Origin of the sequence: Paenibacillus konkukensis (genome assembly GCF_023523925.1) — a bacterium.
In the GTDB taxonomy this organism is placed as follows: Bacteria; Bacillota; Bacilli; order Paenibacillales; family NBRC-103111; genus Paenibacillus_S; species Paenibacillus_S doosanensis.
In genome coordinates, this window is sequence record NZ_CP027059.1 from 576,717 (window position 1) to 807,402 (window position 230,686).

A 230,686-nucleotide genomic window follows, 5' to 3' on the forward strand; every position below is an offset into this window, starting at 1 on the left:
TTACGACCAGAGCCATTTTATTAAAGATTTTAAAAGCATTGTCGGCGTGTCCCCGGAGCAATATGTGCGCAACAATGGAACCGGAACGTGAATCGGGAACCTCTGAGCAAAAAACAAAAGGCTTGATTCAACTGAGCTGAACCAAGCCTTAACAGGTTATTGATTGTTAAACAGGGCGATGCCGTCTTTATTGTTATATCTTTCGGTCGCCTCTTTGATGATTTCGTTGCCGCCTTTCGACTTATACTCTTCAATTACTTTAGGCCAATCCGAAATCGGCTCTTTTCCGTAAATCATTTTGACCATATGATCGATAATTAATTTCGGGCCGGTGTCTCCGAGCGGCGTCAGGTCAGGATACTTGGAGAATGCCTTCAAATCGGGGTTGAAACCGATGCCCGGCAGCCCTTCCTTCGACAGCACCGTATCGAATGCGTTCAATATGTCTTGGCCGTCCTGGCTTACGCTCAGTTGCAGCTTATTATAGGTGGAATCCGAAGCCAATCTCAATGTCGTGCGGAAAGATTCCTCCTGAGTTTCCTCTTTGTTCGTCGGCGCTTTGTACTGGATTTTGCCGTTTTCGACCGTATAGTTCTCTCCTTCGACGCCAAGACTGAAAAATTTATCCGCCTCGTCGGTCGTCATCCAATCGATAAACTTCATAATTCCCGCCGCTTTATCTTTATCGACGTTTTTGCTAATGTAATAGGCGCTGACGATAGGGGAGTACAGGAAGTATCCGCCCTTCCCTTCAGGACCTTTCGGCGAAGGAATCACATCCACTTTGGCGGCGGGATCGACCGCTTTCAGATTCGTTCTGAAATCTTTCAGCCCCGTTCCGACATTGGCGGACCAAATTCCCGATTTGCCGGCATTAATGTTTTTGCTGTATTCGGTCGAGGAGATCGTTGCAAAATCTTTCGGAATCAAGCCCTCGTCGTACATGGTCTTATACGTTTGCAGCGCCTTCTGCATATTTTCCACGTCAAAAAACTTCGGTACGATTTGATCGCCCTGCTTCTCAAACTGATCTTTATAAGGAAGCACGTCAAAGGCGCCCAGAATCACGTCGGCATATTTGAAATTTTCCCGCATTTGATAAGGATTCTCTACGCCGAGCTTCTTGAAGGCCCGCAGAACGTCCAAAAATTCGTCAACCGTCTTGGGTACCGGCAGCCCGGTTTTTTCCAGCAAATCCGTACGAATATACGTGCCACGGCGCGACGGATTCGTCAGATAGCTCGGGATCGCATAGATTTGGCCTTTATACGACACCGCATCCCATGCCTCCTTAGGCACTTTCTTCAGGACATTCGGCGCGTATTCCTTCAGCAGATCGTCCAGCGGCATGAATTGTCCGGCTTCTACAGAGCCGGCCATATCTTTGCCTGTCGGCAAATCCAGACTTCCGAGCACATCGGGAATGTCGTTGCCGGCGAACATCATGCTCATCTTCTCCCGTTGGATCAAGCGGACGTCCAATTCCGTGTTGGTCAGCTTATTGAGCCTTTGAATCCATTTGTCCTTATTCAAGTCCGGGGATCGTTGGGCATAGCCGTCACCGGTTGTGATCGGATAAGCGATGGAAAATTTCAAGGGGCCTTGGCTGCCTGCACCGCTTCCCGATTCTTTCGCTCCTTCGTTTTTGGTGGCACAGCCCGCCAAGGAGCCTGCCGCCAGGGCCGTAACCATAACCAAACTCACTGCTTTTTTCATTGTAAGCCTTCTCTCCCACTTCTTTTTATCTATTTCTAAAGGATAACCTAGTTTATCTTACCCTATTTTCTCTGATCATCGTTACAGTGAAAATTACGGAGGGTTGTCTTTATTTACGATCCCGGAATACTGTCAAAGAAAAAGCGGCAGGCGCATAGGCTGCCTGCCGCTTATCTGTTGCTGCCGCCGCTTGATGCGCCGGCCGTCAGCTGTGCTTTTTAATGAAATGAAGCAGTGTTTGTCCGAGGGCCGTCAGGATAACCCCTTTGCCGTCGCATTTCGGACACGTCTCTCCCTCCACCTTCCCTTCCCTGTTGCATTCAGGGCAGGCCGCCTCAAGATCGTCCATTGCTATAACCATGCGTCGTCAACTCCTTTTTGGTTCTATCCTATCATGTTCGCCGGAGTTTGAACATCGGTTCGGTTCGATGCCATACGTTACTGCTGTTTGGCCGCTTGAATCTCTTTGGCCGCCTGTTCCTCGGCCTTGCGGAAGGCCGTGTTGGCGTCGCTCACCTTCTGCGCCACTTCCCGCAGCGCCGTCACCGCATATTTGGACGACAAATCGTCGTAAATCGTTCTAGGAGAAATCGGAGCCGGTTTGGGCGGATAGAACGCTTTAATATTTTTGCCCTGCAGCTGCGGCAGATTCAATCCGAACGATTCCAGCGGTTTGGCTCCCTTAACAATCGACATGCCCAAGCCGTCCTTGGCAAACTTCTCCTGCATCTCGTCCGAGGTCAAGTACGCCAAAATGTCGAAGGCGACGTCCTTATGCTTGCTGTTGCTGTAGACGCTGGCATAGGTCGAGTACATCTGCGATCCTACTCCCGGGGCTTCCTTGAAGGTCGGCAGCGGCACGGCGTCGATGTTCATATCTTTGGCCGCCCCAACCATCGTGCTGTTAAAGTAAGCGTACATCGCCAGCGTTTTGTCTTTGGTGAACAAATCCGCTTCCTTGCCGTACTTCTCCTTCGGAAGCTCGGCTCCCGGAATGTTGTAGAAACGGGCGAAGTTTTCGGCCAGCTGCTTAAATTTCTCGGTATTGATCGACGGCTGCATCGTCTTGGCATCGACGAAAGGCAGCGACAGCTGGTTCGTGTTCAGCATATGGCTGACCGAGGTTAAGAAGCCGTAATACTGCACGCCCGCATCGGATCGGGAAACCTGCTTGGCGAGCTCGTACAAATCGTCCCATGTCATGTTTTCCGTAGGATAAGGCACGCCGAATTTGTCGAAGATGTCCTTGTTGTACATCAGCACTTCGGCTGTCGTGAAAATCGGCAGCGACTCGATCTTGCCGTTGCCGAACTGCTTGATAAAATCAAAGTTCGTCGTTTCCAGACGGCTCGTATCGTAATTGGTTTTCTTAATATATTCCGTCAGATCGGCCGACAAATTCAAGTTCTGAAATTGCGGGTAAAAGCCCAGGGATAATATAACGATATCCAAATCGGCACCGGAGGAAATCACTTCCTCCGTCTTCGTTTTATTCACATATGGAATAAGCTTCGGCGTCACATAAGGAAACTTTTCTTTGATCGCATTCCCCATAAGATCCATAAACTGTTCTTCCGTCATCCCGACATTCGGACGGTAGAACGTAATTTCAACCGGTTCCCGCTTGGCCGCGTCCTGAACCTGGGCGGTCGCCGCTTCTTGTGAGGTTCCGCCGCCGCATGCCGTCGCCGACAGCAATGCCCCCGCAACAACCGAAGACATTAAAGTGCGTTTGATCGTAAGCAAGTTAAATTCCCCCTTTTTATGTTAGAAAACGATGTCATATGCCTATCATAAGGGAAGGAAGATAACAGATTGCTATACAAAAATATCACTATTCCATTCAAAGGATGAATGCGTTTTCATTTTGAGGGGCCGTCGTTCGCGCTTGCTCGGCGATCTGTTCCCGGTATTTGTGGGGGGTCAGCCCGTATCGTTTTTTGAACATTTGAATAAAATACGACGGGTATTTGAACCCGGTTTCCTTGCTGATTTCTTCCACGGACAGCGGCTGCAGCTGCAATAGCATTCGCGCTTCCTCCAGCCTCCGCTCGTTCGTATATTCAGTGATCGTTTTGCCCGTCTGATCCTTAAACAGCTTGGACAAATAATTCGGAGAAAAATGCAGCTCGTCGGACATCTCGTGAACGGTAAACGGCCGTTTATAATGATGATCGATCCATTTCAAAATGGAATTCATATGCTTCGACGTGCGGGAGGAAACGGCATGCCCGGGAGGCTGATGGCCGTCAAGCACGTAAATTTGCGATTGAAAATACAGCAAAAAGTGAAAGAAGAACAGCCTCACTCCCTCCTTGCGGAGAGCAGGCGGACCCGCGGTGAACAGCTCGTGCAGCTGCAGCCATTGCTGCTCCAGAAATGCGGCGTGCTTCTCCGACAGGCAGAACACCTGGATCGGCATTTTTTGTTCCATCAGCTGAACCAGGAAATCGCTCAGCTGCGGAAGCGACGAGAGGAACGGCTCGATGACCGACGGCTTAATCTTCAGCAGGCTCCTTATATATACGGGAGGAACGTCCATGCGGATATAGTGCACCTGAAACGGCTTAATGACGATCAACGTGCGCGGCTGCAGCGAATATACTTGATCCTCGATAATGTATTTGCCGGTTCCTTCATGAATGTACAATAGCTCCAAGCCTTCGTGGGCATGAAAATATTCGACGGGCGCCGTATACGTGCGGCGGTAACTAAACATGTATAAGTTGTCCTGCCAATTTCTGAACTTAATCGTTTTCATTTCCGCTACCTCCTGCCCCTAAGCTCTTTTCCGGTAACCCTCCTTTATCAATGTATCATGCTTGCAAGCGTTTGCCTATGTTTTCCTGCCGACGCTTTCAGTTTCGAGCGGCAGCTCGATAACGAAACGGATGATCTCGCCTTCGCATTCCGCCCAAATTCGGCCTCCGTGCAATTCGACGATGCTTTTGGCAATCGCCAGTCCCAGCCCCGAACCGCCCGTCCTGGCTGTACACGAACCGCACGAGCCGGGCGAGTCCGTCATCGCCTGTTACGATAGGCCGCGGCGCTACCGTCTGAAAGACGTAATAGACGAAGTAGCATACGAATAAGCCCGCAAGCAAGGTCCACAAAGTCCGATAGTATAGCTTTCTCTCCTTAAGCAAAAAATAGAACATCACGGCGAAAATAAACACATACCATCCCAAATAAGGAATAATAAACGCCTTGACGAACGGGATCGCCGCATCCAGATCGGTGGCCAGACTGCTCGCTCCTCTCTCGCTTGTATTCACCTGCATATAAAAAATATTCGATAATGGAATCAGCGCCATCAGGCACAGCGGCCATAAACTGCGAATGATCTTCATGTCGTTTCTCCTTTCATTGTTTGCTGCAAATCTATGATAAGAGAAACACCTTAATAAAAAGCCGACCTAATTCTTAATAAGTTCTTATTATTCGCGCACAGCCGGAACGCGCAGCCCGAAAAAGGCGGACGGCTTGTGAACCCACCCGCCTTGAAGCCCGAAGCGGCGGAACAAATCCCCCAAAAGCCATCCATGCCGCTACGCGGCACCACAGACAATGGAAATGGGGTACCAAGAGTAATTTCCAGGGTAGTGACGTGATGCTCTGAGGCTTATTCCGTCCGCATCCAGCCTAAGCTGGATCGGCGTCTAACCCTTCCTCTGGGATCGTTCTATGGGTAGACTTTCCTTTCGGGGGAGCCCCCGGATTTCCACAGGATATGGCTGCGCGTCTTTTCCTAAACAACAAAAAACCGCCGAAGGCGTCCATCGCTTCGGCGGCTTGCAATTCGATGCATTTAATTGGCTTTGCTGAAATAGTCCACAATCTGATCGAGCAGCAGGTTCGCCGCTTCATAGCCGCCCGCCGAATTCCATATCGCTTCGTCGACCTGCTTGATTTGATGATTTTTGGCGACGTTCAAATTTTGGAACAGGCGGTCGTTCATCCAATCCTGTACGACTTTGTCGGCATCGTTCTTGCCAGGCGTTTCGGTGACGAAGTAGAACATGACGTCCCCGTCCATGTCGGGGATTCTCTCTTTGCTCATCACTTCGATATTGCCGTCTTTATCCTGCGCCGCCGGACGGGCGAACCCTAACTGGCTTAACAAGGCGCCGGAGAAGGTCTGCTTCTGGTAGATGCGGACCTGCGCGGCGGAGAAGCGCACAACCGATATTTTCGCGGCCGTCTTGCCTCCAAGCTTCGCCTTGGCCTCGATCACGCGCTTGTCGAAATCGGCCAACAGCTTGGCCCCTTCCTCCTTCTTGTCGACCGCCTCCATGTACAGCTTGAAGTTTTCCTTCCAGTCTCCGCCCAAATCCTCCGAGAACACGGTAGGGGCGATCTTTTGGAGCTGCTCGTACACTTTCTCCTGCCTGACCTTGTTGCCGATGATCAAATCCGGCTTCAGCGTCGCAATAACTTCCATATTCGGCTGCATCTCGTCTCCGACGACCGCGACGTCCTTCATATCGTCTTTAATATGGTTATACCACGGGTCGCCGCTCCACGACTTGACCGCTCCGACCGGTTTGACGCCCAGGGCAAGCAAAGCCTCGGTACCTTCGTTCGTCAAAATGACGACGCGCTTGGGCGTTCCGACCAGCGTTGTCTCTCCCATCGCATGTTTAACGACGCGCGGGGTTTCATTATCTGCGCTTGACGCCGCTTTCGGCGCCGCCGCCGGTTTGCCCTCGGATTCCGCCGCCGCTCCTCCCGTCTGCGTCAAGCCGCTCGTCCCGCCTGCGCAGGCGCTGAACAATAGGGTAAGACAAAATAACAATGTAGCCAGCACAGCTGTCTTGGACTTTCTGTACATCGGTAAGCCGACCTTCCCTTCATACTGATAATGATTCTCATATTCATCATCAATATAACGTCGCGGCCTGCCTGCGGCAATAGCATATATCGACATGCGGGATGGATTATCCGGACATGGTCGCGCCATAGCGGCATTGGCCTTGTAAGCGGCCGGAGACATCCCTTCGAACTTTTTGAACAGGCGGCTGAAATAGTAGCTGTCCGCGTAGCCTACGCTCTCGGCGATTTCCTTGACCGTCAGGCCGGCGCCGAGCAGCCGCTCCTTCGCCCGTTCCATCCGAATCCGGATCAAATAGTCGATCGGGCTCGCGTTCATCCGCTCCTTGAACAGCCTCAGCAGCTGCCGCGGACTGCATTCCAGCATATCCGCCAGCGTGTCCAGCGTGATCGGCTCCTTGTAGCGCTCGCGCAAATAGCGGATCGCTTGGGACACCGGGTCGGGCTGCTCGACCGCGGCGCCTTGGCGGCTGAGCTGCAGGAGAACATCGGATACGAACTGATAAAACAAGCCTTTGATATACAGCTTATCCGGCATATCCGTCTGCCGCCACGCCTGCTCCATCCGTTCCACTTTATCGAGCAGGGAAAGCGGATGCCGCGGCGCAAAGCCGTACTGCAGCTGGAACGGGCTGCCGCTGTTCATCAGCTGCACCAGCTCCCGACGGCTCGGCAGCGCCAGCACCGCTTTGTACATAATCGTGCAATATTCGAACAGCTCGTCGGCCGCTATGTCCAGACAAACGCCTTTGCCCGCATGCAGCACGTGGAATCGATTCGCCGTACTCTTATCACCGTCACGGCTCACCTGAGCGCTCCCGCGCAAAACAAAGAGAAAGGCGCTCGCCGGCAGCCGGTAGGAACGCAGCTCTTCTCCGCGCTGCAGGGTCGTATGGCGAATATCCATTATTTTTATGTAAACGTGGTTCCATAGCTGCATATGGTCGTGAAGGTCCATCGAATTCCGCTTCCTCCTTTCCCGGGCAATTCCGGTTCTCCGGCTTCATAAGCCGAACGGATCGCCGACAGGAAATGGTTCTTCACATATGCCATTATAGATGATAACGATTCTCATTAACAGTCTTGAATTTACGCCGACTGCCCTCTTTCCTTTTCATTATGTTAAGTCATATTATTGATATTCGTCTCTAAAGAATTAGAAAGATTGACCGTTTTCATTTCCGATTTATCCCTTTATCCTGATGACGTTCTTTGCAAACTAATAGTAGGTACATGGTCGATTCAAGACATTATCAGTCATATTATGGGTTGGGACAAAAACTTTATTAAGACACTTAATCAGATTATAAACAATGAAAAAGTTAAACTTGAAGAACATCACGATGTGCAGGCATTTAACGAAGCATCCGTTTCTTTCGGCAGAAAAATGGAACCACATGATTTACTTAAGGAAGCCATTTCCCAACGCAACCAATTAATATCAAAGCTCAATATGGTTTCTAAATCAGCATTCACCAAACAATTCCCAAATAGTTCGTATACGTTGGAAACTTTTTTACAAAACATGTTTATTGGCCATGATAAGCATCACGTAGAACAAATCAAGAACTACCTTAATAATCAACAATAAAAGAAAACAGAGCCAAGTGAAAAAAGACCGGAGCTCGCCTTTAAGGCAAAGCGTCCCGGTCCATCTGTATTGTAACGAAATATTCGGATTCTCCTGCTGCGCAGTCGCGCTTCAGCTTGCAATCGCCGCCGGTTCCTCCGCAGGCTGCTGCGGCGTCAGCACCTCCCGCTTCATAAACCAGCAAATAACGAACGCAGCGGCGGCAAATAAGGCGCCGATCCAGAACATCTGCTGAAACGCCACGGCGAACACCGTCTTGATCTGCAGCACCAGACTGGCCGGCGTTCCCGCCGGAATGCCCCCGTTCATAATCGACTCCGCGGCTCCCGCCGGAAATTGGGCGGACAGGCCCGCGATGCCGTTATGAATGTTGCGGGACAGCAGGCTGCCGAAAATGCTGAACCCGAGCGTAGCGCCGAGGGATTGAAACAGTTGGACGGTGGCGACGCCAACCCCGGTGTGCTCCTTGGCTACCGTTTCCTGCACGATCAGGTTATCGCTGCCGAACAGCACGCCGATGCCTAATCCCAAAATAAAGAAGGCTGCGATCACATACAGCACGGTCGTATCCACATCGACGCGAGACAGCAGGAAATAACCGGCCACCGGCAAAATAAAGGAGACGACAAACAAATGCTTGTAAGCGATTCGGGTAATCAGGAAGCCGCATACGATGCTCGCCGGAATCGCCCCCGCCATAAAAGCGAGCGTCAAGTAGCCGGAGGCGGTCGGCGACAAGCCCATGACATTTTGCGCAAAGAACGGGAAGCCGGACATTCCGCCCATAACGCCCAGCATCGTGACGAACACGATCAGCGACAAGACGACGACAGAACGGTTGCGGAACAATTGGAGCGGAATGATCGGCTCCGCCGCCCTCGCTTCGATACGGATGAAGACGGCGATCAGAAGTGCGGCCAGTACGAGCAAACCGATTACGGCGGGAGACGACCAGGTGTATCCGGCGACATCGATCAGCACGGGAGCGAACAGCAGCGACAGGATCGCCAGAACGAGTGTGCAGGCGCCGGCCCAGTCGATCGTTTTCTTCTCCGGACTGACGGACTCGCGCAAGCCTTTGGCAACGAATATCCCCGCAAGCAGACCTACCGGGATGTTGATCAGGAAGATCCAATGCCAGCTCATGTGACTGACAAAGTAGCCGCCCACCGTCGGACCGAGCAGCTGCGGAAGAATCAGCATCGGTCCGATCATGCTCTGCACCTTCGCCCGCTGTTCGAGCGGAAACGAGTCGCCGATAATGATCATGGCCAGCGGCATCAGCCCGCCCGCGCCGATCCCTTGAACGCACCGGCCAATTAGCAGCGCGACCATGGAATGAGACAGCCCGCACAGGATGGAGCCGGCCATAAACAGAGCCAGGCAAATCAAATAGATCCGCTTGCGGCCGTAAAGATCGGCCAGCTTGCCGAAAATCGGCATAAATATCGTAATCGACAGCATATAGATGCCGGCGACCCAGCCGAATAGAGCGAGCCCGTGCAGGTCGCGGATGATGGTCGGCAATGCCGTAGATACGGCGGTCTGATCCAGCTCGGAGAAGACAAGCCCGAGCAGCAGACCGATCAAAATGAGCGTTTTATTGGACTGTATAGTTTTCAATGTTCCCCCTGCTTTCCACTTGTTAAGGCTGAACGATCAGGCGCAGCATGAAGTCGGCGTCAGGCAGCCGATAATCGTCGATTTGCGCCGTACGCACATTCATCAGTCCGACTACCGACGTCAAATACCACATGGTGAGCACTCTCGCATCGCCGGCGATAAATTGACCGGCTTCCTGCCCGGCGGCCACGACGTCCGTTAACACTCGAATCATTTCGCCCGCGTCATAGCCCTTCAACAGTTCGGCCACTTCGCCCGGCAAATCTTCTGACGACAGCACCTGCTGCATTAAAATAAAATAATAATTGTCCTCATGCAAAATCTCGCTAGTCAGTAACCGGACTTTTTCCAAAGGCGTGCCGGGCATCGTACGAATGACATCGAATGTTTCGTTCGAGCCTTCGATCGCTTCCTTCACCAGCTCGCTTAAAATTTCATCCTTGGATTTAAAATAACGGTACGAAAGTCCGTCGCTAATTTGCGCCTCTTTGGCGATCATGCTCATTTTCGTTCCGATCAGACCGTGCGTAGCGAACACTTTAAGCGCGGCCTTCTTGATTTGATCCCTCCGTTCGTCGCGGAGCTGATCCTTCGAATCTGTTTTCATGGTAAGAGCCTCCTTTTTGCCAGAGAATGAATAACTCATTCATTTATTTGATAAAACCATCTTAGCTGTTCCTGATCAAAATGTCAACTGTTCCCTCATCTATTTTTTTCGCTGTCAGTTATGCAGGACCAGCTCGGCCAGCCGGGCCGGAGCGACCGTTGTTATGTAATAGTCCTCCGCCTTCCAATACCGATTAACGAATACGTCCTTCTTCCGACGGGTGATCTCGCTCTCCCTCAGAAATCTTGTCGTTCGGGAGGAATCCACATAAGCGACGACATCCAAGTATTTTCGCCACTCCTTTCGCTGCAAAAAGACGCCTTCAATAATTACGACGCAGGCTTCCGAAACCGCCGCCCTTTGTATCTCATGAGAGTCCTTCTCCGCATCGTAGCGCATAAGTTCAAGTATGCCGGTCCCTTTCAGCCGGCGAAATAAACGCTCTTCCAGCCCTATGACATCCCACTGCAGCCGATAATATTCCTCCCACGGCTCGCAATCGGTATTGTATCGTTTGGCGCGCTCCACAATGTAATCGTCCATATGAAGGACGCAAGTGGCAATCCCGCTCTGTCGAAGCTCCTGCTCGAGTCCGCACGCGAGTGTCGTCTTCCCCGAACGGCTAAGCCCGTCGATGCCCAGAATCAACCGTTCTCCCTCGCGCATATGCGAAACAACGTACTTCATTAACGTCTCTATATGTATCCTCACATGCCGTTCCCCCTTAAGCCTCATTATACTATCTCCGGCCGGGAAACAAATACATCCGAATTCGATTTGACGATAGTAAACGCAGCGCGGCTGCCGAAACAAATCGGCAGCCGCGTCATCATTTTTATGAAACTTTAGTTTCCCGCAAACGAATTCCCCTTGCCATAGGCACAACTTTCCGCTCACTTCTTACGCAACGTACCATTGCGATTGGGCCCTATACATCCGGGCGTACATTCCGTTAAGCGCCATAAGCTCTTGATGGCTGCCCTGCTCGACGATGCGTCCGTCGTCGAATACCAAGATGTTGTCGGCAAGCCTCGTGGCGCCCAGCCGATGGGAGATAAGAATCGTCGTTTTGTCCCCGGTGATTTTGTTGAAATCCTCGTACAGCTTCGCCTCCGACACCGGGTCCAGCGCCGCGGTCGGTTCGTCGAGGATCAATACCCGAGCGTCCTCCTTCAATAGCGCTCTGGCGATCGCAATTTTTTGCCATTCGCCGCCGGATAAATCGACGCTGCCCGCTTTATAATAGCTCAGATGCGTCTCAAAGCCTTCCTTCAGCTGAGAGATAAAATCGTAACAACCCGATAGTTTAGCCGCCGCGCGCACTTCATCTTCCGAGTACTCGCGGGATACGTCGCCGACACGTATGTTATCCGCCACGGAAACGGCATATCGCCCGAACATTTGAAAGGTGCACGATATGGCCCGCTTGACGAAATCCGGATGCCGATGGGCGTCAAGACCGTTAAAGCGCACGCTCCCGCGGTCGGGTTCGTACAGTCCGCACAGCAAGGAAATAAATGTGCTTTTGCCCGATCCGTTTTCCCCGACAATAGCGATCTTCTCCCCCTGTCTTATGGTCACGGAGACATCCTTCAGAACCTGCCTCCCGGTTTCCGGATAACTAAAATCGACATCGCAAAATTCGATATCCACCTGCTGCGGTACGGCAATGTCTATGCGCGGCTCCGGAAGGCTTCCTCCTTTAACCAAAACTTGCGGCCGTGCTCCTTCCTCCCCATATTCGCGGAAATTCATGATGTCTTCATAATCCGCAATAAATCTGCCGTCGCTGCCGATCACCACCAAGTTGTCGAACAACCCCTGGAAGGCGGTCTGTATGACCCTTGCCGTGCTGTAAATCAATACAAATGATCCGATCCCGGCTCTCCCGTTGTAGATGTCATAGGAAACCATGGCGAGGACGATGCCGATGGTTGTGAGGCCGACCAGACGGGCTCCGCCGTTAAACAGCGTAAACTTGCGAATGAGAGCGATTCTCTTCCGGTATAACTCCGTCACCGATTCATCGTACCGCTCCTTCACATAGTCGTACAGATTGCCGAACCGCATCTCCTTCATGCTGGGACGTTTGAACATCACCCAGGATATGTACGTTTGATAGCGCAGCTCATGCGAATTATTCTGCTCCTGATAATAAACCGCCTCCGACTGGGCCTGCCTCAGCAGGACGGACGGGATGCACCCGACGAGCACGATAACGGCGATTAGCCAGCTGTCCGTCGCAATAATGCACACGGCCGTTATCAGTTGAATCGTGGAGAAAGCGATTCCGAACGTCGCATTGAGAATCAGGGGCAGTTTGCGGTTTAATTCGTTCTTGACCCATTCAAACTTCCGGTACGTCTCCGTGTTGGCGAAATAATCGATCCGGATGCGGGAAATTTTGAGCATCAGCTTTTCCTGGATGTAATATTGCATCTTACTCCACAGAATAGGGTTGCTTCTGCCGGAGATCAGCCCCAGCGCGTCGCTCAGCAAGGTCATCCCGAGCCAAAGAGCTAGCCATTGGACGGCATGGCGAAACGAAGCTCCCATCATCCCCTCCGATACGACGTTCGCGGCTTCGTTAAAAAAATACTTCTCAAACACAGCGACCGCCGTGCCGATAATTCCTCCGGCAAGCCCCAGATTCGTCAACAGCAGTTCCTTGAAGCTTGCGGCCTCCAATACCAGCCTGAAGCTCGAATAAACCGTCTTATCGATCCGCGCGCGTTTTCGCTTCTCCATAGCCGTATCCGCCATATTACACGACCTCCTCCTCTTTCCGATACCATTGCGCCTGGCTCGTGAACAGCTTGTAATACATCCCGCGCTCCGCCATCAGTTCTTCATGCGTACCGAATTCGACGAGCTTGCCGCCATCCATAACCGCGACTTGATCCGCTAATCTGGCAAAGCCGATCCGATGCGAGACGAGCACGCCGGTCCGATTCTGGATACTGTTTCTAATATGATGAAATTGCTCCAGTTCCGCAATCGGGTCGAGCATAGCGGCAGGCTCGTCCATAATAAGAATATCTTTGTTGCTGATATGCGCCCGCGACACCGCGATTCTTTGCCATTCTCCGCCCGAGAGCTGGATCGCATTCTTGTGATACCACCGGCCCAAATGCGTATCGAGTCCGCTGCTCTGCCGCTTCAGCAATTTGGCTGCTCCGCCCTTCTCGGCAGCAGCGTATAAGGCGTCGTCATCATGCAGGCTGGCGAGGTCGCCGAAAGCGATATTTTCTCTTAAGGTAAACTCAAACTTGGCATAGTCCTGGAAGGTAACGCCGATTCGTTCCACCAGCTTGGACAAATCGATATCCTCATAGCTTTTGCCCTCGAAAAAAACATGCCCTTCCGTCGGCTTATAAAAGCCGAGCAGCACTTTGACCAGCGTAGATTTGCCGGCTCCGTTGCCGCCGACGAGCGCCACAATCTCGCCCCGGCGAATTTTCATCGACACGTCTTGCAGCGCGCAGGCTTCGGAGTTGTACCGAAAGCTGACGTTCTGCAATTCGAAGACAACCGGCGCCGCTTCGTCATCGTCAGGTACCGGAAAGGCGGGTTGCTTACCGGCGGCGTTGGTACTCTTATCTTCAAAGTCCATTTCGAAGAACTGCTTCTGAAGCTCAAAATCTTTGACATAACGGTACGTTCCCATAAACGAACCGCCGTATTTTCCCGACGTACCCGCAATCTGATCGAACATCGCGACAACCATAATTAGCGTGCCCACCGTGATCTTCCCTGAAGCCGTTAAATATAACCCGGAAATAATCAGCGCGAATTTGAAAGCGGTTCCCAAAAAAGAGGCCGTTTGGCTGCGCAGGTTGGCTTTGGCCATATATGCCAGCGTTCTTTCCTGCATCGGCTTGATGATGTCGAACCATCTTTTGCGTATGAAGGTATCCAACTCCAGCATTCGGTATTCCATGGCGATTTCGCTGTTAAACACCTGCGAGTAATAATATTCGGCCAATCTTTCGTTATTGCCTTCGTCAATCCAGCGCTTGTGGCCTTCGACCGCATTTTTGAAGCCCATCGCAAGCGATGCGGCAATAAGGATAACGGCCAAGAGAAACAAAATCCAAGATGTCGTTGCGGCAAGAACGAGCAGGCTCGCAAGGGCGACAGTTTCCCCCAGCAGCTTCAAAGCGTGGCTTAAAAAATAGGAGAGCCTCTTGATCGTAGGCGTCGTCATATCGATTTGCAGCGCCAGCTCGGCATCGTCAAACATACGCAGCGGAACCTTCCGCATCATGTCGCCAAGCTGCTTCTGCATGCCGACCGCATAACGGGTAAACAGCGTAAAATCGAAAATGCTCGGCAGCATGGCGTACAACGCGTTCAGAAAGAGAAAGGCGACGAGCACGCAAATCCACAGGCCAATCCGCCCAAAATCCCCCGATTGTGCCGCCCCCGCGGCAATCGTATCGATAATCCGTTTGGTTACGACCAAAAATAGCACGGGAAGCGCCGCCCCGGTCGTGCAAATCGCCGACCAATACAAAAGGTTGCGGCGGTCAATCTCCCAGGCCTTCCTAAAGGCCCACTTCAGTACAGCGAAATCGGCTTTAATTCGGCTCGCTACTTTTCCCATAGTCCTCTCCTTTTCATCGATCGTTCAGATAGTAGATTCTACCATAATTTAGCAGCCAAAATCTTTATTTTAATTGTCCGTTTTATTCCTATATTTCATTTTTTTTACTTGTGACAATAAAAAAAGCCACTTGCGGCTTATCAAGACCTAAATTTAAAAAACTCAGATTAAATAAAGGCAGTCGATCATCTTAGACCGACTGCCTTTCCATTAGTAACGATTCCGTTACACTGACTTCCAATATTCCCACGCTTTTAAGTAATCCTCCAAATCATGTGGATGGTGTCTTATACAGATCCCAATTCGACAATATAGCTGAAAGACTACTTCCTCAATTAACCTTGATCTTTCAATAGGTTCATGATGCAGCAAGTCAAATGCTACCATTAATGTTTCTAGGTTCAAATCGTCTGGAGAAGAGCAAAAAGCATAAGTGAAATCGTATAGCATAGGACCAATCATCGGTGATGGGTCAATTACACCAACCAATGAGCGTTCATAAAACACAAAATTATGTACACCAGTATCTCCATGCAGCAAATATCTTACTATTTGATCTTCATGTTTCGATATATTTTCAAATATTGATTCTACTCTATTGTAATCCTCAATGGATAAAAGGCTTCCCCAATCGTTTCTCGTATCCACCAAACTCCGGTAGTTCCACTCTCGCCAAGACTGAACCGGAGATCCTAGTCTTCCCCATTTGTCCGTTTGCACATATTTTTCGTAATTATTGAAAAGTTCTTTTACTAAGATTGTCAGCCAATTTATTTTTAATCCTCGATTATAATGAGTTGTGCCTGTAATGTATGTATACACGATATACGCTTTAGCAGGATCAGTAAAGATAATTTCGGGAAAAAGTTTAAGATGTTGATAAGTTTCAAGAAATTGTTCGGTCAACGCAATTTGATGCGGACGGTCAATTTTCAGAACGTAATTTGCTTCGTCGCGCTCTGAAAGAAAATAAACAATACCATCAGTAGATCCGGTCTTATTATTAGTTGCAATAACATTATTATCAATAACGCCTTTTTCATAAAGAGTGTTGATGATGCTGTTAACATCTGCTTTTTCTAACATTATTCATTCCCCCTTAAACCTAACCTAGATGAAATGTAATTTTTACCAAATCATTCATTTAAATAATATAGTGGTTTTGAAGGGGATACAAGATAGTGTTTGGTTTTAGTCAACTATGCAACCGAAAAATAGAGGATATATGCTCATATACTGAACATAGTATCCTCTTGTTATTGTACTACACAGCTCTTTTTCATTCATTTGACGCGCAAATCCGCTTAATCGACCGTACCCGATTACGCCGGCCGCAAACCTTCCCGCAGCTGAACGATAAAATCTTGGGCGAATTGCTGCATACCGGCATACACTTCCTGCGCCTCCGGCAAATAACACATCCCTTGACCGAGCACGTGGCGCTCGAAATAATCGAGCGTTTCTTCGAGGCTCTGCCCTCTCGCCGTTCCCGTGCACAACGATTTCACGATCAGATACGTGCGGCCGCCCTCGATCATATGAGCGTCGTGAAGCAGCTTGCCCTCCAGCGTCTCGGGGATTTCATCCTTCTGCGATTCCCAGGCTATTTTGACGATACGGTCGACGGCTTCCTGCGGCAAACCCTCGCTATGCAAATATTCTCGGATCAAGTCTTCGCGCAAATAAATAAAACCGTGAAAATAGCATCCGTACTCGATCCACTCGCTATCGGCCGCCATCTCCGGATAAAACGCCAGCAGCTTCCTGGCCGACTGCATCACCCGTTCAATATGGCTGAGATCATGCATTATGTCTTTATGCTGGTAAAAAGGGCTGACAAATTCGGCAAGACGGTTCCGATCGATCATGTTCTCCCTCCATTCGCTTTTGGATAGGATACATATTTTTCCATGGGATGTCAATAGAAAAAGACGTTTACAGCGGAGCGAATGCTTGGTAATCCATTCATACAGTTTATGGAAAATAAAGCATGGAAAGGAACCCGATATCATGAGCACGCAGTTCTACCTGGTTAGACACGGCATAAAGGAAAAAGGAATTCATGACGTCGCCCTCGCTCCCGAGGGGGTCCGGCAAGCACAGAAGACGGCAATTTTTTTGTGCACAAGGCCGATCCGGAAAATCGTCAGCAGCCCGCTGCTGAGGGCCAAGCAAACCGCTCAGCTGATAGCGGAAGCGATCGGGGCGCCTGTGACGGAAAATATTCGGCTGCGGGAACGGGCTAACTGGGGGGACCTGCCCGGGCAAACCTTCGAACAGTTCGTCGAGATGTGGGAACGCTGCACGAGGGATAGAGATTTTATCCCGCCGGTCGGGGACTCGGCGAGGAAAGCCGGTGAACGTATGGCTTCCTGCCTGCAAGAGCTCGCCGCCGAACACCCTCAGGATAGCTTGATCATCGTAACGCACGGCGGGCTGATTACCGATTTCCTCGTCAACGTATTTACGGAGGAACAATTGAATGAACGGCATCCGGACTTTGTTGATGAACAAAGCCAATTGATCCCGGAATGCTCCATAACGAATGTGGTCTATCAAGACGGGATATTCCACTTCGCTCGGCTTGCCGATGTCGCTCATTTGCTGTAATCGTGCAAGTTCGACCACACCCTCGGTCAAATGTCCACATCCACTGACCGTTTAGCGAAGCGCGTTCGCACCGCGCATATTCTCCCTGCACGCGGTGCGGCGCTGTATGCCGGCGGTCAGCCCACGTCAATAAAGAAGCGTCCGATCCGATATGCGGGCCGTCACGACATGGCCCCCCGCATGATTGCGGTGACCGCAGGCAACCGGGTCCGGCCCCACGAAGCCCGCTCCTCTCCCCTCGATCGTCAGCTTCCCCGGCTCCAGCGTAACGATGGCGTATAACGCCTCTTCATACGGCGCGGTGCTGGCGAGCAGAGGATAAGCTTCGCACACCTCCTTCGAATAGCGGGTCGCTGCGTACGATTTTCCCATATAGAAGTAAGACATGCTGTTGATATGCACGAAATAGATGTCGTCGATCACCTTGACGCCGTCCAGATGGTTGTGGCCGTTCAAGCAGGCGATCACTTTGCGGAAGCCCGCCTTGGCGTTAGCCTCCCGCAAAATCGAGCGCAGCTCGTCGCTGTTCTTGATGCCGTAATTGAAATCGTTGAACGGCGACTCCAGATTATGATGGCTGAACAGCACCGTCGGTTTATTCGTGGCGGCTAGGTCCTCTCTCAGCCAGTCGAGCTGCTCCGGGGTCAGATTGCTGATCGCCTCGGGATGCTGATGGTAATTGCCGTGCTCATAGCCGACATACCGGCCGTCCAGCAGCAAGTAGTTGGCGTCCAGCACGACAAAATGATAACCGCCGCTGTCGAAGGAATAATAATTCCGTTCCATCCCGAGAAACTCCATGATCGCCCGCTTGTCGCAGCGGTCCATATCGTGATTTCCGAGCACATGATATTTCGCTCCCGGAAACCGTTCCCACGTGGCGACGAACGGTTTATTTTCCGGAAAGGGGAAACAGAAGTCGCCCAGCTGAATAATAAAATCGACCTTCTCCTCCGTCATCCGTTCGATAAACCGGTTCAGCCGATCTTCGGCGCGGTACATAAAATCTTGATGAACGTCGGCCATGACGCCGAACCGGATCTTTAAACTCGTCATATTGCGAAACCCTTCTCTCCATTGAATTTAAGGCGGCAAACGCTTTATTCTTTGACCGAGCCAAGCACGATCCCGTGAATGAAATACCGCTGCAGAAACGGGTAAATGAGCAGAATCGGAATCATGCTGACCATCACCTTCGCCGAATTCAGACCCTGATCGGAGGTTTGCATGATCGTCTTCAGCATCTCCGGATCGATATTGTCCAGTTGGGCCGGCTGCAGCAGAAAGGTGTTAATATACGTTTGCAGAGGCATATTATGGGGATTGTGAATCAACACCAGCCCGTCGAAAAAAGCGTTCCAATGCCCGACGACGCTGAGCAGCGTGACCGTCGCAATCGCCGGAAGGCCGAGCGGAACGTACAACCGGACCAGCGTATTCCAAGGTCCCGCCCCGTCGATCATTGCCGCTTCGTCCAGCTCCTTGGGCAAATTGCGGTAAAAGTTCATCAGCAAAATGACATTGAACACCGGCACCGCGCCCGGCAGCACGAGCGCCCAGATCGTATCGATCAAGCCGACGGCGCGGACCGTAAGATACCAGGGGATTAAGCCGCCGCTGAACAGCATCGCGATCACGAGCGCCCACATGTAAATATTTCGCCCTTTAAATCGCTGCGGCGTACGGGATAAAGGGAACGCCATCAATAAAGTCAGCACGAATTGAATCGAGCCGCCAAGCAGTACCCGCTTCAGCGAAACGCCGAACGAGACAAAAAATTGCTTGTCGCTCATCAGCGTCTTGTAGTTAGCCAAGCTGAACTGGACGGGGAATACCGTGACGCGTCCCGCGGAAACCGCCGCTTTATCGCTTAAAGAGACGGATACGGAGTTGAGAATCGGAAATAAGGACAGAAAGGCAATCGACAGCAAAACAATCAGAATGACGGCATTGGCCGCGACAGCGCCGATCCCTTTACCGTATGTTGTCACCTCTATACACGACCTTTCAGAAAATACGGTAATTGGCAAAGCGTGAAGCCAGCGTATAGGAAAACACGATCAGAAAGAAGCTGATCACCGACTTCAGCAGGCCGACCGCGCTGGCGATCCCGTACTGGGAATGCAGCAGGCCGACGCGGTACACGTAAGTATCGATCACATCGCCCGAAGCATAAACGAGCGGATTGTACAGATTCAATATTTGGTCGAAGCCTGCGCTCAGCACCTTCTCCAGCGACAAGGTGGCAAGCAGAATAATCGTGGCGGCAATGCCGGGCAAAGTGACGTGCAGCAGCTTATGCCAGCGGTTCGCTCCGTCAATCTCGGCCGCCTCGTACAGCGACGGATTAATGGCGGTCAGCGCCGCGAGATACACGATGGCGGAAAATCCGAAATCTCTCCATACATCGCTGCCGACCAGCACATAAGGGAACCAGTCGTTGCTGCCGAGAAACAGGATCGGCTCGTAGCCAAGCAGCCCGATCGCTTGATTCACGATGCCCCGCAGCGACAAGAGCTGCGTCAGGATGACCGATAAGATGACCCAGGACATAAAATGCGGCAAATAGACGATCGTCTGAATCCATCGTTTGACGCCGCTAAGCTTCAGCTCGTTCAGCAGCAAAGCGAAGGTAAGCGGAACGATCAGATGCGCCGCTATTTTCATCACGGAAATAAACACGGTGTTATAGAAAATGATCTTGCTGTCCGAAATCTGAAACATATATTGGATATTATCGAGCCCGACCCAGGGCGATCCCCAAATTCCCTTGGCAGGGAGAAATTTCTTGAAGGCGATGACCGCCCCCAGCATCGGGTAATAATGAAAGACGGCAAGCAGCAGCATCCCGGGCAACAGCATGAGATGGTAGTGCAGTTGGATCTTTTTGCTTTCCATACTCTCGTTCCTTTCCGCGAGACGGCGGATGACGGCGGTAGGGCACTCGGCCCTGCCGCTTATTTCATCCGATCGACCTCCGCTTGAACTTCTTTGGTGACATCGCCGCCGCCCTGCTTCTTCCACTCCGATACGAACGTATCGAAATAATCAAGCGGCTTATCCCCGACAATAATTCGCAGGAACGATTCGTCCTCCAGTTTGGACAAATTCGTCCATTTCATTTCCATAGACTTCGTAATTCCGTAAAATTCGCTGTATACCTCGGTATTGATCGGATTCAGCACGCTTTTGCCGCCGTTGAACTGGTATAAGATATACGCCCAATCCGAAGGAGACGCCTTCAGGGCATCCATTCCCTTCTGATATTGATCGAACAGCTTCATATCCGATTCGGGCAGCTCTTCTCTCTTCAGCTTGCCGCTTGCTGCGTCCTGCAATCGCTGAAAGCGGTCGTACACGGTCGACTTCACGCGGAAGGTTCGCTGGATCGGCCGGACCTGCCAGTTGGTGCCGGGACTTTCGCTGTACAATTTGGGGTAGCCGGGCGCCATATTGTCCATATCCGTAAACCAGTTGATCAATTTAATAATCGCCTCCGGGTGTGGAGTCCCTTTCTTGACGACCATAATCCGGCCCATAGGGTTCGGCTGGCGGTTATACCATTTGCCGTCCGGGGCAGCCAGGATGAACGAATCCCATTCGGCCTTCGGATCGTTTTTGACCGAATCCGCGAGCGACTTGGCCGGAGCCCATGTGTACCCGGTAGAAATGCCCGCCTTGCCGGCGCTTATATCTTTGGCCACCTGATCCGGCTTAATCGTCCCGAACTCTTTGTCGATAAGTCCCGCCGCATACCAATCCCGGAGCTTGCCGAGCGCCTGCTTCGTCTCCGGTAAAGTGGAACCGTATACAATTTTTCCGTTCGCATCTTTCACCCATATTTTAGGAAACGACTTGAAGGCGGTGAAAATCCCGTCGAACGAATTGTAGTTGGTCGTGCCTGTGACGAAGGTTGACGTCCCCTGCAGACCGTATGTGTCTTTCTTGCCGTTGCCGTCGGGGTCCTGCTCGATAAACGCGCGCGCCACCTTTTCCAAATCATCCGTCGTAATGACCTTGGGCAGCTCGATGCCCACCTTCTTCAGCCAATCCGTACGAATCCAAACGATGTTATCGTTATCATGCGCGGGCACGGTGGACGGGATGCCGTACAGCTTGTCTTTATAAGTGACTTTCTTGACGAAGTCGGGGCCGAAGCCGGAGATTACATTTTTCAGCAGCGGCGACGCATAGTCTTCATACGCCTTCGTCAAATCCTCCACCATATCCGATTCCACGAGCAGGTTAAAATCGCTTTCGGATACGAACAGAAAATCCGGAATGTCGTTGCTGGAGACGAGCAAGCTCACCTTCTGATCGTAGCCGGATTGCGGCGCTTCGAACGCGTGATTGATTTTGATGTTAAACTTCTCCTCGATCATTTGGGTATAGCGGTTATCCGTCAGCGTATCTTTGCTGCCCTCGGGCCACTTGTTCTCCGCCGGCGTGTAATAGCCGAGATTAACCGTCACCGGTTCGCTGTACTTGCCATACGGATCTGGCTTCTCCCCCGCGTCGCCCGTCTGCGGCTGAGAGACATCGGCCTCCCCGCCGCTGCAGCCCGATACGGTAAGCGCTAATAGCGTAACGATGGGAACCAGCGTTTTCGTCATGCGTGTCATGCGCTGGAATGGAAATTTGCTCACTTGTGCAACCCCCTGTGATTAGTAGTTTTCGCTTCTGCTTTATTGTATAGGACGGCCGCCCGGGAGCGAGAGACACGGCTGCTGCCGGCACAGTAGAAAAAAGATATTTTTTCGCGAACCGTTTTCCCCGTCCGGCGGCACATTCCTCACACATGGCGGCTGCGGTATTCCGAAGGGAGCATGCCGGTCTTCTCGCGGAACTGTCTGCTGAAATACCTGTGGTCCAAGTATCCGCACTCTTCGGCGATATCCGCGATCGGCTTGGACGACTGCAGCAGCAGGTTCATCGCCCGCGCCAAGCGCAGCTCCTTCATATAATCCTGGTACGAAATTCCGAGCAAATCCTTGAAGCATTTGCTGAAATACCCGCGGCTCAGCTTCAATTTGTAAGCCATTTCATTTTGCGTCAAGTAGAAATCGCGCAGCTTCGCCGATTCGGCCGCCTCCAGAATGCGCAGCACGACGTCCTCCGGGTAAGAAGATACGTGAAACAGATGCCGGACGTGACCGCGAAATTCGGAAATGAACGCCCGCCATGCCGGCCAGCTGTCGACGGCCTCCGCTTTGGTCAGCCATTCATGCAAAAACTGCGAATGAAGCATCCGATTCCATTCCACCAGCAAATAGTGCATGACGTTATGCAGCTTGGAGAGCGGCGGATTCATCTCCTCCATCCGGTCGCATAAAGCATCGAACTGCGCATCCTTGAGCACCCAATAGAGCGGCAGCCACTCGTCGATCTGCGCCTGCAGCCGCTCCTCGTCCCGCTCCGACCACTCCGTCCTGACGGTTGGCAGCGGATTCAGTCCGCCTCTCGGCGCCTCGCTCAAATCGCGGATGCGCATCGTAATGCGCCGCAGCGCTTCCTGCATCTGGTCATTTTCCAGCTCGGTCTTCACGATGTAATCAATCGCTCCCAGACGCAGCGCTTCTTGAATATATTTGAAATCCTCGTGACAGGTCAGCACGGCCATATGCACATGCGGATAACGCCCGCGCACCTCCTGCATCAGATCGAAGCCGTTCATAACCGGCATAGCCAAATCGGTGATCAGCAAATCTACCGGCTTCCGCTCCATCCATTCCAGCGCCTTCCTGCCGTTGCTCGCTTCCCCGACGACCGTCACCTCGAACGCGGCCCAGTCCATCGTGGAAATAAACCCTTTGCGCACAAAATATTCGTCATCGACAACAAGCGCTCTAATCATCGCTATGTTCCTCCCTCTTCCACGGCAGCCGAAAATACATCGTCGTCCCGCCCTCTTCGGAGCTGGCCGTCTGCAGCTTCGCAGCTTCGCCGAAATAAGCCTTCAGCATCGTATTGACATAATTCAGCCCGATGCCCATGCCGACTTTATCCCGCTCCGGTATGTCGTTCTTGAGCAGCTTCTCGATGTCCCGCTCCCCGATCCCCGCTCCTTGATCCATCACCTGAACCAGCAGACCGCCGCCCGTTTCCGTCGTAATTCGCAGCTCGATCGTGCTTCGCTCCTCCGTCAGACCGTAATACAGCGCGTTCTCAATGAGCGGCTGGAGCAAAAAACGCGGCACCTTCACCTGCAGCGCCTCCGGAACGGCATGAACGTTCAAGGCGAATTCGCATTGATAGCGCATTTGCTGCAACGTAATGTAATCCTGCAAGGCGCTGATTTCCAGCTGAAGCGGCACCAGGCCTCCGTCCTTGCCCAAGTTGTAGCGCAGGAGCCGGATAAAAATCGAAAGAAACTGCACGATTTCCTCCTGACGGTTTGCCTTGGCGATCCATTGCACCGTATTAAGCGTATTGTACAAAAAATGCGGATTGATCTGGGCGACGACCTTCTCCACTTCCAAATGCCGTTTGTCTTCCTCGTTCCGCTTCAGCTCGCTTAGCAGCATCCATATTTTGGAACGCATCTCCTGGAACTGCTCCATCAATACGTCCAGCTCCACGACCTGCGTCTTGGCGATGGGCCGCCGGGAGCCCTTTTCGTCCTGAACGCCGTTATCCCCGAACTGTCTGATCTCGCGGTTCAGCCGATGCAAGGAATAATAAAACTTTCTCCATATCGAAGCTCCTGCCGCCAGGCTGAACAAGAGCGATACCGCGGCGATCGCAAGCCAGGCGACGCTCCAGTTGCGGATTTCTTTGCGCAGCACCTGTTTCTGGACGACCGCGTACAGGTACCACTCCTGGCCCTCGCTGTATTCCCGGAAAAAGTAATCGTCCCCGATCACTTCGTAGCCGTCCGTCCGGCTGACATTCCCGGCCATCCGCCGTCCTGGCGGAAAGCGCTCTTCATCCTGGCTGAACACGACAGTTCCTTGAGCGTCCGTAATCACCTGCAGCACCTGAACGCCGTATTGGCGCTCGTTCAGCACCTGATCGTATAATTTGGAATTCGTTTCCACATAAATATTTTGCGGGGAGCGCTTGGGAATGTTGAGGGGCCGGGAAACCGAGAACACCGTTCCTTTCGTATTGGAGAACGATTCATGCGGCGGGTGGTACACGACCCCTTTGGACTGCGTCAGCGGTTCGAGCCCTCCCGTCCCGATCCCGGCTTCCACCGGCTGGTTCATATAAAAAATATCGTTCGTCTGGGCATCGTAAATGTAAAACAGCCCTGTATCGGGGTTCGTAAAGCTAACCTGCTGCAAATAGTCGAATATGCGCTGACTGAGCACGTACCTTTCGGCGGGGTCATCGGATTGAAACAACAGCTGCACATCCCGCGTCGCCAGCTGCTGGGAGACGTAATTCAGGTTATCGTAAGTTTTCTCCATATTCATTCTTACTTGGTGGAGCGTGCTCTGAACGCCGTTGGCCGTCTTATTGTCGAGGATCAAATAAATGACGTAATAGGATAAGGCTCCGATCAGCAGTATGGGCAAAATCGAGCTCATCATGAGACCGGCGAGCAAGCTTGTTTTTAAGGAGCGGGGCTTGGCGGAGCTTCTTCGAAAACGAAACCATGCATAGGACAGGCGCATACGTGTCCAACCTCTCTTCTCTGATCTTCCCTTTGAATTCGCGAGCCTTCCCTTATAATCCTGTTCCTGCCCGGCAAATCGGCCTGGGGTGGGCTGATCGGGCTTCCTATGCAAAAACCGCCTCATCCGCCGAAGCGGCAGTGAGACGGTCGAAGGGTTGAAGCTATAACAGGATAAGAGCCGGAGCTTGGCAGACATTTGGAATTCCCAGAAGAAATGCCCGCGTATCCGCCGTCTTCCGGATTCTCCGGGCGAGCCGATGACAGCAATGAATTCCAAATCCGGAAGGTGCTATATTAGTTTCACCGCTTGCAGCGCGCCGCTATTGTCGACGCTAAGCTGATAGCACGAGCCGTCCGGCGCATATAAGCGGAACCGGTCGCCGGAGCCGGGCGAGCCGTTCATATAGGCCTGCTCGGCGCCGGCCAGCACGTTGTTGAAGGTTTCCACCTCGCCGCAATTGGAGGCAATCTCCAAGCCGTAGCGGTTTTGCGCTCCTTGGGACGGCATCCGTACGGCATTGTCGTGAACGGAGCCGCGAACGGCGGCATTCTCCAGCTTGATCCCCGCATACAATCCGGCTCCGGCGACGCCGGCCGAATCGATCCTGTTGCCCGCAATCTCGAAGCCGTCCGTCTCGGTGACGTAAATGCCGTGCTTGCCGAGCCGCTTCAGCATATTGCCGCGGATCGCGTAATTGCCGCCTTTAGCCAGCCAAATTCCCTCGTAGTCGGTTTCCTCGATCTGGTTGTCGATAGCCATCAAATCGAATGTATTCTCGGCATAAATTCCTCTGCGGGTTCGCTCCACCTGATTGCCGACTACCTGGACGCTGCGGCTGCGGGTAATCAAAATCGATGTCTTGGCCGGCGCCGCATCCGTAATCAGGTTGCGCGCAATGATCGTATGCTCCGCCTTGACATCCCCGGAGCCCGTGCAGGAGATGCCCTCGTACTGGGTCGTGCCGACAATGATATTGTCCGCGATCAGCGCCCGCGAGCCGGTCTGCGGCGTGCCGTGCTGCACTCCGTCCCGGTCCTTCGTGGATTCCGTATTCGCTCCGGGCGCATTGACGACCACGCCGCCGCCGCAGCCGTACATCGCATTGCCCCTGACGAGGCAGTCGTTGAATTTAAACAGCCGGACAGCCCAATAGCCGAGCCGGTCGAACGTATTATCGACGATTTTAATATTGCGCGTCCACACATCGTGAATCGCCGAATGATTCCCGACCCCGCCGCCCCAAGCCGTCGTTCCCGGAGTGCCGCTGGCTCCGAAATAACAGCCGCGGACCGTCACATTGTCGCTGGGAGTCCCGTCGTACTTGCCGTACCAAGGAAAAGCCGACCCGGTCGGAATATCGATTTGGACCGCTTCCGCATAATTGCGGGAGCCGTCAGGGGCATTGAGAAAGCCGACCAGCCGGCAGTGCTCGATCAGCACCTCGCTGCTCGAATTGATCTCAATCGCATGTCCCCACGATATGTCCTTGATCGTCGTATTCCTGATCGTGACATGCCGGGCATGGGCGATATTCAGCCCCGCGAACGAGTCGGGATACTGCCCGACATTTCCGTCCCAGGTTCCGCCCTCGATCACGATATTCCCGTGCCCGCCGTAGCCTTCGTACTGCGCTCCCTGATCTCCGTTGAACAGAAAGCTGTTGTCATGGCAACGTTTCACGACGGCGTTATGCTCCAGCTCAAGCCGCGTATGGTTGTATATCCGCAGCGAATCCGTCACTTTATATACGCCGCTCATCAGGTAGACGTTGACACCGCCCGTTAGTTTGGCAAGCGACAGCGCCGCTTGGATCGCCGGGGTATCGTCCGCCGTCCCGTCGCCCTTAGCTCCCCACCACTGCGGATACAGCCGCGTGCCGCGCATGGAGCCGGCGACGCTTCCTTGTCCGGCGAAGATGACGTTCGGACCGGCGCATATCCGGGCGTCGATCGTCACCTGAACGCCCGCGTCGGGGACAAGGCATGCCCCGTTATCGAATCTTAAGTCGAGCGTCGAAGCGAAGGCAATGCCTGAGCCGATCCGGTAGCTGCCCTTGGAAAAATATAACGTAGCCCTTTCCCCGTCCCGCAGCCGGCCTAACAGCCGGAGCAGCGCGGGAGCGTCATCCGTCTGCCCGTCCCCCTTAGCCCCGCCATCCTTCGCATGAAGCCACACGACCCGGGTCCCCGACGGTCCGTTGCTGCCGCCGCCGTACACGCTGTTAGTTACCGTGGCGTCATCGGCAGCGGCATAAGCGCTTGCTTGACCCGCAGTCAGCAAATATTTGGACGCTAGCGCGACTCCTGTCATCCCCATCGCCGTCAGCAGCTTGCGCCGGGTGATAGCCCGCTTGGAGTCGGGATGATTTCGTTCCCCGTGCTTATGCTCTTCCTCATGAGAATGCTTGCTCCCCTGTTCGATCGTCATCGCCTCCCCGAAACCTTCTTGCTCCCATTGTAACGGACTTCGGCGGACAAGCGTGAGCTAACGATGCTGTCGGGAATGTAGAAAAATGTTGTTGATGCATGAATGCCTCTGCTGGAACGCTAAATACTTTTATTCCATAAGCGATGCCGGATGTAAAAATACGCAGGCAAAACAGCGAAGCCCACAAGTAACAGCAGTTGAACAATCATCTTTCTTTCTCCCTTCTGTAAAAAAATATTTCGACTGTAAGTTTTTCACATCACATACCCGGCAAAAGCGTAAACACAACGGGTTCGCCGCTAACCGCTCGCATCTCTTCCTGCGTCATCACCTTCATGTTGTCCTGTTCTCCCAAGCGATACGCTGCCGGCGCAGGAACGATCCGCGCCGCATACTTGCCGGGAGCAGCGGGTTGTCCGCTGCGGTCCTTCTGATCCCATTCGATATCGATCGTCTCGTTGTCCGTTCGATTGGGGAGCGGCGCCGAGAGGGCCGGCAGCTTGCGGCTCCAGACGACCTCCTGCTGCTCGGGCCGGAGAACTGCTTCCTCCGGATCGCCGTTCAGCCTTACAATCTGAACCTGCAGCTGCAGCGGCACCGGCCACGATAATACCTGCTCCGAGGTGTTCCGCAAGCTCAAGCGCAAGGGCACCGCTTCCTCCGGCTCGAAGCTGTACAGGTAGGTAGATCTGGTCAGTGTCAGATCAAACGGCTCTCCATGCATCCCGCCGTTCGCGCCCTGCCGGTAGTATGTCCAGCTGCCGACCAGCGAACGGTCGGACGGATTGACCGGCTGCGGGACCCATAGATCGCCGTCCATCCCGCGAAATAAATACCAGTCCAACTGATCGTCGCCGGACCATTTGGCGATACTTTGCACTTCCTGCGGTGCATAATAGCCCTTATTATGAACAATGCCGCCCGTCCCCGGGTAGCGGTAAACGGCCGTATCCCCGGTCAAGCGCAGCGTTACGTTCGCAGGCTCCGTCCCGAGCGGACGCCGCTGCAGCGACAGCTGCGGATTGATCCATACCGTATCCGCAGTGCCGTTCTTGACCTCGAACCAGCCTCCGTAGCTCGCCGAAGCTTCCAATACGGTTCCGGGTTCGAACCATACGGCGGAATCGTCAGTCTCAGGCGCCCGGTAGCCGTAGCCTCCTGTCGGCAGCGTCAGCGACTGACTCTCCTTCCGAATCCCGATCTTCTCCTCGCTCGGTAAAACCCAGCGGGGCCCTTGGTCCGTACGAATCCGGTACCAGACGATCTCGCTATGCCGGTAACCGCTCATCCCGGTACGCCACTCGGCCAATACATGAACGATCTGGGGAGAGAGGGTCATCGGCGCTGTTTGCAAATAAGGAATTTCGTACAGCTGCTCCTGCCGGGTGAGCAGCATATCGTAATCGGCCGGATCTTCCTTAATATTTTCCAGAAGCAGCGGGCGGTACAGCCACTTAGGCGTTCCTGCGGCCGTGTCGATACGGTACCAGTCGTTGTCGATTTTGCCGGTAATATGTATCTCTTGCGGAGCTATCGGTTCGGAAGCATCCCCGCTCGCATAAGGGGCGGGGTACATCGCTTGCACTCTTAACGTATGCGCCTTCATATCCACGGATTTGACTTCACCTTCTATGACCGCACTGGACTGCGGTATCCATTGTTCGCCTAACCAGGTGTCCACCTTATACCAGTTGCCCGTACTTTCATGGGCCGTCTCTTTGACCCGCAGCGTCTGTACACCTCCGAGCATTCCGGCCGGAGCCGCTTCCTCCGCCTCCCTATAAAACGGGGTATCGCGGATGATAGTCAGCAGCGGCTGCTCCGGAGTCTCCTCCGCACGCGCAACCGCCATGCTCGTGCTTTCATATATTCCCGATACGGCTATCAGCGCGCACACGGTTATTGCCAATCTTCTACATGGGTTCATGGATCTGCTCCTTTCCGCTACTCTTAGACGATCGCTCCTCCCCAAAAGTTTCTTCGATTTCCAATTTAATAGCAAAAAGACCCGTACATAATCCGCATGGATCACGAACGAGCCTTTGCAGCTGCGCCGACGGACTTAACCTGCGGCGCCGCATCGGCTTTCGGTCATTCGGCCAGCTTGGCCAGCACCGCCTCCAGCCGGTCGAGATTTTGTTCATTCGCTTGAATCGCGAACGCTTTGACCTGCCGATATACGGCTTTCGCGCGGCGCTTGCAAAATACGGGTATTGACGAATTCATGCTCTCCCGCTGCGGTGCCCATTTGATCATCCGTTTTCGAAGACGACCGCTGACGCTTTTCCAGATTCAAATGGCCCCTTCCTTCTTTTTTCGCCGGGCTTCGAGCTGCCTGCGGAAATCTTGCCGTTTTTTTGAAAGTAAACTTCACAGCAAGCAGTCACCCTACAGTCCCGCTTCTCCCGTACTCCTACTTCGATTCTACCGTTTGCGCCGCCCGGCAGAAACGTTCCAACGCTTTATGCAGAAAGGAACGCGGGCAAGCGTAGTTGATTCTGACGAAGCCTTCCCCTGCGCTCCCGTACTGGGACCCTTCATTAAAGGCCACCTTCGCTTGGCGAAACATCAGCTCCTTGATTTGCCGCACATCCGTCGTCAGTCCGCGGCAATCGACCCACAAGAGGTACGTGCCGTCAGGCCGGTGCGTCTTCACCTGCGGCAAATGCTCGCTCAAGTAATCGATGGCGTAATCTCTGTTCGCCTCCAAGTACGCAAGCAGCTCATCAAGCCAAGCTTCCCCTTCGTTGTAAGCGGCAATGACGGCATTGGCGTTGAAATATGGCGTCATGTTGAGAGCCAGCGTCCTAAGGCGGCGATCGAACGCTTTCTTCATCTCGCTGTTGGCGGTAACGGCGAACGACGTATGCAGACCGGCCAAATTGAACGTTTTGGTTGCGGCAAGAGCGGTCATCGTCCGCTGTGCCAACTCCTCCGACAAGGAAGCGAACGGAATATGCCGATGCCCCGACATGACAAGATCGCAATGGATTTCGTCGGAAATGACCGTGACCCCGTAACGAATACATAGCTCGCCAAGTCTTTCCAATTCGTCCCGCTCCCATACCCGGCCGCCCGGATTATGCGGACTGCACAGCAGCATCAGCTTCGCTCCGCGCTGCATTTCCTGCTCAAGCTGGTCGTAATTCATTATGTACCGGCCGTCTCGCTCGACCAGCGGACTATCCGCCACTTCTCTGCCGTTCATGCGAATGACGTCGAAGAAAGGCGCGTATACCGGAGATTGCAGAAGGACCCGGTCGCCGGGGGAGCTGAACAGCTCCACAGCCAGGCTCAGCGTCGTAACGACGCCGGGCGCATCGCTTAACCATTCGGGCTTCAGCTGCCAGTCGTGCCTTCTTGCGAACCAGCTCACGATGGCGGCGTTGTACGCTTCCGGCTGTATCGAATATCCGTAAGTGCCGTGCAGCGCCCTTTGGACTAAAGCTTCTTTAACCGCGGGAGGGCTCTCGAAGTCCATATCGGCAACCCACAGCGGCAGCACATCGTCCGCGCCGAACAATCGCTCCGATTGATCCCATTTGTACGAATTCGTCTGCTTTCTATTCAACATGCGATCAAAATCATATTTCATGAATGATCCTCCTTTTGAACCGTTCCGGTCATGAAATGGAAAAGAATAACGTCTCTCTATACTATAACCACCTGCGCAGACATGCAAGCATCCGCCCATTCACCGCCTACAATTCCAGGGCATCTCGCGCGGTGACCGTTTATTTCGCGATCTTGCTCTTCCATTGCGAAAACCGTACAAACGATCCCCTTAGAGGTTATACTGTTTATGGAGGTGACGTTGCTATGGAGAAACCGAACAAACCCGGAGGGCTTGAAGGAAGCCCGGCCGCCGGGATAGCCGCAAGTACAATCGAAACCGGCAGCATACCGGACGAACTATGGGAAGCGGCCGTCAATAATGACGCTTCTTACGACGGCCAATTTTTTTATGCGGTCAAAACAACCGGCATCTTTTGCCGCCCTTCCTGCAAATCGCGGCCTCCCAAGAAAGAAAACATCCGCTTTTTCCGTACCGCCGACGAAGCGTTATCTGCCAAGTTTCGTCCGTGCAAGCGTTGCAAGCCTACCGGAGAACGACTTCCCGACGACGAGTGGATAGCCGCCGTAACCGAATATATCGACCGCAGCTTTACGGAAGCGTTGTCGCTCGATCATCTTGCCGGCATCAGTCACGGCAGCCCTTATCATCTTCACCGGACCTTCAAAAAGGTAAAAGGCGTAACCCCTATAGAATATATCCACCAAAAACGTGTGGAACTGGCCAAGCAGCTGTTGCTTGCAACGGATAAACCCGTCGGCGAGATCGGCATGGATGTAGGAATATCCAATACGCCGTATTTTATCACCTTATTTAAAAAGAAAACCGGCCGAACCCCGGCGAGTTACCGCCAGCGGTATTCGGATCATCGCAAGGAGGCTACCGAACATGGAAAACAAGATTGACCGGACGCTTTATTGGACTGTTATCGCGCATCAAGACTGGTGCCTGCATATTGCAGCCACCTCGAAAGGATTGTGCTACGTAGGCTCGCCCAATCAGCCTTTGGAACAAATAACGAAGTGGGCCGCCATTCGCCTGCCCGATTACAGCTTGGTCAAAGACGACGCGGCAATGCAGCCTTATGCAGAGGAACTGAGCGCATTTATGCAAGGAACGCGGCAAGCCTTCACGGTGCCGGTCGATTGCCGCGGAACCGAATTTCAAACGTCCGTGTGGGAAGCGCTGCGCGGCATTCCGTACGGACAGACGCGGTCGTACTACGACATTGCCTTGCAGATCGATCGCCCCGCCGCCGTCCGCGCCGTCGGAGCCGCTATCGGCGCCAATCCGGTGCTGATCACCGTACCTTGCCACAGAGTTATCGGGAAAAACGGCGCTTTGACAGGCTACCGCGGCGGTATGGAAATGAAAACGAAGCTGCTTGAGCTGGAGCGATCGCAGCCGCTTGCCGAAGGAGGACTCCCGCATGCATCCCCCTCTGCCTGAACGAATTGCCGGCCTCAACTGGGGCGTTTTGCAGCATTCGTTAAACGAGGACGGTTATGCCAAGCTTCCCGCTCTTCTGCATGAAGACGAATGCCGTGAAATCATCGGCACCTATGACGACGACAGCTATTTTCGCGGCACCGTTTCCATGGCCAGGTACCGTTTTGGAATCGGGGAGTACCGTTATTACGCAGCTCCTCTCCCGGCCATGCTGCAGCAGCTGCGCGAAGGGCTGTACCCTGCCTTGGCCGGGGCCGCCAATCAATGGCAGGAACGATTAGGCCAGCCTCCCGTTTATCCTTCGGCTCTGGCGGATTTTTCCGATCATTGCCGCGCCCACGGACAGACTCGCGCAACCCCGCTCATCCTCAAATATGAAACAGGGGGTTATAACTGCCTGCATCAAGATTTGTACGGGAAGGTGCATTTTCCTTTTCAGGTCGTTTTCGCTCTGAACCGGCAAGGAGCAGATTACACCGGCGGGCAGTTTCTGCTTGTGGAACAGCGGCCCCGTGCGCAAAGCCGCGGTCATGTCATTACACTGGAGCAAGGCGAAGGGCTCATCTTCCCGACCCGTCATCGTCCGGTTCCCGGGGCGCGCGGATATTACCGAACGATGCTTCGCCATGGCGTAGCTACGGTTACGTCCGGCCTAAGGTATAGTCTGGGCATACTGTTTCACGATGCGGAATAACCGAACAGCCTACCCGCGGCGGCGTCCATGGATAGGCTGTTTCGTTTCGTTATGTTGACCAAGCTTCGCCCAACCCTCCGCAGCCTTCGCCTATTTGCGCTTCAAGCTGCGTATCCACTGCTTCGTCTCACGCTCAATCCGAAGGGACTCGGTTATTTTTTGCAGCGCTTTATTGTAAGTAAAATCATCCAACGAATTGTTGAGCAGGTAGCCCTCCGTCAGCGCAGGCTGCTTGATATAAGCTATGGAGACCGCCCATGCAACCGCCATTTTGGCATAATAGCCGTCATGCCGCACTTGATCGAGCAATAACAGCACTTCGGGAAGATAGCGCTCTTCCATAAAATAATTTAGCAGCATGACAACCCCGAACCGGATCTCATACTCGCTGCGCATCAGCACATAAGGCCGTACCCACTCCCATACTTCATGCTTATCGGCTTGTTGGAGCTTAAGACCGGAGCAGAAGCTGTCGCATACGGACCAATTGTTTATTTTGGGTACAAATCTCGCTATGTAAGATTGAATTTCTTGAAATTCGGCTTTCACATAACCGATCGTCATCCCTTGCAGCATCACTTCTTCAAAATAAGTATCGTCCGCCTGCTCCAGATAAGTACGCCAATCCCCTTTGGCCAGTTGCTTCGCCAGTATACGCAGCGCCGGCAGACGCACTCCGAGGATATGCTCTACATTCGGAAGCAGCGAAGCCGAGAAGCGGCGGTAATCTTCCTCCGCCAATTCCAGTAACCGTTCCCTTACCGATCCTTCCAAAGCTTCCCTCCTATTCAAAAGAAAGTTCCCACAAATAAATAGATGCTACAGAACCCAGCGGAGAATAAACGGCACGGTATCGGTCGAACTGCGCTTTGGTCAGCTCGTCCAAGCCATACAGCTTCTTCATCCCGCGCCGGATCGCTATATCTCCCCAACTGACAATGTCGCGGCGTTCCATGCAATGGATGAGCATCATTTCGGCTGTCCACATGCCTATCCCGTGCAAAGCCGTTAATTTGCGTATCACTTCATTGTCCGGCAAATGATAAAGCTCGTCCAAATTCAACGCTCCGGACGCGACGGTCTCGGCGATCGTATGTATGCAAACCGCCTTCTTCATCGTTATCCCGCATCGTTGAATGTCGTCCGCCGTCAGCATGGCGAGAGCTTGCGGAGTGATTTCATCCCATTGATCTTGCATTCGTTCCCAGACCGTCTGCGCCGATTTGGCGGAAATAAGCTGGGCGACGATCGCATGAACAAGAGCGGGGAATAATTCGGGAATAACGACCCGCTGCACTTTCCCCATTCTGAACATGGCTGCCCCGAGCTTCTCGTCCACGCCGGCCAAATACTGGACGTCTTCACTACTGTAGCTAAAATATTTCGTCGCAACCGGCGCCACACGACTCTCCCCCTTTACAACCATCATAACCCGCACCGGACTAAAAAGTAATCCTATGCGAACATAAAGGCAAGATTGTGAAAGGTCCCTTGACTAAACTTTGGACCGCACTTTAAAAGTCCGGTGAAAAAAGTCCGCTGCGGCGTCCATTTGATCCTCCAATCGCTGTTGAAAACGGATTCTTCGGATTATTTTTTCGTTTTTCTGTGGAGAGAATCCGTTTTCAAAGGCGAACGCTTACGCTTTTCCAGATTCAAATGGCCCCTCCGCTCGTTTCTCACCACACTTTAACTTATCCCGCGTTTGAATCCTTGGCCGTCCGCCTGTCCAACACCATATACCCTTCTTCCAATTCGATCTCCGCAAAGCCGGCCATTTCTTCCGGCTGAAAGCCCAAGCTTGCGCTGCTGCCCGTTACAATTAAATTGCAGACGTCGTTTTCATTGTCTCCGCGTAGAAAAAATACCCGCGTATACGTGTACACTTTCCGAAGGGTTGAATGAATCGCATTGACCCGTCTGTCATTGCGGATTTTCCCCGCCAAATTAATCATAACGGCGCCCCGGTCGCTCAGCTTTCGCTTGGTCAGCTCAAAAAACTCCAGCGTCGTCAAATGATGCGGCGTCCCGCTTTTCGTAAAGGCGTCCAAAATAATATAATCCAGCGCCGGAACCGGCGTTTCCGCCAACAATTGCCGTCCGTCGCCGATCATGGCATGATCCGCCCGATATCCGAAATACTTTCTGCTGATATCAACGACTTTCTCATCGATTTCGGCAACGGTAAACCGCTTGTCCGGAAAATGCCCGGCAATCGTTCCGATTCCATGACCGATCATAAATACGTCCTCGAACGACGAATTATTATATTCCATTAAATGGATGATAGCACGAGGGTATTCCAGAACAATTCTCTCAGGGCGCTTAAGGTCCATCGCTCCCTGAATCGCATCACCGGAAAACTGCAGCACCCGATATTTGCCCTTCTCCCCGTACAATTGACTGCACTCGTATACCGTTATCTCGTTATATGGACTAACTTCCTTCGCTATAAGATGCAATAGACCAGGCTCCTTCCCAAATCTGTTAAACCGAATCGTGCCGTCGGCATAACAATCAGTTTATCATATTCGGCGGTTATACCTGCTCATAAAATGCATACGGCTGCGCCGTCACGAATTGGCCTTGTTCGCGGTTCCGAATCGTTTGGCCGATCTTGCGCGCGCTCTTTCGATTTCAACCTCCCGATTGCGAGGCTCCGAATTCGTAACCAAGGACTCTAGCAGCTTCGCCGCAGCTTGGGTTACCTCCCGGACAGCCTGGTTGAACGCCTCTTCATTGGATTTGGACGGCTGTTGAAACCCGGATATTTTCCGGACAAATTGAAGGGCGGCAGCCTGAATCTCGTCTTCGGTCGCGGGCGGCTCAAAATTATACAATGTTTTTATATTCCGGCACATAGCTTCTTGTTCTCTCCTAACATAACATCGATTGGCAAATCGGCGGGCGAAGGCTCGGGGGCCGCGGATTTATTATTGCTATCTTGAATCTCCAGCCATACATAAAACCGTGATCGATAGGGTCAGGGCCCTCCCGCTTAATGCGACGATACTCTCCGCTGATCCAGCTCCGCTTCAGGCGGAACGGATAATTTCAGGAAAAAGGAAATGAGCCACGCATTCCCATAATCTGAACGACGGCATCGTCCTTAGTTCCCGGCGCATGTTCGATATATAGTCTTGAACGATTCGTCATCACCGTAACCAGCAGTGCCGTCCCGACCGCGCCGGCCACCTGCTGTATCGTGCTGACGACAGCCGTGCCATGCGGATATAAAGCAGGCGGCAATTCATTCAACGCATTGGTCATCACCGGCATCATCAGCATGGATATTCCAAGCATTAATAATGTGTTTAGAATCATGATCATCCCGTAAGAAGTATGCAGCGTAATAAACGCGAATTGCCACAACGTATTGGCGACTAGAGCCAGTCCGATGACGGCGAGCCATTTGGCGCCGAACTTATCGAACAAGCGTCCCGTAATCGGAGACATAATTCCCATCACGATCCCGCCGGGCAGCATGACAAGCCCCGCATCCAGCGGGCTGTAACCGAGCGCATTTTGCAAAAAAATCGGCAGCAGCAGCATCGCAGAGAACATGGCCATCATGACGATCATCACGACAACGAAGCTGCTCCTGCTTCCAAATGTCCCTTCATACCGTTTCTCTTTACCCGACTCCACATTCCTGCTCCTCTCTTCATCTCATACCGCAATCAAGTACATTCTATCATGCGGCATGATCAGAGATTTCTTATCGATTGCCGTCTTTAGAGCGAGGAAAGTCAAGTCGACCAAGATTCAACTGCCACGATACGCCGTACTTGTCTTGAAGCCATCCGTATTTGGGACTGAACGGCATCGCCTCCAGCGGCATCAGCACGGCGCCGCCTTCGGATAAGCGCGCAAAGGCCCGGTCGATCTCCTCTTCCGTATCGCAAGTGACATACAGCGAGATAGCCGGCGTAAACGTGAACGCATGCTCCACGTTGCTGTCAATGCACATAAACGGCTGCCCTTTCAACGTAAACGAAGCATGCATCACCGTTCCTTCCGTTCCCGCTTCATTCGCTCCGTAGCGGATAATGGAAACGATTTCCGAATTTTCAAACAGGGAAGTGTAAACATTCATTGCCTCTTCGGCTTGTCCGGAAAACATTAAAAAGGTGGACACCTTAGTCTTTTCGTCAGTCACTTTATTTACCTCCTTAAGGGTTTAGAATTAATGTTCGGCTCTTCCTTATACGGAAAAGCTGGCGGCGAAGCGATGTATCGAATAAGCCCTCCTCTCACATCGAATCATTTCACTGTCGTTCGGCATTTCATAGGCGCTCAAACTTCTAGCCGATTGCCGCTGCGGCGGACCCTTTTCAAAAAGTTATTCATCAGCAGAGGCAAAGAAATCAATATCGGAGGATCGTCCGGGCGAGGGAGACGGAGCATGACTTGTTGACGCGGGACGGGAACGTACGGCTGGACGACGATCGGGTGTTTGGATCGGGTGCGCAGCGTTGCCTGCGGGAGCAAAAAGTCCATCGCCCGCATCTCCCATGAGACGGAGGTAGCCAGCAAATAATAGGTGCCCGGCTTCACTCCCGTAAAACTAAATTCGCCCGTCCCGGCGGAAGAAACCAGCGTTCCGTGTATCGGGAAACCTTCAGGGATCGGCTTCGCGAACAGGCCTACCAGAACGACGCCGTCGAAAGGAACTTCCGAGCGGATGACCCCCTCCACCCTTCCGTGCTGGTGAATGAACCGATGCCCGTCGTGCCAATGGGCAAGACTCCGCAACGTGTGCAGATGGCTGTCCGCTTGAATAGTGGAATTGCGGAACTGCGACGGCGTCATGCCCACGCGTTCGGTAAATCGGGTAGTGAACGTGCCCAGACTTTGCTGACCGATCTCAAGACCGATATCCCGTATGCTCCAATTCGTTCTCAGCAGCAAATCCTTCGCCTTCTGCAGCCGAAGCGCCGAAACGTAATATAGCGGCGGCAGGCCGGTTTTTTCCTTAAACACGCGCGTGAAATGATAAGGGCTGTAAGCCACGTAAGCGGCTAAACGGGAAAGCGGGAGCGGTTCGTCGATATGATGATGAATATAGGCTATCACCTCGTCGATTTCAGTATACCTTTCAGTTACCATAGAAATCTTCCTTTCCGTCACTATATCGAGGGTTGCCAGTCCGGAATCGGTTTATACTTTCTACGCGGCCAAATAACGCGACATTCCGATTAATTAAAGAACAAGTGTTCTTATTCAGTTTACCACAATCTTTCTTTTTTTGGAATCTTTATAGCCCGATTTCTTATTAGAAAAATTTCCTTACTCTACTCCCGAAGCAATCGAGCCGGTTCGGCGCCATAAAAAAAGCTTCCTGCAAAATCCCGATACAAGCGGGACTCTGTAAGAAGCTTTCCTTGAATTACATCATTACGGCATTCTCTTACCCCTCGAACTAACGTACAGCGAGTACCATTCTTCCCGTGTCAGCTCAATCCGGGCCGCCTCGCCGCTGGCGCGAATGCGCTCGGGATTGCTGGTACCGATGACCGGCTGGATTCGTGCGGGATGACGCATCAGCCAAGCGAGAACAATCGCTTCGCGCGTCGTCGACTTCTCTTCCGCCAATTGCCGGACGAGGGCGGCCGTCTGCTTCACCGCATCCGGTTGACCTTCGAGGTCTTTGCCGCTGAACAAGCCTTTGGCAAGCGGGCTCCACGCTTGAATCTGTATGTTCTCCATCTGGCAGAACTCCATCGTACCGTCCGGGAACGAAACCTCCGTGCCGGCCTTCTGGTTCTGGTGGATGCCGTTATCGAGCCAGTCGAGCTTGAGAAGGCTCATTTCCAGCTGATTGGCGATAAGCGGCTCCTGAATGCTCGCCTGCAGAAAACGGATCTGTGCGGCGCTCATATTGGATACGCCGAACGCTTTTACTTTGCCGGACTGCTTCAATCGTCCGAATGCTTCCGCCACTTCCTCCGGCTCCATGAGCGGGTCAGGGCGGTGCAGCAGTAAAATATCGAGGCTTTCAATGCCCAGTCTTTTCAAAATACCGTCCACACTGGAAGCGATATGCTCCTTGGAGAAATCGAATCTTCCCGGTACCCGCGGGCTTTCTTCAAAGCGAATGCCGCATTTGGACTGAATCACGATCCGGTCCCGCAGCTCCGGCCGCTCCTTCAATACTTGACCGAACGCCAGCTCGGCGTTGCCGCGGGCGTAAATGTCCGCATGGTCGAACATCGTTATGCCTGCGGATAATGCCGCATCGACGGCTTCATGGGCCTGCTTGACATGCTCCGATGTGATCGGAATGCCGCTCCATCCGCCCCCTAACCCCATACATCCCAGGACGAGTTGACTCGTCTCAAATCCCCGCCGCTGCAGCGGAATGCTCTTCTTCATCGCTCATTCTCCTTCCGGTCCGCTCTTTGCAAGAGCATTCTCCGTAGTTCCAATCTCATGTTGATTATAGCGGACAAACGCTTTCTTGAAAATGACGCAACTTAGGTATACCTAATTACGTTTGGGTAACCTTGGCGGGCGGAGCTTGCTTGCGGCCGCGGCGGCAGGTCTATTCCGGAGCCCCGTTATGATACAATAAAATAGATCTCATTAACGGTCATATGAAAGGAGCCGGCGGCTTATGATTAAACAGCGTAACGGTTTAAAGCCCGAAATTCGGCGCTATTTGGAACGAATCCAATATGACGGCCCGCTTGACGGCAGCGTCGCGGTCTTGGAGCGTCTCCAGGAATGCCACCTTCATACTGTGCCTTACGAGAATTTCGACATCATCCGCCGGAAACCGCTTTCGCTTGAAATACCTCGGCTGCTGGAGAAGATCGTCAATCGCAAACGCGGAGGGTACTGCTTTGAACTCAATGCTCTTTTCGGCTGGCTGCTGCGGGAGCTCGGTTATCCGGTGACCGATTTCATGGCACGCTTCTGGCGCGACGAACCGAATCCTCCTCCCAAGCGGCGGCATCAGGTGCTCAAGATCGAGGCCGAAGGGCAATCGTACTTATGCGACGTAGGCGTGGGCGGCATTGTACCCCGCCGTCCGATCCGTATGACAGAAAGGCTCGTTCACGAGCAAGGCGACGAGACATACCGTCTGGAGAAAGATCCTTATTACGGCTGGGTGCTTTGCGAATTGAGACACGGCGAGTGGCGCTGGCTTTATTCTTTTACCGAAGAGCCGCAGCTGCCCAAAGATTTTATAATGGCGACCTATTGGTGCGAGAACGCGGCCGACTCCATTTTCACCTTGCAGCCCATGGCGGCGATCCGCACGAATGAAGGCCGCCGGACGCTGGCGGGCCAAGAATTCAGAGTATTCACCGCAGACGGGGTGCATACGATGACTCCGCAAACCGAGGAAGAATATCAATCGGCGCTGCGCTCCTGTTTCGGCATCCGATTGGACTAATCCGAAAAACCGAACAAACGCGAAGCGGCAAATAGCCCCAATCTCGACGTACGGGAATCGGGGCTTCTTTGCCTATGGATGATGTATGCGTGAAATCGGCCGCGCGCAGCTTAGGCCAAGCGGCGGATCGGCGCTCCTTCGAGAAAGGCCCGAATATCGTCAACCGCATCTTGATAAAATACGCGATAATTGTCCTTGGTAACATATCCGAGATGCGGCGTCGTCAGCACATTGGGAAGCGTCCGAAACGGATGATCCTTCGGCAGAGGCTCGGTCTCGTACACATCCAAGCCCGCTCCGGCGATCCAGCCTTCGCGCAGCGCTTGAGCCAAAGCCGCTTGGTCGACGATCGGCGCACGCGAGGTATTGATCAAATAAGCGTCGGGACGCATCAGCTTAAGCTGCTCCGCACCGATCAGCCCTCTCGTTCTGTCGCTCAAAACCAGATGGATCGAGACGAAATCGGATTCGGCCAGCAGCTCCTCCTTGGAACCGGCCAGTCGGACGCCCGCCTCGTCCGCGCGTTCCTGCGTCAAATTCTGGCTCCATGCCGCCACTTCCATGCCGAAGGCCAAGCCGATCTTCGCTACTCTGCCGCCCAGCTTGCCGAGTCCTAGAACACCGAGCTTCTTCCCGCACAAATCCGTTCCCAGCGTGCTCTGCCACATACCTTGCCGCACGGCTCCGTGTTCTTGAACGATATTGCGGGCCAAACCGAGAATCAACGCCCAGGTCAGCTCTGCCGTATGCGACGATAAGCCCGAGGTACCGCTGACGACGACTCCGCGAGCGGCTGCGGCTTCCAAATCAACGGAGGCGTTCCGCATTCCGGTAGTAACAATCAGCTTCAGGTTCGGCAGACGGGCCAGCAGCGGGGCGCGAAACGGAGTCCTCTCCCGCATAATGACAATGATTTCGAAGGGAGCTAGGGCTGCCGCCAGCTCGTCCTCGTCAGCCATATGCTCATGAAACACGGTTACCTCCACTCTATCCTCTATGGACGCCCAATCGGCGATAGATTTGGCTACCTGCTGGTAGTCATCTAGTACGGCACATCGAATCATTTGAATGAAGCCTCCTTATCGATCGTTACTCGTTCATAGCTTTATGCAAAATTAGTATATCACTATTGAAATGAAAAAACAGGCATGCTCCTGTCTTCTCGACAAAAGCATGCCTTTAATTACTCATGGACATTCAGCAAAACAGATCCACATTCTTCGATGATTGCTTCGGCGTTAGCGGCCGCCGCCTGATCTTCTCCAGCGGATTGCCAGAGCTGCCGCGCATATGCATAAGACAATACCGAATAGCGGAGCGGCCGGAAGCGATTCTCCGGTCAATGGAAGCTGACCCGCGCCGGTAAGCTCCGGCTGAGCGCCGCCTGACGGCACCGTGCCAGGTTGCCCGGCATCCCGTTCTCCGCCTGCGGTCGGCAGCGGCTGAGCGCTGTCAATCGGCTCGCCCGGAAGCGGCTGATCGACCGTCGGCCCATTATCGCCGCCCGGGAGATTCGTATCCGGCTGGGTGCCGGGAGAAGCAGGGCCGCCCGCACTGCCGCTGCCTCCGCCTGGTTGAGACGTACCGGATGAGCCTGTGTCTCCCCCTCCGGAGCTGCCTCCGCCGGAACTGCCTCCCCCTGAATTCCCGTCCGAATCGCCTCCGGAGTCACCGCCCGAATCTCCGGGATCGGAAGGGCCTCCATCGTCCTTCTTCAGCCGTAAGCCGGCGTCAACGGCAAGATTTCGCTCTCCTGCAGCTAGAGCAATCAAGTCGGATTTGCCGTCCGTACCGGCGTCGGAATCGACGGATCGGTCTGTTCCCGCCGACTTCAGCGTGAATTGATAGCCCGAAGGAAGCTCGAACGTCACATAATATTTCCCCGGCTGAAGCCCGTCGAATATATAATAACCGGGTTTATCATAGACGCTGCCCGTTACGGTGGAGGCCAACAAATTTCCATTCTCGGCAAACAGCTTTACCTGCACGCCGCTCAGACCGGCTTCCCCGCTGTTCTGAATGCCGTCGTTATTCGTATCGATCCATACGTAATCCCCGATAGCTCCGTCACGATCGCCAGGCCCCGAACCCGGGTCTCCTCCATCGTCTACCGGAACCAATCCGGCATCGACATTCAGATTCGTTTCTCCGGCGGCAAGATTGAAGCTGCCGGTTATGCCGCCAGCGTCGGCATCGGAATCCAATGCGCGATCGCCGCCCTTCCCTTGCCCCGTAAATTCGTAGCCGGATGGAAGGTCGAATTTCACCGAATAGGTTCCAGCCGGAACATTCGTAAAGGAGTAGTACCCGGCTTTGCCGTACACGGTTCCCGTTACGGTAGAAGCGAGCGGAAGGCCCCCGTCGCCGTAAAGATGCACGAACAAGCCGTTCAGCCCCGTCTCGCCGTCGCTCTGCAAGCCGTCCCGGTTCGCATCCACCCATACGTAATCGCCGATCGTTCCCGTCTCCTGCGGCGGCTGTGCCGAACGTTTCAATCCGGCGTCTACCGTCAGATTCGTTTCGCCCTGAACAAGAATAATCGTATCGGTCGCGCCGTCGGCATTGGCGTCGGAGTCGGCGGAACCGTTATTTCCGGCATGCTTGCGCGTAAATTCGTAACCGGACGGTAGCTCGAATCGGACCGTATAAGCGCCGGCTTCCAAATGCTCGAACCTGTAAGCTCCCGCTCCGCCGTATACATCACCGGTCACCGTGGTCCCCAGCAGATTGCCGTCTTCGCCGTACAGCTTCACCGGCACGTCGTTCAAGCCCGTTTCGCCGTCATTTTGAATGCCGTCTCCGTTGGCGTCAATCCACACGTAATCGCCGATGACGCCTTCGCGAGAAGGTTGCGACGCTCTGCGCGCTCCTGCATCGATCGTCAAGTTCGTCTCGCCGGACGCAAGATCGAAGATGTCCGTCATCCCGTCCGCTCCGGCATCGGAATCGGCCGAAGCGTCGCTCCCTGCATGCCGCTGCGTAAATTCATAGCCGGACGGAAGCTCGAACTTGATCGCATAGCGTCCCGGCAGCAGCTCGTCGAAGCGGTAATATCCCGGGCTGCTGTAGACCGACCGGTAAACCGAGTTGTAGACCGAATCGTACACCGAAGCGGTAACGGCAGTGCCTTGAAGAGCACCCTTATCGTCGAACAGCCGGACAACGACACCGTTTAATCCTGCGTTTCCGTCATTTTGAATGCCGTCGCCGTTCTCGTCGATCCAGACATAATCCCCGACCGCGGCTCTTGCCGGCGGCTGAACCGCTTTGCGCAAGCCCGCATCGACCGTCTGATTCGATTCGCCGTGCCGCAGCCGAATTACCTGCGTTCTCCCGTCGGCCGGATTGGCGTTGGAATCCGTCTCCGACGACAGGTCGCTGCCCTGCTGCGTAAATTCGTAGGAGCGGTCCGGAAGCTCGAACTGGACGATGTAGCTCCCAGCGGGCAGCTTATCGAATTGATAATACCCGTCCCCGTAGACCGCATGTTTTACCGTAGTCGTTTGACTGAGAGGCGTCCCGCCTTCGTCAAACAATCGAACGGCAACTCCGTTAAGACCGGGTTCGCCGGCATCCTGCGTCCCGTTGCCGTTCTCGTCGATCCAGACGCGATCTCCCAGACTGGAGCTCGGCAAAATGAGCCCGGCGTCGACAGACGTGATATGCTGATTCGCATCCAGCCGGATCACATCGGTTTTCCCGTCCGCATTCGCATCGGAATCGGTCTCAGGCTTGCTGCCGTCTCCCTTGACGGTAAACGCGGCGCCGGATGGGAGTATAAATTCCGCCGCGTAATCGCCGGGCGTCAATTGCGAAAACATATAGTGCCCTCCGCCGGAAGTAACTGCGGTAGCGAGGGCGTAACCGTTCTTATCGTACAAGTTTACGGTAATCCCGTCGACACCCGGTTCTCCCGCATCCTGCAAGCCGTCTCCGTTCAGATCGCTCCACACTGTATCGCCGATGCTGCCAGCAGGCGGTATCAGCCCGGCGTCCACGGTATCGTTCTTTTCGCCAGCGCCGATCTGGATCATCCCCGTCATTCCATCCGCCGCCGCATCGGAATCGAGGGTATGGTCTCCTCCTTCGTTCGCTTCCGTCCAGCCGCCGTAGCCTTGCGGCAGGATGAACTTCACTTTGTAGCTGCCGGATTCCAAGTTAGTGAACATGTAATATCCGGACTTGCCGTCATGGTCGTTGCCTGTTATGGTCGTCTGGACAAGCGATCCGGCCGCCGTATACAGCTCTACATGAACTCCGTTTACGCCCTGCTCGGCCGGCTCATTCTGAATGCCGTCCCCGTTCAGGTCATTCCACACATAGTCGCCGATTTCGCTTTTGGCGTCTTCCTTGACGGCCACTCCCACCTTGAGCGGCTCGGTCGCGAGCAGCGACTTGCCGTTATCGGCGCGCTTCGCCATAAAACCGAAAGAGCTCCAAGCAGTCTGGCCTTGAGTAGGCGCGTTCACCGGCGCCCGCATCGTCCATCGCAGCTCCTCCTGGGCCCCTGGAGCCATCACATGGCCGTCCTCAAACACGAATTGAATCCCCGTCACCGTGGTCAAATCCGCAGGAGGCTCCGCCGACCAGTGACCGCCGCTCATAGCAATGGTTGCATCGGTTGTGTACAACACCGTAATATAGTCTGCCGCACTCACTTTGCCGGTCAATACCGGACTCCATTCGCTCCCGCGCGGAGAGCTGTCCACCACACCCCGATCCCCGATGCGGGGAAGCGCGTCGACCAGGAGCAGGCTGCGAACCGGAATGTTGCCGACGTTGGTAACTACCAGCTTATACTCCACCTTGCCGCCCGGCGTCGTCAATCCTTTATTCGGGTATCGCGTCCAAGTGTCTCCGTCCAGATCTCCCTGCACCCATTTGACCGATTCCAGCTTAACGGCGGAATTAATATAAATCAGGCTGTCGTTGTATACATACCATCTGCCGTTTACAAATTTCTTTTTCGTAAAATCGGAATTGTTCAAGTAAACATGCTTATCCGAGGACACCTGCACCTCGTTGTCGATATAGCCCGTCTTGGCCCCGGCCTTGACGACAGCCTGGAATTCCAGCTCGATCTTCTTGTCGCGTCCAAGCTCGGCCGGATTGGCGTCATCCCAAGACCATCGGAGCAGCGTTCGTCCCGGGGCCGAATCGGCTGTCGCTTCGAAATTCGGCGCGCTTAGCCCGAGTCCGCCGTCGCTGACCAGCTTCGCGCTGCCTTGAATGTAATCCAGCTCGGCCGGGAGCAAATCCTCGACGATCGGATTCCGGAAGTCGGCGCTGCCGTATTCGGTATTTCTCACGGATAGCCTGTAGGTAACCTTATCGCCGGGAGAGTAGTTCGACGCATCCGCCTTCTTCGTCACTTCCAACAAAGGACGGCTTTGCACGACATAGAACGACGCATCCCGCTTCTCCTCAAAGCTCTTCCCGTCGAAGCCGTAATTCAGCTGAGCCGTATTGGTGATTTTGGCGCTGTCGGCAGGGGTAACCGGAGCTGCATAGCTTGGATTCAGTCTATAGCCCACTTCAAAATTTCCCGTTTGGCCAAAATCGACCGGAACCTCGCCGAAAATGAATTTGATGCCTTTGACCGCAGTTCCGGGCGGCAGCACATCGCCGGGTCTCAGCGTCACTCTCTGATCGGCTTTGACCGTCCCCCAATAAACCCATGGCCCCCTCACGCTGTCCGCCGTCGTATATTGCACCTCATAAGCTGCAATACCAGTAAACGTAGGGGTATACACATGATTCAATTCCAAGCCGTCCGGCGTCATATCCGTAAGCTCGTAGTTCTGCAAGGCCACATTGGAGCCGTTATCCAAATTTCCGATATAAAAGTTGACCGTCTGACCGGGAGAAGCCTCCTTCTGCCAGTCGGAAACCCATTTCAGAAACCGGCTGTCTTCCTTCTTGGGCGTTGATGTAAAAGCATGCGTAACCTCCGCGTTCAGCGTCACCTGCTGTTCGCCCAGCGGCGTAAACACCGCCTCGGCCCGGTTCACCGCATCCCCTGTCATATCGGAAGGGTATTTGACCTTAACCAAAAGCGTTTTGGAGCCTACGCCCTCGCCGATGCTGCCGAGGCTCCATATGACCGCCCCGCCTTCGACCCTTTCGGGTGCGGGCTGAGCCGAAACGAACTGGGCGCCACGGGGAAGCGTGTCGCGCACCGTAACATTTTGCAGCTCCAGCTTGCCTGCGGCGGTCACGTTCTTATCCGTCAGCGTCAGCTGATACTCCACTTCGCTTCCCGGTATCGGCTCGATCGGCGCCGCCGGCCTTGACCGTTCTTTCTTCAGTTCCCACTGCGCGGAAGCCCTTGACGTTACCTGGACGATATTCGACAATTTGCCGCCCTGGTCGCTTTCGAACTTGCTTTGAGCGCTGACGGTCATGCGGTTCGGCGTCTTATAGTTGGGAAACCGGGCGTTAACTTGCAGCGTTCCGGTCGTACCCGCCTTGACCGTATCCTTAAACTTAAACGTTACGGTGTGGTTCCCCGCATCGTACGAATGCTCCGTATCGCCGGCGTCCACCGCCGAATCGAAGCTGAGTGCGCCCGGCAGCGGCAGAACGATCTGTGCATTCGCGTACATTTGGGTCGTGCTGGACACACTGTAGTCGATATCGTATGTAAATTTATTTCCGGTATCGACCACGGACACGCTGCTTCTCATCTCAATCTGAATTCCATCCGATGCGTCCGCGGCAGCCAGCGCAGACATCGGCATCAGCAAAACGTTCGCAAGAAGCAGCAGCACCCACAGAAGCGCCTGCTTCTTCATCAAACTTCTCATGGGTTACATTTCTCCTCACCCGGTATTGTGCGTCTTCTCGTCCAGTACGGCTTTCACAATAAGCCGATGGGTCGGATTTACCTTCGGCTCGCAAGTAATCAGAGTCATCTCGGCTTGATCCCGCTTCTGATCCAGTACGGACAAATTATCCGGCTTGACCAGAAACCGGGAAGTTACGGAATACACATAAGAGTTTTGGGGCGTATCGACCACGATCCGGTCGCCGGCTTCAAGCTCGTCCAGACGGCTGAATTGCTTGCCGAAAGTCCAGCTTCGATGCCCCGCCAATACGAAATTCCCGGGGATGCCGGGACGCCGTTCGGGTTCGACGACACCTATTCCCGCTTTGAGCACTGCAGAATCCGTCCCCATAATGATAGGTTCCTTAAGATTCAGCTTGCCGATCGACAAAGTCCCCAGCACAGCAAATCCGTCGATCATAACGGGATCATCCTGCGGTTCGGGCTCCGCCTCAGTCACAGGCCGGCTCTCACCGGACATCCCGGCGGAATCCGTCTGCGGCCAGCGCAGCGGCTCGACATGATCGAACTGCAGCATGTTCCACTGCTCCATCATCGATTGCTTCTGCTTCTCCTGCATATGGCGCTCCCACCAAGGCTGCAGGATCAGCATAACTCCACACGCAAACAACAAGCCGACTGCGCACGCCCGCAGCTTATTCCGCCGAATAGGCAGCACCTCCTCCAATCGTATGAACTACAAGCGCTCGCCAATACTCCCTCCTCTCTTCGGCGGCAGCCCGCTTCGGTTACCCAAGCCATGACGGGCGCCCCATATGCCTTCCATTCAGAATACGGCGCGGGTTTCAATATTATTCCAATCTCTTAAGCCGCCGATAGAGTAAGAGCATACCGCGAAAATGAAACGGGCCGGCCCCGCAGCCATTGCAACAATGACCGCGGGCCGGCCCGCATAACATCCTCTATGATTTTTGTATGAAATTTCACAAAACATACGTCTCTTGTTCTATTACTTTAACAGGCTCAACAGCATATCGGCGGAACGATCCATAAAGGCTCTCTCCGGCCGCGATTTCGTCATAACGGTAAGCCCGATCAGAGATATGACCAAAGCCTGCGCCAGAGCCCGGGCATCCGTTCCCGCCCCCAATTCTCCGGAACGCTGCCCGCATTCGACCGCTTCCTGAAATATAGCTGCCAAATACATTTGATGCTCTCTTGTCAGCACTTCGAACCTCTCGTCATGCGGAGCCAGCTCAACCATCGTATTGATGCAGAAGCATCCTTTGGGCGGTCGGCTGCCATAGCCTTCTTCGATGACGTCTGCCAAAAAGCGGCGAATCGCCTCTTTCACGGACGGACCGCTCTGAAGCTTGCCCCGAACGTAAGCGGCGTGCTGTTTCGTATATTGGCGCAATGCCGCTTCGAACAGCTCCTTCTTATCGCCGAAGGCCGCATAAAGACTCGGACGCTGGATTCCCATCGCTTGGGTCAAATCGGTCAAGGAGGCCGCTTCATAGCCTTTGTCCCAAAATACGCGCAAAGCGGCTTCCAGCGCCTTCTCCTTATCAAACTCCCTAGGCCGGACCATATACACCCCTCATTTCGTATCGTTCAGTATATTATTATTGTATTTATACCGTCTTATAAAATCAAGTAAATCACGATTTTTTAACCATTATTCGTTACCAAAAATATTAAACTTGACAGATACGGCCATAATCGGATACATTTACGGGAGATCATTATTTACCGTTTGGTACAAAATAAATTATTATTCATTGAATACGAGGTGAGCCAACTTGAAACAGCAAAAAGAACCCTTTACCCCCTGGACTAAAGAGCGGCGTTCCGGCCGATTCGACCCTTCAGCGACAGCTTCACCGCAGCAGGCAGCTTCCGCTCTCCCCCGTTACATGATCTGGATGCTCGCAGCCGCATGCGGGTTTGCCGTAGCCAATATTTATTACGCGCAGCCGCTGCTTGACGCTATAGCAGCCGAGCTAGGCATCAAGAACGCCTCGGTAGGGATCGTTATTACCGTCACTCAGCTATGCTATGCCGCCGGTTTATTCCTGCTGGTGCCCCTCGGAGACCTCCTGAACCGTCGCAAACTGATCGCAAGCCTGATGACCTTAACGGTCGCTGCGCTCGCCGCGGTAAGCATGGCAACCAATATCTCCATCCTGCTTGCCGGTTTGGCGGGAGTCGGCTTGCTCGCCGTCGTTGCCCAGGTGATCGTTGCGTATGCGGCGTCGATAGCATCCGACAGGGAGCGGGGCCGGGTCGTCGGCCAGGTGACCAGCGGCATCGTGACCGGCATACTGCTGGCCCGCGCAGCGGCCGGCGTCTTGGCCGATCTGGCCGGCTGGCGCTCCGTTTACCTCGTATCCGCCGCACTAACCTTGCTGACGGCCCTCGTCTTGTACCGGGCGCTCCCGCATCGGGAGGAAGACCGCGCGGCGCTCTCCTATGCCAGGCTGCTGCGCTCCGTGCTTCAGCTCTTCATCCGGGAGCCGATTCTGCGACTCCGCGCGGCGCTGGCTCTGTTCATCTTCGCCGCCTTCAGCATCTTATGGACGTCGCTCGTGCTGCCGCTGAGCTCTCCGCCCTTATCGCTGTCGCATAGCGCGATCGGAGCGTTCGGCTTGGCCGGCGCGGCCGGAGCGCTGGCGGCCGCACGCGCGGGCCGTCTGGCCGATCAAGGTCACGGCCAGACGACGACCGGCATCGCGCTCGCGCTGCTGCTGGCATCCTGGCTGCCGATCAGCCGCGCCGCGCAATCGCTGCCCGCCCTCATCCTCGGCGTCGTTATTCTCGATTTGGCCGTCCAGACGGTTCATGTCACGAACCAGAGCATGATCTTGAGAATCCGGCCCGAGGCGCGCAGCCGTCTTACCGCAGCCTATATGATCTTTTACTCCATCGGCAGCGCTTCGGGTTCCATCGCTTCGACTGCGGTATACGCCCGGTTCGGCTGGCACGGCGTCTGCTTGCTGGGAGCATCCGTCAGCGCGGCGGCTCTTCTGTTCTGGGCCTTAGCCTCCGCCTCCCGCTATTCCAAACCGTCCGGCTAAAGCTCTCCCTTCGGCTTCCGCGTATCCGATCGAGCGCAGCCTTCGCCCTATGGACGGTCTGCAGCGGTTACGCGACCGTCGGCATGTCCGACGATCAAGGTATCGGTCATGGCGCAAAACAACCCGTTCTCGACAACGCCGGGAATCCGGTTGAGCGCCAGACTCGTTTCTTTAGGATCGGATATCGCCCCAAACCTGCAATCGGCGATAAGGTTGCCGTTATCGGTAATGAAATTTTGGCCCCCGGCCGCCGTTCGAATTTCCGGATCGCAGCCCAGCTTCCTTAATTGCCGAAGCGTGAGCTGCGCAGCGAACGGTATAATCTCTACCGGCAGCGGAAACTTCCCCAGCCGCCCGACTTGCTTGGTCTCGTCGACGATAATGACCAGCTTGCGGCTGTTCGCGGCTAAAATTTTCTCCCTGAGCAGCGCTCCTCCCCCGCCCTTGATCAAGTTGAAACAAGCGTCAACTTCGTCGGCTCCGTCAATCGTCATGTCAATCTCATCCACGCCTGCGAACGGCACGATCGGTATTCCCAGTTGGACCGCCAGCTATTCCGAAGCGGCGGAGCTGGCGACCGCCCGAATCCGCAATAAACCTGCATATTATTTCGCGTTGGCCGCTTGAATATCCTTTTCCACGGGTCATGCCATACTGGCCGCGGCGGCCGTCAGCAGCGTACTCCGGCTCCTCCGAATTACGAAACGCTAAAAAACCGGTCCCCTGCCATAACGGCAAAAGACCGGTTTAAATCATCGAAATTGCGCTTTAACTTTAATTTTGCGCCAGATACCGCATCGCGTCGCCGAAATGGCCGCCTGTCTCCTCCAGCGCACGAACGGCTTCCTCGTATCCGATGTCATACTGCAGCATCAGAATCGCCGCTCTGGCGTCGCCCCCGGCTTGATGCGTAACGGTGGCGGCTATCTCCTCTTCGGCTCCGGTCGCTTCCTTGACGATCCGGACGACCCGGTTGCGCAGCTTTTCGTTCGTAGCCTGCACGTTCACCATCAGGTTGCCGTACACTTTGCCGAGCTGAATCATTACGGTCGTCGTAATCATATTCAGCACCATCTTCGTGGCGGTTCCTGCTTTCAGGCGGGTCGAGCCGGTTACGATCTCCGGGCCGACGGGCACTTCGATCGCATACTCGGCTTCCCCGCTCATCGGCGTATTCACGTTGCAGCTAAGCGCGACCGTCAAGGCGCCGATCCGCTTCGCTTCCTGCAGCGCTCCGATGACATACGGCGTCGTGCCGCTGGCCGCTACCCCGATGACGGCATCCGCCGCCGTCGCATTGCTTGCGACCGCTCTTCTGCCCGCCTCGTCGTCGTCCTCGGCATTTTCGATAGAGCGGGTAATCGCCCGCTCTCCGCCCGCGATCAACCCGACGACGAGCTCCGGCTCGACGCCGAAGGTCGGCGGGCATTCGGAAGCGTCGAGAACGCCCAGCCGGCCGCTCGTACCTGCTCCGACGTAGAAAATTCTACCGCCCTGTTTTACAACTTGCACAATCGCTTCAATAGCGTCAGTAATTTGAGGCAAAGCGGTCTGCACCGAGGCGGCAACCGTGTGGTCCTCTTTATTCATCAAATCGACGATGTCGCGAATCGATAAGCTATCCAAATGCATAGACTTCTCGTTTCTTCGCTCCGTCATCAATAGATCCGTTTTCATGCTAGTCATAAGAGGTCCTCCTTGCCCTTAATGTACACAATCAAGCAGCTCTTCCATTTGATAGATAACATAGTCCGGAACATACTCCGCCGGATACGGCTCTACGGCCGCTTGCGGATGCTCCTTTTGCAGCTTGGCCTTGCAAATGTCGACAAATTCCGCCTGCGCCGCACGCTGCCGCGGAGCGGCAGCCCGCAGCGGCTCAGGCAGCTTATGATAGATCAGCACCGAGGGAACGCCGCTTTGGTTGGCCATAAACACGTCGTGGTCGAGCCGGTCTCCCACATGCGCCGCAATCTCGCCGGTCTTCCGCAAGCTGTCGAGGATGCGCGCATCCGGCTTGCCGCAGCCCGCCTTCTCGGGCGTGACGATATCGTCGAACCATTCGCTTAAGCCCAACGCTTTCATGACCGGGAATTGATATTTATAGAAGCCGTTCGTCACCGCGGCCAGACTGTATCCGCGTTCCTTGAGACGCTGCAGCGTCTCAAGCGACTTCTCCTCCAGCAAATAAATTTTGGGCGAAACCGAATGGTCGAGAACCAGCCGTTCTACATCGATAGTAAGCTCCAACTGCAGCTCCGCCAGAAGCAGCCTGACCATTTCATCCCAATCATAGGCTTCCACGGTACGGTTCTGTGCCATCCGCCGCTCATGCTCCCGCACCAGCGTCTCGGTCGACTTGAACGGCCTTTGCAGCTGCTGCGAAATCTGCTCTTCAATCGCCGGAAACACCCATTTTCCGAACGGATTTTGCATTAACGTCCCGTCAAGATCAAACGTAATCCATTTTTTCATTACTTTACAGCTCCTGTCGTCATTCCCTCAATGAATTGTCTTGAAGCGAACAGGAATGCTATGATCAACGGCAGCGAGGACAGCGTCAAACCGCAGAACAGCAGGTTCCAATCGGTATCGTATTCCCCGAACAGCGTCAGCATTCCGAGAGGGATTGTGCCCAGCTCCGTGCTTTTGATAAAAATAAGAGGGTAAAAGAAATCGTTCCAAATTCCGATCGAATCGACAATGCTGACCGTCGCCAGAGCCGGCCGCATTAACGGCAGCACGATTTTGTAATACACCTGGAAATCGTTGCAGCCGTCGATCCGCGCGCTTTGATCCAGATCTTTCGGCAGCGTGCGGAAAAATCCGTAAAACACAAACACCGCAAACGAAATATGTCCCGCCACGTAAACGATCATGAGCGCCAGATGCGTATCCAGCAGCCCCAGCTTCAGCATCATCATGTACAGCGGCGAAATTGCCAGCTTCATCGGCAGCATAAGACCCAGCATAAAGAAGAAAAGCACCATGCCGTTCCAGCGGAATGAATACCGGGCTACGTAGAAGGCCGCCATCGACGAGACGAGCAGCACCAGAATGACCGATATGGCGGTGATATACAGACTGTTCACGAAGTATTCCGAGAAATGAACCTTTTCCCAGACTTCTTTATAGTTATCCAATGAAAAGCTGCTCGGCAGCCCCAGAGGATGCGTCGTAATTTCCTGCTTCGTTTTAAACGACGAGGTGATCATCAAAAATACGGGATATATCGACAAAAACGTAAACAGCGACAAAATGAGATATTTGACCGTTTGTTGCAGCCGCAGCGCCATGGATTACCTCCGAAGGATATTTTCTTGATGTGGAGACCGCGATGATTAATGCTCGACTTCCTTGCTTTTAAAGAAAAACATCGAGAAGGCGGTCGCCCCGGATATCAGCAATAACAAGATGACGGCAAGCGCTGAGCCCAAACCGATCGACTCTCCCCCGCTTACGGAGCCGAAGGCCAAACGGTAAAAATAAAGTCCGAGCACATCGGTCGAGAAATACGGTCCTCCCGAAGAGCCCTGCATTGCATAGATCAGCTCGAACGTCTCGAAGGCGCCGATAAAGGTCAGGATCGACATGATCATAATGGACGGCATGGCCAGCGGAATCGTAATGCTCCAGACCATTTTGGAACCCGACGCGCCGTCGATTCTCGCCGCTTCGTAAACCTCCGGGGAGATGGCCTGCAGTCCGACCAGAAAGATCAGGACCGCAAAGCCGAAACCGTACCAGCTGTTCACAACGATAATCGTGTAAAGCGCCGTATTCGGATCGCCGAGCCACGGCTTGGCCAAATCGCCGAGGCCGATCGCTTCCAGCAGCGTATTGAGCGCCCCGTACGTCGGGTTCAGTATTAAGCTGAATAAAAATCCGACGACGATGACCGAGAGAAGCTTCGGAACAAAGAACAGCGTCTTGAACAGCTCTTTGCCCCGGATTTTACTGTTGATCAGCATGGCCAGAATGAAGGCGACGACAAGCTTGCACAGCACCGTGCCGATAAAAAACAGAACGTTATGGCCAAGCGCCCGGAAAAACGTTTCTTTAAACGGCGTTTCGGTGAAGAGCCGGACGAAATTTTCCAGACCGATAAAATCTCCCCGCACCAGACCTTTCCATGAGAAGAAACTGTTGAGCAGCGCCTGGAAAATCGGATAAATCATAAAGCCAACATAAAAAATCAGCGCAGGGAGTAAAAACAGATGGACCATATGTCGTCTCATTCCCCTGTTTTTCTTGACGGGTGGTTTAGGCAAGCGGGCATCCTTCGCAGGATCAATAGTTGTACCTGTCATGAGCAGCTCCTTTAATCAGCGGCTTTATTTTTGCGGTTTGAACCATTTGTCGGCGGAAGCTTGCGTATCTGCGGCTACTTGTTCAGGCGTCAGCTTGCCGATGTACATCCCTTGCAGGGAGTCTTCGAAGGTCGTCTTGGTTGTCGGCGTTCCTTGGCTGAAGCTGGTAAGCAGCAAATACGGCGTGCTGTGTTTCTCGCTGAAAGCGGCCATCTTCTTGAGCTGCTCGTTTTTCGGCGCAACCCCGTTGATCGGACTGACTCGGGTCAGCTCGTCGCTGAACATTTGGCCGAATTTTGGCGAAGCGACGAATTCCATGAACTTGGCCGCTTCCTCTTGATGCTTGGAGCTTTTGGCGATGCCGTAGGAACCGTCGACCCACGTTGCGATTTGCGCCGGATCTCCCTTTTTCTCCGACAGACCCGGGAGGAATTCGACAGGGAAGGACACTTTGTTCGCTTCGAACGTTTCCAGACGTTGGCTGCCGTTGATGTACATGGCCGCTTTCTCCGTATAGAACAACCCTTGCGCGTCCTTGTCTTCAATAGCTATGAAATCTTTGGGGAAGTAGGCTTCCAGCTGTTTCATCCGCTTGATGGACTCGACGAATTTCGGATCTTTGAAGTTGGTCGTGCCTTTCAGAACGGCTTGCATGTAGTCGGTTCCGCCGTAAGCGTTCGGCCCGATGACCGCATGCGTAGTGGAGAGCAAATACGCGGCTTTGCCGGATTGAGCGATCGGAATGATATTTTTCGCTTTGAGAGCTTCACAGGTTTTTACGAATTCGTCCCATGTTTCCGGCGGCTGCAGGCCGTTCGCGTCAAACAGCTTTTTATTGTAGAAAATGACCGCGTTGTTCAGCATGATCGGAACGCCGTACACCTTATTGTCGGAGCCTTTTGCCGCGTCCAGGTAGCTGGCCGGAATATTTGTAAGCCCTTTAATATTATCGAGCGGGGTCAAATAGTTCGCATCGGCGAGCGCTTTGGCTCCGTCATACGGGCGAAGCTGCACAATATCGACTCCGGTGCCGGATTGCAGCGAGTTGGTGACAATCGTGTTGTATTCGGTCGATTTGTACGGCTTGAACTCTACTTTAATATTCGGGTTGTCCTTCTCGAACTCAGCGATGATCTTCGCATAGCCGTCTTTGTCCTCAGGTCTCCAGCTGTACATGACCAGTTTGACGGGATCGCCTCCGGACTTAGCTACTTCGCCGCCCGCGGCGGAACCGGTGTCTTTGGAGCCTGTGCCGCTGCCCGAACTGCAGGCGCTAATAACGGAACTTAACAACAATAATGCCGAGCTTGCGAACAAAGCCTTTCTTTTCATGCCATCTACTCCCTTTTCTACTTATTTATAAGGTCTTGATAATAGGATTATATAAAATAAAATGCCATAATGTAAATGATTTTTAGAAATTTTATTTCTTGACTGAAACGGCCAAAAAAAATTTTATTGCTCGGCCGGTCGATATGAAGACGTTTCCAATGAGTCCGCTTACAGCTCGCGGTAATAAATATAAATATCCAACGGTTGATTCATAGGGTTCATAAACGCCTTCCGGATCATTCCCGCCCGCTCGAATCCGAGGCTCTCCCACAGCTTGACGGATGCCGTATTGGAGGACACGACCGAGTTGAACTGGATCGCCCGGTACCCGCAGCGCTTGGCCGTCTCCAGCGAATGCACCGCCAGCGTTCGGCCGATACGCCTGTTTCTGAAGCGGCTTCCGACTGCATATAACGCATTGGCGACATGCGCCCCCTTCCCGGAAAGTTCTTATGCAAAATATAAAATCCGGCGACTTCCCCGCTCTCCGTATCCTCCGCGCACAATACCGCATCCTGCCGCTCCAGAATGCCGCGGATTTTATCCAAGCTAAACGATTCCGTCCAAAAAAAGGAATTCCCTTCCTCGATGACCTCGTTCCAGATGGCTTGAATCGCGTTAATATCTTCTTCCCTATACTCCCTGATTCTAATCACGGCGAACGCCCTCCTTTTGATAAACTTAACCTGCGGCTACTCCTTGACTAAACCCGCATCCCAAAAATTCGTTTTAGAATGTTCGTCTCCTCCGCCCAAGCTTCCCCACCGACCATTTGAAAAAGTCGAGGTTGAGCGCTTTAGCTTTACCATTTTCTGTAAAACGCTGCTTTTTCGTTACACTTTTACAGCTAAAAAAGAAAAAACCTGATTGCTCAGGTTTTTTCAATGACAAACATGCCGGCGATGGAACATCCATCGGACGGTTACGATTGCTTGCGCAAATGCCGCAAAATCGCGTCCGTCATTTCGCGGGTCGTCGCTTGGCCGCCGAGGTCGGCCGTCTTCACCCCGTCGCTGAGCGCAGCTTCGATCGCGTTCAGAATCAGGCCGCCGATCTCCGGATAGCCCATAAAGTCGAGCATCATTTTGCCGGTCCAGATTTGGCCGACCGGATTGCTTATGCCGCGCCCCGCTATGTCGGGCGCCGAACCGTGAACCGGCTCGAACATCGACGGGTACTGCCTCTCCACATTCAAATTGGCGGCCGGCGCGATGCCGATGCTGCCCATAATCGCGCCTCCCAGATCGGTCAATATGTCGCCGAACAGGTTGGAGGCAACAATCACGTCGAACTGATGCGGCTTCATCACAAAGAAAGCGGCCAGCGCATCAATATGGATGCTGGAGGACGCCGTTGCCGGATAATCCGCTTTCACCGCTTGAAACACATCGTCCCAGAACGGCATGCTGTGCGAGATTCCGTTCGACTTCGTAGCGCTCGTTACGTGATTGCGCCGGGTTTGAGCCAGCTCGAACGCATAGCGCATGGCGCGCTCCGTCGCTTTGCGGGTGAAGACGGCATTCTGAATCGCCATTTGGTCTTCGCCGCTGTGGATGCGCCCGCCGATCTCGGAATACTCGCCTTCGGAGTTTTCGCGGACGACGATAAGGTCGAAGTCCTTCGGCTCCCTTAGCGGAGATTGCAGGCCGCGAAGCAGCTTCGCGGGTCTGACGTTGATCGACTGCTGCATTTCCCGCCGTATTTTGATCAGCAGCCCCCAGAGGGAAATATGGTCCGCCACCAGTCCAGGCATGCCGACCGCTCCGAGGAAGATTTGATCGAAGCCGCGCAGCGTCGCAATCCCATCCTCCGGCATCATGCGGCCGTGCTCCAGATAATATTCGCAATTCCAAGGGAAATGCGTCCAATTAAATGCCAAGCCTCCGTGAATTTCCGCCGCCGCTTCCAATACTTCAATGGCCGCAGGAACGACCTCTTGCCCTATTCCGTCGCCGGGAATGACGGCAATATCATAGCGCTTCATTGAATGGATAGGCCTCCTTTTTCCATAAACGATGGAGTGATGCGATAGTAACAGGATTGTCCTCTACAACGTATTCTCTCTTGCCGCGTCGCTCTCCTGCCGCTTTTGGATTTTATCTGCTTTGACCCGGGCAAGCCGAGCCAAATTATCCCCTCCTTCAAGTTCCCATTTGGGCTTTCGTTCCATATAGTAATATATCGCCGCGGCGGCGGCACATCAGGCACAGCCGTCTCATTTCGGATAAATTTTGCAGTCGGTTTATTTTAATTGAAAATAAGGAGTGACTTTCGTTGCAAACAAGGCAAGCTACCATCCCCGTCCCTTCCCGCTGGGGAATTAACGCTTACGCGGGCAGCAGACCGGTCATTTGGGGAACGCTCGTGATCAGCTCGGTCGACGCTAACGGCAGATTAACGGGTTCTATTAATTTTCGCGGCACCCCTATTCCCGTTCAAGGGCATTGGAACGAACGCAGCCGGCAAATCCGCTTCGACTCTCCATACGCCCATTTTACCGGGACTTTGAGCGTTTTCGACGACCCGTCCATCCGGATACGCCATTTGGTATTGAACGGCACCCTGCTCATGAAGTCTCCGTCCATCCAGGCCGGAGAGCACGGCACATGGATCGCCACGACCCAACTCTGTCTGCCTCAAGCATATCAAGGCCAGCCCGCCACTGCCGGGATGCCGCCTGTCGGAGTGTTCGTCACCGCCGATTTTACCAGTAACCCTTGTTAATAGAATGCGCTGAACGCCTTCCGCTCGCTGTTGTCCCCCGATTTCTTGCATGACGATGGACCCGTGAAACGGTTGAAATCCGGGGGCAAAGGCAATCGCCCCGCTCCGAGCGCTTTTGCCGAAATCCGTGAATGAGATAGCAAGCAAGCGGTGCGTTCACGGGTTTCCCCATCGTTATAGCTTATGGATTTCAGATTCACTCATAAAAATAGATTTGCCGCTTATACTCTTAATACAAGGAATGCAAGACTTATTTGTAAGCGCTTAACATTATGTAAGGGAGGTTATTTCTATGTTTAAACTGCACCGAAGCGCCGCCGCTCTGTCCCTGTCGTTGATCGTCCCCGCATCCTTATTGGCAGCCTGCAGCGCAGGCGAGTCGAGCGAGCCCAAGGTCGACCCCGGCGGAACAAGCGGCAAAATCGAGCTGCGCATCGCCTGGTGGGGCTCCCAGGACCGGCACGACCGGACGCTCAAGGTCATTGACATGTACGAGCAGCAGCATCCGAACATTAAGATTTCCCCGGAGTTTATCGCCTGGGACGGCTATTGGGATAAACTGGCAACGCAGGCGGCGGGCAAAAGCCTTCCCGATATTATTCAACAGGATTACAAGTACATTACCGAATATGTCGGACGGAACTTACTCGTCGATTTGGACCCTTACGTCAAATCGAATACGATCGATTTAAGCGACGCGGACCCGCTGCATACGGACGGCGGCAAAATCAACAACAAGCTGTACGCGGTCAACCTGGGAACGAACTCGCTCGCTCTCGCTTACGATCCGGCCATGTTCGCCGAAGCCGGAGTGCCGGAGCTGAAGCCGGGCTACACATGGGACGATTTGGCCAATACGGCTAGGCAGCTTAAGGCCAAGCTGGGCAAGGACGTATACGGCATGCCGAACTTCAACGGGATGGACCCGTTCAAGCATTTGCTTCGGGAGAAGGGCCTATGGATCTACAACGAGAAGGGCGACGGTCTCGGGTATCCGGACGATCAGGTGCTGGTCGATTACTTCAAATATTTCGACACGCTGCTGAAGGACGGCATCGTTCCTACTCCGCAGGTCACTCAGGATATCAAAGGATTGGAAGACGAATTAATCGTACATAAAAAATCTCCTCTACTCTTCTTCAACAGCAACCAGGTCGTAGCGCTGCAAAAGGCGGCGAACCGGCCGTTGAAACTGACGGTGCTGCCGAGTCTGGAGGGCGGAAAAGCCGGTCACTTCCTGAAGCCTTCGCAGTTTTTCTCCATTACGACCCATTCCAAGCATCCGGAAGAGGCCGCCAAATTCATTAACTACTTTACCAACGATTTGCAGGCCAACGAGGTTCTCGGAGCGGAGCGCGGAGTGCCGATTTCTTCCAAGGTACGCGAGCATCTCGGCAAGTCCATGGGCGAAGGGGCCAAAGAAATGTTCGATTATATCGATCTGGTGCAAAAATATTCCAGGGAAATCGATCCCCCCGATCCCGAAGGAGCAACCAAAATCGAGGCTCTCTTCAAGCGCATTCAAGAAGCCGTCAACTACGGCCAGCTGACGCCGGAGCAGGCGGCCAAGCAATTCCGCGAGGAAGGCACGAAGGAACTGAAGAAATGAACCGTTTCGGCGCCGTCTTGCCCTTGAACGGACGGACGGCGCACATTGTGCACGGGAGGTGCCAAAGCCATGAACGATCGGGCGCAAACCAGGCTGCTCAAAAACTTGAAACGCAATGCGATCGCCTATTCTTTTATCGCCCCTTGGCTAATAGGCTTTCTGGCTTTTACGATCGGACCGATGATCGCTTCTCTCTACTTATCGTTTACCAAGTACGATATGCTCTCGGAAGCCCGCTGGATCGGCATGGACAATTATGTGAACCTGTTCAGCGACGACGCCCGGTTTCTGCAGTCGATCAAGGTCACGTTTCTGTTCGTCTTCATCTCCGTTCCGCTGAAGCTGATCTTCGCCCTGTTTATCGCCATTCTGTTCAGCGGGAAGCATAAGGGAACCGGATTTTACCGGACGGTCTATTATATTCCTTCCATTATCGGGGGCAGCGTAGCCGTGGCCGTCATGTGGAAGCAGCTGTTCGGTCTGAAGGGAGCGGTGAACGGCATCCTGGCGCTCGTCGGCATCACCGGTACGAACTGGGTCGCGAGTCCCGACTTTGCCTTGTCGACGCTCATTTTGCTGGTCATTTGGCAATTCGGCTCGCCGATGCTGATTTTTCTCGCAGGATTAAAGCAGATTCCGAGCGAGCTGTACGAGGCCGCGGCCGTCGATGGGGCGAGCTATATCCAGCGGTTGTTCAAAATTACGCTGCCGATGCTGACTCCCGTCATCTTCTTCAATCTGGTCATGCAAATGATCGGCGGCTTTATGACATTCACCCAGAGCTTTCTCGTTACGGCCGGCGGACCGCTCGACAAAACGTTGTTCTATGCGGTCTACTTGTACCAAAGGGCGTTCGCCCATTTCGAGATGGGCTACGCTTCGGCTATGGCATGGATATTGCTTGTCATCGTCGCCGTCTTTACCGCTTTAATATTCAAATCTTCATCCGCTTGGGTGTACTACGAATCGGAAGGAGGCAAATAAATGGCCGCCCGCAGCCGAAGCAGAAGCATCGTCTACCATTTGTTCGTGTCCGTATTAGGCTTGTTTATGATCTATCCGATTCTTTGGACGCTCGCCAGCTCGCTAAAGCCCGAGCATGAAATTTTCATCAAAGCCTCCTCCCTGATTCCGTCCACTCTGGAATGGAGCAACTATGCCAAGGGCTGGAAGGGCTTCGGCACGATCGGGTTCAGCATATTTTTCCGCAATTCGGCGTTCGTCACCGTCATGGTCGTCATCGGAACCTTGTTCTCGTCCACGCTCGTCGCCTTCGGCTTCGCCCGGATGAAGTTCAAGCTGCGCACGGCGCTGTTCGCCTGCCTGATGATCACGATGATGCTGCCCCACCAAGTGACGTTGATCCCGCAGTATATTTTGTTTCAGAAGCTCGGCTGGGTCAATACGTATTACCCGCTGATCGTCCCGGCTTTTATCGGAGGAAGCCCGTTCTTCATCTTCCTGCTCATCCAGTTTATCCGCGGGATACCGCGAGAGCTCGACGAATCGGCCGTGATGGACGGCTGCAGCCCGTACGGCATTTTTCTGCGCATTGTCCTTCCCTTGTGCGCCCCGGCGCTGGTGACCGTAGCCATCTTCTGCTTTTATTGGACCTGGGACGACTTTCTCGGCCCGCTCATTTATTTGAACGATGTTAAAAAGCATACCGTCTCGCTCGGACTGAGAATGTTCGCCGATCCGTCGTCCGTAACCGCCTGGGGACCGATGTTTTCCATGTCCGTACTTTCTTTGCTTCCTCAGTTTCTCGTATTCTTATTTTTCCAAAAATATATCGTGGAAGGCATTGCGACTACGGGAATCAAAGGCTGAGGCCGGTTCCCGCGAACGGCAAATAGACCCTGTGTCGGATTTCTTCCGGCAGGGTCTATCGCTTATTCGCACCGTTTATAGGTATCACCTTCACCTTCTCTCGCCCGGATAAGCCTACGCTTCGCTTGCCGTCAGCCTACCAGCTGCAGCGCTTTCTCCATAGCCCCCGTAGCGCCGAAGCCGTCGTGGTAGTCGATCTTCTTGCCCTTCTTCTCGGCCAGCTCCCGAACCGCCCACATCGACGTATGCTTGATTGCGCCCTTCAAAATAATGATGACATCGGCCTTATTAATGATGCGCTGAAAATAACTTTCTACGGAACCGCCGCCGGTTTTGCCGTCATGATGCTCCACAATCAATCCGCGCTTCTCTCCAATTTTCTTAAACGTATCGGTCTGGCTTCCGCCTATGATCGCAACCGTCTTCATGAATAATCCCTCCATTGGTTTAACGCCTGTAAACGACTGACGGACATTCGATTTTTATGTACTTTCATTGTATATTTTTATATGATAATGTCAATAGGTTTACTTGGTTTTTATAAGAAAAACCGTCGTCTTCTTCATAGAATAATCTTACAATAGAGGGACAAGCGATAGGTTACTCATACAAATTCCGTTGTTAGCGATAAAATAGACAAATAGAACCCGGCATTCTTTCATGTCCGGGTTTTTCCGATTGCTATTTTTCCTGACGTTCCATAGTTTCCTTGCAGATGTTGACAATGATAATCAGTATCAAATATGATAAAACATCAAGATATTAACTTCTGCCGCCATAAAGGCGGCAAAACCATTCAGGAGGATTTCGTCATGTTTGATCATAACAGAACCAAGAAAATCTCGCCGTGGATCAAAGGCGGCTTCGTTCTATGCGCCGCCGCTTTGCTGTTTGCCGGATGCGGCGGCGGCAACAACGAACAGCCGAAGGCGGAGACTACGGTTAAGGACAGCATGGGACATGAAATGAGCATCCCTGCCGCTCCCCAGCGCATTATCGCCAGCTATCTGGAAGACCCGCTGCTTGCCCTCGGGATGAAGCCGGTGGCCCAATGGTCGGTGAAGCAAAATAGCGTTCAGGACTATTTGCAATCCCGGCTGGACGGAGTGCCGACGATTCCTTCGACCTTGCCGCCCGAGACGGTGCTGAGCTTCAATCCGGATTTGATGATCATCGGTCCCGAATCCGCCGTTCAGAACGGCCTGTACGAGCAATATTCCAAAATCGTCCCGACCTATGTTCTGGGAACGGACACGATTAACGATTACCGGAAAACCTTGCTGAAAATGGGCGATTTATTAAATAAGAAGGAAGCGGCCGAGCAAGCGCTCAAGGAGTATGACCAAAAGGTTCAGAAGACAAAAGAGCAGCTGAAAACTGCTATCGGAGATAAAAAGGTTGCTATCCTGTGGGTAACCGGCAAAGGCTTCTATGTGGTGAACGGCAAAGTAGCCAGCGGCGCTGTCGTATACGGCGATCTCGGGCTGCAGCCTCCGAATATATTGGCCGTGCTTCCCGAGGCTACGGCCAATTGGACGTCGATTTCTTTGGAGAAGCTCGCGCAGCTGGACGCCGATCTGATCTTTCTCGTCAACAACGATTCGGGTCAGGCAAACCATCTGACCGACCCGTTGTGGAGCGGCATTCCGGCTGTAAAGTCCGGCCGCGTTTATGAGATGGATTTCAAGAGCAGTTGGCTGTATAATGGCGTCATCGCCGGGGAACGGGTCATGGACGATATTTTGCAAGCCGTCGCCAAGTAAGCCCGATCTCCGGCCGAGCACTTATCGAAATCGTACAAGTTAGCGGGAGTGGTCGCTGTTGGAAGCTTATCTCTTCGTGCTGCTCGTCGGGGCCGCAGCGGGCGTCGTCAGCAGCATCGTCGGCACGGGGTCCTCTATTATGCTTTTGCCCGTGCTCGTATTCGCCTTCGGCCCCAAACAGGCCGTGCCGATCATGGCGGTTGCCGCCGTCATGGCCAACCTGTCCAGGGTTGCGGCCTGGTGGCGTGAAGTGAACTGGAAAGCATTTGCCGCCTACTCGCTCACGGGAATTCCTGCGGCCGCCTGGGGAGCGCGCACGCTGCTGGTGCTGCCTGCCCATATGGCGGACATCGGGCTTGGTTTGTTTTTTCTGCTCATGATTCCGGTCAGACGCTGGCTGCAGGCCAAGCAATTCCACATTCGCCTATGGCAGCTCTCCGTCGCGGGAGCCGTCATCGGCTTCCTGACGGGCATCGTTCTCTCGACCGGACCTCTCAGCGTGCCGGCCTTTACGGCTTATGGGCTTGTGAAGGGAGCGTTTCTATCGACGGAGGCTGCCAGCTCGCTTGCGCTCTACATAAGCAAGGTCGTCATCTTTCGGGAGCTTGGGGCGCTGCCGGCGGAAGCGTTAGTCCAGGGGCTTATCGTCGGATGTTCGCTGATGTTCGGCACCTTCGTCGGAAAAGCCGTCGTTCAGCGCATGAGCGTCCGCAGCTTTCAGTACATGCTGGACGGGCTGCTGCTCTGTTCGGGCCTGTCGATGCTTTGGGCCGCCATCTCGTGAATCTCGTAAATCTCTTGAGATCAGCTGCTATCGATGTCTTAGACTTCTTCGAAACTGAAACATTTTGATCGGCAGGATCGTTTGATAAGATGCATAGACCATAAACATATTCGGAGAAGGAGAAATCATCTCATGAAAAAAACTTGGACTGCATCTGCCCTGTCTCTTGCTCTGATCGTTTCGGCGGCCGGCCCCGCCTTCGCTTCTGCGCCTTTTCAGGATATCGGCGGCAGCGGCGCCAAACAGCAAATTGAAGCGCTGCAAGCAAAAGGCATCGTAAGCGGCGTGACCGACGAACAATTCGCCCCGGGGGAACGGCTGCTGCTCTCGCAAGGCATCGCCATGATTACCCGCGGCCTGCCTGCGAGTGCCCCGGCCGGCGACGGCGGCGCAGCCTCCGGCACGGCCTTTTTTACAAGCGTTCCCGCCGCTTCCTGGTATGCCGCTTCGTTCGAATCGGCTCGCCTGCGCGGACTGGATTTGCCCGCCGAGGCCAATCCGGCCGAGACGATGACCAAGGAGCAGTTTGTCCACTACGTGGTGCAGGCTATGGAATCCACGCATTTGTTCCCGCTCATTAAGCTGAGCCCTGCGGAGATTGCCGACGGCGACGAGCTGACGGCCGGTTATCAAGGCACCGTTCAGCGCGCCCTGCATTACGATCTGGTTGCTCTCGACGAATCGGGCCGCTTTCATCCTCAGAGCCAGATGACCCGTGAAGAAGCGGCCGCTATTTTATATAAGGCTATCGCGCTTTATGAGAAGCAGGAACAGATAGCTAAACAAATCGAGGAGGAGCAAGGCGGAGCCGCTTCTTCCGGAACGCAGCGCTGGATGAACGTTCCGCCGGGCGTAACTCCTGCGGACAACGAGTGAATCAAGGAGATGAACATCATCATGAATACTTCCATGAACGTTAAGGCTAAGATCATCCCTTGCGTCGTCGTCCTCGGCGCCATGCTGGCGTTAGGAGCATGCAGCTCCGACAACCGGGACGCGGCGCAACCCCCGCCGGCGCCGACACCGTCGCCTGCCTCCACGGCCACGCCGGCGCCTAATGCTTCCGATACCGGCGCGAGCACAGCCCCCGGCAAAACGCCGGCCGCTGCAGACTCGTCGGGCAATAAGGGCGCATCCGGTTCTAGCGGTACGGCGGGTACGGCAGCCGGCTCTTCGGAAATCAAAGAGGCTGCGGAAGCCGAGAAACAGCTGCAGGAGCTGCTGAAGCTCGCCAAACAAGGCAAAGTCCCTCACATTGAATATGCCGCGCATACGGGCCTGATCGACGAAGTGGAGAAATCGTGGGGCAAGGCGGACAAGACCGACAGCGCAGGCAAAGGTCTCTACGCCACTTACAGCAAGAAGCACGCCGTCTTCGGCTTTAATAAAGGCAGCCAAATCTTCGATGTCCGCTCGGATGATCCCGAGCTGCGGAAGCTTAAGCTCGATCAAATCGAGAAGACGTTAGGCAAGCCTCAGGATACGAAGGTTAACGGGGAGGACATGATTTACATTTATAAAGCGAACGATCAGTTTCAACTGAAATTCATCATTCCGAAATCGACCGGTAAAGTGGATCATATCTCAGTATTCTCGCCTCAAGATTCGATCAATAATATGGCCGGCTGAGGAACTGACTCGCCATCAAGGATTGCGCCGGAACTATTGCGGCTCGTTACCCGGAAAACCGGGAAGCGAGCCGTTTTTGGGCGTGCCCGGATTTATCGGCGCTTTGCCGCAACGGTGTCCCGATAAGCTTCGGAGAAGCGTCCGGATCGTGGGCGTGGCTCATCCCGCCCGAACCGGGCACGCGGATGACTCGTTCGCGCTAAATCGAACCCGTCTTATTCCCGGCGACGATAAACCGCCTGTGGCTGTCGATAAAGCTCCACCGGTAAGCGAGGGGAAACGATTCCGCATCCGCGTCGAGCAAATGCTGCACATCATGCTCCCGTACGCCGTTTAACCCCGCCGCTTCCATGAGCGCAATCACTTTGCCCGGATCGACCCCGCTGAACGGCAGCATATGGGCTAAATCGTCGTATCCTCTGCCCTTTCCTTTCCACGGAATCTTCCCTTTGGTGAAAAAGGTAAGCGAATGCCCCATAAAAATGCGCATTTTTTGCTTATAGGTCAGCTGCTTATTAGTCCAATCTCCGTCCATAACAAGCACCCTGCCGCCCGGCTTGAGCACGCGGACCCATTCGCGAATCGCCCTCCCCGGATTCGGCAGCGTCCACAGCAAATGCCGATTGGCTACGACATCGAAGGAATGATCCGGGAACGGGAGCGACTCCGCATCCCCTTCAATAAAGCTGCACGGCAGCTCCAAGACGGCAGCCTTCTCGGCAGCGATCTCCAGCATGCTCGGCGACAGATCGAGCCCTGTTACCGTATGCCCCATACTCGCGAATTGAAGCGCCAAAAATCCCGGTCCCGTCCCTACGTCCAGCACATCAAGCCGTTCTTCGCCGCGGGCCGGCAGCAATCCGGTTAACGTCTCCTTCCATAATCGCTGCTGCCGCTCCGTCTGTAAATACATGTCGCTGCGCCCTGTGTACTCGCGGGATCTCCAGTTCCAATCTTCTATAATTCTTTCTTTCATCGATTTTGTAGACATCGCGTCCGCTCCCTCTGCCTCTTCTTGCTGTTCGGCATCGAACATTTGATCCTTGGAAATGCCCTCAAGCCCGCAGCAAAAGCTTGTCCATATGTACCGTTTCAAAAGAATCGAACGGCTCCAGCCGGAAGCAAAAGCCCTGCTTCTCCCAGAACCGCACCGCTCCCGGCAAAAACCGGTGCGTATGCAAATACATCGTCTCGTAGCCTTTGCCCAGCGCAAGCGGAAGCAATCGCTCAACCATCCGCGTCCCGATCCCCTGATGACGGAGCTCCGGCTTTACGTAGCATTTGACCAGCTCGGCCGTCGTTTGCCGGGGGTAACGTCCCTTTATCTCTCGAATCCGGTCATCATAGCCGAGAAAGGCGGCCGTCGCCGCAATAGCTCCCTCTTTGTCGAAGGCGGCCAGAAACGCCGCTCGGTCCGACCGGTAATACACTTCCCGAAATGAAACCATATCGGGCGGCAGCGCATTCGGATCGAGCATCGGGAATACTTCCCGGATAATGTCCATGACGAAATCGATCGCCGCAGGTACCTCTTCCCATTCAATCTCCCTGATAACAAAATCATCTGACAGCTGGTTCATAGGCTCTCTCCTCTTGTCTAGCATTCATCCTAAATCAGGTAAAATCGTGTCACATTTATTTTAGAAAGTAACACAATATAGGCTGCATGTAAATAACTTTCAGGTGAAGTTCACACTCCTACCACCTCGGGTGGCCGATTACCGGAGCGAGCGAAAAGCCCGCTTCAAACCGCCGGAGCGGCTTAAAACGGGCCTCGCAAATAGAGCCTGCGGCTGTATGCCATCCTTATTGATCCCATTCCACCCGAAGCAGTATCCGGTATTTCATCAAGGATAAAACGAAATCGACGTAGAAATCTTTCCTTACTATGAATTGGTAGGTGCGATTTTTGAAGGCGTAGGACATGACATCGGTCAAGACGTCATTTTGTTCAAAGTCTTTCTGGATATTCCGCATCCGCTCGTCCAACGACGCATCTCCAATCAACCGAATTCGAAACTCGACGTCCTCTCCGTTGACCGATTCCTGAAGCTCTACGTTCTGCACATCATAAGCATAAGTTAGCACGGAGCCGTCCTCCCTGTTCAAATGAGATATCTTACATAAATATACACGCTAGCCAAAATGATCGACAAAATCATTAACGGAAAGCCGTATCGCAAATAACGAACAAACGTGATCGGATGCCCTTCCTTGCCGGCAAGACCCGCTACGATCAAATTTGCGCTCGCTCCGATCAAGGTTCCGTTGCCGCCGAGACACGCCCCCAGAGCCAGGCTCCACCACAGCGGCTCCAGATTGGCAACCCCCATATTGCCCATTTCCTGAATCATCGGAATCATCGTCGCTACGAAAGGGATGTTGTCGAGAAAAGCAGAGGCCAGCGCGCTAAGCCATAAGATCAACATCGAAGCCGCCACCATATTGCCTCCGGTCAGATCGACGGCTTCGGCTGCCAGCTTGGCGATCACGCCGGTTTCCACCAGACCGGATACGAGGACGAACAGCCCGATAAAGAAAAATAACGTAATCCATTCCACGCTGTGGAACGCTTTTTCCAGCATCGGTTCCCCCGTCAGCAGCAGAAGCAGACATGCCCCCGCCAACGCAACCGTCGCCGATTCCAAATGCAGCGACTGATGCAGGAAAAATCCGAGGATGGTCAGACCGAGCGCCAGAAGGCATTTGCGGAGCAGCTTCCGATCCGTGATGACGCTCCTCTCGTCCATCTCCATAATGCTGCGCTGAAGTTCGGGCGTCGACTTGATTTGCTTGCCGAACATAAGAAGAAACAGCGGCACATAGACGAGCATAATGATAACTGCGATCGGCGTTAAATTGCTTATAAAGGACATGAAGGTCAATTCCTTCACGGCGCTGCCGATCATAATGTTCGGCGGGTCGCCGATCAGCGTGGCCGTCCCTCCGACATTGGAAGCGATGATCTGCGCAATAAGGAAGGGAACCGGGTTTACGCGCAGCTGTTTGGTTATGCTGAAGGTTACCGGCACCATCAGCAGCACCGTTGTGACGTTATCCAGAAATGCCGAACCGATAGCCGTTAGAACCGTCAGAGCGATCAGAATTCTCCGCGGATGACCTTTGGCTCCTTTGGCCGCCTTGATCGCCACATATTTGAACAGTCCGGTATCTGCCGTAATGCCCACAATTATCATCATGCCGATGAGCAGTCCGAGCGTATTGAAATCAATATGGTGAATCGCCGTCTCCTGACTGACGATGCCAAACACGATCATCAGAACGGCCCCGATCATGGCCAGAATCGTCCGATGAATTTTCTCGGAAACAATAAGTCCGTAAATCACAATAAAGATGATGATTGCCCAAATCGCCTGCTGTTCCATAACATCCTCCCGATAAGTAAGCTCGCATGGGAAAAAAGACAAAGAGGAGCCCTTGTTGACAGGCTCCTCCTAAGTGTTTCCCTTATGTAATTTATACAACGATAATAATACTGGTTCCGGGAAAAAAAGTAAAGCGGCGTATAACCGGCGCCCGTTATACCCCATACTGCTAGTAAGCTATTACGATGGTAAAAACAGGAGGCCGAGCCGATGTACACTCTATTAGCCAAGCTGTCGCTGTGTCTCGCCGTCATCGCGGCGGCGCACGGGCCGAAGGAACGCCTGGACGCCTGGAACAGGCTTTCCGCGAGCTTCGGCGAGGAAACGAAAATCCAATGGAATGAAGCTCTGCAAACGCCCTCGCGGATCGAGGGCACGCTATCGCCCCCTTCCGCGCATTCGCATCCCTGGATCGCCAGGCAGACGATGAACAACTTGAAGAATGTGTACGGCATTCGCCGGCCGGAGCAGGATTTGGTCATCGCCGGGAGCGGGACGCTGCCGTCCGGCGGCAGCTACGTCATCTTCCGGCATCTTCTTTACGGAAAGCCGGTTTACGGCGACGAGCTTGTCGCAGAGATCGACCCAAGCGGCATCGTCCGCCGAATATACGGCACCTTCCACTCCGACTTGGAGAAGAAACATTTTTATCGTCCGCTTCATGCCGCCGTTTCGGACAAGCAGGCGGTGCAAACCGCGCGGGCGGCATTGTCCAATCCGGCTTCTCGCAATCTGCCTGCCACAGTCAGCCTGATGTATTTGCCCTCGCGCAAAGGCAATCCTCTCGTCTATGTCGTCCGGTTTGAAGGCGGTTCGGCGGGACCCGATTCAACGTCGCGGTACGTCGATATCGTGATGGTACATGCGCTGACCGGCCATATTATCGAAACGCCTTAAACGGAGGGTGAACAAAGAGCGATATAATCCATAATGATACGCACGTTGTCCTCCTTGCCGCTGCGGTCGGTTCGTATGACCACATCCGGCCGGTGCGGAGGCTCGTAGACGTCGGATATGCCGGTGAAGGCCGGAATTTCGCCGCGCTGCGCCTTGGCGTACAGCCCTTTCACATCGCGGCGAACGCATTCTTCGAGCGGGCATTCCACGTAGACTTCAATATAATGAGGCAGCTCGCGGCGGAGAAACTCTCTCATTTCTTCATAAGGAGTAATCATCGAGACGACGGTCGTCACTTGGTTGCGGTTCAGCAGACCGCTTACATATGCCGCTCGGCGCACATTCTCCATCCGGTCCCCGCGGCTGAAGCCGAGTCCTCCGCCGATATGCTTGCGAAGCTCGTCTCCGTCCAGACATTCCACGGGGATACCCTCGCTGCGAAGCGCGCCGGCGAGGGCCAGAGCCGTCGTCGTCTTACCGGAACTGGGCAGTCCGGTCAACCATATCGCATAAGGATGCCGCTTCGGCTGCACCTTCATCTCCTCCCTCCCGTTCCGCCATTGGCGCGATCCTCTCCAGCAATCCATTGCCGTATACCGAATCCAGCTTCAGCTCCGGCATATGAATATAGCCGATATAACAGTCGCAGCATGCCATCCGGCAAGCGCGCTGCCGGGAGAGCCCTTCCAGACCGTCGCGGTACAAATTGCCGATAATTTGCCGGTCTTTGTAGCAGCGCTTCACGCGGCCGTCGCCCTGCACGTAGAAAACGTCGCAGCCGGCTTTGCATGGCCGGCCGAGGCTCTCGTAGTCCGCCGCGTTCAGCATAAAATGCGGATCGATGCTCTGCAACAGCTCCAAATCGTCCTGCGCATAATAATCCGGGCGATCCTTGTACGCATTGACCCACATGTACGCATCGGGCGGCAGCGCCTTGCGAAGCGACCGCAGCGCTTGGAACGCGCTCTTAAGTCCGACGGAACCGACGCTGAAGCGGATGCCCCGGCGGTACAGCTCGCCGCACTGCCGCAGGAAGGCGGCTTCTTCCGTCTGCCCCGGATGATACGTCGCCCAGAAAGCCGCTTTCTGCGGATTCAAGTCCGCCGTCCAGTCCAGCTTGACGGACAAATTCGTCTGAATCGCCACTTTATCCACATGCTCCATGCGGGAGAGCTCTATCATCGCCGCGCGGTACCACCGGTGTACGAGCCCTTCGCCGTACGGGTTGAAAAAGACGGAAAGCCGGTGTCCTTCCTCGCCCTGCCGCCGGACCCAATCGACGAATTTCCCGATATAGGCTTTGTCCTTAGCCAATGTCGCGGCGGAGTCTTTGTTTTTGCTGAACGGGCAATAAGGGCAGTCATAATTGCAGGAGGTCAGACTTCCCCGGTAATAGAGCGTCGCTTTCATGTCAGCACATAGCTTTCCATGCGTTCCCGCACATCCGGCGAAATCAGCCAGTCCCCGATCGCGTCCGAATAAGCCAGCCCTTCGCCGGTGAGCCGCAGAACGCCCTCCTTCAGCTCGGCCAGTCCGGTATGCAGCAGCAAATCCAGCTCCGGATGATCCTCTGCAGCCTGACGGCCGAAACGGCCGAAGTACGAGCTAAGCTCCAGTCCCTCCGCGTGCAAAATAGCTTTGATGATAAAACGCCGCCGCTGCTCCGCCTCGCTCAGCACGATGCCGTAATCCGCCGCCGTATAGTCCTCCGTGCCTACATAGTCGGCGATAATGCTCTCGGTCGCTTGCCGGCTCACGCCATAACGCGAGGCGTAGTGAACGCTTCGCGTATAAGAGCGGGCGCCGCAGCCGAGGCCGATCATCCCTTCCTCCTGACAGCCGTAAGGAAGCAGCGGCTTGCCGGAGCCCGCCTCGGGTTTGGCGAATCTGCGCATGGAGTACTGGACATAGCCTCGGTCCAGCAGCCGATCGCGCGCCGCCTTGTACATGGCGAGCCGCAAATCTTCGCCGCTCTGCCGGACCGTCTCCGGCTTCACGATCGTATGATCCCGCGTATACAGCGGATAAATGAACAGCTCCTCCGGCTCGTATTCCAGCGCCCGGTTCAGAGAGTACAGCCACGACGAGACCGACTGCCCGGGAAGGCCGTAAATCAGATCCAAGTTGAGAATCGGAAAGCGAAACCGTTTCAGAACGCCCAGCGCCCGCTCCACCTCATCGGGCTTTTGCGGCCGGTAAATCGCCGCTGCCTCCGCTTCGATAAAGCTTTGGATGCCCATGCTGACGCGGTCGGTGCGATGCTGCCCGAGAACGGCCAGCCTCTCTTCCGTCACCGTCTCGGGCGACGTCTCGACCGAAATCGAGGCGGTCTGCGGGTCCAGCCCGATCGTCTCCTCCGCGATCCGGAACAGCCGGTCCAGCTGCTCCGCTTCCAGCAGCGTAGGCGTCCCTCCGCCGATCGCGAACCGGGCTATCGGCTTGCTGCGCAAAAACGGCGCCCACTGCTCCGCCTGCCGCTCCAGCGCGTCGACGTACCGCTGATGCACGTCGGCTCGTTTGTCGGGCAGCGTGAACAAATTGCAAAATCCGCAGCGCGCTCCGCAGAACGGAATATGCATATACAAAAAGAACGTTTCCGCCGGCTCGCCGCTCCACAGCTCCGCAAGCGGAAGCTTCCGCTCCAGCGGCCGATACGATGTTTTATGCGGGTACGAATATAAATAAGAGCGGTACGGCTCCGCGGTCAGCGCCGCTTTCCAGTCGCGGAGGGCGGCCGCATCGCCGAGCATATCCTCCCGGTACGGGGGAATGTCAGTTCGGTTCATGATGGTGAACTCTCCTCTCCGGCTCTGTCCTCATGCTCCGGCCGTATAATAAATTCCCGGTACGGCACGTTCCAGACGACCTCATGCGCCAGCCTGTGGCCCATATAGCCGTCTTCTCCGTAGGCAGTACCATGGTCGGAGAACGCCATACAAAAGGTTGGACGCTGCCGCCTGCGAAACGCCTCGAACAATCTACCCAGCTCCCCGTCGACATAGCGCAGCGCGGCCCGCTGCGTCTGTACGGAATCCTGTTTGGCGCCGGGGACGAAGTAATGATTCGGGCCGTGAATGGCCGACACGTTGATGAACAGAAATAAGCGTTCCTCCCGACTCGACCGCTCCAGCAGCTTCAGCGCGTGATTCACCTGATGCTCCGTGGAACGCGGGTTCGTCACGCCGAACGTCATTCTCCAGTAGCTTTCCTGAAAATAGCCGGGAAGCACTTTGGCCAAAGGCACTTTCTTCGTAAAAAAAATAACGCCGCCGATGCATATCGTCCGGTAGCCTTCCGCCTGCAAGCCGGAGACGATATCCGGCGTATCGAACAGCCATGTATGGGGATGGGTCTTCAGCCCCGTATTCCTCGAATGAAACAGCCGGATGTGCTCCGACTTGTTCGTCGTCGCCGGCGTCGGGAGGAAGCCGCCGAAGAACGCATGATGCGCGGCATAGGTAAAGCTGCCCGGCGTATGCCGCTTCTCCCAATGCCCGCCGCCGCATAAATTCGGGCAGTTCTCCTCTTCGAGAACCGCAGCGTCATACCGCAGCGTGTCGAGCGTAACCATCAGAATGTCGTGGCTGCCGACGATTTGATTCATATCCGTCACTGTCGTTTCTCTCCTCTCTGCTCTCGGCTGTCATGACGGTTCTTACGCTAAATTTTCTTATATTGCCATTCATAAGGATCATATCCCCGATACTGTACGCGATACAGCAAATCTCCGAACGGATTGACATCCAGCACATAGGGGCGACGGGCTCCGTTGCTGAGCGCAATATCGATGCCGGCGACCGAGGAAGCGGGAAATGCGGCAAGCGCGCTTTCCGCACACTCCCTGGCAGCCCGCCGGTCGGCTTCGGACAGCCCGACCTCCTCCGCCGTCATCCGCTCGTTCCTTATATGCAGATTCGTAATGGGAGTGCCGCTCACTCTCGCCACTTGATGGCAGGCCTCTCCCCGCACGACGAGCTGGCGGATATCGAAGGTCCGCTCTTTGTAAGAAGCCTTCGGTATCCATTGCTCGGCATGCGCTCCATGCTTCAACAGCCAATCGACCAGCGGTTTAATCACCTTCGCGTCCGTATAGCGATACGGCTTTTTTACGCTGAATATCGAAGGAGGGCGCGCCGTATAATGCTCCATGCCCATCGTGGTGACCGCCACTTCGGCTCCGGTCGCCGGATGCGTCTGATAAGCGATCACTCCGCACGCCCCCGAGCCGGTAGCCAGCTTCAGAAAAATCCGGTGCATCCGCTTCGCCGCCATCTTCTCGCGCAGCGCTTCGTAATCGGGCAGTTCTTCGGGAGAAGCCAGCAGCCGCGGCATCGGAATGCCCGCGTCCGTCAGCAGGCGGTGCGTCGCCCGCTTGTCGAACATGACGGCGATATCGCCCGGCGCATTCACCCACCGCGGCGCCGCCCATAACCGGCGCGCCTCCTGCTCCAGCCCCGCCAGCAGACGGCAGTAGCCGCGAAACCACTGCGAAGGATGGTACAGCCTTCCATGCCGCTCTTGCATGCGCAGCGCATTATTCCTCGACAGCGGCCGCCAATCCTCGCCGCCGTATGGCAGCAGCCGATCGGCTTCCTCTGCGGAGCACGCGTCCGGCGCGCCCAGCGCGATCAGCGCCCGCTCGACCTCAAAGAGCTCTCCCGGCGCATCGAGCCGCAGCAGCGGCGGCTCGCTTATGCCGGCGTACCCCGCCCGCTCGGCGGCTCGGGCCAAGGAGGCTTCCCCTTCGAGCAGCTCCAGATAGCTTAGCTCCAGCGCCGGGGGCAGGCCCATCTTGAGCCTGGCCGCCTGCAGCCCCGAGGTGCGCCGGTTTCCCGGGTTGCCGATCAGAATCATTCGTTCCATCGTTATTCGGTCAGAGCCGGATAACGGAAGTCCTCATCGTCGTCGCCGTCCTGCTGCTCGCTGACGTCGACCTGAATGTCCAATCGCTTCAAACGATTCATCATATCGTCCGACATATAATGGTAGCCGAGATCAAGCAGCTTGAGCCCTTTTATTTTATCGCTCCGCAATAGCGCCTCGCCGCCTTTGTCCGTCAGCGTTCCCATCGACAAATCCAGCGTTTCCAGCTGGCTCACAATCGGAGCGTCCGCTACGGCGATGGCGATTTCGTCTTGGATTTCGCTGTCTTTTAATCCCAAATACTTCAGTTTCGGAAATTTGCCCGGTTCGATGAGCGGAAGAACGTCTTCCAGACCGCCGTCAAAGCCGTATTCATCCACGCCCAAGTACAGCTCCAGCTTGCGCAGCTCGGGGAAGCTTCCCTCACGAATGCTGGCGAGCACATTCTTGCCCAAACCGCCGCAAATAATCGTCAGCTCCTCCAGCTTCTCGTGGCGGGCGGGGTCAAGCTTCAGCCCGGTGCTGCCTTTGATCGTCAGAGAAGTCAGTTCCGGGTAAGCCGTAAGCAAAGGCGCCAGATTCGTCTGGTTAATCCAGGACACTTCGCATTCCTCGAACGACATATCCCCGATAAACAGCTTGCGCAGCTTAGGGAATTTGCCGCTGAGACGGACCAAGGCCTCCACGACTTCGCCGGAGTCGTTCTCGTAGGCGCCGCCCCAATCGCCGATAATCAAGCTTTCGAGCTGCCGGCCCTCCTCGCTGTCCGCGGCCTTCTCAATCAAATCTACCATTTTGACGCCACCCTCATACTGATCGTAATCTATCGATAATTTTAATTCGGACATAACTCTTCCTCCAATCATTTTCTATAACCTACTATGTATTATAAAAGCTGGAAAATAGACTTTCAAATAGAATCGGCGCTCAAGCCCCTTGCCCTTCCGATGGAGACGTTACACCTGCCTGATCCTCCTCACTCCTCCGATATGACGGTAAAGGCTACCTTATATTATACCGGCTCATTTATGCGAACACATGGTCCTTTCTCATTATTTTACCGGGTGAACGTGTAACACTGGACTTAAGTCCAGTGCTCGGACTGCCCCAAGGAAGGGCGTAATCCGTTTCCGATCCGTGCTACAATTGCCTCACAAGAAACCTAATAAAGGAGCTTACATACCTATGAATCGAATCATTATCGGCATCGTGTTCATTTTACTTGGAGGGGGATTGTACTTGAATCAGGGACATCCCGTCGGGTTGGGTGAGCTGTTCGGGTACTACTGGCCCAGCCTGTTCGTCATTCCGCTCGGCTTATTTTTCCACTGGCTCTACTTCAGTATGACGGCCCCCAGAGCCGCAGGGCTGTTGATACCGGGAGGCATTCTGTTTACGGCGGGGATCGTCTGCCAAGTTTCTATGCTGTTCGACAGCTGGGACGTGACATGGCCCGGATTCATTATGGCCGTCGCCGTCGGGCTTTTGGAATTTTACTGGTTCGGCGCAAGAAACCGCTACCTGCTGATTCCGATCAACATTTTGGCAGCGTTGTCCCTGCTGTTCTTTGCCGTGTTTACGCTCGGCGCGCTCTATAATCAACTGGTTGTCAAAGGCCCGATCTTCGGCATCGTCCTTATGGCTCTCGGAGCTTACGCTCTGATCGGCGGCAGCCGCAAACGCAAAGCTTGAAGTCTGCGGCCGACAAGGCGTTCCGCGCGGTGCCGCGCAGCGGCAGCGGAATCGTCAACACCGCATGGGAGCTGAAAACAAGCGGCGAATGCTTCTGACACTGTGCCAAAATCAACAGCAGCGGATAGCCGCCTCGAAGGTTCCCGGTCAAATGCGGACCGGGAGCTTTTTCTGCGCATCCTTCCCTCGGCCGCTTTGCAAGCCGCTTGCGCTCCCCCCTCGCATTACAATGCAAAGGCAACCTTTACAGTTTCGCCCCATACCGCGGGACGAATAATAGGCTTTCCGCCATCCCTGAGCGTACAAACAATTACCCGTTAACGGAAAGTAACTGCAATATGGCCCGTCCAAGACAGTTCCGGTACAGGCCCAAGCTTACTAATTCATCAGTCATTCCTCCGGCGTTCTTCGCAGGCGGCCCGACGCCGCCTGTTCTATCCTCGCCTCCTGACGGGTGCGCCTTCGCGCCCTTCCGGTTTATTATCGTAAACCCCTATATTCCCCTCTCGCGGCAAGGGTGATATACTCATGCTTAGAGAACCTGCTGTGTGTGCTTAACATAAATAAACCGTGCACGCAAAATCAAGTCAGGATAGGAAGAGGAACTTCGTTATGAATTCATCCAAGAACAAGACAGCATCGCCGCACCAGAGCGACCGCTTTCCGCTGTCTCTGTTGTGTCTCACCGTCGGCGCGTTTGCCATCGGCATGACCGAATTTATTATTATGGGACTGCTGCCGAATGTCGCAGCCGACTTGAATGTCACCATCCCGCAGGCCGGCCAGCTGATTACCAGCTATGCGCTCGGCGTAGCCGTCGGCGCGCCTGTGCTGACGCTGTTCACCCACAGCATTCCGAAAAAGAAACTGCTCGTGCTGCTCATGGCCATTTTCATCCTCGGCAACGCCTTGTCCACGATCGCGCCGACATACGGCTTGCTGATCGCCGCCAGAATATTGACAGCCTTCGCTCACGGGACGTTCCTCGGCGTAGGCTCCTTGATCGCAGCCCGGCTCGTGAGACCGGAGAAACGGGCCGGCGCCGTTTCCATGGTGCTCGCCGGACTCACCGTCGCCAATATTATCGGCGTTCCCTTCGGCACGTTCATCGGCCAGCAGCTTGGCTGGAGAGCTTCCTTCGGCGCGATCACGATTCTAGGCATTGTCTCTTTATTCGGCATTATTCGCTTCATCCCGGTTATCGGGCAGGACAAGGCGTCCAGTCTCATGCAAGAGGTCAAAGGGCTGTTCCATCCGCAGGTTTTGCTGATTTTGCTTACCGGAGCGCTCGGCTGCGGCAGCTTATTTTCCGTCTTCACCTACATTACGCCGATGCTGGAGAATCTTAGCGGATTTGCCGAGCATAGCGTCACCTGGATTCTCGTCCTGTTCGGCTTCGGGGTAACGATCGGCAATATACTGGGCGGCAAGCTGGCCGACTGGAAGCTGATGCCGTCGCTTATGGTGAATTTTGCCTTGCTGGCGGTCATTCTTTCCTTGCTCACGGTGACGATCCATCATCCGGTTCTCGCCGTCATTACCGTCTTCTGCTGGGGCGTCGCCGCTTTCGGCATCATGCCCGGCATTCAGCTGCGCATTATGAACCTGGCGCATGAAGCGCCGATGCTCGCCGCCACATCCAGCCACTCGGCGCTGAACCTCGGCAATGCGGCGGGCGCCTATCTCGGCGGCCTGACGATTACCTACTCGGAACTCACTTCGGTTCCGTGGCTGTCCGCCGTTCTCGCCGTACTCGGCCTGCTCGGCGCGATGATGAGCTTCCGGGCGGACAGCAAGCCGAGCCGACAGGTGGCGGTGCGGTAGCCCGGCTGGCTCCGCTTCATCATGCGGCAAACTTCATATTAACGGCAGCAGACCGGCCTCCTGTTAAGGCAGCCGGTCTGTGTGTTTTCCGCCGGTTCAAGGCGGGATTCCTCTTCATTTTCCGTATTACCGTTTGTGAAAATAACGATAGCAGAGGCCGCTTAGTTTGCGGCTTGTTTGCGCCATTCCCTCCTCCAGCCTGCCCAGCGCTCGGAGCCGTCTCTGCACGCCTTCCAGCGTACCGACGCCCGCCATGTAACGGCCGAAATGATGAATGAACGATCCCATATAGCGCAGCTTCAGCAAATCCGGCATCGCCCGTATTTCCTCATCGGTCAGCTCCGTCTCCGAGCTATATCCTGCGATCAGCCGCTCCGCATGTTCCTCCTGCAGCGCTCCGTCGTCGATCAGCTGTGTCAAGCCAATGGCGAGCTCCATCGCTCTAAGGTCGGGCGAGACGAATTCAAAGTCCAGCACGCCGCTGATCCGCCCGTTATTCACCAGCCAGTTGCTGAACAGCAAATCGCCGTGAACGAGCTGATGAGGCAGCTCAGCCCATTGCAGCCGCTTCCTTTCCATAGCGTCCAGTTCATGCAGAAGCGCTTCGGCCATCCGGACGTCCGCGCCTTCAGGCGGGCCGGATAAGAAGGAATGAAGACGCTCCCTGGTCGCATGAGGGTGAATCTCATACAGATGATAAGACCCTCGGTAAGGCCCCGTCCGCCCGACGTTCAGCCGGGCAAGCGCCTTCGACAGCTCCCCCGTCGCACGGCCTACCTCGTACGCATCGCCGCTGCCGGGCCGCTCTCCTTCGATATAGTGAAACAGCACTCCCCATCGTCCGTTGTCCGTCAGCGTCACCGGTTCCCCTCGCAAATTCGGCACGACGGCGGGAATTTGAAACGAAAGCGGCTGCTTCTGCAGCTCGGACAGCACATCCAGCTCGTAACGGATCAGCTCCGAATCGCGTTTATTCATATATACTCTGAAGACGTAACGATGGCCGTTGCAATCGGCATAGCAGGTTTGATTGTTGACTCCGTAGGCGACCGGGCTGGTGCTTACCGCCGCAGGCGGTTCAAAATAAGCCGAGCCGATTTGCCGCTCGATCGCGCGGTTCAAGTCGTTCATAGGGTTCACCTCATTCGGTTTCGGCGGAAAGCGTCGGCGAGCTATCGGCAGCCCTGACGACGTGCCAAGCCGGCGGATGCGACAAGAATGCGGATGCGTGCGTCCAGCATTCAGTATGCGCGATGCGCGGGCCTTTTGTCGGGCCAACCGGCACAACTCGCGAGCTCTCGCCTGTTTCCCGATTTTACCATAAACGGCGGCCAACGTTACCGGAAGATTTCGTTTTACATAACTTTACCGGACGCCAAATCCCTTATTCAGATCCATATCGCTTTCCGGAGCTTTAATGGACATAGCTGCGCCTCGTCGTCTAATTGCCGAAAAGCCCCGTTAGACAGCGGATTCGGAGCTAATTAAGCGCCGTCCTGTCCGTTACCATTTAAAACCGCTGCATTCAGTCCCATTAACTGCCGTAGCGTCCGTTAGCGACGCAATCCGATTCACCGCCTTCACCGAAACGGAACAAATCCCCCAAAAGTGACGTGATGCTCTGAAGCTTATTCCGTCCGCATCCAGCCTAGGCTGGATCGGCGTCTAACCATTCCTCTGGGTTCGTTCTATGGGTAGACATTCCTTTCGGGGGAGCCCCCGGATATCCACAGGAATTTGCTGCGCATCATTTCCTAAACAACAAAAAAGACCGCAAACGCTGTGCGGCCTACCAACATGAACTTGCTATACCCGGCTTCACGATCCTTGCGATCGCGCTAACGCTTGCTTCATTTGCAGCAGCTTGATGAACGACGTATCGCGCGCTTGCAATTGTTCCTCTACCGACACGCCTTCGTAAGAGCATAAGCCCCTGCCCGTTTTGGCGCCCAGATCGTTGCGGGCCACAAGACGGTTGATCGTTTCCGGCGCTTTCTCCCCCTTGTCCAGATCGGGCAGCAAGTTATCGAGCACGCGCTTCCAGGTGTCGAGCCCGCCGTAATCGGCCGTCTCCACCGGTCCGATGAACGCCCAGCGGAAGCCCGGACCGTCCTTGATGACCCGGTCGATATCCGGAGCGTCGGCGACGCCCTGCTCGATCAACGCCATCGCTTCTCGCAGCAATGCTGCCTGTAGACGATTAGCGATGAAGCCGGGAACCTCTCTTTTCAGCACGACGGGCGATTTGCCGATCCGATTCAGCAGATTTACGGTCGCTTGCAGCGCCGATTCGGAAGTCAGCTCGTGCTTGACCACCTCCACCAGCGGGATGAGCGGCGCCGGGTTAATGAAGTGGGCGATAATATACCGTTCCGGATGAACGGCATGCCGAATCAGCGTCGATAGAGGCAATGTGGACGTATTGGAAGCGATGATAACCTCGGGTCCGCACCGCTCCTCCAGCTTCTCGAACAGCTGCCGCTTCAAATCCGGCACTTCGGGAATCGCCTCGAGAATCATACCGGAGCCGAGCAGGCTATCGTCCAGATCCGTCGTATATTGAATGCGCTTGCAAATCTGCTGCTTTTGCTCCGCGGATAGGGCCTTTTGCTGCACATACAGGTTCAAATTATCGTTAATGGAAGCTTCGGCGCGCTGCAGCGTATCCGCCGCAAGATCGTACAGCCTCACGGGAATCCCGCCTGCCGCCACCGTTTGGGCAATGCCATGCCCCATGACTCCGGCTCCGATCACCGTTACTTGTTCCAGCATGGGCGTATTCCTCCTTTTGGACATTTTTTCAGCTTTTTGCAGATTGTTCCCGCTTGTTTCGTCTGCTTTGTTCGCCGCATTTCTATAGGGCGGTGATGACCGGGCTGCTAGATATCTGTCCGACGGATTGAAATTTACGAATATTTATCCCCAATGGACCCTTTCATGCAGCGTAAATCACGTTTTGTTCAGTCATGGCGGATACATAATCGTTGAAAATGTTTCATCGGACAGACTCCTATACCGAAGGGGCTTTTAACGGCAAGCCGATCTTACCCGGGTTCAGCAGCCCTTTGGGGTCATTTTGATTTTTCGTTCGAATCACCCGCTGAATATGCGCTTCCCATCCGCCTTCCTCTAGCAAATACGTATGCGGATTAAAAATTTTGACGCCGATGGATTCGCAGAAATCGATCATTTCGTACAGCCGCTCCTTGGTCGTAAAACGCACAAGCGGGATTTGCTGCGGGATCAGCTCGCCGCCGCTGCGCATCCAGTCGAAGTGATTGTAGAACTCATCCGGGAACTTCGCTTTAATCAGCCCGATCTGCTCCATATAGCGGTCCAGCGAGAAGCTTCCTTGCAAGTACGTCATGCTCTCGTCCGCCTTGAGCGCCCACAAGGTCGTATGATTCCACGTATACTCGGCCAATCCTTGACCTTTCATATAATTGGCGGCCGGGATCGCGTGCGTAATCGTCCCGTTATACCTCTCCAGCAGCGGCTGCAGCAGTTCCAGCGAGGCTTCGTCCACTTCCAGGATGACGACATGCTTCTGATCTTGGATCACTTTCTTCAACGGGCGAAAATAGGACGGAATCGGCCATTCGCAGGTCGAAACGGAGCGCTTCGGAATCGATTCGTCCTGGGCGAGCGTCTCGGAGAAGCGCAGCGAATCCTCCAAATCCGCGAACGAGGCGATGCATTGCGCCCATTCGACTCTGGGCACCGCCCGGTAGATCACTTCGGTAATGACGCCGGTCGTCCCGTAGCTGTGAATATAGTTCAGCAGATCGTCTCCGCGGGATCGGATAACGCGAGGCTCCGCTTCCGCCGTAATAATCGTCGCTTCAATGACATTGCCGTCCCATAGAAGACCCCAGCTGATGGAGCCGATGCCTCCCGAGCCGCCGCTGACGAAGCCGGCCGCCGTCGATTTGGCGTAAGTGCTCGGAATGATGCATAATTCCTGCCGCTGTTCGCGGAGCGTCTTCTCCAGCGTCGATATTTTGACTCCCGGCTCGACCCGGACATACCCTTCCCCTATATCCAATATCCGGTTCATCCTGCTCACGTCGACCAGAACGCCGCCCTGCAGCGGTACGATCTGGCCGTAATTGCCGGTGCCCGCTCCTCTGACCGTGACCGGCACTTCATGCTGGACAGCCAGTGACAACACCCGCTTCACTTCCTCCTCGTTCAGAGGATAGACGATGACATCCGCCGTCTTGCCGTCGAGCAATTCCGTTAAAATCGGAGAATACCAATAAAAGTCCTTGGATAATTGTTCCCTGGAGGCCAGCTCCAGCACTACACGGTCGTCACCCAATAACGCGATCAATTCGCCGAACAAACGATTCATTCTGCCTCAGCCCCTTCAGATTGCAGTCTCTCCGGCCAGCGGCCGGAGCTTGTAACGGTTCATTGCTGCTTAAGCTTGCCGATTTCGAAGGAGGTTAGCTCCATCAAAATATCGGCCACCTGCCTGCCCTGCCGATCGTACAGCAGCTTGCCCTTGTCTGCGGATGCGGTTCGCGCATCGCCGAGAATGCCGCTCTCCGATACGTCGTCGATCGTCCATGCGAAGCCGGCGTTTTGAAACCGGAGGTAGCGCGAATGCTCCTCCAGCCGCGGATATTCGGCCCCAAGCCGCTCCTCGCGCACCCATTCGGGGTATGACGCCATAATCAGCGACGTTTCATAATCGCCTCCGTGGATGCCGAGCAGCCGCTCTTTTTCCGTAATCAAGCCCTCCTCAATGGTCAAGCCTCCAACATTCAGGCAAAATACCATCAAGCCTGTCTTAAGCCGCACTTCCCGCGCCATTAGATTGAGCAGCGCGCTGTTCCCTCCGTGCCCATTGAAGAGCAGCAGCCGTCTGAACCCGCTCTCCCGGACGCCTTGGGCAATATCCATTAGCACTCCCTGCAGCGTCGGAATCGACAAGGAAATCGTCCCCGCTCTTCCGCTATGCTCGCTGCTAATGCCGTATGGCATCGGCGCAAGCAGCCAAACGGCGTACCGCTCAGGCACATACTTGCAGGCTTCGTCCAATACGCTCTCGGCCAGCAAAGTGTCGGTATACACCGGCAGGTGGGAACCGTGCTGCTCCACCGCGCCGATCGGCAGCACGACCAGCGCCTCCTCCTTCGGAAGCGCTTGCACTTCCGCCGAAGTTAGTCTCGGTAAAAATCTGTCATGCCATGCGCTCCCGTTATATCTTCTCTCCATCGACGACGTTCTCCTTTTTCGTACGGTTTAGAAGGGTGGTGAAAAAGTCCGCTGCGGTGCCCATTTGATCTTCCGATCACTGTTGAAATCAGATTATTTGGATTTTTTTCCTTTTTCCATGGAGAGAATCCGCTTTCAAAGGCGAACGCTATCGCTTTTCCAGATTCAAACGGCCCCTTCGCTCTTTTTTCACCACGCTTTTAGGAGTCTGTCCGACGAAACAGGAAAAGCATAGTTTCGTCGCGAAACTTAACTGTAATCTGTTTATCTGGTAAAAAAGGGTGTGTGGTTTATGGCAAAATTTAAATCTTACTCCACGGAACAAGGTGAATTGTTTCCGATGTATTTGAGCGATTGGATCCCTGAAGATCATTTAGTGCGGCTTGTTAGCGACATCGTGGATCAGTTAGATCTCACGGTCATGACAAATCGGTATTCCCATCGCGGAGAAGAAGCCTATCACCCCGCCATGCTTTTGAAGTTATGGTTCTATGGCTATGCTACGGGTGTGTTCACCTCCCGGACCCTTCGTCAGGCTATGGATGAAAATATTCCTTTTCGTTGGCTATGTGGCGGCCATCGACCGGATTTCCGTACGCTCAGCGATTTTCGAAAGGATCACCTCGAATCATTACCGGGACTTTTCAAACAAGTGGTACACATCGCCATACAGCTAGGGTACGTGTCCCTCGGTCATGTCAGCATCGATGGTTCGAAGCTGAAAGCCCATGCATCGAAGCATAAGTCGATGTCGCGAGATCGGATGAACCAGGAAATCGAGCGTCTGGAAAAGGAAATCCGCGAAGCTCTCGAGCAAGCCGGCCAGATAGACGACCAAGAGAACGAAGAGCCCCTTTCGCTGTTGCCGGAATCGGTGACCAATCGCCAATCCCGACTTGAAAAAATCAGAGAGGCGCTCAGACAGTTGGAAGCTCGCAAACCGGTAGAGGAATCGAAGACACCGGACAAAGATCAATTTAACTTTACCGATCCAGATTCCCAAATCATGGATACGAAAACCCAAGGCGTCATCCAAGGATATAATCCGCAAATTGCCGTAGATGCGGATCAGGGATTCATCGTCGGACTGCAGATGAACCCTAGCAGCAGCGACCAACACCAATTCCAGCCGGTGCTCGGTTCCATCCGCAACATAACGGGAAAGGTGCCCGAGAAAGTGAGTGCGGACGCAGGGTACTTTAGTGCGGACAACATTCAGGCGGCGACGAAGGCCGAGACCGACGCCTACATCGCGGCAACCCGTGAAAACAAGCAGCACGGGAATCCGTACGATAAAACCAACTTTACGTATATCCCGGAAACGGATACCTATGTGTGCCCAGCGGGACAAACGCTGATCCACAAGTACACATACTATGAAAAGGATCCTCAAAAAGCGACTCAATGGGTGTATATGAGCGATGCCTGCCTGACCTGCCCGTTTCAAAAGGACTGCGTTAAGTCCGGATCCGGTAAACGAAGGGTCAAACGCAATGAAGGCGATCCGATCCGAGAAGCCATGAGAACCAAAGTGCAAAGCGATGCCGGTAAAGACATTTACCGGTTACGTAAAGCCATCGTGGAACCCGCGTGGGGGCAAATGAAAGAATGTCAGGGCTTTCGTCAGTTTCACCTCCGTGGCGAAGATAAGGTTGAGGGTGAGTTCGTCCTTTTGGCTTTAAGCTATAATTTAAGAAAGCTTCATTCTGCCAAATATCCCAAACCATCCACGGTGTATAAACGGGAGAGGTCTGCCCAAAAACGTAAAAAAGCGGCGTAACTCCCACAAAGGCAAAGAAAGACACAGTGATTATACTCAAATCGTGATGAAAAATCATTTGAAAACCGAGTCTTACTCCGAAGGGACCTACAAAAGTAACTCCGTCGGACAGACTCTTAGAAGTGTGGTGATTTCATCGTGTTAACCGGACGTTTAGGGCCGATTAAGGCCGGTTCTTGGGCAGCATGCAGCGGTCCGTCTCCACGATGATGCGTTCCACGTCGACATGCTTGAGCGATTCGTCCACTTGTGAATACGCCCATAAAATAATGAGTTCCTCCGTATCGCTGGCATTGACGAAACGGTGCGGAATGAACGCCGGAATGAACGATGTGTCGTAAGGCTCCAGAGCCGTGCGCACCCCTTCCACATCGCAAAAGGCATTGCCCTTCAAAATCGTCACCGACTCCTCGACATTATGGATATGGCACGGCAAGCTCTTGCCGGGCTCGAAGGTGGCAAGTCCGACGATGATCGTTTTTGGCCCCATCTCTTGTATCATCATATCATGAAACAGCACCCCTTGGTCCATTTCAAAAGGCTTCACATCTTTATATTTGCTGACTACCGGCTGATAAACCGTCTTTTCCATGACACATGCTCCATTCTGTATAGTTATGAAAGGAAAATTGCTCTATTTCTTGTTCAAATCGAACTGCAGATAGACGACGCGGGTTTGCAAAAATTCCTCCAGTCCGTGACGGCCGTCCGCCCCGCCGATGCCCGATTTTCTCCAGCCGTTATGGAAGCCCTGGATCGCCTCGAAATTTTCCCGGTTAATATACGTTTCCCCGAATTTGATCTCCCGGCACGCCCGCATAGCAATGTCCAGATTTTGCGTATAGATCGACGAAGTTAGCCCGAATTCCGAATCGTTCGCCAGCTCGATCGCTTCGTCCAAATCGCGGAACGTCATTACGGGAATGACCGGACCGAAAATTTCCTTCTGCATGATCTCCGAATCCTGCTTCACGTTCACCAGCACGGTCGGCTCGTAATAATAGCCTTCGGCGCGCGACGACCGTTTGCCCCCTGTAACGACCTGCGCTCCTTCCGCAATCGCCCGGTTGACCATCGCTTCCACCGACGCCAGACTTTGCTCGCTGACCAGCGGCCCCATATCGACGTTCTCCGCGATCGGATCGCCGTAGGTAACCTCGCTCATCGCCCGCCCGAGCCGTTCGATGAATTGCTCCGCTATGCGCTCGTGCACATAGACCCGCTCCACGCAGTTGCATACTTGGCCGGTATTGATAATCCGCGAGTTTTTGACGCTTTCGACCGCCAGATCCAAGTCCGCGTCGTCCATCACGATCGCCGGCGCCTTGCCCCCCAGCTCCAGCGACACCTTGATGATATTCTCCGCTGCCGCCGCCATAATCCGCGAGCCGGTCTCCACGCTCCCCGTGAAGCTGACCATCCCGATCTTCGGATTCGAAGACAGCTCCTGGCCGACCGTGCTCCCCCGGCCCGAGACGAGGTTGAACACGCCCTTCGGCAAATCCGTCTGCGCGACCAGCTTCGCGAATTCAAACGCGTTGTTCGGCGTCTCCGCGCTCGGCTTGACGACGATCGTATTGCCTGTGATCAGCGCCGGCGCGAGCTTCCGCGCAATCAGGAAGAACGGGAAGTTCCAGGGCAGGATGCCGCTGACGACGCCGATCGGCGACTTGAACATAAAGATCTGCTCGTTCGGCCGGTCGCTCTGAATAATCTCCCCTTCGTACCGTCTCGCCCATTCGGCCATGTAGTCGATGTAATCCGCCGTAAAATGAACTTCCACCGTCGCGAGGCTAAGAATCTTCCCCTGCTCCCGCGAAATCGTCAGCGCCAGCTCCTCCGCGTTTTCTCGTATTTTCTGCGAGATTTGCCGCAAATATTTGCCCCGCTCGACGGCCGGCAGCTTCTCCCACGACCGCTGCGCCGCCTCGGCCGCCGCTATCGCCTCCCGCGTTTCCTCGATCGTCGCGTTCGGCACCTGCGAGATGATGTTTCCCGTCGCCGGATTTGTAACCGTTAACATTTCCGGGTTTGTCGAAGCTCTGAATTCTCCGTTAATATACAGCTCGTAGGTTTTTGATCCATTGCTGGATACCGCCATGATAAGCCCTCCATTCGGATGTTCATTTGATCTTAACGTCAGACCATCTAACGTTAAGTTGATTATAGCAACGAACCAATGGAACGTCAATCCATAAAAAGAAAAAAAGCCCGGACAGCGGCTCGTCTTCAAAACGGGCTCTGTATCCAGGCTCTTGTCACTCATTCGATGATTCCGCCGACGCATTGGAAATGTTCAGCAGAATTTCGCCGACCGTCTCCAAGTGCTCGCGCATTTTCTCGCCGGCTTCGGCAGGATCTCTCCGCTGAATGGCGCGGGCAATCCGCTCATGCTGAGCGAGGCTGATCTCTCTGGCCGATTCGGACTGCAGCACTCGGTAGATCCACTCTCTCGTAATATCGCGCAATATAGACAGCACTTGAAACATAAACGAATTATGCGCCATCTGAGCGATATGAATATGAAATTCAAGGTCGGCGTTCAGAAACTCCTCGTTATCCTTGGCCTGCTTCATCGTGGCGATGATCGCATCCAGATGCCGCAGCTCTTCGTCGGAAGCCTTCAGCGCCGCCAGCTCCGCCAAATCGACTTCCAGCTTGAGCCTTGCTTCCACCAGTTCGACGATGTTATCAAAGCTAATCTTCGACATAAGCTCGAGGTGCTTGGTAAAAAAATTACCGAACGATTTGGACACAAAGGTTCCTTCGGGAACTTTCACTTCCACCAGCTCCAAAGCCACCAGAGCGCGTATCGATTCGCGCAGGCTGCTGCGTCCGACGCCGAACAGCTCCATCAGCTGCTTCTCCGAAGGCAGCTTCTCGCCCGGCCCGATGGTTCCGTTGACAATCAATTCGATTAATTTCTGTACGATATCTTGAGAAAGAGTCGTTTTCTTAATAGGATTGATCTTATCCTCCAACATTCTCATTCTCACTCCCCTCGATCTTAAAGTAGTCTTAATATCTGACAATCAAATAATACTATGAATATATAAAATTTGCGACGAATTGTAAACTACCCATTTCCCGCACGCGATTTTACGGCTCCTCCCATGTCACCGATTCCGTCACCCGGCACACCCGCCGCCCCCGCTTCCACGTCTCCCGCGCCGCAGGCTGCACGGCCAAAGCGCTGCCGGCATCCTCACAGTCCAGAAGCACGAAGTCCGCCCGGCCGCCGGGGCGCAGCCCGTAATGATCCAGCCGAAGCAGCTCAGCCGGAACCGACGTAATCATCGCGATCAGCTTGTTCATCTCCGCCTCCGTCGTCATATGCGCCCCGTAGCTGGCCAGCAGCGCGCTGTGCAGCAAATCGGCGTTGCCGTACGGATGAAACGGATCTCGCACATTATCCGACCCTATGGCTACGGGAACGCCCATGCCGGCCAGCTGCTTCACTCTCGTCAAGCCCCGGCGGACAAGTCCCTTGTCCTGCCTCCCTTGCAAAAATAAATTGCAAGCCGGCAGCGTAACAATGCCGATCCCCGCTTCCTTGACGGCCGCCATAATCTCTAGCGCCTGGCTCTCTTCCATCGCGGACAAGGAAGTGCAGTGACCGGCAATGACCCGGCCCTCATAATGAACCTCGACCGTTTTGCGGCATAAATACGGCAGATGATTCACCTTCGGGTCGTCCGACTCGTCGATATGCAAGTCCAGATCGACATCCAGCGAAACGGCCATGTCGAACAGCCGATCCAGCTGACGCTCCGGCGCATCGGCCAAATGCGGCGCTCCGCCTATCGCATCTATGCCTCCGTCGGCTACGGCACGCCGGACGGCCGCCTCGGCTTCTTCATCCATTCCGGGAGGACACATCAATACCGCCTGGAGGTCCAGCTCGCGCCGGAACCGTTCCTTGACCGTATGATAAGCCTCCACCGCCTTGGCGCAGTAAGACGGCGAACCGTAATCGAGATGCGTCCGGATCGTTGTCGTCCCGTGGCGCAGAGCCAGGCGAATCGTCCTCGTCATCCGCTCGATCAAATCTTCCGTCTCCATAAGCGGCTGCGCATCGGCAAATCGCCGTATCGCTTCCAGCAGCGTACCCGATGCGTTGGGGAGCTCGGGCCAAGTCATCGCTTTGTCCAAATGCATGTGAATGTCCACCATTCCGGGCAGCAGCAGCCTTCCTCCCATATCCATATAACCGTCTTGATCCGTCTGCGGCCCCGCAGCCGCATCGCTGACTCGGATAATATTCCCGTCATCCACTTCAATCGTTTTGAGATTGCCGCCCCCGGGCAAACGCACATTGGCGAACAGTAAACGCGAATTGTTCATCGATTGCCGCTCCTTCTTTTCCGAGTACATGCTTTTAAAAGTCCGGTGAAAAACTAGCGGAGAGGCCATTTGAATCTGGAAAAGCGTAAGCGTTCGCCTTTGAAAACGGATTCAGCGATTGGAGGATCAAATGGACGCCGCAGCGGACTTTTTCACCACGTTTGTAAAACTAACAAAGCCCTTCACCCGTTCTCCGCGGTATGAAGGGCGCCTTTCGAATTAAGTCAAATGGACGTTGGTCGAGCTGCCGATACCGCCGCTTTCTTGATGGCTTTTCGGTTGATGCTCGATTGCATGAAGCAGCGCAGCGGATTTTTTGCGGATGATGGCGACGCTCAGCCAATACAGAAAGCCGACGATGACCGTCGTGCAGACGATGTTCAACATGCTTTGGGGAATACTTTTGTTAATGAAGTAACCGACCACCATCCAGAAGAACGCTATCCAGTTGAAGCCGTTCCAATACCAATATTGTCCGCTCCGGTCGTATAAAGCGGGAACATTGATTCTCCCCCGCGAGAAGATCAGGTAATGGGCGACGAAGACGGCCCCCATCGGCGCGAATAAGTCGCCGAGCACCGACATATATCCGATGTACCCGTTGACAAGCTGGGGCAGCAGCGATAAGAACACGCCGAACCCGCTGACGATAATTGTACCCCAGAATCGGCCTAAAGAGGTAAAAATATTGCTGATCGCAAGGCCCCCCGTGTACAGATTCTGCACGTTGATGGTCCAGTTATCCATGACGATATAGACGAAGATCAGAATTAGCAGCCAGACGGCGCCGTTGGCCGTTTGAACGATGACATCGAACGCGTTGCTGCTTTTTCCGAGCACTGCCGCCACTGCGTAGCCGCCTACGAAGGAGCAAATAATCTGCCCGATCACCGCCGCCAGAAACGTGCCGATCCACATATCGACGCGGGTTTTGGAATACCGGCAAAAGTCGGCCGCATCCGTAAAGTTGGAAAACCAGGCGGCCGCCATCCCCGTAGACCATAGCGCGATCAGCCCCCACTTCGCCCCTTCTCCGGTCGCGAAGGAGAATACGGCGGAAGGATGGAACGAAGCTTGCGGGTAATTCATCAGCACGACCATCAAAATAATGGAAAATACTATTTTCAGCACGAAAGTGTATCGCGATAAAATTTTTAACGAATTATACCCTACAGTTGCCACCGCTACCTGGAACAAAGCAAACACAACGCTGATGACGGCGAGATTGACCGGCCGATGCATGAGCGCCTCCAGCACGGCCGACAGCCCGATCGACCCGGCGATAGTCTGGAAGGCGAACCAGTAGACGCTGGACACCGCTCTTAAGCCGGAAGCGATCCAGGAACCGCGAATTCCGAACACTCTGCGCAGGCTGACCAATCCGGGGATGCCGTAATCGACCCCGACCGTCGCCGCGACAAGATAGACGGAGAAGCCGATGACAATGCTGAAGAAGCCGGTCAAAATCGCTTCCCAGAACGACATCCCCGCAGCGATCAAAGAGCCGCTGATGACAATGGTCCCCGGATTGACGATAAAATTCAATACGATAAGAAAGGTGTCCCACCAGCGGACCGTCCTCAGCTCATCCGATACGGCTTCAATCCCGAACTGCTCTACCCCTTTGGGCTGTTTATATTTCTTCGCTAAAGATTCTTCCATCTGAGAAGCTTTCATTTTGCCGGCACCTCCACGGTTTTTACAGATCAACATAAAGGGAAACGCTTACAACCAAGAGCGAAATAAAAGCTTATTTCTTGTTCAAATCGTACTGCAGATAGACGACCCGGGTTTGCAAAAACTCTTCCAGTCCGTGCCGGCCGTCCGCTCCGCCGATGCCCGATTTTCTCCAGCCGTTATGAAAGCCCTGGATCGCCTCGAAATTTTCCCGGTTAATATACGTTTCCCCGAATTTGATCTCCCGGCACGCCCTCATCGCAATGTCCAGATTTTGCGTATAGATCGACGAAGTTAGCCCGAATTCCGAATCGTTCGCCAGCTCGATCGCTTCGTCCAAATCGCGGAACGTCATTACGGGAACGACCGGGCCGAAAATTTCCTTCTGCATGATCTCCGAATCCTGCTTCACGTTCACCAGCACGGTCGGCTCGTAATAATAACCTTCGGCGCGCGACGACCGTTTTCCTCCCGTAACGACCTGCGCTCCTTCCGCGATCGCCCGGTTGACCATCGCTTCCACCGACGCCAGGCTTTGCTCGCTAACCAGCGGTCCCATATCGACGTTCTCCGCGATCGGATCGCCGTAGGTGACCTCGCTCATCGCCCGCCCGAGCCGTTCGATGAATTGCTCCGCGATGCGCTCGTGCACATAGACCCGCTCCACGCAGTTGCATACTTGCCCGGTATTGATAATCCGCGAGTTTTTGACGCTTTCGACCGCCAGATCCAAGTCCGCGTCGTCCATCACGATCGCCGGCGCCTTGCCCCCCAGCTCCAGCGACACCTTGATGATATTCTCCGCTGCCGCCGCCATAATCCGCGACCCCGTCTCCACGCTTCCCGTGAAGCTGACCATCCCGATCTTCGGATTCGACGACAGCTCCTGCCCGACCGTGCTTCCTCTGCCCGAGACGAGGTTGAACACGCCCTTCGGCAAATCCGTCTGCGCGACCAGCTTCGCGAATTCGAACGCGTTGTTCGGCGTCTCCGCGCTCGGCTTGACGACGATCGTATTGCCCGTGATCAGCGCCGGCGCGAGCTTGCGCGCGATCAGGAAGAACGGGAAGTTCCAGGGCAGGATGCCGCTGACGACGCCGATCGGCGACTTGAACATAAAGATCTGCTCGTTCGGCCGGTCGCTCTGGATAATTTCCCCTTCGTACCGTCTCGCCCATTCGGCCATGTAGTCGATATAATCCGCCGTAAAATGAACTTCCACCGTCGCCAGGCTAAGAATCTTCCCCTGCTCCCGCGAAATCGTCAGCGCCAGCTCCTCCGCGTTCTCCCGTATTTTCTGCGAGATTTGCCGCAAATACCTGCCCCGCTCGACGGCCGGCAGCTTCTCCCACGACCGCTGCGCCGCCTCGGCCGCCGCTATCGCCTCACGCGTTTCCTCGATCGTCGCGTTCGGCACTTGCGAGATGATGTTTCCCGTCGCCGGATTTGTAACCGTTAACATTTCCGGGTTTGTCGAAGCTCTGAATTCTCCGTTAATATACAGCTCGTAGGTTTTAACATGTTCCGTGAATACCGCCATACTAAAATCCCCTCCACTTTCGGATATTCATTTCATCTTAACGTCAGACCATATAACGTTAAGTTGATTATAGCAATTCTCCCCCCAAATCGTCAATGAGCAAAATTCCTTCATTTACCTTCGAATTTGCGTACATAAGAGAGCCGCCGGACTTAAGCTGCACCCCCATGCTTAGGCTCACCCTAAACATGCAGACGCAGGCTTTAGCCGGCGGCTCTTCTTCGGTGATACAATCATTACTAATAGCGCAGGCATCGACAGCTCGGGGAGGCAGCCGTCAAAGGCGCCGCAGCGCAGTCTCTCACACCAGCTCGCCCCATACGACCGGCAGCTCCGTCTCCCCGCTATTCACATTAACGGAGCGCTCCAAGCGAAGCCGGCCCCCTTCGAACCGGCAGACGACCGTATCGGTGAACGGCGTCTCTACGAAGCACCATGTCATGACAAGCGCAGCATCGTCCCGCCACCCAGCGCTCGCCGCCACCCGCAGCGTATCCGGCTCATACCGGTGATGCAGCTCGCCCCCGGTCATCGTTGTCACTCCGGTGTGCCACTGCCCCAAGCCGCAATCGATCCGGTGCGTTCCCCTGTGATCCGTTAGATGAAACCGGTAGCCGTGCTCCCCGAATTCAAACGTAACGGATTCGATTCGCTGCGGATTGGCGCCGAACGCGTACCGCTTACCCGATATTCGGGCCGCAAGCGGAGAATCCGTCTGCAGCCGAGGCAAGCTCAATGCCAGCCGCTGAAGCTTATCGCGCAATGCCGCCTCGGCCACTCGATCACCGGGAAGGCGCCCCTCTTCCGACATCGCCGGCAGCAGATGCTCCCAGAGCGAATCCATGACTCCCTGCATGTCCGACAGCCCTCCATGGATCGCAATAACGGCGTCCTGCTCCGGCATGACGATACAAAATTGCCCGAACGCCCCATCGGCACGGTACGAATTATGGCGAGAGCGCCAAAACTGGTATCCGTAACCTTGCCTGGAATCGATCCGCTCTCCGGCGCTGTTGGCAATTTGGCAGGACGTCGCTTGTTCGATCCATGCTTCGGGCAGCAGCCGCTTACCGCGCCATACGCCTTTTTGCAAATAGAACTGTCCGAACTTGGCCAAATCCTCCGTGGTCAGGCTCAATCCCCAGCCCCCCGTATTAATGCCGGAGGGACAAGTATCCCAGCCGGATACGCGGATGCCGAGCGGCTGAAACAGCCGGGGCAGCAAATAATCGAGCAGCGTTTGACCTGCAGCCTTCTGAACGATGGCCGACAGCATATACGTCGCTCCGCTGTTGTACATAAACCGGCTGCCCGGCGCGTGGTCCATCGGTCTCGATAGGAAATACCGCGCCCAATCGCCTTCCGTCCGGCGCCATTCTCCGCCCATAATCGGACTTGCATGCCCGGCGCTCATCGTCAGCAAATCTTTGACGCGCATGGCCGCAAGCCGTTCATCCAGAGGCTCCGGCAGTTGCCCGGCAAAAAAGGAGGCAACCTTGTCCTCCACCGTCAGCAGTCCTTCGGCGACGGCGAATCCGACCGCAGTCGAGGTAAAGCTCTTCGATAAGGAGAACAGCATATGAGGCTGCTCCGAGTTGTACGGAGCCCACCAGCCTTCGGCTACGACATGCCCGTGACGAACGATCATCAGACCGTGAAGCTCCAGCCGTTTCGCTTCCACAGCGGACAGAAATCCGGCGATGCCGGAGGCGGCGACCCCTTGCTCCTCCGGCGTGGACCGGGGCAGCTTCTGTTCGGCATTGATCGGCCTTTCATTCCCGGCATCTCTCATTTCAAAGCTCCTTCCGTCAAGCCGCTTATCAGATAGCGCTGCATAAATCCGTACAGCACAATGATCGGCAGCATGGTGATCAGAAATCCGGCAAAAGCGACGTTATAATCGAAGCCGTAATCCGTTTTGAAATTATAAATAAATAACGGCAGCGTCCAGTAGTTGGGACTTCGATTCAGCAAAATGAGCGGCAGCTGGAAATCGTTCCATATCCACAGGCTGTTCAGCGTGACGATCGTCACGATAATCGGCAGCATCAGCGGGTAAATAATGCGGACGAACGTTTGCACGATGCCGCAGCCGTCGATCGTCGAAGCTTCGTCCAGCTCGAGCGGGATATTTTTTAGAAAACCAACGCTTAAGAAAATGCCTTGCGTAAACGAAAGCGCGACGTACATAATGATGAGCCCCATCTGGTTTAACAAATGCATGCTCGACATATGCTTCAGCACCGGCAGCATAATGACCTGAAACGGAACGAAGATGCCGGAGAGAATAAAGTAAAAGACGAACTTGAAATATCCGCGCTTGAAGTTTCGGGAAATGGCGAACGATACCATCGGGACGAGAATCATGATGAACAGCATCGATACCAGCGTGATCATCACGGAATTGCCCATATGAATCCAGAACTTCCCTTTCATCACCGCCGCAAAATTGCCGAGAAACAGGCCGGACGGCGGAGCAAAAAAGCTTTGGGCCGACTCCATCTGCGTCTTGAACGATAGATTGACCGTCAAATACATCGGAATCAGAACGAGAATCGCGCCCAGCGCGAGGACGGTATATTGGATAGCCTGAACGATACGCCCTTCCTTCATTGCTGACCGACCTCCTTTTTCCCCAGCCATTTCATCTGAATGAAGGAGATCAATCCGATCAAGGCAAAAATAAAGATCGATTCCGCCGTAGCGTAGCCGAATTTATTTTCAAGCAGACCGTGCCTGTAGATCAGAAAGCCGATCGATTCGGTCGACGTTCCCGGTCCCCCGTCGGTCATGGCGACAATGGAGTCGAATACGGTGAGCCCGCCTTTAATCAATAGCACCAGATTTACATTCAGCATCGGGATCAAAAAAGGAAACGTAATGGAGAAAAATCGCTGTGTACGCGATGCTCCGTCGATCGTCGCCGCTTCGTGCAAATCCTTCGGCACGCTCGACAGCCCGGCCATGAAAATGACCATAGGAACGGAGACGCCGTGCCACACGTTAGCGATCAAGATGCCGTAAAGCGCCGTGTCCTTATTGCCCAGTATATTCCTCGATAACACTTCGATGCCCAGAGATTCGCCCAGCTTCGGCAGGATCGTAAAGAAAATTTCGTTAAAAATCAAGCCGATCGTAATCAGGCTGAGCACGGCGGGAAAAAAGTAAATCGAGCGGAAAAACCCCCGCATACGGATGCCGCTCGTTAACAGCATGGCCAGGCCCAAAGCGATCGCCGTCTTGACGATAACGACGATCAGCGTGTACTTGAACGTAAATTGCAGCGCATGGAGAAAACGGCTGTCCCGAAATATGGCGGCGTAATTGTCCAGGCCGATGTAACGATACGTTCGCGCCATGCCGTCCCAATTCGTCAGGCTGTAGTTGAACCCCATCAGCGTCGGGTAAAAAAAGAATCCGATGTACAAGAGAAGCGCCGGCAAAGTAAACAACACATAAACCGTCAGCTTCTTCGATCGCAGTCCCGTGCTCTTGGAGCCTGCCGGCCGACTCTGCGCCCTATGGATCGCTTCCATTCTGTCATCCTCCAAACCTATGATGTAAGACGCTCATCAGTTTCCTTTATTGTAGAAAATCTCTTCCAGTCTCTTCATGTAATCGTCAATCGTGCCCCCGCCGATCAGCTCCTGCGTCGCCTTGCCGAAATCGTCCTGCATCGCCGGCGTCCAGGCGGAATCCGCAGCCCGGTACAGCTTGCCGGATAAAGCGTACTCGGCCAGCGTTTTATTCTCCTTGTAATTCGGCTTGACGTCTTTAATAACCGAAATATTGCCCGTTTCATCCGCGTACATCTGCGCCATCTCCGTCGTCGCAAAAAATTCCATAAATTTCTTGGCCTCGTTATTGTATTTGCCGTCTTTCGGGATGGAGAGCGCCGTGCCCACCTGCATCGCAACCTTCGTATCCTCCGCTTTTTCCGCAGGGAACGGGAAAATATCGACGTTCATATTCGGATTGGCTTTCTTAATCGCGACAGCCTGCCACATGCCGTGGAAGAACATCGCGCCTTTGCCTGCGGCCATATCCCTGACGACGTTATCGCTGGAGGTGCCGAGCAAATCCTTTTGCCCGTATTTGCGGAGATCGACTATTTTTTGAGCGACCTTGCGAACCTCCTGATTGTCTGCGATATGCTTCTTGCCGTTGATCACATCGTCGAAATATTGGCTGGCGTCGGGAATGTCCAGGCCGAGGAAAGCCGCCGAGGTTTGGCGTATGATCGCGTAATCTTTATCCGGAAACAGGAACGGCGTCTTGCCGGCCGCTTTGATTTTTTCCGCGACCTGAATCAATTCCGCATACGTCTTGGGAATGCTCAGTCCAAGCTCCTTGAACATATCGACGTTATACGTTACGCCGTATCCTTCCAACGCGTAAGGCACCGTGTAGTTTTTCCCGAGCGTCTTGCTGAAATCGACGAAGCTCGGCACGACGTTTTTGAACAATTCGGCATCGCCCGTCAGATCGGCGTAGTAGCCGTCCTTCACCGGCTGGCGCATGCTCGGAGCCGACGGATAGACCGTGAACAACGGCGGAGCATCGTTATTGGCGATCCGCATCGCCAGCACCTTCAGCATATTCGGCGGCGCGTTGACCTCGATTTCAATGCCGGGATTTTGCTCGTGAAACTTGGCGATAATTTTGTTCAGCGTATCCGTTACGTCCGATTTGTTGGATAACAGCTCCAGCTTGACCTTTTGTCCGCCGCCGTCCGCCGCCCCTTTGGCCGGCTCTCCTCCGTTCGAGCAGGCTGCGGTCGTCGATAAGGCTACGACGGTTCCCAGAGCTGCGATTTGCTGCCATGCGCGTCTTTGTTTCATCTGCGTTACCCCCATGGTTATATTGTTTTGGTTACGCTTACAATCCTAACAATTTGCGTTTTCCATGGATATGAATAAACTGACTTCGCGCATATGAGAAATATGTGGATAGACAAATTAGCCTTGAAATCGCTAAGCTCTGTCATCTCAGCAAAAAAAAGGATAACGGCTCGTCCGCTACCCTTTCCTTCACTTATCGGCGTTATAGAAAATATCTTCCGACTTCTGCATCAGCGTCTTCGTATCGTTTCCGGCTATAAGCCCCTGCACCGCTTTGCCGAAATCGTCCTGCATGGACGGCGTCCACGGCGAATCGGCCGCACGGAACAATTTGCCCGCCAACGCGTAATCGGCGATGCCCTTGTTCTCCTTCACGCGGTGCTCGACTCCTTGTATGATCGAGATATTCCCGGTTTCGTCGGCGAACAGCTGCGCCATTTCCCGGGTGGTCATAAACTCCAGAAACTGCTTGGCCTGCACCGCCGTTCTCGAATTCCGAGGAATGCCGAAGGCCGTTCCCACCTGCATCGCGACCCGCGTATCGTCCGGGTTGTCGGCGGGAAACGGGAACATGGCGACATCGATGCCGGGATTCAGCCGTTTGATCGTGCTCACTTCCCACATCCCGGTGAAGAACATCGCCGCCTTGCCGTCCGCAAAATCGTGAACGGCGGTTTCGTTGGAGGTGCCCAGCGAATCTCGCTGTCCATACTGTCGCAGCTGCAGCGTTTTTTGGGCCAGCCGCAGCAGCTGCGGGCTGTCCGTTATATGCCGCTTGCCGGCAATAACGTCTTCGAAATAAGGAATGATGTCCGGATCGTCCAAGCCCAGCAATACGGCCGATACTTTTCGCAAGTAAGCGTAGTCCTGATCCGGGAACAGAAACGGCGTAATGCCGGCCGATTTCAGCGTCTCGGCGGTTTGAATCAGCTGCGCGTACGTTTGCGGCACGCTTAAGTTCAAATCGCGGAATATCGCCGTGTTGTAAATAATTCCGTAGCCCTCCAGCGCATAAGGAATCGCGTAATTTCGTCCCTGCGTCTGGCTGAACTCGATAAATTCCGGCTTCACGCGCTGCAATAACGGATCTCCCGTCAAATCCTCCAAATACCCCTCCTTGATGGGCTGGCGTATGCTCGGAGCCGACGGATACACGGTAAACAGGTCCGGAGCCGTATCGGTAGAAAAGCGCATGGATAACACTTTCAGCATATTCGGAGGCGCATCCTGCTCGATCTTGACAAGAGGATGCCGCTCTTCGAAGGCGGCGATGATCTGATCTACCGCCTCCGCCGTATCGCCTTTATTGGACAGCAGCTCCAGCGTTACGCGCGGAGCGGCCGGCTGCTGCGGCTCGGGAGACGGCGAGCAGCCGGCCGTCATCATAACGAAAATAAGTGCAATTATACAACGTATCGTTGGCGTCATGTTCCTTCCCCTTGTCAGCTTTGCTCTCGTTTCTTGCTTTGCCCGGGCGTCTCCCCGTAAAACTTTTTATACATTTGAATAAAATACGAATAATCGTTGAAGCCGACGGCGTTGGCGACCTCCGCAACCGTGAGCGCGGTGCTTGTTTCCAGCAGCTTTTTGGCGTTTCTCATTCTGACCGACAGAAGGAACTGGGAGAAGCTCGTCCCGTTTTTTTTCTTAAACAGCCGACTGAGATAGGAAGCGTCGGTATAAAACATGTTTTTGGCCATATCGTCCAGCATAATGTTATACCGGTAATTTCGTTCCACATAGTCTTTGATCAGCTCGACCACGTCTTCTTTTTTCCGCAACGAGGCGATCCGCTCCCCGAGCAGAACCAGCTTCCGGTCAAAATAGGTCCGCAGCTCCCGTGCATCGCGGAATTGATGCAAATCGGCCGGTTCGAGATAAGGGACAGACTCGGAATGATTCTCGTTGATATGCTCAATGACCGAATTGAACGCCGCGATGATTTTGGAGCAAGTGCTTGCCAGCGCATGAACCGACATCCCGGACTCGATGGCCGCCGATAACAGCCGGTCCACAATCGCCGCAGCTTCGTCCTGTTGGCCCCGTATTAACTTGTTGTACAGCGGCGGCAGCAGCTCGTCCAGCAGCTCGTAATTGTACCGCTTGTTCCGGGACACCTCCTCGAAGATGAATATCCCGCGGCCGTCCTCGCCAAAAAACTTGTACAAAACCGCAGACTTGGCCTCCCGGTACGAGGCGCACAGCTCTTCCGGGGCGCTGTGCGCGGCGCTGATGCCGATGAATACGGGGCCGCCGATTTCCCCCGCAAGCTTCCTGAACGCCGCTTGGCATTTAGCCGGCCAGCCCGGGCTCGCATCGGCGGACGGCGTCTCGCCCGCCCACACCGCAACGATCCGGTCCGGGTATCGCCGGTCGCGGAATGCATAGACGGGCGCCGCCTTCGCACCGAAGATTTCCTGCAGAAAGCGGACCAATCTCGCTTCTTGCAGATCGTCCGCTTGAGCGATAACCGTCCGGTAGCAGGCAAGCGGCGGTAAATCAGCGGCATGAATCCCGTCCGCATTTTCGGTATACAGCAGGTCGCCCAAGCGCTGCCTGATCGCTTCCTGCTCAGCCTGCTCCGTGCAGGCCCGCGTTTTCTCCAGTATGGACCATATCGCCGTCTTGTCCGCCGGCTTAAGCAGATAATCCTTCACTTGGTATACGATCGCTTTTTGTGCGTATTGAAAATCGTCGTAGCCGCTAATAATCACATTGAATACGGACGGGAATTCGCTGTGAACGGCGGCAGCGAGCTGCAGCCCGTCCAGCTTCGGCATGCGAATATCCGAGAAGAGCAGCTCGTACGGCTGCGCGCGCAATTTCCCCAGCGCCTCTTCCCCGTCCTCGGCTTCGTCCAAGGCCGCTTCGGGGTCCCAATCCCGGATCGTCTGCAGCAGCGCCTTGCGCGCGTAATATTCGTCGTCAACGACTAGGATTCTCATTCGTATCCTCCTCCTTATCCGCCGGAATCAGCATTTCCACACAGGTCCCTTCATGCAGCCGGGAAGTAATCCGCAGCCAGTAATCTTCTCCGTAAAAATTCTTGATCCTCGCGCTCACATTGCTCAGTCCGATATGGCGGTTCCCCTGAGAAGGCTCCGCTCCATCGGCTTGCCGCAACGAACGGTTCAGCTCCTCCAGCCGCCGCTCGCTCATCCCTACGCCGTCGTCTTGAATCTTGATATGCAGCGTATGGCCCTGCTTGCGGACGGACAAGACCAGCGTCCCTTTCCCCCCTTTGGGCTCAAGACCGTGATGAAACGAATTTTCAACGATCGGCTGCAGCAAAAATTTCAGCATGCGATAGTCGGCTATCGCTTCATCGATCTCGTATTTCACGTCGAATTTATCGACGAACCGGATTTGCTGGATGCGTATATAGTTGTTAATTTGCTCAAGCTCCATGCGCACCGTCACTCTGTCCTTGGACTTCAGATTGTAACGGTACATGCCGGATAACGAGCGGGCCATAACCGAAATCGGCTCGAAGCGGTGCAGCTCCGCAATGGAATGCATCGTGTTCAGCGTATTGTACAGAAAATGCGGGTTAATTTGCGCCTGCAGCATCCCCATTTCCGCTTGTTTTTGCAGCTCTCCGGCTCTGCGCTCCTTCTCCCGGCTCTCCTTCAATCTCGCGATCATCACGTTATAGCTCTGAATCAGCTTGCCGATCTCATCCTTGCGCTGCTCGTCGGCAAGCATTTGATCCAGCGACCCGGAATCGACGATCTTCATCGCTTTGATCAAATTGTGAATCGGCTGCAGCAGACGCCGGGAGAATAACACTGCCAGAGCGACGGCAGCGGCCACGCAGAGCACGCTGATCGATACGTACCTTCCTACGTTTTTGCTGAATGCGTTGTCAATGACTCGCGACGGGATAAACTGGATGATCGACCAGCCGGTAATGTCGTTCCAGGTCGCCGTAAACATATACTTCTCGCCGCCCAACGTCAATTGCACCAGCCGGTTCTCATGCTCCCCGCCTTTTGTAAACTGCGCCATAATCTTGCTGACCGCCTCGCCGTCGAACGAATATTCCGCCGTGTTGTAAATCAGTTTATCGCCTGCAAACACAATCGTCCCCACCTCGCTGTTGGACCCCGAAATCCCCCCGAACAGATTCTCGATGACCTTAAACTTGATGTCCAGCTTCGCGTAGACGTCCTGCCCCTTCACATGATCCAAATCCGATAAGTAACGCAGCACGGAAACGACCTTCCCTTGATTGCTGACAATATTGCTTTCATAAGCGTTGGTGACAATAATTTTGCCCTTCCGCAGTTTATCCGCAGGCAGTTCGCCGAGCAGCTTGTCAAGGTATCCGGTATTGGCGCCGGTGCTGCTGTAAACCCTTCCATTAACGCCCGTGACCGAAATGCCGACGAGCTGCCCGTTCATCAGCAGGTTCTGATCCATCGCTTGCTGCATATAGTTGGCGTCGTCGATAAATTCCAGATTGCTCTGCACGTTCTTCTTCTCCAAAATCCGCTTCAAGCGGTTATCCGTCAAATAAAAATAAGAATAACGCGATATGTTGGAAAAAAAATCGGATACGATCAGGTTGGTCCGCTTGTTCAATTGATTCATAATATCTTCGTAGCTGCGCTTCGTTTGGTTGTAAAAATCGAGCCCCAATATAAACAGCGCGGACAAAACGGGAATTAAAATAATGACGAGATACGATAGCATAAGCTTGTTCTGAAACGAGCTGGCCGGAAGCTTCATCTTCACCCTGCTTCTTCCCTTCTACGATATAGAGACCAGGCGGCGTTATGCTGTTATGCGCGGTCATAGTAAACTTATTATATACTACGGACCTAGCCGCTCGCGCAAATGTAAAATAATCCCACGCCTTCTTATTCCCAGCCGTACTCGTAAAAAGCCGTCGGGTATTTGCCCAATACTAGCGTCTCGCCAGCCTTGCGAAATCCCAAGCTTTCGTAGAACGCGCAAAGCTTGGGCCTGTCTGCGGCACAGTCCAGCCGTACCCGCCGCAAGCCCTTCTCACGGGCATAGGCGATAGTCCAACCGACGATTCTTCTGGACAAGCCCGTTCCCGCATAGGCCCGGCGCACGCACAGCTTGTGCAGCCGGAGCGCGTCTGCCTGCGGACCGTCTGGCTGGCCCCCGTCTAGGCCGGCTTGCACAATCACGGCACCCGCCGCCTGTCCATTCACATAGGCGACGTACAGCCCTTCCCGGCCGTAGGCTGCAGCGATGGACTCCGCCGTCACCTGCCGCTTCGTGCACATTGCCGCTCCCCGATCGGCGAGCCAGAACGCCCCTTCCTCCAGGATCGAAGCGAATGTCTCCCGCTCCTCTTCGCTCACCGCGGGCCGGATCGTCAGAGCCGATTCCGCCGTCTCATCGCGGGCAAGCCGTCTGACGAACGTAACCCGGTGGTAACCGGACCTGAAGAAATCGATTTCATGGCTTGTTTGAAAATAACCGATACTGCGATAAAAACAAAGCGTCCCTTCATTGCCGGGATGCCCCAGCGTATGCAGAAACACCTGCTCCGCTCCCTCGCTGCGAAGCCGCTCTTCGACGAATCGCAGCAGCGCTCTTCCCGTCCCTTGACGTCCATACCGAGATGAAACGACCACTCCGACGATCTCGTACATCCCGGCTTCCTGATTGAACACATAGCCCGCATGGCCGACAATCAGCCGCTCCCCCTCCGACACGGCGACGGCATAGCCGCATGCGTTTCGGTTTTTCGTACGCAAATGGTCCGCCCAGCGGGACGGATAGCGCTCCCTCACAAACTTCGGATATTGCAGCGGATAGTCCGCCATCATCGCCTCTACCTCACGGATGTCTTCTGCTTGCAGCCAGCGAATGTTCATTCGAATTTCCTCCTTCTCCTATTCATTCACAGTAAAAGTTAAATAACGGCAAATTCCCGTTGCTCCCGGCAACGTCGACCTGTTCCCCGCCGTTCTCGGGAACCGTTGCTCCTGCGTGCCCGGGAAAACGAAAAAAAGTATCCGGTCCATAATAGACCGAATACTTCGCCCAGGCGTACGGCTCATCCGCTGCGCGCTCCCTCATGGTTCCCCATGCTCCGCCAGTCGCGCGCAGTCCGTTTTTCATTAATCTTTTTATATCAGAAAATTCAGATAATAGCAATCCTTATTTTACAGCTCGGCCCGGTAAATGCAAGGCATCCCTTCCCGGTCGGACGTAAAAATAACGAAGGAGCTGTCGGGAGCAAACGACGGGTGAGGATGGGCGTCCTGCGTGTTGCCGTAGCCTTTCCAGCTGGTGCCGTGAGAGCACAGCTTCTCCTCGGTCCGCTTCTGTACATCGACGAGATAAATGAAATGCTCCTCCGGCAGCTGGCCGTCGCCGACGATGAACGTATGATCCCGGTTGGAAATAAAATGGCAGTACTTGGAGCATTCCATCCAAATCTCTTCCTTCAGCGTCGCGGGATCGATAAACCGGATGCTCTCCTTCAGTCCCTGCTCGTGATGGCGGTAAACAAACGCAAACCTGGAGCCGTCGGCGAGCCAATATTCATGCGTGATCAGCTCTTCATGCGTTTGCGGCTTCGCGCAGCGCATATTCGAGCCGTCGGCTTGAATCAGCCACAGCCTCGCGTCGATCCGGTTCCACGGCCCTTCGTGGCAGAACAGGATCGTCGACGGATCGCCCGGCCGAATCTGCGGATGACCGAGCCAGCAATGCGGCTCTTCATGAACGACATGGGAAGTGCGGCGCTCGATGTCCACATAGACGATCCGGCAGTGCGGCCTCGCCGCCCACTGCGGTTCGAAGGTCGACCAATCGCCCCGTTCGGGCACGACATCCCGCTCGTTCATCTCGGTCAGCACCAGGTAACGGTCGTCCGGGCTCAATCCCGGATTGGCGTTCGCCTGCCAGCCGGCCGGCGTCTCATAGATCGTCTCCTCGCTCAAGGAAGCCAAATCCATCCGGATTACGCGCTGATCCCGGCAAAAGATCAAATGCTTGTCGTCGCTCGTAAGCGAGCAGCTGAAATCATGGACGCCGCCGCCTTCGGTCAGCTGCACCGCCGTGCCGTCGTGCAAATCCATCTTGTACAGCTGGCGCGCTCCATCGCCTTCTCTGTCGCTGGCGTAAATAAGATAACGGCTATCGTCCGTCACCATTTTATAATAAAAATAAGGGTGGTGGCTCATATACTCCGGCGACGTGAGCCTGGTTACCTTGCGGCCGGTGTATGCGTCCGTATATTCGGCAAACTCATTGGTTACCACAGTTCCTTTGGACATATGAAGCTCCCCTTTCTTCGCGTTTGCTATGGCTGAAGCATCTCCTGCTTCGGCGCGGGTTTAAGCGGCAGGCTCAGCCGCAGCGTCCCGCCGCCGTCCGTATGCCATTCGGCATGCACGCGCGGACGGCGCTCAGCCGCTTCGGCGGCCTCCGGAGCCGCAGCGCCGGGGCCCTCCGGCTTCCTCTCGGCCGAAGCCGAAACAGCGGCGGCGGCGCGCTCCGGCACGGCGGACGCGTTCAGCCCCGCCGGCTCCGCTGCGCTGCCCAGACGCAGGGCGAACACGAGCAGCGCCTGCTCCATGCCGCGAAAATCGAAGCGCTTCCTGGCTCCGGCGTAGATCACATAGTCTACGCATAATTTGCCTTCGTCCGCGCTTATCTTCCATTCGGGGCGTTCGCCGTCGAAGGCAGCGAACAAAACCTGCGCCTGCACGGCAAGCCCGCGATCCAGCCGCACGTTCGCCGTCCGCAGATCCGCCCCTCCGCGCGTTGCGGCGGCGCTGCCGCTAGCGGCTTCAAGCGCGGTGCCCGCTTCAGCGGCGGCTTCGCTCCAAGCGTCGGTCAAATCCGCCGCAACGCCTTCCTGACTGCCGCCGAATTCCAACCGCAGCCGCAGGTCGGACGCCTCGATCGTCCCGTCGATCGGATCGAGCCCGATATGGGTGTCCCCGCCGTCCGTGCAGAAGCCGATGCCGAACAGAACGTCGTTTTGCAGCTGCTCGCCGTAGAAGACGGCCGACGAATAATCGTATCCGTCGTGCAAAAAACGCAGATGCATATAGGTAAAGCCTTCCCCGTTCGGCACATAGGCGAGCAGATTGCGCCGCTGATTCCACATGACGTCCCTGCTGAACGTGCCGAGGCTGATCCGCTCGTCCTTGTAGGTCGTCGCCGTATTCACCGGCTCACCGGCGGCGCTTCTCTGCACGACCTGCCTGAATTCCCCGGTTTGCGCCTGGCGGAAAGCGGATATGTACGCTTCGGGGCAGCGAATCCCGCTGCCGTACCAATCGAGATTGTAGGCGAACCGTTCTTCGGGAAGCAGCGACAGCGAGCCCGGACACGCCAGCTCGAGGAAGGAGCGGACCGCATCCGTCATCGCCGTGCTGTAGCTGCGGCTGTGCGGGCCGGACCATTCGCCCGTCGGCACGTGATAATGCTCGGCGACCATTCTCCAGGCGACATCGAGCATATCGGCGCTCAGCTGCTTCGCTTCCTCCAGACCGGTCGACGTATGGATGCTCGACAACTCCTGAATCGCGACGACCGTATAGGTCGGGCTGTTGAATTCCTGGAATGTTCCAAGCTCCTTCGTATAGTCGCTGAACTTGCGCAGACGCTCCAAGCCGTAGTCCCGGTAACGCTCTTCCCCGTACACTTCGCCGGCAATCAGCGTCACGAACGCTCCCATAATGGCTATATTCGTATAGCCGGGGCCGACGTTGCGCTTCATGATCGCATCGCATGCGCAGTATACGGCGTGGCGCAGCCGCTCTCTCAGCTCCGCGCTAAAGCGCTGTCCGTGGCGCTGCTCCGCCAGCACAAGCCGCTTGCCGCAGAAGTCGGCCCAGTTCCAGTCGGGCGGCGCCATCATGGACAGCGGCTCCTCCAGAAACCACGACCAAATGCCGAAGGTCGCGTTCTCGCGGTTTTGATCCTGGAGGCCGATGACCTTGCCGATAATATCCGACGCCCGGGCGGCCAGCGCTTCGTCCTCCGAGTCGAGCAGCCCCAGCGCGTAGACAAGCGCCGCCAAGGTCGGATGCGTATGCGTCACCTGCTCCCGCTTCAGCGTCGTATGGTAGCCGGGAGAACTGAACGGCCTGCGAACCATCTTCAGCTCCGGATTGTAGTCGGGATGCCAGCGCTCCAGCTCCTTAAACAGCATGCGATGATGGTCGATCGTCATAGGTTTCCACTCCTTATTTATATCATTAATATTTAATGACATTAATTTGTTAGAGAGAGACGTCCGTTATCCTGTCCGCAGCGGAACTGCCGCCGTGACGGAACGCCTCATGATCGCTACTGCGGCGGCGCCTCGGCTTTAACCGGCCGTCGTGCGCCACAGGTTGCCGCATCACTGCCCCTTCAAATTTTTCTGATACCATTCTTGCGCCAGCTTGTCGACATTATCCCCGCCAAGACGCTTCCATTCCTTGCGCAGCTGCTCCATCCCCCACTGCGGCGTGTACTGCGTTCCTCCGGTAATGACCTTCGTCTCAATTTCTTCCGACAGCGGAGCGAACGACGTTTGAATTTCGCTCAACTCAGGGAACGTAGGGTTGAACGGAATGTCCCGACGGAATTTATTTTTCATCGCTACCGTCAGCGATTCGCCCTGCAACTTGGCGTACTCTTGCGAGATGGTATCCTGGGCCGCCATAATCGCGAAATCTTCCGGCTTCGGACTGTATTGATCGAGCACGGCGTACTCAGGAGCATAGATGATCTCCTTTTTGTTCTTCTCGGCGTCGATCGCTTGCGGAACCCCGTTCACCAGCTTGTAGTGCACGCCTTCTTGACCGAAGCGGACGTCGAACCAGTTTTTGTCGATCATCCAGTCGAGCAGCTTGATGGCGGCTTGCGGGTCCTTCATATTTTTGTTGAAAACGATCAGCTTGTTGGCAGGCGGCTCTTGGTACAGACCGAACTTGCCGTATTTCGTGGAGACGGGCTCGAAGGGAACGAGCTTCGCATCCGGCACGTTTTGCTTCAGCTCGCGGTACTCCGATGGAATATTCCAGCTTGCAAAATAAACGCCCGCCTTGCCCGTAACAAACAGCTGCCGTTCCTTTTGATAGTTTTTATCGGTAATATATTCCTTATCGACCAGCCCTTCGTCAAACATCGCTTTCAGCGTGGCCAGAACATCGGCGTATCTGTCCGTAAAGTTGCCTTTGACAATTTTGTCGCCTTCCAGATACCACAGCCCTCCGTGGGCCGCATACAAGGCCTGAATAATCCCGGTATAGTTAAAATTGAAGGCGGCGCCGAGCGTATCGTTTTTCCCGTTGCCGTCAGGGTCCTTATCTTTGAAGGCGCGCAGCACCGTCATCAGTTCATCCATCGTCGTCGGCATCTTCAAGCCGAGCTTGTCGAGCCAATCCTGCCGAATCCACATCGCATGGTTCGCTATCGCATCGATTCCGCGCGCGCTGGTGGCGATATACGTCTTGCCGTCGAACATCGTATACGGCTTCAACTCCGGATGCGCTTGCAAATACGCCTTGTACGAAGTGCTGTATTTCTCAATATACTCGTCGATCGGCTGAATCGCGCCTTGATCCTTGAGCGTCGACATATAATCGCGCCCGTATTCCCACATCAAGTCCGGCGCTTCCCCCGCCGCAATAAGCGTATTCAGCTTCTGCGTCGACTGTGTGCGCAAAATCGGCACCCATTTAACGTTAAGTCCCGATTTCTCGTTAATATACTTCGTTACGCGATTGCTTTCGTAGGTGCCTTCGTCGCTGGCGATTTGCCCGCGATCGAGGATCGAGATGCTGACCTCGGGCTTTTTCGAGCCGTCGTCCTTTTTTCCGTCGCCGCTCTGTCCTTCCTCGCTCCCCGAGGAGCAGGCTGCAACCATCGTCGTAAGCAGAGTCGTGCCCAGCAAAACGGCCATACGTTTACGTTGGATCATCGATAACTTCGCCTCCTGTTTATATAACCTGCAATCGCTTTATCCTTTCAACGAACCGATTAAGACGCCCTTGACAAAATATTTTTGCAGGAACGGATAGACGCATAAGATCGGCGTCACCGAAATCATGATGGCCGCCGCCCGGATGCCTTCCGGCGAAACCAGCGTCTGCATGACCGCGCCCTCGCCTCCGTTCGTCGCGCCGGCATTGAGCAAGCTCTGGCTCGTCGTATCGATCATCTGCAGCAGCTTGACCATCAGCGACTGCTTGCCGGAGCTCGTAATGTACATCAGCACGTTCATGTACGAATTCCACCAGCCCACCGCATAGAACAGTGTCAGCGCAGCGATAATCGGCAGCGACAGCGGAAGAATAATGCGCCATATAATGACCAGATCGTTGGCGCCGTCGATCGACGCCGATTCCTCCAGCTCCGCCGGCAAATTCTCGAAAAACGTCTTCATCACGAAAAAGTTGTACGTGCTGAGCAGTCCCGGCAGCCATAGCGCCCAATAGGTGTTCATAATCCCCAGCGTTTTAATCAGGATATAATTCGGAATTAACCCGCCGCCGAACAGCATCGTGAAGGTGATGATCATCAGGAACGCGCTGCGTCCCTTGAGCCGCTTACGGCTGAGCGGATAGGCCGCTATGATCGTCATCGCGATATTGAGCGCCGTTCCGACGACCGTAATGACGACGGTGTTTTTCATCGCGACCAGCAGCTGGCCGTCCTGAATCAGATTGCTGAACGATGCGAAGGTAACATCCTTCGGCCACAAGAACACTTCTCCGGAGCTGATCGCTCTGGAACCGCTTAAGGAAGTAGCCAGCACGTTGACGAAAGGAAACAAAGTCATGACGGCCAAAGACGCAAGGATGACATACAGTAAACTATAAAGCAATCGAGAAGCTGGTGATGAGTGACCGGACATTCGTTTCCCTCCTTACCATAGCCCGTTTTCCCCCATGGCCTTAATCAGTTTGTTCACGCCGACGACCAGAATGAGCCCGATGACCGATTGAAACAACCCGAGCGCCGTCGTGTAGCTGTACTGCGCCCCTTCCAGTCCGACATGGTATACATAGGTGCTGATAACGTTCGAAACTTCGTATACCGCTTTATTTTGCAAAATAAAGACTTGCTCGAAGCCGACGTCCATCATCTGCCCGACCCGGAGAATGAGCAGTATCGCAATCGTGCTGCGGATGCCGGGAATCGTTACATGCCAAATGCGGCGAAGCTTGCTCGCTCCGTCGATCTTGGCCGCTTCGTACAGCTGCGGGTCGATGCCCGCCATAGCCGCCAAATACAGAATCGTCCCCCAGCCCGCGCTCTGCCATATGCCCGACACAATAAACATGATCGGCCACCAGAAGTTGCTCGCCATGAAGTAGACCGGCTCCAGCCCAAGCAGCTTCAGCACGGTATTGACGATGCCCGTGGACGGCGACAGCAGCGCGATGACGATACCGCCCAGAACGACCCAGGAAATAAAATGCGGAATATAGAGCAGATTTTGTATCATTCGTTTGTACCACTCGACCCGCACCTCGTTGAGCAAAATCGCCAGCAAGATCGGGACGGGAAAAGCGAAGACGATGCTGTATACATTCAGCAGCAGCGTATTTTTCAGTACATTGAAAAAATCCGGACTGGTAAACAGCCGCTGGAAATGCTTGAGCCCGGCCCACTGGCTCCCCCAAATCCCGTCCGCGAACCGGTAGTTTTTGAATGCGATAATTTCGCCGAACATCGGCGCGTACTTAAAGATCAAATAATACGCCAGCACCGGAACGAGCAGCAGGTATAAATATTTGTCGCGTTTGATATATTTCCATGCCGCCTTCCATCTTCCGGCCTGCGCGGACGATACGGTCCGGCTTTGCTCTGCGATATCGCCGATTGGTGAACTCATGCGTTCCACCTCCTCTCTCTGCGCTCTCGGATTACATTGTCATCGTATACGCTGAGGGCGCAACTTGGAAATATTCACTTTTTAATCCTTTGCACCGTTTTTAAGCCTTGGCTATAGAAATGAGGCGAAAAAGCCCGCTGCGGCGTCCATCGTTCTTCCCGGCGCAGCTGTCCCCGGTCGTTGCTTTGCCCTTGAACGGGCCGAACACCGCGGACCGGGGCGAACGCTCTTGCCCGGATTTTGGGATTATTTTTTTTCTATGACTTTAAGTTGCTGTCCTTCAGCCGCCGTTCTCATTTTTTAATCCGCTCACCTTTTTTAACCTAATCTTGATTTTCACCGCTATGGAGCGTCGTTTCCCGGTATTCTCCGGGTGTTAGGCCGGTATACTTTTTGAAAATGCGGATAAAGCTTTGCGGATTGTTGTAGCCTACGCTCTCTGCGATCGCTCCGATTTTCAGCTTCGGATCGGCGAGCAGCTCCTTCGACTTTTCCATCCGGATGCGGATCAGGTGATCCATGAAGTTCGTCTCGGTCGTCTCTTTGAACAGCTTGCTCAAATAAGGCACGCTCAGGCCGAACTGCGAAGCCATCAGATTAAGCGACAAATCGCTGTCCATATAATGCTGCTCCAAATAACGGATCACCTGTCCGATCGTATCGCCGCTGCCTTTTCCTTCCCGCTTCTCGCCGGCCAGAACGATAAGCTGCTTCAGGAACGAGGCGATATATCGTTTGATTTCGTCCACGCTGCCGCAGGAATCGATCCGGTAATAAATATTTTCGTTCGGATCGAGAAATCGCTTAATATCGAGCCCTTTCTCCGAAACCGCCTTGATCGACTTCATGATCAGCTGAATGCACATTTGCTTGATCATTTCCGGAGGCACGCTGCTTGCGATAATCTGCCCGAACAGCACATCCAGCTGCTCCTCCAGCTTCGTTTCGTCCGGGTTGCGAATATGTCCGACGACCGAATCGCCGAGCGCCCATATCCGGTAAAATTGATCGTTGTGATTGCCGGTAATATCGTCGACGGAAATGACCGTATTCTCTCCCATGATCAGTTTATACTTCAGCGCGTTGAGGGCTTCCTGATATGACCGGTGAATCCCTTTCAGATGAAGATGAGGGCTCCCGACGCCGATCGTCACCGTCTGCTTGAAATGAGTCTCCACGTAATCCTTGACCAGATCGGCCGCCTGCAGCGCCTGAATCTGGTTGGCCTTGGGATCGTCCTCCTCGAAGCTCATAATGGCGGCTGCGCTGCCGTCGCTGATCTCGACCGCCACTCCGCTGCATACGCCCGATACCAGCTCCTGGGCGACATTGCTGATCGCATAGGTGAACAGATAAACATCGCGCGGGGAGGCGATCTCCTGAATCCGGTCCAGCTCGATGACCATAACGACAAAGCGGGAGTCGTAGAAGCGGATGCCCAGCACGTCGAAATATTGAACCATGCGGTTATAGCTTGTCGTATCGGCCATCAGAAGACTCATGATGAGCCTCCACTTGAGCGCGGGCAGGCTCTCGTGCATCTGCTTTTGCAGCGATTCGTTATCCGACATCATCTGCTTGAAAAATTTCTCCATATACGTCAAATCGCCGGGACGCTCCATTTTCTTACCCGCAAACGAACGAAAGAAGCGGTCCAGCGGACGGAACGTGTAGCTGCTTACCGCATAGACAAGCGCAATCGCCACGAGGCACATCCCCGCTGCGATCGCCAGCAGCAGGTTGCGGGTAATTTCCAGCGGCCGATTCATGACCGGGTTCGGCACGATGCTGATATACTTCCAGCCGTTATAGGCGCTGGATACGTAGAAGGTCGTAAAGCTGCCTTCCGGGGTGTCTTCAATCGCATAGCCGGTGCCCTGCATTTGCTCCAGAGCGGGCGCCGCCGGCAAACTGTCGAGCGGTGCGTACAGCTGCTGTTTATTTTGCGAGGAGATGATCGTTCCCTGCTCGCTTACGACCAGCGTTTGGCCGAGCCGCTGCTTGTCCACGTCCTCCATCAGATCCGCTATCGTCCTCTCGTCGACGTTCACGATAATGGCGCCTTTGCGGAACTGCGGATTGCTGATTAACGGAAATTGGCGCACAAGGGATATCACATTTTTTTCCAATTGAAATGCATTGCTAATTTGCGTAATCGGGCGGGTGTCGAGCCATTGCTGGTACCTCGTCATCCCGTTAAACGCGGGCAGCCAGCTCATATCGTAGAAGTCGGCCTCGTCGGCGTACGTGCTGTCGGTCAGCATGCTTTTGTTCTGGATGGAATACAGGTAAAAGGACGAAATATTGCTGTTCGCATTCATCAGCGTCTTGAACTTCGCATTCAAAATATTGAAGTGGTTAAACCGCAATTCGTCGGTCGTATACTGCCCGTTCAGGAGGAAGGCAACCTCCGGCTCCTGAATAAAGTTAATCGTGTTCGTGTCGATCTCCCGCAGCATCATCTCGATCTTCTGCTGAACCAGGCTGAGCAGAGCGATATTCGTATTTTTCAGCTGATCCTCCAGACTGCTCTTGGAGCTTAAGTACGACAGCCATACCGTAGCGGATATGATCATCAAAAATACGATTCCGTAAATCATTTTGAACCGGGCCGTAATATTCCCTTGAAACATAGATCCCTCTCCCCCTGTATTTATTGGTTCGCCCAGCCTACTTGTAAGCGGATTCAAATAATCGGCGCAGCAAACTTGCTTCCTTCTCTCTTCACTAACAGTCTGTCCGATGAAACACGTTGTAAGGTATCTATGCAAATGACCGAAACTAAGCAGCGTTAGCGGCCAATTATGCAGTCATGATTCAGTCGCTATGCTGCGCAATGGCAACTTTCGTCGGACAGACTCGCAAAAGAGCGGTGAACAAGGCCGGCTGCGGCGTCCATTTGTTCCTCCAATCGCTGTTGAAAACGGATTCTTTGGATTGTTTTAACGCTTACGCTTTTCCAGATTCAAACGGCCCCTCCGCTCTTTTTTCACCAGGCTTCTAAGAGTCTGTCCGATAAGCGGCCGAAGAGTCGATAGAAAGTTGGAGCAGCGTAAGCGATCGCCTTTGTAGACGGATTTTCTTTTCTCCGCTTTAGCGGTTCAAAATGAAAAAAATCCGGCTACAACAGCGAGTGGAAACTTCTATCGACCGCAGGACACGACGAAATCACCGCGCTTCTAAAGCATATCATAAAAAAGTTGGCAGGATAAACAACATATGGATAAAATGAAAAACAACCCGTTCAAGCTTCATGAAGAAGCGTGTACGGGTTGTTGCTAAGAGAGCGCTGGGCGCAATGCAAACTGTAACGGACATGTCAGCCGTTATTGACGACCATATCGGCCTTTATCATTTCTAACGGACACGGATGCAGCTATGATGATCCATATGCCGCCGGAGCGAGCCGATTGAGGCGAATAAGCGCCATGACGTCCGTTAGCATTTGCAAAACGGCGAATTGACGCGAATTAAGCGCCGTGACGTCCGTTAGCTTACCGCTTCCACCTGAGCAGCCGCGGTCAGCGCGCGAAGCGTGCCCGCACAAGAATTCTACGCGCAGGAAAGCCTGTCTCCGTCAGCTGCTGGAGCCCCCGCTGGAATGCGAGCTGCTGGAGGAAGAGCTGCCGATGCCGCCCTTGGACCCGGAAGTGCCGCTCGAAATACCGCTTGAGGAGCTGGAGCCGCTCTTGCTGCCTGAGGATACGGAAGAAGACGAGCTTCCGGACGATGAGCCGGAGCCGGACGCGCTTCCTGTCGCCGGATGCGAGCCGGAGGATGCGGCGCCGCTGGAGCTCGTTCCCGTCTTCGCTGTTCCTGTGGCGCTCGCTGAGCCAGTAGAGCCGCTTCCCGTCGTCCCGTTAGAACCGGCGTTCCCTCCGGCGCTTTTCTCCGCCGTACCGGCACTGCTGCCGGAACCGCCGTTCGCCGTGCCGAACGATCCGGTACGCGACGATGTCGTCGGCGTGTTCGCATTGCCGGACGGCGCCGGCGTCGGCGCGGTCTTGCCGCCGGTTCCCGCCGCAGGCTGGGACGGGGCCGGTGCCTGGGCTTTCCCGGCTCCGGCCGCAGCCGCGCCGATCGCCCCGATGGCAGCCCCGGCGAGCGCTCCCGTGATCAGCCCCGAAGAAATCGAGGAGCTGCGTCCGTAATAGGTCGCGCCGTCATGGTCGTAAGCGTACTGCTTATCGTACGCTTCTCCCGAATCGTCACAGCGGTTGTCGTTATTATCATCCGCGCAATAATCTTTCTGCGTGCCGCCGTACGGAGGCGCTTGCTGATTGTCCGCCGGCTGCTGCGTCGTCTCCGAGTAGCCGCCGTTAGCCGCGGCAACCTGCTGCGCCGCATTGTTCACGGCTGCGGGAGGATTGGCCGGCGTCTGTCCGCAGCCGGCGAGCGCGGTCGCCATGAATACCGACACCAGCATCGCCGACTTATTGAGCGGAGGCGTCTTCCCTTTGTTGTGATCCTTTGCTTGTTTTTGCCGCATTGTTCCACCCCATTCGAACCTATGAATCGCATATTCATCCATTTTATCATATTGGAACGCCTGAGATCCTGCCATCATTGACAAAATTCAGGCGATTGCGCAGAGCGGCAAGCCGCCCCCCGGCTTTTTCCAATACTTACTAAGACGCAATATCCCGCCAAAAGGTTTCACTTTCCCGGCACAATACTCCGTTATAACCGAATATCCGACGACTCGCGGACAATCAGCTCGGATTCGAGCACCAGAACCCGGTCTTCTTCCTTGAGCGAGTCATGCTCCAACTGATGAAGAATTTTGTCGACGATCGCTCTGCCCATGCGAATTTTCGGCTGGCTAACCGTGCTCAGCTTCGGGGTAATGTACCGGCTGATTCTGTCATTGTCCACCCCTACGACGGCAATTTGTCCCGGAATCGCAATATTGAATTCGCGGCATGCCTTGTATACGCCGAGCGCCATTTCATCGTTGGCCGCGTAGACGGCCGAAAAGCTGACCTTCTTATCCAACAGTCGCTTCATCGCTTCATAGCCGCCCCGCTCGTTGAAATCGCCGTTCTCAATCAGCTCAGGCAAGAACGGAAGGTGATGCTCCCGGAGCGCCTTCATATACCCCTCCAACCTTTCGAAGCTGTCAATCGCATCGGCGTAACCGCTTAAGAACACGATCTCTTTATGCCCCTGCTCTACCAGATGGCGCACGACCTCCTTGGAAAATTTCACGTTATCCGTAAACACGCACGGCACCTTGCCGTTCCCGACATACCGCCCGACGATGCCGATCGAATAATTCATGTCGACGATCCGCGCCAATTCCTCCTCGGACAGCTGCGGAGTGACGAGAATCATGCTGTCCACCGTCCGGTTAATCAGCAGATTAAGAAAATCCAGTTCCTTTTCCTTGTTGTTTCCCGTATCGCAAATGATCACTTTATATTTTTGGGCGTACGCCTTGTTTTCGATGCCTTTAATAATTTCCGCATAGTAAGAGTTGTTAATTTCCGGAACAATGACGCCGATGGTCATCGTTTTCTGCGAGCGAAGGTTTTTGGCGGCCGCATTGGGCAAATAACCCAGCTCCCGAATGACCTCCATCACCTTCTCTTTCGTCTTGGCGTTAACGTTGGCCGTATTGTTCAGCACGCGGGAGACGGTAGCCGGAGAAACGCCCGCTCTTGAGGCTACATCGACAATTTTAATATCCATAGTCATCTACCTTATCCTAAGTTAGCCTTCTTGCAAGCTATTGTAAAAAATATACTGCATTGAGAAATCGATTTCAAGCATTTTTTTCATAGAATCGCGTTTCCTGTGCCGGATCAAGCGCTCATCAATGGAACCGCCCGACTCTATGATTATATTTGAAAACGATTTCTGAATGTCGTTTTTTCACATATCCCGAAGCCTTCTATTCCCTTGCTCCATAAAGGATTGGCGTTTTTCCGCCATGAGCCGCCATGATCGGCATTTTTAACAGATTTTTATTTTCGCTTAACGATCTTTGCATTTGCTTATTGACTTCCTGATGCTGGGATTATTATAATAAATCGTGAAATCGATTTCATGATTATGTTCACCTCTGACCAGTAGCTAATGGTCGAATCTGTTTTCGCCAAGCATGCGGAATGTCCTTGTTTTAAAATCGGCTCAGCGTCACCAAATTCCTTTGTAAGCGTTTTATAATAATTTATAATTGCGACCAAATCATTGCGTTTGACAAATTTTCGCCATGGGGGGCAAATAAAATGAAAAAACATACATATGCTTTGGCCGGAACCTTATTGTTGTTAGGCAGCGTCCTCGCCGGCTGCTCCGGCTCCGCTCCTGCAGCGGATACGCCCGCGTCGTCCGGCACCGCCACAGGCTCCGGCTCGGCCGCGGCGGTTGTGGATAAACCGGTGGAGCTGTATTTTTACCACAACGGCAATATTACCGAGGAGCAGTTCCAAACGATGTACGGCAACTACATGAAGGAAAAGCTACCTAACGTCACCGCCAAATTCGTGCCCAAAGATAAAAACGTATCTCTAGCGGAAATGATCAGCAGCGGAACGACCAAAATCGATATTTTCATCGATTCGATCGGCCAAATCGGTCTGAAAGGCTCGCTTCTCGATATCGGCTTAAACCAGGATCTTACCGATCTGGTTAAAAAGCATAACGTCGACTTGAACCGTTTCGAGCCGACCACGCTGGAGGCCATTCAGGTTATGGGCGGGCTGTACGGGCTGCCGATCAGCAACAGCGCGCTTGTGCTTATGTACAATAAAGACATTTTCGATAAATTCGGGGTTGCCTATCCGAAGGACGGCATGACGTGGGATGATTTGGCCGATATGGCCCGCAAGCTGACCCGTTCCGAGGGCGGAACCCAATATGTCGGCTATACGACGTCGATCAACCATTTTCTGCGGCTCAACCCATTGTCTTTGGCCAACATCGATCCGGCGGCCAAAACGGCTGCGCTCGAAACCGACGACTGGAAAAAACTGATTCAAGAAACGCTGGTGAAGCCGATGCAGGTGGAAGGCTACAACCAGGTATTGAACGACTTGCAGAAGCAGTGGTATAAGATCCCTTACCTTGACGAGTTTTCAAAAACGCGCAATGTGGCCATGTTCAGCTTCATGTACGGCGATTATTCGTGGGCTAAGGATATGAATTGGGACGTAGCGGCGCTGCCGACGTTCGCGGATAAGCCGAAGATAGGCAGCCAAGCTTATCCCAGCTATATGTTCGTCACTTCAACCAGCGAGCATAAGGATGAAGCGATGGAAGTCATCAAATTGTTTATTTCGGACGACTACCAATCCCAGCTGTCCAAAACCGGAGGCATCACCATTTTGAAAGACGAAGCGATCAAGCAGCAGTTCGGCTCCGAAACGCCGTTGAAGGATAAGAACATTAAAAACGCCGTCTTTTACAACGCCTTCGCTCCTGCGGCTCCAAAAACCAGATTCGACACCTATGTCGAAGACGGGATTCGCGGTCAGATTACCCCTCTCTTGTTAGGCGAAACGGATCTGAATACGGCGCTGCGAACGGCGCAGGAAGGGATCAACAAGAAGATCGAAGCCGATACCCAATAATTGATTGCCGAAATATACGACGGCCTCCAGACGCTTCATTAAAGCGCCGGGAGGCCTTTTTTCTGCCGCTCGTTCTCCGTTATACGGTTACATTGACTAGAATCCGTAAATACCAGATAATGAAAACTACGCTGATTCGAGGTGATTTCCACGATGACGAATTCCTCTTTACGGTGGAAAGGTATCCACTACGATGTCGGCACGCATACGCGCAGCCGGCATACGTCGTCCCGCGACACGTTCGATCACGATATCGTGCGCCGGGAAATCGAATTGATCCGAAGCGAGCTGAACTGCAATGCGATCCGCATTTCCGGTCAGGATATCGAGCGGCTGACCTTCGCCGCGGATTGCGCGCTGGAGCAGGGGCTGTCGGTATGGTTCTCGCCCGCATGGATCGACGCAACCGAACCGGAGACGCTCCGCTATTTCGCCGAATGCGCCGAAGCTGCGGAGAAACTGCGCCTGCGCTCACCCGAGGCCGAGGTGATCTTTGTAGCCGGATGCGAGCTTTCCTTATTCATGAGCGGGCTCATTCAAGGGCGCACCAGCTTCGACCGCATTCAGACGATGATGAAGCCTTGGCTGCTGCTCAAAAGCACGCTTGTCAAAGGCTCCTTTCACAAGCGGCTCAACCGTTTTCTTGCCCGGGCGACCGCGGAGATCCGGCGGCATTTTCACGGGCCGGTCACTTATGCCTCCGGCTCCTGGGAGAACGCGGATTGGTCGCTGTTCGACATCGTCGGCATCGATTATTACCGGGACGCCATGAACCGGAGCTCTTACCGGGATAAGCTGAAAGCTTATTTTGCCTACGGAAAACCGGTCGTCGTTCTGGAGTTCGGCTGCTGCACTTATCGGGGAGCGGAGGACAAGGGCGGCTACGGCTGGGCCATCGTCGATCACGATGCGTCGCCCAAGAAGCTCAAAGGCCGTTATGTGCGGGATGAACAGGTACAAACCGCGTACATGGAAGAGCTGCTGCAGATCTTCCGGGAGGAAGGCGTCAGCGGCGCCTTCTGGTATACGTTCGTCAGCCAGACATACCCGTACGCCGAGCAGCCGGAATACGATCTGGACACGGCCAGCTACAGCGTCGTCCGAACGATTCCCGGGCGGCATGGAACCGTCTATCCCGATATGCCCTGGGAGCCGAAGCGATCGTTCTACGCGCTGGCCGCATGCTATAAGGAATAACCTTATGCCGGATCGCCGATAGCGCGGCCGTCCACCATAACCGTCCAGTCTTTCAACTCGCCGCCCTGCCGCGCGCCCTACAGAGCTAACCCTCCGCCGATCGTTTTATCGTACGGGCTGTCTTCGCGCCAACAGAAATTTGTTCATATTTATCCTCTACAGAAGCGCTTGGGTCGCTTCGGGCGTGAACGGGGTAAGCTCGCCGGTGCGGCCTTCCTTCACTTTGACGGCCCACGCCGGATCGGCCAGAAGCGCGCGGCCTACGGCGACCAAGTCGAACTCCTGACGCTCCAGTCTGTCGAGCAAGCCTTCGATCTGCTCGTTGGCGGCGCCTGAGCCTTCCCGGAAGTAGCTCATAAAATCCCCGTCCAGTCCTACGGAACCGACGGTTACCGTAGGCTTGCCGGTCAGCTTCTTCGTCCAGCCGGCCAGATTCAGCTCCGAGCCCGCAAATTCAGGCTCCCAGAAGCGGCGGGTCGAGCAGTGGAACAGGTCGACCCCCGCGTCCGTCAGCACCGTCAAAAACCGTTCAAGCTCCTGCGGGCTCTCCGCCAGCCTGGTCGTATATTCGGCCGTTTTCCATTGGGAAAAACGCAGCATAATCGGGAAATCCGGCCCTACCGCGCGGCGGCAAGCTTCTATAATTTCCACGGCAAACCGCGCGCGGCCGATCAGATCCCCTCCGTAACGATCCGTGCGCCGGTTCGTCCGCTTCCAGAAAAACTGATCGATCAAATAACCGTGTGCGCCGTGCAGCTCAATACCGTCGAACCCGAGCCGTTTGGCGTCGGCGGCTCCTTGAGCGAACGCTTCGACGACGGCCGCAATCTCCTGCTCGGTCATCGGCTCCGCCACCTTGGCGCCCGAGGCGTCGAGCCCGGACGGACCGATCGGCATCGCTTCGGGATTGGGCAGATCGCCGACTTTGCGCTGCGTTCCCGCATGCCACAGCTGAGGCATAATTTTGCCTCCAGCCGCATGAACTTCTTCGACTACGCGCGCCCAGCCGGCAAGCGCTTCTTCACCGTGAAAATTCGGGAGGTTGGGACTCCCACCGGCAGCCGGGTGATTGATCAGCGTCCCCTCCGTCACGATCAGGCCGACTTCGTTCTCCGCACGGCGCCGGTAATATGCGGCTACATCCGGTCCGGGAACTCCGTTCGGCGAAAAGCCGCGGGTCATCGGGGCCATAACGATGCGATTGGCCAGAGACAGTGTGCCTCCTTGAAACGGTTGAAACAAAGCTTGAACGGATCGTGAATCAGTCATTATCGATTTCCTCCATCCTTATAATAACTAGCAGCGGAAGATGCATAGTGCCATTATAGCAATATTCCGATAAAAGTACACTGCATTAACCGGCTGGACTGCAAGGGCGTGAACGTCTTCTCCGGCAGGCCCGTAAATGGCAAAATCCGCGGCTTGACGGCCCGTTTCGGCCGCCTGCTGCGGATTGCGGTTGAATCTATTCGATGGCGGGAGATATCCCTTCTTTATTTGGTAAACAGCTTTTCCGCGTCGTCCAAAGCCATGCTGTGGCCAAGCGACGAATAATCGAGCCATTTTTGCCCGTCGAGCACGTAGACATGATTGTTTTTCACTGCCTTTAAATTTTGCCAGACCGGATTCGTCTTCAGCATATCGAAGTTTTTCTTGGCCTCGTCCCCGGTGCTTACGATAACGAAGATCGCGTCGGCGTTGAAATCAGGCAGTACCTCCTGAGAAATCACCTGGTACGGATCGTTGACGATTTTCTCCACGCCGTCGGCCGGCTTCAGCTTCAAGTCCTCGAACATAATCGGGCCTAGCGGACGCTTCATCCCCATAACGCGCAGCTCCTTGGCCGTCGTGCGGATCGCCATGACTTTGGCGTTTTCGCCCAGTTCCTTCTTAATGATCCCCTCCACTTTCTTCGCCTTCGTCTCATAATCCTGAATAAACGTATCGGCTTCCTTCTCGCGTCCTACCTTCGTCGCTATCCGTTTCAAATGATCGCGCCAAGTGCCCTGATCCATATCGATCGTCTCGGTGGGGGCGATTTTCTGAAATTTGCTGATATCCTTGCCGCTGTATACTTCGTCCAAATAAATGACGTCCGGCTTGGAAGCCAGTACAGCTTCCATATCGGGGTCCGTCACGACGCCGTACTTGGCAACCCCTTGCAGACGATCCTTCACATGCGGCAGGAAGTCTTTGACATCGCCGCCGATAACGGAGCCGATCGGAGTGATTCCGAGCGCCAGCAAGTTGTTCGTAATATGAATCGACATCGAGGCGATTTTGGCGTTGGCGCCGGACTGAGCCGTCTTCTCCGCAGCCGGCGCGCTCGAGCCTTGCGTATTGGCAGCGTCCTGTTTGGCCGCGCCTTGTCCGCCGCATGCGGTGAGCATCCCGGCGATGACCAGACTTAAGATCGTTAATCCTGCTTTTTTCATGTTGTTTCCATCCTCCGAATGAATTATGTTTTCGATCTGAACAGCAAGTAAATAAAATACGGGCCTCCGATAGCTGCGACGACCACTCCCGCAGGAATGGCGTTCGGCTGAAAGATCGACCGTCCGATCGTATCGGCCGTCACCATAATAACGAGGCCGATCATGGCGGCGACAGGCAAAAAATGACGGTGCTGCGGTCCGGCAAGCCGCTTTGCAATATGCGGAGCAATCAGGCCGATGAAGCCGATCCCTCCGGCCATCGCGACGCTAGCGCACGATAACGCCACGGCCAGCGCCAGCATGGCGATGCGGCTTTTCGTCACAGGGCTGCCGACGCCGGTGGCCACCTCATCCCCCATCGCAAACAAGTCGAGCGATCGGGAATTCATATAAGCCAGAGGGACCAAAAGAATAATCCACGGGGCCAAAGCCGCCGCATGAACCCAGTCTCTCCCCCATACGCTGCCGGCCAGCCAGCGCGCAGCGAAAGCGTACGTATCCTGATCGAGCCGCAGCGACAAGAACAGCGTGACCGCGCTGACTCCCGCCTCGACGGCAATGCCGACCAGAATGAGGCGAATCGGCAGCAGCCCCCGGAAGCGGTCGTAAGCGAGCGCGAAAATGACGGCAGCGATCAGAACGCCGCCGGTAAACGTAAACAGAGGAATCCACAGCGCCGCCGGTCCTTCCAGCGTCCGGAAAAAGGAAATGAACACAATCAGCCCGAACGCGGCTCCCGCATGAATCCCGAGAATGCCGGGGTCGGCGAGGGCGTTCCTGGATATCCCCTGCAGAATCGCTCCGGAGACGCCGAGTCCGATGCCCGCCAGTATCGTCACCACAATACGGGGCAGCCTGTACTCGAATAAAATCATCGTATCCTGTCCGCTGCCGTAGCCCAGCAGCGTCTTCGCCACCGTTAGCGGCGACAAGCGGATCGAACCTGTGTTGAGACTGACGATAATGACAACCAGTACGATTATCGCCAGCGCGAGGCTCGCGATCACGGCTCTTCGGGTGCGCCGCCTGGCCAAACCCTCTATGTTCATGCTACAGCTCCCTCCCTTCCTTACGCGCCAAGTACAGGAAGAAAGGCACGCCGACCAGAGCGACCATCGCTCCGATGGCGAACTCTCTCGGCGGCTGAACCATGCGCGAGGCAAAATCCGCCCAAACGAGCAGCACGCCCCCGAGAATGGCCGACAAAGGAATAACAAACCGGTAATCCACACCGATTAACCGGCGCACGATATGCGGAACCACCAGCCCGACGAAGCCGATGGAGCCTGCCACCGATACGGAAGCTCCCGCGAGCACGACGGCCGCGGTCATGCCGAGCAGCCGGATACGTCTCACGTTGGCTCCCAGGCTCGCCGCCGACTCTTCCCCCAGCGATAAGAAGGTGATGGAACGCCCCATCGAAGCCGCCCACAGCAAGGTCAGAAGTACGATCGGAGCGAGCAGCTTCAGATGTTCCCATTTGACGCCGGCCACGCCGCCCGCATACCAAAATGCCAGATCCTGACTAAGCTCGTAATAGATCGCGATCCCTGTGCTGAGGGAATGCAAGATCGCAGCGACGACGGCTCCGGCAATCGTCAGCCTGAGCGAGGTCAGCCCGCCCTGCGTCGCCGATCCGAGCATGACGATGAAGATCGTGCTGAGCGCCGCTCCGGCGAAGGAAAGCAGAATGAGATTCATATAAGAGAGCCCCGGCAGAAAAGCGAAGCTGAGCGCCACGACGAAGGCCGCCCCCGCGTTCACGCCGAGTATGCCGGTGTCCGCCAGCGGATTGCGCGTGACCCCTTGCATAAGCGCGCCGGCCGCAGCGAACGCCATCCCTGTCACAACGGCTCCCAGCACGCGGGGCAGTCTTAATTCATGGATAATCTGATCCGTCGTCAGATCCGGATTGTAATGAAATACGGCCGACCATACCGTGCCGAGAGTCATCTCTTTGGCTCCGTAGGAGACGGCTATAAACATGGACGCTAGCAATGCGGCAGCGGACACGATAAACCAAAGGCAGGTCGTATACGATTTCTTCCATTTCATAAGCTTCTGTAGCGTGACGCCCCCTTTTGCCTATCCATTAATATTGAGAATCATTTTCAATCCTATTATAGCTTCGTTTCATCAGGAGTACATGACATAATTCAAGATCGTTCGATGGATATTTTCTAGAAATATTCGGCCTGCATGGAGCGATAGCCTATAAATTGTTCGATCTCGTCAAGCTGCCGGTCGATGCCATAAGGCGCATACACCATCCATTTATCCCAGTCAAGAAAATATACCCGCTTGCTGCGCACGGCCGGATGCTTGATCCATGACGGGTTGGAACGCAGCCAATGCAGCATCCGCTTTCTGTCGCTTTCCGTTTCAATTACAAGAAACAAATAATCGCTCTCGTACTGAAGCAGCTCGTCCGGTATAATCGCCGTCCAGTTATAACCCGTTCCTGGGAGATAAGGCTTCATCGATTGTGCGGTCCTCTCCGGAGGCTTCAGTTGAAGCGATCGGTAAAAGACATGCCCGATATTTCTCGAACCGTAAATTCTCAGCTTATGTTCGCGCCCTACGCAGATAGTGACGACGGCGTCGCCGAGTGACATGCGCGCCTTTCGTCTAAGCCCCTCCGTCCTGAGCTCATGATGCTCCAGCCATCGCCGCGCCGCCTCGTGCCTATTGACGAGCCCGGCAATATCCCGCATATGCGTGAACACATCCTTGCTTGTCCAATCGATGCCGATGATCGGGGCTATATCGTTAATATGTTCCCTTGCTTTGGGCAATACGTTGTCTTTCGTAATAATTAAATCCGGTTTCACGAGGAGAAACGCTTCCCGGCTGGCTTCCCACGGCTCGGATGCGTGCTTGGGCAGATTCAGGGCTCGGGTCTCGACAGGGATATGCCGGTGCACCTGCGCCGCGCAGGGAGTCAGCCCCAATGTGACCAAATGGTCCGTATAAGGCGCAGACAGCGATACGATGCTGGCGTGATCCTTCTTTATGTACAAGCTCGGCGCGCTCCCGCTCGTTTCCTTAAACCGGCGGCTGAAATAAAATTCGTCCGCGTAGCCGACGCTGCCCGCGACTTCGCGAACCGGCTTATCGGTCAGCAGCAGCATTTCCTTCGCCTTGTTCATTCTCAGCTGAGTCAAATATGCAATCGGCGTTTTTCCCATCTCTTGTTTAAACACCTGCGAATAATAAGACGGATGCAGCTGCGCCATCTCGGCCAGCGTATCGATGCGGATATCTTCCCGGTAATGCCGCTGCATATAGCTTGCCGTCAGCCTCAGCCGATCTTCCAAATCGTTTACGGCGGCAGGGGCAGCCGTGTGAAGTATTCCGTCCAGCAGCTCCTGCAAGTAGTGCTGGGCCAGAAACCGACTTTCTCCCTTGGCCCTTCCGCCTTCGGATACAAGCAAAAATAAGAGACGTTTAAAGCGGCTACCGCTCGCTTTCACATGTCCCTGAACCGGGAAAGTCCTCTCGCGCTCGAACGATCGGACTTGATCCCCGCTCTCCGCGCTCCGGTATATATCGTAAGCCGCCCAGTACATTTCCGCCTGCGAAGCGAGCTTCAGCTCAAGCGTCGAGCCCGGTGCATAAACATATAGCGAATCCTTGGATATTGCCTCTGTACGGCCATTCACCCGGATTTGTCCTTCTCCCTGAACGATATAAATTACCGCATGGTGCTTCAATGGACTCGAAGCGTCAAACCAGGACGGGGTTTGGGGGCTTTTGCCGACTTCGTCTATTTCGAACAAAGTTCCTTTGAGAAACTCATCGTTTTCCGAAAAAGGTTTCACAAGCGATGTCATTCCTTCCTTGCTGTAAGGTGCGGCGGCTCTGGCGTCCGCGAGGCCATTTATGAATTTGATAATCATTCTCATTTATTATAAAAGAAAAACCGTCTCCGCTCAATACGCAAAGCTCCGATTCGCCATCATTCCCGTCCAAACGGAACAAAACCCGCCGGCTATCCGCAGCAAACGGATCAACATAAAGCGTAAAATAACCCCACAAAGCCATCCATGCCGCTGACAGTGGGGCCTTGACTTCGAAGCTGATTCAGGTACTTTGCGGGGAACCCTGAAATTATAACTTATATACTGCAGAACAAATCAATCCCCCAAAAGCCATCCATGCCGCTACGCGGCACCACAGACAATGGAAATGGGGTACCAAGAGTAATTTCCAGGGTAGTGACGTGATGCTCTGAAGCTTATTCCGTCCGCACCCAGCCTAAGCTGGATCGGCGTCTAACCCTTCCTCTGGGATCGTTCTATGGGTAGACTTTCCTTTCGGGGGAGCCCACGGATTTCCACAGGATATGGCTGCGCTTCATTTCCTAAACAAAAAAAGCTTGATTACTCAAGCTTTCGGCCTTTTATTTTCTTAACGATAAATTCTACAATACCGGACACCAAGGTCGTAATCGCGATCATTCCCATGGCATACGGCACGACGAGCGGCACCACTCTGTAATCCGATATATGCATCCAATGGAGAACGAGCGGATACATGAGCAGCAGCGCGATAAACAGGGTCAGCTTCATCCGGCGGTTCATTTCCCTTCCAGCAGAGTCAATCCTAGTTTACAAGAGCGGCAATTTCTTTTCAAACCAAATGCGATTCGTCTTCTCAACCCTCGCCGTTCGCCAGCTTCCGAATATCGCTGGGCTCCAATATGCGGGCGGGATAGCCCGTTTGCGCAGCGTGAATCATCGCCAATCCCACTTCCTTCAGCGTGTTGACATGGCCGGGAAACAACCGGCGAAGTCCCGGGTACATCCAGGATAACGCTCGATACCATGAATGGGTATAGCTCAAGCCTTCCGTAGGATGGATATATCCCGGACGGAACATATAAGCCGCCCGGAACGGAAGGCGCAGCAGCTCGTTCTCCGTTCTGCCCTTGACTCTGGCCCACATGCTGCGCCCCTGCTCCGTGCTATCGGTGCCCATCCCGGTTACGTAGCAGAAGACCATCCCCGGATTGTGTCCGGACATAAGGCGGGCCGCATGCATCGTTACATCGTACGTGATCCGCCGGTACTCCTCTTCCTTCATCCCGACGGACGATACGCCCAAGCAAAAGAAGCAGGCGTTATATTGACGCCATTCCACCTGCTCGGCCGAAAGCTTCATAAAATCAGATAGGATGATTTCCTTTAGTTTCGGATGAGAGACGCCGCACGGCTTGCGGGTTATCGCAAGCACCTGCTCTACATCGGGATGCTCCAGGCATTCATGCAGCACCCCTTCTCCCACCATACCGGTAGCGCCGGTTATCATCGCTCTTACTTTGTCAGCCGCCATACCGCTTCTCTCAACCCCTGTCCCTATTTTCCGATATTGAACATGCCTTCCTTGTCCTCGATGAACCGGCAGGAATCCTTCGCACTAATACCCTACGGAAAGAACCCTCCGGCTGTCGTCAACCTGACGAAAAACAAATGCCCCGACGCTTTGCGGTTCCAGCAGTCCGTTATATACCGCGAAGCCATTTTCCACATCCATTTCAATGAAGATGGACGAAGCCTTGCGCACCTGCTCCAACGAGGCGGGAATCTCTTGATCCAATGCGTCGTTCGACACAATAATTTGCTTGGCGTCGGGATGTTTGCTCTGCGCCACGATGAGCGTGTCGTATTGATTGTCGGAAGTGAGAGAAGCCGACCACGTCCTAAGCAGCGTATCCGAGGGCTCTCTGGGGAGAAGAGCGGTCATATGGGTCACCCGGTGCAGCACCTTCCACTTCGTCTCCAGGAGCATGGCGCGCAGACCGCCTTCCGAATTGGCGACGACGACTTTTTTGTCGCCCATCGTTTTCTCGTACACAACCGGCGCTTCCGGAAGCGAAAAAGTTTTCCGAATCGCTGCGGATTCGCTGAAGAAATACCCTCCTCCTGCAGCTTCGGGCAAATACCACACGAGGCAAAGGAAGATCGCTATCGCCCATACATATCGCCGCCGCTTCATCTTATGCCTCCCTGATTATTGCCGACATGCCGCAAGGACATTGCGGGTCTAAGGCGGCTTATAGCTATATTTGGATGATACCTGAATGACAATTTTCTCACATTGTACCAACCGTTTGCTCGTTTGTAAACTGCCGAAGGCAGCAAAACAAACGCGGGCAGCCGCCCGGAACGTAAAGTCCCGGACCGCCGCCCGCGTCTTATCCTGCCGTATGTTTTCTCGCAACGATCATAAACCGCCGCGAATTGGTTCTAATTCCGCCCGGCGTGCGATACCACTCGGTAAATTGCCCGAACCGTTTTCGTTGACATTCGTTTACTCCGGCCGCTCTCCGGCTACAGCAGCAGTCCGAGCCACTCTTCCTTCGTTACCGGCCCGAAGTAATAAGGCAGATCGATGACTTCCAGCAGCTCGGACAGCGCCTTGGCATCGTATCTTACGCCTGCCAGCCGCGCGGCAAACTCCTGCACGTCGCCGACTCCGAAGAAATCGCCGTACACGGCCGCGCTGCGGATAAGCCCCTCTTCCACATCGAGCCGCACATCGAACGTGCCGGCCGGCAGCCGCTTCATCATGTGCACGTTGAAAGCGGGCGATTGCCCGTAGTTCCAGTCCCAGCTGCGATAGCGTTCGTCCGCCAGCCGATGAACGGCCGCCCAATCCGCTTCCGTCAGCTTGTACTCCGTCGGAACGGCTCCGGCGAATATGGAGTGAAGCAGATGCGCTTTGAACTCCGCAACCGTCATCGGCTTGTCCAGAAATTCGCTAATGTTCGCCACGCGGCTGCGCACCGACTTCACACCTTTGGATTGAATTTTCAGCGGATTGACGTTAAGCGCCGACACGACATGGTCGATCTGGGAGTCAAACAGCAGCGTCCCATGGGTAAACATCCGGCCTCTTGTGGAAAACTGCGCATTCCCCGATATTTTACGCTCTCCCACCTGGATATCGTTGCGGCCGCTTAATTCGGCTTGCACGCCGAGCTGATGCAGCGCACGCACGACGGGCTCGGTAAATTTGCGGTAATTGTTGAACGACTTGCCGTCGTCGCGAGTGATGAAGCTGAAGTTCAGATTGCCCTGGTCATGATACACCGCTCCCCCTCCGGACAGCCGCCGAACGACATGAATCCCGTTCGCCTCGACGTAATCGCGGTTAACTTCCTCGGCCGTATTTTGATTTTTGCCGATAATAATGGAAGGCTCGTTAATGTAAAACAGCAAATAATCGTTCTCCCCGGGCAGCTGACGAAGAATATATTCTTCCAGCGCCAAGTTTAGCGCCGGGTCCGTTATATTGCGATTATCAATGTACAGCATGGTTCTATGTCCTCTCCTTATAACCTGCAAAATGCCGGTGATTTATGCCGGATGGCAGCTTCTATCAGCATATCACGGAAAAGGCGCAAATGCCTAATACGATATCGTACCGTGCGGATCTCCGGGGTGAAGGGGCCGCTTATGCGTAATGCGTACAACCGCCTGATGGCTGTGCCGGCATACGGCATGGCCATTCCCTTTTTACTCTCTGCCGCATATATCGTAATGAGGTGAAGAATAATTATGACCACAGAAAAGAACCTAGAGCAGGAACGGGAAATCGACTGGCCGCAAATCTTAAGTCTGCTGGACCGGCAGTTCGATGCCGTCGCGGCGTCGGCCCACCGGACATTAAGCGATCGGGAGAGCCTGTCCTTGCTGATGTGGTTGGTGACCGGTATTGCCCGATACGGCTTTTTGACCCATGAGAGAAAGATGGCCATTTTCGATAAAGCGGAACAGCTCGGCGTTCATATGATGCCGGTGCATTTTTACAGTCCGGTGCCGCCCAAAAACGAGCTGACGCCGCGCGATTTCGCCAAATACGACGTTTGCGGAATCGATCTGAACGCCGGGGAACAGTTCTCCCGGCTGGAGAGCATGGCGCCGTTCTTATCCGAGCTGGCGGATATTCCTTACGATCCTCCGGCCTCGGAGCATCAATATTACTATAACAATTCCGCCTTTTGCGGGATCGACGCGAGCGTATACTACGCGATGATCCGGCAGGCGCAGCCTGTCCGCGTCATTGAAGTCGGCGCCGGTTTCTCCACGCTGATGGCCGCGAGCGCGATCCGCAAAAACGGCCGCGGCACGCTGACCGCCATCGAGCCTTACCCTTCCGATGTGCTGCAAAAAGGCTTCGAAGGCCTGCATCGGCTCATCCCTTCGAAGGTTCAGGATGTCGATACCGCCTTATTCGAAAGCCTGGAGAAAAACGATATTTTGTTCATCGACAATTCCCATGTCAGCAAAATCGGTTCTGACGTCAACCATCTGCTGCTGCGGGTGCTTCCTCGCCTGCGAAGCGGCGTCATCGTTCATCTCCATGACCTGTTTATTCCGTACGAATATCCCGAAGATTGGGTGAAACAGCTGAATTTATTCTGGAACGAACAATACGTAGCGCAGGCTCTGTTAACGCACAGCACGAAATTCGAAGTTTGGCTGGCGCATTACTTCCTGTCCCAGACCGATTACGACAAACTGCGCGCCCTGCTGCCGCATTCGCCGCATCATATCGGATCTTCGTTCTGGATCAGGGTCAAGTAGAGCCAGCAGCGAGCCGCCGGTGCGGTTCATCGGCCGGGAATTCTTGCGCCTCCGCCGCAGCGCGAACCCGGCTGCCCGCCCGGTTCGGTTCGGGATTAACGGGACCGAAAGGCCCATCCATCCGACCGGCGACGAATCGTCCGACGGCGGCGCTCCGCCGCCTTAGTCGTATTTCTCGTCGTCGATCCGCAGCTTCCGCTCGACAATGAGCTCCAGCTCCGTTTCCAAATTCAAATATAACGGATCGGGCAGCTTGGAAATGATATGCTCTACAAACGGCAGCCGCAGCGCATCATCGAGCGAAGCGGGCTTCGGTTCCAACTGTTCATACCATAAGCGCAGCTTATCGATAAACGCGTAGAAGGCATGCTCGAATCCGTCGGCCGCCTCCTCCGCTTCGTCCATTTCCGAGCCCGCCATCGCCTTCCAGCGGCGCAGAGCCGCATCCAACGCTTGTTCGACTTCCTCTGACATCGGCTTCCGCCTCCTCATCCTATTTCTAACGTCCGTCAAGTTCCTATTATACTATATTCGTCTGAGGCCCTACTACTTGTCCCGTTTGTCACTGCAGCTTGCCCGCCTCCCCCGATGCGCGCGAATAAACCGGATGCAGCCGCAGCAGCCGGTTCCGCGCTTGACGGATTCACTCTGACGTCAAATGAAATGCGATTTCGCATAGCGAGCCGATCGGGAGCAGCTCATTTAAATACTCGGTCATACGCGTCTGGTCGTCCGGCTGCACAGGGCTTAAGCCGTAGTAATCGAAATGAACGACGGCCTGCTCCGGATCGTAATCATTGAACCGGATATGCCCATCGGCGAACGTGTTCATCGTATCAATAATCGCCTCTTGATCGAGATTTCCCTTCAAGGCGGCCGTTCTGAACGGGTCGGGCAGTTCCTTCGCCTGCGGCACGTTGTCTTCTTGGACCATATGATAGGCCTTCACTTGAAAGCATAGAGACGGATTCAAATAATCCGATGCGAACTGCTTCAGCTTCCGCATCTCGGTTTCCGTCAGCTGCAAATCCTCATTCCATGCATAGATCGTAGCCTTATGCCGGCCGTTCGTATGAACTCGGCAGTAGAGAATATGCGGAAACCGGGTTCGAATCAGCTGCTCGGATAATAAACGGGTTCTCATAACAGTCACCTCGCCGTTCTGGGAATGGGTCAAGCCTCATTCTGCTAACGCTTTCAATATTCATCCTATGAGCTTGCCGTCAAAACGATGCCGATGGATGCCCGATTTCCGCGAAACATGCAAACAGGCGGCTGAGCCGCCCGTTCATACATGCCCTCTCTTTTAGGAGTCGGTGTCGGGCGTCTTCAAGCCCAGCCCTTCCGCTACGCGCCGCCCGTACTCCGGATCGGCCTTGCAGAAGTGAGCGATTTGCCGCAGCTTGATCTCATCGCCCTCCACCGGCTTCATCGCCGCTACGATCGTATCGACGAGACGGGTTCGTTCTTCGCCGCTTAACAGTCGGTATAAATCGCCCGGCTGCGTATAGTGATCGTGATGGTCATAGGCTACGCTGTCGGCCTCGCCCGTCACTTCAAAGGCCGCCGGCTTGTTCTCCGGCGTTTCGGCCGGTCCGCCGAAGCTGTTCGGTTCGTAATACACGGAGCTTCCTCCGTTGCCGTCATGGCGCATTTGTCCGTCCCGCTGGTAGTTGTTTACGCCGCTCAGCGGCCGGTTGATCGGCAGGCTCTGGTGGTTCGCCCCCACCCGATACCGGTGCGCGTCGTGATAAGCGAACAGCCGGCCCTGCAGCATCTTATCCGGCGACACGTCGATGCCCGGAACGAGAGTGCCCGGCGAGAAGGTCGCCTGCTCGACCTCGGCGAAATAATTGTCCGGATTGCGGTTTAGCACCATTCTCCCGACTTCGATTAACGGATAGTCTTTCTGCGACCACACTTTGGTCACATCGAACGGATCGAACCGGTATGTGTCGGCATCCTCCAGCGGCATGATCTGCACACAGAGCTTCCACGAAGGATAGTCTCCCGCCTCGATCGCGTTGAACAGCTCCTCCGTATGGTAATCCGGATTGTCCGCAGCCAGCTGCGCGGCAACGTCGGGAGCCAAATTGCGGATGCCCTGCTCGGTTTTAAAATGATATTTCACCCACACGCCTTCGCCCTCGGCGTTGACCCATTTGAACGTATGGCTGCCGAAGCCGTGCATATGCCGGTACGTGGCCGGAATACCGCGGTCGGACATCAGAATCGTCACCTGATGCAGAGATTCCGGAGACAGCGACCAGAAATCCCATACGGCCGTCGGATTTTTCAAATGCGTTTGCGGATGGCGCTTCTGCGTATGAATGAAGTCCGGGAATTTGATGGCGTCGCGGATGAAGAAGACCGGCGTATTATTGCCTACCAGGTCGTAGTTGCCTTCCTCCGTATAGAACTTTACGGCGAATCCGCGCGGATCGCGGACCGTATCCGCCGAGCCGCTCTCCCCCGCCACCGTCGAGAAGCGCACGAACAGAGGCGTTTGTTTGCCTACCTCCGACAAAAAGTTCGCCTTCGTATACTGCGTCACATCGCGGGTCACCTCGAAATACCCGTGGGCCCCGGCGCCCTTGGCGTGCACGACGCGCTCAGGCACCCGCTCCCGGTTGAAATGCGCCAGCTTCTCCAGCAGATGTACGTCCTGAATCAGCGTCGGACCGCGGGCTCCGGCGGTCAGCGAGTTCTGATTGTCTCCTACCGGCGCTCCCCAGCCCGTCGTAAGCTTGTTCTTGCCGTTGCTCATCCTAAAACCACCTCGTTTTAGCAAAATGGAAAAACAAGTTTCTGCAAAGCGAATGCACTGCCGCCGTATCCGCGCAAACTCCGCCCGGCTTCCGGCAAGCCGATTATGTAAAATGCGCTACTACCAATCTATTCACCCGACAGCCCGTTCATTCGCTCCCGGTTGTACTGCGGCGAACGGTTTGGCCGCGCGTCATCGGGCGACTAGGGGCTTCCCCCCGGTTCAACGGCGCCGCGACGAGGGCCAGCTTGCCTCCGCACGCAAAAAATAAGGCGAGGTCGGCCGCATCGCCTGCGGTCAAACCTCACCTTATTTTCGCAGCCCCATCGATTATGCGGCCGCTTCTTCCGTCCCCTCCTCCCGCTTCGACAGCACTTCCTTCTTCAAAAACCAGCAGATGAAGAAGGCGGCGATTACGAAGAAGAGCGAAATCGAGAACATATTTTGGAACGCATGGGTGAAAGCCGTCTTGATCTGTTCCACCACATCGGCGGAAAGCCCGGCGGGAATCCCGCCCGTTTCGATATGATCGGCCGTACCGGGCGGCAGCTGATCGCTCAGCTGCTCGACGCCGGTTTTAATATGCCGGGACAGCAGGCTGCCGAATACGCTTAATCCGATCGTAGCTCCGAGCGACTGGAACAGCTGTACGGTGGAAAGCGCTATGCCGCTGTCTTTTTTGTCCACCGATTCCTGCACGATCAGATTGTCGCCGCCGAATAATGCGCCGAGACCGACGCCAAGAATAAAGAAGCTGACGACGATAAACAAGACGGTCGTGCTCACATGAATTTGCGTCAGCAAGAAAAATCCGATGATCGGCAGCACGAAAGAGCCGATAAATAAGTTCCGGTAAGCGACCTTCGTAATCAGGAAGCCGTTGACGATGCTCGACGGAATCGCCCCGGCCATAAAAGCGAGCGTCATATAGCCGGAAGCGGTCGGCGTCAGCCCCATCACATTTTGCGCGAAAAACGGGAACGAAGCGATGCTCCCCATCATGCCGAGCATAAGAATAAAGACCAGCGCGGACAATACGACGACATTCCGGTTCGCAAACAGATGCAGCGGGATGATCGGCTCCTTTGCTTTCGCTTCGATCCGGACGAGCAGAACGATCATAAGGGCCGAGAACGCAAGCAGGCCAAGAACGATCGGGGACGACCAGGAATATCCTTGGTTGTCGACCAAGACCGGAGCGAGCAGCAGCGACATTAACGCCGCAATGAGCGCGGTCGCTCCGGCCCAATCGATCGATTTCTTCCCTTCGCCTCGCGTTTCTGTGAGTCCCATAGCCAGTACCGCAGCGGCGAGCAGACCGACGGGAATATTGATCAGGAATACCCAATGCCAGCTGACATGGCTGACAAGGTAGCCTCCGACCGTAGGACCTAGCAGTTGAGGCAAAATCATCAGCGGCCCGAAGAGACTCTGAATTTTGGCCCGCTGCTCCAGCGGATACGTCTCGCCGATGATAACCAGCGCAAGCGGCATCAGTCCTCCGGCGCCGATGCCTTGGATTCCGCGGCCGAGCAGCAGGAAGGTCATCGACGGGGCCAGCCCGCTGACGATCGAGCCCCCGATAAACAACGCCATGCAGGCCAGATAAACGCGTTTGCGTCCGTACAAATCGGCCAGCTTGCCCAAAATCGGCATGAACATGGTTACGGCGAGCATGTAAATGCCGGCAACCCAGCCATATAAGGATAATCCGTGAAGCTCGCGGATAATCGTCGGCATAGCGGTGGATACGATAGTTTCGTCCAGCTCTGCGAATATGAGTCCCAATAGTAAACCGGTTAGGACCAGAGCTTTATTGTTTTTCCTTTCGATGGGAAGTCACCTCAATCAATAATGGATTATCCCCAGACTACGATATAAATATAAACTGAATATAAACGAAGGATGATATTTCCTTTGAGGCTCTACTGCTTCCGGTTACGCCCGCGATGCCGCATATTTTTGCTTGCGCAGCAAAATCAGGTTGTAGGCGATATAATAAGCGAACATAATAAGCATGAAACCCGACGTCCAGCCGCCGCTCATTTGCCGCAGGCTGTCCATCATGCCTCCTCCCTGCTGCAGACCGCCGGATTGACTCATCGCGTACATCCCGTAAACACGGTAAGCGAGACGTCCCAGGAAGAGCGCAGTAACGACGCTCCCAATCCAAATGTTAGTCCGGTAAAACAAGTCGGCGCCGCGCCGCTCGAACCGGGTCATCTCCGCTCCGTAGTACGCGAGGACAACCCCTATCATCAATCCGATCCCGTCCGAAACGATGCTGACGAGATGAAGAGCGCCCTGCGCGAGGAAAATAAGACCGACGACGCTTAATATAACCGTAACCGTCCGCATTTTCCCCGGATTGAGCTGCTGCCAGCCTATCGTACGGCGAACCCGCTGAACGATTCTATACACAATAAAAATACATACCGCTGCTATAATCAAAGCTTGCAATGACATGATGTTACGCCCCCCTTGAAATGTCGATTCATGTCTTCTATGTTACCTTCTGCGCCTGCTTTGATCGACTAACTGCAGATAGATCTTGACAACGGCGCTTCTCTATCTGCAGATAGATTTTGCGATAAAAACGCTGCGGCGGATTGAAATTTATCGTTTTGCGAGGCACAATGAAGTGGCGTACTCGGCTTAGCATACAAGGGAGGAGTCACGATGAATTACGCTGCCTACGGCAAGCCGGCGGCCGGCTCCGCCGTATTGTTTTTTCTAATGAACGCCAATCGCTTATTTCAAGGCGAGCCGCTTCAAACGGCATTGAATCTCGTCGTATGGGCGAGCTTCACCGTCATCCTGTTTATTCCCAAGACGCGCCGGACCAAATCGCTGACGACCGCCGCTCTAGGCATCGTGCTGCTGGAGACGGCAGTCGGGCTGGTCTGGTTTCAGGAAATCAAGCTGATTTATTTCGTAGCCATTCTGCTGTTCGCCGCGGCCGTGCGCCTGTCCTTATCCCGAACCCAGGCTCCCGCCGTGATGGTTGTGCTCGTTACCGCCGCCATCTACGCCCGCTTCGGGCGCGATGACTTATTCAGCATTATTTCCTTCATTTTCTTTGCGGCCGTGCTTTATTTCTTCATACGAAGCCGCATGCAGCGCAACCAGATGAATGAAATGAACAAACGCCATCTGGCGGAGCTTCAGGATGCGTACGACCAATTGCAGCAGGCGTCCGCTACGGCGATGCAGTACGCGGTGCTGGAGGAGCGGACGCGGATCGCCCGAGACATTCACGACGCCGTCGGTCATAGCCTGACGTCGTTAATCGTTCAGCTGCAGGCTTTGCGCTATATGGTCAAAGACGATCCGCAGCGGGCCGGGGAATCGCTCGACGGTATGCTGAGCGTGGCCCGGCAAGGTCTGCAAGATATCCGCACGTCCGTTCACGCTCTTGCGGATAACCGCTCCGTCCCCGGGATTACGGCGCTGAAATCGCTGCTCGCCCGCATGGAGGCTACCGCTTCGATCCGGTATGCGCTGCATACCGATCTAACCGACGAGGATATGCCGGCGGAAGGATACGAGACCCTGTTCAGGGTACTTCAGGAAGCGATCACCAACGTCATTCGCCATTCCCGCGCTACGAAGCTGGACGTCAGCCTGGTGAAAGAATCCGGCTGCCTCGTCATGACGATCCGGGATAACGGCATCGCGGAAGCCGACTGCGAAATCAGAGAAGGATACGGCTTGCGAACGATGAAAACGCGGCTGACGGAGCAAGGCGGGAGTCTTCAGATCGCTGGGGCCGAGCCGAGCGGTTTGAAGATTGTTGCAACGATTCCGTACGCCGCCGAACGGGACCGGGATGAGCAAGAACAAGAATAGAACAAGGAGGGATGAATCATGACGCTTGAAGATCGGCTGCCAAGCAAAATTAAAGTACTGCTCGCCGACGACCAGACGATGATTCGCCAAGGCTTCGGTTATGTCATCGGCTTGCAGGCCGACATGCAGCTCGTAGGGGAAGCTTCGGATGGACGGGAAGCGGTGGAACGAACGGCCGAGTTCAGACCGGACGTCGTCCTAATGGATATTCAAATGCCGCGGATGTCGGGGATTGAAGCGACCCAACAAATTATGAGCCGCTGGCCGGAGACGAAAACCGTCATTCTGACGACTTTCGACGATCAGGAGTACATTTATCAAGGTATTCGCGCCGGGGCAGTCGGTTATTTACTGAAAGATGCGGACGTGGAAGAGATGCTCGCGGCCATACGCTCCGCCTTTCGCGGAGAGGCCATCTACAAGACGGGACTGGCCGCGAACGCGCTGCTCCGGGTGGCGGCCTCCGGCCCGGCGATGACCGGAGCCGACACCAAGCCGCCGATGCTGGAGCCGCTAACCGACCGCGAACAGCAAATCTTGCAAGAAATGGCTTACGGGCTGCGCAACGATCAAATTGCCCAAAAGCTCGTCATTGCGGAAGGCACCGTCAAATCCCACGTGCATCGGATTTTGCAGAAGTTCGGCTGCGAGGACCGTACGCAAGTGGTGGTCGCCGCGCTGCGCGGCGGCATGGTGGATTGATCAAATCTTCAAAACGCCGCCGGTGCTTGCGGAAGTGACGAGCTTCGAATACCGGGCCAAATAACCGTCCTTAACCTTCGGCTCGAATCCGTTCCAGCTGGCGCGGCGGCGCTCCATTTCCTCATCCGATACCAAGAGCTCGATGCTCCGCCGGACAAGATCGATCTCGAGCATGTCTCCGCCTTCCGCCGTCTTTCTAAAAAAAACGATTGCGAATTTAGCGATCCGCATCTACTTGAACGGGGATCGCGATGACCAAGCCATCCTGTACTTGTTCCTTCAGCTTGGGCAGCAAGCCGCGGATCACCTCCGCTTTGCCGACCGATTCAATGACGACCGGCACATTCGAGGAGAAGGAAAAGAGGGATTGCTTGTGAATGACATGATCTTTGCCGAACCCTTCAATCCCCCGCATTACGATGGACCAGATGAGCTCATGTTCGCGAAACAGCCCTAAGATATCTTCATAATTTGCCGTTTTGAGCCCGTGAGTTTGTTCCTTCAAGTATACTTTCAGCATGAGATGCGCTTGATCGTCCATCGGTACATCCTCCTCCAGAATACGAATCGCTTGCATCGTAACGATTTCTCCGTGCGGTATCTTCTTTTTCAATTCGGGCAGCATGGCTTCGATCCGTTCCTTGTCGTCGACAGCCTCGATGACGATAGGCAAATTATTGAATGCGATGTCTTCGAGAACGACGGCCCTATATTCGTTGTCTTCCCCGATTCCTTCATCCGTTCGTATGACGGTAGCGCCGGAAATCCCGTGATTCCACAAGGTCTGCACAATTTCCTTGTACAGAAACTCCCATTCGCTGTCCCCCTCTTCGAACTCTCCGATAACGATCCGAAGCAATGCCGAATTTGCCATGCTCACTCACCCTTTCATTGTCATTCCGACCGAAATTCCCGCATACGCAAGAAGCAGTCCGAGCACATAGCTGGCCGCAACATAGATCAGCAGCGCTTTCCATTCCTTATTTCTAACTAACTGGATGTTTTCGACGTTGAAGGTGGAGAATGTAGTGTAAGCCCCCATAAACCCCGTTCCGATCAGCAAATAGACGGCGTCTCCCCATGCGGCTCCGGCCAGCAGTCCTAGCAAAAACGATCCGGATAAATTGATCAGCAGCGTAGCCCGCGGCAGTATAGCCGGATAACGCTTATTGAACCACGTGCTGAACCCGTACCGGGCGCACGCCCCCAAAAAACCTCCGATAGCGACAAGAAGCAAGTTGATTGTCATGACGGCTGCACTCCTTTGGATTTCCGGCGCAGCTGGATCTGGAAGATTTCATAACCGGCCCAAGCAAAAACCAGGCCACCGATGAAGCTCGACATGACATAGAGCAGAGCGCTTCCCCACAACTCGGCATGGATCAGGTTGACGGTCTCCACACTAAACGTGGAAAAAGTCGTAAACGCACCGACAAACCCCGTTCCAAATCCTAAACGGAGCCATGAAGGCAAGCTCGCCAACGACGCTGCCCAGGTGGAAAACCAGCCCAACATCAAGCATCCGAGCAAATTGATGATCAGCGTCCCGAACGGAAAAGGAGACGGCCACCAGCCGTGAATCCACAATCCCATGAGATAACGCAGCAGAGCGCCTGCGGCTCCGAATAAACCTACTGCAATGATATTCATCTTTTCGATTCCCTCTTTTATCCAGTGGCTTCCATTATGAAGACAACTCCCGCCTTAACGGACAGGAATTGTCTTCTGCATGTCAATTAATACAGTGTAAGATATTGATCGCGCTCCCAGCCGTGAACATGCGTACGGAAAATATCCCATTCGATCTCTTTCAATTCAAGGAAGTGGCTCAGTGCATGCTCGCCAAGTGCATCGCAGACGACTTCGCTGCGTCTCAGCTCGTTCAGCGCTTCCTCCAGGGAAGCGGGGAGGCTCGGAATCCCTTCCTGCTCGCGCTCCTCCTCCGACATCACATAAATGTTGCGGTCCGTCGCTTGAGGCAGCTTCATCTTATGTTTAATGCCGTCGAGTCCCGCTTTCAGCATAACGGCCATAGCCAGGTACGGATTGGCGGCAGGGTCCGGATTGCGCACTTCGACCCGTGTCCCTAAGCCTCTGGATGCGGGAATGCGGATCATCGGGCTACGGTTGCTCGCCGACCAAGCGACATAGCAAGGCGCTTCATATCCGGGAACGAGTCGTTTGTACGAATTGACGGTCGGATTCGTAATCGCTGCGAAAGCGCGGGCATGCCGCAAAATTCCGGCCATGTAATGACGGGCCGTCGCGCTTAAGCCCAGGCCGTCGCTCTCGTCGTAAAAGGCGTTATGCTGGCCGTTGAACAGCGATTGATGGCAGTGCATTCCCGAACCGTTAACGCCGAACAGCGGCTTGGGCATGAAGGTGGCATGCAGGCCGTGCTGTCTGGCGATCGTCTTGACGACGAGCTTGAACGTTTGAATCTGATCCGCCGCGGTCACCGCATCGGCATATTTAAAATCGATTTCATGCTGACCCGGGGCCACCTCGTGGTGAGACGCCTCGATTTCAAATCCCATTTCCTCCAACGTTAAGACGATGTCTCTGCGGCAGTTTTCTCCTAAATCCGTAGGAGCCAGGTCGAAGTATCCTCCCTGATCGTTCAGTTCGAGCGTCGGGTTCCCGTGCGAATCCGTTTTAAATAAGAAAAACTCCGGCTCCGGGCCGACATTCATCGAATCGAATCCCATATCGTGCGCTTCCGTCAAGCAGCGCTTCAGTATCCCCCGCGGATCTCCGGCAAACGGCGTGCCGTCGGGCATGTAAACATCGCAAATGAGTCTGCCCACCTTGCCGTCCGTCACCCATGGAAAAATAACCCATGTATTCAGATCCGGAAATAAGTACATATCCGATTCTTCAATCCGCACGTAGCCTTCTATGGAGGAACCGTCGAACATGATCTTGTTGTCCAGCGCTTTTTCCAGCTGGCTCACGGGAATTTCCACATTTTTAATCGTCCCCAGCAAATCGGTGAACTGCAAGCGAATGAAACGAACGTGTTGTTCTTGAGCAATGCGCAAAATATCTTCTTTAGAAAAATGACGGTTTGACATACAGTCTCTTCCTCTCCGCGTCTTACTTTATATTTATTCGTTCAAACGGCTTTTTCCATGTATGGCTTGGATAGACAGCTTGCCGTAAGGTTTATCTATGGCCGTACAGCTCTTCTTCGATACGGATCAGCTGGTTGTATTTGCTCAGCCGTTCGCTTCGGGACAAAGCGCCCGTTTTCATCTGACCCGCGTTGGTCGCGACAGCGAGATCAGAAATAAACGTATCCTCGGTTTCCCCGGAGCGATGCGAAATCATGATGCCGTAACCGGCTTCTTTGGCCATTTGGATCGTTTGCAGCGTTTCGCTGACCGTGCCGATTTGATTCAGCTTGATTAATATGGCGTTCCCGATCTTTTGCGCGATGCCCTCGGCAAAGATTTGGGGATTGGTGACGAAGATATCGTCTCCTACCAGTTGAATGCGCCCTCCCAGTCTTTCGGTCAGAAGCTTCCAGCCCGCCCAATCATGCTCCGACAAGCCGTCCTCGATCGATATAATCGGGTATTTGTCAACCAGCGATTCATAATACTGAATCATTTGAGCGGAATCCATGACTTTGCCTTCAAAATGATAGGCTCCTTCTTTGTAAAACTCGCTTGCGGCCGGGTCCAGCGCAATGGCAATATGTTCGCCCGCCTTATATCCGGACTGCTCGATCGCCTGCACGATGCATTGAATCGCCTCTTCGCTGGAAGCCAAACGGGGGGCGAAGCCTCCTTCGTCGCCTACGGAAGTCACCAGTCCCTTGCTTTTCAAAATCGATTTCAAGGTATGGTACACTTCCGCGCCGAAGCGGATTCCTTCCGCTACAGTGGGAGCGCCTACCGGAACGATCATAAATTCCTGGATCGCGATATTCGAGTCGGCATGGGCGCCGCCATTGATAATGTTCATGCAGGGCCGCGGCAGCTTGCCTCCTTGCGCTCCGCCAAGATAACGGAATAGCGATACGCCCTGCACCGCAGCGGCCGCGCGCGCCGCCGCCATAGAAACGCCCAGGATCGCATTCGCGCCCAGTCTGCTTTTGTTCGCGGTGCCGTCAAGCTCCAGCATGATGCGGTCAAGCTCCGCCTGGTTCAATACCGACCGCCCCTTTAACGCCGCGGCAATGTCGCGCTCGACATGGGCAACGGCCTGCCTCACTCCCTTGCCTGCGAATCGTTTCGGGTCCCCGTCGCGAAGCTCCACGGCCTCCCGTTCCCCCGTCGACGCGCCGGAAGGTACGGCGGCACGGCCGATCGCTCCTTCTTCCGTTATGACGTCCACTTCTACGGTCGGATTTCCTCTTGAATCCAAAATTTCCCTTGCCCGCAATTCTTTGATGATTCCTTTCATTGCAGTCACCTCCAGATAGTCATTGAAAATATATAGAACGTGTCTTTTCATGGTTGCCTGCCGTAGATTCGATTCACGCTGTATGAACGGTTCCGGAAATAAAGGCATATGAAACATTTCGGTAAGGAAAAGTATTAGACACGGGTTCCGCGGATAGGCGTTTTCGGACAAAAAAATAGACTCCTACCAACGACAAAAACACGTTGGTAGGAGTCATTAGCCCGAAGGCGGTTAATGGCGAACTCCATCGCCTATTCATTGATGTTATTTTACCTTACGCGGCATTCTTTCGTCAACTGAAATTTTAACTTGCCCGGCTCGAATGTTTTTTAAAGACAAGCATATAATGGAACAAACTATAGGCGATGGAGTTCGCCGTAACCGCCTCTTAGGCTGATGACTCCTACCAGCGTGTTCACGTTGGTAGGAGTCTGTTTTTTTTCGGTTATACAATCTTCGCCTGCGGCGGAAAAGGAGATGGATGGATTACATGGAACAAAGCAGCTTTCTATCGCTTCTCATTCTTGCACTCGCAATGGGAATGGATGCCTTCTCGTTGGGACTCGGCTTCGGCATGATGAGACTGCACTGGAAAAAAATATCCGAGATCAGCGCAGCGGTCGGCGTCTTCCACCTGTTGATGCCGCTGATCGGCATCGGGATCGGCATGTATGTCAAGATGTTTGTCGGCAGCTTCGTCATAAGAATCGGAGCGCTGCTCTTAATCGGGCTGGGACTCATGATCGTATATCATTCCGTCTCGAACCGAAATACACGCAGTACCCCTCTTATTCCTCTGCACGGATGGCGAATCCTTGTATTTGCGCTGGGAGCCAGCATCGACGCTTTATCGGCGGGGCTCGGGCTCGGGATGCTCAATCTCGATATTTGGCTGACGGTCACTTTAATCGGTCTCAGCGGAGCTTTGCTTACGGCCGCCGGATTATTTCTCGGGCAGCATTTCAGAGGTATTTTCGGCGAATATGCGGAAACCGCGGGCGGCGTTATTTTAATCGCATTCGGACTTCGGTGGTTTTGACAAAACATTCAAGGAGGGGACGATCGTGATCGCCAAATTATTCGCCATACTGCTCGGCTCCTTCCTGCTGTCCGTCGGCATTAATTTTTTCCTTATCCCTCATAAGCTTCTGGACGGCGGATTTATCGGCATCGCCTTGCTTTTTAATTATTTGCTGGATTATCACGTAGGCTGGACCAACCTGGTCTGCAGCATTCCCGTTTATATTTACGCCTGGTTCCGCCGCCGCTCCTACTTTTACAACAGTGTCCTCGGGCTGCTTGTCTCTTCCCTTGCTCTCGACATGCTCCGATATTTGGAGCAAGCGGGCATCGGCAGTCATATGGACCCTTTATTTTGTTCGATTGCCGGAGGCGTGCTGGTCGGCGCCGGTTCGGGCCTCATGCTTCGGCACAAAATAAGCACGGAAGGCTCCGATCTTCTCGGCTTGTTCTTATCGGAGTTCTTCTCGATCAACGTAGGCATTGCCGTTCTATTTATCGATGCATTAATTATCGGCCTTCAAGCATTCATTCTTAGCGATGACCCGCTCCTGCTGTCTGCGATTATGATTATGGCCGTGAGTGTCGTCACCGGCTTGTTTACCTTCGACGCTTCCGCGTTCGAACGTTCGGATTGGCGCCCCCTCCCTCTGCCGCCCAAGCGCAATAAATAAATCCCTATTGTGAAGCCGTTGATCTTTACGGATTTGACGTTCATGCACCATCGTTCATTGGGCCGTATATAATGGAAAAAAAAGGAGGTGAACCGGAATTGCCGGAAATGAAAACTAATTTGCCGCCAGATCAATATAAAATATATTTATATTTTCTGGATAGAATGGATCACGCCGATACCAAAGAAGAAGTCGAGCTGTATTTCGACAAGGCAATGGAAATCATCGCTCAAGCCAATTCCCGCTACAAACGATTGAGTCATGATCATGACTTATGATAAAAAAACGGAGTACTCAGCGAGCGCGGAGCGTCCGACATCCAGGGCCTTCGGACGACTCCCGCCTCCCGTCCCTGCCTCCCCGATCACCCGGAGCGAACCCGGTATGAACGCTGCAAAAGATTGCGGCTGCGCTCCGCCGATTTGGTATAATGGAATCGAACGAATTGCGTATCGATCCATCCGCCATTAGCACGAAGGAGGCCGTCCCGCCGCCATGAACCCCATGTTTAATATCACCGAATTGCAAACGATATGCAGGCTGTTTTACGCCGCTGTCGGCCTGCCCGTCCATTATCTTCACCCTGCGGAAGGTGTGTCGTTTCATTATCCCGACCAGCAGACACTGCAATTTCCAGGAGGCAGGGATGACGGCGAAGCGCTTCTCGGCGCGGCCAAGCCGACGGATAAGCCGGCGATGCTCACGCTGAACGGCATCGAATATTATGCGACCCTGCCGCATGAGCCGGACGGCGGCCTGTTCGTACTCGGTCCCGTTACATTCCGGGAAGCGACGGACGATATAATTTCCGGGTTATTGAACGATTACAATCAGAGCTTTAAAAACCGCGGCGAATGGATGCGCCATTTTCAGACGGTCCCCTTGATGCGCAAAGAACAGCTGCAGCACGCCTGCCAATTATTTTATTATGTATTGTATAAAATCGAGCTGCGGCCCGAACATATTGCGGACGTATCCTGGAGTGAGGACGGCGGCGCGAAAGTAAGCGACAATGTCGATCTCGCCTTAATCCATCAACGGGACAAGCTGCTGCTCCACCCCGACCTCCAGTACGAGCGGACGCTAATGCAGTTGATCCGCGAGGGACAGACAGAACAGCTGCGCAAGCAAATCGCCGCCCATCCCCAGCAGCCCGCCGTACTGGCGAAGAAAAGCTTGGTGCGCAACGCCAAAAACTTCTCGATCTGCTCGGTCACCCTGGCTACGCGGGCGGCGATCGACGGCGGGTTGAACAGCGAGGTGGCGCGGACGATGAGCGATATTTATATACAGCAAATCGAGGAGCTGACGACGGTCACCGAGGTGATCAAAAAACGCAACGAGATGTTCGCGGAATTTGCCGGCCGGGTCAAGCAGGTGCGGGAAGCCTCCTACTCCAAAACGGTGCTGACCTGCATCAACTATATTTTCAATCATCTGTACGAAGACATTACGCTTGCCGGTCTCGCCGGTATGGCCGGTCTGCATCCCAACTATTTATCCCAGCTGTTCAAAAAAGAACTCGGCCTGTCCGTCAGCGAATATATACAGAAGGAAAAAATCGAGGAAGCCAAAAAGCTGCTGCGGCTCAGCTCCCTGACCTTGGCGGAAATTTGCTCGCGCCTTAACTTCAACGATCAAAGCTATTTCACCAAGGTGTTCAAAAAGTACGCCCATGCGACGCCGAAGCAATACCGCTCCCGGCTTTCTCCCGAATCGTGATGCGGCAGACAAGGCAGACAAAAGAGGCTCTCCGCCCCCGCGGCTGAATATATCAGACCGTGAGCGGAAAAGCCTCTTGGGGCTAAGACAGCGTCGTTGTTCTCGCCTCGATTTCGCTGACGTACCGCTTGAACGTTTTGTCGTCCAGCTTGTAGAAGGCGAGTACGGCGATACCGATGATCGAGCCGGCGATCGGGATCACGGTGACCATCACCAGAATGCCATGGAGCGCTCCGGCGGTTTGCGCCGCATTGGGCACATACCCGATGGCCGTCAGTATCGCGCCCGATATTTTCGAGCCGACCGCCTGCGACAGCAGCTGCACGAAGATAAAGGCCGAATAGATCGTACCTTCGGAACGGACTCCGGTGCGCCACGTGCCGTATTCGATCGTATCGGGCACCATCGCCCAGAGCAGCGGAACCGTCAGGCCGAAGCCGAGATAGCTGATGCCTCCGAAGAAGAAAATCGACTCCATGCTTGAATGCAGCATATAAAAGCCTGCCAGACCGACGATCACGATCGTCTGGCTGATGATGCCGACATTGCGCTTGCCCCATTTGGCTACCAGCAGCGGATTGAGCAAAATGCCGATAATTTGAATCGTGAAGCCGACAAGCGAGTACACCGAGAACAGATCCGCATTGCCGACGTTATATTTAAAAAAGTATAGCGATGCGGCGTTTTTCGTAGACAGGGACAGCGTATTCACCAAAATAAACAGGAGAAGCCACAGCAAATATTTGTTCAGCAGCACCGTCTTCAGCTGATTCGCCAGCGTCAGCTGAGGCGCATTCTCTCCCCCTGCTTGCGGCTTCACAGGAGGCCGGTGCCCGACCCCGCGGGTGCCGAAAAAAGTAATCAGCATCGTGACCACAAGAACGGCCCCGTACATCGTATATACCGCGTGGAAACCGCCGGCTTCCGTGGAGAACGAATGAATCATCGGCAAGGTGGCGCTGCTGACGATCAGTCCGCCGAATTGGCCGAGGAATACTTTGATCGAGGAAATGCGGGAGCGGGCGTAGTAATCGTCCGACATCGCCGCAAGCGTCGAGCTGTACGGAATGTTAATAATCGAATAGATGACGTTGAACAGAATGTACGTAATGTAGGCGTACACAATTTTACCGGATGCGTCCGTACTCGGAACGGTGAACACAAGCAGCCCGATAACGGCCAAAGGCACGCAGCCGAACAAAAAATACGGACGGAATTTCCCCCAGCGCGTGTTCGTCCGGTCGACCAGCACACCCATCAGCGGATTGGTCACCAAATTGACCAGTTGGGCCACGAACATCAGCGTGCCCGCCGCTGCCGCGGTAATGCCCATATTGTCGGTATAGAAATAGAGCAGATAGGTGGAGATGGAGCTGAAAAACAAATTAAGCCCGAAATTGCCGGATGCGTAACTGAACACCTGCTTATAGTTCAATCGGCTGGCCATGATGATGTCCCCTTTGCCATGAAATCGGTCTATTTCAAAATAAACATGCCCATGTTGCTGTCACGGGGAACGATGTCCGATGTTTCGATATACCATTCGAGCATCCTCTGCTCCAGCTGCCGCCGGATATCGGCGTAGGAAGCATCGTCATATACGTTGTGCAGCTCGCCGGGATCGCTTTGCAAGTCGTACAGCTCGCTTGCGTCATCGGTCCGCTTCACCAGCTTATACTGCATCGTTCTTAGCATCGTAGCGCGGCATACGCTATCCGGATGCTCCTGCTGCTGCCGTGCCTTGGGCCAATAAAAGCTGTCCGGATTGTTCGCGAACCAGGCGTCCCGAACCGGATCGCCTTCAAAGCAGTGCGGCTCTCGCTTGTTATAGCCTCCGTCGGCAAACACCGCCCGCTCCGGATCGCCGGCCGCTCCGAACAGCTGCGGGACGAGGGAGACGGCGAAATGGTCGTGCTCCGCCCGCGTGCCGGCCAGCTCCAGCATCGTCGGCATAATGTCGAACAGCTCCACCTGTTCGCGGACGACATGCCCTTGGCGGTTGCCCGGAGCGCGCACGATCAGGGGCACGCGGGTCAGACAATCCTCCATCGCATTAGGCCATTTCTCCACCAATCCGTAATCCCCGGCATAGTCGCCGTGATCCGATGAAACGATTACCGTCGTATTGTCTTCCCATCCGTGAGAAGAAAGCGCCTCCATTAACCGCCCGAATTGATCGTCCACATAGCTGATCATTCCCAAATAAATCGCTTGAATCTTGCGCAGCGTATCGTCGGTAATCCGGTCCAGCCTGCGGTAAGAACGGATCAGCTCATGATACGACGGTTTGTCCGGCAGCCCGGACGGCTTCAGCGGGGCCAGCGCTTCCGGATCGTACATGCTGTAATAAGGCTCCGGCACGACGTACGGGGCATGCGGCTGCAGCGTCGGCAGGAACAGGACGAACGGCTTCTCGCGCGCTTCGTCCGATTGCAGGAAGCGGATCGCCTTCTCCACGCTCAGCTCGGTTTCCGTAGGCTTCTGCCCGCCTTCGGAATGCGGCTTCAGCAAAAAGCTGTAAAATCGTTCATCGTCCGGATCAAACGGATTTTCGTAGCGGAACTCGCCGCGCATCGATCTCTCCAGCTCTTCTCTGGTCTGATACGCTTCCTCTCCCAATATTTCCTCCAAATATTCGTTGCAGTACGTATGATTTTTGCCGAACCATTTTATCTGATAACCGGCTTGCTTCAAATAACGGAACAGGCTCGGCTCATGCGGCCGCAGCAAATGCCATAGCGTCCGGTGCCCGGACACATGCGGGTACAGTCCGGTCATCAGGCTGCAGCGGGACGGCGAGCAGACGGTATTTTGCACATGGCATTGATCGAACCGCACTCCCTCTGCGGCTAGATTATCCATATGCGGGGTCTTGACTAACGGGTGACCGTAGCAGCCGATACTTTCCGCCCGCATTTCGTCCGGGAAAAAAAACACAAAGTTCATATGCTGTTGTGACATTAGAATCATTCCTTTCCATTCGTTTGTTCGATTAACCGCTTTCATCAAGTTTACGCTCTCATCTTAATCAAAACCGTTTTGAATTTATGGTATTATTCTAATATTTTTGGAATCGATTCTTTGTTATTTTTCTCCACCGGCAAAAAAAGCCGTCACTTTGCCGGACGCTGCGGCAAAATGCGGCTTGTTGAGCGAACTTCCCAATTGACCAGAAAAATCCCGAAGGCGATCCATGCCCCGCCCAGGCCGACGTACCAGCGGATGTTTTCTCCGAGCAGCAGCCAGCTGGTGAGCACTCCGAATAACGGCGCGAGGAACAGAAACGAGCTCGTTTTGGCGGGATCGCCGCTTTGCAGCAGGTAAAACCAAACCGTAAACTGCACGATGGAGCAGATTACGACGAGCCACACCAGCACCGCGACCGATGTCACGGTCATCTCGAAATGCGGGCGCTCCGTCATAGTGCTAAGCAGAAGGAGCGCGATTCCTCCGGCCGCCATTTGATAGGCGGCAAGCACCGTCATATCGAAAGCGGCGCCCCAGCGTTTGATCAGCAGCGTGGCCGCGGCGAAACATACGGCTCCGGCGAAACAGATCAGCAGCCCGGGACGGAATTCGAAATGAAGTCCGAAGGTCAGAACGACGCCGATAAAGCCCGCCAGCACGCCGAGCCACTGTCTTCTGCGGTACGACGCGCCGGTGAAGAGCGTGCCGAGCACGATAACCAGCAGCGGGTTCATGAATGTAATGATCGCCGACTCGCTTGACGTCACCCAGCGCATGCTGTAGTAGACGCAGCCCATCACTCCGGCCGACTGAAAGAGGCCGATGACGGCGGCTCTGCCCCATTGCTTCATGCCGCGGGGCTGCGGCTTGCGGGCGGCGATCAGGGCGAGCAGCCCTCCGGCGAGCACGTAGCGAAGCCCCATTAGAAAAAACGGCGGCGCATAGTCCATCCCGATCTTGCCGACCGGAAACGCGATACCCATAATGAATGTGGTAAGAACGACCAATCCCACATATTTGTACTTGTTCATGCCGAATCCCTCCGTTGAAAAGAATGAGTTTATTGTAACGGAGGATGGATATTATGTATAATGATTGTTATAGATATTGAGTATCACGATTTGTGATACCAAAAAAAGCCGATGACCATGGAAAGAGGTGCGAATACGAATGGAAAGCGCCGACCTGCGCATATTTCAAATCGTGGCCCGCGAAGGGTCAGTCTCCAGAGCCGCCCAGCAATTAGGCTATGTTCAATCGAATGTGACCGCCCGGGTGCGGCATTTGGAATCCGAGCTCGGCACCGAGCTGTTCCAGCGCCACAACCGCGGGATGACGCTCTCAGCCAGCGGCAAGCTGCTGCTGAATTATGCCGACAAGATTGTCGGCCTGCTGGACGAAGCGGGCAAGGCGCTGTCATCCAAGACCGAGCCCGCCGGCCCTCTGATGATCGGTTCCACGCAAACCGCGGCAGCCGTAAGGCTGCCGAAGCTGTTAACCGCCTATTACGGGCATTACCCGAACGTGCTGCTGTCGCTCTCGACAGCGCCTACGGCGCAGCTGATCGAGAAGGTGCTGCGCTTCGAGCTCGACGGCGCCTTCATCGGATGCGAGTGCACCCATCCCGAGCTGCTGGCGATGCCCGCCTTCGAGGAGGAGCTCGTCATCGCATCGGCCGCTTCCGTCTTGAGCCTCGAAGAGGCGATGACGAAGCCGATCGTTACGCTCGGCGCCGGGTGCACATACCGCGAGCTTCTCGAGCAATGGCTGCGCGCCAACGATTTGCCGCAATCGGTCATTATGGAATTCGGCACGCTGGAGGCAATCATCGGCGGCGTATCCGCGGGACTCGGCATTTCCCTGCTGCCGCAGGCCGTCATTGCCAAGCAGGAAGCGGAGGGCTCCTTGCGGGCGCATCCGTTCCCCGAGCCGCTGCGGCGGATGAAGACCGAATTCGTCATCCGCAAGGACTCCTTCGTCAGCAGCGCGCTGCGCGCTTTCATCGAGATGCTGCCGGAACCGGGCGCTTCCTGAGCCGAGCCGTCCGAATCGGCCGGCGCAGCGGGCGCTTTGGCCGCCTTGTCCCGCGCCGGCAAACGGCCCGCGGGCTGCCGGACGGCGCAGAACCATGCGCCGAGTTGAGGCAAGAGATCGCCAGCAGTCCGCGCCGCTGTCGGCACCGCCGTTACAGCGTTTGCCCGCTGTCCACCGTGATGATCTGGCCGGTCATCGCCGGCTGCTCCAGCGCCGAACATACGGCGAGTGCGATATCGCCCGGCTCCGCGATGCGCCGAAGCAGCAGCTTGCCGCCGAGCCGGCGCATCTGCTCCTCCCGCCCCTCCCACCAGCGGGTGGCGACGGCGCCCGGAGCCACGCAGCTTACCGTAATCTCCGGCGCAAGCGCGCGCGCCAACGATCGGGTCAGCCCATGCACCGCGGCTTTGGACACCGCGTAAGGCAGCGACGAGCCTGAGCCGCTCAGGCCGGCGATGCTGCCGACATTGACGATCGCCCCTTGCTTGCTCTGCTTCATCCACGGAGCGACCGCTCGCGCGCAGTAAAACATTCCTTTCACATTGACGTCGAACAGCTCGTCCCATACTTCCTCCGCCGCCGCCTCCAGATCGTCCAAAGGGATATGGCGCGTAACGCTCGCGTTATTCACGAGCAGATCGACCGTCCCCCATGTCCGCACAATGTGCTCCACCATCGAGCGCACCTTGGCATCGCACGAGACATCGGCTTGTATCGCTATGGCTCGGCCTCCTCCGCGGTTGATGATGTCCGCCGTTTCCTCCGCCTCCTCGCGGGAACGCGAATAATTGACGGCAACGGCCGCCCCCCGTTCGGCTAACGCCAGGCACGTCGCCCTCCCGATGCCGGTCCCTCCTCCGGTGACAAGCGCAATTTTCCGGCTCCAATCCATCTTGATCCTCTCCTCCAAACGATTTGTTATTGCAATGCTACAATGTCAGTTTATCTCGGGTTAGACATTTTGTATAATTGAATTATATAAACAGTTCGTTCATTTTTTTTGAATATGTGTGTGCAGCGAAAAACAAACGGAGGGGCCATTTGAATCTGGAGAGGTGAGGCGTAGCGTTCGCCTTTGTCTCCGGATTTCAACCGGAAGATCAAATGGGCGCCGCAGCGAGCTTTTTCACCCATTTCTAAGGAGGATCGGCCGATGGATATCAAGACGCTGCGAACCTTTCAGCGGATCGCGGAATTAGGCAGCTTTCACCGCGCGGCCGAGGAAATGAATTATGCGCAATCTACCGTCACCATGCAGATGCAAAAGCTGGAGTCCGATGTAGGCATGCAGCTCATCGAGCGCGGCAAAAAAATCGGCCTGACCGAAGCGGGAAGGCTGTTCTACGAGCAAAGCAAAAGTATTGTCAAACAAATGGAACAGCTGCAAACGAGCCTCGCTGATTTGCAGCTCGGCGAAGCCGGACACCTGCGCCTCGGGGCCGTCGAGCCTTGCGCCAGCTACCGTTTGCCCGCTGTGCTGCAGCGATTTGTCTCCGGCTGGCCGAACATCCGCGTATCCGTCGAAATAGCGAGTTCGCCGCAGCTATGCGAACGGGTCGCCCGGGGAGAGCTGGACCTGGCGCTTTGCTCCGCCCCGGAGCTCGGCTCCGAGCTGTATTACGAGCCGCTATACATCGAGCGGTTCGTCCTGCTCGTGCCGGAACGCCATCCTCTGGCAAGCAAGCCGTCCGTAACGCCCGCGGAGCTGCGCGAGCACCGGCTGCTGATTACATCGGCCGGCTGCCCTTATCGCCGCAAGCTGGACATTGCGCTGCAAGAAGCAGGAAGCGCGCCGCCGGACACGATGGAAATCGGCAGTATGGCCGCCCTGAAATATTATGTCCAAAGCGGCCTCGGCATCGCGCTCATTCCCCATTCCGCGCTGAATCCGCCGCCGGACGGAACCGCGATGCTCCCGCTGAACGGCCGCATGGCCGATATATCCTGCGGCCTCGCCTGCAAGGCGGCCAACTATCCGCTAGGACTGGCCGGCGGCCGCTTGTACCGCTTTCTGAGCCAAGAGCTGCGCGAACCGCAGCTTGACGAGCCCGCGTAACGGCCTTCCCTCTTTTCCGATCTACAGCGCTCCACCCCGCACGCGGCCCGCTCCTTATCGGAACCGGTACGTTGACATGGGAGGTGAATGCGGGGCTGCAACCGCTGTATACTATGAAAAAACGGCTGCTCCCCGCAGAACGGGAAACAGCCGTATCTTCAACTCTTTATTCGGTTTCGCACGGTTGATACAGCCGAACGCTTTTTTTACCAGAACAGCTCCGTATTCCCTCTCAGCCTGCTCAAGCCTTCGACGAAGAAATAATCGCCGTAGATGAGCGGCACATCCATATTTTTTTGCTCCGGATAATGACTTGTTCCATGCATGATCAAGCCTTCCTCCCGCTCGTCGTCCCATGCGCCGTAATTGGCGTACAGCGAGTGCAGAATCGCTTCGCCCGCTCTGCGGTACGACGCCGCTTCCAGCGGATCGACTTGGTCCGCGATCAGCAGCAGCCCGCATGCCGCGCACGCTCCCGCTGAGGAATCGCGGTACTTCGCCACACCCTCAGGAAGGCGGAAATCCCAATGCGGCACATGATCCTCGGGCAGCTGCGAAATGAAGTAATGCGCCGCCCTCTTGGCCGCGTCCAAATAGCGGGCTTCCCCGGTGTACCGGTAGCTCAGCGCCATCCCGTAAATCGCCCATGCCGTGCCGCGGGACCAGCCGGACTCGGGGGCGTAGCCCTGCCCGCCCAGCGCTTCCGCCCGCTCTCCCGTCTCCGGATCGAAGCGTACGATATGGTAGACGGAGCCGTCCGGACGAATGAAGTTGGCAAGCACCGTATCCGCATGCTCCATCGCCAAATGCTTAAACCGAGGGTCGGCCAGCGTCTCGGAAGCCCAATACAAGAGAGGCAGGTTCATCATGCAGTCGATGATCGCCCAGCCGGCATTGTTCTCGCCTTCCCGCCACGGGTTCCACGCGCGGATGAAATTGCCCTTCACGTTGAAGCGGCCTGCGAGCAGCGTCGCCGCAAGCAGCGCGCGGCGCTTGGAATCCTCGGATTGCAGCAGCTTATAGCGGGCCACGCTGGTCAGCGTCCACATAAAGCCGATATCGTGATCCAGCTTGTAGTAATCCATAATGACCTGATCCAGCTGCTCCTCGCACCGCTCGGCAAGCGCTTGGAAATGCTCGTCCTTGGTGTCCCGGTACAGCAGCCAGAGCAGGCCGGGCCAGAAACCGGCCGTCCACCAATAAGCGGGCTCCAGCACGTAGGCGCCGTTCACGCTGGCATGGGGAAATCCCGCTCCGATGCGCTCGCTCGTTCTCCCTACCTTCCTGACCGTCTGCTCCCAGGCCTTATCCGCCCATTCCTTCGTAGACTCGATACTCATTGCTTGATTCCCCCCATACATTAAGACTCAAAACGAAAACGGAATTGAACCGCGCATTCCCGCTTCGGATGCAGCAGCTTGAAATCGATGGCGTAGACGTCCCTGTCGATCCCGTAATGATCGGCAAAGGACAGCTTCACGATATGCGGCTGAAGCTCCTTGGCATCGTAATCGATAATAAGGCGCTGACCCGCGCCGGGAATCGTCAAGTCCTCGCCGGACACATCCGGTTCGGTCATCGTAATGAACCTCTCGACGATCTGCTCCGGTTCTTCGCCGAATACGTAGCTGTCTTCCATCGTCAGCACCGGCTGCTCTTGCTTATGCCAGAGGAAGCTTCGCTTCAGCTGACGCAGCCGCTCATCGCCGTAGGCGCCCGCCAGCTCCAGCTCCATCCGTTCCGTATCCGGAGCGACCGATACGCCGAGCACCTTCGCACGGTAACCGGCCCCTTCCCGCTGCGGCTTGCCGTCAATGATCGGCACGGAATGGCCCTCGGAAGCGTTGCACAAGTACGAATACCGCTCCGCGCCGAAATATTGCTGCGTGTACATGCCGCATCCGAGATCGGCCAGGAACGTCTCCCCGTCGGCATGCAGAATGAAATGGCCGAGATCGTTATGGTTATGCGGCTCCGCGTTATGCCCGCCCTTGGCGGCGAAGCAGAACGTGCCCCGCTCGTTCACATGCCGCGAAATAAGCCATTCGGCGTCTTCCAAATAATACGTCGCCGTGTCCCAAGGCTCCCCGGCCGCAGCCTTTTCCTCGCGGAACCAGACGATATTGCGCAGCGCCGTTGCCCAGCGGTAGCAATGATCTTCCGTATAGGTCGTGCGCAGCGGCAATTCCGGAATGGCGACATCCGGATAAATCCGGTTTAAATAATGCGTAAGCCCCATATGAATGTGAATATCGGGCATCGAGTCGGAGAAATTGACGACCTTCGTTCCGCTCATAAAGCATTTTTGCTGAAACAGCGCGATCTGGTGCACTTTCTCGCTCGCGAATAAGTTGACTGAGCCGCCCGTCCGCTTCTTCAGCAAATCGGCGAAAAATACGAAGAAGCCAAAGCCGTAATACCAATAGCCGTATCCTTCCGTCGTCGCCCCGTCCGCCTCGAAGCCCTGCAAATAGCAGTCCATCGTCCGAAGGACGCGTTCGAGCACGGCGGCCAGCTCGTCCCCGTCGCCGATCAAATGCAGCGCAGCGGCGCCGATGGAGCCTGCGCATACCGACGCCCAGTTATGTGTAGCCGTCTCCCAATGAAACGGCTCGCCCTGCATATACGGCCAAAAAATGCGGCGGTACACTTCATGCTTCATTCGGTTGCGCAATAGCAGCGGCAGCCTGTCCTTCATCAGCGTTACAATCTCGCTCAGCGCAAAGCCGGTTTCCGCCGAAAACAAATCGATGACCTGAGCGTTGCCCTTCAGCCATCCGGACGGGTCGTTCAGCGAATATTCCGCCTCCGACACCGATTCCGGCGCCGCCCCCACATGGGCCGGCAGGCACCAGGTATATTCGTCCAGAATCGACCATATCGTCTCCTGAATCGCCGCCATATAATCTTCGCGCTCCGGCTCAAGCAAAGCCATGATCGCGAACGTATTCAGCCGCTTGCGCTTTTCGAAGTAGACGCGTTCGTATTCCAGCCTCGTGCCGCGTTCCTTGAATATGCTGAATAAACGATAAGATAAGACCGGAGCCTCCTGCGAGAGCAAAGCTTCCCCTTCCTTGCGCACTTCGTCGATCATGGGCCCATAGCCTTCCGCGTGCCGGACCCGCTTCCACCAGGAAGCCTGCTCCCCGGCTTGAAACAATAACGATTCCTTCTCTACCGCATCCTGCAAGAACGGTTTCAATTGGTCGATGTTCATCGGTTTCCTCCGTAGTAGTTGGAATGATTATATCCATACTACCGCTTTTTCGCCGGAAACTATAGGACTATTTTTACTTTCTCAAGACGATTTTTGACCTCTGTATTCCATCGGCGTGACGCCTACGGACGATTTGAATATTTTAATAAAATAGCTCTGATTGTCGTAGCCGAGCATTTCGCAAATTTTGCCGACGGGATGGCTCGTCTGATCGAGCAGCTCCTTGGCCCGGTTCATCTTCATCCGCGTGACGTATTCGATGAAGGTCTCCCCCGTTTCCTTCTTGAACAACCGGCTGAAGTAGCTGCTGTTCAAAAACAGATGATCGGCGACTTCCTCCAGACTGATTCGTTTATCCAGATGCAGCGACACATAGTGGATCGCCTGCACCACCTCGGACCGCTTGCTTTGATCGCCCAGCTCGTTGGCCAAAGATATGACCGATTGAAAATGATCGATCATCCATTTTTTCAGCTCGAACAGCGAATCGATCTCCAAAATTTCTTTATGCAAAATATCGACCGCATACGTCGAGCGGAAATACTGCAGCGACTGCAGCTTCAGCTTCAAATCGAGCAGCAGCTTGAGCACCCAGTCTTTGACTTTCTCCGGCTCGAAGGCGTGCTCCTTCAAGAAATCCATCCAATGCTCGACGGTCGGCACGATTTTCTCCGTATTTTTGGCCAGCATCATTTCTCTTAACTCCGTGCTTGCCTGATCGTACCAGGAAAATAAATCCATATCCCCCTGGATAAACGTTCGCTTTTTCTCGATCGAGCCTTCGTCCATATAAAACCGCTGCACCCTGCTCGACAACAGCTCCTTTAAATTGCTTTTAATCTCCTCGGGATGGTGGCATATGTTGCCGATAATGAACGACATCGAAATTTTAATATACTTGTTCAACGCATTCTGGATGCCTTTTATCCGCTCTGCCGCCACGTCAAACGGGTTGACCTTGAGCGTCGAATGAAACGGGTACAGGAAGATCGATTCCTTCGTGCCGTAGGCGAAATGAACGGCAGGCGTCTCCTCCCGTCCGCTGACTTCGCTGATAATATTATCGATCGCAAAGCGCAATATATCGTCGGACATAAACCGCTGCTGAGCTTCCCGATATTCGTTCACATAGCCGAGAATCGGCAGGCAGGACACGCCCGCAAGATCGAGCCGGAACGACTGGGCCTCGGCAATCCAGCCCTGCGGATCGAGAATCGGCTGCTGCAGCGTGCGGCGGATAAATTTTTCCTTGAGCATCTCTTGGTTGCGGTCGACCATATGCTGCAGCTGATGCTGATGCGTCTGAACGCGCTCCTCCTGATCCAAGCTGATCTTGAACTGCTGAAGCAGTTTCTCCAGATCGGCCGGATCGAGCGTATCCTTCAGCACGTAATCCTGCACGTTCAGCTTCACCGCCTGCTGGGCGTAATGAAATTCATTATGGCAGGAGAGGATCGCCACCCGCAGATTCGGCTTAATCTCCTTAAGCTTGCCGATCAGCTCTAAGCCGTCCATCTTCGGCATGCCGATGTCCGTAATCAGGATGTCCGGCATGTCCCGCTGCGCCTGTTCGAGCGCGATCGCGCCGTTCTCGCAGCAGCCCTGGAGCGTAAGTCCGAAGTCCTCCCAATGGATCGTTTCGGACAAAAATTCCAAAACCGGATAATCATCGTCCACTAACATTACTTTATACATGGTTACGTTACCTCCAGGCTCGGGATAAACATCGTGATGCGGGTGCCCGCACCCGGCTCGCTGTCGACCTGCATATGAAAGCCTTCGCCGTGAGTCATCAGCATCCGTTCGTTCACATTGAGCAGGCCTATGCCGGAAAATCCCCGGTGAGACTCGCCATCCACAGGGTCCGGAGCGCGCCTGGCCGCCAGCTTGTCGCGGAGCTTGTTCAGCGTGCCTGAATCCATCCCCGAGCCGTTATCTTCGACGGCGACGATCAGCATATGCCCTTCTCTACGGGCTTCGACGCGGATAATTCCCGCCGCCTGATTCAAGCCGTGAATGAGCGCATTCTCGATCAGCGGCTGCAGGAAAAACCGCGGTACCTTCTCCAGAAGCGAATCCGCCGAGACGTCCGTTTCGATCACAATTTTCTCTTTTTGTCTCATATTCATCAACTGCGTGTAATCCATAACGATTTCGATTTCTTCGTGCAGGGTGATAATGCTCTTCTCCTGATTGATCGTCATTCGCAGCAGCTTGGACAGCGAACCGATCATTTCGGCGCTTTCCTTGTCTCCGCGAAACATCACTTTCATCCGGATCGAGTTCAGCACATTGAACAAAAAATGCGGATTGATCTGCGCCTGCAGCATGTCCAGCTCCGCCTTGCGCTTACGCGCTTGCGTCACCGAAATTTCCTGAATCATCTCCTGAATCCGATCCAGCATCTGATCGAACCAGAAGCCGAGCCGCCCGATCTCGTCCTCGCCGCGGATTTTCGAACGCACCTGCAAATTGCCCTTCTGTACCGTCATCGCCACTTTCCCGAGTCCGACCAGCGGCTTGGTGAACGTCCGCAGCAAATACAGGAGCAGCAGCAAAAATAAAATAAAGCAAACGAACTGGAACGTAAACACTTTGCTGAAAATCGAATTGATCTTGGATACCGCCTTCTTATACGGCGTTAACGACACGAGCTTCCACCCCGTAAACAGCGATTGCTGAGTGACCAGGTAGTCTTCGTGGTCCACCTTGACCAATTCGGTCGTAATTTGATCCGTGGCCGCAGGCAAATCCGGCAGATTCAGCGGCCCGCCGATCTTGTCCGAATCGTTGTTGGACACAATGACATTATCGGAATCGACGATCATAAAGTCCTGGTTGCCGACCAGTCTCTCGAAATTGTGATTAATTTGATTTTCCATGACCGTCACGACCACATAACCGAAAATAAAAGATGAGTTCTGTTCGCGCAGCGTTCGGATGACCGAGAGCTGGTACGGATTTTTCTTCTTCTCCGACTCGAACACCGTCGGGCTCGGACCGACCCAAAGCGAATTGAAGCCGTATAAATTTTTCGTTTGCGAAAACCACGGCTCGCGAGTCATATCGATAGGATTGTACTCGTTCACCGAGTAAGTCGAATAATAATCTCCGTTGGACAGAAGCACCGTGACATAAGTATGGAAATCGAGCAGAGACCCCTGCTCTCCGCTATTGATCATATTTTCGATCTGCTTGACGATCTTATCCCGGTCGCTGAACTCCTCGTACTCGGCATTCGGTCCCGTATATCCTTCGCCCATGGCCCTTTTCTTCATGATGGCCGACATGCCGGAATCCATCTGGATGAGGTTGGCGATGTTCAGCATATATTTGAGCGAATTGGTCACATAGTTATTCACCAGCTGCATCGATTCCTGCGAATTCGAAATCGCCTGATCTTTAACGGCATCCTGGGTGAAGTAATTGTATGTAGTCAGCGTAATCGATGTCGGAATCAATATGCATATGACCGAAGCGAGCATCAGCCTGAAACGGAAAGAACGGGAGGATAACCATTGCCGCAGCTTTCTTGTATGCACGATAGCCCCCCTATTCCATTAAATGTAAGAAGAAACGAACAAAAGAAGAGGCAGATGAGATTCTACCCCTTCTTCGTATTATACCACATCCATTATTTTTTATTGGATGCGATGATGCTGTTAATGCGGTCTTGAGCGGCTTTCACCGTAGTGTCTAGGTCTTGTTTGCCCAGTACCATTTTTTCGAACTCTTCGTTAACCATTTTGTTGATCTCGGCTTGGTATGTGGCCGGCGGTACGATCGTTCCCGATTTGGAAGCGCCCAGTACGCTGATCAAAGAAGCTTTGTCGACTTTCTCCGGATTTTTCGTTCCGCTCAGAATGGTGTCGATGATTTTGCTCATGTCTTCCTGCTTCACTTTGCTCCATGCAGGTACGTTTTTGCCCTGTACCAATTGGCCTTCCGTCGTATACCAGCGGATGAATTTGTAAGCTTCGTCTTTATGCTTGGAGCTTGCCGCAACGGAGACATAGTCCGTAGCAACCGGAGAATATCCGCCTTGATCGCCGGCGTTGTTTTTAGGGAACGGAGCTACGGCGATATTGAAGTTCAACGGAACTTGATCCGTGCCGCCCAGCTCGCTGTTCATCCAGCTGCCGATAGCGATCATAGCCGCTTTTTGGTTAAAGAATTGCGTACGGTAGTTCAGCTTTTGGGAAAGCATGTCCGTGTACGGAGTAGCGGATTGGTCTTGCTTTTCCATTTTCAGACGAATTTCGAGCGATTTCTTGAACAGCGGGTTGTCCAGGTTGGAAGATCCGTCCGCTTTGATGAAATCCGGATTATCCGCTTGGTTTTCCAAAGCCAGCTTCGCGTATTCGACCCAGCCGCCGTTTTGCGGACCGTGGAAGTACGTGCCGTACACTTTGTTCGCGCCTTCGCCCTTCGTCATCTTCTTGGCGTAATCCATGAAATCGTCCCAAGTCCAATCGGTAGGCACTTTGAGTCCCGCTTCATCCAGCATGTTTTTGTTCAGCAGAACGTACCAAGGATTGAATTTGCCCGGAAGCGCGTAATACTTGCCGTTAATTTTCGTATCGACCTTATAATCTTCGGTCACCTTGAAGCCGTCTTTGGCAATGTAATCGTCCATCGGAGCGACCATGCCGAGCGCTACGCGCTGCGAGTAGCTGGCCGCGTCGCTGAACATGAGAACGTCCATCGCTTCGCCGGAGGCTGCGGCCAAGTCGAGCTTTTTCAAAGCTTCTTGCGTGTCGCCTTTGTCGCTTAATCCGATCACGTTAACTTTAATGCCGGGATTTTGTTTTTCGTATGCAGCTACGGTTTGCGACCAGTTATAGGCTTGCTCCGTGCCGTAAGTATATAACCGAAGCTCTGTCGTACCGCCGGAAGCGGCGCCGCCTTGCGCGTCCTTCTGTTCTCCGGCGCCCGTTCCGCCGCCTCCGCAGCCTGCCAATACGCCAAGCGCCATAACGCTGGTTAATACACCGGCTCCTACTTTTTTGTTCATCTCTAAGTACCCTCCTTCAAATGGACACTGCTATGTTTGTTTTAGCTTTCCATGTGATTGTACCAATTGCCGCCGAAACAACCATGCTCGAATATTGACTTTTTTACAATTTTTTTGACTTCTCGCTTCTTTATTATCCTTTAACCCCGCCCATAGCTATACCTTCGATAACATTTTTTTGACCGATGATAAAAATAATCAGGAGCGGCAGAATCGCCGATACGGCGCCGGCCATAATAAGCGAGTAAAATTCGCCGCTGAGCGAAGTGAACTTTTGCATCGCCAGCTGAATCGTAAACAATTTATCGGTACGAAGGAAAATAAGGCCGTTTTGATAGTCGTTCCAGGTCCAAATAAAACGCAGGATCGCATAAGTGGCAACCGCGGGACGCACGAGCGGCATCGCGATGAACCAGAATATTTTCCAATGGCCCGCGCCGTCGATTTTGGCCGACTCGATAAAGTCGTTATGCAGCCCCATGAAAAATTGGCGAAGCATGAACGTGCCGAGAACGCTGAAGCTGCCGATGATGATAAGTCCGATATGATTATCGAACAAACCGATGTAACGGTACAAAATAAATTGCGGCACCAATACGGCTTGCGAAGGAACCATGTAGGTCGTCAGCACGATCAAGAACAGCCATTTGCTCGCCGCAAACTGCACTTTGGAGAAGCCGTATGCAGCCAAAGCGGATACGGTAACCGAAACCAGCGTCGTAACAACGGTAATTTTAATCGAGTTCCAGTAATACAGGTAGAACGGATATTTCCCGAACCATACTTCTTTATAGTTGGCGAGCGCATTCCAATGCTTAGGAATCCATTCGATCGGAAAGTTGAAGACGTCGGATTCGACCTTGAACGATGCGGATAGCATCCAGAAAAAAGGCAATAGAAACAATAGACTGACAGCAAACATAATAATCGTTACAATCGTTTTTCTGAGGCTTAAAGGCTCCCTCATAACATTCCCACCTCTTTTTTGTTCAGCGGCACTCCCGCCGCTTAATAATTAACCCATTTCTTCTGACCGATCCATTGCAGGAACGTAATGACCAGCACGCACAGGAACAGTACAGTCGCCATGGACGATGCGTAGCCGAGTTTCAAGTTCGTAAACGCGGTGTCGTACAAATACCATACGATCATCGTCGTCGACTGGATAGGTCCGCCTTGCGTCAATACGGCGATCAGGTCGAATACTTTAAAGGTCGAGATGATCCCTGTGATGAGCAGGAAGAATGTCGTCGGAGACAGCAAAGGAAGCGTAATGTTCTTAAATTTCACCCAGCTCGACGCCCCGTCGATATCGGCCGCTTCGTACAGATCTTTTGGAATCGATTGCAGGCCGGCGATGTAGACGATCATGTTAAATCCGATGGACATCCAGACGGAAATCATCATCATCGAGATCAGCGCGTAGTTCGGATCGGCCAGCCATTTCGGCGGGTTCGAGATACCGATCGATTCCAGGAACATGTTAACCGGTCCGACGGACGGATGGAACAGCACTTGCCATACGACGGCGACGGCCACCACGCTGGAAATATAAGGCATGAAGTAAGCGACCTTGAAATAGCCTTTCCAGTACACACTCTTATCGATCAGGATGGCGAGCACCAGAGAAACAATCAAATAAATCGGTACGGTGAGCAGGAAAATCGCATTATTAATAAATGATTTCAGGAACGTAGCGTCCGTGGCCAGCTTCCGGAAGTTATCCAGGCCGGCCCATTTAAACCCGTTAAAGCCCATAATGAAATTCCAATCCGAGAAGCTCAGTATAAAGGTTGCAATAATAGGAAGCAGTACGAGAATCGTGACGCCGATCAGCATCGGACTGACGAACAGGAAGCCGGCCAACGTTTCTTTGCGCTGCAATCCGCCATTGCGCTTTTTAGGTATCCGTTTCTCCGCGGTTGCGGCAGACGAATTCGAATTCATGTTGCAATCACCTCAACTTCAATAATGTTGAGTTTATTATAATCAATGGCTTGGCAAAATATTTAACGGTATTTTGATTACATTGCCGACGATTTTGACTTTTTTGTCGAATGCCACCGCTCGCAACCGCACTGTGTCTCCTAAACAAGAACAAAGCCGCCAGGAATGCTCCTGACGGCCGCTAGTTCTATTTATCGTACTTTTCTGGCGAAAAAGACGCCGAAATCATGATATTGATAGACGCAATCCGCATCGACAAAGCCCGCTTCGCGAATCCAGCGGATTTGATCGCCGACAGTCGCGTTCTGATCCAGCTTTCTTCGCTCTATCGCCCGGTCCACCGCTTCCTCCGGCAAGCCGTTCCCCCGAATCCAGCTCTCCCACTGCCGCTTGTACATCGAATCGATATAAGGCGTAAGACCCAGCACCTGATCGGCGTTAATGAAAATTCCGCCGTCCTCCAGCCAATCGTAAATGTTATAAAACAGCGCCTGTTTCTCCGGATGGGATAAATGATGAATCGACAGCGAAGAGATGACCGCATCATAACGGCCTCGGAACGAATGGCGGGTATAATCGGTCTCGATGAACTCGGCGCTGTCGTCTCCTGCAAACCGTTTCCTTGCCGTCTCCAGCATCGTGCCGCTCAGATCGGCCAATGTGAACCGCGCCTCCGGGTAGCGCTCCTTCGCCAAGGCCGCCAGCAATCCGGTGCCGGCACCCAGATCGAGGATGCGCGGATTCTCCTTCTCCAGCGTCAGCCAGCGCACGGCCGTTCCGTAAAAATCGTCATAGCAGGGAATCAGCTTCCTCCGCTCGCGGTCATAGCTTTGCGCTGCCTCGTCAAATTGAACTTTGATTTTGTAGCTCATCCTTTATCTCATCCTTTCCGTATCGTTGGAGTTAAAATGGGTGAAAAGGTGTCCGCTGCGGCGTCCATTTGATCTTCCAATCACTGTTCAGGCTGTTATTACTATTATAGGCGCCGGCGGTACGGCTGGAAAAATATATATATTCTATGAATTTGATAGTCAAAGCCTATAAAGCGGCGCTCCTTATTCCCTTAAACGAACGAAGGCCGCACCTGTCTCTGCAAGAAGACAAGTCCGGCCTTTAAGGATAAGTGCACAAAAATGATATTATTGAAAAATCGTTTGATACAGCAAGTAGACGTTGAGTATGACGATGATGACGGTCACGACCCAAGCCAGCACCTTCAGCCAGCCTTTATTGGCGAATTCCCCCATCTTCTTCTTATCGCTGGTGAATTTGACCAACGGGACGACCGCAAACGACAGCTGCAGCGACAAGATGACCTGGCTCAATATGAGCAGCTTCGCCGTTCCGCTCTCTCCGGCGACGATCGTTACGATCACGGCCGGAATAATCGCGATCATCCGGGTAATGAGGCGGCGCAGCCAGCCGGGAAGCCGGATGTTCAGGAAGCCTTCCATGACTATCTGGCCGGCCAGCGTGCCGGTCAGCGTCGAGTTCTGGCCGGAGGCAAGCAGCGCTACGCCGAACAGAATGCTGCCGAGAGCCGTTCCGAGTATCGGGGTGAGCAGCTGATAGGCATCCTCGATCTCCGCTACCTCCGTCATTCCGGCCCGGTGGAACGTAGCCGCCGACAAAATGAGAATCGCCGCATTGATGAACAGAGCGAAGAACAAAGCGATCGACGAATCCCAAGTCGCATATTTGATCGCCTGGCGCTTGCCTTCTCTCGTCTGCTCGATCTGTCTCGTCTGCACGACCGACGAATGGAGGTACAAGTTATGCGGCATGACGGTCGCTCCGAGAATCCCGATGGCGATATAGAGCATCATCGGATTGGTAACAATTTCGGTCGTAGGAACAAAGCCTTTCATAATGCCGCCGATTTCCGGTTTGGAGAGAATGATCTCGGTCAGGAAGCAGCCGCCGATCGTGACGATCAGCACGATGACGAGCGTTTCGATAAACCGGAAGCCTTTGTTCTGCAGCAGCAGCACGACGAGAACGTCGACCGCGGTAATCAGCACCCCGTAGACGAGCGGTATGCCGAACAGCAGCTTCAAGGCGATGGCCGAACCGATGACCTCCGCCAAATCGCAGGCGGCAATGGCCAGCTCGCATAATATCCATAATGTGAAGGCGACGGGCTTGCTGTAATGATCCCGGCATGCCTGGGCCAAGTCTCTGCCGGTGACGATGCCGAGCTTGCCGGCCAGCGCCTGGAGCAGAACGGCCATCAGATTGGAAATCAGAATAACGGATAACAGCGAATATCCGAACAAGGAACCGCCGGCGATGTCCGTCGCCCAGTTGCCCGGGTCCATATACCCTACGGCAACCAGATAGCCGGGTCCTACAAAAGCCATAAACTTCTTGATCCACGACCCGCTCTTCGGTATTTTCAGCGAGCGGTATACTTCCGGAAGCGTAGGCTGGTTGCGCGATAATTTCCAGCCTTCTTCGGCTACATGTTTAATATGCGCTTTTTCACTCATAAGATGTCACCTCTTCTATCGTATCGGCATGCGCCGGGCTAACATTTTTGTCCTAGTGCAACATTTAAGTTGGCGAAGACCCATTCTCATGTTCATGTATATGATGCCATGAAATAAATGTTCCTATGATTCGATTGTACTCGGCTAAATATTTTTGTCAAGGGAAACATTTTGAGTGAGCGTAAACAACGCTAAGAAGCCGACCCTGCAAGGTCGGCTTTTCGTCGCCGAAGACCCGTAATCAGCGCAAAAATCGCTAGGTCTTCTGGAAATATGTTATAGGTTTGAACTTAAGACTGCAGCTTGCTTTTGGCCGCGTCGACGAGAAAATCGAACCATTCGTCGTTGTCTTCCAGCAAGTCCTCTACTTCGAGAATTTGTTCCTCGCTGCCCGATTCGTTCAGAAAATGCAGCCCGTAGCTCCAATCCCTCCCGCTCTTGCTGTATAACGTCATTTCATAAGGCAGTTTATGATCTTGTACTTGAAACTCGACTTTACCGACATACCCTTCTTCCTTGCTGTATGTCATAGCGGCTTGCAATATCGTAATCAGCGGACTCATCCTTCCATCTATCTTGACACTCTTTTCCAAGCATTTTACCACGTTGTCCCGGCAATGAAAAGCGAGCCTCCGTCATTTCTTGTCCGTAAACGTCTTGGCGGCGAGTACTTCCTCGTCTCCGGCTTGCTTGCCCCCGTACCGAACCCGCTCGTACAAGGCCAGCAGCGAAGGCGAGGCGCTTCCAGGCTTGCCGCTCCACTCCTCCACCTCGCGCCCCGTTTCCTGCGGCGTCAGATGCTTCTGAAACCGGTAGCCTCTGCGAATCGAATGTCCGAGCCAGCTGCGGTACAAGTAGCGGACCCGCTCGGCGTTATCTTGAAGCTCCTCCCACTTCGTTTTATCCGTTCCGGAAAACAGGCGCTTCCATCGCGACAGCAGCTTGCCGTTCCACTGATCCCAATCGACCAGACTCTCCACGTCATCCTCGTAACCGATCCGGCTCATCCCCTCTTCGCGTGCCTGCAGTCTCGCCGCAAGCCATGCGTATAACCTGCGAATCGCTCCGGGAATCCGCCTGACGATCAAGTAAACGAGGGCCAGCAGCGCGATGGCAAGAATGGCGCCGACCGCGTAATACATCACCTTCTCCAGCCATACCATCCAAGCCGCCGGTTCGCCAGCTCCGCCCAAATCGGCCGGCGGAGGCTTCGGCGCCGTATCCTGCTGCGCGGGAGCCTGCTCGCCATCTCGGCGCAGCAGCTGCGCCAGCAGAAACAGCAGCTGCTCTTTAAGCCATAAAAACGCATGGTACAGGCTGCGCAGCAGCAGGACGACCATGATAACGGCCATCAGCAGCACGATTAGCAGCCGGTTTTTCCACAGCATCTCCTTGGCAATGACCGGCTCCTTGCCGCCCGACAGCGTCTCCTGCTTCATATTGGACTCGTTGGAGACGAGCAGCGTCACCGCCAGCGCAATCAGTCCGGCGCAGGTCAACAACGTGCCGTAAGGCGCAAGCGCCGGTTGGAACGGAACGATCATCGCCGCGGCAAAATAGACGATCATTCCGATCACATAGAAGCTGACGGGAAAGAAATAACGCCACGGCTCCGTAACGAGCCGGATTCCTCTGTAGACGGCAATAAAGCCTAGCGGAAGCAGCGCATAAGATACGTAGGCATTCCCGAAAAACAGCCAGCAATGAGCCGCCGCGAGCAGCAGCGAAACGAAGATAAGCTGATACGAACGGGTAATCGGCAGCGCCAGACGCAGCGCGCAGCCTGCTGCATAACCCAATGGCAGCGTGCACAGCCACGCCCAGCGGACAGCCTCCGGAGCGAGGAAGACGGCGGCGATCAGCACCGGAGGCAGCGCCAATAGCAGCTCGACGCAGCCTTTGAGCGTTACCGTACCGAGTTCGCGTCCCTTCGAATTGATGTTCATGCCGATTCACCCGCTTTCCTGGCCGCGTTAGCCGCCGCTTCTTCTGCGGCTGCGCCTTCCTCTCCTGCCTCCGCCGGCTTCTTCAATAGAAACAGCTCCACGGCGTTTCCGTTGCGCCTCAGCTCGTCGATCGGCCTTTCCATCTTCTCGCTCACATAAGCCGAAATGATGAGGATATCCCGATGCCTTACGTAAGCGTCGGCCGCTTCTTCCTCCAGCAGCGTATCGAACGGGATGCTGCGGGCGACAACGACCTTGGCCATCGTCTCCAGCAGCAGCGTCAGCTGCTCCGTACCGCTGCCCGGCTCGACCCGCACCGGCTCCTTCGGGGCGTCGACGGAATAAGCGTTCGTCGCAAAGCCGGCTTCCATGCCTTGGCGAATCGCATATTCGGCGATAGCCGCCGCGCAGGACAGGCCGTACTCGAAAAGCGGCTCGTCGTTCACCTGGCTCCACATTTTCTCATGATCCTCGACGTTCAAATAAATCATTAGCCGGTGATCGGCCGTATAATCGTGCTGATGAACCTGCAGCTTGCCGCTTCGCGCCGTCGCCTTCCAGTTGACGCCGTTCAGCGGATCGCCGTACCGGTATTCGCGCACGCCGGAAATCATGAACGGATCTTCAACGATCCAGCGGCGCACGGTTATATCCCCCTGCCAGCTGTGGGACGGCAGCTGCAGCTCATCCAGCTCGGCCGGCTTCGGGTAGACGAGCAGCTCCGCATCCAGCGTCAGCTTCAGCGTGCTGCGGTGCAGGCCGAGCAGATCGCCCCAAGTGAGCGAAGCGGTGCTCAGCCTGTAGCAGCCCCGCTTTAGACAGCGTATCCGGTGACGTCTCGTAATTTGCGTATAAGGCATCAGGCTGAACAGGCTCTTATGATTTTGAAACATGGAGCCGTCGTTAATATCGAGATTGGCCTGACTGTAAAATTTCAACCCCGCATGAATCAGCGACTCCAGCCGAAGCCACGGCACCGGCAGCAGATTGCGATTGGCAATCCGTTCGATCATCTCCGCCTCTTCGCCCTCATAGCAGGCTCTCTTATTAAAATAACGGTGGTACTTGAGTCCCCGGTCGCCGAACCAGCGGAATAACAGCATCTGCAGCAGTACGATCAGAAAGCTGATAAATAGGACCCAGCCGATGCTCATTCCTGATTCACCAAATCCGATTCGGTCGGCACGGCCACCTCTTGCAGAATCGAAGCCACGATCGCTTCGGCGGCGTCATGCCGCGAGCGGAACGCGCCCCTGACGATGATCCGATGCGCGAGCACCGGTCCCGCCATCCGTTTCACATCGTCCGGAATGACGAAATCTCTGCCTCTGAGCAGGGCGTGCACCTGCGCAGCCTTCAGCAGCGCCTGGCTGCCGCGAGGGCTCACGCCGGTCGCCACATCGCCGTGCGTTCTCGTTTTCTCGACGATGCGCAGCAAATACAACATCAGCTCGTCGCTTACCGCCACTTGCGAATAGCTTCGCTGCGCCGCGGCAATGTCCGCCGCTTCGGCGACGCTTGCGATATCCTCGAGCGGATTCGAGCTCTTGAACCGCTTCAAAATATCCAATCCCTGTTCGGTCGTCGGGTATCCCATTTTCACTTTAAACAAAAAGCGGTCCAGCTGCGCTTCCGGCAGCGGGAACGTGCCTTGGTTTTCCACCGGGTTTTGCGTCGCAATGACGAGAAACGGCCGCCCCAGCTCTTTCGTCTCCCCGTCGATGCTGACCTGCCGCTCTTCCATACATTCCAGAAGGCTCGACTGCGTGCGCGGAGTCGCCCGGTTGATTTCGTCCGCCAGCAAAATGTTCGTAAACAGCGGACCCGGCCGAAACTCGAACTCGGAATGCTTCTGATTATAGTAATTGATTCCGCTTAAATCGGAAGGAAGCAAATCGGGGGTAAATTGAATGCGCTTAAAGCTGCCGTTGATCGATTTGGCCATCGCCTTGGCCAACAGCGTCTTACCGGTGCCGGGCACATCCTCCAACAAAACATGCCCCGACGCGATCATGGCAATAAGAAGCTTGTCGATGACGTCCTCTTTCCCTACTATAACTTTGTTCACGTTGCCGGCAATCGTTTGCGCCATGGATTGAATTTGACTCAGCTGCATCGGAAGTCCTCCTGCATGATGATTTATAATTAGAATAAAATTGCGGTATGCGTTCATTTTTGCAATCGCTTGCAGAACTGCCGCAAGACGCTCGCTTTTAGCGCGGCAAACCGCCTTTCTTCCGGTCAATCTAATGCCCATCATAGCATGAAATCCCATTAATATACAGACCTTTCGTTGCTCCTTCCGCCCTAAGGCGCCCGCTCCCTCCGAACGGCAAAAAGCCGTACCAAAGGAAAGCATCCGTAAGGACATCCTTCCTGGCACGGCTTTTCTTAAAGGCCAACGCCAATCAGTGTGCGGTCGGAAATACCCGTTTTACCATCTCGGCAAACTCGTTCACAAACCCGGAAACCGGCCGCCCTGCGCCGACGTCGGCGACATAGGTGTTGACGCGCTGAACAAAATCCGGATTGGTCGAAACATACACATTGTGTATGTTAGGATCGGACGATTTGACCTGCTGGGCGATTTGATTTTCCACATCCTGCGATACCTGGCGCACGGTCGTATCCTTTAAGATCGCCGCTACATAAGCGTTGTGCTGAGTGACCAGCACATTGGCGCTTTTGATGCCGGGAAGCTGGGCGATTTTTTCCGCCGCCTGATTGGCTACCATGATCCGGCTGTCTTGAATTGTAGTCGGCGACTGATTTACCGTTTGCTGGCGCGCCGTGCCGCCTTGATTCGGCGAAGGCTGGGCAGCCTGATTTTTGGCGCAGCCTGCCGCGGCTCCCGCCAGCAGCACAACGGATAATGCGCAAACCATCGATTGTTTCCTGAATTTGAACATGACGAACCCCCCTTTGTCGTTTCAAAGGATAGTATGGATCAATGCTTTCCTTCTCATGCATCCTTGCAAAATCGTCATGGGCTACCCTTAATCGGGCGGCTGTACTATACTTAAAGGTAGAACTGTCGTTTCCATTTTTATGTAAACATTGAGGTGCGTCTGATGAATATACTGAAGGTCAAAGACCGCCAAGAGCTGGACAAACGCATTCCGTCCATGCCTTGGTACGTCGAAAAATTTATTAACTACAAGCTCCCCGACCTGTCCCCTTCTTCGCTGCTGGAGTATGTCCGGGATTACGAGACGTTCTTATCCTGGCTGTTGGCCGAGGGCTTGGCCGAAGGATCGGCGATCAAGGACGTTCCCCTGGAGTCGCTGGAGAAGCTGCATATGGAGAGCATCGACAATTTCCGGATGTTTCTGGCTACGCGTACCGAAAACGCCAACAGCAAAACGACGATTTCCCGCAAGCTCTCTTCGCTTCGCTCGCTGTTCCACTATTTAAGCCAGATTGCGGAGGACGAACAATTTTATCCGCTGCTGAAGCGCAACGTTATGGCCAAGGTCGAGATCAAGCGGACGCAAAAGCCGAAGGATACGGCGGCCAAGCTGGAGGGGAAGCTGCTGCAGGAACATGAAATTTACGAATTCATGGAATACGTCCATCGCGGGTACGGAGAAGATGTCGCCAATAACAAGCAGGCGCTGTATTTTTATGAGCTGAACAAAGTGCGCGACGCCTGCATCGTCTCGCTCGTGCTGAACTCCGGGCTGCGCGTTTCCGAAGTCGTCAATCTGAATGTGGACGATCTGGATTTGAAGAAAAAGCTTGCCCATGTATACCGCAAAGGGAAAAACGACGACTCGTTTAAGACCCCGGTCTATTTCCGTAATGAAGCGATTGACGATCTGACGAGATACTTGGAGCTGCGGCAAACGCAATACAAGGCGCCGCGCAAAGAAAAAGCCCTCTTCCTTGCCATAGCCAACGGCAAAAAAGAAGGCGAACGAATGACCAAACGGGCCATACAAGAGATGGTGATCAAGTACGCCAAACGATTCGGCAAGCCGTTCTTGTCCGTACATAAGCTGCGTCACTCGTTTGCGACAGACTATTATCTCAGCAACGACTTGTATAAAACGCAAGAGCAGCTCGGGCACGCCTCGCCGGAGACGACGCAAATTTATGCGCATCTGACCGACAAGACGATGGCCGAGGCGATCGACAAGCGAAAAGAGAGCTAGGCTGCGGGCCGGCCTCTTTTTATTTTTTCCGCCAACCAAGAGCCTTGACCGGCGAACCGTCGAGCGTTTTCTTAAAATCGGCCCGCCGCAGCAGCACGACAACTTCATGTTCAATTTGTTCAAGATATAGATTTTTCATGCAAAAAGCCACCTCCTTCCCGCTTTTGCGCCGGAGCCGGGCAACGCCTAGGGCGAATATAGCTGCATCATACAATATTATAGTTGTATCGTGCAACTATATAGCTAAACAAAGATTGCAACGGCAAACAAGCCTTCCGCGCACGGAAAGCTTGTTGTATGTCGTATGGCCGCACCCGCGGTTTATAGGCCGTTCAAGCCCGCGCTGCATCGCGCGTCCGAAAGCGCGGATTATACCGACTCTTCTTGAGCGCTGTAAGCATCGGATTTGGGCGCCGTCCAGGCTGGGGAGGAAGCGCTGCGCTTGCCCGTCTTCACGTCGTACTCCAGCATTTTGCCCGCGCCGAGCGCCGTGCATTCTTGGGGCTGATCGGCCAGATGAATCGGAATTTGCGTCTCCTCCTGCAGCCTGATATCCAACCCCTTCAGGAGCGAGCCGCCGCCGCACAATATGATCCCTTGCTCCATCACGTCTCCTGCGAGCTCGGGAGGGCAATCTTCCAGCGTCGACCGGATCGTCTCCACCATTGTCACGATAAAGCCGTCCAGAAGCTTATAAATTTCCTCCGAAGTTACGGTTACCGTCTTCGGCAGTCCTTCCACCATATCCCGGCCGCGGACATCCATCCGTATTCCGGGCTCCGGCTTGATCACCGTGCCGAGGCGGATTTTGATGTCCTCGGCCGTTCTCTCCCCTATTTCAAGATTATATTCTTTCTTGACATATTCAATAATATCTTTGTCGATCGACAGCCCTCCGCGGCGGGTTGTCCGACTGGCGACGATCCCCCCGAGCGATAAAATCGCCACCTGAGACGTCCCTCCACCGATATTGAGAATCATATTTCCCATAGGCTCGTCGACCGGAAGCCCCGCGCCGAGCGCAGCGGCCAGAGGCTCTTCGATCGTGATCGCTTTATTCGAGCCTTTGTGCAGCACGGTTTCTTCCACCGCCCGCTTCTGAACGCTCGTAATGCCGCAAGGAATCGAAATGAATACTTTGGAACGGCGAAACCACGGGGCCCGTCCATGGATTTTGCGCATAAAATGCTGCAGCATCGCCGTAGACCAGTTGTAATTGGAGATGACTCCTTCCTGCAGCGGATAAATAATTTCAAGACTTCCCGGCGCACGTCCTATCATCGCCTGCGCCTCCGCGCCGAACGCCTGAATCTCTCCCGTATCCTGACGCACTGCAATGACGGACGGCTCCTGCAGCACAATGCCTTTGCCATGCTGGTATATGATCGTATTGGACGTCCCCAGATCGATACCGAATTGAAGCTCCCACGCGTTAAACATCTATAATATCCTCCGTTTCTAACAGCCGATTTGCTTTTAAACCTTCGTTTTTATATGTATCCGGCTTTGCCTAGGTTTCGCTTATGCCGCTTCTTCCCCTCGTATGAGGTGTTATATTCTTCGGCTGCAGGAGCGTTTTTTCGTGGGCATAAGCGGCGGCTGTCAACATTTGTATGGAATAACCGAGGATTATCGCTAAAAAACGGCAAAATTCTCCTCCTGCCCCGTCAAATTGTCGGCTCCGCCCGAATGTTGTAAGGAAGCCTCTACGTTAGGCTTGGCGCCGGATATTGGGCGGCCGCGAACCTTTAATATCGGAGGTGCTTACTATGAACAATGCGAGAGGTGTGCTGCATCGCAGACTGGAGCAGTGGAAATCGGCGGCGAATCAGCTGATCTCGGGGCCGGAGGAGGAAATTGAGGAGTCGGAGGCGATTGAGCTGGACCCGGCTCTATTGGAGCAGTGCCGGACGATGGCGGAAGCCCAAGGCGTCACGGTGAACGAAGCCGTACGCCAAATTGTCGAGCAATACTGGGCCCGCAAGAGCGGCGAGCTGATCGTTCCTATATCCCGCGAGCAGCTTGAACGCAATCCGCTGCTTTATTTGGACGCTCTGTCGGAGCGCAACATCAAATTGTTTGGAGAGGCCAAATATGAATACGAACCATCTTGATCAGACGAATTACGGGCAGGCCGTGTTTCTGGACCGGACTGCGTTCATGGCCTTCATGAATCCGCATGACCCATATTATTCCAAGGCGAGGACATTATTTCTTGATCTGGACGATCTGGACCGCGCTTTGGTAACGACCAATTACGTAATCTTCGATACGCATCAATGGCTAAGAAACCAATACGGCTTCCAGCAAGCGCAATTTTTTCTGGAAACGGTCGATCAGGCGGTGCATAAAGGAACGCTGGCCATCATTTCCGGCAGCCCGGAATTTGAACAGGAGTCCAAGCGGCTTCTGACCGATTGTCCGGATCTTCAGCTTTCGCTTAATGAAGCGGTCACGGCCGTAGTCATGCTTACATACCAGATCAAACGGATTTTCACTTTTAATCCGAGCTATGCGTTCCTGCCGAAATTGGATTCGGCCATTAAAATTATGCCCAGCGTGTGGTAATAGTGCGGGGTTATAGCCGAAAGGCCCGTCCAGTTCTCTTACAAGAGGACAGGACGGGCCTTTTGGCAGCTTGCGGAAACGGCCCGCCTTCCTCAAGACAGGCGAGCCGTTGGCACAGCAAATATGATCGATGTATAAGTGCTTAAGCACGAGGAGCAAGCGCTTTGGCAACAAGCGAGGCGTAATACTCCGAGCCTTCCGCCCCGAGATGCACGCCGTCCGGCTCGAAATACGATTCCTTTCCTTCGCTGGCGGCGTACCAGTCGATTAACGTCACCTTCGGATTGTCCTTCGCCGTTTCCGCCAATATATCGTTAACCTCGCTCTCCCATTTGCGCGGTACGCGGGTGTTGACCAGAATGATCTGCTGCGTATCGTCGCCGAGAGAATCGAGCAAAGATTGCAGCTGCTTCTTGCTGAACACGCCGTTCGTGCCAAGCTCGATGACGACGCGGTCTCCCAGCTTGCCGTCCGCTTTGAGCTGCTCGACGACGTCGGGGGCCTCGTGCATTTGCCGTCCGATTTTACCGTCGATGACAATGCCCGGCAGCAGCTTCTCCAGATACGGCTCGATATCGAGCATAACCGAGTCCCCTATAGCTGTAATGCCTTTTCCCGGTTGCGGCACAGGCTTCTTCCCCTCCGCGCCGGCAGCCTCCCGCCCGCGTCCGGCCGAATCGTCCGGCGCGTTCTGCTGCGGCGGGTGGCCGCCTCGGTCCGAGCCGTTCTTCTCTCCGGCAGCCGAATCGCCGTTCGTATAGACGGCGGCCGTCGTCTCGGTCGAACGGCCCGGATCGGCGCCCGCGTCCGAGCCGCCGGCCCCGCTCGCTGCGCCGCCTTCGGCCGTTTCGCCTGAGCGCGGCGAGCCCGCTTGCCCGTTCGGCGGCGGCTGCAGCGCGCCGCCGGCTTGACTATCGCCGGGCGGTTTCGCCTGCGAGGCCGCGGCTGTGGCCCCCTCCGGCGCGCCTACCGCATGAGCGGCAGACTGCGCGCCGCTGCCTTCGCCGTCCGCGCTCCCGGCCGGCGGCGGTGAGAGCGGCACCAGCTTGGCTGCGCCCCCTCCCGCCATCGCCGAGCTTGCCGTCGCATCGGAGACGCGGTCCGCCAGCCCGGCGCACAGGAAGGCCAGCAGCAGGAGCGCGCAGGCCAGAGGCGTCCAGCGCAACCCCGGCGTCCGGCGGCCTCCCTGCCGCCCGCCCGGACGCTTCCAGAGGCGGCTGAGCGCGCCGCGGCGGATCGGCTCCTCGATCAGCCTCCACGACAAGGCGGCGAGCGCTATCGACGCGGCAAGCTGCAGCGCGGCGCGAACGATGCTGACGTCGGTGCCCTGAACCGACGCCTGCGTTAATATAATGACGGGATAGTGCCAAAGATAAATCCCATAGGAGCGTACCCCCAGCCAGCGGAACGGCCCCGACCCCAGCAGCTTGCCGAGATAGCTGGCAGGATGCGCGAGCACCGCCACCAGCACGGCGGCGGCCAGCGATAACAGCACCAGCCCGCCCGGATACAAGAAGCTGTCGTATTCGTTCGTCTTCCAGACCATGACGCCGATTGCCGCAAGCGCCGCCGCGCCAACCAAGTCCAGCATCGTCCGGGTCGCGCCTTGCAGGCCCGGTTTGAAATTTTTGCTCGGCCAGACCATCGCAAGCGCCGCTCCGATCAAGAGTCCGAAAGCCCTCGTATCCGTACCGTAATAGACGCGGCTCGGATCGGTCCCCGGCTCATAAATCAGCAGCATCGCGACAGCCGAAGCGGCGGCTCCCAGCACGGTCAATCCGACCAGCTTGCCCCGGTAGGGCATAATCCGGAATAGAGCGGCGAGCAGCAGCGGCCAGAATAAATAAAACTGCTCCTCTACGGCCAATGACCATAGATGACCGAAAGGCGACGCCGGACCGAAGCTTTCGAAGTAAGACACCTTATGAAAAATCAGCCACCAGTTGCTGACGTACAGCACGCCGGCCGCGATCTCGTCCTGCAGCGAAGCAAGTCGTGCGGGAGCCGTCCATGCAAGCCACGCGCAGACGGAAGCGAGCATGACGAGCAGCGCCGGAAGCAGCCGCCGGGCCCTTCTCAGCCAGAAATCTTTCATATCGATTCGGCCCGTCATTCTCCATTGGGATGCCAACAGGTCCGTGATCAAATAACCCGATAAGACAAAAAATACGCCAACGCCCAGCAATCCGCCCGGCGCCCATTTCACATTGAGATGATACACAATAACGACCAGCACGGCGAGGGCGCGCAATCCGTCGAGGCCCGCCATGTAGCGGCCGGTCCCGTTTACCGGTTTAGGCATATGCGCGTTCCCCTTTCGGCCAGCCCCGGAAGACGTCCAATCTTTTCGCCCTGCACCTGCCCGTTCCTGCTTTTCGGTCCAATCCAATCATTCGGCTCATGTTCATTCTGTCCTTTCGCTCACTAATGATGCCAATTTTCTCAGCTGATAATACTACTATAACCAATCGCGAACCGGAAATCGTTACGAAAGGATTACATCTTGCCATGCTCTGGAATCGGGTTCCCGACCTCATCCGAACATTCGATAAATCGCTACAGAATGCGCTGCTTCGAGCCGAATCCATAAATTTACATTACACTCCTGCGGCTATCTTATTATGGATTGAAAAGCGATTCAATAGGAACTTGCGTTCCTGTTAAAAGGATAATCGGCACTTGATTCCAAACAAAAGAGGAGGTATAATAAAATCGTAATAACTATAAAAACTATTTTTGTTTTATTAGTTTCCGCAGTTTTTTCGACTATTCCAAAACATCTCGATCATCTTTTGGGGGATTGATAATGAAAGATCGAATCATGAGAGCTTTTATAGAAGAAATTCATGACAAGGGCATCAAATTCACTATGGACGATTTAGCCCGCCGTCTTGGAATCAGCAAACGCACCTTATACGAGCATTTTTCTTCCAAAGCGGAACTGCTGGAAGCCATTATCGCGCAGACGCTGGAGGAAGCGGATGAGAAGACGGAGAAGATCGTCAGCGACCCCGGCCTATCCTTAATGGATAAGATCAAAGGAGTCATGACGGTACTGCCTAATCATTATGAGCTGTACGACTTGCGGATTCTCGAGCAAATGAAGCGGTATTACCCCGAGCAATGGGTGAAGATCGACTCGGCCTTGAAGGACGACTGGAACATGCTGCGCGATCTCATCGAGCAGGGAATGCAGGAAGGGCTGATCATCAAGCAAAACTTGTCGCTTGTGATGAAGCTGATTGTGGATGCAACGAATGCAACTTTGGATCAGCGATTTTTTATGAAAAATAATATCACCGTCACGGAAGCGCTCGCCTCCATCGTGGAAGTGCTGCTGTTCGGACTGGTGCCAAGGGATCAATAGATCAGGATAAACGGTGCTGCCTTTTATTCTTTTCTTTTGCCCTTGGAAACTAAAAAAACATTATTAGTTTTATTAGTGACAGACAAAAGAAACGGAAAACGAGGAGAACATCATGTCCATGATTAAAAAAATGAGCAAAACCCAATGGATCGGCCTAAGCTTGGCCATATCCATCTTGTTTATCGAAATGCTGTTGTACAGTTTGTTAATTCCGATTATTCCTTATTTCAACGGGCTCTTTCATCCGTCTTCCACGATGATGGGAATCTTGTTCAGCAGTTATGCGGCCGCCCTGCTTCTGGCTACCCCGTGGTTCGGATGGCTGTCGGACCGCATCGGACGTAAACTGCCGATTATTCTCGGCCTCGCGGGGCTCGGCATAGCGACTTGCCTATTCGCCTTCGCCGGCAATATGGCGATGCTGATTGCGGCCCGCTTCGTGCAGGGAGCCGCCGCTGCGGCAGCCTGGACCGCCGTGCTCGCCATGCTCGCCGACCTCTTCCCCGGCAAATCGCGGGGGGCCGCGATGGGGATCGCCTTGACCGGGATCTCCACCGGTTCCATGCTCGGGGCTCCAATCGGCGGCTGGCTGTTCGAGGCGGGCGGCTTCCGGGCGCCGTTCTTTTGCGCCGCCGCTCTCATCGCCGCAGTGATCGTCATCTCTGTCCTGTTCCTGAAGGAATCGATGTCCGCCAAAACCGAAGCGAAAGCCGGCGGCGGCATGATTCCCCTGCTGCGCAACCGTTCCGTTCTGCTGATCGCCTGCGTCGTCCTGCTTGCCGAAATTACGCTCACGCTGCTCGAACCGATTCTTCCCGGTTATATCACGGAGCGGCTTACGGTTACGCCTCTAGGCATAGGGCTTATGTTCGGCGCCATGACGCTGGCCTACGGTCTGATCGCTCCGTTCTCAGGGGCTCTCGCCACGCGCTTCAATCCGTACGTCATTATGCTCAGCGGCTTGACCGGCCTAGCGGTCGCCATGCCGCTGCTCGTAGCGTCCGACTCGATCGTGCTGGAGCTTGCGGGCATGATTCTCGTCGGCGCTTTGGTCGGCTTCACCCTATCGCCGACGCTTCCTACGTTGGGCGGCATCGTCGATCAGGGCGGGGACAGCGGCGAATACGGGACGGCCTACGCCTTATTTAATATGTTCCACGCCGTCGGAATGATTATCGGACCGCTCGTAGGCGGAGTCTTGACCGATCTGCTGACCGTACCGGCGGCAGTCGTCGCGGTGAGCGTCGTGATCGTCTCCTGCGCGCTTATGCTATTCGGCGTGCTCAAGACTATGAACAAAAGAAAATGGAGCGCCGTGGGCAAAGAAAACGGGATGCAAGGTTGATACGCCGCCGCTTCGCGCGACCATGACGGTAATCCCGCGGACAAAAGGAAACCCAACCCAACGCCTTAGCGCCGGATTGGGTTCGTATCCCGCATATCCCTTCGTGTTACGGAGCCCTCACAGCTTCATGGATAGCTTAGCCCCGCACAGCGGGGCTATTTTGCATTTATTTTTTCTTAAAGTTGGCGTCGTAGGCCGTTTGATAAATTTCCAAATACCGTTTAATGTTCATATTCTCCAGATTTTTGAGATAAGCGTCCCAATTTTTATCGATATCCGAGTCGCCCGTTATGAAGCGGGCCATCATCTCTTTCACATGATCGAGTATCGTCTTCTCCAGATCGGCCACCTCCGAAGCCTGATCGGCGGTGAAGAACACCGGAGGCATCACCTTATCGATGTTCATTTGATAAGGCTCCATCTTCGTCTTCGTTTCGTTGTACAAAATGACTTCCAGCGGCTGCTCGGGATTCGCCACCTCTCCTAAGCGGAAGTCGTTCGAACGGTAGCTCGGACCGGTCTGTCCCCAGTTGACGTTTTGTACGCCGCCCCACGGCGTCAGCTGCTTCCAGATGGCCGGTTTGCCGTTGATGCCGATTTCGCTTTTCTCCGCATAACGCCATTCCACGCCTTCGCGGCCCGCATACCAGCGGATCACCGTATCCGGCGAGTTGAACAGGAAGTCGGCCAGACGGAAGGCGGCTTCCGGATTTTTCGCGTTTTTGGTGATGACATATTGCCCGTTGCTTACGACGTACGGATGATAAGCCGCGTTTTGGAAGCCGTTCGGCCCTTTCAAAGGAGGCACGGCCACATAAGTCAACCACCGCCCGCTGCTCGCGCCGAGCGTCGTCAGCGAGCCCATATTATGGCCCGAGGACGCGCCGAGAATAACGGTGTCCGGGTTTTCTCCGAGCTTCTTCAGCTGGTTGTTATCCTGCGTGAGCGCTTGCGGGTCGATCAGCCCTTCCGCATACAGCTTGTGCAAATATTTGAGTCCTTCCTTCCACTCCGGCTTATTGTACGGTACGGCTACTTTGCCGTTGTCCAAATACAGCTTCTTCTCTCCATGGTCGTAAATGAACGCGTTCATCAGGAACGAATCGAGCATTTGCGTCGAAAACAGGTTGCTGCTGGACGCTTGAATCGATCCGGAGAGCGGAATTTCATCGGCTTTGCCGTTGCCGTTCGGGTCCTTGGTTTTAAACGCTTTCAACACCTCGTAAAATTCATCGGTCGTCGTGGGCATCTGCAAGCCCAGCTTATCGAGCCAAGGCTTCTGAATCCACATTCTTTGCTGATACATGCAGTGGTAGCACTCGTTGACCTGCGGAAGCGCATAAACGTTGCCGTCCGGCGCCGTGATCAAATCCTTATAGAACGGATTGGCCTGAAACATCTTTTTCATTTCCACGCCGTACTTCTCGATCAAGTCGTTCAAAGGAAGAAATACGCCTTGGCTGCCGTAGATCATCATCTGCGTCGGCGATACGCCGAAGCCCATTATGACGTCCGGATAATCTCCGCTGGACAGCACGAGATTCAGCTTCTCCGTAGCCGATTTCTCCGGCGCAACCTCCCACTCGATATGAATATTCGTCTTCTCTTCGAGCCATTTGGTAAATTCGTTGGTGGCGAAATCCTCTACCGAAGCGCTCCCTTTCATAAGCACTTTGATCGTCGTCTTCTCCGCCGTAATCGGCAGCTGGCCCGGTTCGCTTACCGCCGCTTTGGCCGTGCCGCCCCCGCCGCCCTGATCTGCCCCCGCGTCCCCTTTATCCGAACAGGCGCTCAATAACACCCCCGTGCTTAGCATGAACGACAAAGCGATAAGCGCTGTTTTCCTCAAGCAAACCCCTCCTCGTTTAGCTGTTGATCCCCTACCCTTTCAGCGAGCCGATCATAATCCCTTTGACAAAATATTTCTGAACGAACGGGTACACGATCAAGAGCGGTACCGTGGCTACGACGATAAGCGAATATTTCAGCAGCTCCCGCAGCCCCTCTCGCTTCGCCTGCTCCGTCACATCGACCAGCATGTTCAGGTCCACTTCGTTTTGCACCAAAATATCCCTCAGCACCAGCTGCAGCGGATATAAATTTTGATTTTTCAAGTAAATGAGCGCGTTGAAATACGAGTTCCAATGGCCTACCGCATAGAACAGCGTAATGACCGCGATAATCGGCCCGGAGAGCGGCAGCACGATTTTCCAAATAAATTGAAAGTCGGTACAGCCGTCCAGTTGAGACGCTTCCAGCAGTTCTTCGGGAATGGTCGTCTGGAAATACGTCCGCGTAATAATCATGTTCCATACGCCCAGCGCGCCCGGCAGCAGCATCGACCAGACCGTATTGAGCATCCCCAAATCTTTGACGAGCAAATACGTCGGGATCAAGCCTCCCGAGAACATCATCGTGAAGACGAACAGAAACATGAAGATGTTTTTGCCGTAAAAATCTTTGCGCGATAACGGATACGCCGCGAGGATCGTCATGACAACGTTAATGAGCGTCCCCGCCGCCGTATAAAAGAGCGAGTTCGCAAAGCCGCTCCAAATGAGCTTATGCTTAAATACCGCACCGTACCCGTCCAGCGTCGGATCGACCGGCCACAACCATACGCGGCCCGAAATGACCGCCTCCGAGCTGCTGATCGAAGCGCTTGCGACATAGATAAGCGGATACAGAATCGTAATCAGAAATAACGATAAAATGCAGTAATTGATCACCGTAAACAGCTGATCTCCTCTAGTTTCCCGGATTGACGATGCTTCCACCGCAGTCTCCTTTCCGCCCGGCGCTTACCATAGGCTGGCCTGTTTCGTTTTTTGTGCGATTTTGTTCACGACGACGAGCAGTATCAGGTTGATGACCGATTTGAACAAGCCGATCGCCGACGAGTACGAATAGTTGATCGCCTGCGACGTCAGTCCGACTTTGTACACGTAAGTGTCGATAACCTCGGAGGTTCTCAAGTTCAGCGGGTTTTGCATCAGCAGCACCTTCTCGAAGCCGACGTCCAGCATATGCCCCGTATTCATGATCAGCATAATGATCGCGATCGGCATAATGCCCGGAATGTCGATATGCCACATCCGCCGCAGCTTCGAAGCCCCGTCGACCACCGCCGCTTCGTGCAAAGACGGATCGATGCTCGCCAGCGCCGCCAAATAAATGATGCAGCCGAAGCCGACGCTCTGCCAAATGCCCGACCAGACGTAGATCGACTTGAAATATTCCGGCACCCCCATAAAGTTGACGGTTTGCAGACCGACCAGCTTCAGCGCGGCGTTGACGATCCCGTTGCGCGGGTCCAGCATTTCCAAGATGAGCCCGACCATGACCACTACGGAGATGAAATGCGGCGCATAAGTGACCATTTGTACCGATTTTTTGAACAATTTGTTTTTGACATAATTCAGGCTGAGTGCAAGGATGATCGGAAACGGGAAACCCGCTACGAGGCTGTACACGCTCAAGACGATGGTATTGTTCATCAGCCGCCAAAACTCGTACGAGTTGAAAAAGCGGATAAAATGCTTGAGCCCCACCCATTCGCTGCCCCATATTCCTTTGGTTACGATAAAGTTTTTGAAAGCAATTTGAGCGCCGTACATCGGTATGTACTTGAAAATAATAATGTAAATGAGCGGCAAGGCGATAAGGACGTACAATCTCCAAACTTTGCGTATCTTTTTGAGCGGTGCCCCGCTTTTTGCTGCAACGCTTACCTCCGTTTGAATCCCTGATGTTTGTTTAAGCGCTTCCAATTGCTCACCTCCCTCATTCTTTTCGGCATTGGTCAGTACAGTGTAGCGGTGGTCTTCCTCACTAACGGTACTATGTGCCCGGCCGGAAGTATATGGGATTGATTTCAACTCGATGTGCAGTTGTTCAGATCGCTGCATGTGCACTATTATTGGCGTGTGCATCCATTAAGAATGCGCTTTCAGTTAGCTTTGGAATGGCGATAATCGGATGTATTGACTCCGTTGATCCGCTTAAAGGCGCGGCAAAATGTATTGGACGAGCTGTAGCCCGAGCGGACGGCGATCTCGTATACGGGCAAATCCGTCTTCGCCAGCAGCTCCTTGGCCAGCGTCATCCGCAAGTCCTCCAAATAATCGGAGAAATTCGTGCCGGTCTGCTCCTTGAAAAATTGCGATAAATAACCTCTCGTAATTCCTATCCGGTCCGCAATCAGGTCCAGGCTCATGTCCGGGTGCGCGAACGATTGATGAAGCTGCGCCATAATATTTTCGAGCAGCTTCACGTTCTGGCTTTTTTTATGCTCGTTCACCGTGTCGCACACCTGCCGGTAGATGGCCGCCATTGCCCCGTAGCTTTTCTCCAAGCCCTCGTAAGAGGCGGATTCCCCGGTCAGAGGCTTGACATTGTCCATCGCCTTTTGTTCGCTCAATCCGACCTGGGGGAGCAGCTTCACTACGGTGCCGAGCATTTCATTCATAAACAGCTGCAGCATCGGAACGGGCAGATGCCGCTGTTTGAAATTGATCTGGTGCAGCTCGCCGAGCAGCATGTCGACGGCATCCAGCTCGCCCGCCTTGGCCAGATTGGTCAGTCGAATCTCCAGATCGGGCGGATAATAATAGCCGCTGCTTTCCTTAGGCAGCTCATGATATCCTATGACGCCGGTTTGATTTCTCCACGCCAAATATTCGAGCGCCTGCCTCGCCTCCTCGCAAGAGCGCGAAACGTCCAGAAGCTCCCCGTACGTGCCGCCTGCCGCTATCCGGGTAGCGATGTTCACCTGCGAATAGATCGTCTCGCTGATGCGCAGAAGCATTTCGCTCCAATAATTCCAATCCGCCGCTGCTTCTCCCGAATCAAAAGCACACAGCAGCGCCATCCGATCCTCCGCCATATCATGCCAATAGACGGCTCGCCGCATCTCCCTGCGCAAAATATCCTTGATCTTGACCCGCTTGACGTCAAGCTCCTCCAGCGCATTGCGGTCGAAGCCGTTGTCATAGCCGCACAGCTGCAAAATCGCGACCCGATACCCGCTCCCTTCCGTCTCGATGCCCACATGCTGTAGCAGAACGGTCGAGTCCTTGGCCGGCAAATATTCCCCTTTGAGCAGCCGCTCGACAAGCGCCGCCTGCAGGAAGGGGGCGTGCTTTTTCATCTTGTCCTGAAGCTCGTGATTGTTGTCGATCAGCCTGGCTACGGATTCGCGGATAAACCGGTAGGCATCCGGTCCCGTATAAGACTCGCCGTCCATCCGATCGACGATCGTCTCCATAATCGTTCTGAGCGGCCGGCTATTCCGATAAGCGATCAAATACGCGATGAGCACCCCCGCGCCCAGAAAGAGCAGCGCCATGGCAACAATAATTTTTTTGATATACAGCACTTTCTTCAGCACGACATAATCGGGCTGCGCAACCAAATAAGTCCAGCCGTTATAGGCGGAGGTCGTATAAGTGACCATCATCTGCCCTTTGCCGAAGTTTTCGAGCATGCTCCCCTGTTTGCCTTGAAGCTTGTCCCGGCCGATCCACGGCATAGGAGCGTCATCCGATGTCGAGCTGATTATTTGGCCTTTCTCGTCAAGAATATACGCCCATCCGCCGCCGGAGAGATCCAGCCCGCCGAGCAGCTTCCGTATTTCCCGGTTGTCCACCGTAATGACGATCGCTCCTTGCGGGTAGCCCGGATAACCGAGCGAATGAAGATAGGTCAGCAATGAATACGAAGTGCCGTTATTGGTCACCTGATGGGCGGGAAGCACCTCCCTCTGGTGATAGCTTCCGATAATAAGGTTTTTCCAGCTCTCCGGATCAATACCTTTATAATAGAAATTCTGATAAAAATCGAATAGCCCGTAAGTGGAGTTTTCCATAAATACGAGCTCGCTGTTTTTATAAACGATGAAGTAATTGAATATAAAATTGTTGGTTAGCGCATAGCTCTGCAGACTTTTGCGGGTGTCGAGAATACGGTTGATGTTGGCGCCCCGGTAAGGCTCGGTGACGTGCTGGAATTGCATGATGCGGGTATCGCCGACCAGCTGCATGGATATGGAGGATAGCTCGGCGAACCTGCGGTCCAGTATATCCCGGCTCTGCTCCAGCAAATGCAAGTTGCCGGCCGTCACTTCCCGCTCCATTTCATGCAATGTTTTGTAGTAAATGACCCCGCCGACAAGCAGCGGGAGCAGCAGCAATAACAAGTTCGGCGCCAACAAGCGTATAAACAGCCGGTGGCTGCCTGTCCTCCCGCGGTTCATTCTCCACATCTCGCTCTCCCTCCAAACCTGCGATTTGTATCCATTGTAAAGTACTTTATACGGGCAGACAACGAAAGATAACGTCGAAATTCGTCATAGCTTTGTCGGAACGAAGTCTCCGTTTACGAAAAAAAGACAGCCGCTCCTATACCGCTTGGAGGACTGTCCTTCTCTTCAATTATGTTGGGGCATAAGCCTTAACCGATATTAAGATTCCTTCTTCATCACATCATGATCGACATAACGCGCGCCGTTGATTTCGCTGATGACATTGATAGCGACCTTCGCTCCGTCACCCGCCGTAATAATCGTATGCACGCTGACGCCTGCGGCCGTTCCCGCAGCCCAAATGCCTTCCATCGAAGTCTTGCCTTCCGGAGTCGTATCGATGACGGTCTTGATTCTTGGCTCGGTGCCTTCGCGGGTCTGCAAACCGATATGCTGGGCAAGATCCGTTAAAACCCCGGTAGCCAGAATCACATGCTTACCGGCGTACTGCGCACCTTCCGTCTCGATGCTGAAGCCTTCGTCCGTCTTGGCCACGTTCTGAACCTTGCCTTGAACGAGCTCGGCGCCGAATTTGACCGCTTGCTTCTGGCCGATCTCAACCAGCTCGGGCCCGGTAATTTCCATTATGCCGTAATGATTTTCCAGCCATGCGCGTTTGGTCATGCTTTGGTCGCTGTCGATCAGCAGCGTTTTCTTCCCGGCCTTGGCGGTAAACAATGCGGCGCTCGCACCTGCCGGCCCCGCTCCAATAATAACGACTTCATACATATTCGATACACTCCTTTCATATTTTCGATGCATAATTTCTTGGAGTCTTGATGCTTGTTCGCTCTCTATAATGCTACACAAATTGGCAAGGAAAGTAAAAACCGCGCATTACAATAAGCCTTTAATTTCCAACAAGAATATGCTAAATTAAGGACAATCTACCCGATCAAAGAAAAAGGAGACGTTTTCGATGATCCGTAACGAAAAATGGGAATTATTAGAGAACGGCGTAACGGCGGACGAACTTAGCCAATGGAGGGAAACGATACTGGAAGGAGGCTATTCAGCCTTCAACAAACTGCTCGAAGGCTTCAAGCTGCAGTTGAAGCGAATGCAAGACGATGAGATCGAAGCGCTATTCCGCTGGATCGAATGCGCTCGGCGGTTGTTCCCGGAACCGGGCCAATTCAGCCCGTCCTGGCTTACGATTTGGACGGAATTACGAGAGATGGTCGTCATCAAACAGCAGCTGATGCAGACGATCCCCCGCGCGGAACGCGACGGAGAATGGCAGCTTATCCTCGACAATCCTTTTACGATTGAGGAAATCGTCTGCCATCCCGGTCTTACTTTTGACGAGGCTTCGTACTTATACAGCTACTTTCGTCCCGGTTTGCAAAAAAACGAGTACATAAGATTACAAAAAATCCAGACCTTGGTAGTCGATGTCGGCTCCTGATGAGACGACTCCTAAACCCGCAGCCGCTTCTCGACAGCAACAGCGCGCGACAAAGGCGGCATTCGGGCGAACATGTCGAATAAAACACACATTTATCGACTTCTGCGCTTGCCCGGGAAATGCGGCATCGCCCAAATTAGAAAACGGACGCTTTGAGGCGGCCGTTTTCGCTTTTTTAACGCCGATACATCCATAATCCCCGCTAACGCCGCCTTATTTAAGTCTGATTCTCCGGCGTCTTTACGTTATATCCGTCGTTTAGAATCGTTCAATTGCAGACTCATAGAACGTTTTACATATTTTTACATTTTAAATATTCGCTTATCTGTTTTTGCATAAAAGTTAAAAAAACAATATTCGACCGCAGTTTCGGCATATTTTCCACAGCAAGGCCACCAATCGACTTCCACTTTTTTGAAAATGCCGTCAAATAATAATCATATTGATAAAATGCTGCAGTTTGGAGGAATGATTATTGCAAACAATCCTATTTTTCTTCATTATTATGGAAGATTATCCTGAATTTCGAAAGCGCATAAGAATGCGGTGGCGATCATCCAGGAGCGGATCAACAACTGTGAATAAGTGGGAGTGGGACCAGCGAAATTTTGAAACCAATATCCACATGGGGATAACTCCCCCCTCCCCAGAAAAGGGGCATTGTTGTTTTCCATGTGAAATGTTGGAAGCCGTCACTCCAATTGAACCACTTTGGCTTCGATTCGTTTCCATGCATGACGACCGTCGAAATCCTTGATCAGCTTGAGCACGACCGCGCGACTATGCCGAACAAGCGTCGCCGCGCAATGAAAGAACTCCAGTCGGAATCTTGCAATCGTATAACCCTGATGCATCGGTTCGCAACAATCGCGCTTAAAGCGTTCGAACAAATTGTAGGCCAGCAACTTGATCAGCAGATCGACTTCATTCGCTTCAAAATCACTGGTCGCGATCCGGTCCATGGAAAAACCGTCTTTCGCCTCTTTGATGTAATTTTCCATGCAGCAACGCTGGTTGTAAAAGCGCCATAGGTCAATTGGTTCCCACTCCAGGTTGGTTACAATCGCTTCATACTGCCAGTCCTCGTCGAATACGATGCGGCCTTGACCGTCTTCGCAGACTTGCGTCTTACGAATGACCGCTACGCGACGGGGCTTTTTCCAGGACGTAGCTTTGTAAATCAAAGTGATGCCCTCGATGATCCAGTCCTCGTCGACATAGCGCGTCCAGTAGCGACAAGCCGCCACGTCGCTTGCGAGGCGTTTGGTCCATTTCATTTTGCCGACGTAACCGATCTTGCGGCCTTCCCACAGTTGGTAGAAATCCTCGCCGCCAAAGCCTTTGTCGAACCGGGCGTACGCCACTTGGCGCTCGCCGAGCAGTGCGAAGGTTTGCTGCAAAAAGTCGATTGCGTCGGTTGAAGAATGCGTGTTGCCGGGGCGAAGCCTCGCATTCAGATTCAAGTGGGTTTGCCCTTCAAAAGCCAGCAACGGATGGTAGCTGTTTCGTCCGGGCTTATGCGGATTGGTGCCTTTGGCCGCGCCGGCCTGCTCCCCGTATACCGTCTCCACCGAGGAGTCCAGATCAAGGATTGGCTTGGACGGCAAGCAGAGATGAATGATTTCCATATTCAGCTTGCGCAGTTCCGTCGGGAGCTGCGGGCAGGATCTGCCCAGACGCGCGAGCTCCTTGTACAGCAAACTGTGATGCGGCAGACGGCCTCCCAGAAAACGACAAAGCAACACATCGTGCTGTAACTTGCGGAAATGAAAAATACGCCCGCAGCCCAGCATCCAGCCAACCATTAGATAGAGCAGGATGCGATGAACAGGAAAAATGGCGTTGTGCGCTTTGCCGCCGGAAAGGCGCTGCATGGCCTCGGCGAGCTTGATTTTTTCGAGATAGGCCAAAAAGATTTTGACGCCGCCGAAACTCGTGGCGTTCTGCAGCGAAAATTCGCTCTTGATTTTGCTGACCGGTGTGGTAGACTTCACCTAAAAGGTGCTCCTCTCTTTGGGTGATGTTGTCCTGGACAAACACCATTCTACCAAAGATTTGGAGCCCTTTTTATGTTTTTAATGCGCAGTACTTTCGAAATTCAGGATTATATAAGTTTGTGAATCTAACTACGCTTATCGCGTCACAAAGGAATGGAGCTTAACGATGGATTTGAATGAAATGATCGAGAAACTGCGGGACCGGATGATTCAGACTGCGATGCGTCAAGGAAATTTATGCGACAAAAATGTCGTCGAGCTAAGCCAACAGCTGGATGTCCTGTTACTGGCCCAGCACCGCAGGAGGTGCTATCAGCGAAGCCGCGGCAAGAGAGCTTCAGCCGCCCGTACTGTCATCTCCAGCCAGTAACGACCTCCCCTAAGCTGTTATACATAGATTCGAACACTTAGGACGTTACCCCTAAAGCCTATTTCGTTGACCCCCGGCGCAGCATACTTCCCGAGCATCCCTGCTCAATTCTGCTTCCCGCCACTCGGCTGGTCAGCATCATTTTCCCGCCCATGCCGGAGGCATTACTTAACCGTACTGCCTCTATCGTCTGTTTTAACTCTATTCGGCGCTTCACCGGAGCGAACTGCAGCCTGCTCTCCTGTACGAGAGCCATGATGCGCGCGAAAGCTTCCTGCCAGTCGCCGACCGATGCCCGCTCCAGCCAGGAGCGCAGCCAGAACAGCTTTGGCACCGTCCCCGTATCCCGGGCGATCCGATGCCATTCGGGCGATATGCCCGACAACAGACCGATGCTAAGCACCGTGCCTCCAGGGCGCACGCAAGCCGCAAGCTGCGCCGAATCGGGTCCGCCTATCGAGTCTATCCCTGCATGAGCCCCTCTTCCTCCCGTTAAATCCATGACCGCTTCATGCCAAGAAGGCTGCGAGGAGTTCACCGCATTCGATGCTCCCAGCTCCAGAAGCTCCTGCGCGTATTTTCCGTCCCGGGTTATCGCAATGACCCTGAAGCCCATAACGCCCGCCAGTTGGGCGAACACGCGGCCGATTGCCGAGCCTGCTGCATTGACGAGCAGCGTTTGATCCGGCTGCAGCGCCAGCACGTCCGTGCAGATCAGCCATGCGGTCAACGGATTGATATAGAGCTGGGCGGCGTTATCGTCATCGATGCCATCCGGCACCAGCACCGACCAACGCGCTTCTGTCGTCACATACTCCTGCCAAGTGCCTTCTCCCCTTAACGGCAGCGCGCGCCGGCCTATCAGCGAAGAAGGAACGCCTTCTCCGACGGCATCTACGATACCGACGCCCTCGTATCCCGGCACGAACGGGAGCGATACCCGATGTGCGTAAGCGCCGCGAACCGGGATCAAATCCGACGGATTGACAGGCCGCTCCATCATTCGAACGAGGACTTGCCCCGGCCCCGGAAGCCGCGTTTCCTTGCGTCCAAGCCGAAGCACGTCCAGCGGATCGCCGAAACGATCGCAGCTTATATAATACGATTGCACAGCCGCATCCCCTTTGCAAAGAAAGAAGCCGATTTTCCCCATTAGCGAAAAAATCGGCCCTTGTATGTATATCGTTCTTCCGGAAAATCTCCCGGCTTATTGATCCGCCAGTACAACATCCCATTCGTGAATCTCGTAATTTCTCGCTTTATGAATGATATAAGGGTCGTTCAACACGAGCGCTTCGACTGCTTCGAAGCTTTCAACCCGATAAATGACCAGTCCGCCCGCTCCGTCAACAAAACGCCCGTTGGCGAAAATGCGTCCTTCGGCCCGTTTCTCGGCCAAGTAATCCAGATGCGCCGAGCGGTACGTTTGGCTTTTTTCCTCATCCAGCATCGGTAAAAATACGGCAAAATGCTTCATCGTTCCAACATCCTCTCTCATCGTTGAGCTTAAGTCTGCGGCGCCGGCGCCGGAAATTCCGTCTGATCGGTCATCGCCGCGGCCGACGTCGCCTATTTCTTCTTACTATCATATAGCAAACGGCTTCATAAGCCAACTCCTGGGCGCATTATTGACCGGCGGCAGACTCGCTTCCCGGCCAAATGTCCGTTTTCGCGGGATGCAGCGTCTTTTTGCGGTATTGGGACGGCGGCGTCCCTGTCTTCCTGTGGAACAAGCGTGAGAAATAAGAAGTTGTCCAGCCCAGCCTCTCGCTGATCTCCGTTACCGTCCAGTTCGTCTCCTCCAAATATTCCATGGCCTTTTCCAGACGAATTTCCTGCAAATATTGCATCGGGCTCTTGCCTATGCGATCATTGCAAACTTTAATAATATAATGCGGGTGAAAACCAAAATGATTGGCGATATCGACCAGAGACAGCTTGTCGGCCAAATGCTCGTTCATGTAAGCGGCGATCGGAAAATCCGCATACAGCCCGGCTGTCCTTCTCAAGCGGCCGCCCTCTTGACCGGCCCCGCGCAAGCTCTTCTGAAGCAGCGACAGCAGCGTGCCTTTGAAACCGGAATCGATTCTGTACAAGGCCAGCCTCTCGGGCTTTTGGGCGTATTCCAAAGACAGTTGGAACCACATTAGCAAATCGGCCATATCATCGCCGCCGCAAGGACCGTTGGACGGATGCGTTCGAATCGCCTGCGCCAGTTCTTCATCGTAAAGCCGGAATTTATAATCGATAGCGACCGACTGCTCTTGAAAATAAAATGCGTGTTTCGCCTGCGGCGGAATTAAGTAAAAATGTTTGCCCCGCAGCGGGCAGCGGCGTTCGCCGCAGAGCATCTCGCCCCCGCCTTTCCGGAGAACGACCAATTGATGATACTCATGTGCATGAAGTGAAATGGCTTCGCCCGGCAAGTAATCGTTTCTCGCTACTTGCAGCATATTCAGCTGTGCGTCTCTCAAAGACCGTTTCGCTTCAATGGCCATCTGCATATCTCCCTTCGACCGCCGGATGAGCCTGGGCGCCAGCCGGTTTGCCCGCTGCAAACGGCATTGGTTTGAAAAGGCTTTCAAACGGCTTTAGCTCCATCATAAACCGGCCCCATCCGGTTCGAAATGGGTAAACTTAACATAGGATTATGCTTTCTTACGCTTTTGGGCTCCCACATCCAGTCCCTCTTCTGTCCTACATGGGAACAAATCCCCCAAAAGCCATCCATGCCGCTACGCGGCACCACAGACAATGGAAATGGGGTAACAAGAGTAATTTCCAGGGTAGTGACGTGATGCTCTGAAGCTTATTCCGTCCGCATCCAGCTTCGGTTGGATCGGCGTCTAACCATTCAGCTAGGATCGTTCTATGGGTAGACATTACTTTCGGGGGAGCCCACGGATATCCACAGGATATGGCTGCGCATCATTTCCTAAACAATAAAAAAAAGACACCCGGCCTCAAGGCCGGATGCCCGCGAATCACTGACGGATGGCAGAGCTCCTTACATTGATGCCGTCGTGCCGCTCTGCAGCTTCGAGGCCCTCGCTTCCGCCTTCCGTTCCTTGCTTCCCCAGATCACGGTCAATCCTGCAGCGATAAAGCCCAGTATTCCCGCAAAATAAAAACCGCTCTTCAGTCCGCCCCACTCGTTGATCCAACCGGCGAGAAACGGTCCCGCGAACATCCCGACCGCATAGACCGCTTGATAGAATCCCATCGCCGTCGCCCGCTTATCCTGTCTGATCTTCTGGATAACGAGCGTAAGCAGCAGCGGGAAGTGGAGCCCTTGGAACAAGCCGTTGAACATTTGGGTTACGACCAGCATGGAGAAGCTGCTTACCATCGATATCGCCGCCGTACAGGCCGCGCTGCATACGAAGCCGATCAGCACGATCGTCCAGGCGCCGAACCGCGGCGCCAGCACCCTCCCCGACAAATAATTGCTGATCGCGTGCGGAACCATGAAAGCAAATACGAGATAAGTCAGATCGAGCTGACTCGCCCCAAGCGTCAGTGCATGCGAAGGAGTGAAGCCGAACATGGTGATGAACAGCACGCTGTGGGCAAGAATGGAGAGCAGCGACACCTTCAGCAGCAGCGGCTCCTTCATGACCTGCAGCAAATCCTTCATCCGGATCGGCTCCCGCGACACGCCTTCCTTCGGCTCGTGAATCCACAAGCTGAGGAGCAAGCCGGTCAGACCGATCACGCCGCCTGCCCAGAAGGTCGCTCCCCAGCCCCATTGCTTCACCAAATAGCCGCTGATGCTCATGCCGATCAATTGGCCGGATGCCGTCAGCAGGCTGATCAAGCTCATGGCGCGGGTCGCCTGCTCCTGGCGGAAATAGCTTGCGTAGAGCACCGTATAGGCCGCCCATGTCGACGCGCCGATTCCGGAAATGATCCGCCCGGCGAGCGTCCAGCCCAAATGCCCGCCGAGCGTGAACAGCACGCAGCTGATCGTGGTCGTCAGCATGCCGAGCATGATGTAAGGCTTGCGCACCTTCATCCTGTCCGAGGCGATGCCGAGCGGCAGCCGCAGCACAATTTGGACCAGGCCGTAGCTGCCGAGCACGAGCCCGGCGAAGCTGTAGCTGGCTCCCAAATGCTCCAAATACGGCGACAAGATGGGCACATAGGTGTACAAAGACGCCCAGTAAAAAAGCGTCACCAGTACGAATATCGCGTGGTGAAAGCGGGTGGGACCCGCCGTTTTTATAGACATCGGTCGTTTCTCCTCTTCAGCCTCATACGCGGGCGGGCGCCCTGTCGTATTACAAGCTCAGCTCCAGAATGCTGCGGACATCGTCCTCGTGAAGCTTCTTGAACGAGCCTACCGGGCCGAAGCGCACCGTTTCCTTGGCCATGCGCCCTACTTCCTTCGCATCGATATTGCGATCGCTCAAGCGGCTCGGAGCCCCGATCTTGGTAAAATAATCGCGCGTCGCCTGAATGCCCGCCAGCGCGATCTCTTCCTCCGATTTGCCGGTCGGGTCGATATGCCACACCCGGACGGCGAATTGGACGAACCGGTCGATCCGCTCGCGATAAACATATCTCATCCAGTTCGGAAACAGAATGGCCAAGCCTTCCCCGTGAGCGATGTCATAAATGGCGCTGACTTCATGCTCGATCATATGCGTAGCCCAGTCATTTTGCATGCCGACGCTGATCATGCCCCCGTTCAGGGCGTAGGTCGCGCTGAGCATCAGATTGGCGCGGGCCGCATAATCGTCCGGCGTATGAATGGCTTTCTCGCCGTTTTCGACGACCGTCTGCAAAATCGATTCGCACAGACGCTCCTGCAGCGGCGTATCCGCCGTTTGGCTGAAATACTGCTCGAACACATGCGACATCGTGTCCACGATACCGTTTACGGTCTGGTTCGCGGGCACGGTATACGTCAGCTCCGGGTCCAAAATGCTGAATTTCGGATAAGCATGAATGCTGCCGATCGCTTTCTTCAAATTTTCTTCCCAGTTCGTAATCACGGAGCTTCCGTTCATTTCGGAGCCTGTGGCCGATAGCGTCAGCACGGAGCCGAGCGGCAAAGCGCCTTGAATCGCCGCTTTGCGCATGAAAAAGTCCCACACGTCTCCCTCGTAAGGGACGCCGACGGCTATCGCCTTGGCCGCGTCGATGACGCTGCCTCCCCCTACGGCCAGAATGAAGTCGATCTTCTGCTCGCGGCAGATGGCAATGCCCTTGCGCACGGTGCTTACGCGTGGATTCGGTTCGACTCCGGGCAGCTCGCTTACGGCCGCGCCGATTTGCTGAAGCTGCTTCAGGATGCGGTCGTACAATCCCGTCGCCTTGATGCTGCCGCCTCCGTACACCAGCAACACGTTGGTGCCGTACGCGGATATGCTGGAACCGAGCTGCTCCAGCATCCCTTTGCCGAATAAAATGCGGGTCGGATTTTGAAATTGAAAAGAGTTCATTGCGATCCTCCTAGATTATGGGTACATTCCATTATTTGCTCAATGTCTCCGTTTTATCACGCGCTGCGGAACGTACACGCGTTCACGATTATTATAGCGGGATTGCCCCGCTTTGAAAATGACTCACATCCGCCTCATCAACTATCGCGGAAGTAACTAGCTAACGTCGGACTTCAGCGTCAACGGTCCGCCGCTCTCCGCCCGAGCTTCGTTAAAATTGGGCCCATACGTTTTTGACCTGCTCCCATAAGCCAACCGTAGCCGTCCCCATCGGAACGACGAACGTTTGCCACAGCAAGACGAAGGTGACCGTAATGCACACGCTCTCCACCAGAAAACCGCTGAACTTCCCCGTGCTCATCAGCGGAATCGCCAGCTTCCACTTCCATGGCGGCAGCGGATGAATGCCCTGCTTGGTCAATGCGTCGCACAGCAAATGCAGCGCGTACGAGACGCTCCCCGCCATCCACAGCGAGACTCCGAGCTTGAGCGAAGCGTAATACAATAACCCGCCCCATATCAAAACGCCGTAGACCGAATGGGTCAATCCCCGATGCGGCAGCACCGCGCACACCATCAGCAGCGCGCCGGCCGTTCCGAGCCACGGCCCGGCGGAAGCGCCGAGGCAGAGCAGAACGCCTCCGAGCAGCATCATCAGCAGCTGACGGAACAGACGCTGGTTCACAAGGCACATCATGATCAGCAGAGCCCCCGCGGCATAACTGTACGGCGTATAAAACGATTGAAGATAAGAATAAAGAATAAAACCTGCGCCGGCCGCCGCAAACAGCAGCTTCAGCTTCAGCAGCAGCGGCTTGGGCATTGTTTTTTGCAGCAGCAAACTGTTCGGCTCGTCGATGTCCGGCAGCAAGGAGCTGACGACCGCTACGCCGGCAGCGGGGAGCGACACTCCCTGCCCCGCCAGCTGCAGCAATGACAGCGTGAGGCCCGTACTGACCAGCAAATGGGTTCTTCCCGTCATAGCCTCTGTCATTTCCTTTCCCGATCCTGCGAAGTATGTATGGCATTATGGCTGCTATATTATACCATACCGCCGGGCAAAACGCGAACAAACGTACGCCAGTATCGGGAAATGAGTTTCGCCGGCCGCATTCAGCGGAAGTTTTTTTTCGCCGATCAGAATGAAGCTCCTGCGCGCTTTAGCGCTGTAAAGAACTTGAAATTCAGATGTGGTCGAATAAGAGCCCTTGCAAACTATGCAAGGGCTCCTATCCTTTAGCCTTTAACCTTTAACGCGCCGCTTGCGCCTGATTCGAGCCAAGCATCTTGGCCTGCTTCCAATTGCCCCATACATAGTAGCAAATCGACAGCACGATAGCTACCGTGAAGCCGACCGGGAAGCTCCACCATACCGCGTCGAGACCGTAATGCGAGCTGAGATAATAAGAGAGCGGGATACGAATACACCATAGAGCAAGAAACGTCGTCAGCAGCGGAATCATCACCGCCCCGGTCGCGCGGACGACGCCGGATACGACGAAGGTAATGCCGAACAGGATAAACGCCCACAGCGTGATAAGGTTGATCCTCATGCCGATGGCGACAGCGGACGGGTCCTTCAGGAACAGTCCCAACGCTTGTTTGTTAAACAGGTAGATCAGCGCGACAAGGACACCGGTCATACAGAAATTAATGACGATTCCCATAATCGTCGTCTTATGAACCCGGTCCCATTTTCCGGCGCCTACGTTTTGCGCGGCCAATGTCGAGACCGCCCCGCCGATCGCCATCGCCGGCATCTGAACGTAGCTGGACAGCTGCATCGCTGCGCCGAACGCGGCGGTAGCTACCGAGCCGTAGCTGTTGACAAGGTTAATGACCGCAATCGCGCTCGTAGAAACGATAAGCATCTGCAGGCCCATCGGTATGCCCTTTTTCACCAGCGAGGCGATAATCTGCTTGTCAAAGCGCAAGTAAGGCACATCTTCGCGGGTAATGCGCAAATAGTGCTTTTTCCGGTACAAAAACCAGATAAGACAGGCGAGGCTGACGAACTGCGCGATGACCGTCGCAACGGCCGATCCGGATATGCCGAGAGCCGGCACGGGGCCTAATCCGAAGATGAACAGCGGATTCAGCACAATGTCCAGAAAGGTGGAAATAAGCAGAAAATAAAACGGCGTCCGCGCGTCGCCCGCCCCTCGCATAATCATCATAATGAAGTTATAGCCGTACATAAACGGCAAGCCGATAAAAATAATGCGCAAGTAAGCCGTGGCGAACTCCATTGCGTCATGAGGCGTATTCATCCCTCTGAGAATCGCCGGCGAGAAAAATAAGCCGATAGCAGTAATAACGAGCGACAATGCGAGGAAAAACAGCGCGCTCGTTCCTACCACCCGCTTCGCCTGCACCTCGTCCTTGGCCCCTACGCTTTGTCCGATCAGGATGGTCGACGCCATGCCGATCCCGAAGACGAGGCTGAGCAGAAAGAACATAATGTTATTCGCGTTGGAGGTGGCGGCGAATGCGCTTTCCCCCAAGTAACTTCCGACCCAGATCGCGTTGATCGTCCCGTTAAGAGACTGCAGCACATTGCCCATCAAGAGCGGCAGCGCGAACAATACGAGCTTCTTTCCAATCGGTCCTTCCGTTAATGATGCGTCCATTTGATAGGCCATATCTCCACTCCTTCAGAGCAAAGGGCAGCCGGAAAGCTGCCCCCAACTTATTTTATCGCCAAACTATTAAACAATAAAATTAATTATAATCATCCGGTCTTATTTCGTAAAGTCCGAGAATGTTTTCCAATAAAGCGTTATTATTCTTTATATTTAGAGCGGCGAAATATTTCAAAAAGCGATTCCAAACGACACGCGCTTTTGATAATATAGGGAAGGTGTTTGAGAAGGCATCACATTTGCACGCAAGGAGAGTGTTCATTTTTGCAACGCGAAATTCAAGTCGATGAACGTCCGCCGCTGCTGCAAGGCATCCCGCTTAGCCTGCAGCATCTGTTCGCGATGTTCGGTTCCAATGTGCTGGTTCCGGTCCTGTTCAAGATCGATCCGGCCACCATCCTGTTAATGAACGGGATCGGCACCCTGCTTTATTTGCTGCTTTGCCGCGGCAAAATCCCCGCGTTTCTGGGGTCCAGCTTCGCCTTCATATCCCCGGTCTTCGTCGTATTGGCCGGCCAAACCTACGGGGCGGCGCTCGGCGGCTTCATCGTTACCGGCATCATCTTCATCCTGGTTTCCTTCCTGATCAAATCTATCGGCACCCGCTGGCTTGACGTCGTATTCCCGCCGGCCGCCATGGGCGCTATCGTCGCCGTCATCGGTCTTGAGCTCGTACCGGTGGCAGCCGGAATGGCCGGATATATTAAGCCGGCGGATGCCGATGCAAGCTGGCATTTCGATACGAATACGATACTGATCTCGACGGCCACATTGCTCGTTACGATCATCGGCAACGTCATGTTCCGCGGCTTCCTGAAGATTATTCCGATTCTCGTCGGCATCGTCTGCGGTTATATTCTCGCCTATGCTCTCGGCGCCGTCAATTTCGAAGCGGTCGCGCAGGCGCCGGTCTTTTCGCTGCCGACCTACTACAAGCCGGAGTTCAGCTTGTCGGCGATTGCGGTCATCGCCCCTGCCGCCCTGGTCGTCATTGCCGAGCATATCGGGCATCTCATCGTAACCAGCAACATCGTCGGCAAAAATTTGTCGGAGGACCCGGGGCTGCACCGCTCGCTGCTCGGCAACGGCATCTCGACTGTGATTTCCGGATTCGCAGGCTCCACTCCAAACACGACGTACGGTGAAAATATCGGCGTCATGGCTCTGACCCGCGTATACTCGGCCTGGGTTATCGGCGGCGCGGCGGTCTTCGCGGTCATCCTGTCGTTCTTCGGCAAGCTCGCCGCCTTGATCACGACGATTCCCGGTCCGGTCATGGGCGGCGTATCGCTGCTGCTCTTCGGCGTCATCGCCGCCTCGGGCATCCGGATGCTTGTCGAAACGAAGGTCGACTATTCGAAAGCGACCAATCTGATTCTTACCACCGTCGTACTTGTCATCGGCATCAGCGGCGCGAGCATCACGATCGGCAGCTTCTCGCTCAAAGGCATGGCGCTAGCCACGGTAATGGCCATTCTGCTCAGCTTGTTCTTCAAGCTTATCGACACGTTGAAGCTATCCAACGAATAAGCCGCATATAGCGAAAAACCTGACGGATTTTTTTCACCGTCAGGTTTTTTATTCGCCGATTCCCGGCACTCTGCCGGTAATCTGCCGGTACTCTATATAGAACGCTTCATTTGCTCCGCATTTATCCGTTCTTCTCGATAATGGAGAAAACGATCGTCTCGCCGTCGTTTTCCACATGCACCTCAACGGCATAATCGCCGACCTGAACGGTTTGCGTTTCGACCGGCTGCTTTCGCGACACTTGGTTGTACACTTGATTGAATAGATCGTCGAAAGCTATCGCATCGTACGTGAACAAATAATTGGTAAACGCTTGAATCGCTTCCTTATTGCGGGCGAGCATTCCGTCCTGCACGCGCACCGTCACGCCGTATGTCTTATATTCCGGCTCCAGCCACAAGGAGGCTTCCTCCGTATGCTGAGGTTGTATCGACGATTTGCTTAAGTCTTTCGCTTTGGCGTCGGCGTCCTTATACAGCTTCAGCGTCGTCTCCTCCAAATCGTAGTTCGTGCCGCGCAGCTTGCCGGCTTCCTGCAGCACGTCATAAGCCCCCAGCATCTTCCGGTCGGGAAAAATCAGCTTTTTATAGCTGCCGTCCTTGGTCGGAACGATTTTCTCCAAGCCGCTGTTTGCCTTATTCACCGACACCCGCTTGTCCTTATGAATGATGCGGTCGAGGATGGCCAGCGATTCTGCCCGCGTCACATCGCGCCCTACGCCGAAGTACCCGTTCGGGTAGCCTTCCATAATCCCTTTCGTGAACGCCTCGGCGATAAACTTCTGCTCGCGGGGCTTTGCGCTCTGAAAATCTCCGATCGGTCCGGCCGTCGCCAAGCTGTACTGCTCGTTTTCGAGATATTCCGTTTCTTTGATCGTGTAATAAATGATTTCCGCCACTTGCTCCCGCTTCAGCTTCGCTTTGAAATCGGGAAATGTGCTTTTGTTAATGAATTGCAAGTCGCTGGACAGATCGATGTAAGGCTTTGCCCAGTAGCCCGCCGTACTCGGCTTGAAATCGAACGAACGGTAATCCTGCTGCAAAATGCTTTTGTTCAACGCGCTCAGCGAATTGACGAACTCATCCGTCCACTTCCGCTCTCCGTTCGGGTATACCTGCGTGTAGGACAATAGCAGCATTTTGACGAATTGATCTGCGGTTACCGGTTCATCGGGACGGAACGTTCCGTCGGGAAACCCGTCAAGAATGCCTTGGTCCACCAGCTTCGTTATCGCCGGCTCCGCCCAATGCCCTTTAATATCGGTCAATGCAAGCTTCTCTGCGGACGCCGCCATCGCCGATCCTGCCAAACCGACCCATAATGCCATTGACATGGCCGCCCATCGTAACTTTCTCATGCTGTCAATCCCCTTTTCTCGTCCCCGTGTCGAATTTTGTTAATATCCGTTGAAACAGACCAATATAAGAATAAAGGCATTTATCTGAAAATGGTATTCACCTTCAATCCTAAAAAAAAGCGCTTGCGGCAAGGGGAACGTTAGTTCGAAAGTCTTTATGTCCGTGATAAAAGTCTTAATTGTCTCCCTCTCCGTAAGCCTATTCTCCCTCTTTCTCTGCATCATGCGCATCGATTAGAAGGCTGCCGAAGCGGCGGCCGTGACAGCTAACATCAAGGGAGGTTACGATGAAACAACGGATACTCATTTTGGCGCTCGGACTCGGCATACTGATGGTTAACGCGCCGCAAGCGGCGGCAAAGCCCGAAGAGGGTACAAAGCCTCTGCTGACCTTTCCCGTCCTAAGCGATCTTCATGTCCAGGCATGGAACCGCGCTTCTCATACCAAGCTGGCGCGGGCGCTGGCCGATCTGCACACATTGAATCCGGCGGCGGATGCGCTGGTGTTGAACGGCGACCTGACCGACGGCAGGCAGCGGGATTACGACAAGCTGAGCGAGCTGCTGAGACAAGTCCCTCATCCGCCGCAGATTTTATCCTCTATCGGGAATCATGAATTTTATCAGTCGTGGCACGGCCCTTCGAGCCGATGGAACAAGGAAGGGTTTCCTAACGGTGAGACGGAGCAGGCGTCCATCAGCCGCTTTCTGAAGTTTACGGGGGAGAAGAAGGTGTATTATACGAAAAACATTCGGGGATACGATTTTATTGTGCTGGGATCGGAGCGGTATCGCCAATCGGACGCGGATTATCTGGAGGACGCTTATTTGTCGGACGAGCAGCTGGCTTGGCTGCGAACCGAGCTCCAGCGGCTCAGCCTAAGCGGCAAGCCGGTCTTCGTCTTCCTTCATCAGCCGCTTCCGAATTCGGTATCGGGCACGTCGGGCTGCTGCGTCAACAGCCGGTCCGTCATCCAGCACGAAGAGCTGAAGAAGCTGTTAGCGGCCTATCCTCAAATTATTTTGTTCTCGGGACATACCCACTTGGAGCTGAAGCTTCAGCGAACGCTGGTGCGAGACGGATTCGTCATGGTTAACTCTTCATCTGTGGAGCAGCCATGGACGGAGGACGAGCGAGGAACGGGGAAGCCGCTTGGCCCGGAAGCCAGCGAAGGACTATATGTGGAAGTGTACGCAAGCAAGGTGATCATCAGAGGAAGAGACTTCCACAAGCAGCGCTGGATTCCCGAAGCCGAGTTCACGGTTCAAGTTCCGGCCGTAACGAATGGTAGGAGTCTGTCCGGCGGAGTTACTTTTGCCCATTTTGAATAGATACCTTCTACGCGGGTCATCGGACAGACTCTTAGATGACTGCGCTGAGGCCGCCGTATTTGGAAATTGCCAGCAGCAGATCGCGATGGATCGGCAGAATGAACTGGACGGAGCCCAGCTGAAAAATACCGCTGCGGTTATGGACGACCGCCTTGCGCACATCGATCAAATAATGCGGCATGCCGGCCGACATATTCATCCGTTCGCTGCCTGTATGTTTGCGGTTATTGAATGTAATGGTTTTCATATCGGATGTGTCGAACGGGATGATACTCACAATATCTTCCAATCGCAAATGATAATTGGCATGGGGCTTCTGATAAACCACTTCCTCGGTGGAGACGGTGATGCCGAAGTCTCTTTTCTTATGAGAAAGCTTGAGATCGCCTTCAAGCGACTTGATACGGATAAAATCTTCGTTCATAAAAAACTCCTCCTTCTTCTGCAAAAGTCTGCGGACAGCGGGCGGATGTAAAGCTTTAACACAGCATACCATACTTGGGACGGGATGGCTATCGCGCATTGCAGGCGAAAAAAAGGAATCTGCAATCCCGGGCTCGGGACCAGATTCCTCCGTACGGCAATATTCTTATATGAGCGATTCCGCTCCGTCGATGAACATTTCCGTGCCTGTAATATGACTGGATGCATCGGACGCCAGAAATGCGATCAGATCGCCGACCTGTTCGGGCTGTCCCGGCGCATGCTCAAGCGGCTGATTGCCTTCCGGGTATTTGACCGGAATTTTGATTTTGTTTAGCTCGGGCGTAGGATGCGTGCTCTCGCTAATATGCGTTTGAATGGAACCGGGGCAAATCGCATTGACGCGGATATGATAGCGTGCCAGCTCCAGCGCCGCCATTTTCGCGAATGCGACCTGACCGGCTTTGGACGTGCTGTACGCGGACATGCCGAAATTGGAAAACACCCTATTTCCGTTGATCGAACTGGTGATGATAATGCTCCCTCCCTGTCCCTTCATATACGGGATGGCATATTTGACGGTAAGGAAGGTGCCCTTCAAATTCGTGGACAGCGTGTGATCCCATTCGTCGGGATTCATATCTTCGATCGGGGCCAATACGCCGTTAATGCCTGCGTTGGCAAAGACAATATCGATTTTGCCCCACTGCTTGCCTATCGCCTCGATAGCTTGCTGTACCCGTTTCGGATCGGATACGTCCACATCTTCCGTCACCGCTTCTCCTTGCATGGAGATAATCTCCTGTTTGACCTGCTCCGTGCGGCCGTCCTTCAGATCGAGCAGGCCGACCTTCACCCCTTGCGCAGCCAGGGCCAGCGCCGCGGCGCGGCCGATGCCGGAGCCGGCTCCGGTTACGACGGCTATTTTGTCTTTCAGCTCCGGGTATGAAGCCCTTGGCTTTTCCACGGTTTGCACGCTCATAGTGCACCTCGATTCATGATTGTTAGAATGAAACGCCAGCGACTCGTTTATTGTTCCATGAATTCGGGCAATTATGAGGCTCTCGTATCTGAAGCTTATTTGTGCTACAATACTTGAGTTAAAATTCTTGTTCGAAACCAACGTCCGCAGGAGGTTCTATCATTATTATGCTTATCATCGGTATTGCAGGAGGCACCGGATCAGGCAAAACCACCGTAGCCCGTTCCGTCATCGAGAAGCTGGGCAGCCCTCAAGTCACCTTCATCTCTCAAGACAACTATTACCGCGATCACAGCCATTTGGATTTCTCCGAACGGGAGTCGATTAACTACGACCATCCGCTTGCTTTCGATAACGAGCTGCTGCTGGAGCACTTAAAGCAGCTCAAACTTCAGCAGACCGTCGATGCTCCCACTTACGACTTTGCCAACCACGCCCGCTCCGCAAAGACCATGCGGCTGCTGCCTACTCCCATCGTCATCATCGAGGGGCTGCACGTGCTGTCGGACGAGCATCTGCGGGACATTCTTGACATTAAAGTATTCGTCGACACCGATCCCGACGTCCGTATTTTACGCCGGGTGCTGAGGGATATTCAGGAGCGCGGCCGCACGATCCAATCGGTATACGATCAGTATTTAACGACCGTGAAGCCGATGCACGAAGCCTTTATCGAGCCGTCCAAAAAATATGCCGACATCATCATACCCGAGGGCGGGCATAACGAAGTCGGCATTCAGCTGCTCACGATTATGACGGAGAAATATGTACACTCATCCTCTGAGACTCCGCATCCCATACAAGGGTAAGCCTCGGGTCATTTTTCAGCTTGACGTTGCATAGCTTCAGCTGGTTGTCGGTCAGCTCCAGCAATTCCCACAGCTCCGGGTCGGCTGCGCCTTGAGCGCGCAGAAATTCTGGAGCCTCGGCCGCGGCATCCTCTTCATAATCCCAATACTTAGTCCCGTAATAAGCTAGCTTGTAATGATTGACCAAAGTGCAGGTAAATAATTGCGACGTTTGGCTGTGCTTAAGTACGAAGGGCAACCGGCTCATCCTTTCCTAATATGAAGGATCGCTGTTTTTGGCAAAAGGCACCCTCTCCATCCGGAGACGGTGCCTCTTTCAGCAGCTATCGTTTTATTAATCGATTTATAAATACGGGTTTTCATGCTTCGCCTTCAGCATGTTCCAGCGGCGTTCTACTTCTCCTTCGAACATTTTATACGATTCTTCATACTCCGGTTTGGTCATATGCTTCGTCTTGCCCATCGTTTTCAGCCAATCGGAGAGCGGAATCTTCTTGTTCTTCTCTTCCGGATTGTACGTAATGTTCGTTACGCCATGCTCCACTTCGTAGAGCGGGAAGAAGCAGGAATCGACCGCAGCGCCGACGATATTGGAGCCTTCCTGATCCTCGGACAGCCAGTTGAGCGGGCAGGCGATCAGGATTTTGCCGTACACCATGCCTTCGTTTTGCGCATACCATTGCGCCTTGGCCGCTTTGCGTACCAGGTCCTGAGGGAAAGCTTCCGAGCCGGTGAACACATAAGGAATATGCGTGGCCGCCATAATTTGCGCCGTATCTTTGTGATGGAACACTTTGCCGCCTTGCTTAGAACCTACGTTGGACGTGGACGTTCTGTGCCCCATCGGCGTCGAGTACGACAGTTGAGCTCCGGTGTTCATATAGCCTTCGTTATCGTATTCGAGAATGATCATCTTATGATTGCGCAGGGCAGCGCCGATAGCCGGACCCATGCCGATATCCATGCCGCCGTCCCCGGTAATCATCACGAACGTAAAATCATCCTTCAAGCCGAGCCCGTCGAGCTCCCCTCTGCGCTTGCGCTCCCAGAACATCTCGACGACACCGGAGAGCGTAGCAGCCCCGTTCTGGAACAGGTTATGAATATACGTCGCTTTATGCGCCGAGTACGGATAGCCCGTCGTTACGACCATTGCGCAGCCGGTATGGAACAAGGCGACGATGTCTCCCTCGATCCCTTTGAAGAAGAGCTCGAGACCGGAGAAGATCCCGCAGCCGGGACAGGCGCCGTGCCCCGGGGCGATTCGCTTCGGTTTCTTCGTCAGCGACCGCAGCGGCGGAATGCGCACGCTCAGCTTGCCGGTAGCTTCATCGGGCTTCACCGTAATAAGGCCGGTTTTCAAATCCTCATATTTCATCGGATTCAGCACGCGTTTCGGCGCTTTGGCGGGATCTCCCGGGGTGTGGCCGTAATAGTCGAACGGAACCTCGACACTGCCTTTCTCCGCCGCATCGATAGCGAATTGGAACAAGTTATGGCCGTCTTCGGCATAGAAATCTTTGCCGCCCAACCCGTATATCCGACTGATGACCATCGTATCGCGGTTGCCGTGCGTGAACAGCGCCGCCTTGATTTCGTTCACCATATTGCCGCCGTGGCCGCCGTAGGAATCGGCACGGTCGCCCACCGTCACGGCTTTGACGTTCCGCAGCGCTTCGGCAATCGCCTTTTGCGGGAACGGACGGATCATGTTCGGAGCGATGGAGCCCGCTTTAATGCCTTTGGCGCGCAATTGGTCGACGACATCCTTAATAATCTCGGAGGCGGAGTTCATCAGGAAGACCGCTACCTCGGCATCCTCCATCCGATACAAGTCGAGAATCGGATAATCGCGGCCGGTCAGCTCCAAATATTCCTGGCGGATGCGGTCGTACACGCGCTCCGCGTTATACATCGCTAACGATTGCTGATAGCAGTTATTGATATAATCCGGCTCGTTCATATAAGGACCGACCGTAATCGGATGTTCGCGGTCGAGCGTATCGGCGAATCCGGTCGGCGGCTTTTCCCCGATGAAAGCATGAACATCCTCGCGCTTTGCGAACGTTTGGACGCGGCGTTTTTGGTGGGAAGTGAAATAACCGTCAGAGGCTACGAGCACCGGCAGGCGCACTTCAGGATCTTCCGCCAACTTCAGCGCCATGATGTTCATATCGTACACCGCCTGCGGATCGCGGCACATAAGAATCGGCCAGCCCGTATTCAGCGCGTAGTACAAATCGGAATGATCGCCGTGAATGTCCAGCGGACCGGATACGGAACGGCACACCAGATTCATGACCATAGGAAAACGGGTACCGGATTGCACCGGCATTTGCTCAAGCATATACAAGTAGCCGTTGGCGCTCGTCGCGTTGAATACGCGGCCGCCGGCTGTCGATGCGCCGTAACATACGCCTGCGGAGCCGTGCTCGCCGTCGGCGGGAATCAGCTTGATGTCATGCTGGCCGTTGGCTTTCATCAGATCCAGAAACTGGGCGACCTCCGTGGAAGGTGAGATCGGAAAATAGCCCATAATATGATAGTTAATCTGATGAGCCGCGTAAGCCGCCATTTCATTGCCCGATTCATAGACGATGCGCTGCTCTACCGTACCTTGAGAAACTTCTTTATTCATCTCAATGGCCAACTGGAATTCCACCTTTCGGATTAGCTTTGATTATTTGGGCTTAACGCGATTATTTCGCGGCCAGATCAAACCGATGAGGAATGCGATGCTGTTCCGCATAGCCGTCGGCTTCGCGCAGCGACGTCAATGCTTCCGTTGGGCAAGCCTGTACACACTTCAAACAGCCTTTGCAGTATTGGTAATCGATGCCTTGCAGAAACATTTGCGGGCGTCCTTTTTTGTCGGCCTGTTCGTCCCACACAAAGCAGAAGTCCGGACAGACCGTGTCACAGGCGGCGCAGTGAATGCATTTATCATCTTCAAAATTCGGCATCATGCCGGCGCGGGATATGCTGAGATCTTTCAGAATACTGTTGCCTGGGTTTGTAATCACGCCGCCCATCGGCTGCGTCTCGAACCCGAGCACCGGTGTGTCCTGACGGATGTAAGCCGGCATTTGCTGTCCTTCGGGCAAAGCGAACGTTTGGAATTTCACCTCGTTATAACCCCGATCAAACGTATTGAGCGCAGGCTGCACCGCTTGAGGATATTTTTTCTCCAGCGATTTGCGGATGACGTTCTTCATCGTATCCGGATTCAGGAACGGACACAGCCGGAATAAAGCGCCCAGCATGGCCATATTGACCCGGTTCTTCTCCTCCAGCGAAATGCCTATCGCATCGATGACGGCGATCGTGCCGCCCATCATTCGCAGCTTCTCCTTCAGTTCCTCCGGCGTTTTGGTCGAGTTGACCAGCACCAGGCTATCTTCGTAAATACCGCTGACAACGTTTACAGTCTTCGACAATGATTCATGAAATACGCCAACCACATGAGGCCTTTCCACTGGAGAGGTGTCGCGTATATTCGTATGAATATCGCAAAAGCGAATATGCGCTTTGACGGCAGAGCCTTTCTTCTCCGAGCCGTAAGAGGAAAAACTGACGCCGTTAAGGCCTACGCCCACAACGCCCGCCTCCGCGAGCATTTTACCGGCCAGATTGGCTCCAAGCCCGCCAATGGACTCCAGTCGGATTTCAAAAAAGCCCAGTTCATTCGTTTTGGGTAACGTAACCATTGCATGACTCCTTTCGGGATTAGACTGCAGCAAGTAGTATTCTAAATACTATTTATATTCTGAATAGATCGACAAATTCCTTTTCCGAGAAAAATTTTTTCTCCAAAAAAGGAAAATATCGCCGCATTCCCGCTATATCATCATACGCGGAATATCCCGTATCCGTTCAAAGGAACGACAGGCTCCCTGTCCGGCAGCAGCCCTTCGTTCTTGCCGTTCACGGCGACATCGACGAGCCACTGGGTAAAACTAGCCACCTTCATGGACTTCATTTCCTCCAGAGTAAAAAAGCCCGCTGCGTCCACTTCCACACCGTCCGCTGCAGGCTCACCGTCGACATATTCCATCTCGAAGGCGATGTACACGTTATGAACCGCACGGGGCAGATCGCGCAGCGCCACGATGCCCTTGACCCTCGTGTGCACTCCAGTTTCCTCCAGCACCTCGCGGACGACGGTTTCTTCGATCGGCTCCATCTGCTCGATGTAACCGCCGGGATTGGTCCAATTTCCTTTCCCCGGCTCCTGGGCTCTGCGCACCAGAAGCACCTTGTCGTCGCGGATGACGAGCGCGCCGACGCCGACGCTGTAATTGCCCCAATGCACCGCATCGCAGCTTGTACAGGCGCGCCGTTCGACACCGTCGATCATTCGCGTCTCCATAGGCTGGCCGCAGGAGCTGCAAAAATTGACTGTCATGTATTTTCCTCCTTCTCTAACGTCATCCCTGTCCGATGACTTGCTTGACTGCCATAACCAGTTTTAATATAGCTTGTTTAATTTAATTGTTCCAGCATTATTTCAAAAAAACAAACCCGGAAGGCCTGCGCTATGCAGGACTCTCCCGGGTTAAGGATCGATTATTCTTTTGGCGTTTCGGGCGCTGCGGGCGCCGCTGCTGGTTCGTTCGATTTCGGCAGCGCTTGCGCGGATGCGCCTCCCCGCTGCGTCAAGCCTTTGACGAGCTTCTCCAGGTCGATGCCGCTCACGCTCTTCAGCATTTCGGGCGCCGTCGCCATCAGCGACGTGACGTAATTGCTGACGCGGGCCGCTCCCTCGCCGTTGCCGGTATCGACAACCGTCAGCTTGTCGATGCCTTTGATCGGCTCCGCCACCTTGCCGGCAAGTTCCGGCAGCATCTTCACGATGATGTCGAGCACCGCGGCCTCGCCGAACTTCTCAAACGCCTCGGCGAGCTTCTGCTTCGCTTCCGCCTCGGCCAAACCGCGCAGGCGGATAACCTCCGCTTCGGCCGTACCTTTGGCCCGCTCCGCATCCGCCACAGCCAAGCCATCGAGGCGCTTCTGCTCGGCATTCGCCTTCGCCTCCGCCTCGATGCGGTACTGCAGCGCCTCGGCTTCCAGCAGGCGCTTCGCCTTGTCCGCCTCGGCCGCCTGAATGACGGCGTAACGGTCCGCATCCGCTTTCTTCTTCACTTCCGCGTCGTACTGCTTCTCGCGGCGAAGAATTTCCTTCGTCTCCAGATCGATCTCGCGCTCCTTGCGGACGAGCTCGACCTTCATCTGCTCCTCGACCACGCTTTGTTTTGCGCGCGCTTCGTGGATGTGATACGCCTGGTCCGCTTCGGCGCGGGCCGTATCCTGATCGCGCTTAAACGACGCGATCTTCAGTTCCTTTTCCTTCGACGCTTCGGCGATGTTCGTATCACGCACGAGCTCCGCCTTCTGTCCGTCTTCCTCGGCGCGCGCCTTCTGAATCCGCGCGTCTCTTAACGCCTCGGCCTCGGCGATTTCCGCATCCCGCTTTACGGCGGCGATCCGCGGCTTACCCAGCGCATCCAGGTAGCCGTGCTTGTCGCGCAAATCCTTGATGGTGAACGATACGATCTGCAGCCCCATTTTCTTCAAATCTTTGGCTGCGACGCCCTGCACCTCCTGCGCGAATTTATCGCGGTTGCGATACACTTCCTCGACGGTCATCGAGCCGAGAATCGCGCGCAAATGGCCTTCCAGCACTTCCTGCGCCTCTCCCTTCAGCGCCTCCGTAGGCTTGCCCATAAACTGCTCGGCCGCCGTAGCCACATCCTCGACGGAACCGCCGATCTTGATAATGGCCACCCCGTCGGCCATGACGGGAACGCCCTGCTCGGTGTAAACCTCCGGCGTCGAAACATCCAGCTTATGCGAAAGTAAGGACAAAAATTGCGACTGCTGAAATACCGGCAAAATAAATGCTCCGCCTCCGCGGACAATTTTAATTTTGCGTCCGGAATCGTCGGTCATCACATTTTTGGCTCCGAGAAACGAACCGGTCACAATCATCGCCTCGTCCGGGCTTACGGTCTTGTAGCGCGCCCAAAACGCGAGCCCCAGTACGATGATGACGCCGACGACGACGGCAGGGACAAATAAAGCATCTGGCATTTGCATCTCTCCTTTATTCGGATTTATCAAAACGGGCGACAAGCAGCGTATTGTCCTTGACCTCAACGGTAACGACTTTTACGCCCGTTTGGATTTCCTCGCCTTCAAAACTGGCTGCGATCTGATTCGTAATGCCCGCTCCTGCGCGGAGCATCACCTCGCCGTAGCCGACCGCCGGAATCGTCACGGATACTTCTCCCAGCTTGCCGACCATGTCGTGAATCGAGAACGCGACGGAATTTTCGCTGTTCTCCATCGGCTTCACGTAAAGAAAATAAACCAGTGCGGAAATCAGTACAGCGCATACGACAGAGGCACCGAGAATACCCGCCGTCCCCCAGGCCGTATACTTCGTCAATAAAATTCCCGCTCCTCCGCATACGGTAAGTCCGCTGAACAGCACGGTCGGCTGAAGGGCGTGCAGATGCTCTCCCGACATGAAATCGAACAATCCGTCCAGCACATTGCCGAGCAAATCGCCGAAAATAACCGTGACCAAGGCGAACAGTACTCCGGTGATCAGAAATCCCCAATACAGCTGCAGCATGGCCGTCCTCCCGTCTCGATAAATTAGCTACACTAAGTAATACGCAAGAAAGGTAGGAAAAGTTTCAAATCATTTCCTTTTTCCTGTTTTTGCAAGGTCGAATCCTCCTCGCCCGGAAGGATGGCGACGAAGCCGCGCCTGTCAATGCCATTACCCTCATCTATAGCTGTTATATGTAATATCGATTTCATAAATACCCCTACTCCCTTTATAATCATAAGCAAGCAAAAACAGCTGTATGCGTTCGCTGCTTATACTTGATTTTAAGGAGGAATTTTTTTCATGACGCTACTCAATACGACCATTCAGCAAAAAGCGGTCAATACGATTCGCACGCTGGCGATCGACGCAATCGACAAAGCGAATTCGGGCCATCCCGGCATGCCTATGGGCTCCGCGCCTATGGCTTACGAGCTGTGGACCCGTTATATGAAACATAACCCGAGCAATCCCAAGTGGATCAACCGCGACCGCTTCGTGCTGTCGGCCGGACACGGCTCGATGCTGCTGTACAGTCTGCTGCATTTGTTCGGATACGATCTGCCGCTTGAGGAGCTGCAAAACTTCCGCCAGTGGGGAAGCCTAACTCCCGGACATCCGGAGTACGGGCATACTGCGGGCGTCGACGCGACGACCGGTCCTCTCGGTCAAGGCGTGGGCATGGCGGTCGGCATGGCGATGGCCGAAGCGCATATGGCGGCGACTTACAACCGCGAAGGCTTTAACGTCGTCGACCACTTCACCTATGCGATTTGCGGCGACGGCGACATGATGGAAGGCATCAGCGGGGAAGCCGCTTCCTTGGCGGGCCATCTCCAGCTCGGACGACTGATTCTGCTTTACGACTCCAACGATATTTCGCTCGACGGCGATTTGAGCATTTCGTTCTCGGAAAATGTGCAGCAGAGGTTCGAAGGCTACCGCTGGCACGTGCAGCTGATCGAGGACGGCAACGATCTTGAAGCGATCAGCCGGGCGATCGCCGCTGCGCAGGCCGATCCGCGTCCGTCGCTGATCGAGGTCAAAACCGTTATCGGCTACGGGAGCCCGAACAAGAGCGGCAAAGCCGGCGAGCACGGATCGCACGGAGCCCCGCTCGGCAAGGACGAGACCAAGCTGACTAAGGAATTTTACGGTTGGCCGAGCGAACCCGCCTTCTATATCCCAGAAGACGTGAAGGAGCATTTCGCCGGCTTCAAGGCGCAGGGCGAAGCTCACGAAGCGGACTGGAACGCGCTGTTCGAGCAGTACCGCGAAGCTCATCCCGAGCTGGCACGCCAGTTCGAGCAGGCTGCCTTAGGCCAGCTGCCCGAAGGCTGGGATGCGCAGCTTCCGCTTTACGCGGTGGAAGATAAGCCGCTGGCTACCCGCTCGGCTTCCGAAAATGCATTGAACGGACTTGCGGCCGGCGTTCCGTTTTTGCTCGGGGGCTCGGCCGACCTGGAGACCTCCACGAAGACTAACATCAAAATCTCGGGAAGAATGACGCGCGACGATTACAGCGGGCGCAACATCTTCTTCGGCGTGCGCGAATTCGCCATGGGAGCGGCGCTGAACGGCATGCTGCTGCATCAAGGGGTGCGCGGCTTCGTCGCAACGTTCTTCGTGTTCTCCGACTACTTGCGTCCGGCGATCCGTCTTGCTTCGATCATGAAGCTGCCGGCCATCTATGTGTTTACGCACGACAGCATCGCCGTAGGCGAGGACGGACCGACGCATGAACCGATCGAACAGCTGGCGGCCCTTCGCTCCATCCCGGGAATTACCGTTCTCCGTCCGGCCGACCCGAACGAAACCAGCCATGCGTGGCGCCATGCTCTGGAGAATACGTCCGGCCCTTGCGCGCTGATTTTGACCCGCCAGGCGCTGCCTGTTCTGGCCGGCACCGCCGATATGGGCCGGGAAGGCTTAAGCCGCGGCGCCTATGTGCTGTCCGATGCGGACGTGGGCAAACCGCAGGCGCAAATCATCGCCACCGGCTCCGAGGTTCAGCTCGCTCTGGCCGCGCAATCGCAGCTGGCGGAACAAGGCATCGCGGTTCGCGTCATCAGCATGCCGAGCTGGGAGCTGTTCCTGCGGCAGCCGCAGTCTTACCGCGATTCGGTGCTGCTGCCCGACGTGGAAGCGAGAGTTTCGCTGGAAATGGGCTCGGCCCAAGGCTGGCATCAATTCGTCGGCCCGAAAGGCGCCGTCATCGGCATCGACCGTTTCGGCGCTTCCGCTCCTGCCGCGCGCGTCATCCAAGAATACGGCTTCACGGCCGAGCGGGTTGCGGCGCAAGTCAAAGCGCTCTTGTCGTAAACCGTACGGCAGCCGCATAAACAATAAAGCCGAAGGACTCCCTTAAGACAAGGAGCCTTCGGCTTTTTCTTATTGCGCCGATTGATTCTCATAGTTCCGGTTACTTTCGCTTCAATGCGAGCATCTGGTACACTTCCCGGGAATCGCCCTTCAGAACCTTCTGCGCGCTGTTCATCTGACTGGAGCCGTCCCCGTCGAGGAAAATCCCGTCCACCAAATGGCCCCGGCTCACCTTCTCCAATACGGCTGCCCGAAATTGCTCGACGGTACACGGCTTGTCCGTTACGACCAAATATAAATTCTGCTTGTCGTCGTAGACCGCACCCGAGCGCAGACGCGCCTCGTCAAAGGCAGGCATATCCTCGGCAAGCGCCCTCTCCGCCCAATGTCCGTCGTCCTGCAGCGACATGCTGACTCCGCCTTGCGCCCAATAACGGCCCTTATCCGTTACATGCAGCTGATGCGCATCGATGGCGACTTGAACGGAAAACCGCCGGGTGATTTCATCCCAGACGAGAGTCCCTTTCGGAACGTCGATATTGTACCAGCCTGAGCCGTAATCGTCCTGCTGCCCCTTAAGCGGCTGATCGTTCACGACGGCAATGCTGAGCAAATCTCCGTTCCAGAAAAAACCGCCGTTAATTCCGTAGTCCTCCGTGAGCGCCACATTGGAAGCGATCGGTTTCAACGCGATATTATCGGGAGCCGTCCGCAGCGAGTACAGCTTGACTCCGTTGGAAGCCTTCGCCTCCTGATAAGCATAATGTTTGAAAGGCAAGTACGCCGAAGACGGCTGCACCGCGGAAAACATCACGGCAATCAGATTTCCCAATACAAACGAGGCCAGCAGCAGCGGCAGCTGCGATTTGCCCGGCCAGCCGAAAACAAGTTTCCACCCGCCCGCTTTCATTGTCGACGCTCCTCCCGCTTTTCCTCATCGGTTTTCATAGAATCATAGCTCTATTCCATTCTATGAAATCGACAGCGGACATATGCTAGATTAGGCTCCGAGAACAACGCCTTTTTTCAAAATCAGGTTCGCATACTGCGCCGTCTCTCCTGTCGCCACAATCGCATACGCTTTCTTGGCGCGCTCGTAGAAAGCAAATCTCTCTACTTGTTCAAGCTCGGCGGCCTGCGGTTCATGCTTGGCAATAATCGCCCTGTACTCGTCCCATATGACGGGAACGATAGGGTCCCCCGGCACGACGGCCATCAGCGCGACCGACCGCTCCGCATAGCTGTCCAGCGGGAATAAAGCCAAGATCGCGTCCAGCAGCTGCGGAATTGCGAGCCCGTCGCAGCGGATCAGCCGCTGTGCATGACTGGCGGCGGGAAAATTGCCGTCGGCGAGCACAAGCTCGTCACCGTGGCCCATTTCCATTAATATTTTCAGCAGTTCGGGCGCAAGCGCCGAAGGAATCCCTTTTAACATCTCTCTCCTCTTCCTTTCACATCGTAGAAACATTTAATTTTATCCTATACGCGCCAGGAAGAGATTGTCAACCGAATTGCGGTCCGGGACGGCTTCCGCGGCAGGCCAAGCAGCGCAATTCGCATAGATGGCGCGGTGCATAAAATGCGTCTATCGTGAAAGCCTATAAAAATCCAACGATAAAGGAGTCCATTTATGGATTTTTCTACTGGCAAGCTTCTATGGCCGGACACGCTTTCCCCTTCTCCCCGCTACCCTGCGCTGGAAGAGGATATCGCCTGCGATGTGCTGATCATCGGCGGCGGAGTCGCCGGAGCTCTCTGCAGCTATTATTTGAACAAAAGCGATGTCCGCGCCGTGCTTGTCGACAAGCGGACGGTCTGCAGCGGCAGCTCCTCGGCTAATACCGGCATGCTTCAATACGCCAACGATAAATCGTTAACTTCATGCATCCATACTTTCGGAGAGAAGGACGGAGCGAGATTTTACCGGCTCTGCCGCCAGGCTGTCGGCGAGCTTGGCCGGATCAGCTCGGAGCTGGACGCAAACCCGGAATTCCGTAAACGAAGCAGCTTGTACGTAGCAACGGAGGACAAAGACGTCGACGCGCTAAAAAAAGAATACGAGCTGCTGAAGGCCTACGGTTACCCTGTTCAGTATTGGGAACCGGAAACGATCGCCCGTCATTTCTCCTTCGCCAAGCCCGGCGCTATTTTCAGCGAAGGGGATGCGGACTTTAACCCGTATCGTTTCGTCGTATATTTGATCCGCTCCCTGCACCGGCAAGGGCTTCGCGTATATGAGCATACCGAAGTCGCCAGCCATGTGGCCGAACGGGACCGCGTGATCTTCAGAACCAAAAACGGCCGCACCATCACCGCCAGACACGCCGTTATCGCTACCGGGTACGAGGCGCAGAAGCTTAAAAAAAATCATAACGCCGTCGCGGAGAGCACCTACGCTATCGCCACCCAGAGACTTCGAGCTTTCCCCGGCTGGCATGAGCAGTGTCTGATCTGGGAGACCGCAAGACCTTTTTTGTATATTCGGACGACAATGGATAACCGCATCGTTGTCGGAGGGTTGGACGATGCTGCCCGCAGCGCGGAGCAACGGGATTCGCGGCTGCCGGGCAAGCGGGACGCCTTGCTGGCCGAAGCGGTCAAGCTGTTCCCGGCGCTGGAGGGGTTAAGAGCCGAATACTTCTGGTCGGCCGCCTTCTGTTCGACCCACGACGGTCTCCCGTTGATCGGCCCGCAGGAGGAGTTTCCCCATTGTTACTTTGCGCTCGGCTATGGAGGCAACGGTACGGTGTACTGCACCATTGCCGCCCAGATCATCAGCTCCTTAATTACGAACGGCTCCCATCCCGACATGCATCTGTTCCGCTTCGACCGGCCGAGAAGGGACCCCGGCCATCTTTAAGGATATTTTCATGTACGATTCATGTTTGTCTACCAGGTTTAGGATATGATAGAACTATCCGATGAAGGAGGAGATAGGAATGAATGCCAACCTGCCGTCAGCGGCTTTGGAAAAAGTAAAATTCTTCTATAAATTTATTCGTACTCCTAGAACTATCGGCAGCGTAACCCCTAGCTCCCGGTATTTGACCGGCAAGATGATTGAACCGGTGCCTTGGCAGCATATTGACAGCATCGCCGAACTAGGCTGCGGCACCGGAGTCATAACTAAGGCGATTCATCAGAAGATGAAGCCCGGCACGGCCGCGCTGCTGTTCGAGAAGGACTCTTATTTGCGCAAGCAGTTGGCCGAACAATATCCCGATTCGAGCACTTACGCCGATGCGCAGAGCCTCGGCTTCGCCGTCCGCCAAGAAGGACTGGAGCATCTGGACTGTATCGTCAGCGGACTGCCTTTTGCCAATTTCCCGCAAACTTTCCGCGATTCGCTTATCGAGCAGGTGCACCGCTGTCTGAAGCCCGGAGGCTATTTCATTGCCTTCCAGTACTCGCTGCAGATGAAAAAACAGCTCAGCCGCGATTTCGAGATCGAATCGATCCGCTTCGTCATGAGGAATGTTCCTCCCGCATTCGTCTACGTATGCAGGAAAAAAGACGCGGACCGGTAGCATCCTTCCTCTTAATCGGTTACTATAAAATCATAAGGAGCATATCGGCTCCGCGACATAGTAATCGACAAGCGAGGTGTTCCCAGTGGAGGAAATCATTATCGTCGGGGCAGGCCCTTGCGGATTATCGGCAGCGCTCGAGCTGCAAAAGCTTGGTCTGGACCCGTTAATTATCGAAAAGAGCTGTATCGCCCATTCCATCAGTTTGTATCCGACCTACATGCAATTTTTCAGCACGCCGGAGCTGTTGGAAATCGGCGGTATCCCTTTTACGACTCCCAATGAAAAGCCTTCTCGGCTTGAGGCGTTGAATTATTACCGGAATGCAGCACTGCGCAGCAATATCCGCGTGCAGTCTTACCATACGGTTACGTCTGTCCGCAAGCAGCCGGACGGCGGCTTCGAGCTCGCCCTGACCGACCGGTTCGGACAAGAGTCGACGGCCCGCGCCCGGTATGTTATCGTAGCCACAGGCTACTTCGATCATCCGAACATGCTTGGCATCCCCGGAGAACAATCGGCCAAGGTGACCCATTATTACAGGGAAGCTCATCCGTACAGCTGTACGAAGGTAGCCGTCATCGGAGGCAATAACTCGGCGATCGACGCCGCTATGGATCTTCTGCGCGTCGGAGCGGATGTTACGGTCGTCTATCGCGGCGACGCTTACTCGCCGAACATTAAACCGTGGGTGCTTCCGATCTTCGAGAGCATGGTCAGCAAAGGGCGGATTCGCATGCTGTTCCGCTCGCAGGTGATCCGCATCGAGGAGCGCACGATTACGGTTGTCCGGAACGGTGAGGAACAGCAGCTCGATAACGATTTCGTGCTCGCTCTGACGGGCTTTCGGCCTGACCGCACCATGCTGACCGAAGCCGGAGCGCAGCTCGATGACGAACGCCGGGCGCCGTTATACGACCCGGAGACGATGGAGACGACCGTTCCCGGATTATACATAGCAGGCGTTGCGGCATCGGGAAACAACGCCAACGAAGTATTCATCGAAACCGGCCGTCTGCACGGCGGTCTGATCGCCCGGCATATCGCCGCTTCCCGGGCAAGCGCAGAAAGCAATGTGTAAATAAAGGAAAGGCAGATTCCCCATGCGGAGGATCTGCCTTTCCTTTATCTTTAGCTTAAAAAATAAGTTCCTTTTCCCTATGCGTCAATCTTCTGCCCGCGATGTCCACGACCAGCTTGCCCCCGGACAGCCCCCAGATCCGCGATCCGTATTTCTCGGCCAGCTCGACCTGATGGAGACTGCAAAAAACGATCACCTTGTCTTTGCGGCAGATGTCCTTCAAATCGTCAAGCACCTTGCTCGCTGCCTCCGGATCGAGTCCGGACACCGGCTCGTCGGCATAGATGACCTTGGCTCCGCGGATCAGCGCCTTGGCAATGGCGACGCGCTGCTTCTCCCCGCCGCTCAGCTTTTCTACAGGCTCGTGCGCTTTATCGAGAAGCCCTACCTTGTCCAAATAGTCCATCGCCGTCATATGATCGTCATTGGACGTCGTCCCGGATAAAATCCGCCACCATGCCTTGTGGAGGAACAAACCGCTAAGCACGTTCTTGAGCGCCGATTTGCGCGGATTCAGATTGGGCTTCTCTTCCAGGTAAGCCCAATCTTTGCGGAGCTTCCACTGCTCCAGGCCGCGGACTCCGGAGATGTCTTTGCCGTCGTATATATATTGGCCTTCGTCCCACTTCTCCTTCAAGGCAAGGCAGCGAAAAAACGTCGTCTTCCCGCTCCCGCTGGCGCCGACCAAAGCGATAAGTTCGCCCTCGTCTGCCTGAAAGCTGATCCTTGACAGGATTTGATGATCCGGCGGAAATGATTTCGATAAATTGCGTACAATAATCATCCGATCGCTTCTCCTTTTTCCCACCTTAAGTCCGATAACTGCCTTTATTATAACCTAAGACCGCCCGGCGACAAACGGATTTATTTATCGTCCAGCGGGTAGAATATCACATCCACCGGAAAAGCCGACCCTGCGGCAGGCGTAAACTCGATGTCTAGCGCCGGTTCCGTTCCGTCGGTTTTGGCCAGTATCGTATATCCCTGATAATCCATCATGATACCGGACGGCGGAGCTTGCACGATCCGGCCGTTCACTTCGAACGGGCCCCTGAACACGCCGCCGCGCGGAAGGAGCAGCACGGCCATTTTTCGCGGCTGCGCAATATGAATGTTATAGACGACCCCGTAGTTGCCGAGGTTAAGGGAGTCCTGCTTGCGGAAGAAATCGATACCGGTGACAAACGGGTCCGTCGTTCCGTCGCCGATCGTCAAGCTGGACGGCTTGGTAAACGACTTGGCGTCCACATCCCACATAACGTCGGAGGAGCTGAACGTTCCCCTAACATTGCCCGTATATTCCAGCTGCGAATACGTGCCGATCGAGTCGATGCCCGCCCCTGCATCCATCGCCACGAAGGAGAAATACACTTCTCCGTCGGTTTCGACGTCATAGATGACATTCATTCCTTGCCCCGGGAAAAAATCCGGCATTTTTTTATAAAATACCGTCTGATAAGGGCCGACGACCATCGTCTGCGGATCGCTGCCGTCATCCTGCAAAAATTCGAGCGACGCCTCGTTGCCGATCAAATTGGCATAGATGGAAGGATATACCTCGCCGGCTCTCGTTGTTTTTATCGTTACCGGTTTATCCGGATTCGGATTGCGCACGACGATGGCAAATTGGACTTTTTCGTTCATCCCGTTCACATGATCCGCATACAGCCTCGCTTTGCCGTTCACCCGCTCCTGGTACAGAAACCCTTTATGCTCGAATGTCTCCGGGCTGTCGCTGACGATCAGCTGCCGGTCGGAAGACATCTTCACCGTATTGGGCAAAGAGGGGATGTCGCGCAAATATTTGCGCAGCGTCGCTTCCTCATCCTTCACGAACGTGCCGACCGGTTCATGGTACACCTTGTATTCGAACGGGTCCAGGTACGGCTCGTCCACGATCTCGACGTTGCGCGAGAAGGTGTCGCTAACCGTCCCCTTGCTGTCGGTCACCTGCAGCGAAACTTTAAACAAGCCGGGCTCGAAGATCGCCTCCGCTTTGCCGGTCCACTGCACTCCGGTAATGGCGTCGCCGTCCGGATCGTAACTCAAATCGGTATACGTAATCGGCTCGCCGAGCCTGTACTTTTCCTTATTTACGGAGAAACGCGCGACGGGCTTCGCGTTGGGCATCGTATCGTTGTGAAAGCCCCCGTTATCCGGCATTTTGACATAGACGAGCTCCACCCTCCGAAGCTCTTTGTTCACCGTATATTTGAAGCCGATATAAGATTTCAGCCAATCCAGCGAAAGATATAAACGGTCGTTCACCAGCCTGGCCGCTTGATCAAAGTCGGCAGCCTGCCCGTTGATGCGGAGCCGCTTCGCGGACAAGCCGAATTCGGCGAACGCGCTAGGCGTCGTGATCTGCACGGCTCCGGTCGAATCGACCCATTTTATCTGCGAGCCGAATAAAGCCGGCAGCGCAACGGCAGGGAGATAAGCTTGTTCCTTCACTTCCAGAAGCGGCGCTTCCAGACTCGTCTTTTGCCCGTTGACATAAGCTTCCTGCCCATCGTAATATAGCAGCGCAGATATCGTTTCGGGTACTTTCGTCTCTTGTGCGGCCTGCGGCGCAGACTGCGGCGCGGTATCTGCCGGAGCCGCCCAAGCGGCGGGCAGGACCGATAATGACAACGACAACGCCGTCAGCAGCGCACCCATTCGTTTTGCGAAAACCATCGTTGATTAGAAACTCCTTTATTTATAAAAATATATGATAAATTCATCAGTTCGCTTGCAGCGGATAAAGCACCAAGTCGACCGGGAGCTGCGTTCCGTCCACAGCCATAATTTCGATATCGACGCTGTTTTCCCCGCCGCCCGTCCTGTGCAGCAGCACCGCTTCGTTCTCGGTCAATCCGGCGGCCGGAATTGTAATGATATTGCCGTTCACTCTCACGGCTCCTTGGAAAAACCCGGTTCTCGGATGGAGCGCGATAGCCATCTTGCCCGTATGCTCCAACTGAATTCGATAGCGCACTCCGGCATGGTTCCGATTTTCAAGCGGCTGCTTGTTCATCGCATCATACCCTTGCAGCGGCGGCTCCAGCGACGGGTCGCCCATGCCGACGGCGGCGGGCCATTTCAGGGAATGCGCGTCGATGGTCCAGCCTACTTCCGATACCGGGAACGTTCCGTTCTTGGCGCCGTTCGACGCGACGAGCGGATAGCCGCTCAGATTATACGTCGTATCGCCCGGAGCGATCATCGCGTAGGATACCGATATTTCGCCGTCCGTCCGGATATCGTAGAGCCCCTGGAACGTCTGGCCGGGGGCCATATTCGGGCTTATCTTGTAATAGACGGCAGCGCCAGGCTCGATCACCAACTCATCTTCGCGGGGCGTCGAGCTCAAGAAGTCCTCGGCCGTCTTGCCCAAGCGGACGGCGCCGTACACCGACGGACCCGATTCGGCTTGCCGCGTCGTTGTCACCTTTACCGCCTTCTCATTATTATTGCGCATGACGACGGCCAACTGGGACTCGGTTCGGCCGCCGTTCGTATATTGCGGATACAACCTGGCCTCACCGTTTACCTTCTCCTGATATAAATAACCGAGCCCCGCTGCGAACCGGCTGCCGCTTCCCAATACGAGCGGCTTGTCCTCCGGCTGACGGACGAGAACCGGCAGCTTGCTCTCCTCCGGTCCGTATACCGCGTTCAATACATCGTCATTCGCCTTGAACACGGCGCCCGGAGCGTCGTAATAATAAGGGAACTGCGCCTCGGAGAGATACGGCTCATCCTCGATCGTAACCGATCGGGTGAACGGCTCGCTTTCATTGCCCTTTCCGTCCTTCACCCGCAAAGTCACCGGATAAATACCCGGCTTATAGTAGGCGTCCTGCTTCCCGTTCCATTCGTAATCGGGAAGCCCTTCCGCGTCCGGATCGTAGCTTAGGTCGACGTAATCCACCTTCTCTCCCAGCTTGTAGGACGATTTGCCGAAAGCGAACAGCGCGATCGGCCGCGAATTCGGCTGTGCGTCGTCCTTGGTCAAATCCGACTCCTTATATGCGGAAGAAGGCGTTCCGATGAAGCTGATCTGTGCGCTTTGTCCGTCGGCGGCGAGCTTATACTGCAATTCCGCATACTCCGCAATCCACGACAGCTTGACCAGAAGACGGTCATTGCGGATATCGGCGACCGACGAGTAGTCGGCCGATTCGCCATTGACCGTGATCGAGCGGCTGCCCAAATCGAATTCGATGAACGCCTTCGGCGTCAGAAGACGGATAGTATTCGCATCTCCGTCCCAATTCAGCTCCAGCCCCCTCGTATCCGCCAGCCATCTAAGCGGTATGTAAAAGCTGTCGCCCGCGATAACCGCCGGCTGCTCCAGCCGTACCTGCTGCCCGTTAACGGTAACCGCGCTTTTCTCCGCGAACAGCTCAATGTGCTGCGGGGCTACGGATACCGCTCCCGCCGCTGCGGGAAACAGCAAGCCGAATGCAGCTGCTGCACTTACCAATGTTCCTGTTTTTAACGAAGATGTCAACATTCGAAGCATGAATTCCTTAACTCCTTTTTTTCAATAATGCGAATAACCGAACGACCCGCTCGGCCGCGTCCTCAGCCAGCCTGGGCGCTTCCCGCATCGCCTGCTCCAGCGGCATCGGCTTGTCCGTCAGCGGGAAAACGCTGACGACTCCGCTATCGTAGAGGCATTCGATTCCTTGGCCGATCGACCCGGCAATCAGCACACAGGGCACGCCGAGACGTTTGGCCTGCTTCGCGACTCCGTAGGGGGTCTTTCCCCGCTCCGTCTGGAAGTCGCACTGGCCTTCGCCGGACAGCACAAGATCGGCGCCTTCCAGATGCTTCGCCAGTTGCGCCGCTTCAATAACGATCTCGACGCCCGGCTTCAGCTCGGCGTTCAGGAATGCGACGGCTCCCCCGCCCAATCCTCCCGCCGCTCCCGCTCCGGGCAGCTCCAGAATATCGGCGCCGATATCCCGCTGCACGACCGCGGCATAAGTGCGAAGCGCCTCGTCGAGCCGATCCGCCATCTCCGGCGTAGCGCCCTTCTGCGGGCCGAACACGGCGCTTGCTCCCTGAGGGCCGCAAAGCGGATTGTCGACGTCGCAAGCGACGATGAAGCGGCTCTCCCGCAGCCGGAGGTCCATGCCCGACCCGTCGATGGAAGCGAGCCTGCCCAGCGCCTCTCCTCCTTGGCCGACCGGCCGGCCGGACTCGTCGAGAAACCGCGCCCCCAATGCTTCGGCCATGCCGGCCCCGCCGTCATTGGTAGCGCTGCCGCCCAGTCCGATAATGAAAGATCGGCATCCCCGGTCCAGCGCGTCCTTAATTAACTCCCCCATACCATACGTCGTTGCCGCAAGCGGGTTTCTCTCTTCCGGGCGAATCAAATACAAGCCGGATGCTTCAGCCACCTCGATAACGGCGGTTGCCCCGTCTCCAAGCACTCCGTACATCGCCTCCACCTGCGCTCCGAGCGGGCCGCGGACGCTCACCTTATGCGTCGTTCCCCCGGTAGCGTCGACCAGGCTGCGCACCGTGCCCTCTCCTCCGTCGGCCATGGGCACCTTGACGATATGCGCTTCGGGGACTGCGCGGCGGATGCCGCGCTCCATCGCGTCACAAGCTTCCCCGGCGGTTAAACTGCCTTTATAAGAATCCGGAGCCAACACAATCTTCACTGAACTGTCCCCTTCCATGGTAAAAAGTTCATCTCCCATTAAGAATACTACCATGTATTAAAACGATGCGTCCAGCATCCAGGCATATCCGCATTTACAGCATTCGCCGATCATGAACAAATCCCCCAAAAGCCATCCATGCCGCTACGCGGCACCACAGACAATGGAAATGGGGTACCAAGAGTAATTTCCAGGGTAGTGACGTGATGCTCTGAAGCTTATTCCGTCCGCATCCAGCCTAAGCTGGATCGGCGTCTAACCATTCCTCTGGGTTCGTTCTAGGGGTAGACTTTACTTTCGGGGGCCCCCGGATATCCACAGGACATTGCTGCGCATCATTTCCTAAACAACAAAAAACGCCTGTTCCGTCAGAGCGGCTCAGGCGTCTCTTATGTCGATCCTATCATTTATTGCGGATTCGTTTGTTTCGGAATTTCATTCAAGCTCGGCGGAACTTCGGCCGCATTCTCGGCGCGCATGACGGCTTCTTCCTCAGTGAACTTGTTTTCCTTGAAATTCGCGTTGTTCTTCGTGTTCGCTTTGGCATTGTCCATAAATGATTCACCCCCTCCGTAGAACATGTACTAGTATCCCGAATTTGGTAAAAATTATGTATTCTTTGTCATAAAACTTTAACATAAGGCTCGACAGCGTTTTACAAATTTTATAACTGATCCGTATTATAATTGCTCGATGTGAGGAAAATTTTGCATATCGATTGGAGTCGTAAAAACCATGGATGAATCGCAGCTGAAACAGCATATGGAGCAATTGCAAAAACGCTTATACCGGCTGGTGGAGCAAACCGGCAGTCTGGTTGATCCGCAGGTCGTTGAATTAAGCCAACAGCTCGATCATCTGGTAGTCACGCTTCAGCGAAGGCGCATGAGCCGCAAAAGGACAAGCCTCCTAAAAAATAGAGCCTCATTTTAACGCTCGCCCCTTGAAAAACATGACATGATGTGTTATATTGAAATTAAGCAAAATCAAGGGTTTTTGCTAGCATGGCACTCTACTCATAGCCGGAATTATGTCTCTTGATGCAGCATAATGACCATAAAGGAGCGATAGACTATGACTTACGAGGCTCAAAACCAGCAGGAAAAGAAGATTTCGGTTGAACTTACAGTAAATGAAGCATTGGCCCTGACAGGCGTACGCTTCCCGCAAAATCACCAATTGGAAGTGGATGCCATGCATAAAATCAAACGTTCTTTGGAAAATCAATTGCTGCTGGACCCGAAACGCAGAACCGTTCAATAAAGAGCATATACACATAAGAACAAGACCTCTCTCCCGCATTTGGGCAGACGGGGTCTTTTTGTATATAATGGAGAGAGCATCTCTACTTGAAAAAGGAGTCTTTATTATGAACATGAAATCAACGATCGATACGGCAATAGACCAGCACGCCCGGCGTTTCATCGAGATTTCCCGCTTCATCGGGGAAAATCCCGAGCTGGGGCACGAGGAATGGCAAGCTTCCCGCCGGCTCATGGATGAGCTGCTCCATCACGGATTCGACGTGCAGTGTCCGGTGCTCGGTCTGCCGACCGCCTTTATCGGCACTTACCGAAGCGCGAAGCCGGGGCCTGTCGTCGCTTTCTTATGCGAATACGACGCGCTGCCGGAGCTCGGACATGCCTGCGGCCATCATATTATCGGCACGATGGGCGTCGCCGCCGCCGTCGGGCTGAAAGCGGTGATCGACGAGCTCGGCGGCACCATCCGCGTCTACGGGACTCCGGCGGAGGAAACCAAAGGAGCCAAGGTGCCGATGTCGGCGGAAGGGCTGTTCGACGACGTCGATTTCGCCCTTATGGCTCATCCATACTACACCTACGAGAAATCCGGCGAATCGCTGGCCATGGACGCCATCCAGTTCGAATATTTCGGCAAAGCCGCCCATGCCGCCGCCAGTCCGTACGAAGGCGTCAACGCGCTGGATGCCGTGCTTCTTCTGTTCCAATCCGTCAACGCGCTGCGCCAGCAGGTTCAAAGCCATGTCCGCATTCACGGCATTATTACCGAAGGCGGCAAAGCGGCCAACATCATCCCCGATTATGCGGCTGCACAGTTTTATATCCGCTCGGGCAACCGGCCCTATACGGACGAAGTCGTTCAGAAGGTGCTGCGCTGCGCCGAAGGCGCCGCATTGCAAACCGGCTGTACCTTGAAGACGTCGAACTACGAGTTTTCTTACGACGAACTGATCACTAACAACACCTTATCCGACCTGTTTACGCGCAATTTGGTCGCTATGGGAGTGCGCGAGGAAGAAATTCAGATCGGCAAAGATCACGGCTCGGTCGATCTCGGCAACGTTTCGAGACATTGCCCGACGATCCATCCGTATATTCAGGTCATCGATGAGAAGCATCTGCTGCATACAAAGGAATTCCGCGACCTGGCCATGCTGGACCGGGCATTCGAGGGCATGCTGCTCGGGGCGAAAGCGCTGGCCCATACCGCCTGCGACGCCGTCTCCGATCCGGCCGTTCTGAAGGCGATTCGCGACGAATTCGCCAAAAGCCTCGAAACGTCCGGAGCCTAGACGCTAACCGGGTTGAAAAACGCCGAAGCTTCGGCTATTCTATATAGTAATACTTTGAGCGGAAAGGTGCTGAAACGATGAAGCCGACGATCCAGAGCAAGCTTCTGAAGCAGAGCGTTCCGTTCCGTTATTTTTCCGTTATGTCATATGGTTTATTGGTATTTGAAGAACTAAGGCTTCGTATGCTTTAGTTCTTTTTTTTGCAGGCCGATAAGATCCGGAGGTGTACTGATTCTTATGTCCAAATACAAACGCATTTTGATCAAATTGAGCGGCGGAGCCGTAGCGGGCGCCGGCGAATTCGGGTTTGACCCGGAGCGGCTCGAGCATATCGCAAGAGAAATCATAACCGTATTGGAGCTGGGCATCGAAGTTTCTATCGTCATCGGGGGAGGCAATATTTTCAGAGGCAATATGGCCGAGTATTGGGGCATTGAACGGGCCGAGGCGGATAATATCGGAACGCTCGCCACCGTCATCAACAGCTTGATGCTGCGCGGCGTGCTCAAGCAGAAGACGGGTAAAGAAGTGCGCGTCATGTCGTCGTTTCCCGTTAACGCCGTAGCGGAGCCGTATATCCGGTTACGCGCGATCCACCATTTGGAGAAAGGATACATCGTTATTTTTGCCGGGGGCAACGGCCAGCCTTACGTTACGACGGATTATCCGTCCGTCCAGCGGGCGCTTGAGGTGAATTGCGACGCAATTCTCGTCGCCAAGCAGGGCGTAGACGGCGTCCTCGACGGGGACCCGAGAATCAGGCCGGACGCCAAGGCCTACGCCTCGCTGCCTTATGACGAAGTGCTGAGCCGGAACTTGACGGTGATGGATCAGTCGGCCTTCATTCTGGCGCGAGACTATAAACTGCCGGTATTCGTATTCAACTTCGACAAAGCCGGCTCGATGAAGTCGATCTGCGAAGGCAAGCCCGAGGGAACGGCGATTTATGCGGAAGCCCCCGTCGCCTACAAGGATGAATAAGAAGATTATCGGCGGCTTGCCCCTGCATGAACAAGTCCCCCAAAAGTGACGTGATGCTCTGAAGCTTATTCCGTCCGCATCCGGCTTCAGCTGGATCGGCGTCTAACCATTCCGCTGGGATCGTTCTATGGTTACACATTACTTTTGGGGGAGCCTCCGGATATCCACAGGAAATGGCTGCGCCTCATTTCCTAAACAATTAAAAAAAGCCGGGAACTTCCTGCCCGCAGTGATTTGCCGCGGCGTCGCTCCCAGCTTTTCGCTTACAATACTTTCCCCAAAAATTCCTTCGTTCTCGGATGCTGCGGATGAGCAAACACTTCGGCAGGCTTGCCCTGCTCGACCACTTTGCCTCCGTCCATGAACACAAGACGGCTGCCGACCTCCCGGGCGAAGCCCATCTCATGCGTGACGACCACCATCGTCATCCCTTCGGATGCGAGCTGCTTCATCACGTCGAGCACTTCGCCTACCATCTCGGGGTCCAGCGCCGACGTCGGCTCGTCGAACAGCAGCACGTCCGGCGACATCGCCAGCGCGCGGGCAATGGCGATCCGCTGCTTCTGCCCCCCGGACAGCTGTCCGGGATAGCGGTCCGCCTTATCCAGCAGCCCGATTCTTCGCAGCAGCTCGCGCGCAATCCGATCGGCGTCGCCGACGCTCAGCTTCTTCAGCTTGCGCGGAGCGAGCGTAATATTCTCCAGCACCGTCATATGCGGAAACAGGTTAAACTGCTGGAACACCATTCCCATTTTTTGCCGCAGCGCGTTAATATCCGATTTGCCCTTCAGCAGAGATATCCCTTCGAAGACGACATCTCCGCCCGTCGGCTGTTCCAGCAGGTTCAGACAGCGCAGGAAGGTGCTCTTACCGGAGCCGCTCGGACCGATGACGACCACGACCTCGCCTTGTTCGATTTCCAAATCGATGCCGTTCAACACGTTATTGCTGCCGAACGCTTTATGCAAATCCGTTACTTTAATCAGAAGTCCTCATCCTCCTCTCCGCGATGCCGAGCACTTTGGACAAAGTGAAGGTGATGACGAAATAAATGATCGCTACAATGATCAGCGGCTCGAACGCGCGGAACGAGTTGCCCCGCACCGTATCGGCATTGTACATGAGCTCGCTGATCCCGATGACGGAGACGATCGACGATTCCTTGATAATGACGATAAATTCGTTGCCGAGCGCCGGGAGCACGTTGCGGATCGCCTGCGGCAAAATGATATGGCGCATCGCCATACTGTGCGGCATCCCGAGGGAACGCGCCGCCTCCATCTGCCCCTTATCGATCGCCTGGATGCCCGCGCGGAACGTTTCGGCTACATAGGCGGCGCTATTGACGGACAAGGCGACGACGCCGGCCAAAAATTCGGGAAATGCAGTGCCGAGCGCCGGCACTTCCGGGAACTCGATTCCGAGCTGCGGCAGCCCGTAATAGAATAAAAACAGCTGCACCAGCAGCGGCGTCCCGCGAATAAATTCAACGTAGGCCGTCGCTATCATCTTCAGCGGAGCGATCCGCGACAAGCGCATCAGCGCCAAAATAACGCCGAGAACAACCCCGATAATCACTGTAAACAGGGAGAGCAGCAGCGTAACCTTCGCGCCGTTGACGAAAAACATGTAATACTTGGGCAAAAATGAAAAATCCACCGGGTCACCTCCTCCTGTTTCGATTTTCGCTTAAAACCGAACAAAAACCGGCGCGTTTCGTATCCGCACAGGCTTTTGCACTGATTTAAACGATGCTTATTCCACCGATTCGTTCGCTTCGGTTACGAACTTGTCAACCGATTTGTCTTGAATCAGCTTGTCCAGCGTCTTGTTCATGGCGTCGACCAGATCGGCGCTGCCTTTCTTCACGGCGATAGCCGAACCGCTGTCCTCCGAAGACAGCTTGACGTCGGACAACACCAGATCCGGGTTTTTGGACAAATAGGCTTCGGCCACCGGCTGCTCGACGACGAGAGCTTCGGTTTTCTTGTTTTTCAGATCAAGCATCAAATCGGAAATTTTGCCGAGTGCCTTCATCTCGGAATTCGGCATTTGCTTGCGGACGATCTGCTCCTGCGTAGCGCCTTTTTGCGCGCCGACCCGCTTGCCTGCCAAGTCTTCTACCGCTTTGTACTTGTCCTTGTCTTCCGCGCGTACGACTACCTTTTGCACGGCCGTATAATAGATTTCGGTAAAATCGACGCTTTGCTTGCGCTCCGGAGTCGGCGTCATCCCGGAAATAATGAAATCGACATTGCCGGCTTCCAGAGCAGGCAGCAGACCGTCGAACTTCATATCCTTCACTTCAAGATTCACGCCCAAATCTTTGGCGATCGCTTTTGCAATTTCGATATCGAACCCTACGATTTCATCCTTCTTGTCGACTTCCTTATGAAACTCGTAAGGAGGGTAATCTGCGCTGGTACCAACGACGATCTTCCCCGCTTTCTTGATCTGATCCAGCTTGGCGGTTTGAGCCGCTGCCGGCTGATTCGCATTGGCCGGTTCGGCTGCAGGCTTCTGACCGCATCCGGCTGCAACCAGAGCCAAGCCGATAAGGACGGGGATAAGTGCTTTCTTTTTAAACATTGGTCAATTCTCCTTTCTAAATAACTTCAACATTATATAATAGAGCCCCAGCTTTGACAACACCGGGCCCTGCTTGCGCACATGGAAAAAAATGCCGTAGATTTCCGCACTCCATGCTTGTATAATAGATTAGTTTTCTATAATAGAACCGTTGGAGGAATCACTATGACATCCGGTCATCGCAGTCCTGTGCCGCTGTGGCTTATATTTACCGTGGGCATTGTCGCCATCTCCTGCTCATCGATCATTATCAAGCTGTCCGCAGCTCCCGTATCCGTCTCCGGGATGTACAGACTGCTCATTACCAACGTGATTATGCTGCCTCTCATGTGGAAATACATACCAGAAGTCAAACGATTAAATGGGAAAGATTGGCTGCTTCTGCTCGGATCGGGAATCGCGCTCGGACTGCATTTTCTGTTATGGATGGCGTCGCTGCGCTACACGACGGTTGCCAGTTCGACCGTGCTGATGACGCTGGAGCCGATCTTCGTGCTGGTCGGAGCCTATTTCGTCTATCGGGAGAGAACGACTCCGACCGCCGCCGCGGGAATCGGAGTGGCCGTCTTCGGCGCCATGCTGGTCGGCCTGAAAGATTTCGCCGTTTCCGGAACGGCGCTTCAAGGGGATATCTTATCCTTGCTCGGAACCGTCGCAGTGGCCGTGCACATGCTGCTCGGTCAAAAGCTAAGCAGGCATATATCGTCGACGCTGTACAGCTTCTCCGTCTTTCTCGTAGCGGCCTGCTTTTTTGCCGTCTACAACGGCTGGAACGGCATTGCGTTCACCGGGTACCCTGCCAAAGAATGGATTCTGTTCGCCCTACTGGCGGTTATCCCAACCGTGTTCGGCCATATTTTATTCAATTGGTCCTTGAAATTCGTCAATGCGGCTTCCGTCTCCACCGCCGTATTGGGAGAGCCGATCGGCGCTACTCTGCTCGCCTGGATGCTGCTCGGGGAATCCGTTAATCTGATTCAAATACTCGCAGGTCTCTTGCTTATTCTGGGAGTCTGGGTGTTCCTTCGCTACAATCAGGTGCGCTATGAAGCCAAACCGGCCCAATCGCAATCGCAAATCAAAGCATAAGTGATTCCCGTTCCAAATTAAAAAAACCATGCTCAGCCGTCAACGACAGACGTTCATGGTTTTTGGGCAATTTCGCTCAAATTTCGGCTTCCTGGCTAAGGAAGATCGGCTCGGGAAGATGAATGAAATC

The 230,686-nt window shown here is 54.4% G+C and carries 203 protein-coding genes, 3 pseudogenes and 3 riboswitches (2 of these 209 only partly in view); of the genes and pseudogenes, 52 read left to right on the forward strand and 154 right to left on the reverse strand.

Translation table 11 applies throughout. The annotated features are described in order from the left end of the window. Positions 1-91 carry the final stretch of a helix-turn-helix domain-containing protein gene (locus tag SK3146_RS02440; protein WP_249863569.1) on the forward strand. The gene continues 725 nt to the left of window position 1, outside the view, so only the last 91 of its 816 coding nucleotides appear in the window; its start codon lies beyond the left edge, outside the window; its stop codon occupies positions 89-91. A gap of 65 nt (positions 92-156) precedes the next feature. Here SK3146_RS02440 and SK3146_RS02445 read toward each other — a convergent pair whose 3' ends face one another. The 6 genes and pseudogenes from SK3146_RS02445 to SK3146_RS02470 all read right to left on the reverse strand — a co-directional run bounded on the left by SK3146_RS02445 (position 157) and on the right by SK3146_RS02470 (position 7,486). After that, entirely contained in the window at positions 157-1,716 is a 1,560-nt protein-coding gene (locus SK3146_RS02445; protein WP_249863570.1) for an extracellular solute-binding protein, read from the reverse strand. A gap of 205 nt (positions 1,717-1,921) precedes the next feature. Beyond that, entirely contained in the window at positions 1,922-2,077 is a 156-nt protein-coding gene (locus SK3146_RS02450) for a tryptophan RNA-binding attenuation protein (protein WP_249863571.1), read from the reverse strand. A 77-nt stretch (positions 2,078-2,154) separates the two neighbouring features. Next, on the reverse strand, positions 2,155-3,462 hold the full coding sequence (locus SK3146_RS02455) for an ABC transporter substrate-binding protein (RefSeq protein WP_249863572.1): 1,308 nt from the start codon (positions 3,460-3,462) through the stop codon (positions 2,155-2,157). A 97-nt stretch (positions 3,463-3,559) separates the two neighbouring features. Continuing rightward, entirely contained in the window at positions 3,560-4,477 is a 918-nt protein-coding gene (locus tag SK3146_RS02460) for an AraC family transcriptional regulator (protein WP_249863573.1), read from the reverse strand. Between the two features lie 75 nt (positions 4,478-4,552). Next, positions 4,553-4,693 (reverse strand): annotated as a pseudogene (locus SK3146_RS02465) (ATP-binding protein); the annotation flags it as partial. Between the two features lie 831 nt (positions 4,694-5,524). Then, on the reverse strand, positions 5,525-7,486 hold the full coding sequence (locus SK3146_RS02470) for an AraC family transcriptional regulator (protein ID WP_249863574.1): 1,962 nt from the start codon (positions 7,484-7,486) through the stop codon (positions 5,525-5,527). 225 nt (positions 7,487-7,711) lie between these two features. Between SK3146_RS02470 and SK3146_RS02475 the strand changes: the two genes are divergently transcribed. Then, complete coding sequence (locus SK3146_RS02475) at positions 7,712-8,137, forward strand: DinB family protein (RefSeq protein WP_249863575.1); 426 nt, start codon at positions 7,712-7,714, stop codon at positions 8,135-8,137. A 111-nt stretch (positions 8,138-8,248) separates the two neighbouring features. Here the strand turns inward: SK3146_RS02475 and SK3146_RS02480 are convergent, their stop codons facing one another. The 7 genes from SK3146_RS02480 to SK3146_RS02510 form a co-directional block, all read right to left on the reverse strand. Then, positions 8,249-9,760, reverse strand: a complete 1,512-nt coding sequence (locus tag SK3146_RS02480; RefSeq protein ID WP_249863576.1) for an MDR family MFS transporter — start codon at positions 9,758-9,760, stop codon at positions 8,249-8,251. Between the two features lie 22 nt (positions 9,761-9,782). After that, on the reverse strand, positions 9,783-10,367 hold the full coding sequence (locus tag SK3146_RS02485; RefSeq protein ID WP_249863577.1) for a TetR/AcrR family transcriptional regulator: 585 nt from the start codon (positions 10,365-10,367) through the stop codon (positions 9,783-9,785). Positions 10,368-10,481: 114 nt separating this feature from the next. Continuing rightward, positions 10,482-11,054 (reverse strand): kinase, encoded by a 573-nt coding sequence (locus SK3146_RS02490; RefSeq protein WP_249863578.1) that lies wholly within the window; start codon positions 11,052-11,054, stop codon positions 10,482-10,484. Positions 11,055-11,267: 213 nt separating this feature from the next. Beyond that, positions 11,268-13,130, reverse strand: a complete 1,863-nt coding sequence (locus SK3146_RS02495; protein ID WP_249863579.1) for an ABC transporter ATP-binding protein — start codon at positions 13,128-13,130, stop codon at positions 11,268-11,270. A 1-nt stretch (position 13,131) separates the two neighbouring features. After that, complete coding sequence (locus tag SK3146_RS02500; protein WP_249863580.1) at positions 13,132-14,973, reverse strand: ABC transporter ATP-binding protein; 1,842 nt, start codon at positions 14,971-14,973, stop codon at positions 13,132-13,134. A 225-nt stretch (positions 14,974-15,198) separates the two neighbouring features. Next, on the reverse strand, positions 15,199-16,059 hold the full coding sequence (locus SK3146_RS02505) for a phosphotransferase (protein WP_249863581.1): 861 nt from the start codon (positions 16,057-16,059) through the stop codon (positions 15,199-15,201). A gap of 236 nt (positions 16,060-16,295) precedes the next feature. After that, on the reverse strand, positions 16,296-16,841 hold the full coding sequence (locus tag SK3146_RS02510) for an HD domain-containing protein (RefSeq protein WP_249863582.1): 546 nt from the start codon (positions 16,839-16,841) through the stop codon (positions 16,296-16,298). A gap of 142 nt (positions 16,842-16,983) precedes the next feature. Between SK3146_RS02510 and SK3146_RS02515 the strand changes: the two genes are divergently transcribed. Next, on the forward strand, positions 16,984-17,583 hold the full coding sequence (locus tag SK3146_RS02515) for a histidine phosphatase family protein (RefSeq protein WP_249863583.1): 600 nt from the start codon (positions 16,984-16,986) through the stop codon (positions 17,581-17,583). A gap of 126 nt (positions 17,584-17,709) precedes the next feature. On the opposite strand, the gene SK3146_RS02520 is transcribed toward SK3146_RS02515, so the two are convergent. From SK3146_RS02520 to SK3146_RS02565, 10 genes are all read right to left on the reverse strand, one after another. Next, positions 17,710-18,639: a metallophosphoesterase family protein gene (locus SK3146_RS02520; protein WP_249863584.1), complete on the reverse strand. Its 930-nt coding sequence runs from the start codon at positions 18,637-18,639 to the stop codon at positions 17,710-17,712. A gap of 44 nt (positions 18,640-18,683) precedes the next feature. Continuing rightward, a complete protein-coding gene (locus SK3146_RS02525) occupies positions 18,684-19,574 on the reverse strand; it encodes a carbohydrate ABC transporter permease (RefSeq protein WP_249863585.1) in 891 nt (296 codons plus the stop codon). Between the two features lie 16 nt (positions 19,575-19,590). After that, positions 19,591-20,481 (reverse strand): ABC transporter permease, encoded by an 891-nt coding sequence (locus SK3146_RS02530; protein WP_249863586.1) that lies wholly within the window; start codon positions 20,479-20,481, stop codon positions 19,591-19,593. Positions 20,482-20,540: 59 nt separating this feature from the next. After that, a complete protein-coding gene (locus tag SK3146_RS02535) occupies positions 20,541-22,229 on the reverse strand; it encodes an extracellular solute-binding protein (RefSeq protein WP_249863587.1) in 1,689 nt (562 codons plus the stop codon). A 146-nt stretch (positions 22,230-22,375) separates the two neighbouring features. After that, the gene (locus SK3146_RS02540; protein ID WP_249863588.1) at positions 22,376-23,437 is read right to left on the reverse strand and encodes a helix-turn-helix domain-containing protein; all 1,062 of its coding nucleotides are present in this window, start codon (positions 23,435-23,437) and stop codon (positions 22,376-22,378) included. Beyond that, entirely contained in the window at positions 23,430-25,118 is a 1,689-nt protein-coding gene (locus SK3146_RS02545) for a sensor histidine kinase (protein ID WP_249863589.1), read from the reverse strand. Before SK3146_RS02545 ends, SK3146_RS02540 begins: the two co-directional genes overlap by 8 nt. A gap of 375 nt (positions 25,119-25,493) precedes the next feature. Next, the gene (locus tag SK3146_RS02550) at positions 25,494-27,632 is read right to left on the reverse strand and encodes a glycosyl hydrolase family 28-related protein (protein ID WP_249863590.1); all 2,139 of its coding nucleotides are present in this window, start codon (positions 27,630-27,632) and stop codon (positions 25,494-25,496) included. A 259-nt stretch (positions 27,633-27,891) separates the two neighbouring features. Continuing rightward, on the reverse strand, positions 27,892-29,541 hold the full coding sequence (locus tag SK3146_RS02555) for a hypothetical protein (protein ID WP_249863591.1): 1,650 nt from the start codon (positions 29,539-29,541) through the stop codon (positions 27,892-27,894). Between the two features lie 182 nt (positions 29,542-29,723). After that, the gene (locus SK3146_RS02560; protein ID WP_249863592.1) at positions 29,724-29,888 is read right to left on the reverse strand and encodes an SRPBCC family protein; all 165 of its coding nucleotides are present in this window, start codon (positions 29,886-29,888) and stop codon (positions 29,724-29,726) included. 157 nt (positions 29,889-30,045) lie between these two features. Beyond that, the gene (locus tag SK3146_RS02565; protein WP_249863593.1) at positions 30,046-31,227 is read right to left on the reverse strand and encodes a MalY/PatB family protein; all 1,182 of its coding nucleotides are present in this window, start codon (positions 31,225-31,227) and stop codon (positions 30,046-30,048) included. A gap of 224 nt (positions 31,228-31,451) precedes the next feature. Here SK3146_RS02565 and SK3146_RS02570 point away from each other — a divergent pair, with 224 nt between their 5' ends. The 3 genes from SK3146_RS02570 to SK3146_RS02580 are packed head-to-tail and all read left to right on the forward strand — an operon-like array spanning position 31,452 to position 33,349. Beyond that, the gene (locus SK3146_RS02570; protein ID WP_249863594.1) at positions 31,452-32,111 is read left to right on the forward strand and encodes a bifunctional transcriptional activator/DNA repair enzyme AdaA; all 660 of its coding nucleotides are present in this window, start codon (positions 31,452-31,454) and stop codon (positions 32,109-32,111) included. Beyond that, complete coding sequence (locus tag SK3146_RS02575) at positions 32,095-32,655, forward strand: methylated-DNA--[protein]-cysteine S-methyltransferase (RefSeq protein WP_249863595.1); 561 nt, start codon at positions 32,095-32,097, stop codon at positions 32,653-32,655. Before SK3146_RS02570 ends, SK3146_RS02575 begins: the two co-directional genes overlap by 17 nt. After that, a complete protein-coding gene (locus SK3146_RS02580) occupies positions 32,636-33,349 on the forward strand; it encodes a 2OG-Fe(II) oxygenase (RefSeq protein WP_249863596.1) in 714 nt (237 codons plus the stop codon). Before SK3146_RS02575 ends, SK3146_RS02580 begins: the two co-directional genes overlap by 20 nt. Positions 33,350-33,439: 90 nt before the next feature. Here SK3146_RS02580 and SK3146_RS02585 read toward each other — a convergent pair whose 3' ends face one another. From SK3146_RS02585 to SK3146_RS02620, 8 genes and pseudogenes are all read right to left on the reverse strand, one after another. Then, positions 33,440-34,123 carry a DNA alkylation repair protein gene (locus tag SK3146_RS02585; RefSeq protein ID WP_249863597.1) on the reverse strand — a complete coding sequence of 228 codons (684 nt, stop codon included), beginning with the start codon at positions 34,121-34,123 and terminating at the stop codon, positions 33,440-33,442. 10 nt (positions 34,124-34,133) lie between these two features. Beyond that, positions 34,134-34,751, reverse strand: coding sequence for a DNA-3-methyladenine glycosylase family protein (locus SK3146_RS02590; RefSeq protein WP_249863598.1), 618 nt, complete (start codon positions 34,749-34,751; stop codon positions 34,134-34,136). A 292-nt stretch (positions 34,752-35,043) separates the two neighbouring features. Further along, positions 35,044-35,811, reverse strand: coding sequence for a spermidine synthase (locus SK3146_RS02595; RefSeq protein WP_249863599.1), 768 nt, complete (start codon positions 35,809-35,811; stop codon positions 35,044-35,046). Between the two features lie 111 nt (positions 35,812-35,922). After that, positions 35,923-36,210, reverse strand: a complete 288-nt coding sequence (locus tag SK3146_RS02600) for a DUF2277 domain-containing protein (RefSeq protein WP_249863600.1) — start codon at positions 36,208-36,210, stop codon at positions 35,923-35,925. A gap of 306 nt (positions 36,211-36,516) precedes the next feature. Then, a pseudogene (locus SK3146_RS02605) lies at positions 36,517-36,922 on the reverse strand (MFS transporter); the annotation flags it as partial. 145 nt (positions 36,923-37,067) lie between these two features. Continuing rightward, positions 37,068-37,472, reverse strand: coding sequence for a VOC family protein (locus SK3146_RS02610; RefSeq protein WP_434006882.1), 405 nt, complete (start codon positions 37,470-37,472; stop codon positions 37,068-37,070). Between the two features lie 173 nt (positions 37,473-37,645). After that, positions 37,646-38,458: a helix-turn-helix domain-containing protein gene (locus SK3146_RS02615; protein WP_249863603.1), complete on the reverse strand. Its 813-nt coding sequence runs from the start codon at positions 38,456-38,458 to the stop codon at positions 37,646-37,648. Positions 38,459-38,746: 288 nt separating this feature from the next. Continuing rightward, positions 38,747-39,724, reverse strand: a complete 978-nt coding sequence (locus SK3146_RS02620; RefSeq protein WP_249863604.1) for an aldo/keto reductase — start codon at positions 39,722-39,724, stop codon at positions 38,747-38,749. A 241-nt stretch (positions 39,725-39,965) separates the two neighbouring features. Here SK3146_RS02620 and SK3146_RS02625 point away from each other — a divergent pair, with 241 nt between their 5' ends. Then, complete coding sequence (locus tag SK3146_RS02625) at positions 39,966-40,751, forward strand: arylamine N-acetyltransferase family protein (protein ID WP_249863605.1); 786 nt, start codon at positions 39,966-39,968, stop codon at positions 40,749-40,751. A gap of 110 nt (positions 40,752-40,861) precedes the next feature. Here the strand turns inward: SK3146_RS02625 and SK3146_RS02630 are convergent, their stop codons facing one another. The 4 genes from SK3146_RS02630 to SK3146_RS02645 all read right to left on the reverse strand — a co-directional run bounded on the left by SK3146_RS02630 (position 40,862) and on the right by SK3146_RS02645 (position 49,129). Continuing rightward, positions 40,862-41,815: a D-2-hydroxyacid dehydrogenase family protein gene (locus SK3146_RS02630; protein ID WP_249863606.1), complete on the reverse strand. Its 954-nt coding sequence runs from the start codon at positions 41,813-41,815 to the stop codon at positions 40,862-40,864. A 174-nt stretch (positions 41,816-41,989) separates the two neighbouring features. Beyond that, the gene (locus tag SK3146_RS02635) at positions 41,990-47,557 is read right to left on the reverse strand and encodes an SdrD B-like domain-containing protein (protein ID WP_249863607.1); all 5,568 of its coding nucleotides are present in this window, start codon (positions 47,555-47,557) and stop codon (positions 41,990-41,992) included. Between the two features lie 15 nt (positions 47,558-47,572). Next, positions 47,573-48,190 carry a class D sortase gene (locus SK3146_RS02640; RefSeq protein ID WP_249863608.1) on the reverse strand — a complete coding sequence of 206 codons (618 nt, stop codon included), beginning with the start codon at positions 48,188-48,190 and terminating at the stop codon, positions 47,573-47,575. Between the two features lie 357 nt (positions 48,191-48,547). Beyond that, positions 48,548-49,129: a TetR/AcrR family transcriptional regulator gene (locus SK3146_RS02645; RefSeq protein WP_249863609.1), complete on the reverse strand. Its 582-nt coding sequence runs from the start codon at positions 49,127-49,129 to the stop codon at positions 48,548-48,550. A 325-nt stretch (positions 49,130-49,454) separates the two neighbouring features. Here SK3146_RS02645 and SK3146_RS02650 point away from each other — a divergent pair, with 325 nt between their 5' ends. Further along, positions 49,455-50,615: an MFS transporter gene (locus tag SK3146_RS02650; RefSeq protein ID WP_249863610.1), complete on the forward strand. Its 1,161-nt coding sequence runs from the start codon at positions 49,455-49,457 to the stop codon at positions 50,613-50,615. A gap of 47 nt (positions 50,616-50,662) precedes the next feature. Here SK3146_RS02650 and rpiA read toward each other — a convergent pair whose 3' ends face one another. After that, positions 50,663-51,109, reverse strand: a complete 447-nt coding sequence (gene rpiA, locus SK3146_RS02655) for a ribose-5-phosphate isomerase RpiA (RefSeq protein ID WP_249863611.1) — start codon at positions 51,107-51,109, stop codon at positions 50,663-50,665. On the opposite strand from rpiA, the gene SK3146_RS34965 reads away from it, so the two are divergent. After that, positions 51,108-51,242 (forward strand): hypothetical protein, encoded by a 135-nt coding sequence (locus SK3146_RS34965; RefSeq protein WP_283942806.1) that lies wholly within the window; start codon positions 51,108-51,110, stop codon positions 51,240-51,242. The genes rpiA and SK3146_RS34965 overlap by 2 nt on opposite strands. Positions 51,243-51,389: 147 nt before the next feature. Here SK3146_RS34965 and murQ read toward each other — a convergent pair whose 3' ends face one another. The 6 genes from murQ to SK3146_RS02685 form a co-directional block, all read right to left on the reverse strand. Then, a complete protein-coding gene (gene murQ, locus SK3146_RS02660; RefSeq protein WP_310944634.1) occupies positions 51,390-52,301 on the reverse strand; it encodes an N-acetylmuramic acid 6-phosphate etherase in 912 nt (303 codons plus the stop codon). A gap of 18 nt (positions 52,302-52,319) precedes the next feature. Continuing rightward, positions 52,320-53,090 carry an HAD family hydrolase gene (locus SK3146_RS02665; RefSeq protein ID WP_249863612.1) on the reverse strand — a complete coding sequence of 257 codons (771 nt, stop codon included), beginning with the start codon at positions 53,088-53,090 and terminating at the stop codon, positions 52,320-52,322. Beyond that, positions 53,090-53,911 carry a carbohydrate ABC transporter permease gene (locus tag SK3146_RS02670; protein WP_249863613.1) on the reverse strand — a complete coding sequence of 274 codons (822 nt, stop codon included), beginning with the start codon at positions 53,909-53,911 and terminating at the stop codon, positions 53,090-53,092. The genes SK3146_RS02665 and SK3146_RS02670 overlap by 1 nt, the downstream gene beginning before the upstream one ends. A 45-nt stretch (positions 53,912-53,956) precedes the next feature. After that, complete coding sequence (locus SK3146_RS02675) at positions 53,957-54,853, reverse strand: carbohydrate ABC transporter permease (RefSeq protein ID WP_249863614.1); 897 nt, start codon at positions 54,851-54,853, stop codon at positions 53,957-53,959. Between the two features lie 96 nt (positions 54,854-54,949). Beyond that, the gene (locus tag SK3146_RS02680) at positions 54,950-56,257 is read right to left on the reverse strand and encodes an ABC transporter substrate-binding protein (protein ID WP_249863615.1); all 1,308 of its coding nucleotides are present in this window, start codon (positions 56,255-56,257) and stop codon (positions 54,950-54,952) included. A 168-nt stretch (positions 56,258-56,425) separates the two neighbouring features. After that, on the reverse strand, positions 56,426-56,635 hold the full coding sequence (locus SK3146_RS02685) for a GNAT family N-acetyltransferase (RefSeq protein ID WP_434006883.1): 210 nt from the start codon (positions 56,633-56,635) through the stop codon (positions 56,426-56,428). Between the two features lie 74 nt (positions 56,636-56,709). Here SK3146_RS02685 and SK3146_RS02690 point away from each other — a divergent pair, with 74 nt between their 5' ends. Then, a complete protein-coding gene (locus tag SK3146_RS02690) occupies positions 56,710-56,964 on the forward strand; it encodes a hypothetical protein (protein WP_249863617.1) in 255 nt (84 codons plus the stop codon). Positions 56,965-57,179: 215 nt separating this feature from the next. Here SK3146_RS02690 and SK3146_RS02695 read toward each other — a convergent pair whose 3' ends face one another. After that, positions 57,180-58,241: a tartrate dehydrogenase gene (locus SK3146_RS02695; protein ID WP_249863618.1), complete on the reverse strand. Its 1,062-nt coding sequence runs from the start codon at positions 58,239-58,241 to the stop codon at positions 57,180-57,182. A 290-nt stretch (positions 58,242-58,531) separates the two neighbouring features. Between SK3146_RS02695 and SK3146_RS02700 the strand changes: the two genes are divergently transcribed. From SK3146_RS02700 to SK3146_RS02715, 4 genes are all read left to right on the forward strand, one after another. Next, positions 58,532-58,981: a hypothetical protein gene (locus SK3146_RS02700; protein WP_249863619.1), complete on the forward strand. Its 450-nt coding sequence runs from the start codon at positions 58,532-58,534 to the stop codon at positions 58,979-58,981. Positions 58,982-59,273: 292 nt separating this feature from the next. Further along, a complete protein-coding gene (locus SK3146_RS02705; RefSeq protein WP_249863620.1) occupies positions 59,274-60,590 on the forward strand; it encodes an ABC transporter substrate-binding protein in 1,317 nt (438 codons plus the stop codon). Between the two features lie 69 nt (positions 60,591-60,659). After that, positions 60,660-61,574, forward strand: a complete 915-nt coding sequence (locus SK3146_RS02710) for a carbohydrate ABC transporter permease (RefSeq protein WP_249863621.1) — start codon at positions 60,660-60,662, stop codon at positions 61,572-61,574. Then, positions 61,575-62,420 carry a carbohydrate ABC transporter permease gene (locus tag SK3146_RS02715; protein WP_249863622.1) on the forward strand — a complete coding sequence of 282 codons (846 nt, stop codon included), beginning with the start codon at positions 61,575-61,577 and terminating at the stop codon, positions 62,418-62,420. Positions 62,421-62,551: 131 nt separating this feature from the next. On the opposite strand, the gene SK3146_RS02720 is transcribed toward SK3146_RS02715, so the two are convergent. Continuing rightward, positions 62,552-62,848, reverse strand: a complete 297-nt coding sequence (locus tag SK3146_RS02720; protein ID WP_249863623.1) for a DUF2325 domain-containing protein — start codon at positions 62,846-62,848, stop codon at positions 62,552-62,554. A gap of 384 nt (positions 62,849-63,232) precedes the next feature. On the opposite strand from SK3146_RS02720, the gene SK3146_RS02725 reads away from it, so the two are divergent. From SK3146_RS02725 to SK3146_RS02740, 4 genes are all read left to right on the forward strand, one after another. After that, positions 63,233-64,183 (forward strand): ABC transporter substrate-binding protein, encoded by a 951-nt coding sequence (locus SK3146_RS02725; protein WP_249863624.1) that lies wholly within the window; start codon positions 63,233-63,235, stop codon positions 64,181-64,183. A gap of 58 nt (positions 64,184-64,241) precedes the next feature. Next, positions 64,242-64,967, forward strand: coding sequence for a sulfite exporter TauE/SafE family protein (locus tag SK3146_RS02730; RefSeq protein ID WP_249863625.1), 726 nt, complete (start codon positions 64,242-64,244; stop codon positions 64,965-64,967). Positions 64,968-65,099: 132 nt separating this feature from the next. Further along, positions 65,100-65,843 (forward strand): S-layer homology domain-containing protein, encoded by a 744-nt coding sequence (locus tag SK3146_RS02735; protein WP_249863626.1) that lies wholly within the window; start codon positions 65,100-65,102, stop codon positions 65,841-65,843. 21 nt (positions 65,844-65,864) lie between these two features. Continuing rightward, the gene (locus SK3146_RS02740) at positions 65,865-66,596 is read left to right on the forward strand and encodes a YjgB family protein (protein ID WP_249863627.1); all 732 of its coding nucleotides are present in this window, start codon (positions 65,865-65,867) and stop codon (positions 66,594-66,596) included. Between the two features lie 199 nt (positions 66,597-66,795). On the opposite strand, the gene SK3146_RS02745 is transcribed toward SK3146_RS02740, so the two are convergent. From SK3146_RS02745 to SK3146_RS02760, 4 genes are all read right to left on the reverse strand, one after another. Then, positions 66,796-67,692: a class I SAM-dependent methyltransferase gene (locus SK3146_RS02745; protein ID WP_249863628.1), complete on the reverse strand. Its 897-nt coding sequence runs from the start codon at positions 67,690-67,692 to the stop codon at positions 66,796-66,798. After that, the gene (locus SK3146_RS02750) at positions 67,652-68,176 is read right to left on the reverse strand and encodes a GNAT family N-acetyltransferase (protein ID WP_249863629.1); all 525 of its coding nucleotides are present in this window, start codon (positions 68,174-68,176) and stop codon (positions 67,652-67,654) included. Before SK3146_RS02750 ends, SK3146_RS02745 begins: the two co-directional genes overlap by 41 nt. A 226-nt stretch (positions 68,177-68,402) precedes the next feature. Continuing rightward, positions 68,403-68,684, reverse strand: coding sequence for a hypothetical protein (locus tag SK3146_RS02755; protein WP_249863630.1), 282 nt, complete (start codon positions 68,682-68,684; stop codon positions 68,403-68,405). 17 nt (positions 68,685-68,701) lie between these two features. Further along, positions 68,702-69,982, reverse strand: coding sequence for an ArsB/NhaD family transporter (locus SK3146_RS02760; RefSeq protein ID WP_249863631.1), 1,281 nt, complete (start codon positions 69,980-69,982; stop codon positions 68,702-68,704). Positions 69,983-70,192: 210 nt separating this feature from the next. Here SK3146_RS02760 and SK3146_RS02765 point away from each other — a divergent pair, with 210 nt between their 5' ends. Continuing rightward, positions 70,193-70,879: a hypothetical protein gene (locus tag SK3146_RS02765; protein WP_249863632.1), complete on the forward strand. Its 687-nt coding sequence runs from the start codon at positions 70,193-70,195 to the stop codon at positions 70,877-70,879. On the opposite strand, the gene cysC is transcribed toward SK3146_RS02765, so the two are convergent. From cysC to SK3146_RS02795, 6 genes are read right to left on the reverse strand one after another with little or no spacing between them, the layout of a single operon-like run. Beyond that, entirely contained in the window at positions 70,876-71,418 is a 543-nt protein-coding gene (gene cysC, locus SK3146_RS02770) for an adenylyl-sulfate kinase (RefSeq protein ID WP_249863633.1), read from the reverse strand. The genes SK3146_RS02765 and cysC overlap by 4 nt on opposite strands. Further along, on the reverse strand, positions 71,354-72,289 hold the full coding sequence (locus tag SK3146_RS02775) for an STM4011 family radical SAM protein (protein WP_249863634.1): 936 nt from the start codon (positions 72,287-72,289) through the stop codon (positions 71,354-71,356). Before SK3146_RS02775 ends, cysC begins: the two co-directional genes overlap by 65 nt. Further along, positions 72,286-73,665, reverse strand: coding sequence for an STM4012 family radical SAM protein (locus SK3146_RS02780; protein ID WP_249863635.1), 1,380 nt, complete (start codon positions 73,663-73,665; stop codon positions 72,286-72,288). The genes SK3146_RS02775 and SK3146_RS02780 overlap by 4 nt, the downstream gene beginning before the upstream one ends. Beyond that, the gene (locus SK3146_RS02785; protein ID WP_249863636.1) at positions 73,662-74,492 is read right to left on the reverse strand and encodes an STM4013/SEN3800 family hydrolase; all 831 of its coding nucleotides are present in this window, start codon (positions 74,490-74,492) and stop codon (positions 73,662-73,664) included. Before SK3146_RS02785 ends, SK3146_RS02780 begins: the two co-directional genes overlap by 4 nt. A gap of 47 nt (positions 74,493-74,539) precedes the next feature. Continuing rightward, a complete protein-coding gene (locus SK3146_RS02790; RefSeq protein WP_249863637.1) occupies positions 74,540-75,742 on the reverse strand; it encodes an STM4014 family protein in 1,203 nt (400 codons plus the stop codon). A gap of 2 nt (positions 75,743-75,744) precedes the next feature. Beyond that, positions 75,745-76,590: an STM4015 family protein gene (locus SK3146_RS02795; RefSeq protein ID WP_249863638.1), complete on the reverse strand. Its 846-nt coding sequence runs from the start codon at positions 76,588-76,590 to the stop codon at positions 75,745-75,747. Positions 76,591-76,927: 337 nt separating this feature from the next. On the opposite strand from SK3146_RS02795, the gene SK3146_RS02800 reads away from it, so the two are divergent. Together SK3146_RS02800 and SK3146_RS02805 are read left to right on the forward strand one after the other, a co-directional pair. Beyond that, the gene (locus SK3146_RS02800; RefSeq protein ID WP_249863639.1) at positions 76,928-77,434 is read left to right on the forward strand and encodes a hypothetical protein; all 507 of its coding nucleotides are present in this window, start codon (positions 76,928-76,930) and stop codon (positions 77,432-77,434) included. A gap of 612 nt (positions 77,435-78,046) precedes the next feature. After that, on the forward strand, positions 78,047-79,258 hold the full coding sequence (locus SK3146_RS02805) for an MFS transporter (RefSeq protein ID WP_249863640.1): 1,212 nt from the start codon (positions 78,047-78,049) through the stop codon (positions 79,256-79,258). A gap of 126 nt (positions 79,259-79,384) precedes the next feature. Here the strand turns inward: SK3146_RS02805 and SK3146_RS02810 are convergent, their stop codons facing one another. The 4 genes from SK3146_RS02810 to SK3146_RS02825 all read right to left on the reverse strand — a co-directional run bounded on the left by SK3146_RS02810 (position 79,385) and on the right by SK3146_RS02825 (position 84,481). Then, a complete protein-coding gene (locus tag SK3146_RS02810) occupies positions 79,385-80,389 on the reverse strand; it encodes a phosphotransferase (protein ID WP_249863641.1) in 1,005 nt (334 codons plus the stop codon). A gap of 687 nt (positions 80,390-81,076) precedes the next feature. Continuing rightward, positions 81,077-82,030 (reverse strand): 3-hydroxyacyl-CoA dehydrogenase family protein, encoded by a 954-nt coding sequence (locus tag SK3146_RS02815; RefSeq protein WP_249863642.1) that lies wholly within the window; start codon positions 82,028-82,030, stop codon positions 81,077-81,079. A 238-nt stretch (positions 82,031-82,268) separates the two neighbouring features. After that, a complete protein-coding gene (locus tag SK3146_RS02820) occupies positions 82,269-83,612 on the reverse strand; it encodes an FAD-binding oxidoreductase (RefSeq protein ID WP_249863643.1) in 1,344 nt (447 codons plus the stop codon). 59 nt (positions 83,613-83,671) lie between these two features. Then, the gene (locus tag SK3146_RS02825; protein WP_249863644.1) at positions 83,672-84,481 is read right to left on the reverse strand and encodes a creatininase family protein; all 810 of its coding nucleotides are present in this window, start codon (positions 84,479-84,481) and stop codon (positions 83,672-83,674) included. A 292-nt stretch (positions 84,482-84,773) separates the two neighbouring features. Here SK3146_RS02825 and SK3146_RS02830 point away from each other — a divergent pair, with 292 nt between their 5' ends. Continuing rightward, positions 84,774-86,261 carry an IS1182 family transposase gene (locus SK3146_RS02830; RefSeq protein ID WP_249860275.1) on the forward strand — a complete coding sequence of 496 codons (1,488 nt, stop codon included), beginning with the start codon at positions 84,774-84,776 and terminating at the stop codon, positions 86,259-86,261. 163 nt (positions 86,262-86,424) lie between these two features. Here the strand turns inward: SK3146_RS02830 and SK3146_RS02835 are convergent, their stop codons facing one another. The 22 genes from SK3146_RS02835 to SK3146_RS02940 all read right to left on the reverse strand — a co-directional run bounded on the left by SK3146_RS02835 (position 86,425) and on the right by SK3146_RS02940 (position 117,192). Beyond that, positions 86,425-86,853: a cupin domain-containing protein gene (locus SK3146_RS02835; protein ID WP_249863645.1), complete on the reverse strand. Its 429-nt coding sequence runs from the start codon at positions 86,851-86,853 to the stop codon at positions 86,425-86,427. A gap of 42 nt (positions 86,854-86,895) precedes the next feature. Next, on the reverse strand, positions 86,896-88,362 hold the full coding sequence (aldA, locus tag SK3146_RS02840; RefSeq protein ID WP_249863646.1) for an aldehyde dehydrogenase: 1,467 nt from the start codon (positions 88,360-88,362) through the stop codon (positions 86,896-86,898). Between the two features lie 157 nt (positions 88,363-88,519). Then, positions 88,520-89,251 carry a FadR/GntR family transcriptional regulator gene (locus tag SK3146_RS02845; RefSeq protein WP_249863647.1) on the reverse strand — a complete coding sequence of 244 codons (732 nt, stop codon included), beginning with the start codon at positions 89,249-89,251 and terminating at the stop codon, positions 88,520-88,522. A 109-nt stretch (positions 89,252-89,360) separates the two neighbouring features. Next, entirely contained in the window at positions 89,361-90,605 is a 1,245-nt protein-coding gene (locus tag SK3146_RS02850; protein WP_249863648.1) for an amidohydrolase family protein, read from the reverse strand. 219 nt (positions 90,606-90,824) lie between these two features. Beyond that, positions 90,825-92,282, reverse strand: a complete 1,458-nt coding sequence (locus SK3146_RS02855; protein WP_249863649.1) for a purine-cytosine permease family protein — start codon at positions 92,280-92,282, stop codon at positions 90,825-90,827. A 73-nt stretch (positions 92,283-92,355) separates the two neighbouring features. Beyond that, positions 92,356-93,822 carry an aldehyde dehydrogenase gene (aldA, locus tag SK3146_RS02860; RefSeq protein ID WP_249863650.1) on the reverse strand — a complete coding sequence of 489 codons (1,467 nt, stop codon included), beginning with the start codon at positions 93,820-93,822 and terminating at the stop codon, positions 92,356-92,358. A 301-nt stretch (positions 93,823-94,123) separates the two neighbouring features. Beyond that, on the reverse strand, positions 94,124-95,614 hold the full coding sequence (locus SK3146_RS02865) for a serine hydrolase domain-containing protein (RefSeq protein WP_249863651.1): 1,491 nt from the start codon (positions 95,612-95,614) through the stop codon (positions 94,124-94,126). Further along, a complete protein-coding gene (locus tag SK3146_RS02870) occupies positions 95,611-96,435 on the reverse strand; it encodes a carbohydrate ABC transporter permease (protein ID WP_249863652.1) in 825 nt (274 codons plus the stop codon). Before SK3146_RS02870 ends, SK3146_RS02865 begins: the two co-directional genes overlap by 4 nt. After that, positions 96,432-97,358, reverse strand: coding sequence for a carbohydrate ABC transporter permease (locus tag SK3146_RS02875; RefSeq protein ID WP_249863653.1), 927 nt, complete (start codon positions 97,356-97,358; stop codon positions 96,432-96,434). The genes SK3146_RS02870 and SK3146_RS02875 overlap by 4 nt, the downstream gene beginning before the upstream one ends. A 36-nt stretch (positions 97,359-97,394) precedes the next feature. Beyond that, positions 97,395-98,663, reverse strand: a complete 1,269-nt coding sequence (locus tag SK3146_RS02880) for an ABC transporter substrate-binding protein (protein WP_249863654.1) — start codon at positions 98,661-98,663, stop codon at positions 97,395-97,397. Between the two features lie 189 nt (positions 98,664-98,852). Continuing rightward, positions 98,853-100,091 carry an ABC transporter substrate-binding protein gene (locus SK3146_RS02885; protein ID WP_249863655.1) on the reverse strand — a complete coding sequence of 413 codons (1,239 nt, stop codon included), beginning with the start codon at positions 100,089-100,091 and terminating at the stop codon, positions 98,853-98,855. A gap of 14 nt (positions 100,092-100,105) precedes the next feature. After that, complete coding sequence (locus tag SK3146_RS02890) at positions 100,106-101,608, reverse strand: response regulator (RefSeq protein WP_249863656.1); 1,503 nt, start codon at positions 101,606-101,608, stop codon at positions 100,106-100,108. Further along, positions 101,589-103,394 (reverse strand): sensor histidine kinase, encoded by a 1,806-nt coding sequence (locus SK3146_RS02895; RefSeq protein ID WP_249866155.1) that lies wholly within the window; start codon positions 103,392-103,394, stop codon positions 101,589-101,591. The genes SK3146_RS02890 and SK3146_RS02895 overlap by 20 nt, the downstream gene beginning before the upstream one ends. 131 nt (positions 103,395-103,525) lie before the next feature. Further along, positions 103,526-104,518: a GNAT family N-acetyltransferase gene (locus tag SK3146_RS02900; protein WP_249863657.1), complete on the reverse strand. Its 993-nt coding sequence runs from the start codon at positions 104,516-104,518 to the stop codon at positions 103,526-103,528. 160 nt (positions 104,519-104,678) lie between these two features. Continuing rightward, positions 104,679-104,757: riboswitch (ZMP/ZTP riboswitch) on the reverse strand. Positions 104,758-104,809: 52 nt separating this feature from the next. Continuing rightward, positions 104,810-105,928 carry an oligogalacturonate lyase family protein gene (locus SK3146_RS02905; RefSeq protein ID WP_249863658.1) on the reverse strand — a complete coding sequence of 373 codons (1,119 nt, stop codon included), beginning with the start codon at positions 105,926-105,928 and terminating at the stop codon, positions 104,810-104,812. Between the two features lie 26 nt (positions 105,929-105,954). Further along, the gene (locus tag SK3146_RS02910; protein ID WP_249863659.1) at positions 105,955-107,838 is read right to left on the reverse strand and encodes a hypothetical protein; all 1,884 of its coding nucleotides are present in this window, start codon (positions 107,836-107,838) and stop codon (positions 105,955-105,957) included. A gap of 171 nt (positions 107,839-108,009) precedes the next feature. Next, positions 108,010-109,575, reverse strand: coding sequence for an extracellular solute-binding protein (locus SK3146_RS02915; protein WP_249863660.1), 1,566 nt, complete (start codon positions 109,573-109,575; stop codon positions 108,010-108,012). A 39-nt stretch (positions 109,576-109,614) separates the two neighbouring features. Further along, on the reverse strand, positions 109,615-110,481 hold the full coding sequence (locus SK3146_RS02920; protein ID WP_249863661.1) for a carbohydrate ABC transporter permease: 867 nt from the start codon (positions 110,479-110,481) through the stop codon (positions 109,615-109,617). A gap of 42 nt (positions 110,482-110,523) precedes the next feature. Further along, the gene (locus SK3146_RS02925) at positions 110,524-111,495 is read right to left on the reverse strand and encodes an ABC transporter permease (protein ID WP_249863662.1); all 972 of its coding nucleotides are present in this window, start codon (positions 111,493-111,495) and stop codon (positions 110,524-110,526) included. 323 nt (positions 111,496-111,818) lie between these two features. Then, on the reverse strand, positions 111,819-114,128 hold the full coding sequence (locus SK3146_RS02930; protein ID WP_249863663.1) for a helix-turn-helix domain-containing protein: 2,310 nt from the start codon (positions 114,126-114,128) through the stop codon (positions 111,819-111,821). A gap of 944 nt (positions 114,129-115,072) precedes the next feature. Next, positions 115,073-116,062 carry a hypothetical protein gene (locus SK3146_RS02935; protein ID WP_249863664.1) on the reverse strand — a complete coding sequence of 330 codons (990 nt, stop codon included), beginning with the start codon at positions 116,060-116,062 and terminating at the stop codon, positions 115,073-115,075. 113 nt (positions 116,063-116,175) lie between these two features. Beyond that, positions 116,176-117,192, reverse strand: a complete 1,017-nt coding sequence (locus SK3146_RS02940; protein WP_349655186.1) for a LacI family DNA-binding transcriptional regulator — start codon at positions 117,190-117,192, stop codon at positions 116,176-116,178. 533 nt (positions 117,193-117,725) lie between these two features. Between SK3146_RS02940 and SK3146_RS02945 the strand changes: the two genes are divergently transcribed. Then, positions 117,726-119,069 (forward strand): ABC transporter substrate-binding protein, encoded by a 1,344-nt coding sequence (locus tag SK3146_RS02945; protein ID WP_249863665.1) that lies wholly within the window; start codon positions 117,726-117,728, stop codon positions 119,067-119,069. Positions 119,070-119,222: 153 nt separating this feature from the next. Beyond that, positions 119,223-120,266: a glycoside hydrolase family 113 protein gene (locus SK3146_RS02950; RefSeq protein WP_249863666.1), complete on the forward strand. Its 1,044-nt coding sequence runs from the start codon at positions 119,223-119,225 to the stop codon at positions 120,264-120,266. 156 nt (positions 120,267-120,422) lie between these two features. Here SK3146_RS02950 and SK3146_RS02955 read toward each other — a convergent pair whose 3' ends face one another. From SK3146_RS02955 to SK3146_RS02995, 9 genes are all read right to left on the reverse strand, one after another. Further along, entirely contained in the window at positions 120,423-121,535 is a 1,113-nt protein-coding gene (locus SK3146_RS02955) for an NADH:flavin oxidoreductase (protein ID WP_249863667.1), read from the reverse strand. A gap of 224 nt (positions 121,536-121,759) precedes the next feature. Further along, entirely contained in the window at positions 121,760-122,701 is a 942-nt protein-coding gene (locus SK3146_RS02960) for an ABC transporter substrate-binding protein (RefSeq protein ID WP_249863668.1), read from the reverse strand. Positions 122,702-122,724: 23 nt separating this feature from the next. Then, positions 122,725-123,750 (reverse strand): FecCD family ABC transporter permease, encoded by a 1,026-nt coding sequence (locus tag SK3146_RS02965; protein WP_249863669.1) that lies wholly within the window; start codon positions 123,748-123,750, stop codon positions 122,725-122,727. A gap of 1 nt (position 123,751) precedes the next feature. Further along, the gene (locus SK3146_RS02970; protein WP_249863670.1) at positions 123,752-124,756 is read right to left on the reverse strand and encodes a FecCD family ABC transporter permease; all 1,005 of its coding nucleotides are present in this window, start codon (positions 124,754-124,756) and stop codon (positions 123,752-123,754) included. A 125-nt stretch (positions 124,757-124,881) separates the two neighbouring features. Further along, positions 124,882-126,600, reverse strand: coding sequence for a helix-turn-helix domain-containing protein (locus SK3146_RS02975; RefSeq protein WP_249863671.1), 1,719 nt, complete (start codon positions 126,598-126,600; stop codon positions 124,882-124,884). Positions 126,601-127,083: 483 nt separating this feature from the next. Next, complete coding sequence (locus SK3146_RS02980; protein ID WP_249863672.1) at positions 127,084-127,284, reverse strand: hypothetical protein; 201 nt, start codon at positions 127,282-127,284, stop codon at positions 127,084-127,086. Positions 127,285-127,357: 73 nt separating this feature from the next. Beyond that, entirely contained in the window at positions 127,358-128,035 is a 678-nt protein-coding gene (locus SK3146_RS02985) for a Rossmann-fold NAD(P)-binding domain-containing protein (protein WP_249863673.1), read from the reverse strand. Positions 128,036-128,119: 84 nt separating this feature from the next. Continuing rightward, positions 128,120-128,698 carry a hypothetical protein gene (locus tag SK3146_RS02990; protein WP_249863674.1) on the reverse strand — a complete coding sequence of 193 codons (579 nt, stop codon included), beginning with the start codon at positions 128,696-128,698 and terminating at the stop codon, positions 128,120-128,122. A gap of 335 nt (positions 128,699-129,033) precedes the next feature. After that, positions 129,034-130,020 (reverse strand): lipoate--protein ligase, encoded by a 987-nt coding sequence (locus tag SK3146_RS02995; RefSeq protein WP_249863675.1) that lies wholly within the window; start codon positions 130,018-130,020, stop codon positions 129,034-129,036. Between the two features lie 243 nt (positions 130,021-130,263). On the opposite strand from SK3146_RS02995, the gene SK3146_RS03000 reads away from it, so the two are divergent. Continuing rightward, the gene (locus SK3146_RS03000; RefSeq protein WP_249863676.1) at positions 130,264-131,292 is read left to right on the forward strand and encodes a class I SAM-dependent methyltransferase; all 1,029 of its coding nucleotides are present in this window, start codon (positions 130,264-130,266) and stop codon (positions 131,290-131,292) included. Positions 131,293-131,454: 162 nt separating this feature from the next. Here SK3146_RS03000 and SK3146_RS03005 read toward each other — a convergent pair whose 3' ends face one another. From SK3146_RS03005 to SK3146_RS03025, 5 genes are all read right to left on the reverse strand, one after another. After that, positions 131,455-131,766: a hypothetical protein gene (locus SK3146_RS03005; RefSeq protein WP_249863677.1), complete on the reverse strand. Its 312-nt coding sequence runs from the start codon at positions 131,764-131,766 to the stop codon at positions 131,455-131,457. A 169-nt stretch (positions 131,767-131,935) separates the two neighbouring features. Continuing rightward, the gene (locus SK3146_RS03010; protein WP_249863678.1) at positions 131,936-132,436 is read right to left on the reverse strand and encodes a hypothetical protein; all 501 of its coding nucleotides are present in this window, start codon (positions 132,434-132,436) and stop codon (positions 131,936-131,938) included. 162 nt (positions 132,437-132,598) lie between these two features. After that, the gene (gene katA / locus SK3146_RS03015) at positions 132,599-134,059 is read right to left on the reverse strand and encodes a catalase KatA (protein WP_249863679.1); all 1,461 of its coding nucleotides are present in this window, start codon (positions 134,057-134,059) and stop codon (positions 132,599-132,601) included. Positions 134,060-134,389: 330 nt separating this feature from the next. Continuing rightward, entirely contained in the window at positions 134,390-135,847 is a 1,458-nt protein-coding gene (locus SK3146_RS03020; RefSeq protein WP_249863680.1) for an MDR family MFS transporter, read from the reverse strand. Between the two features lie 150 nt (positions 135,848-135,997). Next, positions 135,998-136,525, reverse strand: coding sequence for a CcdC protein domain-containing protein (locus tag SK3146_RS03025; RefSeq protein WP_249863681.1), 528 nt, complete (start codon positions 136,523-136,525; stop codon positions 135,998-136,000). 213 nt (positions 136,526-136,738) lie between these two features. Between SK3146_RS03025 and SK3146_RS03030 the strand changes: the two genes are divergently transcribed. Continuing rightward, entirely contained in the window at positions 136,739-137,908 is a 1,170-nt protein-coding gene (locus tag SK3146_RS03030; RefSeq protein WP_249863682.1) for a sensor histidine kinase, read from the forward strand. A gap of 18 nt (positions 137,909-137,926) precedes the next feature. Beyond that, positions 137,927-138,610, forward strand: coding sequence for a response regulator transcription factor (locus SK3146_RS03035; RefSeq protein WP_249863683.1), 684 nt, complete (start codon positions 137,927-137,929; stop codon positions 138,608-138,610). Here SK3146_RS03035 and SK3146_RS03040 read toward each other — a convergent pair. The 6 genes and pseudogenes from SK3146_RS03040 to eno all read right to left on the reverse strand — a co-directional run. Beyond that, positions 138,611-138,796 (reverse strand): annotated as a pseudogene (locus tag SK3146_RS03040) (dihydroxy-acid dehydratase domain-containing protein); the annotation flags it as partial. 31 nt (positions 138,797-138,827) lie between these two features. Further along, positions 138,828-139,484 carry a DUF190 domain-containing protein gene (locus tag SK3146_RS03045; protein WP_249863684.1) on the reverse strand — a complete coding sequence of 219 codons (657 nt, stop codon included), beginning with the start codon at positions 139,482-139,484 and terminating at the stop codon, positions 138,828-138,830. Between the two features lie 6 nt (positions 139,485-139,490). After that, positions 139,491-139,859, reverse strand: coding sequence for a fluoride efflux transporter CrcB (gene crcB, locus SK3146_RS03050; protein WP_249863685.1), 369 nt, complete (start codon positions 139,857-139,859; stop codon positions 139,491-139,493). Then, positions 139,856-140,260, reverse strand: a complete 405-nt coding sequence (gene crcB / locus SK3146_RS03055; RefSeq protein ID WP_249863686.1) for a fluoride efflux transporter CrcB — start codon at positions 140,258-140,260, stop codon at positions 139,856-139,858. Before crcB (SK3146_RS03055) ends, crcB (SK3146_RS03050) begins: the two co-directional genes overlap by 4 nt. A gap of 86 nt (positions 140,261-140,346) precedes the next feature. Continuing rightward, complete coding sequence (glnA, locus tag SK3146_RS03060; protein WP_249863687.1) at positions 140,347-141,684, reverse strand: type I glutamate--ammonia ligase; 1,338 nt, start codon at positions 141,682-141,684, stop codon at positions 140,347-140,349. A 91-nt stretch (positions 141,685-141,775) separates the two neighbouring features. Beyond that, positions 141,776-143,020 (reverse strand): phosphopyruvate hydratase, encoded by a 1,245-nt coding sequence (gene eno / locus SK3146_RS03065; protein ID WP_249863688.1) that lies wholly within the window; start codon positions 143,018-143,020, stop codon positions 141,776-141,778. Positions 143,021-143,220: 200 nt separating this feature from the next. Next, positions 143,221-143,281: riboswitch (Fluoride riboswitch) on the reverse strand. A 91-nt stretch (positions 143,282-143,372) separates the two neighbouring features. Next, a riboswitch (Fluoride riboswitch) is annotated at positions 143,373-143,433 on the forward strand. A 77-nt stretch (positions 143,434-143,510) separates the two neighbouring features. Between eno and SK3146_RS03070 the strand changes: the two genes are divergently transcribed. The 4 genes from SK3146_RS03070 to SK3146_RS03085 all read left to right on the forward strand — a co-directional run bounded on the left by SK3146_RS03070 (position 143,511) and on the right by SK3146_RS03085 (position 146,436). Beyond that, entirely contained in the window at positions 143,511-144,059 is a 549-nt protein-coding gene (locus tag SK3146_RS03070; protein ID WP_249863689.1) for a manganese efflux pump MntP, read from the forward strand. A 25-nt stretch (positions 144,060-144,084) separates the two neighbouring features. Continuing rightward, positions 144,085-144,714: a YitT family protein gene (locus tag SK3146_RS03075; protein ID WP_249863690.1), complete on the forward strand. Its 630-nt coding sequence runs from the start codon at positions 144,085-144,087 to the stop codon at positions 144,712-144,714. Between the two features lie 98 nt (positions 144,715-144,812). Further along, the gene (locus SK3146_RS03080; protein WP_249863691.1) at positions 144,813-144,992 is read left to right on the forward strand and encodes a hypothetical protein; all 180 of its coding nucleotides are present in this window, start codon (positions 144,813-144,815) and stop codon (positions 144,990-144,992) included. Positions 144,993-145,209: 217 nt separating this feature from the next. Continuing rightward, positions 145,210-146,436, forward strand: a complete 1,227-nt coding sequence (locus SK3146_RS03085; protein WP_249863692.1) for a helix-turn-helix domain-containing protein — start codon at positions 145,210-145,212, stop codon at positions 146,434-146,436. An 82-nt stretch (positions 146,437-146,518) separates the two neighbouring features. On the opposite strand, the gene SK3146_RS03090 is transcribed toward SK3146_RS03085, so the two are convergent. The 3 genes from SK3146_RS03090 to SK3146_RS03100 all read right to left on the reverse strand — a co-directional run bounded on the left by SK3146_RS03090 (position 146,519) and on the right by SK3146_RS03100 (position 150,434). After that, positions 146,519-147,883, reverse strand: coding sequence for a glycoside-pentoside-hexuronide (GPH):cation symporter (locus tag SK3146_RS03090; RefSeq protein ID WP_249863693.1), 1,365 nt, complete (start codon positions 147,881-147,883; stop codon positions 146,519-146,521). 29 nt (positions 147,884-147,912) lie between these two features. Continuing rightward, positions 147,913-149,382: a sulfatase family protein gene (locus tag SK3146_RS03095; protein WP_249863694.1), complete on the reverse strand. Its 1,470-nt coding sequence runs from the start codon at positions 149,380-149,382 to the stop codon at positions 147,913-147,915. A gap of 167 nt (positions 149,383-149,549) precedes the next feature. Continuing rightward, positions 149,550-150,434, reverse strand: coding sequence for a DMT family transporter (locus SK3146_RS03100; protein ID WP_249863695.1), 885 nt, complete (start codon positions 150,432-150,434; stop codon positions 149,550-149,552). A gap of 139 nt (positions 150,435-150,573) precedes the next feature. Here SK3146_RS03100 and SK3146_RS03105 point away from each other — a divergent pair, with 139 nt between their 5' ends. Beyond that, positions 150,574-151,437: a LysR family transcriptional regulator gene (locus SK3146_RS03105; protein ID WP_249863696.1), complete on the forward strand. Its 864-nt coding sequence runs from the start codon at positions 150,574-150,576 to the stop codon at positions 151,435-151,437. Positions 151,438-151,588: 151 nt separating this feature from the next. On the opposite strand, the gene SK3146_RS03110 is transcribed toward SK3146_RS03105, so the two are convergent. Further along, positions 151,589-152,329, reverse strand: coding sequence for an SDR family NAD(P)-dependent oxidoreductase (locus SK3146_RS03110; protein WP_249863697.1), 741 nt, complete (start codon positions 152,327-152,329; stop codon positions 151,589-151,591). 261 nt (positions 152,330-152,590) lie between these two features. Here SK3146_RS03110 and SK3146_RS03115 point away from each other — a divergent pair, with 261 nt between their 5' ends. Further along, positions 152,591-153,493: a LysR family transcriptional regulator gene (locus tag SK3146_RS03115; protein WP_249863698.1), complete on the forward strand. Its 903-nt coding sequence runs from the start codon at positions 152,591-152,593 to the stop codon at positions 153,491-153,493. A 206-nt stretch (positions 153,494-153,699) separates the two neighbouring features. Here SK3146_RS03115 and SK3146_RS03120 read toward each other — a convergent pair whose 3' ends face one another. The 14 genes from SK3146_RS03120 to SK3146_RS03185 form a co-directional block, all read right to left on the reverse strand. Continuing rightward, positions 153,700-154,833: a glycoside hydrolase family 88 protein gene (locus tag SK3146_RS03120; RefSeq protein WP_249863699.1), complete on the reverse strand. Its 1,134-nt coding sequence runs from the start codon at positions 154,831-154,833 to the stop codon at positions 153,700-153,702. A 20-nt stretch (positions 154,834-154,853) separates the two neighbouring features. Then, positions 154,854-156,710, reverse strand: a complete 1,857-nt coding sequence (locus tag SK3146_RS03125) for a heparinase II/III family protein (RefSeq protein WP_249863700.1) — start codon at positions 156,708-156,710, stop codon at positions 154,854-154,856. 81 nt (positions 156,711-156,791) lie between these two features. Beyond that, complete coding sequence (locus SK3146_RS03130) at positions 156,792-158,405, reverse strand: response regulator transcription factor (RefSeq protein WP_249863701.1); 1,614 nt, start codon at positions 158,403-158,405, stop codon at positions 156,792-156,794. A 2-nt stretch (positions 158,406-158,407) separates the two neighbouring features. After that, positions 158,408-160,252 carry a sensor histidine kinase gene (locus SK3146_RS03135; protein WP_310943911.1) on the reverse strand — a complete coding sequence of 615 codons (1,845 nt, stop codon included), beginning with the start codon at positions 160,250-160,252 and terminating at the stop codon, positions 158,408-158,410. A 92-nt stretch (positions 160,253-160,344) separates the two neighbouring features. After that, positions 160,345-161,724 (reverse strand): ABC transporter substrate-binding protein, encoded by a 1,380-nt coding sequence (locus SK3146_RS03140; RefSeq protein ID WP_249863702.1) that lies wholly within the window; start codon positions 161,722-161,724, stop codon positions 160,345-160,347. Between the two features lie 133 nt (positions 161,725-161,857). After that, positions 161,858-162,691 carry a carbohydrate ABC transporter permease gene (locus SK3146_RS03145; protein ID WP_249863703.1) on the reverse strand — a complete coding sequence of 278 codons (834 nt, stop codon included), beginning with the start codon at positions 162,689-162,691 and terminating at the stop codon, positions 161,858-161,860. A gap of 41 nt (positions 162,692-162,732) precedes the next feature. Further along, positions 162,733-163,671, reverse strand: coding sequence for a carbohydrate ABC transporter permease (locus SK3146_RS03150; protein WP_249863704.1), 939 nt, complete (start codon positions 163,669-163,671; stop codon positions 162,733-162,735). A gap of 191 nt (positions 163,672-163,862) precedes the next feature. Continuing rightward, positions 163,863-164,543 carry a class I SAM-dependent methyltransferase gene (locus tag SK3146_RS03155; RefSeq protein WP_249863705.1) on the reverse strand — a complete coding sequence of 227 codons (681 nt, stop codon included), beginning with the start codon at positions 164,541-164,543 and terminating at the stop codon, positions 163,863-163,865. A gap of 267 nt (positions 164,544-164,810) precedes the next feature. After that, positions 164,811-166,160: an Nramp family divalent metal transporter gene (locus tag SK3146_RS03160; protein WP_249863706.1), complete on the reverse strand. Its 1,350-nt coding sequence runs from the start codon at positions 166,158-166,160 to the stop codon at positions 164,811-164,813. Between the two features lie 290 nt (positions 166,161-166,450). Continuing rightward, the gene (locus SK3146_RS03165; protein WP_249863707.1) at positions 166,451-166,723 is read right to left on the reverse strand and encodes a hypothetical protein; all 273 of its coding nucleotides are present in this window, start codon (positions 166,721-166,723) and stop codon (positions 166,451-166,453) included. A gap of 72 nt (positions 166,724-166,795) precedes the next feature. After that, on the reverse strand, positions 166,796-168,106 hold the full coding sequence (locus tag SK3146_RS03170; protein WP_249863708.1) for a DUF4129 domain-containing protein: 1,311 nt from the start codon (positions 168,104-168,106) through the stop codon (positions 166,796-166,798). Continuing rightward, positions 168,103-169,260: a DUF58 domain-containing protein gene (locus tag SK3146_RS03175; RefSeq protein WP_249863709.1), complete on the reverse strand. Its 1,158-nt coding sequence runs from the start codon at positions 169,258-169,260 to the stop codon at positions 168,103-168,105. The genes SK3146_RS03170 and SK3146_RS03175 overlap by 4 nt, the downstream gene beginning before the upstream one ends. After that, a complete protein-coding gene (locus SK3146_RS03180; protein WP_249863710.1) occupies positions 169,257-170,222 on the reverse strand; it encodes an AAA family ATPase in 966 nt (321 codons plus the stop codon). The genes SK3146_RS03175 and SK3146_RS03180 overlap by 4 nt, the downstream gene beginning before the upstream one ends. A 292-nt stretch (positions 170,223-170,514) precedes the next feature. Further along, complete coding sequence (locus SK3146_RS03185; protein ID WP_249863711.1) at positions 170,515-171,015, reverse strand: YhcN/YlaJ family sporulation lipoprotein; 501 nt, start codon at positions 171,013-171,015, stop codon at positions 170,515-170,517. A 162-nt stretch (positions 171,016-171,177) separates the two neighbouring features. On the opposite strand from SK3146_RS03185, the gene xerS reads away from it, so the two are divergent. After that, complete coding sequence (gene xerS / locus SK3146_RS03190) at positions 171,178-172,260, forward strand: tyrosine recombinase XerS (protein WP_249863712.1); 1,083 nt, start codon at positions 171,178-171,180, stop codon at positions 172,258-172,260. A gap of 369 nt (positions 172,261-172,629) precedes the next feature. On the opposite strand, the gene SK3146_RS03195 is transcribed toward xerS, so the two are convergent. Then, positions 172,630-173,700: a rod shape-determining protein gene (locus tag SK3146_RS03195; protein WP_249863713.1), complete on the reverse strand. Its 1,071-nt coding sequence runs from the start codon at positions 173,698-173,700 to the stop codon at positions 172,630-172,632. 329 nt (positions 173,701-174,029) lie between these two features. Between SK3146_RS03195 and SK3146_RS03200 the strand changes: the two genes are divergently transcribed. Beyond that, complete coding sequence (locus SK3146_RS03200) at positions 174,030-174,374, forward strand: hypothetical protein (protein ID WP_249863714.1); 345 nt, start codon at positions 174,030-174,032, stop codon at positions 174,372-174,374. After that, entirely contained in the window at positions 174,355-174,828 is a 474-nt protein-coding gene (locus SK3146_RS03205) for a type II toxin-antitoxin system VapC family toxin (RefSeq protein WP_249863715.1), read from the forward strand. Before SK3146_RS03200 ends, SK3146_RS03205 begins: the two co-directional genes overlap by 20 nt. Positions 174,829-174,970: 142 nt before the next feature. On the opposite strand, the gene SK3146_RS03210 is transcribed toward SK3146_RS03205, so the two are convergent. Further along, positions 174,971-177,130: an acyltransferase family protein gene (locus tag SK3146_RS03210; protein ID WP_249863716.1), complete on the reverse strand. Its 2,160-nt coding sequence runs from the start codon at positions 177,128-177,130 to the stop codon at positions 174,971-174,973. A gap of 504 nt (positions 177,131-177,634) precedes the next feature. On the opposite strand from SK3146_RS03210, the gene SK3146_RS03215 reads away from it, so the two are divergent. Together SK3146_RS03215 and SK3146_RS03220 are read left to right on the forward strand one after the other, a co-directional pair. Continuing rightward, positions 177,635-178,195, forward strand: coding sequence for a TetR/AcrR family transcriptional regulator (locus SK3146_RS03215; protein ID WP_249863717.1), 561 nt, complete (start codon positions 177,635-177,637; stop codon positions 178,193-178,195). A 112-nt stretch (positions 178,196-178,307) separates the two neighbouring features. Then, entirely contained in the window at positions 178,308-179,540 is a 1,233-nt protein-coding gene (locus tag SK3146_RS03220; RefSeq protein WP_249863718.1) for an MFS transporter, read from the forward strand. Positions 179,541-179,706: 166 nt separating this feature from the next. On the opposite strand, the gene SK3146_RS03225 is transcribed toward SK3146_RS03220, so the two are convergent. From SK3146_RS03225 to SK3146_RS03245, 5 genes are all read right to left on the reverse strand, one after another. Continuing rightward, positions 179,707-181,389 (reverse strand): ABC transporter substrate-binding protein, encoded by a 1,683-nt coding sequence (locus tag SK3146_RS03225; protein ID WP_249863719.1) that lies wholly within the window; start codon positions 181,387-181,389, stop codon positions 179,707-179,709. A 31-nt stretch (positions 181,390-181,420) separates the two neighbouring features. Beyond that, positions 181,421-182,317, reverse strand: a complete 897-nt coding sequence (locus SK3146_RS03230; RefSeq protein ID WP_249863720.1) for a carbohydrate ABC transporter permease — start codon at positions 182,315-182,317, stop codon at positions 181,421-181,423. A gap of 24 nt (positions 182,318-182,341) precedes the next feature. After that, positions 182,342-183,310 (reverse strand): ABC transporter permease, encoded by a 969-nt coding sequence (locus tag SK3146_RS03235; RefSeq protein WP_349655187.1) that lies wholly within the window; start codon positions 183,308-183,310, stop codon positions 182,342-182,344. Positions 183,311-183,489: 179 nt separating this feature from the next. Next, a complete protein-coding gene (locus SK3146_RS03240; protein ID WP_249863721.1) occupies positions 183,490-185,802 on the reverse strand; it encodes a helix-turn-helix domain-containing protein in 2,313 nt (770 codons plus the stop codon). Between the two features lie 198 nt (positions 185,803-186,000). Continuing rightward, entirely contained in the window at positions 186,001-186,570 is a 570-nt protein-coding gene (locus tag SK3146_RS03245; RefSeq protein ID WP_249863722.1) for an FAD-dependent oxidoreductase, read from the reverse strand. A 190-nt stretch (positions 186,571-186,760) separates the two neighbouring features. On the opposite strand from SK3146_RS03245, the gene SK3146_RS03250 reads away from it, so the two are divergent. Beyond that, entirely contained in the window at positions 186,761-187,249 is a 489-nt protein-coding gene (locus tag SK3146_RS03250) for a hypothetical protein (RefSeq protein ID WP_249863723.1), read from the forward strand. 692 nt (positions 187,250-187,941) lie between these two features. Here the strand turns inward: SK3146_RS03250 and SK3146_RS03255 are convergent. After that, positions 187,942-189,243: an IS1380 family transposase gene (locus tag SK3146_RS03255; RefSeq protein WP_024982794.1), complete on the reverse strand. Its 1,302-nt coding sequence runs from the start codon at positions 189,241-189,243 to the stop codon at positions 187,942-187,944. Positions 189,244-189,412: 169 nt separating this feature from the next. Here SK3146_RS03255 and SK3146_RS03260 point away from each other — a divergent pair, with 169 nt between their 5' ends. After that, positions 189,413-189,616: an aspartyl-phosphate phosphatase Spo0E family protein gene (locus SK3146_RS03260; protein WP_249863724.1), complete on the forward strand. Its 204-nt coding sequence runs from the start codon at positions 189,413-189,415 to the stop codon at positions 189,614-189,616. A gap of 58 nt (positions 189,617-189,674) precedes the next feature. Here the strand turns inward: SK3146_RS03260 and SK3146_RS03265 are convergent, their stop codons facing one another. The 7 genes from SK3146_RS03265 to SK3146_RS03295 all read right to left on the reverse strand — a co-directional run bounded on the left by SK3146_RS03265 (position 189,675) and on the right by SK3146_RS03295 (position 197,705). Further along, positions 189,675-190,727 (reverse strand): zinc-dependent alcohol dehydrogenase family protein, encoded by a 1,053-nt coding sequence (locus SK3146_RS03265; RefSeq protein WP_249863725.1) that lies wholly within the window; start codon positions 190,725-190,727, stop codon positions 189,675-189,677. Between the two features lie 96 nt (positions 190,728-190,823). Further along, complete coding sequence (locus tag SK3146_RS03270; protein WP_249863726.1) at positions 190,824-191,093, reverse strand: YciI family protein; 270 nt, start codon at positions 191,091-191,093, stop codon at positions 190,824-190,826. Positions 191,094-191,241: 148 nt separating this feature from the next. Beyond that, positions 191,242-192,114, reverse strand: coding sequence for a helix-turn-helix domain-containing protein (locus SK3146_RS03275; protein WP_249863727.1), 873 nt, complete (start codon positions 192,112-192,114; stop codon positions 191,242-191,244). A 509-nt stretch (positions 192,115-192,623) separates the two neighbouring features. Next, on the reverse strand, positions 192,624-193,847 hold the full coding sequence (locus tag SK3146_RS03280) for an MFS transporter (protein WP_349655188.1): 1,224 nt from the start codon (positions 193,845-193,847) through the stop codon (positions 192,624-192,626). Positions 193,848-193,896: 49 nt separating this feature from the next. Next, the gene (locus tag SK3146_RS03285) at positions 193,897-195,063 is read right to left on the reverse strand and encodes an iron-containing alcohol dehydrogenase (RefSeq protein WP_249863728.1); all 1,167 of its coding nucleotides are present in this window, start codon (positions 195,061-195,063) and stop codon (positions 193,897-193,899) included. 211 nt (positions 195,064-195,274) lie between these two features. After that, positions 195,275-196,057, reverse strand: a complete 783-nt coding sequence (locus SK3146_RS03290; protein ID WP_249863729.1) for a metal-dependent hydrolase — start codon at positions 196,055-196,057, stop codon at positions 195,275-195,277. Between the two features lie 256 nt (positions 196,058-196,313). Next, positions 196,314-197,705 (reverse strand): MATE family efflux transporter, encoded by a 1,392-nt coding sequence (locus SK3146_RS03295; RefSeq protein WP_249863730.1) that lies wholly within the window; start codon positions 197,703-197,705, stop codon positions 196,314-196,316. A 264-nt stretch (positions 197,706-197,969) separates the two neighbouring features. Between SK3146_RS03295 and uraA the strand changes: the two genes are divergently transcribed. Continuing rightward, positions 197,970-199,235 (forward strand): uracil permease, encoded by a 1,266-nt coding sequence (gene uraA / locus SK3146_RS03300; RefSeq protein WP_249863731.1) that lies wholly within the window; start codon positions 197,970-197,972, stop codon positions 199,233-199,235. Between the two features lie 121 nt (positions 199,236-199,356). Here uraA and SK3146_RS03305 read toward each other — a convergent pair whose 3' ends face one another. Further along, the gene (locus SK3146_RS03305) at positions 199,357-200,592 is read right to left on the reverse strand and encodes an S-layer homology domain-containing protein (RefSeq protein ID WP_249863732.1); all 1,236 of its coding nucleotides are present in this window, start codon (positions 200,590-200,592) and stop codon (positions 199,357-199,359) included. A gap of 287 nt (positions 200,593-200,879) precedes the next feature. Between SK3146_RS03305 and SK3146_RS03310 the strand changes: the two genes are divergently transcribed. Continuing rightward, positions 200,880-201,923: a metallophosphoesterase family protein gene (locus SK3146_RS03310; RefSeq protein ID WP_249863733.1), complete on the forward strand. Its 1,044-nt coding sequence runs from the start codon at positions 200,880-200,882 to the stop codon at positions 201,921-201,923. A gap of 31 nt (positions 201,924-201,954) precedes the next feature. Here SK3146_RS03310 and SK3146_RS03315 read toward each other — a convergent pair whose 3' ends face one another. After that, positions 201,955-202,347, reverse strand: a complete 393-nt coding sequence (locus SK3146_RS03315) for a hypothetical protein (protein ID WP_249863734.1) — start codon at positions 202,345-202,347, stop codon at positions 201,955-201,957. A gap of 165 nt (positions 202,348-202,512) precedes the next feature. Next, on the reverse strand, positions 202,513-203,328 hold the full coding sequence (locus SK3146_RS03320; RefSeq protein ID WP_249863735.1) for an SDR family oxidoreductase: 816 nt from the start codon (positions 203,326-203,328) through the stop codon (positions 202,513-202,515). Between the two features lie 167 nt (positions 203,329-203,495). Here SK3146_RS03320 and udk point away from each other — a divergent pair, with 167 nt between their 5' ends. Beyond that, positions 203,496-204,137 carry a uridine kinase gene (udk, locus tag SK3146_RS03325; RefSeq protein ID WP_249863736.1) on the forward strand — a complete coding sequence of 214 codons (642 nt, stop codon included), beginning with the start codon at positions 203,496-203,498 and terminating at the stop codon, positions 204,135-204,137. Here udk and SK3146_RS03330 read toward each other — a convergent pair. The 7 genes from SK3146_RS03330 to SK3146_RS03360 all read right to left on the reverse strand — a co-directional run bounded on the left by SK3146_RS03330 (position 204,079) and on the right by SK3146_RS03360 (position 210,965). Further along, complete coding sequence (locus SK3146_RS03330) at positions 204,079-204,375, reverse strand: hypothetical protein (RefSeq protein ID WP_249863737.1); 297 nt, start codon at positions 204,373-204,375, stop codon at positions 204,079-204,081. The two genes, udk and SK3146_RS03330, sit on opposite strands and share 59 nt — an antisense overlap. A gap of 105 nt (positions 204,376-204,480) precedes the next feature. Next, a complete protein-coding gene (locus SK3146_RS03335) occupies positions 204,481-206,787 on the reverse strand; it encodes a thiamine pyrophosphate-dependent enzyme (RefSeq protein WP_249863738.1) in 2,307 nt (768 codons plus the stop codon). Positions 206,788-206,836: 49 nt separating this feature from the next. Next, entirely contained in the window at positions 206,837-207,844 is a 1,008-nt protein-coding gene (locus tag SK3146_RS03340) for a 2-oxoacid:acceptor oxidoreductase family protein (RefSeq protein WP_249863739.1), read from the reverse strand. 140 nt (positions 207,845-207,984) lie between these two features. Then, positions 207,985-208,542, reverse strand: coding sequence for an NUDIX hydrolase (locus SK3146_RS03345; RefSeq protein ID WP_249863740.1), 558 nt, complete (start codon positions 208,540-208,542; stop codon positions 207,985-207,987). A 161-nt stretch (positions 208,543-208,703) separates the two neighbouring features. Next, positions 208,704-210,227: a flotillin lipid rafts scaffold protein FloT gene (locus SK3146_RS03350; RefSeq protein WP_375295498.1), complete on the reverse strand. Its 1,524-nt coding sequence runs from the start codon at positions 210,225-210,227 to the stop codon at positions 208,704-208,706. Between the two features lie 13 nt (positions 210,228-210,240). Continuing rightward, positions 210,241-210,774 carry an NfeD family membrane protein gene (locus SK3146_RS03355; protein WP_249863742.1) on the reverse strand — a complete coding sequence of 178 codons (534 nt, stop codon included), beginning with the start codon at positions 210,772-210,774 and terminating at the stop codon, positions 210,241-210,243. A 32-nt stretch (positions 210,775-210,806) separates the two neighbouring features. Further along, positions 210,807-210,965 (reverse strand): hypothetical protein, encoded by a 159-nt coding sequence (locus SK3146_RS03360; RefSeq protein ID WP_249863743.1) that lies wholly within the window; start codon positions 210,963-210,965, stop codon positions 210,807-210,809. Positions 210,966-211,056: 91 nt separating this feature from the next. On the opposite strand from SK3146_RS03360, the gene tkt reads away from it, so the two are divergent. Further along, the gene (gene tkt / locus SK3146_RS03365) at positions 211,057-213,075 is read left to right on the forward strand and encodes a transketolase (protein ID WP_249863744.1); all 2,019 of its coding nucleotides are present in this window, start codon (positions 211,057-211,059) and stop codon (positions 213,073-213,075) included. Between the two features lie 100 nt (positions 213,076-213,175). Here the strand turns inward: tkt and SK3146_RS03370 are convergent, their stop codons facing one another. Together SK3146_RS03370 and fucU are read right to left on the reverse strand one after the other, a co-directional pair. Further along, positions 213,176-213,985: a hypothetical protein gene (locus tag SK3146_RS03370; protein WP_249863745.1), complete on the reverse strand. Its 810-nt coding sequence runs from the start codon at positions 213,983-213,985 to the stop codon at positions 213,176-213,178. Between the two features lie 90 nt (positions 213,986-214,075). Then, positions 214,076-214,510, reverse strand: coding sequence for an L-fucose mutarotase (gene fucU, locus SK3146_RS03375; RefSeq protein WP_249863746.1), 435 nt, complete (start codon positions 214,508-214,510; stop codon positions 214,076-214,078). 195 nt (positions 214,511-214,705) lie between these two features. Between fucU and SK3146_RS03380 the strand changes: the two genes are divergently transcribed. The 3 genes from SK3146_RS03380 to SK3146_RS03390 all read left to right on the forward strand — a co-directional run bounded on the left by SK3146_RS03380 (position 214,706) and on the right by SK3146_RS03390 (position 217,683). Further along, positions 214,706-215,935: an NAD(P)/FAD-dependent oxidoreductase gene (locus SK3146_RS03380; protein WP_249863747.1), complete on the forward strand. Its 1,230-nt coding sequence runs from the start codon at positions 214,706-214,708 to the stop codon at positions 215,933-215,935. A gap of 79 nt (positions 215,936-216,014) precedes the next feature. Continuing rightward, positions 216,015-216,602, forward strand: coding sequence for a class I SAM-dependent methyltransferase (locus SK3146_RS03385; protein ID WP_249863748.1), 588 nt, complete (start codon positions 216,015-216,017; stop codon positions 216,600-216,602). Positions 216,603-216,687: 85 nt separating this feature from the next. After that, the gene (locus SK3146_RS03390; RefSeq protein WP_249863749.1) at positions 216,688-217,683 is read left to right on the forward strand and encodes a YpdA family putative bacillithiol disulfide reductase; all 996 of its coding nucleotides are present in this window, start codon (positions 216,688-216,690) and stop codon (positions 217,681-217,683) included. A gap of 55 nt (positions 217,684-217,738) precedes the next feature. On the opposite strand, the gene SK3146_RS03395 is transcribed toward SK3146_RS03390, so the two are convergent. The 5 genes from SK3146_RS03395 to SK3146_RS03415 all read right to left on the reverse strand — a co-directional run bounded on the left by SK3146_RS03395 (position 217,739) and on the right by SK3146_RS03415 (position 223,897). Next, complete coding sequence (locus SK3146_RS03395; protein WP_249863750.1) at positions 217,739-218,467, reverse strand: phosphonate ABC transporter ATP-binding protein; 729 nt, start codon at positions 218,465-218,467, stop codon at positions 217,739-217,741. Between the two features lie 80 nt (positions 218,468-218,547). Next, complete coding sequence (locus SK3146_RS03400) at positions 218,548-220,362, reverse strand: stalk domain-containing protein (RefSeq protein ID WP_249863751.1); 1,815 nt, start codon at positions 220,360-220,362, stop codon at positions 218,548-218,550. Between the two features lie 46 nt (positions 220,363-220,408). Beyond that, a complete protein-coding gene (locus SK3146_RS03405) occupies positions 220,409-222,193 on the reverse strand; it encodes a stalk domain-containing protein (RefSeq protein WP_249863752.1) in 1,785 nt (594 codons plus the stop codon). Positions 222,194-222,200: 7 nt separating this feature from the next. Continuing rightward, complete coding sequence (locus SK3146_RS03410) at positions 222,201-223,343, reverse strand: glycerate kinase (RefSeq protein ID WP_249863753.1); 1,143 nt, start codon at positions 223,341-223,343, stop codon at positions 222,201-222,203. Between the two features lie 407 nt (positions 223,344-223,750). Continuing rightward, positions 223,751-223,897 (reverse strand): hypothetical protein, encoded by a 147-nt coding sequence (locus SK3146_RS03415; RefSeq protein ID WP_249863754.1) that lies wholly within the window; start codon positions 223,895-223,897, stop codon positions 223,751-223,753. A gap of 181 nt (positions 223,898-224,078) precedes the next feature. Here SK3146_RS03415 and SK3146_RS03420 point away from each other — a divergent pair, with 181 nt between their 5' ends. The 4 genes from SK3146_RS03420 (at position 224,079) to pyrH (ending at position 226,878) form a co-directional block, all read left to right on the forward strand. Beyond that, positions 224,079-224,276, forward strand: coding sequence for an aspartyl-phosphate phosphatase Spo0E family protein (locus SK3146_RS03420; protein ID WP_249863755.1), 198 nt, complete (start codon positions 224,079-224,081; stop codon positions 224,274-224,276). A gap of 141 nt (positions 224,277-224,417) precedes the next feature. After that, positions 224,418-224,606 (forward strand): hypothetical protein, encoded by a 189-nt coding sequence (locus SK3146_RS03425; RefSeq protein WP_249863756.1) that lies wholly within the window; start codon positions 224,418-224,420, stop codon positions 224,604-224,606. 106 nt (positions 224,607-224,712) lie between these two features. Beyond that, the gene (locus SK3146_RS03430; RefSeq protein WP_249863757.1) at positions 224,713-225,897 is read left to right on the forward strand and encodes a M20 family metallopeptidase; all 1,185 of its coding nucleotides are present in this window, start codon (positions 224,713-224,715) and stop codon (positions 225,895-225,897) included. Between the two features lie 237 nt (positions 225,898-226,134). Further along, positions 226,135-226,878, forward strand: coding sequence for a UMP kinase (gene pyrH / locus SK3146_RS03435; RefSeq protein WP_249863758.1), 744 nt, complete (start codon positions 226,135-226,137; stop codon positions 226,876-226,878). A 263-nt stretch (positions 226,879-227,141) separates the two neighbouring features. On the opposite strand, the gene SK3146_RS03440 is transcribed toward pyrH, so the two are convergent. The 3 genes from SK3146_RS03440 to SK3146_RS03450 all read right to left on the reverse strand — a co-directional run bounded on the left by SK3146_RS03440 (position 227,142) and on the right by SK3146_RS03450 (position 229,467). Then, positions 227,142-227,864: an amino acid ABC transporter ATP-binding protein gene (locus tag SK3146_RS03440; protein WP_249866160.1), complete on the reverse strand. Its 723-nt coding sequence runs from the start codon at positions 227,862-227,864 to the stop codon at positions 227,142-227,144. Continuing rightward, entirely contained in the window at positions 227,857-228,537 is a 681-nt protein-coding gene (locus tag SK3146_RS03445; protein ID WP_249863759.1) for an amino acid ABC transporter permease, read from the reverse strand. The genes SK3146_RS03440 and SK3146_RS03445 overlap by 8 nt, the downstream gene beginning before the upstream one ends. Positions 228,538-228,633: 96 nt before the next feature. Further along, positions 228,634-229,467, reverse strand: coding sequence for an ABC transporter substrate-binding protein (locus tag SK3146_RS03450; RefSeq protein WP_249863760.1), 834 nt, complete (start codon positions 229,465-229,467; stop codon positions 228,634-228,636). 165 nt (positions 229,468-229,632) lie between these two features. Between SK3146_RS03450 and SK3146_RS03455 the strand changes: the two genes are divergently transcribed. Next, complete coding sequence (locus SK3146_RS03455; protein WP_249863761.1) at positions 229,633-230,556, forward strand: DMT family transporter; 924 nt, start codon at positions 229,633-229,635, stop codon at positions 230,554-230,556. A gap of 76 nt (positions 230,557-230,632) precedes the next feature. On the opposite strand, the gene SK3146_RS03460 is transcribed toward SK3146_RS03455, so the two are convergent. Continuing rightward, positions 230,633-230,686, reverse strand: partial view of an RNA-binding protein gene (locus SK3146_RS03460; protein ID WP_249863762.1) — the 3' portion only. 279 nt of this gene lie beyond the right edge of the window; only the last 54 of its 333 coding nucleotides appear in the window; its start codon lies beyond the right edge, outside the window; its stop codon occupies positions 230,633-230,635.

Bases quoted from the DNA above. Each gene is read 5' to 3' on its own strand.
- SK3146_RS02450 (WP_249863571.1), bottom strand. From the start codon at position 2,077: ATGGTTATAGCAATGGACGATCTTGAGGCGGCCTGCCCTGAATGCAAC.
- SK3146_RS02725 (WP_249863624.1), top strand. From the start codon at position 63,233: ATGTTTGATCATAACAGAACCAAGAAAATCTCGCCGTGGATCAAAGGC.
- SK3146_RS02960 (WP_249863668.1), bottom strand. From the start codon at position 122,701: ATGAAAAAAGCAGGATTAACGATCTTAAGTCTGGTCATCGCCGGGATG.
- SK3146_RS02825 (WP_249863644.1), bottom strand. From the start codon at position 84,481: ATGGAGAGAAGATATAACGGGAGCGCATGGCATGACAGATTTTTACCG.
- SK3146_RS02695 (WP_249863618.1), bottom strand. From the start codon at position 58,241: ATGAAGCGCTATGATATTGCCGTCATTCCCGGCGACGGAATAGGGCAA.
- SK3146_RS02885 (WP_249863655.1), bottom strand. From the start codon at position 100,091: ATGACGCCAACGATACGTTGTATAATTGCACTTATTTTCGTTATGATG.
- SK3146_RS02820 (WP_249863643.1), bottom strand. From the start codon at position 83,612: ATGAATCGTTTGTTCGGCGAATTGATCGCGTTATTGGGTGACGACCGT.
- SK3146_RS03305 (WP_249863732.1), bottom strand. From the start codon at position 200,592: ATGAGAAAGTTACGATGGGCGGCCATGTCAATGGCATTATGGGTCGGT.
- SK3146_RS03245 (WP_249863722.1), bottom strand. From the start codon at position 186,570: ATGTATGAAGTCGTTATTATTGGAGCGGGGCCGGCAGGTGCGAGCGCC.
- SK3146_RS02645 (WP_249863609.1), bottom strand. From the start codon at position 49,129: ATGGTCCGGCCTAGGGAGTTTGATAAGGAGAAGGCGCTGGAAGCCGCT.
- SK3146_RS02760 (WP_249863631.1), bottom strand. From the start codon at position 69,982: ATGGAACAGCAGGCGATTTGGGCAATCATCATCTTTATTGTGATTTAC.
- SK3146_RS03035 (WP_249863683.1), top strand. From the start codon at position 137,927: ATGACGCTTGAAGATCGGCTGCCAAGCAAAATTAAAGTACTGCTCGCC.
- SK3146_RS03010 (WP_249863678.1), bottom strand. From the start codon at position 132,436: ATGAGAACCCGTTTATTATCCGAGCAGCTGATTCGAACCCGGTTTCCG.
- SK3146_RS02625 (WP_249863605.1), top strand. From the start codon at position 39,966: ATGATTAAACAGCGTAACGGTTTAAAGCCCGAAATTCGGCGCTATTTG.
- SK3146_RS02575 (WP_249863595.1), top strand. From the start codon at position 32,095: ATGGAAAACAAGATTGACCGGACGCTTTATTGGACTGTTATCGCGCAT.
- SK3146_RS03175 (WP_249863709.1), bottom strand. From the start codon at position 169,260: ATGAGCATCGGCTGGGTCCTATTTATCAGCTTTCTGATCGTACTGCTG.
- SK3146_RS03000 (WP_249863676.1), top strand. From the start codon at position 130,264: ATGACCACAGAAAAGAACCTAGAGCAGGAACGGGAAATCGACTGGCCG.
- SK3146_RS03025 (WP_249863681.1), bottom strand. From the start codon at position 136,525: ATGTCATTGCAAGCTTTGATTATAGCAGCGGTATGTATTTTTATTGTG.
- SK3146_RS03350 (WP_375295498.1), bottom strand. From the start codon at position 210,227: ATGCCAGATGCTTTATTTGTCCCTGCCGTCGTCGTCGGCGTCATCATC.
- SK3146_RS02495 (WP_249863579.1), bottom strand. From the start codon at position 13,130: ATGGCGGATACGGCTATGGAGAAGCGAAAACGCGCGCGGATCGATAAG.
- SK3146_RS02515 (WP_249863583.1), top strand. From the start codon at position 16,984: ATGAGCACGCAGTTCTACCTGGTTAGACACGGCATAAAGGAAAAAGGA.
- SK3146_RS02935 (WP_249863664.1), bottom strand. From the start codon at position 116,062: ATGATGGCAGGATCTCAGGCGTTCCAATATGATAAAATGGATGAATAT.
- SK3146_RS03260 (WP_249863724.1), top strand. From the start codon at position 189,413: ATGGATTTGAATGAAATGATCGAGAAACTGCGGGACCGGATGATTCAG.
- aldA (WP_249863646.1), bottom strand. From the start codon at position 88,362: ATGGCGGTATCCAGCAATGGATCAAAAACCTACGAGCTGTATATTAAC.
- SK3146_RS02810 (WP_249863641.1), bottom strand. From the start codon at position 80,389: ATGAACGACTTGAACCGCGCGATCGAGCGGCAAATCGGCTCGGCTTAT.
- SK3146_RS02620 (WP_249863604.1), bottom strand. From the start codon at position 39,724: ATGAAGAAGAGCATTCCGCTGCAGCGGCGGGGATTTGAGACGAGTCAA.
- SK3146_RS03180 (WP_249863710.1), bottom strand. From the start codon at position 170,222: ATGCAGCTGAGTCAAATTCAATCCATGGCGCAAACGATTGCCGGCAAC.
- SK3146_RS02795 (WP_249863638.1), bottom strand. From the start codon at position 76,590: ATGTCCGAATTAAAATTATCGATAGATTACGATCAGTATGAGGGTGGC.
- SK3146_RS02900 (WP_249863657.1), bottom strand. From the start codon at position 104,518: ATGAACATTCGCTGGCTGCAAGCAGAAGACATCCGTGAGGTAGAGGCG.
- SK3146_RS03095 (WP_249863694.1), bottom strand. From the start codon at position 149,382: ATGAACTTTGTGTTTTTTTTCCCGGACGAAATGCGGGCGGAAAGTATC.
- katA (WP_249863679.1), bottom strand. From the start codon at position 134,059: ATGAGCAACGGCAAGAACAAGCTTACGACGGGCTGGGGAGCGCCGGTA.
- xerS (WP_249863712.1), top strand. From the start codon at position 171,178: ATGAATATACTGAAGGTCAAAGACCGCCAAGAGCTGGACAAACGCATT.
- SK3146_RS03275 (WP_249863727.1), bottom strand. From the start codon at position 192,114: ATGGCCATTGAAGCGAAACGGTCTTTGAGAGACGCACAGCTGAATATG.
- SK3146_RS03045 (WP_249863684.1), bottom strand. From the start codon at position 139,484: ATGGCAAATTCGGCATTGCTTCGGATCGTTATCGGAGAGTTCGAAGAG.
- SK3146_RS02680 (WP_249863615.1), bottom strand. From the start codon at position 56,257: ATGAAAAGAAAGGCTTTGTTCGCAAGCTCGGCATTATTGTTGTTAAGT.
- SK3146_RS02905 (WP_249863658.1), bottom strand. From the start codon at position 105,928: ATGTCCAAAGGAACTGTGGTAACCAATGAGTTTGCCGAATATACGGAC.
- SK3146_RS03295 (WP_249863730.1), bottom strand. From the start codon at position 197,705: ATGGCCTATCAAATGGACGCATCATTAACGGAAGGACCGATTGGAAAG.
- SK3146_RS02830 (WP_249860275.1), top strand. From the start codon at position 84,774: ATGGCAAAATTTAAATCTTACTCCACGGAACAAGGTGAATTGTTTCCG.
- SK3146_RS02705 (WP_249863620.1), top strand. From the start codon at position 59,274: ATGTTTAAACTGCACCGAAGCGCCGCCGCTCTGTCCCTGTCGTTGATC.
- SK3146_RS02925 (WP_249863662.1), bottom strand. From the start codon at position 111,495: ATGAGTTCACCAATCGGCGATATCGCAGAGCAAAGCCGGACCGTATCG.
- SK3146_RS03370 (WP_249863745.1), bottom strand. From the start codon at position 213,985: ATGAAAGCGGGCGGGTGGAAACTTGTTTTCGGCTGGCCGGGCAAATCG.
- SK3146_RS02880 (WP_249863654.1), bottom strand. From the start codon at position 98,663: ATGAAACAAAGACGCGCATGGCAGCAAATCGCAGCTCTGGGAACCGTC.
- SK3146_RS03070 (WP_249863689.1), top strand. From the start codon at position 143,511: ATGGAACAAAGCAGCTTTCTATCGCTTCTCATTCTTGCACTCGCAATG.
- SK3146_RS02870 (WP_249863652.1), bottom strand. From the start codon at position 96,435: ATGAAGGAAGGGCGTATCGTTCAGGCTATCCAATATACCGTCCTCGCG.
- SK3146_RS02560 (WP_249863592.1), bottom strand. From the start codon at position 29,888: ATGATCAAATGGGCACCGCAGCGGGAGAGCATGAATTCGTCAATACCC.
- SK3146_RS02855 (WP_249863649.1), bottom strand. From the start codon at position 92,282: ATGAAAGCTTCTCAGATGGAAGAATCTTTAGCGAAGAAATATAAACAG.
- SK3146_RS03310 (WP_249863733.1), top strand. From the start codon at position 200,880: ATGAAACAACGGATACTCATTTTGGCGCTCGGACTCGGCATACTGATG.
- SK3146_RS03420 (WP_249863755.1), top strand. From the start codon at position 224,079: ATGGATGAATCGCAGCTGAAACAGCATATGGAGCAATTGCAAAAACGC.
- SK3146_RS02545 (WP_249863589.1), bottom strand. From the start codon at position 25,118: ATGATGAGCTCGATTTTGCCCATACTGCTGATCGGAGCCTTATCCTAT.
- SK3146_RS02890 (WP_249863656.1), bottom strand. From the start codon at position 101,608: ATGAGAATCCTAGTCGTTGACGACGAATATTACGCGCGCAAGGCGCTG.
- SK3146_RS03450 (WP_249863760.1), bottom strand. From the start codon at position 229,467: ATGTTTAAAAAGAAAGCACTTATCCCCGTCCTTATCGGCTTGGCTCTG.
- rpiA (WP_249863611.1), bottom strand. From the start codon at position 51,109: ATGACGATTGACGGAGCCGACGAAGTTGACGCTTGTTTCAACTTGATC.
- udk (WP_249863736.1), top strand. From the start codon at position 203,496: ATGCTTATCATCGGTATTGCAGGAGGCACCGGATCAGGCAAAACCACC.
- SK3146_RS03165 (WP_249863707.1), bottom strand. From the start codon at position 166,723: ATGAGTCCGCTGATTACGATATTGCAAGCCGCTATGACATACAGCAAG.
- SK3146_RS03270 (WP_249863726.1), bottom strand. From the start codon at position 191,093: ATGAAGCATTTTGCCGTATTTTTACCGATGCTGGATGAGGAAAAAAGC.
- SK3146_RS02990 (WP_249863674.1), bottom strand. From the start codon at position 128,698: ATGAAGCGGCGGCGATATGTATGGGCGATAGCGATCTTCCTTTGCCTC.
- SK3146_RS03430 (WP_249863757.1), top strand. From the start codon at position 224,713: ATGAACATGAAATCAACGATCGATACGGCAATAGACCAGCACGCCCGG.
- glnA (WP_249863687.1), bottom strand. From the start codon at position 141,684: ATGTCAAACCGTCATTTTTCTAAAGAAGATATTTTGCGCATTGCTCAA.
- SK3146_RS02505 (WP_249863581.1), bottom strand. From the start codon at position 16,059: ATGTTAGAAAAAGCAGATGTTAACAGCATCATCAACACTCTTTATGAA.
- SK3146_RS03150 (WP_249863704.1), bottom strand. From the start codon at position 163,671: ATGAATTCGAATTCGTCTGCCGCAACCGCGGAGAAACGGATACCTAAA.
- SK3146_RS03005 (WP_249863677.1), bottom strand. From the start codon at position 131,766: ATGTCAGAGGAAGTCGAACAAGCGTTGGATGCGGCTCTGCGCCGCTGG.
- SK3146_RS03250 (WP_249863723.1), top strand. From the start codon at position 186,761: ATGATCCGTAACGAAAAATGGGAATTATTAGAGAACGGCGTAACGGCG.
- SK3146_RS03155 (WP_249863705.1), bottom strand. From the start codon at position 164,543: ATGAGCTACAAAATCAAAGTTCAATTTGACGAGGCAGCGCAAAGCTAT.
- SK3146_RS34965 (WP_283942806.1), top strand. From the start codon at position 51,108: ATGTCAATCTCATCCACGCCTGCGAACGGCACGATCGGTATTCCCAGT.
- SK3146_RS03425 (WP_249863756.1), top strand. From the start codon at position 224,418: ATGACTTACGAGGCTCAAAACCAGCAGGAAAAGAAGATTTCGGTTGAA.
- SK3146_RS02915 (WP_249863660.1), bottom strand. From the start codon at position 109,575: ATGATCCAACGTAAACGTATGGCCGTTTTGCTGGGCACGACTCTGCTT.
- SK3146_RS03160 (WP_249863706.1), bottom strand. From the start codon at position 166,160: ATGAGTGAAAAAGCGCATATTAAACATGTAGCCGAAGAAGGCTGGAAA.
- SK3146_RS02610 (WP_434006882.1), bottom strand. From the start codon at position 37,472: ATGTTTTCCGGACAAGCCGAAGAGGCAATGAATGTTTACACTTCCCTG.
- SK3146_RS02500 (WP_249863580.1), bottom strand. From the start codon at position 14,973: ATGGGAAAAGTAGCGAGCCGAATTAAAGCCGATTTCGCTGTACTGAAG.
- SK3146_RS02640 (WP_249863608.1), bottom strand. From the start codon at position 48,190: ATGCTGATCCTGCAGCCTTGGTGGGAGCGCCATATGCAGGAGAAGCAG.
- SK3146_RS03145 (WP_249863703.1), bottom strand. From the start codon at position 162,691: ATGAGGGAGCCTTTAAGCCTCAGAAAAACGATTGTAACGATTATTATG.
- SK3146_RS03290 (WP_249863729.1), bottom strand. From the start codon at position 196,057: ATGACAGAGGCTATGACGGGAAGAACCCATTTGCTGGTCAGTACGGGC.
- SK3146_RS02845 (WP_249863647.1), bottom strand. From the start codon at position 89,251: ATGAGAATGTTGGAGGATAAGATCAATCCTATTAAGAAAACGACTCTT.
- SK3146_RS02895 (WP_249866155.1), bottom strand. From the start codon at position 103,394: ATGAAGCTTCCGGCCAGCTCGTTTCAGAACAAGCTTATGCTATCGTAT.
- SK3146_RS02675 (WP_249863614.1), bottom strand. From the start codon at position 54,853: ATGAGACGACATATGGTCCATCTGTTTTTACTCCCTGCGCTGATTTTT.
- SK3146_RS02835 (WP_249863645.1), bottom strand. From the start codon at position 86,853: ATGGAAAAGACGGTTTATCAGCCGGTAGTCAGCAAATATAAAGATGTG.
- SK3146_RS03345 (WP_249863740.1), bottom strand. From the start codon at position 208,542: ATGACAGTCAATTTTTGCAGCTCCTGCGGCCAGCCTATGGAGACGCGA.
- SK3146_RS02815 (WP_249863642.1), bottom strand. From the start codon at position 82,030: ATGCTGGAACAAGTAACGGTGATCGGAGCCGGAGTCATGGGGCATGGC.
- SK3146_RS03315 (WP_249863734.1), bottom strand. From the start codon at position 202,347: ATGAACGAAGATTTTATCCGTATCAAGTCGCTTGAAGGCGATCTCAAG.
- SK3146_RS02780 (WP_249863635.1), bottom strand. From the start codon at position 73,665: ATGAACCGAACTGACATTCCCCCGTACCGGGAGGATATGCTCGGCGAT.
- SK3146_RS03125 (WP_249863700.1), bottom strand. From the start codon at position 156,710: ATGAACATCGACCAATTGAAACCGTTCTTGCAGGATGCGGTAGAGAAG.
- SK3146_RS02775 (WP_249863634.1), bottom strand. From the start codon at position 72,289: ATGAAAGCGACGCTCTATTACCGGGGAAGTCTGACCTCCTGCAATTAT.
- SK3146_RS02630 (WP_249863606.1), bottom strand. From the start codon at position 41,815: ATGATTCGATGTGCCGTACTAGATGACTACCAGCAGGTAGCCAAATCT.
- SK3146_RS02650 (WP_249863610.1), top strand. From the start codon at position 49,455: ATGATCTGGATGCTCGCAGCCGCATGCGGGTTTGCCGTAGCCAATATT.
- SK3146_RS02955 (WP_249863667.1), bottom strand. From the start codon at position 121,535: ATGACTGATTCACGATCCGTTCAAGCTTTGTTTCAACCGTTTCAAGGA.
- SK3146_RS03240 (WP_249863721.1), bottom strand. From the start codon at position 185,802: ATGTGGAGAATGAACCGCGGGAGGACAGGCAGCCACCGGCTGTTTATA.
- SK3146_RS02470 (WP_249863574.1), bottom strand. From the start codon at position 7,486: ATGCAGCTATGGAACCACGTTTACATAAAAATAATGGATATTCGCCAT.
- fucU (WP_249863746.1), bottom strand. From the start codon at position 214,510: ATGTTAAAAGGGATTCCTTCGGCGCTTGCGCCCGAACTGCTGAAAATA.
- SK3146_RS03210 (WP_249863716.1), bottom strand. From the start codon at position 177,130: ATGCCTAAACCGGTAAACGGGACCGGCCGCTACATGGCGGGCCTCGAC.
- SK3146_RS02615 (WP_249863603.1), bottom strand. From the start codon at position 38,458: ATGGTAACTGAAAGGTATACTGAAATCGACGAGGTGATAGCCTATATT.
- tkt (WP_249863744.1), top strand. From the start codon at position 211,057: ATGACGCTACTCAATACGACCATTCAGCAAAAAGCGGTCAATACGATT.
- SK3146_RS02710 (WP_249863621.1), top strand. From the start codon at position 60,660: ATGAACGATCGGGCGCAAACCAGGCTGCTCAAAAACTTGAAACGCAAT.
- SK3146_RS03415 (WP_249863754.1), bottom strand. From the start codon at position 223,897: ATGGACAATGCCAAAGCGAACACGAAGAACAACGCGAATTTCAAGGAA.
- SK3146_RS02715 (WP_249863622.1), top strand. From the start codon at position 61,575: ATGGCCGCCCGCAGCCGAAGCAGAAGCATCGTCTACCATTTGTTCGTG.
- SK3146_RS02530 (WP_249863586.1), bottom strand. From the start codon at position 20,481: ATGGAAAGCAAAAAGATCCAACTGCACTACCATCTCATGCTGTTGCCC.
- SK3146_RS03110 (WP_249863697.1), bottom strand. From the start codon at position 152,329: ATGGATTGGAGCCGGAAAATTGCGCTTGTCACCGGAGGAGGGACCGGC.
- SK3146_RS02945 (WP_249863665.1), top strand. From the start codon at position 117,726: ATGAAAAAACATACATATGCTTTGGCCGGAACCTTATTGTTGTTAGGC.
- SK3146_RS03395 (WP_249863750.1), bottom strand. From the start codon at position 218,467: ATGATTATTGTACGCAATTTATCGAAATCATTTCCGCCGGATCATCAA.
- SK3146_RS02865 (WP_249863651.1), bottom strand. From the start codon at position 95,614: ATGAGAGATGCCGGGAATGAAAGGCCGATCAATGCCGAACAGAAGCTG.
- SK3146_RS02910 (WP_249863659.1), bottom strand. From the start codon at position 107,838: ATGACGATCGACCATCATCGCATGCTGTTTAAGGAGCTGGAGCGCTGG.
- SK3146_RS02460 (WP_249863573.1), bottom strand. From the start codon at position 4,477: ATGAAAACGATTAAGTTCAGAAATTGGCAGGACAACTTATACATGTTT.
- SK3146_RS03355 (WP_249863742.1), bottom strand. From the start codon at position 210,774: ATGCTGCAGCTGTATTGGGGATTTCTGATCACCGGAGTACTGTTCGCC.
- eno (WP_249863688.1), bottom strand. From the start codon at position 143,020: ATGAAAGGAATCATCAAAGAATTGCGGGCAAGGGAAATTTTGGATTCA.
- SK3146_RS03090 (WP_249863693.1), bottom strand. From the start codon at position 147,883: ATGGCCAGCCGATTGAACTATAAGCAGGTGTTCAGTTACGCATCCGGC.
- SK3146_RS02950 (WP_249863666.1), top strand. From the start codon at position 119,223: ATGACGAATTCCTCTTTACGGTGGAAAGGTATCCACTACGATGTCGGC.
- SK3146_RS02875 (WP_249863653.1), bottom strand. From the start codon at position 97,358: ATGGAAGCGATCCATAGGGCGCAGAGTCGGCCGGCAGGCTCCAAGAGC.
- SK3146_RS02635 (WP_249863607.1), bottom strand. From the start codon at position 47,557: ATGAGAAGTTTGATGAAGAAGCAGGCGCTTCTGTGGGTGCTGCTGCTT.
- SK3146_RS02940 (WP_349655186.1), bottom strand. From the start codon at position 117,192: ATGACTATGGATATTAAAATTGTCGATGTAGCCTCAAGAGCGGGCGTT.
- crcB (WP_249863685.1), bottom strand. From the start codon at position 139,859: ATGACAATCAACTTGCTTCTTGTCGCTATCGGAGGTTTTTTGGGGGCG.
- SK3146_RS03280 (WP_349655188.1), bottom strand. From the start codon at position 193,847: ATGTCTATAAAAACGGCGGGTCCCACCCGCTTTCACCACGCGATATTC.
- cysC (WP_249863633.1), bottom strand. From the start codon at position 71,418: ATGAAGGTGCAGCCGAAGCGGCATCCTTATGCGATATGGTTGACCGGA.
- SK3146_RS03085 (WP_249863692.1), top strand. From the start codon at position 145,210: ATGAACCCCATGTTTAATATCACCGAATTGCAAACGATATGCAGGCTG.
- SK3146_RS03455 (WP_249863761.1), top strand. From the start codon at position 229,633: ATGACATCCGGTCATCGCAGTCCTGTGCCGCTGTGGCTTATATTTACC.
- SK3146_RS02805 (WP_249863640.1), top strand. From the start codon at position 78,047: ATGAATTCATCCAAGAACAAGACAGCATCGCCGCACCAGAGCGACCGC.
- aldA (WP_249863650.1), bottom strand. From the start codon at position 93,822: ATGGCGGTATTCACGGAACATGTTAAAACCTACGAGCTGTATATTAAC.
- SK3146_RS03220 (WP_249863718.1), top strand. From the start codon at position 178,308: ATGTCCATGATTAAAAAAATGAGCAAAACCCAATGGATCGGCCTAAGC.
- SK3146_RS03100 (WP_249863695.1), bottom strand. From the start codon at position 150,434: ATGAACAAGTACAAATATGTGGGATTGGTCGTTCTTACCACATTCATT.
- SK3146_RS02720 (WP_249863623.1), bottom strand. From the start codon at position 62,848: ATGAAGACGGTTGCGATCATAGGCGGAAGCCAGACCGATACGTTTAAG.
- SK3146_RS03115 (WP_249863698.1), top strand. From the start codon at position 152,591: ATGGATATCAAGACGCTGCGAACCTTTCAGCGGATCGCGGAATTAGGC.
- SK3146_RS02520 (WP_249863584.1), bottom strand. From the start codon at position 18,639: ATGACGAGTTTAAAGATCCGGTTCGGCGTCATGGCCGACGTTCATCAA.
- SK3146_RS03120 (WP_249863699.1), bottom strand. From the start codon at position 154,833: ATGAGTATCGAGTCTACGAAGGAATGGGCGGATAAGGCCTGGGAGCAG.
- SK3146_RS02740 (WP_249863627.1), top strand. From the start codon at position 65,865: ATGAATACTTCCATGAACGTTAAGGCTAAGATCATCCCTTGCGTCGTC.
- SK3146_RS02750 (WP_249863629.1), bottom strand. From the start codon at position 68,176: ATGAACCAGCTGTCAGATGATTTTGTTATCAGGGAGATTGAATGGGAA.
- SK3146_RS02540 (WP_249863588.1), bottom strand. From the start codon at position 23,437: ATGATTAGAGCGCTTGTTGTCGATGACGAATATTTTGTGCGCAAAGGG.
- SK3146_RS03380 (WP_249863747.1), top strand. From the start codon at position 214,706: ATGGATTTTTCTACTGGCAAGCTTCTATGGCCGGACACGCTTTCCCCT.
- SK3146_RS02445 (WP_249863570.1), bottom strand. From the start codon at position 1,716: ATGAAAAAAGCAGTGAGTTTGGTTATGGTTACGGCCCTGGCGGCAGGC.
- SK3146_RS02550 (WP_249863590.1), bottom strand. From the start codon at position 27,632: ATGACGATCGAACAGGGGAGCAAGCATTCTCATGAGGAAGAGCATAAG.
- SK3146_RS02580 (WP_249863596.1), top strand. From the start codon at position 32,636: ATGCATCCCCCTCTGCCTGAACGAATTGCCGGCCTCAACTGGGGCGTT.
- SK3146_RS02490 (WP_249863578.1), bottom strand. From the start codon at position 11,054: ATGAAGTACGTTGTTTCGCATATGCGCGAGGGAGAACGGTTGATTCTG.
- SK3146_RS02690 (WP_249863617.1), top strand. From the start codon at position 56,710: ATGCAAAATATAAAATCCGGCGACTTCCCCGCTCTCCGTATCCTCCGC.
- SK3146_RS02665 (WP_249863612.1), bottom strand. From the start codon at position 53,090: ATGAAAAAATGGATTACGTTTGATCTTGACGGGACGTTAATGCAAAAT.
- SK3146_RS02600 (WP_249863600.1), bottom strand. From the start codon at position 36,210: ATGTGCCGGAATATAAAAACATTGTATAATTTTGAGCCGCCCGCGACC.
- SK3146_RS02765 (WP_249863632.1), top strand. From the start codon at position 70,193: ATGTACACTCTATTAGCCAAGCTGTCGCTGTGTCTCGCCGTCATCGCG.
- SK3146_RS02970 (WP_249863670.1), bottom strand. From the start codon at position 124,756: ATGAAATGGAAGAAATCGTATACGACCTGCCTTTGGTTTATCGTGTCC.
- SK3146_RS02800 (WP_249863639.1), top strand. From the start codon at position 76,928: ATGAATCGAATCATTATCGGCATCGTGTTCATTTTACTTGGAGGGGGA.
- SK3146_RS02565 (WP_249863593.1), bottom strand. From the start codon at position 31,227: ATGAAATATGATTTTGATCGCATGTTGAATAGAAAGCAGACGAATTCG.
- SK3146_RS02735 (WP_249863626.1), top strand. From the start codon at position 65,100: ATGAAAAAAACTTGGACTGCATCTGCCCTGTCTCTTGCTCTGATCGTT.
- SK3146_RS03405 (WP_249863752.1), bottom strand. From the start codon at position 222,193: ATGCTTCGAATGTTGACATCTTCGTTAAAAACAGGAACATTGGTAAGT.
- SK3146_RS03215 (WP_249863717.1), top strand. From the start codon at position 177,635: ATGAAAGATCGAATCATGAGAGCTTTTATAGAAGAAATTCATGACAAG.
- SK3146_RS02965 (WP_249863669.1), bottom strand. From the start codon at position 123,750: ATGAACATAGAGGGTTTGGCCAGGCGGCGCACCCGAAGAGCCGTGATC.
- SK3146_RS03340 (WP_249863739.1), bottom strand. From the start codon at position 207,844: ATGGTTACGTTACCCAAAACGAATGAACTGGGCTTTTTTGAAATCCGA.
- SK3146_RS03030 (WP_249863682.1), top strand. From the start codon at position 136,739: ATGAATTACGCTGCCTACGGCAAGCCGGCGGCCGGCTCCGCCGTATTG.
- SK3146_RS02995 (WP_249863675.1), bottom strand. From the start codon at position 130,020: ATGCTGTACATTGATAATCGCAATATAACGGACCCGGCGCTAAACTTG.
- SK3146_RS03320 (WP_249863735.1), bottom strand. From the start codon at position 203,328: ATGAGCGTGCAAACCGTGGAAAAGCCAAGGGCTTCATACCCGGAGCTG.
- SK3146_RS02985 (WP_249863673.1), bottom strand. From the start codon at position 128,035: ATGGCGGCTGACAAAGTAAGAGCGATGATAACCGGCGCTACCGGTATG.
- SK3146_RS03140 (WP_249863702.1), bottom strand. From the start codon at position 161,724: ATGAACAAAAAAGTAGGAGCCGGTGTATTAACCAGCGTTATGGCGCTT.
- SK3146_RS03360 (WP_249863743.1), bottom strand. From the start codon at position 210,965: ATGAAATCGATATTACATATAACAGCTATAGATGAGGGTAATGGCATT.
- SK3146_RS03200 (WP_249863714.1), top strand. From the start codon at position 174,030: ATGAACAATGCGAGAGGTGTGCTGCATCGCAGACTGGAGCAGTGGAAA.
- SK3146_RS02930 (WP_249863663.1), bottom strand. From the start codon at position 114,128: ATGTTTCAAGGGAATATTACGGCCCGGTTCAAAATGATTTACGGAATC.
- SK3146_RS02570 (WP_249863594.1), top strand. From the start codon at position 31,452: ATGGAGAAACCGAACAAACCCGGAGGGCTTGAAGGAAGCCCGGCCGCC.
- SK3146_RS03170 (WP_249863708.1), bottom strand. From the start codon at position 168,106: ATGAACATCAATTCGAAGGGACGCGAACTCGGTACGGTAACGCTCAAA.
- SK3146_RS02975 (WP_249863671.1), bottom strand. From the start codon at position 126,600: ATGATTATCAAATTCATAAATGGCCTCGCGGACGCCAGAGCCGCCGCA.
- SK3146_RS03105 (WP_249863696.1), top strand. From the start codon at position 150,574: ATGGAAAGCGCCGACCTGCGCATATTTCAAATCGTGGCCCGCGAAGGG.
- SK3146_RS03385 (WP_249863748.1), top strand. From the start codon at position 216,015: ATGAATGCCAACCTGCCGTCAGCGGCTTTGGAAAAAGTAAAATTCTTC.
- crcB (WP_249863686.1), bottom strand. From the start codon at position 140,260: ATGAATATCATTGCAGTAGGTTTATTCGGAGCCGCAGGCGCTCTGCTG.
- SK3146_RS03185 (WP_249863711.1), bottom strand. From the start codon at position 171,015: ATGTTCAAATTCAGGAAACAATCGATGGTTTGCGCATTATCCGTTGTG.
- SK3146_RS02670 (WP_249863613.1), bottom strand. From the start codon at position 53,911: ATGGCGCTGCGGCTGCAACAAACGGTCAAATATCTCATTTTGTCGCTG.
- SK3146_RS03195 (WP_249863713.1), bottom strand. From the start codon at position 173,700: ATGTTTAACGCGTGGGAGCTTCAATTCGGTATCGATCTGGGGACGTCC.
- murQ (WP_310944634.1), bottom strand. From the start codon at position 52,301: ATGACTAGCATGAAAACGGATCTATTGATGACGGAGCGAAGAAACGAG.
- pyrH (WP_249863758.1), top strand. From the start codon at position 226,135: ATGTCCAAATACAAACGCATTTTGATCAAATTGAGCGGCGGAGCCGTA.
- SK3146_RS02980 (WP_249863672.1), bottom strand. From the start codon at position 127,284: ATGAACCGCCGGATGAAGCTGACCCTGTTTATCGCGCTGCTGCTCATG.
- SK3146_RS02485 (WP_249863577.1), bottom strand. From the start codon at position 10,367: ATGAAAACAGATTCGAAGGATCAGCTCCGCGACGAACGGAGGGATCAA.
- SK3146_RS03285 (WP_249863728.1), bottom strand. From the start codon at position 195,063: ATGAACTCTTTTCAATTTCAAAATCCGACCCGCATTTTATTCGGCAAA.
- SK3146_RS03400 (WP_249863751.1), bottom strand. From the start codon at position 220,362: ATGGTTTTCGCAAAACGAATGGGTGCGCTGCTGACGGCGTTGTCGTTG.
- SK3146_RS03205 (WP_249863715.1), top strand. From the start codon at position 174,355: ATGAATACGAACCATCTTGATCAGACGAATTACGGGCAGGCCGTGTTT.
- SK3146_RS02790 (WP_249863637.1), bottom strand. From the start codon at position 75,742: ATGGAACGAATGATTCTGATCGGCAACCCGGGAAACCGGCGCACCTCG.
- SK3146_RS02510 (WP_249863582.1), bottom strand. From the start codon at position 16,841: ATGATCGATCGGAACCGTCTTGCCGAATTTGTCAGCCCTTTTTACCAG.
- SK3146_RS02850 (WP_249863648.1), bottom strand. From the start codon at position 90,605: ATGAACAATTCGCGTTTACTGTTCGCCAATGTGCGTTTGCCCGGGGGC.
- SK3146_RS03130 (WP_249863701.1), bottom strand. From the start codon at position 158,405: ATGTATAAAGTAATGTTAGTGGACGATGATTATCCGGTTTTGGAATTT.